The sequence below is a fragment of the Nitratireductor aquimarinus genome, from assembly GCF_017255295.1.
Classification (GTDB): Bacteria; Pseudomonadota; Alphaproteobacteria; order Rhizobiales; family Rhizobiaceae; genus Nitratireductor; species Nitratireductor aquimarinus.
This window is the reverse complement of record NZ_JAFKDE010000008.1, coordinates 56,784-287,469: the sequence shown is the minus strand read 5'-3', so window position 1 is coordinate 287,469 and position 230,686 is coordinate 56,784. Positions and strand designations below refer to the sequence as shown.

The window sequence follows — 230,686 nt, the reverse complement described above, 5'->3', positions numbered from 1 at the left end:
ACTCCCGAAAAGACGGCGAGACCCGCAAGCAGGACGATTTCCGACAGTTTCATGAGCCCTCTCCAGTCACTTATTTAATGATGCCGAGCTCGGTGAGCGTCTCGCGATAGACGCCCTGGGTCTCTTCGAGATAGGCCTCGAATTCATCACCGGTGATGAAACCCTCAACCACGGAGTTCGGGTCGAGATAGCCGGACTTCCAGGCAGCGCTCTCGTTCAGCTCGGTCATCTTCTCGATGAGATAGGCCTTTGCTTCATCGCTGATGTCAGCCGGAGCGGTGACGCCGCGATAGAGGCTGAGCGTGATGTCGATGTCCTGCTCTTTGAAGGTCGGAACATCGGGAAGCGCGTCGATGCGCTCTTCCGTGCTGATGGCCAGCGCGTTGAACTTGCCTGCCTCGATGAAGTCGCGGGCCGTGCCCGGATTGGTGACGATGAAGTCGAGCTGGTTGCTCAGCAGTGCTGCAACCACATCGCCATCGCCCTGGAACGGCACGAAGTTGACCTTCTTGCCGGTCTGCTTCTGGAACTGGATGGCGACGATGTGCTCGATGCTGCCCGTGGCCGTGCCGCCAACGTTCAGAACCTTGTCGGCCTTGAGCAGATCGTCGATGGACTTGTAGGGGCCCGCCGCGTTGACGACGAGCAGCTCGGGGTCGATGCCCAGACGCGCAATCGGCGTGAAATCGGAAAAGTCGAGGCCGATGTTGGAGGTGAGCGGCGTGGTGATGTGCGAGGAGGTCACCGACATGAGGTAGTGACCGTCACCGGCGCGCGAGTTCAGGTAGCCCATGGCCACGGCGGAGCTGCCGCCCGGCTTGTTGATCACGTTGATCGGCGTCTCGATGATGCCCTCTTCCTGCATGATCTTGGCCATGGAGCGCAGCATGGTGTCGTGACCGCCGCCCGGACCATAACCGGCGACGAACTCGATTCCGCGCTCGGGGAATTCCTGCGCGCTGGCCGGAGCGGCCTGTGCTGCAGCGAGCACGGCGGCAGCCATACCCATGGATTTAAGCATATGTTTCACGTCGTTTCCTCCTGATGATCGTCTGGTTGAGTGATGTTGGAACCGCATTGCGTGCGGATCGGGTGGCTACCGGGCCGGCAGCCTGTGGCGAAAGGCGGTGAGCGCGGCGGTGGCCTGCGCTGCGCTTTCGCAGGTCACGGCAATGACCTGATCGATGTTTGCGGCCATGCGGTCGGCGGGGCCGGCAATGTTGAGTGCGGCGCGCACACATCCGTCTGCATCAAGAACGGGAGCCGCAACGCCCGCAGCACCCTCGACCACGCCACGCAGATTGACGGCATGGCCGGCCGCGCGCGCGTCTTCCACCTTTGAGAGAATGGCTTCGCGCAGATCCGGATCGCCGGCTTCTTCAGCCGCACGCGTCGCATACGCGGCAAGCCGGTCGGCGGAAAGGCCGGTCAGAAGCACGATGCCGCTCGTGACCTGATGCGCCCTGCGCGACACGGTGATGTCGCGGTCATATCTGATCTCGCGCTCGGGCATGAGCTTGGAGATGTAACGAACGCGGTCGTCTTCATCGAGCACGGCGAGAAAGCCGGATTCGCCCGCCTCGCGTACTGCCGTGTGCAGAACCGCATCGGTGAGGCGCGCAAGTGTGCCCCATGCCTGATGCGCGTCATCCGGCTCGCCGGGAAGACGGCAAAGACGATAGCGGCCGTCATCCTCGCGGGCGGCATAGCCAAGATCGACCAGCATGCGCAAAAGGCCGAGCGCGCTGCTCTTGGGAAGCTCCAGTGCAGCGACGGCGTCGGAGAACGAGACCGCGCCTTCCTGACGGGCCATCCATTCCAACAAAAGCAAAATGCGCTCAGCGCCGCGACCACTCACCTGGCTGCCTCCTCCTCGGCCTCCACTAGTTCAATATATTGAACTAGTTCGTTATTTAGAGCGGCCATTTGGTAGAGACTATTGGCGACGGCGTCAAGCCGGCAAAGAAGAGGGCCGGCAAGTGACTGGAAAGCATCGGCTTTTGCGTGTTTTGACCGTGGATAAGGTGCAGGCGACAAACAGCACGCCCAAACGAAAACAGCCGCAGACCGGATTGGCGGTCTGCGGCTGCATGGCGTCGATCAGTCTGAATCAGCGTACGACGAGCTTGATCGGATCGGCGTTCGGCGGATCGAGATAGCCGAAGAAGCGCTCGATGGCCTTCTCGTCGCCCTCAATGGTCAGCGAGCCTTCGGCCAGTGCATCGGCAAGCGTGGTCTGCTCCAGAAGAATGTCATCCAGAAGCGCCTTGGTCGCGACGATGGTGGCGTCGGTTTTCTCCGGGCTTTTAGGATGGAAGACCGCCACGCCCCTGCGGATTTCAAGCGCGCTGTCGTCCTGGATATCCGTGAACCGGAACCCGATGGTCATGTGCGCGTCCGCCGCCTTTTCGGGATCGAGCCGCACCCGAACGGACTCGATGATGGCGTCGGGCGAAAGCGCCTTGATGATGTCGGGAGCGGCGAAGTTCCAGATGCGCGAATAGTCGAGCTTGTCCTCCAGTTCCAGAGCACCGCCAAGCGCAAGGCCGCGCCAGTAGATGTTGGGCTGCTGATAGGCCCATTCACGCATCGCCTCGGCTTTCATTGCACGGGCTTCCATGTCCTCGCCATCAACGCGGACGGCATGGGTCAGAAGCTCCATCGACCAGCCATATTCGCCTTCATCGAGCGCCTTGCGGGCCTTCTCCATGATCGCGTCACGGCCGCCGAGTGCCTCGACATAAAGCGCAGCCTTCTTTTCGAAGCCCGGCGTGGCGAGTTCGGTCGGATCTGCCTGATACCAGCCGAGATAGCCGCCATAGATGTTGCGCGTGCTGTGGGCGACGGTGCCGTAATACTCTCCAAGCCACGGATCGTTGGCCAGATGCTCCGGCAGGCGGATCGTGTCTGCCAGTTCCTCCCGCGTGTAGCCCATGTTCATGAGCCGTACGGTCTGGTCGTGTACATACTGGATCGCGTCGCGATAATTGGTGATGCGCTCGACAATGAACTCGTTGCCGACCCACGGACGCATGTGGGAGCCGGAATAGCTGTCTGCCTCACGCGCATACTCCAGCAGCCGGTCGACGCCCGTATACCACTCCACCGGATCGCGGAATTTGGTGCCGCGCAGCGTGTAGATATTGGGGAAGGACTCGCCCTGGATCGTTTCCGATCCGTGCAGGTGCTTCATCTCCGGGAACCAGACGCCGATTTCATCCTCGGCATCGCCATAGGCGTGGAACATGACCATCCGCACACCGGCGATGGTCACGTCCAGCATTTCGTCAAACGTGTCCGTCGGCTGTAAAAGCGACACCGGGCCGGAATCGAATGTGGGCCCAAGCGCCTGATGCACACGGCCTTCCGGGCCGACATCGAGCAGCGTGCTGGCGAGCGCGGTGCGGATCGACAGGATCGGACCGACCACGCTTGCGTCATTGACCAGATATTCCATGAAGCTGTCATGGGCGTAGATCTTCACCTTGCCAGACTTCACGTCCTCTTCGGTCACGCCGAGCCCCTTGGAGCCGAACGGGTGATCGGGATGACGGTGCGTGTAGACGATGGCCTTGATGGGTTTGTCGGTTAAGCTGCGGAACTCCTCCATGACCAGCGCGCCGAAATCGTCATTCTCGCCCGGATCGATGATGATGACGCCGTCATCGCCAACCACCATCGTGGTGCTGGTGATGCCGTAGCCAACCGCCACATAGACCTTGTCCTTGACCGGCATATAGATGCCGCGCTGCATCTGCCGGGCAAACGCGGTCTGTTCGGGATGGATCGTGTCCGATGCTTCCGTGAAGGCGAGATTGTCGCCGCGATCGAGCACAATGGGCGCGAGATTGGGCTTGAAAGCCTCATAGCCTGCCATCAGGCGCTCGACTTCGGCCTCGTCCGCCATCGCATCGGATACCAGTCGAACATCGCCCGCCTGCGCCAGAAAGAGCGCACAGGCAGCGCCGGCAAGCAGGGACAATGTCTTGTTTCGATGTGGTTTGAGATGTGTCGTTTCAAGCCGGCGCACGACCGGCTTTGCGGATGTCTTTTGCATGCTTCTTCTCCCCAAACAGGAACCGCTGGCGGTTGCCGCAGTCCAAATGCCTGTACGAAGACCGCGCTCGGCGCTACCATGAGAGGTCTTGTGCAAAACCACTCACGGGCACGGGGCGCGGAAACCGTTCAGCCATGGCGTTTGAGTATTTCGAAACTTAGCCAGCCTGCTACGTAATTTCCGACAAGTTTTCGGGGAGGAAAACTTTGTGAGCGAGCGCGCAGGAACCGGCTTTTTCTCCACGGAGGAACCCAGCCTCTACGAGGCGGCAATCCGCCCGTGGAACCTGACCGTCGAGCCGCTGGAGGCCGGCCCGTTCGGCTGCGACATCGCGTTTCTGAAGCTCGACGGCATCGCCATCTACCGGGATCAGTACCATACGGACATGCGGCTGCGCGGCACGACACCGCCCGACGCTCTTGCTCTCGCCCTGCCGCTTGCGGGTCTGTGCGACAAGTCGGCCTTCTGGGGGCGAACGCTGTGCAAACACAACCTTCACCACAGCTTCTATCGAGAGCTGGACAGCACCACGGCTGCCGGCCACGACCAGATCGTCATCCTGATCGGTACGGATGAACGCTATGCGCCGGAATTCGCCGATCTCTGGGATCATTTCGACGCCTGCAAGAACGGTCGCCCCATTCACCTGACGAACCGGCAGGCCGGCGCCCTGCGGCGGGTCTGTCTTGATGCGCTGCACACGGGCGAAGGAGAACCAGACAGAGCGTTCGGCGACATGCTGCGTGCCGATTTGGTCGGTGCGATCAAGCCGCTCGTTCTCGACGCCTGCCGGCAGGAACAGGCCCGGCCGGACCGGCGCGGAAATTCGGCCATTGCCCGCATGTATGATTTTCTTGAAGCCTCAGACGAACCGCGCCTGACGGTTGCCGGACTTTGCAGGATGGCCGGCATTCACGAACGCACGCTGGAGCGCGCGGTACGGGCGAAATTCGACTGCACCGTCCACGCCCTGCTCCGCCGCCGCCGGTTGCACGAGGCGCGGCGCATGCTGCTCTTCGCTGATGCCTTCACAAACAACGTGACGCGGATTTCGCACGAACTCGGCTTCTATGATGGCGGTCGCTTTGCGCGTGATTATGCCGCCCTCTTCGGCGAACTGCCTTCGCAGACATTGCGGCAGAACGCGATAGAGACCGTCACGCCCCTCCTGGTCTGAACGAAAAACGCCGCGCCTCCCATGGGATGGTTCCCGGGGAAGCGCGGCGCGTCTTTTAACGGGCCCGGATTATCAGCGACGCTGGAGAAGCGGCATGTTCATGGCGTTGGCGTATTTCACGCTCTCGGCCAAAAAGCCGTCATAGCTCTCGCGCACGCGGGCGACGTCTTCGCTTTGCGCCGTCAGCTCTTCGCGCACTTCTTCCCATGCGCCCTTGAGGCCTTCGGCCACATCGTCCGGCACATCGCGGAAGATGACGCCATCGGCCTCCAGCGACGCCATGGCGCGCGCATTGTGATAATCGAACTGGGCAAGCGCCTCCTGGCTGGCGGCAAGGGCCGCAGCCTCGCAGATTGCCTGCAGATCGGGCGAAAGCTCGGCCCAGGCATCCTTGTTGAAGACGATGGCAAGCGCTGCACTCGGTTCGTTGTAAGCCGGCAGGTAGCAGTTCTTGGTGATCTTCTGCAGGCCGAAAGCCTGATCGAGGAACGGACCGACCCACTCGGCCGCATCGAGCGCACCGGACTGAAGCGCCTGGAAGATTTCCGGCGGGGGCATCAGAACCGCGTTGACGCCAAGCTTGCGATACATCTCGCCGCCGAGGCCGGCAATGCGCATGTTGAGGCCCTTAAGGTCGTCCAGCGAATTGATCTCGGACTTGAACCAGCCGGCGCTCTGCGTGTTGGAATTGCCGGAATAGAGCGGCTTCAGATTGCGCTGGGCGTAGATGTCGTCCCAGATCTCCTGACCGCCGCCATAGCGCAGCCATGCGTAATGCTCGGCAGCCGTCATGCCGAACGGCACGGCGGTGAACCAGTGCAGGGCCGGGTTTTTGCCGGCTGCATAGTAAGGCGGGTTATGGCCGACCGGGGCCTTGCCCTGCTGCACGGCATCCTCGACGCCGAAGGGCGGAACGAGCTCGCCGCCGCCGAAAACCTTGAAGCTCAGCCGGCCATCGGACATGGCGGCGACCTTCTCGGCGAAGTTGGTGACATTGGTGCCAACGCCCGGTGCGTTTTTGGGGAAGCTGGTGGGCAGGTTCCACTCGATCTTGCCCTGCGCAATGGCTGGCGTGGCGAGTGCTGCGGCCGTTGCGCCCGCGCCTGCTGTGAGAAATGTTCTGCGTTTCATGTCGGGGTTTCCTCCTGAACAACGACTATCTGAAGAGCATGTCCGGCAGCCATGTAACCACAGCCGGGAACGTGATGAGAAGCGCCAGAGCGATCAACTGAATGGCCACGAACGGGATTACCGAGCGGTAGATCTCCATGGTCGTGATGCTGCGCGGCGCAACCGAACGATAATAAAAGAGCGCGAAGCCAAAGGGCGGCGTCAGGAACGAGGTCTGCAGGTTCATTGCAAGCAGGACCGCAAACCAGACCGGAGAGAAATCCGTGGCCAGAATGGGCGCTCCCAAAAGCGGCACGACAATGTAGATGATCTCCACGGCTTCCAGAATGAAGCCAAGGAAGAACACGACCACCATGACGAGGGCGAGTGCGCCCCATTTGCCGCCCGGAACCTGCTCCAGAAAGCCGGCCACCAGCCCGTCGCCACCGAAACCGCGAAACACCAGCGACAGCATGGAAGCGGCGATGACAATGCCGAACACCATGCCGGAGATGCGCAGCGTATCAATGACGGCGGGCACGAGAACATCGGTTCTGAAAAGCCGCCAGCCGGCAAAGAGAACGCCAAAGCCGATCAACGCGCTGGCCAGAAGGCCGAGCAGGCCGGCCGGCGCGCCAAGGGTCGCTGGCGGCAGAAGACCGGTCGCGCGCAACACGACGAGAACGCCGCCGGCGATAACCGCGGCGATGATGAGCAGACGTCCCGCCGGTCCGATCTCGCCGCGCGTGAAGGCGGCAAGAAGGATCGTGCCAATCGCCCCCAGCCCGGCTGCCTCCGTGGTGGTGGCGACACCGCCGAGAATGGAGCCCAGAACGGCAACGATCAGGAGCAGCGGCGGCAGGAAGGTGCCGAGAATGCGGTTCAGCGGAACAGGCTTGCGCTCATCCTTTGCAACGGCTTTCTGCGCGCCGCGCAGCGTGAAGAGAATGTAGAGCCCGTAAAGCCCGACAAGCAGCAGGCCCGGCACAAGCGCACCGGCGAAGAGATCACCGACGGACACGGCGTCAGGCGCGAAATTACCCGCCTTCTGCTGCGCTTCCAGATAGGTGTTGCCGATCTGGTCGCCGAGCAGAACCAGCAGGATCGAGGGCGGGATGATCTGGCCGAGCGTGCCGCTGGCGCAGATGATGCCGCTCGACACGCGCGGCGAAACGCCGGCCTGAAGCATGGCGGGAAGGCTGACAAGCCCGAGCATGACCACGGTCGCGCCGACAATGCCCGTGGAAGCTGCGATCAGCGCGCTGAAAAGCAGGACGGAAAGGGCAAGCCCGCGCGGCGATGCGCCGAGCATGTCGCGCAGGACCTCAAGCATGCGTTCGGCGAGCTGCGAACGCTCCAGCACCACGCCCATCAGGATGAAAAGCGGTACGGCCATCAGAAGCGTGTTGCTCATCACACCCCAGACACGGCTGGGGAAGAAATCCAGGAAAGACAGGTCGAACGCGCCAAAGAAGCTGGCGATGACCGCAACGACGAAGGGCACGCCGGCAATGGCCAGCATGGCGGGAATGCCGCTCAGAATACCGGCGAAGAGCCCGACCAGCATCAGGCACAGAAACAGTTCCGAAAGGGTCATAGGCTTGGCTCGCCGTCGGCAGTGTGGTCGGCGCGCGGCTCAAGCACCATGGCGATGCCTTGCAGAATCATCATGGCAGCGCCCAGGGGCAGCGCCGTCTTCACGATGAAGAGGCCGGGCAGACCGCCGGTTTCCACAGACGCCTCGCGGATCGACCAGGAATAGGCAAGATCCGCCCAGTCGGCCCAGATGATGAGGCCGAACACCGGAACGAGAAACAGAAACACCGCCACTGCATCTGCAATGCGCGCATAGGCGGGTGAAAGGTTCTCGGAAAGCACCTCGACGCGCACATGGCCGCCCCGGCGCAGGCAAACCGGCACGGAGAAGATCAGAAGCACGGCGAAGGCGTAGGAAGCGAAGTCCTGCAGTTCGATGAAACCAATGCCAAAACCATAGCGCATCACGACGATGGCAAGCACGCTTGCCGTCAGGGCCAGGCAGGCAAGCACGCAAAAAGCCGTCGCCAGCCGGTCCAGCCCGGCGCAGAACCTTAAATACAAATGCAAAACCGGCTCCCATCCGAATTCCGGCGCGAAGCTAGCGCATGCGCCATGGAAAGGAAATGTCTATTCGCCCATGGTTGGGTACGCGATCACAGGGGATCGGCGAGGCCGCATGCGAGCGCGCACCAGGAGCGAGAAGGCTTTCGGGCCTTTTATAGGCGCCCACAACGAAAACACTCGCCGGAGAGGACCGGCGAGCGGATCGCATTCATGGACTTGAACGACTGTGCGCTTAGCTCTTGATCGTCGCGGCAAGCCGCGCGGAGGCCTTGTTCAGCGCTGCGAACTTTTCATCGTCAGAGCCGTCCTTATAGGCTGCATCGAGCGTGTTCACGATTTCGGAGAACAGCTCAAGCTCCTCGTCGGCAGCCGTCATGGTGAGCGGCTGGTCGTCATAGGCCTCGACGAAGCGCTGGGCGGCATAGGCGATCAGCAGGAGGGCGGCCGCATTTTCCGGCTCGCTGGTGATCCGCTGATGAGCCTTGACCGCGCAGCCTTCATAGGCACGAACGCTTCCGCCCTGCTCGTTCAGATCCTTCAAAAACGTATCAAACATGATCCAAGTCCTTTGGCATTTACTGCGGCAGTTCTGAAATGCCGCCGTGGTTCGCCGACCATACGGTCGGCGCATTCAGGAAGCTCTCGACCTCAGCGATCGTTTCCGGCGAAAAACGGTTTTCTTCCTTGCAGACGGCGAGCACATCCCACCACGTGGCGAGATGATGCAACCGCATGCCGGCGGCTTCAAGCCGCTTCGGCGTGTCTGGGAAGATGTCGTAGTAGAAAACGGCGAATGTGTCGGTGACCCGTGCGCCGGTGCGCGCGACCGCTTCGGCAAACTTGATCTTGCTGCCGCCGTCGGTGGTCAGATCCTCGACCAGAAGAACACGCGCGCCTTCGCTCAATGCGCCCTCGATCTGCGCATCGCGGCCAAAGCCTTTCGGCTTCTTGCGCACATACTGCATGGGAAGGCCCATCCGCTCGGAGAGCCATGCGGCAAAGGGAATGCCGGCCGTCTCGCCGCCCGCTATCGCGTCGAACTGCTCGAAGCCGACATTGCGGAAGATGATCGAGGCCGCGAAATCCATGATTGCGGCGCGAACGCGCGGATAGGAAATCAGCTTGCGGCAGTCGATATAGACCGGACTTGCAAGACCAGACGTAAACGTGAACGGCTGTTCGGCGCGAAAATGCACCGCCTCGATCTCCAGAAGCATGCGGGCGACCATCTGCGAAATGGCGGACTGGTCCGGGAAGGTGTTGGAGAACATGTCGTGGTCCTGTTCGTTGATCGGGCCTTTTCGCTAACAGCTATCTCCTGCCTGAGCCAGCCCGGCAATGCAGGGATTCGTTTCCATAAGAAACCGCACAGTCACTCCACCCCCGCAAGGAAAGCAAAGAGAATATCCACGCCGGCAAGGAAATCCTCGATCTCCATCGCTTCCTGGGGATTGTGGGAACCATTGCGGTTGCGCACGAACACCATGGCGGAAGGAACGCCGGCGGCGGCGAACACGGCAGCGTCGTGCCCGCCGCCGCTCGGCATGACGAAAGGCTCCTGTCCGACCTGGCGCATGGCTTCTTCAAGACCTGCGACGAGCCCCTTGTCGCACAGCGCCGGTTCGACACGAAGCTCTTCGCCCAGCTCGAAGCGGACCCGCCGGTCGCGCTCGATCTCGCGCATTTCGCTCGTCAGAAGCTTGCGCATCTCATCCAGCGTTTCGGGCTTCTGGCTGCGCATGTCGAGGCTGAAGGACACGCTGTCGGGAATGCGCGACATGGCGTGTTTTTCGGGATCGGTCGCCACGATGCCGCTCGTCAGCACCAGATCGTCGCCCTTGTTGAGGATCGTCGTCCAGCTCTCGTCGAGCCGCACCAGAAGATCCGCCATGGCGAGAACGGGATCGCGCCGATAGGCCTTGGGCACTGCGCCGGAATGACCGGCCTCACCGTAACAGGTGATGGAGCGGTAGCGGATATTGCCACGAATGCCGGAAACGGCGGCTGCGGGGATATTCTTGCCAATCAGCAGCGGCCCCTGCTCGATGTGGAGTTCGAGATAGGCCTCGATGCGGCTGACATCCATCAGCGGCTTGCCCGCGCGAATGTCTTCGACCGGCAGGCCGATATCGGCCATATGCGCTTCCAGCGTACGGCCGTCGCCCTTGTGCCGGGCTTCGATTTCAGGCGTTGCGAGTGTGCCGGTCAGCGCCTTGGAGCCGATATAGCACGGGCCGAACCAGGCGCTTTCCTCGCCGCGCATGGCAAGCACATGCACCGGCTTTGCAAAGCGGCGGCCTTCGCGCCGGGCGCGGATCAGGCAGACGAGACCCGCGACAACGCCGGCCAGCCCGTCGAAATTGCCGCCGAAGGGGACGCTGTCGACATGCGAGCCGACGACGACGAAACGCTCCGCGTCGCGGTCTTCGGGCAGCGAGAACCGGGCATTGCAGCCCGCGTCGTACCAGACCTCAAGCCCCTCGGCGCGCGCCACATTCTCAAGATATTCGAGTGTCCTGGTCTCGATCTCGGAGAAGGCCGGACGGCTGACGCCTTCGACATCGGGCGACATGTGCGCGATGTCGCCGAACAGACGCTCTGCAAGCGCACGGTCGGTCGCATGGGCGATCGCATGGCCGGGGGCGAAAGAGGCGGGCTGGGCGTTCATGGCGCTGCTTCCATGAAGACAACGGCCTCGTCCTGTTCGCCGTCGATCACGGACCCGACCAGTTCGCGCACGGAGGAAAGTCCCTGCCCTGCGAGCCAGTCTTCCAGCCCGTCGATCAGCGAGATCATGGCCGTGGGATGAATGAAGGTTGCGGTGCCGACCTGCACGGCGGATGCGCCGGCGATCAGATATTCGATCACGTCTTCAATGGTGGAGATACCACCGCAGCCGATGACCGGGATATTGGTCGCGCGGGCGCACTGATAGGCCATGCGAAGCGCAATGGGTTTCAGGCTCGGGCCGGACAGGCCGCCCATGAGATTGCCAAGCTTGGGCCGCCGCGTGTTGATGTCGATGGCCATGGACAGGATGGTGTTGGCCACCACCAGCGCATCGGCGCCGCCCTCTTCCGCAGCGCGCGCCACTTCGGACGTTTCGCCCGTGTTGGGCGTGAGCTTGGCCCAGAGCGGCAGGTCCGTCGCCGCGCGCAGCTTGCGCATCACGTCATGCGTGGAGGACGGACGAATGGCAAACGCCTTGCCGTCTTCCTCAATGTTCGGGCACGAGATGTTGACCTCGATGGCCGCGACGCCGGGAACGCTGACCTCGGAGCACAGGGTCGCGAATTCATCGGCCGTGTTGCCGGAAATGGAGACGACGAGCGGCGTCTCGTAATGGGCGTAGAACGGCACGACCTTTTCCAGAAACGCGCCAACACCCTTGCTCGGAATGCCGATGGAATTGAGCATTGAACCGTTCACTTCGCAGACGCGCGGCGTCGGATTGCCGTCGCGCCAGCCACGGGTGATTGTCTTGGTCACATGCGCGCCAAGCCGGTCCAGATCGAACACCTCCGCGAGATCTTCGGAGAAGGTGCCGGATGCCGGCATGATCGGGTTCTTGAGCTTGAGCCCGCCGATATCGACCGAAAGATCTACCATGCGATCGCCTCCATCATGTCGAAGACAGGGCCTTCGCGGCACACTCTGAGATGCACCTGCCGGTCGCCGCGATTGAACGGACGCACGCAGCAATGGCACATGCCGATGCCGCAGGCCATTTGCTGCTCAAGCGCGATCTGCCCGGGAATGCCATGACGTTCGCCGATGGTCTGCAAAAGCCGGAGCATGCGGTTTGAGCCACAGGTGTAGAACGCGTCGGCGCGGCCTGCCGCGACCAGCCCCTCGATAACCTGTTCCAGATTGCCCAGATCCGACGTGCCTTCCGCGTCGGTCAGGGTGATGACGTCTGCGCCCAGTGAGGCGAAATAGTCCGTCGACATCAGATAGTCGGGGTGGCGGGCACTACAAATCGCGGTGAGCTTCCGGCCAAGCCGATTGGCCTCCAGCGCAAGCGGAGCAAGCGTTGCAAGCCCCACACCGCGCGCCACCAGAACCAGGTTCTGCCAGTCGTCGGCAATGGTGAAGGGTTCGCCAAGCGGCCCCAGGACATTGAGCTTGTCGCCGAGCGCCAGCGTGGCCAGCGCGCGGGTGCCGGCGCCTGTGACCTTGTAGAGGAAATGCAGCTCTCCCTGATCGGGATAGAAGCCGTAAATGCTCATCGGGCGGCGCAGATAAGGCGTCTCGCCGCCCGCCTGCGGGCACAGGAGGTGAAAGAACTGGCCGGCACGGCAGCGCGCAAGAAGATCCTGCGGAGCGGCGAGCACCAGACGGCGATACTCGCCATTGACCGGGTCGTTGCTCTTCACGGAAAGCGGCAACTCGAATGCCTTGATCGACGGGACTGCGTCCATCGGCTCAATCCTTTCTGGAATCCCCGTCATCCGAACACCAGGTTCGGCAGGAAGGTGGAGATATCCGGCACGTATGTGATGATCGCGAGCACGATGAGGTTCGCGATGATGAAGGGCCAGAGGCCGGAGATGATCGTGAGCACCGGTTTCGACAGGGTCGAAGACGCCACGAAAATATCGAGCCCGAAGGGCGGCGTGATCATGCCAATGGAAATGTTCAGCGTGACGATCATGCCGAAATGGACAGGATCGATGCCGAGCGCCATGGCCACCGGATAGAGCGGCGGAACCAGAATCAGAAGCGCCGAGTTCGGGTCGATGAACATGCCCGCGATCAGGAAGCTGATATTGACGATCAGCAGGAACACGATCGGCCCGGCCTGGATCGCTTCCAGAAAGCCCGTGATGGCCGCCGGCACCTGCGCCAGCGTGATGAAGTAGGACAGGAGGCCGCCCATCGCCAGCAGGATGAAGATGATCGCGGTGGAGATCGCGGCGCGTTCGGTGATTGCAACCAGTTTGCGCCAGGTGAGCTCACGGAAGATCACGCCTTCAACGAAAATGGCGTAAACGACGCTGACGGCCGCCGCTTCTGTGGGCGTGAAATAGCCGCTGTAAATGCCGCCCAGAATGATGATCGGCATGCCGAGCGCCCAGCCGGCGTCCCGGACAGCGATGACGCGTTCTTTCCAGCTTGTGCGCGGACCGCGCTCAACGCCGGAGCGTCGCGCTTCGAGCGCCGCCATGATGGCGAAAGCCAGACCGAGCACCAGACCCACGGCGAGACCGCCGACAAACAGCTTGGCAACGGAGGTGCCCGTCATCCAGCCATAGATGATGAAGGTGATGGACGGCGGAATGAGCAGCGCCGTCTCGGCACTGGAAACGATCAGGCCGAGCGAGAATTTGTCGCTGAAGCCGGCCTTGCGCATTTCCGGGTAGACCATGCGGGCCATGGCCGCGACCGTGGCCGGTGCGGAACCGGAGACCGAGCCGAACGCCATGGAGCCGCCAATGGTGGTGTAGCCCATGCCGCCGCGCAGATGACCGACCAGCACCTTGACGAGACCTGTCAGGCGGCGGGCGATCTGCCCCTCGCCCATCAGCTCTGCAGCGAGGATGAAGAAGGGAATGGCCAGAAGCGTCGTGTGATTGATGCCGCCCAGGATCTTCTGAATAACCACCGGGTCAGGGAGGTTGCCGTAGAAGAATTCCTTGATCATGAGCGCCGGCACGCCCAGCACGAGAAACATCTCGAAACCGAGAACCAGCAGCACGACTGCGACGATGATGACGAGTGCGAAAAGGATCATTATTCCTCCGACGCCTGTCCGGCGAAACGATCGATGCGGCCGAAGAAGCTGAGCGCAAAGCGCAGAGCCATGAGCGCAAAACCGATTGTGGGCGCGAGATAAATCCAGAAGACCGGGATGTTCAGTGTCGGGCTCTTTTGGCCCATGCCGTAAACGAAGGCGGTCATCTGGTAGCCGAGCCAGACAAGATAGATGCAGAACACGAAGCCGACCGCGTCAATGATCTTTCTGATCGGCAGGCCAGTGGCCCGTGCGATCCGGTCGCGCCAGGTGTGAACACCGGCGTGACGCCCTTTCTCAAGGGCAAGGCCGACCGTGAGAAAGACGAGGAAAAGGCTCATCAGCCGCACGGCTTCTTCAACCCAGGCGAACTCGGAGGCGAAAGTGCCGCCAACCTGGCGCGCCAGCACATTCATGAAGTAGAGCGCGACCATGACAAGGAAGATGGAGACCGCTGCTATGCGCTCGGCTGTTCTGATGATGGCAAGTGCTTTCAAGGTCTCATTCCTTGGAAAAAGGGAACCGCTGCCGGGCTCACGGGGAGCCCGACATATGAAAGTCAATGCTTTGGTTCGGTGAAAGGCCGGGGCATTGGACCGTCAGGCGAAAACCGTTTTCGCTCGGCCCGATGCCCCGCAACAAGGTGGATCGCCAGTCGCGCCCGAATGGGCGCGGGGCGTATCCGTGCTTACTGCGCCGTGGCGGCCTCATATTCCTTCTCATAGACGGCGATCAGGTTCTCGCCCTCTTCACCGGCGCGCTCCACATAGGCTGCGCGACCGGCCGGATACATCTTGTCGCGGAACGCGGTCTTCTCGTCGGCGCTCATCTCGCGGATGTCGATGCCCGATGCCTTGATCTCTTCAAGTGCGGTGGCAACGGCCGCAGCCTTGTGAGCGATCAGCTCCGGGATGACTTCGTTGAACGTGTCGACAATGGTCTGCTGATGCTCCGCCGGCAGGCTTGCCCACCAGGCCGGGTTGAACAGGATCACGTCTTCCATCGCGCCATGGTCGGACAGGACGAGGTGCTTCTGCACTTCGTAGAACTTCATGCGCTGGATGGTGTCGAGCGGGTTCTCCTCGCCATCGACAACACCGGTCTGAAGGGCGGTGTAAAGCTCGCCGAACGGCAGGGCGATCGCCGATGCGCCAAGCGAATTGAACTGCTCGATCAGGATGTTGGAATCCATGACGCGGAACTTTTGGCCGGCAAAGTCTTCAAGGCTTGCGAGCGGCTTGGAAGAGGTGAAATTCTTCTTGCCGTTCGGCCACAGGCCGATGCAGGTCACGCCGCGCGAATTGAAGGATTCGCAAAGCGCCTCGCCAAACGCGCCGCCGCGGATTTCCTGCGCGGTCTCGTCATTGTCGGGGAGCAGGTACGGGATGTCCATGATCGAAACGGCGGGGTTGAAGCCACCGAGGAAAGCTGCCGGCGCGACGGTCGCCTCAAGCGTGCCGAGCTGGACGCCTTCGGTCATTTCGCGCTGCTGGCCGAGCTGGCCCTGCGGGAAGATCTGGAACTCGACCGCGCCATCGGTGCGCTCGTTCACGAGCTTGGCGACCTTGTCGAGGAACACGTGACGCGACTGCTGCGCCGATTCAAGATGACCGATCTTTGCAACGAAATCCGCCGCCCAGACGCCTGTCGCGAATGCCGCGCCAGCCACGCCCATAACGGTCGTTGCAGCCAGTTTACGAATGAGATGTTTCATTGTTCCGCCTCCATTGCTTTTTTGAAAAAGCAGCCTACGAGCCCAACCTTAGCCTGTCAACGGAATTCTCAAAAATGAGACGAATGGAACTTTCGTCCAATTAATGAGCTTTCCGTGCTTATTTGAGCATGTCCGTTGACAAGCCGATACAGGGCACCCGATAACGGAAGGAGTTGAAACTTGCGAGAAAAAAGCGTGTCACAGGGCGACTTGATCAGATTCAGCGACATTGGCGCCCGCCTGCGCGCTTACCGCCTCGGCAAAGGGCTTGCTCCCGACGAACTGGCAGAGAAGCTCGGTATCTCGCGCGCCGCTCTCTACCGCGCCGAAAAAGGCGAAATTCGCAAGATCGAGATGCTGACCAGCATCGCCGACGAGCTCGGCGTATCGCTGCCCAGCCTGATGGGCGTCGGCGTGGAATATGTGTCGAGCGCCATTGCCTTCTTTGAGCGCATGCGCCAGCTCGAAGATGACTGCCAGCAGGTGATCGGCCTGTTCAGCCCTGTCTCCTATCTCCTGACGTCTGACGCCTATGACGATGCGTTGCAGGAAGTGCTGCGGGAATCCGTGCCGCCGGAGGTCGATCCGGAAGGCCGTTCCGGAGAGGTGGTGGATGCGCTGATCGACATTTTGCGGGCGCGAAAGAAGGCGTTTCGCCTGCGCCGCCCGCTGATCGTCAGCCTGATCGCCTCGGCAGATCTGGAAGGGTTTCTGCTTCACGGCCTGATCGGCCGGCACGATTTGCCGCCGGACGTGGTGAACAAGCGCCGCATGCAGGCGCGCCGCGAGGCCGAGTACATTCTGACCATGCTGCGCGAGCAGCCCATCGGCATACAGATCGGCATCGTGCGCGAGCCGGTTCCGGCGACAAGTTTCCAGATATTCCGACAGCAGGACCGCTCGGTGCTGGCGATCAGCCCTTTCCGGCTGGGCGAACAGCCCAACATCCGCGTCGGGGTGGCGCTGATCACCTCCGCCCCGGAAGCCATGACGCTTCACGAGGATATCGCCGAAGGTCTTTGGGCTGATGCCCTGAAGGGCGACGAAGCCGCGAGTTATCTCGAAACCATGATCGAGAAATACGCGATCCCTGTGGACGCCTGAGGCGAGTCCAGCCTCCCCTCCGTGGATAAAGCCGACTGATTTTCAACAGCGCGCCCATGAAGAATGGGCGGGCAGCGACGCCTTGCGTCCGCCCTTCACATGCCTGTCGCCGAACTGCAAGAAATCTGTCAGCGGCGCGACACAGAGCGATGATACCCGGCTGCCAGGCGCCGATCAGGCTTCCTGTCATTTATCTCGCAAACGAGGCAGTCATGCTGAAATTCATCGTCATGAGCGATATCCACCTTTCGCCGGAAGGTGAGGCCACCAATGGCCTGGACACCACGAAGCGTCTTCAGGCCGCTATCGACAGCGCCAACACGAACCATGGCGACGCGGATTTCTGCATTTTCGCTGGCGATCTCGCCGACCGTGGCGAAGTCCCGGCATACGCCATTCTGGACCGCATGATCGACCAGCTGAAAATGCCGGTCGTCCTGACGCTCGGCAATCACGACCATCGCGACCGGTTCAAGGAAATCTTCGGCACGCTGCATGATGATGAGAACGGCCACATCCAGAAGGCCATCGACGTGAAAGGCTATCGCGTCATCGTCATCGATTCCAGCGAGCCGGAAATCGTCAGCGGCGTGCTCTGCGAACAGCGCCTTGCCTGGCTCGCCGAGCGACTGGAAGAAGCGCAGGATCGGCGGGTGATCATTGTCATGCATCACCATGCGAACGATCTTCACATGCCGGTCGACCAGATCAAGCTGCAGCAGTCCGAGGCGTTCCGCGACGTTTTGAAGACGCATCCCGATGTGCGTCAGGTGATCGCCGGCCATGTTCACCGCCCGACCACGGGCCTGTGGCACGGCATCCCGCTGACCACGATTTCGGGCAACCATTACGACGTCAACGCGCACCTGCCGGGCATGCCGGGCGAAGCGCTGCGCCTTGATGGCCCTGCACAGTATGCCGTCGTGCTGGCCGATGAAAACAGCACGCTCGTGCACTTCCACGACTACATTCACCGTCATGCAGAGATGGCCGACGGCCTGTTCCGCCGGCGTCGCAAACATGCGGAAGAGACCGCAGAGCGCGAAAAAGTGGCTGGCTAAGCAAGTCTGCCCACAGCTTTCAAATAACCTTCATGATGCGGTCACCCAGCTGTCAAGGCGCGCCGATAGCCAAGGCGCGACCGGCAACGGAGCCGGCGACCGCTCCTTTCCCATGTGAGAGAAAAAGATGCAGAAGAAACTCATCGCAAGCACGCTCGCGCTTTTGGCTCTGACGACGTCAGCCATGGCCGAGAAGGTGAAATTTGAATACTGGTACGGCCTCACCGGTCAGCTTGGCGAACAGGTTCAGGCGACCTGCGACCGCTTCAACGCTTCCCAGGACAAGTATGAGATCAGCTGCGTCAGCCAGGGCGATTACGCCACGGCGCTGCAGAACACGATCGCCGCTTTCCGCGCCAAGAAGCACCCGACCATCGTGCAGGGCGTCGAGGTCTCCACGCCCGACCTGATGCTCTCCGGTCAGGTTTACCCGGCTTACAAGCTGATGGAAGACAACGGTTTCGAGATCGACTGGGATTCCTATTTCCCGGGCATCGCCAACTATTATGCGGATTCCGACGGTCGCCTCTGGTCCATGCCGTTCAACTCCTCCACGGCAATGATGTACTGGAACGTCGACGCCTACAAATCCATCGGCCGCGACGAAGCACCGAAGACCTGGGAAGAGTATGAGCAGGTTCTGCGCGAGCTGAAGGAAGCCGGCAACGCCTGCCCGTCGGGCTACGCACCGTCTTCGTGGGTCGATCTCGAGCAGTTCTCCATGGTTCATGGCGAGCCGATCGCGACCAAGAACAACGGTTATGACGGCCTCGACGCCGAAGTCGTGTTCAACAAGACGCTTCATGCCAAGCACATGAAGGACATCAAGCGCTGGATCGACGAGGGCCTTCTGGTCATCAAGACGCGCGAAACCGGCCTTTCCACCCGTGACGCCTTCGCCGCCGGCGAGTGCGCGCACTTCTTCGGCTCCATCGCCAGCCACCAGGCCGTGACCGAGCAGGTCGACGAGGGCTTTGCATGGGACGTGGCCATGCTGCCGGTCTATGAAGGCACCGAGCGCAAGAACTCGGTCGTGGGCGGTGCGTCGCTCTGGACGCTTTCCGGCAAGACCGAAGACCAGTATCGCGGCGCTGCCGAGTACTTCAAGTTCCTCGCCAAGCCGGAATCGGCAGAGTTCTGGAGCACGGTCACGGGCTACATCCCGGTGACGGATGAAGGCTTCGACTATCTGGTCGAAAAAGGCTTCTACAGCGAGCGCCCCTACAAGGGCCGCGACAAGGCGATTGAATCGCTCACCTACACGCCGGTCACCCCGCTGACCCGCGGCATCCGCCTCGGCAACTTCGTCCAGATCCGCGCCGAGTGGACCTCCCAGATGCAGGCTGTCCTGAGCGGTCAGAAGACCCCGCAGGAAGCTCTGGACGACGCCGTCGACCGCTCCAACAAGACGCTGCGCAAGTTCGAGCGCACCTATAACGGCAAGACGCTTCCCTGAAGCCGAACCGTCAACGCCTGCGCCACGGCTGCCTCCCGGCCGTGGCGCATTTCGTTGCCGTGTGACCTTCAGCGACCAACGCAACCCCCGGAACGTCCATGCAAAAGCGCGCTTATTTCAAGGCCAACTGGCTGGCCTATCTCTTCATTGCCCCCCAGTTGCTGATCATCTTCGTGTTCTTCTACTGGCCGGCATCCCAGGCCATGTACTGGGCCTTCACCCTCGAGCAGCCCTTTGGCGGCGGCAACCAGTGGGTCGGGCTCGACAATTTCCGCGCCGTCTTCTCCGACGAAACCTACTGGGCATCGATCTGGCGCAGCATCGTCTTTGCCGCGCTCTCGACCGGCCTCGCCATGTCCATGGCGCTTGTTCTGGCGCTCTTTGCCGACCGGCAGCTGCGTGGCTATCGTTTCTTCCGCGTCGGCATGATCTGGCCCTACGCCATCGCCGCACCGGCCGCCGCACTCGCGTTCCGCTTTCTCTTCAATCCGCAGTCCGGCGTCTTCGCCTATCTGAACACGCTTTCTCCGGGCCTGTGGAACCCCGCGCTCTCCGGCGTTGATGCCATGACCGCGATCATCATCACGCAGGCCTGGAAGCAGGTCTCCTACTCCTTCATCTTCTTCCTTGCAGGTCTTCAGTCCATTCCGCGCTCGCTGATCGAGGCGGGCTCCATGGACGGTGCGCGCGTGATGCGCCGCATGCTCGACCTGCAGCTCCCGCTGCTCGCGCCGACCATCTTCTTCCTGCTGGTCATCAACATGACGGATTCCTTCACGGACTCCTTCGGCATCGTCGACATTCTCACCGAGGGCGGTCCCGCCCGCGCGACCGAGCTGATGGTCTACAAGATCTATGTCGATGGCTTCCAGGGGCTCGATTATTCGGGCGCGGCCGCGCAGTCGCTGGTTCTGATGGCGCTCGTCATCCTCATGACCTTCTTCCAGTTCCGCTTCATCGAACGCCGCGTGCACTACACGTGAGGAGCCAGACATGATCGAACGCACCCCCCTCCTCAACATTGTCACCCACGCGGTCCTGATCTTCGGCGCGCTTCTGCTCGCCGTGCCGATCTGGCTCTCCTTCGTCGCCGCCACGCTGACGGTCGCCGAGGTGAACTCGCCCAATGTGCATTACCTGCCGGGCGGCGAGTTATGGAACAACCTCACCGCCGCCTGGACCCGCGCCGATTTCGGCGTGAAGTTCATGAACTCGATGATCGTCGCCATCGCGGTGGTGATCGGCAAGGTGGCGATCTCCGCCATCAGCGCCTTCTCCATCGTGTTCTTCAACTATCGCCTGCGCATGGTGTTCTTCTGGGTGATCTTCATCACCCTGATGCTGCCGCTGGAAGTGCGCATCGTGCCCACCTATGCAGTGGCTGCAAACGCGCTCTACCCGTTCCAGGCGATCCTCGACTTCACCGGCATCAGCTGGCTCATCGCGCAGTTTTCGGGCGTCGAACTCTCGCTCGAATGGAACATGCTGAACTCCTACACCGGCCTGATCCTGCCTCTGGTGGCAACGGCCACCGGCACGTTCCTCTACCGTCAGTTCTTCCTGACCATTCCCGATGAACTGGTGGAAGCGGCCAAAATGGATGGCTCCGGCCCGTTCCGCTTCTTCTTCGAAGTGCTTCTGCCGCTTTCGCGCACCAACATCGCAGCACTTGCAACCATCATGTTCGTCTATGCGTGGAACCAGTATCTCTGGCCACTTCTGATCATTACCGACCGGGCGAACTATTCCACCGTGGTGATGGAACTGCGCCGCCTCATTCCCGGACCCGACGCCATTGCTGACTGGAATGTCGCCATGGCCGGAACGCTGATCGTGATGCTCCCGCCCCTGCTGGTCGTCATCCTGATGCAGCGCTGGTTCGTGCGCGGCCTCATCAGCACCGAAAAATAACCTCTCAGGAGAGATTGAATCATGGCCGATATCGATATTCGCAAGGTCGAGAAATTCTACGGAAAGAACCAGGTCGTGCACGGCGTCGACCTCAACATTCAGGATGGCGAGTTCATCGTCATTCTGGGCCCTTCAGGCTGCGGCAAGTCCACGCTTCTGCGCATGATTGCCGGGCTTGAAGAGATCAGCAATGGCGAGATCTCCATCGAAAACACGGTGGTGAACCAGCTCGAGCCGCGTGAGCGCGGCTGCGCGATGGTGTTCCAGAACTACGCGCTTTATCCGCACATGACCGTGGCGCAGAACATCGGCTACGCGCTGAAGGTCGGCGGCATGCGCAAGGCGGAGCGGATGCAGAAGGTGGAAGCCACGGCAAAGAGCCTCGGCCTCGACCAGCTGCTCGACCGCAAGCCGGCGCAGCTTTCGGGTGGTCAGCGCCAGCGTGTCGCCATGGGCCGGGCCATCGTGCGCGAGCCGAAAGTCTTCCTGTTCGACGAACCGCTTTCCAACCTCGACGCCAAGCTGCGCGTGCAGATGCGCCTTGAAATCCGTCGCCTCCATCGCACGCTCAAGGCAACTTCGGTCTTCGTGACGCATGATCAGGTGGAAGCCATGTCGCTTGCCGACCGTCTGGTGGTGATGAATGCAGGCCGGATCGAGCAGGTCGGCACGCCCGAAGAGGTCTATCACGCGCCGGCCAGCATCTATGTCGGCGGCTTCATCGGCTCCCCGGCCATGAACTTCCTGCCCTGTGGCGTGTCGGACTGCGGCACCTTCGCCGTGATCGACAACACCAGTTTCCGCCTGCCCGTGGACCCGGAAATCGGCCGGACCATTGCCGGCCAGTCGGTGATTGTCGGCCTGCGGCCGGAAGATCTGAAGATCGCGCCCGAAGCCAACGACCCGAACCTTCTGACCGTTGCATTCGACTTCTCCGAAGAACAGGGCAGCGGCCGGCTGATGCATGGCCGTCTCGCCGGTCGTGATTTCGTGCTGCACTCCGCCGGACGTCATCACCCCGCGCCCGGCGCGCCCTGCTCGCTCGCCATCGGCGCAGAGAGCGTTCACCTGTTCGACCCGACCACCGAGAAGCGCATCACGGTCGCGGGCGCGAAAACCGGCCAGACGGGCACCCTGCCCGCAGCCTTTCAGAAAACCAGCGACGTCACCGTTTCCGGAGCCATTCAATGAAACTCGTCAGCTACAACATCCAGTATTCCAAGGGTAAGGACGAGCAGTTCGACCTTGATCGCATTGTTTCGGAAATCGAGGGTGCGGACCTGATCGCCCTGCAGGAAGTGGAAACCTACTTCCCGCGCACCGGGCTTGTGCATCAGGCGCAGGAAATCGGCGCGCGCCTGCCGGGTTATCACTGGGTCTATGGACCGGGCATCGACATCGACGCCTCCATCGTCGGCGACGACGGCACGGTTACCCAACGTCGTCGTCAGGTCGGCAACATGGTGCTCTCGCGCTGGCCGATCCTGTCGTCCATGAACCATCTTCTGCCCAAGATGGCGCTGACGAACCAGTATCACCAGCAGCGTGCGCTGATCGAAACGGTGGTCGACACGGATATGGGGCCGCTGCGCTTCTGCTCCGTGCATTTCGATCACATTGGCCCGCAGACGCGGCTGCCGCAGGTGCATCAGGCGATGGACCTGCTCCTGAACGCCGCACATCGCGGCTCTGCCTGGGGCGGAAACATCGCTGGCGACTGGTACGAAATCCCGCCGCCGCCCGCGCCCGAGCGCACCATCGTGATGGGTGATTTCAACTTCACCTCCGACAGCGAGGAATACGCCCTCCTGATCGGTGACCGCGTCGAGAGGCACGGACGCCTCGTGCAGGATGGCGGTTTCACCGATGCATGGGTGGCAGCCGGCAATGACGAGGATGAAGGCGTGAGCTTCATCGGCTCGGGCGAGCGCATCGACCATTGCGTGGTGAGCAGCAGCATGGCCGGTAGCGTCAAGCGTGCCTGGATCGACATGGATGCGCAGGGCTCTGACCACCAGCCGCTATGGGTCGAGATCGACCAATAAAGCATTTTGCAGTCAGGTGGCATCACCTGACGCCCGCAAAAATGCGTGAAAACAGATAGATAGAGCGTTTTTGGCGGGTGCCGGCTCAGGCCGGCATCCGCGGAACGCTCGCAAGCAGCTTCTGCGTATAGGGGTGCGCGGGGTTCGCCAGAATGTCGGCGGTCTTGCCGCTTTCGACGACACGCCCCTTCTGCAGAATGACAATCTCTTCGCAAAGGGCGGCGACAACCGCCAGATCATGTGAAACGAGCAGGATCGTCATGTCTGCCGACAGCGCTTTCAGAAGATCGACAATACGGGCGCGTGTCGACAGGTCGAGTGCGCTCACCGCCTCATCGGCCAGAATGAGCTGCGGACGCGCCACGATGGCGCGCGCAATGGCGATGCGCTGACGCTGACCACCGGAAAATTCATGCGGATAGCGGTCGATGGCGTCTGCTGGCAGTCCGACATCGTGGATCGCCTTTTCAATCGCCTCCTGATGAGACCCCGGAATGCGCAGCGCCCGCAACGGTTCGGCGATGATCGACTGCACCTTCTGGCGCGGGTCGAGCGAGGAATAGGGATCCTGAAAGACAGCCTGAACCGCCTTGCGATAATCGCGCATAAAGGCGCGGTTGCCGGGGTTGAGTTCGGCGTCGCCGAACTGAATGCGCCCGCTTGTGGGACGCGCGAGCCCAAGGAGCAGTTTCAGGATGGTGGACTTGCCGGAGCCGGATTCGCCCACCAACCCCACATTCACGCCGGGGCGAAGGCTGAACGAAACATCGTGCAGAACCTGCTGTTTGCGCGAATAGCCAAAGGCAACATTGTCGAGTGAAATCAGGCTCATCGTGACGGTCCCAGCGCCTTGTCGAACGCGGTGGCCGCATCGACCAGAGAACGCGTATAATCGTGTTTAGGCGCATCGAACACGGCATGAACCTGCCCCTGCTCGATCACCTCGCCACGGCGCAGCACGATGACGTTTTCCGTCACCCGCGCCACCACCGGCAGATCATGGCTGATGAAGAGAAGCGCCATGCCGTCCTCGCGCACCAGACCGGACAGGAGATCGAGAATCTCCACCTGCGTGGTGACGTCGAGCGCCGTGGTTGGTTCGTCCGCGATCAGCAGTTTCGGGCGACAGGCGAGCGCCATGGCAATGGCCACGCGCTGCCGCTGACCACCCGAAATCTCGTAAGGGTATGATTTCACGATCCGGTCGATGTCGGGAAGCGACACGCGCTCAAGCAGCGAACGCACCTCGCGGGCAACGGCTGCGCGGTCGACCGTTTCGCCTGCGCGGCGATGCCGGCGGATGACCGGTTCGGCAACCTGCCGGCCCACCTTCATCAGCGGATTGAGCGCGGTGAGCGGTTCCTGAAACACGGTTGCCGCCGCTGCGCCACGCAGGGCGATCATCGCGCTTTCGGAGGCTCCCACCACCTCGTGACCATCGAGTTTGATGGAGCCCTGAACCCGGAACCCACGCGGCAGGAGGCCGATGGTGGCGAGTGCGGTGAGCGACTTGCCGGAACCGGATTCACCGATCAGGCCAAGCCGTTCGCCGGGCGCGATGGAGAAGGAGACGTCGGAAACCAGCGTCTGACCGCCAGTGCTGAGCGTCAGGCCGCGAATGTCGAGAAGGCTCATTGCCGGCCCCTCCGGGTCGGGTCGCCCGCTTCGCGCAGACCATCGGCCAGAAGGTTCATGCCGATCACCAGCGTGACCAGCGCGATGCCCGGCGCAATGGCGCCAAAGGGCGCGGTGTAGACTGTGCCCTGCGCCTCCTGAAGGAGACGGCCCCACGAGGCGTTGGGCGGCGGTGCGCCAAGGCCGAGATAGGATAGCGATGCCTCTGCGATGACGGCGAGGCCGAACTGGAGCGCAAAGTTCACCGCCAGCATCGGCCAGATGTTGGGCAGGAGATGGCGGAAGACGATGCTTGGCCACGACGCTCCTGCCGTGCGCGCCGCGGTGATGTAATCCATCGACAGGATGCGCTTGGCGAGAATGCGGGTCAGCCTTGCAACAATGGCTGAAATGGCGATGCCCAGCGCCAGCGTGGCGGAGAACAGGCTCGCGCTTTCGGTTGCCGCCACCACAAGCATGGCCAGAAGCAGTGTCGGGAAGGCGATCAGAATGTCGAACGCCGCTGCCAGAATGTCATCCAGATAACGTGTGGCGAAGGCCGACAGAACGCCAAGCGTGACGCCGATTGTCGCCGCAATGGCCACCGCGCCGAAACCGACGATCAGCGCGATGCGCGAGCCGATCATGATCTGCGTGAAGAGATCGCGGCCAAGCCGGTCCGTGCCCGCCCAGTGCGCCCAGGATGGCGCTTCCAGCCGTCCGCCGGTCATGCCCGTGGGATCGTAGGGCGTCCACACCAGCGTGAGGAGCGCCACCGTCACATGCATGCCGACGAGGAAAAGTCCGATGTTGAGGGTGAGCGACCGACGCGAAAGGCGCGGTCGGGCTGCTGCCGTTTCCACCTGTCCGCTCATGAGCGCGCTCCCCGGCTCTCACGCAGTCTCGGATCGACCAGCCGCTGCCCGAGATCGGCAAGGAAGCCGATCAGCAGAACGAGCAGGGTCGAGATGAAGAGAACGCCCTGAATGTTCGGATAATCGCGCTGCTCGATGGCAAGCAGCAGCATGGAGCCGAGACCCGGCAGGTTGAACACCCGCTCGACCACCACCGCGCCCAGAAGGGCGGTTGCAAGCTCGATGCCGAGGATCGACATGACCGGTACCGCGCCATTGCGAATGCCGTGGCGCACCAGCGCTTCGGAAAAACCGGAGCCGAGCGCGCGCGCCGTGCGCAGATAGTCACTGCCCAGCACATCCTGCGTGGCGGAGCGCACATAGCGAAGAAGCGAGGCTGACATCACGATTGCGATGGTGAGGATCGGCAGAAACAGGGTGCGCAGCGCCTCGACCGGCGTATCCCAGCCACGCGGCGGAAAGCCGCCGGAGGGGAACAAGCGCAGATTGACGGCGAACAGCGTGACCAGAAGAATGCCCACCCAGAAAACGGGAATGGCGATGCCGAGCTGCGAGACGACCGAGATGGCGGCGCCATACCAGCGGTCGGCCTTGACCGCCGAGAGGATGCCGAGCGGCAGGGCGATGACAAGCGCCAGCAGGAACGACAGCACGGTCAGCGGCAGCGTGACGGCAAGCCGGTCCATGATTTCGGGCAGCACCGGCGTGCGGCTGACGAAGGACGTGCCGAGGTCGAAACGCACCAGGCTGGTGATGAACTGGAGGAATTGCTGGGCAAGCGGCAGATCGGAGCCGACCTGCCGCCGCGCGGCTGCAATCTGCGCCTCGTCGGCGCCCACGGAGATCAGCGAATTCGCCGGATCACCGGGCAGAAGCCTGAGCAGTATGAAGAGAACCACACAGGCCGCCAGAAGCGAGAAGAACAGAATGGCAAGCCGCCGGGCGATATAAACGAGGATCGGAGCCTCCCTCAGAGCAATTCCAGAAAAATCAGAACCGGTTTTTCCGTTCGGAACTGCAAAAGTCAAACGCCTTAACCGGCTCATCGTCACTTTCGCACGATGAACCGGCTTCGTAGCGGCTTGCCTTGGCGGCTATCGAGCCTGCTTGGCGATATCGTATGCGAAGAACTGCGAGTTCAGGCCATTGACCGGATACCCGCTGACCGACGCGGTCGATACCACAATCTGCGGGTAAAGATAGAGCCATCCGCTGGCTGCATCCTCGGCGATGATGCGGTTTGCTTCCGTGAGCTTTTCATCGCGCTCTGCCTCGGAACCGCTCGCCTCTGCCGATGCGATCAGTTCCACCACCTGCGGGTTGTTATAGCCCCAGTAGAAGTTCGGATTGCCGTAGAACACGATGTCGCGGTGGTTCACGTGTTCCTGCAGCGTCGCCTGGAAATCATGCGCCTGGTAGATCTTCGTGTACCACTCATTGGCGGTGATGATGTTGATGTTCACCTTGATGCCGACCTTGGCCAGCTCATTCTGCAGGAACTGGGCGACGATCGGGTGCGGGTCGTAGTTCGGCGTATCAAGCGTGAAGGTGAAGCCATCCGCATAGCCGGCTTCGGCCAGCAGCGCCTTTGCGCTTTCCGGATCGTAGGCGTCGACATCGTTCAGGTCGACATACCACGGGTCCGTCGGCGGTACGAAGGAGCCGATCAGCGTGCCGTATTCGCCCCAGATGGAGTTCAGCAGGCGCTTGCGGTCGATGGCGCGGGCCACGGCCTTGCGCACCTTCACATTGTCGAAGGGCGCGACGCGGTCGTTATAGGCGAGCACTTCCTTGGTGGTGGACTGACCATCCGTCACGACGAAGGACGGATTGTCCTGGAACTGCATCAGCGAATCCGGGCTCTGCACGCTGGTGATGATGTCCACCGCGCCGGTCAGAAGCGCATTGTTGAGGGCGGTCGCCTCCTTGAAATAGGAGAAGGTCACGCCGCCATTCTTCGGCTTCTCGCCCCAGTAGTTCTCGTAGGGCGACAGCGTGATGCTGGAACCGCGCCGCCAGTTGTCGAGCTTGTAGGGGCCGGTGCCGTCCTCGCCCGAGGTCAGGTCCTTGGCCGCATCGTTGACGATCCAGACATAGCTCAGATTGTAGGGCAGCGAGATGGAGCGCTCCTTGAGGGTGACGACAACGGTGTTGTCATCCTTCGCCTCAATGCTCTCAATGTTTGCCAGCGTGCGCTTGCGCGAGCTCTGCGAGCCCTCCGCCGTGACGCGCTCGATGCTGGATTTCACATCGGCTGCGGTCAGCGGATCGCCGGAATGGAAGGTCACATCCGGCTGCAGCGTGAACGTGTAGGTGAGACCGTCCTCGCTCATCTCGAAACCGGAAGCGAGCTTTGCGACCACATCGCCGTCATCGGTGAGCTGGAACAGGCCCTCATAGACATTGCCGTTGAAGGCTTCGTTGATGCCCTGCCCGGCGCCCGCCGTGTTGTCGAGGTTCTGCGGCTCATAGAGCGAGCCGACGCGAATGACGGCGGACGGGTCCGCATTGTCCTGCGCCATGGCCCCGGTCGCGCCCCAAAGGGCAAAAGCCACCGTGATTGTCAGGCTGCGGAAGCCCAGACCCGTCTCTTTCAGCGATGCTGTCATCTTGCTTGTCCTTTGCACTTTCTAACCCGCGACGCCTGCTCCATCAAAGGTCGCCTCAAGGGTCGCCCTTTGAGGATGGCATCGGAGTTTCCAGGCTAATCTAACCGGCAAATACAAAGACCGCGAGACAATTGAATCCCGGGAGGAGCAAATTGTTCGCATCGGACCGGCAAAATCACCGGTCCGAAGGGAATATTTATCCGGCAAAGGGCGCTTTCGTAGAACGTGCAGTGCGAGTCACGCGCCGTAGGGAACCCAGATATTCTTCACCTGAACCGCGCGGCGCAGATAGTCGCGTCCGCGTCCCTGCCCGTCATCGAGCCAGTTCGGCATGCGGCCATTGTTGACCCAGGTCGACTTCAGGTTTCCGGCCGATGCCTTCTCGACCATGGCGCTGCCTTCCGCCGAGCCGAAATACCAGAGCGCAGCCACTTCATCGTGCTCGGCAAGTGTCTTCACCAGAAGATCGCGCTCGCCGGTGACGATGTTCACCACACCGCCCGGCACGTCGGACGTGTCGAGAACCTGATAGAAATCGCCGGCGATCAGCGGATGGCGTGCAGATGGCGCGACCACGACCCGATTGCCCATGGCGATGGCCGGCAACACCAGCGAAACCAGCGACAGAAGCGGCGCTTCGTCCGGGCAGGCAATGCCCATCACGCCGAAGGGCTCGTTCATGGCAAGGGTCACATGGCGCGACTGGGTGGAGTGGACCGCCCCGTCGAACTTGTCGGCCTGCGCGGCGTAATAGAAGATGCGGCGCAGCGCCGTGTCGAACTCTTCGGTCGCCTTCTTCGCGCTGATCCCCGTGCTCTCGCACAGAAGCGCTTCCATGCCTGCGCGCCGCGCCTCCAGGTTTTCACCCAGATAGTAGAGCACCTGCGCGCGGTTGTGGCCGGTCGCACCGCCCCAGCCGCCGGCCTTCGCCGCCGCCTCGACCGCGTTGCGGATGTCCTTGCGGTTGCCGATGCCGGCTTCACCGATCACGAGCCCGCCCTTGCCGGTCACGGCATAGCTGTGGCCGCCATCGGGTCGCGCCTGCTTGCCGCCGATATAATTCTTCATGGTGCGGTCGATGCCCTCGACCAGCACCTTGCCGTTGCCGACCGGCGAGGCCGATGGCACGAATGCCTCCTGCCCTTTGGGCGCTGCGAGGCCCTTCTCCCAATCGGCGGCGAGATATTCGTAAAGCCCCTCGCGCGCGCCCTCGCGGCCAAAACCGCTCTCGCGATAACCGCCAAACCCGGCGCCCGCATCCAGCATGTTGGTGCAGTTGATCCAGACCACGCCGGCCTTCACCCGTGCGGCGAGATCGAGCGCCACATTGATGTTTTCCGACCAGACAGAAGCGGCAAGCCCGTAACGGCTGTTGTTGGCGAGCGCCACGGCCTCGTCCGGCGTGCGGAAGGTCATGGAAGCGGCGATGGGCCCGAAGATTTCCACCTGACAGACGGTCGAGGCAGGCTCGACGTCGGTGAAGAAGCCGGGCGCGATGTAATTGCCCTTTTCGGGAAGCGGCGCGGGAGCCTGCCAGAGCGCGCCCCCCTCCTCGACGCCCTTCGCCACGAGTGCGGAAATCCGCTCCACCTGAACCGGCGACACGATTGCGCCCACATCCGTAGACTTGTCGAGCGGGTCGCCAACGCGCAGCGTCTCAAGACGCGCCTTCAGCTTGGCGTGAAAGCGCTCTGCAATGCCTTCCTGAACGAGCAGGCGCGACCCCGCGCAGCACACCTCGCCCTGGTTGAACCAGATCGCGTCCACCACGCCCTCGACTGCCGCATCGAGATCGGCGTCCTCGAACACGATGAAGGGCGACTTGCCGCCCAGCTCCAGCGACAGCTTCTTGCCGGAACCGGCAATCTGCTCGCGGATGACGCGGCCCACCTGCGTGGAGCCGGTGAAGGCCACCTTGTCGACGCCCTCATGGCCGCAAATGGCAGCGCCCGTCGCGCCGTCGCCCTGAACGATGTTGACCACACCGGCAGGCAGACCGACCTCATGGCAGATTTCCGCAAAGGCAATGGCCGTCAGCGGCGTCAGATCGGCGGGCTTCAGCACCACCGTGTTGCCGGCTGCAAGCGCCGGTGCAATCTTCCAGGCGAGCATGAGCAGCGGGAAGTTCCACGGGATCACCTGCCCGCAGACGCCCACCGGCGAGAAGCCACGGAACTCGTCTTCCACCATCTCGGCCCAGCCCGCGTGATGATAGAAATGGCGGGCGACCAGCGGAATGTCGATGTCGCGCGTCTCGCGCACCGGCTTGCCATTGTCCATGGTCTCCAGAACGGCCAGGAAGCGCGAGCGCTTCTGCACATGGCGGGCAATGGCGTAGAGATATTTGGCGCGGGCGTGGCCGGAAAGCTTGGACCACTTGCCAAATGCCGCACGTGCAGCCTTCACCGCCGCATCCACGTCATCGGTCGTGCCGCAGGCGATCCGCGCCAGCTCCGCGCCATTGGCGGGATCGGAGACGGCGATTTCGCGCGCGCCCTTCGGCGTTACGAACCGGCCATCGATGTAATGACCGAAAGAGCGGCCATGGGCTTCAAGCCATTGGACGACATCGCCATTGGCTTCCGGAGAGGGGCCGTATTCCATGGTGCGCAAGATATCCTTGATGGAAGACATGTTTCGATTCCTCATGCGACCGCGTGACGGTTGGCGCTGGAATAGCGGCCGGTCACGAAGTGCTCCAATTGCCGTTCAATGTCGCCAAGCAACGAGCTTGCGCCGATGCGGAACAGGTCCGGCTCCAGCCAGCGATTGCCCAGCTCCTCTTTCATCAGCGTCAGCCAGGCCAGCGCATCCTTGGCGGTCTTGAGGCCGCCCGCCGGCTTGAAGCCGACAATCTGGCCCGAATATTCGCGATAATCGCGCAGCGCTCGCACCATGGTCAGGCTCACCGGCAGTGTGGCGTTCACGCCTTCCTTGCCGGTTGACGTCTTGATGAAGTCGGACCCCGCCTGCATGGCGACCATCGAGGCACGGTAGACATTGGTGAGCGTGCTCAGATCGCCGGTCGCCAGAATGGCCTTCATATGCGCCTCGCCACAGGCCTCGCGCATGGCGGCGATCTCGTCATAGAGCGCGCTCCAGTTCTGCGTGAGCACATATTCGCGGGTAATGACGATATCGATTTCGTGCGCGCCCTCTTCCACCGCATAGCGGATTTCCGCCAGGCGCTGCGGCAGGGGCATGAGGCCGGCGGGAAAGCCCGTCGCCACGGAGGCCACCGGAATGTTGCTGCCTTGCAGCGCCTTTACCGCATGGCCAACCATGGTCGGATAAACGCAGACAGCGCCGGTGGTGATGCCGGCATCGGCGAGCCCCAGCGCTTCCAGAATGTCTTCGCGCACCGGACGCCGCGCCTTGGCGCAAAGCCGGCGCACACGTCCCGGCGTGTCGTCACCGGCAAGTGTCGTCAGGTCGATGCAGGTGATGGCCCGCACGAGCCATGCCGCCTGATAGGCTTTCTTGACCGAACGGCGCGCGGCAAGCGTGCCCGCCCGGCGCTCGGCCGCAGTGCGGTTGACGGACACATCCTCGAACCATTCAGGTCTCAGTTGCGTGCCGGTGTTTCGGGCGAGAGCGTCGGTCATTGCAGCGTCCGTGTGTTTCGTGCCCGCCCCGCGAAAGACGGGGCTGCCAGATGATATGTTACGATAGCAACATTATGTTTGGATCGTTTCATAATTTCAGCGAGCCTGTCAACCCGCATCGCCTTGCCTCGCACAAAGTACAAGGTTTACTTTGCAGGAAATGGGGCTCCGGCAGTAAAATTTCGCAGAAGACGAAAGCAGCAACGGAGCATTGGGGAACGCGACCGGCAGCACATGGCTCATCTTTCGCAGATCGAATTGCTTCTTCCGGAATTGCGCGCCTATGCGCGCTCGATCTGTGGCGCGGCGGAAAGCCCGGATGATCTGGTCCAGGATGCGGTGGAGCGCGCCCTGCGTCACGAAACACGGCCAGAGCGTATCGAGGAACTGCGGCCGTGGATGTTTCGCGTCATCCGCAACCTTCATTACGACGAATTGAGAAAAAGACGCGTGCGCCGCGAATATATGGCAGCGCACAAACGTCTTATGGATGAAAGCGACGGAACGAGCAGCGCAGGACGCGATGTTCTCGTTCGGCTCGCCTTTGAGAAACTGCCGCCCGAGACGCGGGAGGTTTTGTTTCTCATCGACATCATGGGCTTCAAATATGCGGAAGCGGCCGAGATCATGAATGTGCCCACGGGCACGGTGATGAGCCGCATCAGCCGGGCCCGGAAAGAGCTTTTGCGCCGCGTAAACGGCGACGATCAGGATGAAGAGCAGGTAAAGCAGACTCCATGAGCAAGGTAACGGAAGAGGACTTCATCAGGGTCAACGCATTCCACGATGGCGAGCTGGGAAAAGAGAGCGAGGCTTTCGCCCGCAGGCTGGAGGAAGAGCCGGCATTGCAGGCCGCTCTGGCTGAAATCCGCGACATGTCTGCCAGCCTGAAGGCGCTCAGGCCGGAGCCGGCGGCTCACCCCGCAGGCCAGAACGACAACAGGTTCTCCTGGCGCTGGTGGGCGAGCGCAGCGTTCGCCGGTTCTCTCGCCCTGGCTCTTTTCATCGCTCTGCCGAAACAACCGGATACATCCGGGCCGGACACCGCGCTCGCCGTGCACGAGAGTTTTGCTGCGCAGACCTATGTGGCAAAAGACAAAACCTTCCGCACGATCGCCGGCGAACGGTCCGAGGACTTCCCGGACCTCTCCGCCGCCAACCTCACACTCGTCGCGATCAGGGACCTGCCCTATGGCACTGCGGCCCATTTTGCAGGGCGTGAAGGCTGCCGGTTGACCGTCGTGGCGAGCAACAGCTCCATAGAGACCGAAACGTCGCCCGGCCTGCAAAGCGCCCAATGGGATGTGCCGGATCGCTTCTACCGGATCTTTGCGACGGACATGGATGCGGGCAAGTTTTTAGCGATCACCGATTATCTGGAGCAGGCCACGCGCCGGATGGAGAGGCCTGAAACCGTGATCGCCCTGCAGGACGCGACCGCACGGGCCACGTCCTGCGGATAGGGGCAAAAATATTTCAGCCCCGCCGGAGCGGGGCTGAAATATGCGCCGTCAGTTCGGACGCGGGAAGTTCGGACGATCCTCATTGTAGTGGGCCGTCAGGTAATCGAGAATGATCGTGTGGTCGGGCTCGGCAATCTCGTCCATGCCCTGCTCATCGACCATCCATTTCAGCATTTTCTCCCAGCCCTCGCGGCTGAGCCCCTGCTGGGCGACGATCATTTCCGAATGGCAGGCGGTGCAGGTGTAGTAGGTTTCCTCGACACCGGCAGCGACTTTCAGCTTGCCGAAATCACCCTCGATGGTTTCTTCACCCTCGCCGGACGCCTCGGCCTTCTTCACGTCTTCGGCGGTCTCATTCTCTTCCTCGGCCGCGCCGAACTGGAGCGGATTGTCCGAGAACGTGTTGAGATAGGCGATCAGGTCGACGCGGTCATCCTCGCTCTTGAGGCCGGCAAAGGCCATCTTGGTGCCCTTCACCTCGGTGCGGGGCTGAAGCAGATAGGCATCGAGACGCTCGACCGTCCATTCGCCGCCATAGTTTTTCATGCCCGTGGAATAGGCGTAGCCGGGCGCATCTGCGGCCGGGCGACCGACGATGCCGTAAAGATTTGGGCCGACCTTGTTCCGGTCACCTTTTTCGATGGTGTGGCACGCCACGCAACGCTTGAACAGCGTCTCACCCTTTGAAACATCCGCTTCAGCAAGATCATCCTGCATATCCGCCATGGCGGGGGAAGCGACCAAAAGAGAAAGTCCGACAAGCCCCAGCCGAACAAAATTGAAGTTCATTATTCTTTTCTCCATGACAATCAGAACCGTGAAGCGGCGCACGGGCCGCTCCACGTTATCACTGGTCTGAATGAATACATATGAACCGGATCAGCTGGCGCGAACGCCAACCCGGTGCATCGAGTTGTTGAGATAGCCCTTCGGGTTCCACGCGATGGCGAAAGGCTGCATGTCGCCTTCGCTGTCCGTCGCGCGCGCCCAAATCTCATAATAGCCGGCCTGTGGCAGCGTCACCTTGGTGCGCCAGTTCTGCCATGCGCCGTCATTGACCGGATCATCCAGCTCGACCGTCTGCCAGGTCGTGCCGAAATCTATCGAGATATCAAGCTTGCTGATGGAGCGGTCGCCGGACCAGGCATGGCCGCGCACGTCCGTTTCCATGCCGATATCCGTGCCATTGGCCGGGAAGGTGATGAGGGATTTCACCGGCATGCGCTCGATGATGACGAAATCCTCTTCGGGCACTTCCTGACCGGGAGCCACCGGATAGGCCGGCACACGATAGGATGTGCCCGTCATCTTGGGGCCGTCATGCACCTGATCACGCAGCTCGATGCGCGTCAGCCATTTCTGTGCGGTGGAGGCCGGCCAACCCGCAACCACGAGACGCAGCGGTGCGCCATTCATCGGGTGCAGCGCCTCGCCATTCATCTCGAAGGCAATCAGCACATTGTCGGTCAGAGCCTTTGCGATGGGCACGCCACGCGAAATGGGCAGCTTGTCCGGATCGCCCGAAAGGTGGCCATCGGCGCCGTAATGGGCGGTGTAGACCACATTCGACTGCACGCCTGCCTTCTCCAACACGTCCTTCAGGCGCACGCCGGTCCATTCCGAACAGGCCACTGCGCCATAGGTCCACTGGTTTCCGGAAGCCGGCGGATCGAAGAAGCCGCGCCCATTGCCGCCGCACTCAAGCGTCAGCTGCATGGTCACCACTTCGAACTGATCACGCAGATCCGCAATCGAGAGTTCAAGCGGATTGTCCACGAAACCATCAATGGTCAGCGTCCATGCATCGGCATCGACGTTTTCCGGCGGAACACCGTTGTTGCGGATGAAGTGACGGCTGATGGGGGTGACAGCGTCATCGAGAAGTTCGGCCGGTGTTTCGGCATTGACGGGACGGTCGTTGAGAAGCGTGAGACCATCCTTTCCGGCAAGCGCGTCGCCATCCTGCGCGAAGGCGGCGGGAACGAGCCCTGCCGGCATGTTGCGATGGAACGGGATTGAAGCGCCCACCATCGCGGCCATGGTTGCAAGCCCGGTGTTCTTCAGGAAACCGCGGCGGCCGGCGTTGACGATGCCCTCGGTGGATGCGTCCGCAGATCCGGCATCTGCGCCGGATGCCGCCTCATTGCGGGTTTGTTTCGGTTCGGCGGTGCGCGTCATTTCATTCCTCCCTGTGCGCTGGCGGTTAAGCTGGCTCGCCGCATTCAAAATGCAGCTGTCGTGGGAGAGACGTGCGGGGAGAGAAAATTATTCCATCCTTTTGATTTTATTTTGAGACCGCACAATGGCGCTCTTAACGCATTACTTAAGAAATCCGTGTCCAATTCGCCTCATACGCGACCAGTTTCAGTTCACACGCTCAACAAGTTGCAGGTCCCAGACACCATGCCTGAGAGTTTCAACGGCTTCCCAAGCGCCTTACCGAACAGAAATGCGGATGACTGCTATGTGAGTTCGGTCAAGGGATCGGAAGCTTACATAGAATTGCCCATCGCCACGACGACAGAAGAACTGCGCACCACCGTCGGCAAATTCATGGCCATCGAGACCGGCGCGCGGGAGCTTCTGGGCCAGGTCACGGAAGTGTCTCTCAAGACACAGGCAGCGAGCACGACGGGAGGGCCGAAGGCCATTGCCCGGATCGATCTGGTCGGCGAAATTTCAAGCGACGCCAGCGGCCAGCGCCGGTTTCGCCGGGGCGTCAGCGCCTATCCAGCGATTCACGACCGGGCCCGGATCATCGGCAGCGATCAGCTGCGCCTGATATTTCGGGGCGACAAGAGTTCCTTTGCCGAGATTGGGCGGCTGCATCATGACACCAGCGTTCCCGCTTATGTGGATGTTGAAAATCTCGTCACCAAGCACTTTGCGGTGCTCGGCTCGACCGGTGTTGGCAAATCGAGCGGGCTTGCGGTCATCCTCCGGCAGGTCATCGCAAGCTGGCCGGAACTGCGGGTTCTGATCCTCGACAATCACAATGAATATGGCAGCGTCTTTGCCGATCAGGCGAACCTGGTGGGTGCGAAAAATCTGCGATTGCCCTACTGGCTGTTCAATTTTGAGGAATTTTCCGACGTGCTTTACGCTGGAAAACCCCCGATTTCGGCAGAAATCGACATTTTGTCGGAATTGATTCCGCTGGCCAAAACGCAATATCTCAACCGCCGCCAGACGGGCGAGCGCGCCAGCAGCCTGCGCAAGAGCGAGCCCCGCCAGAGCAGTTTCTCGGTCGACACGCCCGTGCCCTATCTGATGCAGGATCTGCTGGCGCTGATCGACGAGCGCATGGGCAAGCTGGAAAATCGCTCCTCGCGCATGACGCACCACCGTCTGATCGGGCGGATTGAAACGGTGAAGAACGATCCCCGCTACGCTTTCATGTTCTCCAATGCCACCGTTGGCGGCGACACGATGGCGACCATCCTGACGGAGCTTTTCCGGCTGGAGGCAAACGGCCGTCAGGCGACGATTATCCAGTTGGCGAGCCTGCCCATCGAGGTGGTGGACGCGGTGGTCTGTGTGATTTCGCGCCTCGCCTTCGATTTCGGCATGTGGAGCGACGGCGCGATGCCGCTGCTGCTGGTCTGCGAGGAAGCGCACCGCTTTGCCGCCGCCGATCCGACCGTTGGCTTTACGCCGAGCAAGAACGCCCTTTCCCGCATTGCAAAGGAAGGCCGTAAATATGGCGTCTATCTCGGTCTGGTGACGCAGCGCCCTGCCGAACTCGACCCCACCATCATCTCCCAGTGCAACACGCTTTTCGCCATGAGGATGGCCAATGAGCGCGATCAGGCGCTCCTGAAATCCGCCGTTTCCGACGCAACGGCCAATCTGCTGGAATTCGTGCCGTCTCTTGGGACGGGTGAAGTTGTCGGTTTCGGCGAAGGCATGCCGCTTCCCGTCCAGTTCGTTTTCAATCGTCTTTCGCAGGAACTCCTGCCGCGAAGCGAAGCTGCTGCCGCGCTGCCGAAAGATCTGAGCCCCGCCTCCAGAACCGAGTTTGTCAACGCGGTCGTTGAGCGCTGGCGCGGCTCGATCATGAGCCAGGCGCAGGGGCAGACGGCGAGTGCCGGACAGAGCGAGAGCATCGGTTCCCAAATGCCGTCCGGCAACGCAGCCTACCAGCGTGCAGAACAGGCAGAAGACAAGATTTCCAAGGCCCTGCAGCAGGCGCGCCGTGAATATCTGAGCCGCTAGCAGATGCCTCCTGCCCGCGCCCTGCCCTCCGATCTGGAGGGAATTCTGGAAAACGCCTCCTTCGGGCTGGCCGTTACGGATGCGGATGGGCTGGAAGTCTATGCCAACCGACAGGCGGGCCTGCACCGGCTTTCCGGAGACGAGGCGACGGTGCGGGAAATGCGTTTTGCCACGCAGACAGGCGACCGCAGCTTCAATGTGAGCCTGTGGCTGGATGCCGAAGCCCTGCCCGATCTCGATGAAGAGATATTCCGGCTTGCCTTCTTCGATGAACTGACGGGATTGCCGAACAAGACCCTGCTTGGCCGCATGGTCGGGGCGGAACTGCAAACGCATGCCGACCGGCAGGCAGCGCTTTTCCTGATCGATCTCGACGGGCTTGGCCGTACCAATGACTATTACGGGGCCGCCTTCACGAACCTCCTGATCGCCGCCTTCTCTGAACGCATGTCGTCCTGCGTGCGCAGTTGCGATGTTCTGGGTTATCTCGCAAACGGCATGTTCTGCATCTTCGTCACCGATCTCGAAGATCTCGACATTTCCGATTATGCGAACCAGCTGCTCGCCCGCGCCAAGGAGCCCTTTCTCATTCAGGGCATCGAGACATTTTCCTCGGCTTCCATCGGCATCAGCCTGTTTGCCGAAGATGGTGCGGATTTCGAGACCCTGCTCGTTTCCGCCGATCAGGCGCTGCGCGCGGCGAAGTCGGAATCGAAAGGCCGGATCGGCTACAAGCCGACAGCGTCTGCCCTGCGCGGCACCACCGATATGTCCATCGAACAGCGGTTGCGCACGGCGCTGCGTGACCAGAAACTCTGCTGCGTCTATCAGCCCAAGGTGAGCCTGAGGGACAACACGGTGGTTGGCGTTGAAACGCTTCTGCGCTGGCGCGATGACGATGGAAAACTGCAGGCGCTCGGCGATTTCGTGAATCTGGCCACGGATGCCGGCATCATTGATGCGGTTTCTGAGCATGTCGCACACGAGGTGATGGACTCCCTGCCGCGCATCGACGCCGTCTTCGCACCGAGCATTTCCATCAGCCTCAACATCACTGCGCATCAGGCGAGCAGTCCGGTTTTTACCCGCAACCTGCTCGACCTTCTGACCTCGTATCATCGCCCCGAGCGCTTCATTCTCGAAATCACGGAAGAAGCATTCCTGAATGGTGAGCTCCTGAGCAAAAACACGCTGCCCATGCTGCGCGAAGCGGGCGTGAAGCTCTCAATCGACGATTTCGGGGTCGGCTATTCCTCGCTTTCCGCACTTGCCGCAGTCACCGCCGATGAACTGAAGATAGACCGTTCCTTCGTGCAGAACGTTCACTGCCGCCCGCGCAGCCAGAGCGTTCTCAAGACCATTGAATCGCTCGGCCATGCGCTGGACATGAAGCTGGTGATCGAAGGTGTCGAGACGCTGGAAGAAGTGGAATATCTTAAGCAGAATACGGCCATTGACGTGGCGCAGGGGTACTATTTCAGCAAACCGTTTGCGCTCGAAGAATTCGTCGATACGAGCGACCTCCTGCCTTCAGGGAGAACGCGGGAACAGGCGCGGACCCATGCGCCCGCCCGGACGTCCGGCAACCGTTCGTCACGCTAGGTCCTGACGCTAAAACGCCCACCGTCTCATTGAAACGATGGGCGTTTTCAAGGCCTGCATTTCGCGGGGGACACCTAGCGGTCGTAGAAGGCGTCGACCAGGCCCAGTGACACTGGCGGCACATAGGTGACGAGCAGCAGCACCAGCATCAGAACCGCGATGAAGGGCAGATTGGTCTTGGTCGTGCTCCACACATCCGTCTTGGCGATGGAGCAGGAGGTGACCAGAACACTGGCGACCGGCGGGGTCTGCTGACCGAGTGCGATGTTCAGCGTCAGAAGAATGCCGAACTGCACCGGATCAATGCCAAGCTGGTGCACGAGCGGCATGAAGATCGGAACGGTCAGGATGATGGCCGCTGCACCGTGCAAGATCATGCCGAGGAACAGCAGGAAGACATTGATGATCATCAGGACGATGAGCTTGTTCGTCGTGATCGACAGAATGCCCTGCGCCAGGCGCTGCGGCAGCTCCGTTTCGGTGAGGTAGAGGCCGAGAACGGCAGAGCTTGCGACCAGAAGCATGACCACGGCGGTCTGCACGACGCCCTCCACGAGCGAATGATAAAGCCGCCCGAGGTCGATCTCCCGGTAGATGAACACGCCGATGAAGAGTGCGGTGACAACCGCGAGGCCTGCACCCTCCGTTGCCGTGACCAGACCGCCGAAAATGCCACCCAGAATGATGATTGGCAGAACGAGCGCCCAGGCAGCATCCTTTGTCGCGTGCCACAGGCGCGGAAGGCTGAAGCCATCCTCGCGCGGCAGGTTGTAACGCACGGCGAAATAATAGGAGAGCGCCATGAGAAGAAAGCCGCCAAGCACGCCCGGAACGATGCCGGCCACGAATAGCTGCACGATCGACGTGTTGGACAGGGCGCCATAGAGGATCATCGGGATCGACGGCGGAATGATGATCGCCAGCGAAGCCGATGACGAGGTGATGGCCGCCGCGAAACGCGGATTGTAGCCGCGCTTCTTCATGGCGGGGATCAGCACCGAACCCGTGGCGGCAACATCGGCCACGGCGGAGCCGGAGATCTCTGCAAAGAACATCGACACACCCACATTGACCATGGCGAGGCCGCCGCGGATGAAGCCGATGAGTGCGGAAACAAAGGCGATGAGGCGCGTGGAAATGCCGCCGGTGTTCATCAGCGCGCCGGCAAGGATGAAGAGCGGGATCGCAATCAGCGGAAAGCTGGTCGCGCCATCGAAGATGGAGAGCGCGGCGTTCAGAAAGCCCAGATGACCGTTGAGCAGCCAGAGGCCGGCAAGCGCGCTGGCGAGGATCGACACGGCAATCGGCAGGCCGATTGCGATCATCGCGAACATGGAAAGAAGGATAAGGGCTTCACTCATCGTGCGTTCTCCGCCTGAACACGCGACAATTCATCCTGCGCGCGGGCAATTTCATGTTCGATTTCGACGGCTTCCGGATCAATGCCGGCCTGCGTGCTGCGCAGACGTTCCGGCAGGGTGAGAAGGCGGCCGACGATCATCAGTCCGGCGCTCAAGGGCAGAACCGACTGCACGAAGCTTCGCGGCACGAAACGCAGCGTCGTCATGCTTTCATTGCCAAAAATTTCCAGAATGGCCCAGCCGGCCCAGGCCATTGCGGCGAAGGCGCCGATGAAGATGGTCTCGCCAAGCCAGAAGAGCAGCATTCGAATGGCAGGCGGCGAGCCGAGAAGGAGGCCATTGAAGCCCAGATGCGCATTGCGCAGCGTGGCCAGAACCGCTCCGGAAAAGGTGATCCAGGCGAGGAGCACCGCCGCGACCTCATCATACCAGATGAGCGAATTGCCCGAGTATCGAAACACGACACCGAGCACCACAACGCAGGAGAGCGCCAAAAGCAGGGTCAGCGTGACCGCCTGCAGAAAAAGATCGAGCCAATGGGCGAGCCGAACCATATCAAGAAACCCCAAGCCGGGCAGAATGCAAATCGAGTGGAAGTGGCGGGTGGCGCCCATGTTGAGACGCCACCCTGGGGCGTCAGGAACCGTCGGCCAGCGACAGCGCCTGATCGATCATCGCCTGACCGTTTTCGACTTCGGCGGCGAATTTGTCATAGAGTGGCTTGGAGGCCGCGACGAATGCAGCGCGGTCGGCCTTGTTGACCTTCATGCCGTTTTCCTCGAGCTGCTTCAGCAGATCGCCATCCTTGGAAGCGCCCATTTCGCGCGCCCAGATGGCGACTTCCTGTGCCGTCTCGGCGAGAACGGTCTGCACTTCCGGGTCAAGCTTCTCGAAAGCGGCGACGCCGACCGTCGGATAAGCCGGCGAATAGACGTGGCCCGAAAGCGACAGGTATTCCTGCACTTCGTCGAGCTTGCCGGCGGCAATGTTGGTCAGCGGATTTTCCTGACCGTCGATCACGCCGGTCTGAAGCGCGACAAATACCTCGGAGAAGCCCATCGGCGTCGGGTTTGACCCATATTCCTTGAACATGGCCACGCGCCAGGACGAATTCGGCGTGCGGATCTTCAGGCCCTTGAGGTCTTCCGGGGTGTTGATCGGGCGCTCATTGTTGGTGATCTGGCGGAAGCCGTTTTCCCAGATCGCCAGCGGGCGATAGCCCTGCTCCATGGCGGCCGGCACCAGCACGTCCTTGAAAAGGGTCTCGTCGATCTTCGTCAGATGCTCGCGGTCCGCCACAAGGAAGGGCAGATCGAAGATCGCGTATTCCGACGCAATGTCGGGCATGGTGGAAGACGGCAGTGTCAGGTGCATGGTCCCGAGCTTGATCTTCTGCAGCATGTCCTTGTCCTTGCCCAGCTGAGAGCTGTCAAAGACCTTGACCACGGCTTTGCCATCAAGCTTTTCGTTCACACGGCGTGCGAACTCGCTGGCCGTCTGCTGCTGCAGAGAACCGGTGGCAGCGCTGAGACCGAAGATGATTTCTTCCTGAGCCTGCGCGACGCCGGCGCCCGTTGCCGGCAGCAGGGCTGCCAGACAGAATGCAATATGCTTCAGTTTCATGACTTTCCTCCCTTGATTTTCTCTCCGCGCGGCCCTCCCTGGCCGCCCGGCACTGCTTGCCAGGTTCACCTAACCGGAAACCGCCTGCCGCTCGTGCGAGGCAGAAGCTTCCGCGCCGTTCTGCGAACCAAGCTCGTCTCCGAGCCGGCGCCCAAGCGCCAGCGCGTTGAAGGTCGCTCCCGTATCGGCGATGCCCTTGCCCGCAATGTCATATGCCGTGCCATGGGCAGGCGTGACGATCGGGAAAGGATAGCCGGCAATCAGTGTGACGCCGCGATCGAAGCCGAGCAGCTTCATCGCGATCTGTCCCTGGTCGTGATACATGGTCATCACGGCGTCGAATTCGCCCCGGATGGCCCGCACAAACACGGTGTCGGAGGGGATCGGCCCGGTTACGGCCAGCTGCTCCTGCTGCGCGCGCTCCACTGCGGGGAGCAGGATGTCCTCGTCTTCCCAGCCGAAATTGCGGCCGTCGCCCGCATGGGGATTGAGCGCCGCCACGCCGATGCGCGGCCGCTTGATGCCAGCGCCTTCCATCACCTCGGTGGTGAGTTTCAGGCTCTCATAGATCCTGTCGACGGACAGCTTGTCGGCAACGTCGCGCAGGGGAATGTGCGACGTGACGCGCGCGTTCCACACCTCATCCAGAACGTTGAACTCGCGACCGCTGCGCTCTGCCTCGATGGTGGCGTCGATGAAGCCGATTTCATCCACATAATCTGACTTTGCCAGTCGCATCGCGTGCTTGTTGAAGGGGGTGAAGAACACCGCTTTGGCAAGGCCCGCCTTGCCGACCTTCAGAGCTGCGGCAAAATTGTCGAGCGCGGCGCGACCGCCTTCCATGCTGGCCTCGCCGATGGGCACGTTTTCGGGGTCGCAATTGCCCATGTCCACCAGGACCGTACCTTCGGGAAGGTCGCCCTCGAGCGCCTCGCGCGGCACCACTGGAAGATCGAGCGAAAGGCCGGCCTGACGCGCACCAAGCGCCAAAACCCGCTGATCGCCGATCACGATCAGATCGCCAAGATTGGCTTTCTCATCGGCCAGGATACGTGCCGAAAGCTCCGGACTAATGCCCGCTGGATCTCCAATCGCAAAGGCGATGCGTGACTGCTGCATTGTGTATTCCTTATTTTGTATACAAAATATACAATTATAAATTCGCACGTCAACGCATCTTTTTGTATGTTTCGGAAATCCCGATGATTCAGGAGAGCTCGTTTGGAACTCAGCAGCCCCTTTCCCATGGAAGCCGTGGCGATCGAAAAGCAGACACTGCATGACCAGGTCGCCAACCGCATTCGTGATCTCATCATTGAGGGCCATCTCGCGCCCGGCACGCGCATCGACGAAACCATGCTCGTTGAGCAGCTTGGCGTCTCGCGCACGCCTTTCCGCGAAGCGCTGCGCACACTGGCGGCCGAAGGACTGATCATCATTCGTCCGTCGAAAGGCAGCATCGTGCGCAAGCTCACCCCGCAGGATGTGTTTTCGATGCTGGAATTGCTCGCGCATCTGGAAAAGCTGGCGGGACGGCTGATCTGTGAACGCGCCAGCGATGCGCAGATCGACGGCCTTTTGAAGCTTCATGAGGAAATGCTGAAGCGCTATCGGGAGGGCGACCGCCTGCCCTATTACAAGCTGAATCAGGAATTCCACTCGCGCGTTTCGGAGCTTGCGGGCAATGAATCGCTGCGCGATGTGCAGGCGAACATTCAGGCGCGCCTCAAGCGCATCCGCTTCCTTGGCAACAGCAAGCCGGCCTATTGGGATTCCGCCGTTGCCGAACACGAGCAGATGGCCGCCGCCCTGAGAAAGCGCGACGGCGAAGCGCTGGGCCAGGTTATGGCGCAGCACCTGATGAACACCTGGGACCGGGTGAAGGATCACATCTGACGGCGCGCTGCGCCGTCAGGTGTTGGCAAACGCCCTGGCCCAGCCAAGCCCCTCATCCGTGCCCGCGCGCGGCTTGTATTCCGCGCCGAAGAAACCCTCATAGCCGCCGGCGCGCATGGCGGGCAGCAGACGTTCGAAGCAGATCTCTCCCTCATCCGGTTCCGCGCGCGATGGCACTGCCGCGATCTGCACATGGCCGATGAGATCGCCATGGGCGGCAAAGCGGCGAACGAGATCTCCCTGCATGATCTGGGTGTGATAGCAGTCGAACATTATCTTGAGGTTCGATGCTCCGACGCGTCGGATGATTGCTGCCGCCTGCTCCACGCGGGAGAGGAAATAGCCCGGCACGTCATGGTGGTTGATCGGCTCGATCAGGATCGTGATTCCATGGGGTTCGGCTGCCTTGCAGGCATGGGCGAGATTGGCCGCGAACGCGGCTTCCGCCGCCTCGTCTTCCGCTATCCGGCCCGCCATGACGTGAACGGCGCGTGCACCCACTGCCGCAGCATAGGCCACCGCCTCGTCGATTGCCGCGCGGGCTTCCTCCTCGCGCCCCGGCAGGGCCGCGAGACCGAAATCTCCTTCGCGGTCGCCCTTGCGGGTGTTCAACCCGAGAAGCGGGAGCCCCGTTTCCTCAAGGGCGGCGCGCAGCTCTTCGGCCGGAACCGCATAGGGCCAGTGGCACTCGACGGCTCCGAAGCCGGCCGCGTGGGCCTTACGGACCGCATCCGGCAGGGAAAGCTCTGTCCAGAGGAACCCGAGATTGGCGGAAAAACCCTGCATCAAGACCACTCCACATCGAATTTCGTCACCACCTGAGCGATCTGCTCGGATGTCAGAACGCTGGGCGAGAGCCCGCGCGTGAGAAGCGCAAGCCGCGCGGTTTCCTCCAGCTCCTCAATGGCCTGACCTGCGGCGCGCAGATCCTTGCCCGCCACGACGGGGCCGTGATTGGCCAGCATGACGGCAGAGCGCTTTCCGGCCAGTCCGCGGATCGCTTCGCCGATGGCGACATCGCCGGGGATGAAGTAGGGAAGCAGCTTCACCTTGCCGAGCTGCATGATGGAATAGGCCGTGAGCGGCGGAAACAGATTGTCCGGATCGACATCCGGCAAAAGCGACCAGGCGACGGAATGCGTGGAGTGCAGATGCACGATGGCGCCTGCCCTGGAGCGCGTTTCGTAAAACGCCTCGTGCAACGGCATTTCCTTTGTGGGCTTGTCGCCATCCACATGCCGGCCCGATGCATCGAAACGGCTGAGCCGCGCCGGATCGAGCGTGCCGAGGGTCGAGCCGGTGGGCGTTACCAGAAGGCCGCCATCGCTTGTGCGGGCGGAAACATTGCCGGTCGCGCCATGGGTCAGCCCGCGCGAATGAAGCGAGGCGGCAAGCGTGCACATTTCCTCGCGGAGTCTGCTCTCTTCACTCATGCGGCTTCTCCCTTCAGCACATTGAGCGCCTTTGCGAAAAATACGTCGTCACCGAAATTGCCGGATTTCAGCGCCACGAAAACGGGGCGGCCTGCGGCCTTGAGCGCGGGAACGCCCGGCGCGATCTCCGGCCCCACATCAAGTGCCAGAAGATCAAGCGCCTCAACAACGGCTCCCGATGTCTCGCCGCCGGCAACCACGAGCCGCTCGTAACCATCGGCCACGAGCTGCACGGCTGCTGCCGCGAAGAAGCCTTCAAGAGCGGATGCAACTTCCTCGCGGCCGAATGCGGCCTGCGCGGCACGCACCACGTCCGGGTCGGCAGAGGAATAGACCAGAGGCGCAATGCCGGCGGGCTGCTCCCTGACCCATGCGACTGCTGCCTGCGGTGTCATTTCGCCGGAGAGCACGGCTTCCGGCTCGATCTTCAGGGCGGGATGAGCCGCTGCGTATTCGCCGATCTGCCGGCGCGTCTGACCGGAGCAGGAGCCGGAAAGAATGGCGGCACGGCCGGAAGATCCCTGCCAGCCTTCACCGCCCTGTCCCAGAAGGCCCGCATCGCGGAAATTCGCCGGCAGCCCCAGCCCAAGGCCGGAGCCTCCCGTGACCAGCTTCATGTCGCGGACGGCAGCACCGATCTGGTGCAGATCGTCATCGGCAATCGTGTCGACAACGATGCGCGTGCGGCCATTGGCGGCCTCCTGGCGCAGTGCGCCGGCAATTGCGTCGGCCCCCTGGCGCACGGTCTGCGCGCCGACATGACCGACCGAACCAGTGGTCTGCGGCGCGAGCCAGCGACGGATATCGGCATCGCGCATCGGGGTTAGCGGGTGGTGCTCCATGCCGCTTTCGCTGAGCAGACGGTCATTGACGAAGAGATGCCCCTGATAGACCGTCCGCCCCGTCGCCGGAAAGGCCGGGCAAACCACCGTCTGCTCCGCGCCAAGACGCTCCATCAGCGCGTCGATGACGGGGCCGATATTGCCTTCGGGCGTTGAATCGAATGTCGAGCAGTATTTGAAATAGATCTGCTGCGCGCCCTGCTCCAGAAGCCACTCGACAGCCTCAAGCGACTGGCGCACGGCGTCCGCCACGGGGATGGTGCGCGATTTGAGCGCGACCACGCCCGCCTCCACGGACGCGTCGGCGGGGCCATCGGGCACGCCGCAATACTGGATGGTTTTCATGCCGCTCTTGGCCAGCATGTTGGCGAGATCGGAGGAGCCGGTAAAATCATCCCCAATACAGCCGAGCAACATTCGCATCTCCTCCATACGCAATTCCGCGTAAATGTGACAACGTATCCATAAAAGTCAATGGAGCTGACATTTCCAGATTGGGAATTGAGAGAAGACTTTCAAAGGAAGATTAAATATCTCAATTCAATCAGCTTTTGTGGTTGGAGAGATGTGTGTTTCCGGTGTCGGGCAGCATCAGTCGCTCACTGAAGTTGATAATTTTTTGTGTATACATTAATGGGGAAGTGGGTAAGATGGCCTGAAATCGAGCATCCGGAGATGTCATGAGCAGCGATCAGAAACGCCCTTTCCTGCGCTCACGCGCCTGGTTCGACAATGCCGACAATCCAGACATGACGGCGCTCTATCTTGAGCGTTATCTGAATTTCGGCCTGTCGCAGGAAGAACTGCAATCGGGCAAGCCGATCATCGGCATCGCGCAGACCGGCTCCGATCTCTCGCCCTGCAATCGTCATCACATCGAGCTGGCGAAGCGGGTTCGCGAGGGCATTCGTGAAGCCGGCGGCATTGCCATCGAGTTTCCGGTGCACCCGATACAGGAAACCGGCAAGCGCCCCACCGCATCGCTCGACCGCAATCTCGCCTATCTGAGCCTTGTGGAAGTGCTTTATGGCTATCCGCTCGACGGCGTTGTTCTGACCATTGGCTGCGACAAGACCACGCCCGCACTTTTGATGGCGGCGGCGACGGTCAACATTCCGGCCATCGCGCTTTCGGTCGGCCCGATGCTGAACGGCTGGTTCCGGGGCGAGCGCACGGGCTCGGGCACAATCGTCTGGAAGGCGCGCGAGATGATGGCCGCAGGCGAGATCGACTATGAGGGTTTTGTGCGCCTTGTCGCCTCTTCCGCTCCATCGACCGGCTATTGCAACACGATGGGCACGGCGACCACGATGAACTCGCTGGCGGAAGCGCTGGGCATGCAGCTGCCGGGCTCCGCCGCCATTCCCGCACCCTATCGCGACCGGCAGGAAGTGGCCTGGCGCACGGGCCTGCGCATCGTCGACATGGTGCATGAAGACCTGAAGCCAAGCGATGTGATGACGCGTGAGGCGTTTCTGAACGCGATCCGGGTCAATTCCGCAATTGGCGGTTCGACCAATGCGCCTATTCATCTGACAGCCATCGCTCGCCATCTTGGCGTCGAACTCTCCATCGATGACTGGCAGACCTATGGCGAGACAGTGCCGCTCCTGGTGAATTTGCAGCCAGCGGGCGAATATCTGGGCGAGGACTATTACCATGCGGGCGGTGTGCCGGCGGTGGTGAACCAGCTCATGTCCGCAGGGCTGATCCATGAGGATGCCAAGACGGTCAATGGCAAGACCATTGGCGATAATTGCGGCACGGCGGCCATTGCCGATGAAAAGGTGATCCGTCCCTTCGACAACCCGCTCCGGGAAAATGCGGGCTTCCGCGTTTTGAAGGGAAACCTGTTCGGCTCCGCGATCATGAAACTGTCGGTCATTTCCGATGAATTCCGCGAGCGCTATCTCTCCAACCCGGACGATCCGATGGCGTTTGAAGGACGCGCCATCGTGTTTGACGGGCCTGAGGACTATCACGCGCGCATTGATGACCCTGCAATGGACATCGATGAAAACAGCGTCCTGTTCATGCGTGGCGCAGGCCCGATCGGCTATCCGGGTGCGGCGGAAGTGGTGAACATGCGCGCGCCCGATTACCTGATCAAGCGCGGCGTGACCTCCCTGCCCTGTGTGGGTGATGGCCGCCAGTCGGGCACTTCGGGTTCTCCCTCCATCCTGAACGCATCGCCGGAAGCGGCCGCCAATGGCGGGCTTGCGATCCTGAAAACAGGCGACCGCGTGCGCATCGACCTGAACAAATGCACCGCGGACATGCTTTTGCCGGAGGATGAACTCGAAAGGCGTCGCACGGAGCTTGAGAAAGCCGGAGGCTATGCCTACCCGGCGCATCAAACACCCTGGCAGGAAATCCAGCGCGGCATGGTTGCGCAGCTGGATGCCGGAATGGTGCTTGAGCCGGCCGTCAATTATCAGCGCCTCGCGCAGGGCGGCAAGGATGGCAAAATGCCTCCCGTGCCACGCGACAATCACTAGGGGCAAGACCGGCTCATGAAGATCTGTTTGCGGACAACCAAAACGCTTGAATCTGGCAGCGAACATCTGCCAACCATGACAGGCGCACCCGCAGGTTTGCGGCACGGAAGGCATTGAGGGAGGGAGATCTGAGCAAGACCGAAGGCAAGAAGGCGGCGACCGCAAAGCAGGCACCCGGTAACAGGGCCGCAGAAACGGCTGTTGCCGTTTCGCGCCCGCGCCCCAGCCTGCAGGGGATCGGCAAGATGCCGGCGCGCGACCGCGCCTATCACGAGCTGAAGTTCCGCATTCTCGAAGGCCGGCTGCCGCCGGGCACCACGCTTCTGGAAACGGAAGTGGCCAGCCTTCTTTCGCTCAGCCGCACGCCCGTGCGCGAAGCGCTGATCCGGCTAGAGGAAGAAGGGCTGGTCGATGTGCGGCCCCGCCACGGGATCACGGTCAAGGCGCTGACGGTCGATGAGATCGAGCAGATCTATCAGGTCTTTTCAGCGCTCGAGGTGAAGGCGGCGCAGCTGACAGCGCGGCGTGGCATCAGCGCTGAAGATCACAAGCGGCTGGATGGCATCCTCACCCAGATGGAGCGCGCCTCGCAGCGTGGCGACATTGAAAGCTGGTCGGAGCTTGATGACGAGTTCCACTCGGAACTGGTGGGGCTGTGTGGCAACCCGCGCCTGCTCTCCATGCTGAGGCAGCTCTGGGACATGCAGTATCACGCCCGCCGGGCAATCACGAAGCTGCGCCCGCTGCCGCTCGTCTCCGACCGCGAGCACCGGGCAATTCTCGCCGCCATCGCGGCGGGGAATGCGGAGGAAGCGACCCGGCTGCATCAGGCGCATCGCGACCGCGCCGACCAGCAATTGCTGTCGCTGCTGCGCCAGCGGGGCACGACACCGACAGAGCTTTAAACCGTCTTTGCGGCCAGTGAGGCCAGAACCGGGACTTAAGACGTCCAGAAACAATGTATACATTGTGATTTGCCGATGTCTGTGCCAAGACAGTCAGCGGAACGAAATGAGGAGGGGCATTTCATGAACCACATCGATCTTGAGGGAAAAAGAGCGATCATCACCGGCGGTGCTCAGGGCATTGGACTGGCGACGGCGGAACGCTTCATCGAAAGCGGTGCGGAGGTGATCCTCTGGGACATCAATGCCGAGATGCTGGACAAGGCCGTGGCGGAGCTGGGGGAGAAGGCCGCCGGCCGCGTGGTGGAACTGACCGAGGAAGATGCGGTGACCGAAGCTGCACGGCAGGCCGGCGCGATTGACATACTCGTCAACAATGCCGGCATCACGGGCGGCAATGGCAAGACCTGGGAGCTTGCGCCCGAAGTGTGGCGGCGCACGGTGGAGGTCAATCTTGTCGCGCCCTACCTCACCTGCCGGGCGCTGATACCGGGCATGATCGAGCGCGGCTATGGCCGCATCGTCAACATTGCTTCCATTGCCGGCAAGGAAGGCAACCCCAACGCCTCGCATTATTCGGCCTCCAAGGCCGGGCTGATCGGGCTCACCAAATCGCTGGGCAAGGAACTGGCCAAGACGGGCGTTATCGTGAACTGCCTGACGCCGGCGGCCGCCCGCACCCCGATCTTCGACCAGATGAGCCAGGAGCATATCGATTACATGCTCTCGAAAATTCCATTGGAGCGCTTTCTCGAACCGGCGGAAGCGGCGGCAATGATCGCCTGGCTTGCCTCGGCAGAGTGCTCCTTCACAACCGGCGGCGTGTTCGATATTTCCGGCGGACGCGCGGTCTACTGATCCGAGATAAATACAGAGGAACGATGACATGAAGCTGTTGCGTTATGGCCCTGCAGGGCAGGAAAAGCCGGGCATGCTCGCGGCGGACGGTACGCTGCGCGATCTTTCCGGCACTGTTGCCGACATTGCCGGCGACGTCATTTCGCCAGAGGGGCTGGAGCGCCTGCGCGCTATCGATCCGCAGTCCCTGCCTGTGGTTGAGGGAGAGCCGCGCCTTGGCCCATGCGTGGCCGGCCTGCAGAAGATCGTGTGCATCGGTCTCAACTATTCCGACCATGCAGCCGAAACCGGCGCTGAGCCGCCGGAAGAGCCGATCATCTTCGCCAAGGCGCTCAACGCGCTGTGCGGCCCCAATGACGATGTGGAAATGCCGCGTGGCTCCACGGCGCTCGACTGGGAGGTGGAGCTGGCCGTGATCATCGGCAAGAAGACGAAATATGTGAGCGAGGCGGATGCGATGGATCACGTCGCCGGTTTCGCGATCATGAACGACGTCTCGGAGCGGAATTTCCAGACCAAGCGTTCCGGCCAGTGGACCAAGGGCAAGAGCCATGACACGTTCGGCCCGCTCGGGCCATGGCTTGTCACGCGCGACGAAGTGGCCGACCCGCACAATCTCGACATGTGGCTGGATGTGAATGGCGAGCGCCGCCAGACCGGCAATTCGAACACGCTGATCTTCAACGTGCCGCACGTGATTTCCTACCTCTCGCAGTTCATGACGCTGATGCCCGGCGACGTGATTTCCACCGGCACGCCGCCCGGCGTGGGCATGGGCATGAAGCCGCCGCAATATCTGAAGCCCGGCGACGTGATGACGCTTTCCATCGCCGGTCTCGGCGAACAGCGCCAGACAGTCGTTCAGGCCTGAATACAGGAAGTGGAGCCCGCCATGAGCATCAAGAATGTCACCCTCATCGGCACCGGCATCATGGGCGCGCCCATGGCGCGCAACATTGCCGCGGCGGGCTTCAACCTGACCGTCTGGAACCGCACCCGCGCCAAGGCGGAGCCGCTTGCGGATGTCGCAACGGTTGCGGACGACCCGCAGACGGCCGTGGCGCAGGCTGACGCCATCGTGACGATGGTCGACAACTCGCCCATCGTCACCGAGATCTATTTTGGCGGGAACGGCATTGCGGAGCGTGCGCCGAAAGGTGCGCTTTTCATCGACATGTCATCGATCCAGCCAGCGGTCGCCCGCGATCATGCGCAGATGCTCTCCCAAAGCGGGCACAGGCATCTGGATGCGCCCGTATCGGGCGGTGAGAAAGGGGCCATCGAAGCAACGCTTGCCATCATGGCGGGCGGCGAGGCTGGAGACTTCGCCGATGCGGAGAAACTGCTCTCCTCCATGGGGCGGGCAACCCATGTGGGCACGCACGGGGCCGGTCAGGTTGCGAAACTCGCCAATCAGGCAATCGTGGCTGTCACCATTGGCGCGATTGCCGAAGCATCTCTTCTGGCGCAGGAAGGTGGATGTGACCCGGCTGCACTGCGCGATGCTCTGATGGGCGGCTTTGCTACCTCACGCATTCTGGAACTGCATGGAGAGCGGATGCTGGAGCGCAACTTCATACCCGGCGGCCCGCTTGAACTGCATCTCAAGGATCTCGAAAACGCGCTCGAAGTGGCCGAAGCGGCCAGGCTGAAACTGCCGCTCACGGAACAGACGCGCGACGCGTTTCGCGCACTTGTTCACGACATGAAGATGGGCCGACACGACCATGCAGCCTATCTGCTGTGGCTTGAGGCGATCAATCCCGGAAAGCGGCTCGGCAGCGGCGAGACGAAGGCCCCGCCGCTCAAGGGCTGAACGTGATCAGGCCCTGCTGTTCTCGGGAACGGCACGCGCTTCGGGCACGGGAAAGATCAGGTCATACGCCCAGTTGAAAACGAAAGCGTAGACCAGGTAGAAAAGCGCGAAAGAGGCGTTGACGAACAGCGCCTCCACCATGGGAACGCCGAGAAGTGCTGCCGTGAACGGCATCAGGACGACCAGAAGGCCACCCTCGAACAGAACGGCGTGAACGACGCGCATGAGCACCGTTTTGCGGACACTGCCGGTGAAACGGCGCAGCGCATGGTCGAAACCCAGATTGTAAATATAGTTCCACGCCGTGGCGACCGTGGCGCTGACGACCACGACGATGCCCATCTCGAACATGGGCTTGCCGAAAAGCCACGAGGCGATTGGCGTGACGATGAGAAGGGCGATCAGCTCGAAACTGACGGCGTGGCGAATACGGTCTGCGGCAGTGCGCATCTTGCTCCCCGTTGGTACTCGGGCCGTCCCGAAATGGTTCCCGGAATGGGGGAGGTCGTCCTCGCTTCGGCGTGCAATATAGGAAGCGTGTCGCACAACGCAAGGATGGTTTCAGATTACTCGCCCGGCAGGGCCGCCGGGCACAGGCCGGAGGCCTGAAGCAGGCCGTGACCGAACACCGGATCGCGCCCTTCAGCCCCGAGATCCAGCGCTGTTTCCGCGAGGATTGCCTTCACCGCCCGATGGTCGAGGCTTTGATCCTGACGTTTGAGCATGGCCGCTGCTGCGGTGACGAAGGGGGCTGCGAAGGAGGTCCCGGTCTTGGGACGTGCGCCGGAAACCGAAGCGGCGGTCCAGACCTGCACGCCGGGGGCGGCAAAATCGATGTGGTCGCCCTGCCCTGCCCGGCGATAAACGCGCTTTGCGCGGTCCACTGCCGTGACCGCGATGACCGTGTCATACGCTGCGGGATAGACCGGCTTCGCGCGCGGTCCGTTGTTGCCGGCGGATGCAACGACGACGACGCCCTTTTGCGCCGCCTCGTTGACGATCCGCTCGACCACTTCATTGGCCGCGCCCGCCAGGCTGAGATTGAGCACTGCGACCTCCTGGTCGACCACCGCATCGATGGCAGCGATCAGGTGATAGGCGTCGGCCCGTTCGTCGCCCGCCTTGCGGTAAAACGGATCGGCGGCGACGAGTTTCGCGCCATTGAGGAGCCCCGGCGACCGGCTTTCGCCGGAACCGATCAGGATCGCCGCGACCGCCGTTCCGTGCTGACGGCCTGAATCGGAGCCGCCCGACACTTCCATCTGGACGAACTCGATCTCGCCGCCGTCGAAGGTGGTGTGCTCGGGGTTGATGCCGGTGTCGACAATGCCGACGCGAACAGGGCTCGCACAGGCGGGATCCTGCCCGCCGGGCTCGACCCATCCGACCAGCGCCCTGTCGGGACAGTGCGGACCTTCGCAACCGATGAGCCCGGCGCCATCTGCACCACCGCGTGAAGACGGGCGATAGTGATGATTAAGATCGAGCAGTGCATCGGGCCTGAGTGCGCGTACGGTATCGCGGGCTGCATCGAGCGTTTGTTCCGCCGGGATGCGCAGCCGGTAGAGCGTTGCCGTGAGTGACAGGAGGTCGATCTGTTCCAGGACGGCGAAGCCATCGTCGACGAGCGCCTCTATGTCTCCCTGGCTCAGTCCCAGCGCGATGACCTCACGGTCGGCGTGGATGGCGGGGGGCGGTGCGGCGCGCCGGGCAGCGGGCCTGCTGCGGCGCGGTGCGCTCTTGCGGGGATTGAGGCGCTGTTTCAGCGCATCGAAGAGTGTCTTTCCGGAAGAGCCCGAGCGCCGGGACGACCCGGATGAACCGCCGGAGGAGCTTCCGCTGAAGCTCGTTCCCCCGCTGCTGCCGCCGCCTCCACCGCCGCCGTTGTCATCATCGTCATCATCATCGTCGTCGTCATCATCGTCATCGTCGGCAAATGCATAGCCGGCCGGGTCATTCACCAGCACGGGCGCGATCGCCATGGGCAATCCCAAAAGCGCGATGAACAATAGACGGACGAAGCAGCGATAGCTGTGTTTTGCGTTCATGAACCCTTCCATTCGACGCCTCATTAGCATTTTTTGGAATGCAGGCGAATAAACGGGCGAGCCCAACGTTTATTCCACATCATTCACGGAGAAGGCGCCCGGACCGGAACATGAAATCCACCTTTGCGGATGAAATCGTCGACCTTTTGCCGAATCTGCGACGTTACGCTTTCGTGCTGAGCCGCTCGCTGGACGTGGCCGACGATCTTGTGCAGCAGACCTGCGAGAAAGCCTTTGCGAGCCGGAGCAGCTATGCCCAGGGCACGAACCTTTCCGCGTGGCTGATACGCATCATGCGCAACACCTGGATTGACCGGGTGCGGCGCGACAGGACGCGCGGCGAAAGCGTGGACATTGTCGACCGGCCCGATGCGATTTTCACCGATGGTGCGCATGACACGGAAACGCATCTGATGCTCGGCAATGTGGCGAGTGCGCTGCAGGAACTGCCGGCGGACCAGCGCGAGATCATCATGATGATCTGCGTGGAGGAGCTCTCCTACAAGGAAGCTGCCGCCGCGCTTGGCATTCCCATCGGCACGGTCATGAGCCGGCTTGCCCGCGCCCGGACCACGCTCGCCGGAAAACTTGATCTAAACTGACAGGGCCGCATGACCTTTTGCGACAGGACAGAACACGATGCATGAAGAAAAATTCACCGATGAAGTTCTGATGGCCTATGCCGATGGCGAGCTCGATGCGAAGACCCGCCGTGAGGTTGAAGACGCCATCGGGCGGGACACTGCGCTCGCGGAGCGCGTGGAACTGTTCATGAAGACGCGCGCGTTACTGGCGGGTACATTCGGAACGGCAAAAGTTTCCGTGCCAGACGATCTTGAAGCGCGTGTGCGACAGATGGCTGGCGGTGCGGAGATGGAAGAATCCGCTTCCGGAGCGGAGGTGCTTCCCTTCAGGCAAAGGAGCGCCCCGCGCCAACAGGGGTTCGCGCAGCGCCATGCCCTGCCCATCGCAGCTTCTCTGGCGCTGGTTGCGGGCGGGTTGCTTGGTTACATGGCCGCCGGTCAGCCCGAACGGGCGGGCGGCATCGAGATTGCGGGCCTTGCAGACGACCGGATCGTTGAAGCGCTGAACGTATCGCCATCGGGCGAGACAAGGCAACTTGGCGAGGATGCGCGTTTCGAGGCGATTGCCACTTATCGCGATGGCGCGGGCACGCTTTGCCGGGAATTCGAGGTCAGTGCGCGTGGCACATCTCATGTGGCTGTCGCCTGTCAGGAAATCGATGCCTGGCAGCTGCGCTTTGCGGCCTCGCAGGTGGATGTGAACGGCGATTTCGTTCCCGCGTCTTCGCTGGAAGCGCTGGACGCGTTTCTCATGGCCACCAGGGCCGGTGCGCCGCTTTCGGCCGAGGACGAGAGCGCGGCGCTTTCCACACTGCGCTGACGCGTCCCGGCGGACTTCCGTTTCGGATCACGCTAATATGATTGGGATTGCGGAGCCGCGATACCTAGATGAGGCTCCGCAGGCACCGTGTTTCGACGCGATGCCGAGACCGATCACCATTGAACGATCAGGAAGCCGGAGCTGCCGATGAACTACAGGAAGACCGAAGAAGCCTTGGCCCGCCTCAGCCCGGAGCAATATTACGTGACGCAGCAAAGCGGCACGGAACGCCCTGGCACCGGCGAGCACCTGAACAACAAGGAACCGGGCATCTACGTCGACATCGTTTCGGGCGAACCGCTTTTCGCAAGCAGCGACAAGTATGAGTCCGGCTGTGGCTGGCCGAGCTTTACCAAGCCCATCGCGCCGGCCAATGTCAGCGAGCTGCGGGACACGACCCACGGCATGATCCGCACGGAAGTGCGCTCCACGCATGGCGACAGCCATCTTGGCCATGTCTTCGAGGATGGCCCGCGAGACCGTGGCGGTCTGCGCTATTGCATCAATTCGGCGGCACTGCGCTTCATTCATCGCGATGCGATGGAAGCGGAAGGTTACGGAGACTATCTCGATCAGGTGGAGGATGTGCAATGACTGAACGCGCTGTTCTGGCTGGCGGCTGTTTCTGGGGCATGCAGGACCTCATCCGCAAGCTGCCCGGCATTGTCAGCACCCGTGTGGGATACACCGGAGGCGACGTGCCGAACGCCACATACCGCAACCATGGAACCCATGCGGAAGGGATTGAAATCACCTTTGATCCCGACAAAACGAGCTATCGCCGGCTGCTGGAGTTCTTCTTCCAGATCCATGATCCGACCACGGCAAACCGGCAGGGCAATGATGTCGGCATGTCCTATCGCTCGGCGATCTACTATGTAAGCGACGAGCAGAAGCGCGTGGCCGAAGAGACCATTGCCGATGTGAACGCCTCCGGCCTGTGGCCGGGCAAGGTGGTGACGGAACTGGAGCCGGTTGGCGATTTCTGGGAAGCAGAGCCCGAGCATCAGGATTATCTCGAGCGCTATCCCAATGGCTATACCTGCCATTTCCCGCGCCCCGACTGGGTGCTGCCACGGCGCGACGCGGCGGAATAGAACGCCGGATCAGGCGCAGATATCTGACCGAAACGACAAAGATGAACTCCCTCCGGAAAAAATCCGGGGGGAGTTTTTTCATATGCGGCAAGGGTTTCAGCGGACCCGGGAGAAATAAAATCAATGCCGATGGAATAGATCCAATTCCCTCACGTTTTCCGACACCAGAGACGGCTTTCTGACAGTTTTACGACAGTTTTCTGACAGAGGCCGTGACCAACAAATGAGGAAAACAATGCTGGAAACGTTCGCATTCGGTGACACCCCAATCCGCTTTGGCATCGACGTCGTGTCGATGACGATCCTGGTCTTCGGCCTTTACTACCGGCGCTACCGCGACAAGGAACTGGTGACGGCGGCATCGCTGTTCAACATCTTTGCCTTTGGCGTTCTTTCCATTCTCTCGGCTGTCGAATTCTCGCTGGCCGCCGGCTTTGGCCTCTTCGCGATCCTGGCGCTCTTTACCCTGCGTTCGGAGCAGATCTCCAAGGTGGAAATCACCTATTTCTTCGGCTCGGTCTCCATCGCCGTGATCTGCGCCATTCCCGGAACGCCTCTGGCCATCGTGCTTGCCGTCGTCGCGCTTGTGCTTCTGGGCGCTTACATCCTCGATCACCCGGCCATCCTGCGCTCGTCCGATGGTGTGAAGATCACGCTCGACAAGATCGATCACGAAGCGCTTTCGCAGCCTGAGAAGATGCGCCGCGACCTCTCCGAGCGCCTTGGCGTGGACGTGATGTCCTACCAGATCACCGCGCTCGACTACATCAACGACATGGCCCGGATGAACGTGTTCTTCCGCAAGCCCCGGCACTGACCTGCCGGGAAGGAGACACTCCAATGGATCATTCCATCACAAATGAACTGACCGGCTTCCGCCCGATCTCGCTTGAGGGACTGAACGGCAAGGCCGCCATGCTGGAACGGCTGGACAACAAGTATATCGTCCCGGCCAACCGGCTCCGCCCCGCGCTGCACGCCTTTTCGGATCTGTTCGACGTGCTCGAAATCGACGGCATCCGCGCGTTCACTTATGCCACCCGTTATTATGATGATGACGATCTGCGCAGCTATTACGACCACCATCAGGGGCGTCGCAAACGCTGCAAGGTGCGGGTGCGCGATTACGTGGATACCGGCCTCAGCTATCTGGAAGTGAAGCTGAAGAGCAAACGGCAGATCACGGTCAAGAAACGCCTGAAGCTGCAGGAACCCGGTTCGGGCCTCGACCACTCCGGTGAAAGTTTCATCGATACGTGCCATCGCGAGATCTATGACAGCCCCTTCGACCGGCCTTTGGCCCCGGTGATCGAGATGCAGTATATGCGCATCACGCTGGTGGCCAAGGAGGGCGGCGAGCGCATGACCATCGATACGCAGCTTTCGTTCAAGGCTGGCGATGTGCGCCGCCTTGTGCGGCCCGACATCTCCATCGTGGAAACGAAGTCGGCGCGCGGCAACGGCATCGCCGATGCGATTTTCCGGGGACTGCACGTCCACCCGACAAAACGCTGCTCAAAATACTGCGTGGGCATGGCCGCGACGGGCCAGGTGGAGCGGCACAACCGCTTCCTGCCCGCGCTGCGTCGCTTGCAGCTTCTCGACGGCCGGGCCCTGAGCCCCGCCTGAGCTTCAACTCTGCCATCGAAAGGAGAGGACCATGCGTACGCATGTCAGCCCCGCTTTGCCTGAATCCGGCTATATGGCGAGCCTCGCGAAAGCCAGGTCGGACCTCAGAGACCTTGCTCCGTTTCTCGGACGTCTTTTCATCGCCCTGTCCTTCGTCGCTGCGGCGATGGCCTATGCGCTGGTGCGCGCCCAGAATGGCGGCAATCCCGAATTCGCGCTGTGGATCGCCACGGCCGCCGGCTTCGGCGCGTATATGGCGCTCAATATCGGCGCAAACGATGTCGCCAACAATATCGGCCCTGTGGTCGGTGCAAGGGTGATCCCGCTTGCAGGCGCGCTCATTATGGCGGCGGTGTTCGAGTTTGGCGGCGCGCTTATTGCCGGCGGCCAGGTCATCAGCACCGTGCGCGGCGGCATCGTTATGCCGGAGGCGCTTGCTGACCGGAGCGTCTATGTCTGGGTGATGATGGCCGCACTTCTGGCTGCGGCGCTCTGGCTGAACCTCGCCACCGTTTTCGGCGCGCCCGTCTCCACGACCCATTCCATCGTGGGTGGCGTGATGGGCGGCGGCATTGCGGCAGCGGGCCTTTCGGCCGTTGACTGGTCGGTGATGGCCAACATCGCCGCAAGCTGGATCATCTCCCCGCTTCTGGGCGGCCTGTTTGCTGCGCTGTTTCTCTATGCGATCAAGCGCTTCGTGACCTATGAGCCGCAGGTGCTGAAGGCCGCGCAGAGGATTGTGCCGCTTCTTGTGGCTGCCATGACCTGGTCGTTCGGCACCTATCTGATCCTCAAGGGGTTCAAGAAGGTGTGGTCTGCGAGCCTGCTTGAGGCGACCATGGCCAGCGCGCTCATCGCTCTTGTGGCATGGGTTGTCTCCCGCTTCCTGATCGCACGCCGGCTGCCAAAACTGCAGAATGACAAATCCGCGGTGAACCAGCTTCTGGCCCTGCCGCTCATTTTCTCGGCAGCGCTTTTGAGCTTCGCGCACGGCTCCAATGACGTGGCAAACGCGATCGGGCCACTGGCCGGCATCTATGATGTGCTGACCAATGACGCGATGCAGGAAAAGGCCATCATTCCGTTCTGGGTCATGGGGCTCGGCGCTGCCGGCCTCGCCATCGGCCTCCTGCTGTTCGGCCCCCGCGTCATCCAGACCGTGGGTGGGGAGCTGACCAGGCTGGACGCGATGCGCGCCTACTGCATCGCCATGGCGGCAACCATCACCGTGATCACGGCCAGCCAGCTTGGCCTGCCGGTTTCCACCACCCATGTGACCGTGGGCGCCGTGCTTGGCGTGGGCTTTCTGCGGGAGTGGCTGAAGCGCCGCTATGCGCGGATCGTCAGCGATATCCGCGCACTGCATGCCGGTCGTGATGAGGCGGAATGCGACGCTTTCATCGCCCGCATGCAGGCAAGCCCCTTCGCGCAGCGCAGGGCCATGATCGATGCGCTGCGCAGGGAACATGCGCAAAGGCAGTCTGACGCCAGCGTGTGCGGCAGCACTGCGGCAACCGAACGGGGAGAAGCTCTCGTGAACCGGGCGCTGATGACCAAGGTTCTGTCGGCCTGGATCATAACCGTTCCGCTGACGGCGCTCATCTCCGCCGTGATCTACTTCACCCTTCGCGGGATCATGCTGTGAGGCAGCGGGCGCTTCGGAAAATCCGGGGCGCCCCTGCCGTCTGCCAGAGGCATTTCCGCCAGAAATGAGGTCTGAACCTTGAGAACCATTCTTTTGACACCCCTCCTCGCCCTCGCCACCACGCTTGCAGTCAATGCCGAGCCGATGTCGGCGCGGGTTCTCGATCATCGGGTGATGCCCGAAATCGATGTGAACGGAGAGACGATGGCCGAGTTATCCGGCCTCGCTTACGACCCGCAGACGCAGACCGTTTACGCGGTTTCCGACCGGGCCACGCTGTTCAGTCTCGCCTTCTCGACCGATGGCGAGACGATTACGGTCCTTGAGCCGCAGGCGGCTGCGGCGCTGACCGACGCAGATGGCAATGCGCTTGCCGAACAGGGGTTCGGGCCGGAAGCGCTGATGCTACGACCAGATGAAACGGGCGCACTGAATTTCGCGATCCTGAGCGAAAGCGGACCGCGTGCCGCACTTTTCAAGCGTGACGGGGGATGGCTGGCAGAGATCGATCTGCCATCGGCGGTGCGTGACAGCAGCCGACAGGCGGGCAAGAACCGCGGCCTTGAATCCATAGCCCATCACCCGGAGCTTGGCCTTGTGACCCTGCCCGAAGAACCGTTTGAGCCCGCGCCGCGCACCGCGCACACGCTTTATGCGGAAGGTGGCGAAACGCTCTCGTGGTCGAGCGAGGATATCGGCGCGTCGCGGGTGAAGGCGATGACGGCGCTGCCCGATGGCAGACTTCTGGTGCTGGAGCGCATCAAGGAAGACAAGGCGCTCGTTCCCTATCTGCGGCTTGTCGACCCGGCGGTCTGCGCGGCCGACACCTTATGCAAAACGCAGGCAGTTCGGCTTGATGTTCCCGGTATCGACGATGCGGATTTCGAAGGAATCGTCGCGGTCTCGCCGTCACTCTTTCTGCTGGTCAGCGATGACAGGATCAAGAAGGAGCAACGCTCGGTGTTCGCGCTGGTGGACGTGACGTTTCCGGCCATGCCCTGAATTAAAACGGCCCGAAAACCTCCTGAGGCTTTCGGGCCGTAAATCTCTGAACTGCGTCAGAAATTACTGCTTCTGGTAGGCGTTGGTGAACCAGGTGGAGACGTCCGGCATCTCCTCAAGGCGCTTGCCGTCGGCATCGCGCATGACGCCCGCCTCGAACATGAACTTCGTGATGTTGCCGAACATGTCCGCATCGATGAGGCCGACCGGTTCGCCTTCGTCCTGCAGGTAGCCGCCATCCACGATGGCCTGCATGGAAGCGCGGACCAGCTCCGGGTTGGACAGCATGCCGCCGGTTTCGGCGATCAGCATCTCGGCTGCCTCTTCCGGGTTCTCGGCAGCAAAGGCATAGCCGCGCTGAGCCGCTTCAACGAAAGCGCGCGCGGTCTCCGGGTTGGCCTTCAGCCAGGTTCCGTTGCCGCCGAGATAGGTGGTGTGCTGATCCGGCACGCCGTAATCGGCATAGCGGAATGCGCGCTGCGGACGGTCGAGGAGCACGGAGTTCACACCTTCCCAGGTGCTGACCTCAAGCGTGAAATCGACCGTGCCATTGGCAAGCGCCTCATAGGCGGAGGTGCCGAGCGTGACGGTCTCGAATTCGCCCTTGCCGCCATCGTTCTGGATGATGGTGGAGATGAGGGCCTGCTCCCATGCGCTGCCGAAACCGGCATAGGTCATGCCATCGAGATCGGCCGGGCGCTGGATGTCTTCACGCTCGCCGTTGAAGACGAGACGGCCCGTCTCGTGCTGCATCACCGCCATGACGACCGTGAGGTCGGCGCCCGTGGCGCGCTGGCTGTAGAAGCCGACGGAGCTGAGAATGCCGAATTCGGCAACGCCCGTGGCGACCAGCGTGCCGGAGGACGTGTCGGTGTAGGGCAGGATTTCGACATCAAGGCCGGCATCCTTGAACCAGCCCTTCGCCTGGGCGACGTAGAGCCCCACATGGTTGGTATTGGGCGTCCAGTCCAGCGCGACGCTCAGGCGCTCCTGCGCCGTTGCCGGCAGCGCCATCGCGCCGAGCATCAGGGCTGCGGCTATCAGGCTTTTCATGGTCTTTCTCCTGTCTGACTGAGCAAGGTGTTCAAAAGGTCTTCTTCCAGCGCGCGGGCTTCGTCCGGCAGCGGCGCGCCAAGGCGCGGGCGCGGGGCGCGGACGACGACCTCGGAAATCACGCGGGCGGGACGGCGCGACAGCACATAGATGCGGTCTGAAAGGGCGACCGCCTCGCGCACGTCATGGGTGACGAGCAGCGTGGTCCAGCGCGCGGCGCGCCAGCGGTCCTCCAGCCAGCGCTGCATCTGCGCGCGGGTGAGTGCGTCGAGTGCGCCGAAGGGTTCATCGAGAAGCTGGATCGGGCGGGCCTGAATGACCGTGCGCAGAAGGGCTGCGCGCTGACGCATGCCGCCCGAGAGTTCCGCCGGATAGCGCTGTTCAAAGCCTTCCAGCCCGAATTCGGCGAACAGCGGCAGCGCGCGGGCGCGCGCCTCGGCGCGGGGCACACCCTGCACTTCCAGCCCCAGAATGACGTTGTCGATGATGCGTCGCCAGGGCATCAGCGCGTCGCGCTGCGGCATGAAGGCGAAGGTCTGGCCATCGCGCTTCAGCGGCGCGCCATCGCGCAGGATCTCGCCGCGATCCGGCGCAAGCGCGCCGGTGAGCAGGCGAAACAGGGTGGATTTTCCCGCTCCCGAAGGGCCGAGAATGGAGACGAACTCCCCCTGCCCCACATGCAGCGACACATCGTCGAGCACGGCGGTCTCGCCAAGCGTCACGCCCACATTGCGCATTTCAAGAGCGCTCATCGTGTCTGCCCCGCTTCACGCCAGCGCAGCAGCGCGCGTTGCAGAAGCGCCGAGACGCCGAAGAGCACCAGTGTCAGCGTGGAGCTGACCACGACCGCCGCCAGCATGAGATCCGGGCGAAAGCTGTTCTTGGCGTTGAGAATGACAATGCCGAGCCCGGCGCGCGCGCCGACATATTCGGAGAAGATCGCGGCGACCACGGCATAGGTGATCGAAATCCGCAGGCCGGCGAAGAAATAGGGCATGGCCGAGGGAAAGCGCGCCGCCCGGAACACTTTCCATCGCGACGCGCCCATGGAGCGCATCAGCGTTTCGATTTCGGGATCGGTGGATTCGTAGCCATCGACCAGCGCCACCAGCATGGGAAAGAAGGTGACGAGCGCCACGAGCAGGATTTTCGGTGTGAGACCGAAACCGAACCACAGGACGGCCAGCGGCGCGATGGCCACCAGCGGCAGGGTCTGGCTGACGACAAAGATCGGGAACAGCGCCCGCCGCAGCTTCGGCAGGAAATCGAGCGCCACCGAGAGGGCAAAGGCGATGCTGACGGAGAAGGCAAAGCCGGTCAGCGTCGCGCTCAGCGTCGGCAGCGTGTTCTCCCACAGGAGGGCGCGGTTGACGCCCATCTGTTCGATGACGCGCGAAGGCGCAGGCAGAACCAGCGGCGAAATGCCCGACAGCCGCACATAGATTTCCCAAAGGAGGATTGCACCGGCAACGCTTGCCAGGGCAGGCAAGCCGCGCACCAGCCGTCCGCCCGCAGGACGGGGCCGACCCTGAGACATGGGGTCAGGCCGTGGAGGGGCTGTTGGCGGAAACGGTGAGATCGACCGTCACATGGCCTTCGGGCGGACCGAACCGGCAGAAGGCCTGTTCGAGCGTTGCGAAAACCGGGCCTGCATCGCCGGTGAGACGGCTGCAGAAATTCTTGGAGCGGTCAAAGACGCCGCTCGACTTCAGGAAGTCGATGCAGCCCATGATCTCCGCCATGTGATCGCCGGCGCCCATCACGTAAAGCGAGAACTGCGCGCGTGCGATTTCCGACGTGGTCTTGGCATTGGCCACTGCTGCAAGCGCCGCCTTCTGCCGTTCGGCGAGCGGCTCTGACGGATTGGCGAGTGCAGAGGTGCTGCAGATCGGATCGTCGGGCTCGCCGGGGCAGCCGCGCGAGAGCGTGGCGCGCAGCACCACGTGATGGCGGGTGGATGCGGCGGCGACATAGAAATCGCGCAGCGCCGGAAACAGCACTTCGGGCGGGCCGACGACGAGCGTGGAGATATCGTCGGTCTCGATTCGCAACCGGTCCCGGTAAGGATCGAACGCGGAGAGCGACGACATGATGACGTCGACGAAATTGTCGGTCATCGGATAAAGGGAAAGCTGCGCACCTGCGAACATGATTGTCCTCCTTGCTCCGCTGGCATTACCCAGATCAGCTTCTAGGGCCCGAGGATTTGCACCCTCATCTCAGCCGCGGCGATACGCGGCACCCCTGTGGATGCGCGGAACGAACCAAATCCCGAGACGGAAAGCAAGTTGATTGTGCAGGAACTGTTTTGTCGGAGAACAAATGTACAGCTTTCCCACAGGCGTGGTGCGCCGGCGGGCTGAACGCCCCCGTCAGGCAGGGCAGGTAACCGTCACATCGGCCAGACGAAGCGCTTCGGACAGGTCTTCCGGCGGCATGCTGTCGACGATGAGCGAATCGACTTCGGCAAAGGAGCAGACGCGCACCAGCCCCTTCCGGCCGAACTTGGAAGCATCGGTCACGACAACCCGGCGGCGACCACGCGCCAGAACCGCGTTGCCGAACTGCGCCTCCTCCAGATCGTAATCCATGATGCCGGTCACCGCGTTCACTGCGCCCGCGGAAATGATGGCGTGATCAACGCTGAAACGACTGACGAACTCGATGGCGGAAAAGCCGAGCGCGGAGCCACTGTCGCTGCGCAACTCCCCGCCGGCCATGTAGACCTTGTTGCCATTGACGGTCGCCAGCGTGCGGGCAATGTCGGATGAGTTGGTAACGACGGTCAACTGGCGGTGGTCCAGCAGCGCGCGCGCCAGAAGGCTGGTGGTGGTGCCCGTGTCGAGCATCACCGACTCGCCATCGCGGATCGTCGAGGCGGCCAGTGCGGCGATGGTCTCCTTGGCCTGCCGGTTCTCCCGCATGCGCCGCTCGAACGGCGCTTCGCTGACCACGGACGGCAAGGCGATGGCGCCATGCATGCGCACGATGGCGCCACGCCCGGCAAGCGCCTTCACATCGCGGCGGACGGTTTCCACCGACACCTCCAGATGCTGCGCCAGATCATTGACGCCCATTGTGCCCTGCTCTGTCAGAAGATCCAGAATCCGACCATGGCGGGGGGAATAGTTCATCTGCGTTGCCCTTACCGGTTGTGCCCGTTTATGCCCTATCATGACTGATTTTAAATTCAAGAAGATGCAAATCGGTCAAACTTCAACATTTTTCTGTTGACTTCACACAGATGCCCATCAATTCTTCCTCAAAATCGACAGCCAAAGGCTGCGGGAGGAGACATGACGGCAGCACGGGAAATCACCGCCCCGGGCTCTGATCGGATTGCGGCACTGCCCCTATGGCAGGGGGCAATCACGATAGAGCCGCTTGTCGGCGGCATCAGCAATGAAAGCTGGCTCGTTACCGACGATGCCGGCGGCCATGTGGTCCGTTTCGGCAAGGACTATCCCTTTCATCACGTTATCCGCGACCGCGAATTGATGACCGCGCGCGCCGCCGAGTTAGCGTCTCTTGCACCAGCCGTCGAGCATGCGGCGCCCGGCGTGATGGTTTGCAGACATCTCAATGCCAGAACATACGGCGAAGCCGATGTGCGCGCCAACATTGAACGCGTCGCCAGGATCGTTCGCGATTTTCATCAGGACATGCCGCACCATGTTTCAGGGCCGGGCTTCATGTTCTGGCCGTTTCACGTCATCCGCGACTATGCGCGCACCCTGAAGGAAGGCGGGAGCCGGATGACGGAACAGCTGCCGGCCTATCTCGCGCTGGCCGATGAGCTGGAAGCCGTACAGACGCCGCTTCCAATCGTGTTCGGTCACAACGACCTCCTGCCAGCCAACCTTCTGGATGACGGCAAGCGGCTGTGGCTGATCGATTTCGAATATGCCGGCTTCTCGACGGCGATGTTCGATCTGGCGGGGCTCTCCTCCAACGCCAGCTTTTCGGACGAAGAGTCCGAAGCGCTGCTCGGCTATTATTTCGACCGCACGCCCGATTGGGACCTGCGGCGTTCGCTGGGCTCCATGCAGTGCGCTTCGCTGTTGCGCGAGGCGATGTGGAGCATGACCTCCGAGCTTTATCTCGACGCGCCGGGCACCGACTACGTTGCCTACACGCATGAGAACCTCTCGCGGCTCGAGGCCGCACTGGACACTTTCTACACCCAATACGGACGCGCATCACGATGACCCAGACCCTGCCTTCGCATGCCCAGATCGTCGTCATCGGAGGCGGCATCATCGGCTGCTCGACAGCCTACCACCTTGCCCGCGACCACAAGGCCGACGTCATTCTTCTGGAACAGGGCAAACTGACATCGGGCTCGACCTGGCATGCCGCCGGGCTGATCGGTCAGCTGCGCTCGTCGGCGTCGATCACGCGCGTGCTGAAATACTCGGTGGATCTGTACAAAAGGCTGCACGAGGAAACGGGTCTGGAGACCGGCTGGAAAATGACCGGCTGCCTGCGGCTCGCCACCAATGAAGACCGCTGGACCGAGTTCAGACGGCTTGCCACCACCGCGCGCAGCTTCGGCATGGAGATGGAGCTTGTCGGGCCGGAGGAAGTGAAGCGGATGTGGCCGCTCATGGACACGTCCGACCTGATCGGCGCGTCCTGGCTGCCCACGGATGGGCAGGCCAGCCCGTCCGACATCACCCAGTCACTCGCCAGGGGCGCGCGCATGAACGGGGCGCGGCTCTTTGAAGGCGTTCAGGTGACCGGCTTCGAGATGGAGGGCGGCCGCATCGTTGCCGTGGAGACGGATCGTGGCAGGATCGCCTGCGAAAAAGTGGTCAATTGCGGCGGCCAATGGGCCCGTCAGATCGGTGCGATGGCCGGGGTCTCGGTGCCGCTGCAACCGGTCAAGCACCAGTACATCGTGACCGAGAAGATCGAGGGGCTCTCTTCCGACACGCCGACCGTGCGCGATCCCGACCGCCGCATCTATTTCAAGGAGGAGGTCGGCGGCCTCGTCATGGGCGGCTACGAACCGAACCCGCAGAGCTGGGCCACCGGCCTGCCGGGCGGAGATGTGCCGAACCGGTTCGAATTCCAGTTGTTCGACGACGATTTCGACCATTTCGAACAGCACATGACACAGGCCATCGAGCGTGTTCCGGCACTCGCCGAAGCAGGCGTCAGGCAGATGATCAACGGGCCTGAAAGCTTCACGCCGGACGGCAATTTCATTCTCGGACAGACCCCGGAATGCGCCAACATGTTTGTCGGGGCCGGCTTCAACGCCTTCGGCATCGCCGCAGGCGGCGGTGCGGGCTGGGTGCTGGCGGAATGGGTGGTGCGCGGCGAGGCTCCGCTGGATCTCTGGGTCGTGGACATTCGCCGCTTCTCGGAGCTGCACCGGAACCGCAAATGGGTCGAGGAGCGCACGCTCGAAGCCTATGGCAAGCACTACACGGTGGCGTTCCCGCATGAGGAATATGAAAGCGGCAGGCCGCGCATCGTCTCCCCGCTCTATGCAAAGCTTCAGGATCACCGCGCGGTGTTCGGCTCGAAGCTCGGCTGGGAACGGCCCAACTGGTTTGCGCCGGAGGGGATGGACGCGCGGGACGACTATTCCATGGGGCGGCAGAACTGGTTTGGCCCCGTCGGTGAGGAACATGCGCATGTGCGCGAAAAGGTCGGCGTTTTCGATCAGTCATCCTTCGCCAAGTATGAGCTGACCGGCCCCGATGCGGCGGACGCGCTGGAGCGCATCTGCGCCAACCACGTCGCCAAGCCCGCCGGACGCCTGACCTACACGCAGATCCTGAATTCGCGCGGCGGCATTGAATGCGACCTGACCGTCGCCCGTCTTGCCGATGATCACTTCTACATCGTGACCGGAACAGGTTCGCGCACCCACGACTTTGCGTGGATAGAAGACCACCTGCCTGCCGGCGCAAACGCCCGTCTTGTCGACGTGACCGAGAAACATGGCACGCTCTCCCTGATGGGGCCGCGGGCACGCGAGGTTCTCGCCGCCGTGACCGGGGCCGATGTCGGCAACGAGGCCTTCCGCTTCGGCCGGGTGCAGGAGATCGACATTGCCGGGCACCGCGTGCGCGCCATGCGCGTGACCTATGTTGGTGAACTGGGCTGGGAGCTGCATGTGCCCATCGAGGGCACGGGCGACGTGTTTGACGCGCTGATGGACAAAGGCCGCGCGCAGGAGATCCGCCCCGTGGGTTATCGCGCCATCGAGTCGCTCCGGCTGGAGAAGGGTTATCGCGCCTGGGGCTCGGATGTGACACCCAATGACAACCCGTTCGAGGCGGGGCTTGGCTGGGCCGTGAAGCTGCGCCGTGACACGCCGTTCATCGGGCGCGAGGCCTGTGAGGCAGCTTCTGGCGGCCCTTTGACCAAACGCCTTGCCTGCTTCACCACGGCTGACCCCGACGCGGTTCTGCTTGGCCGGGAAACGATCCTGCGCAATGGCGAGCCGGTCGGCTATCTGACGAGCGGCGGCTATGGCTACACGGTCGGCAAACCCGTCGGCTACGGCTATGTGCGCGCCGCCGGGGGCGTCGACGACGCATTTCTGACATCGGGAGACTACGAACTCATCGTGGCGAACGAACGCTTCGCGGCCACGGTGCACATGGCGCCGCTCTACGATCCGCCGGGGGAACGCGTAAAGGGCTGATCGAAAAACCGGCGTCAAAAAGCCGGAGGCGCATTTCGCACACTGGGAGGGAAGGCAAATGGCTTCAATCGGTACCTACGTCATTTACATAATCATGGCATGCGCCGTCGCCGGCGCGATCGCCTCCATCCGAAACCCTGAAACCGGGCTCGGGAAGGAGTTTATCGAGGGGCTGCATTCGATCGGCCCGATCTTCATTCCCGTGGCCGGCATCATGGCCGCGATCCCTTATCTTTCGGAGTTCATCCGCCTCGTCGCGGGGCCGCTTTTCGCGATGATCGGCGCGGACCCGTCCATTGCAGCCACCACGGTGATCGCCGTCGACATGGGCGGCTATCAGCTTGCCGACACGCTCGCCCAGTCGCGCGATGCGTGGATGATCGCCACCATTGTCGGGTTCATGTCGGGCGCGACCATCATCTTCTCCATTCCCGTGGGACTGGCGATGCTGGCGAAAGCCGACCACAAATACATGGCGCTTGGCATCATGTCCGGCATTCTGAGCGTGCCTATTGGCGTGTTCATCGCCTGCGCGCTGATCGCGCTTGCCGGGCTCGGCATTCGCCCGGATGTCTCGACGACGGCTGATGCGAGTTACCAGATCGCGCTGTCGCTGGTGGACATTCTGCGCAATCTTCTGCCGTTGATCGTCTTCTGCGTCGCCATCGCGCTCGGGCTGCGCTTTGCCCCCGATGCGATGATCACCGGCTTTCTGTGGTTCGGTCGTCTCATGTATGCCGGCATCACGCTCGTTCTGGTCGCTTCCATCGTCGAGTATTTCACGGGCTTCTTCACCACTGTGTTCGGCTCATGGGGCTTCGACCCGATCATTGCGGATGAGCAGGACCAGTTCCGTGCGCTGGAGATTGCCGGCTATATCGGCATCATGCTCGCCGGGGCGTTTCCGATGGTCTACCTGCTGACCAAATATCTGGCAGGTCCGATGGAGGCGCTTGGCGCGCGCATCGGCGTCTCGCCGGAAGGGGCCGCAGGGCTTCTGGCGGCGACGGCGAACATCCTCGCCATGTACCGGCTGGTCGGCAAGATGCAGCCGCGTGACAAGGTGCTGGCAATCGCCTTTGCCGTCTGTGCGGCCTTCACCTTCGGCGACCACCTCGCCTTCTCGGCGAATTTCCAGCCGAGCATGATCCTGCCGCTGATACTGGGCAAACTCTTCGGCGGTGCTGCCGGCTTCCTGCTGGCCATCTGGCTTTCGGTTCCGAAAGCGGAGGAACTGGCTTCCCTGGAAATGCAGGCGGGAGCAGAGGCGCGCCCGGTGCCCGCCGAATAGATCGGAAAGATCACCAGCGTTCCATGGCTCCTGGGATATCTCCCAGGAGCTTTTCCTTGTTGAGAAGGCCCGCATCTTCGAGTTTTTCGAAATCCGGCAGGTCGCGCAGGGTTTCGAAACCGAAATGGGCAAGAAAACCGGGCGTCGTTACATAGGTGTAGGGTGCGCCGGGCTGCGGGCTTCTGGGGCCGGAGGCGATGAAACCCGCACGCCGCAGCTTGCCGATCAGATCCCGCGTGATTTCGCGGGCAAAGAAGCTGGAAAGTTCCGAACGCGTGATGGGCTGAAAGTAGCCGATGGTCATGAGCACCAGCGCTTCGGCTTCCGACAGGCTTTCCCCTTGCTCCTCAATGCCGAATGCCGAGCGGATTGCATCCGCCACGGCGGGGCGTGTGCGGTGCTGCCAGCCGCCGGCGACGCGGACAAGCTCATAGGGCCTGTCGGCGAGCTCGGCGCTGATGTCCTCGATGATCAGATCCAGACTGCAATCCCGGCCGATGACCTGCGTGAGGGTCTCGCGCGAGACCGGTTCTGGGGCCGCGAAGATGACCGCCTCCACCCGAGCCATCCATTCCCGCCAGCGCAGGGCCTGCGGAAGATGCTCCAGCTCGCGGTCGAAGAGCGGTGCGCCCGCCTTTTCACCCTTGCCGTTCTTTCCGGATTGCGCGCTCATGAGATCACAATCCGTAAATGCGGAAGCTGTCGCGACCGGTCAGTTCGCGCACCGCGCCAAGCGAGACGAGCCGGGTGTAGAGGCGGCGGAGCCCGCGGTCGCTCATACCGGGGAAGTGGCTGGAAGAGCCAACGGCGTCATCCTCCAGAAACGCCTGCACCACCGGCTGTGCGCCCTTTGCCCGCAGTTTCGGCGCGACCTGCAGGAGCTGGCCTGCCCGGCGTTCGAGCGTGATGGCCAGATCGACTGCGTCGAGCGCAGCACGGGCATAGCGCCGGGCTATCATGGCGCGCAGCATGGATGGATCAGCCTGTGATGCGCCCGCCTCCCCGGCGAGCAGAAACAGGGGAACGGCATGAGACCAGCCAAGCGCGCGCGCCACCACCGCATCACAAAGGAGCGGCGCGATCACCGTTTCGAAGTCCGGAAAGAGGCGACGAACCGCGAGGAAAAGCCGTTCGGCGGCAGCGATTGCATCGTGCCCCTCCTCCCCTGCTTCCAGCATCATCTCACGCAGGTCGGCAATGCGGCCCTCCGCGCCATAGCCACAGGCCTCGACCATTGCGCGGAGCGTGTCCTCGCCTGAAAGTGTACCGGCCGGTCTGGAAACCAGCATCCGCCAGGCAAGCAGGATGCGGCCGGCGGGGCCGACATCATCGCCTGGCCGGGTCAGGGCCAGCGCATCGCGCAGGGCTGTTTCATCTTCCGGCCGCCGGACGCGCTGACATGAGATGGCGGCAGCCCGAAGCGCAAGACGGCAGCGCCATGCCTGCGCCGCGGCCATGTCGCCACGCACAAGCATGTCGAGCGCGCCCAGTGCTGCCCCTGCCGCGAACTCCGTATTCGGAAAGGCTGGTGCCTTTGCAGCCCGGCGCAACCAGTCGGGAATGCGGGGCGCGCAAACGCCCGGCGGTGTTTCCGCAGCTGTCTGTGTGCGCAAGGGGGCGGGTCGAATCATGTTTTCAGCTTGTGCGAGCACGGCGCTTCATTCAATCGATGAGCAACATAAGCGCCGCAGCTATCGACAACTTTGCGATCAGGCGCGCCAAGCGCCTTCTCAGATCAGCGATTGTTGCCAACTGACGGCCAATGTGATTATGCAGCTGCCGGAATTGGGCTGTAAACGCCGTTTTGGCGCTAAACGAAACCTGACGAACGCCCAGCCGTAGTGTGAAATCCCTGCTGCAGGAAGAGCCGGTCGATGACCTCTGGAATGCGCCTTTTATGGTGTTCGCCGCAACCGCACTTCGCATCGGCAGGGAGCGATCTCTCTGGCGACACATGGTTTCAGATGCCGCCCTCTTCGGCAGGACCGTATTCATTTAACTCATTCGTTGAAAAATCAAATGGCACATAATCGCGAACACTGGACCTCAAGAATGGGGTTCATCCTGGCAGCGGCCGGCTCGGCTGTCGGCCTCGGCAATATCTGGCGTTTTCCTTACATTACTGGTGAAAACGGGGGCGGAGCGTTTCTTCTCATCTATCTGGCGATGGTGTTTTCCATCGGCCTGTCGCTCCTCGTCGCAGAGCTCATTATCGGGCGCTCGACGCAGTTAGATCCCGCAGGGGCATTCAAGAAACTGGCGGGCGGCGCGTGGCCGCTGGTCGGCTATATGGGCATTCTGACCGCTTTTCTGATCCTCTCCTTCTATTGCGTGATTGCAGGCTGGACGCTTGCCTACACCGTCAAGTCGATCACCGGATCGATCCTCGTTTCCGATCTCGATCAGGTCGGAAGCACCTTCAACGCCTTCATCACGGATCCGCTGGAACCGGTGTATTATACGGCCGTGTTTATCGCGCTTACCGTATTCGTTGCGCTGGGCGGTGTTGCAAGCGGCATTGAGCGCGCGGCGCGCTTTCTGATGCCGGCGCTCTTCCTCATTCTTCTCGTTCTCGTGTTCCGTTCGCTGACGCTGGAAGGTGCGGGCGAAGGGTTAGCCTTCTTCCTGAAACCCGACTTCTCCAAGGTCACCTGGGACACGCTTCTGGCGGCTCTTGGACAGGCGTTCTTCTCGCTGTCCCTCGGCATGGGGGCGATGATCACCTACGGTTCCTATCTGAACCGTCATGACGACATCGCCACATCCGCAGTGGCGGTAACGCTTCTCGATGCGGCGGTCGCGGTGCTGGCCGGGCTTGTGATCCTGCCGGCCGTCTTCGCATTCGGCGCAACGCCTTCGGCAGGCCCCGGCCTGACATTCATCACTTTACCGTCGATCTTCGCACAGATGCCTTTCGGCGCTCTGTTTTCCGCGCTGTTCTTCTTTCTCCTCGCCATTGCGGCGCTCACAAGCGCAGTCGCGCTTCTGGAAGTGGTGATCGTGTATTTCGTGGATGAAGGCGAAGCGAACCGCCGCAAGGTGGCGCTGATCATCGGCGTGATCACCTTCGCGCTTGCCGTGCCCGCCTCGCTGAGCCTCGGCATCTGGTCGGGCTACACGATCGGGGGCAAGGGCCTGCTCGATGCGCTCGACTTCTTCACGAATAACATCACCATGCCGCTCGGCGGACTTCTGGTCGCGATCTTCGTGGGCTGGACGCTCAGGCGCACTGCCGTGGCGGAACTGGTTGATGGCTCGGCAATTGCGCCGGTTCTGGTGAGCGCATGGCACTTCATCATCCGCTATGTCGCGCCGCTTGCCATCGTTCTGATCCTGGTGAACGGGCTCGGCCTTATTTAGAGACGCTCCTTAACGGGAAAGGCTGGCGGGGTTGTGCAAGGCATGCTCCCCGCCGGCCAGACGGCCTCTATGCGAGACCGGTAATCATCGAAACGATTTCGTTCTTGTCGGTCTTCGCGGTTTCGCGAATGCCGATCTGAACGCCGCGCCGCAGCACGCAGATCCGATCCGACAGACGGAACACCTGATCCAGACTGTGGCTGATGATCAGGATCGCGAGATTGCGCTCCCGCAGCGACTGCACGATCTGTTCCACCTTGGCGGTTTCGGCAACGCCCAGCGCGGCCGTCGGCTCATCAAGCAGGATGAGCTTGGACGCCCAATGTGTGGCGCGGGCAATGGCAACGCCCTGACGCTGACCGCCAGAAAGATCGCGGATCGTTGCGCTCGCCGAGGGGATGCGCACATCCAGCTCGTCCACCAGCGCCTGCGTCTCCTGCATCATCCCCTGACGGTCCAGAAGGCCGAAGGGCTTGCGGACCTTCTCGCGTCCGAGGAACAGGTTCATGTAGACGGGCTGCTGATCGGCAAGGGCGAGATCCTGATAGACCACTTCGATACCGCTCGAGCGCGCCTGGCTGGCATCGGAAAAGCTGACCGCTTCGCCATCCAGCCGGATCGTACCCGAAGTGGGGGCGTGTACGCCGGAGATGATCTTGATCAGGGTCGACTTGCCTGCACCATTGTCACCCACGAGCGCGACGATCTCGCCGGCTTTCAGGTCCAGCGAGAAGTTTTCGATGGCGACGACGCCACCGAACGCCTTGTGAATGTTCTCAAGCTCCAGAACGGGGCCGGCTTCTTTTTCGGAATGTGCGGTCATGATTTACCTCAGCTCCGGCCAGTCCTGCACGACGCCAAACGGATTTTCGATGGTCTCGACCCTTGGATCGCCCTTTGAAATGCCGGAAACGCCGACCGTGAAGGCACGGGTGACAAAAGCCTGACCGCGGAAGCCAAACACCACGCTGTCGCCCGGCTTGGGTTTCGCCGAACCCGTCGTGTCGATCATGCCGTAATAATCGATTGCCGAGGGCGGCGGGATTTCAACGCTCGCCATGGCGTTCTGCGCCACGGTGGGGGTGTCGGAAACGATTGCCTGAACATCGTAATCCGGGAAGACCGGATCGATGTAGAGACCGCCGCCGAAACAGTAAGCCCGCTGCTGGTGCAGATGCGAAACCTCGGAGAGGTAGAGTACGGCGGGCTGCTCAGGCAGATCCTCGATTGCATGCAGCGGCGTGGTGCCGTGCAGGCCATTGCCCGGCTCACATTGCGTGGCCCCGGCCTCGGCGAGAATGTCCAGAACGATGGACGAGGTGGTGCCCGGCGCATTGACCTCGATGCCAGTGCGTCCGGCTTTTGCCAGAGCTTCCGCCGCACGCGCCAGCGTGGTGAGGTTGTGCGTGGGCAGAACCTTCTTCTTCTCCTGATCGTAAAGGAGTGCGGGAAACGTGGTGAGACCGGCGAATTGCGCACCGTCGAACGCATCCATCATCGCGGCCACTTCGGCAATTTCCTCTGCCGGGAAACCACCCTCATGTCCGCGGTAGAACGTGTCTCTCTGCGTGTGGATGCGCGCAAGGAGCGACTGCGTGCGCCCGGCACGCTTTGCCGCCTGTGCTGCTTCCTCAGCCTTCTCGCGGCTGAAAACCGTCCAGTAATCGGGGGCGAGATGGGAGGCGGCCATGGGAGCCTCGTGACGCGGCACCTGAACGAGGTGGCCCAGATGCCCGGTTTTCAGACCGGCCCGGTCGCAGGCGACGGCGCATGCCATATCGACCGCCACGGCGCGGTCAATGCCGCCGCGCATGACTGCCTTGCAGAAGCCGCTGTTGCGGCCAACCTGCTTGGTCATCGCGAAGACCTTGAGGTTGTGCCTGTCGGCTGCTGCGCGGAAGTGACGGGCGTTGTCCTCGACCGCATCGAGATCGAGAACATAGGCATTGGCAGGAATCCTGCCTTCCTGATGGAGGCGGATGGCCGCTTCGATGAAGGCCGGGTTGCGGCGTCTCAGAACATCGAGAAACATGAGATCTCTCCAGAAATTCGGGTCAGGCGCGGGTCGTGTCCCGCAGGGAAATGGCGACGGCCAGGAGGATGATCAGTCCACGCACGATCATCTGATCGGAAACCGCAAGCCCCATCAGAATGAGCCCATTGTTGAGCATGCCCATCAGAAGCGAGCCGACGAGAGCGCCGATGATCGACCCCTTGCCGCCATTGAGCGCGGTTCCGCCGACGATCACGGCCGCGATCACCGTCATGAGATCGCTTTCTCCAAGCGTGTATTTGGCTGCCTGAAGCCGCCCTGCGTAAAGGAGGCCGGCAAGGCCGGCGCAGCCGCCGCTGATCATCAGAACCGCAAGCCGGATCCGCGGCACCTTGATGCCGGAGACCTGTGCGGCGCGCGGATTGTCGCCGGTCGCGATCACATGCGCGCCGAAACGGCTTTCGCGATAGACCAGATGGCCCACGATCACTGCGCCGAGTGTCCACAGAACAAGCGACGGAATGCCGAAGAGCGTTCCTGAGCCGAAAAAGCCTGCAAACGTGTCGTTGAGCACGGGAATGGAGCGCAGATCCGTCATGGAGCGTGCAACGCCGGCAAACAGGCCCATGGTCGCCAGTGTCACCAGGAAGGATGGCAGGCGCAGATAGGCCACCAGAACTCCGTTGATCCAGCCGATGGCGAGACCGGCTCCCAGCCCGGCAAGAATGCCAAGGAACATGGAGTGCTCCTGCATCACCACGGCGCCGGAAAGTGCGGCAACGGCAACGATGGAGCCGAAGGAAAGATCGATCTCGCCTGCCGACAGCGCGAAGACGAGGCCGATGGCCATGATCGTCGCGGGGGCGGTCTGAAGCACGATGTTCGAGAGGTTCCTGGTTGTCAGGAAGCCGTCATCTGCAAGCGTGACCGCGAAGAAGAGGAAGATCGCAATGAAACCCAGATAGATGACACTGCCTTGCAGATCGAACTTTCTGGCAATCGCGGGAGTGCGCTGGAACATGTGATGTCTCTGAAAACTGTGCTGACTGGCAGGCCGCCGAAACGGCCTGCCGGGACGATTACCGGGCGGCTGCCTTGACCGTTTCCGGGGGCTGCCGGTTCATGGACTGCATCCAGCCATCGACGACATTGTCGGAGCCGACGCTGAGCGCATCCACGACGAGGAACGGCTCTACCGGCTTGTCGAGAAGGCCAGCGGCCGCCGCACGCGCCGCCGTGACACCGATCTGGTAGGCTTCATCGGCAACAATCGCCGCGATGTTGCCGCCCTTCAGCATGTCGAGCGCAGCCGGCTCGTTCAGATCGATCGTGACCACTCTCGTGTGGTCATTGGACTGCTGGCGAAGAACGGACAGGACGCCGAGAGCGGGCTCGGCCCAGGGCGTGTAGATGCCGTCGAGATCGGGATTGCGGGAGAGCATCGCGCTTGCGATGTTCTCGGCGTTTGCCGGGTCCGTCATGCCGGACTCGATGACGATCTCGATTTCCGGATAATCGTTCTCGATGGTCCATTTGAACGCGCCATCGCGCTGGTTCGTGACCGGGAAATCCGCATCATGGAACATGTAGCCGACCTTGCCCTTGCCCCCGATGGATTCTGCAAGCGCGACTGCGGCCTTGTTGCCGATCTGGAAGAGATCGGCCGACACCACGGTGGTGTAGTCCTCACCATGGGTGAAGCCCTCAACCGCATTGTCGATGAACACGAGTTTGACACCGGCATCGCGCGCGACACCGTAGACCGATTTCGCCGTCGGCGGATCTATGGGCAGCGACACGATGATCGACGGTTCGCGGGCCATCACCGTCTCGACATCGGCCTTCTGACGGGCCGTGTCGAACCCGGCATCGGTTTCGGCGACGATCTCGATGCCAAGCCGGACGAACTCATCCTTCGCACCCTGGGCAACGGCGTTGGACCAGTCATAAAGCTCGTGCCAGACGAGCGCCGCCGTGTGGCCACCGGACTTGATGGTCTCGATGTCCGCGTCGCTCAGTGTGAGCGAGGCGGCCGGCGTCGGCGCTTCACCGTTCGGGCCGACAGTCTTTGGCTGTTCGGCAAAGGCCATCGTCGCACTGGTTGCGAGAAGCGGCATCGCGGCAAGCAAAGCCCTGAGTTTCATTTCATTTCCTCCGAGATTTCGGCGAGATTCCGGATCGCTGCGTCCATTGGGACGCACAAAGGCCGATCCGGGCTTTTGAATGGAGCATCGAACCGAGAACGGGGCTCGACTTCTCGGTCCGATGCTCTGTGCGGGCCGGCCCCCCGACCATTGGCCCGCTGATCTTATTTTCCGGCCTGCATCACGCTTTTCGGCGCATCGACGTGCAGCGATTGCTGCCAGGCCTCACCCACATTGTCGGCGGTCGCGGTGACGGCGGGTGCGACGATGAAGGCGGGCGTTTCCTCGCCCAGAATGGCAAGCGCGCCGGTCGCAGCCATGGCGCGGCCAAGCTCATAGGCTTCGTCCGCAACGATGGCCGTGACATTGCCGCCGCGCACCATGTCGAGCGCCACGGGCTCGCTCAGGTCGAGCGTGACAATTTTGGTGGTCTTGTTGCCATTGGCGCGCAACGCCGCGAGAACGCCCTCGGCCGGCCCTGCCCAGGTGACGAAAATGCCGCCCAGATCCGGGTTTTTCAGCAGCATCGCGTTGGCGATTTCCTCGGCGCGCGCAGGGTCGCTGATGCCCTGTTCGGCAACGATCTTCATATCCGGATAATCGTTCTCGATGGTGGTCTTGAATGCGTTGTCGCGCTGGTTGGTCACGTAGTAATCGGCATCATGGTAGATCCAGCCGACCGTGCCCTTGCTGTCCATCGCCTTCGCCAGCGCGTCGGCAGCCTGTTTGCCCATTTGGAACAGATCGTCCGTCACGACCGCCGCATAATCCGTGCCGTGCACATAGTCCTTCGGCAGGTTCGACAGGAAAACGAGCTTTACGCCCTTTTCCTTCGCTTCTTCGAATGCGGCTGCCGAGGTTACCGGATCGAGCGGCAGGGACAGGATGATGTCGGGCGACTTGACCATGGCGGTCTCGATGTCGCTGCGCTGCTTGGCTGCGTCGAAACCGGCGCTGGTGGTGGCGACGACTTCGATGCCGAGCCGCGCGAACTCATCGCTTGCGCCAGCGGTGACGGCGTTCACGAAATCGGACTGGTCGTGCCAGAGAAGGGCCGCGCGATGCTTGCCGTTCTTGAGTGCATCCACCCTGTCGTCGGGCACGGATATCTCACCGGACGGCGTGGCGGTTTCGCCCTGCGGGCCAACGGTCTGTGCGTGAGCCGCACCGGCAGCGAGTAGCGCAGACAAAGATGCTGCGCGAAGCAGATTGACGATAGACATTGTGTTCTCCTCTTCCCCTTTGCTTTGCCCTTTTGGGCGTTTATGCGTTTTGAGTGCCGCAATAGCCGGCGATGAAACTGGCGAACCCGACGATGCCGGCGAGGTATTCCTCCACGCTCACCCGCTCTTCGAAAGTGTGGCAATTCGTGATGTCGCCCGGCGCGCAATAGACCGTTGGACAGCCGAGCCGCTCGATCAGGAACGGCGCTTCCGACCAGTAAGGCGCGCCCGCAATCGCGCCGCGCCCGGGAAGCGCACCGTTCATCGAAGCGGCAAGCGCCTGTATGTCGGCCCGCTCGGGATCGACCTCGGTGGGCGAGCCGCCATGGGGATGGTCACGCCCGGCGGGATAGTTGATCGCCACGGTGGTGCCGGTGCCAGAAATCGCTTCGTTGATCACGCTTTCGAGTTCACCGACGGCATCGTCCAGCGCCTCGCCGGGCAGAAGCTTGCGGATCAGCGAGAAGCGGCATTCGCCCGGAACCGCGATGTAACCGCCGCCTTCGATGCCCGTTACGAGAGCGAAGGCCCGGCCGACGAGCGGATGGCTGGCGCGTGCGCCAATGACGTCCGAGTGCCGCCAGATTGCTTCGAGAACCCGATGCGTGGCCTTCAGCGCATCGACGCCTTCTTCAGGTACGCCGAAATAGGCCGATTTGCCGGTGATCGTCACATCCGCGATGAAAAAGCCCATTTGGGCGGGAAAGATGGAAAGCTGTGTCGGCTCGACATAGACAGCGAAATCCGGCTTCTCGATCTCACCGCTTTCAAAACGCTGCGTCAGATCCTTGATGCCGGCGCTCACGCCCGTGTCGGGTTCGCCGCTTTCCTCGTCGCCGACAAAGGCGTAGGCGACACCGCCTTTGAGCTTGATGCCGGCGCGGTCGAGAAGTGCGAGGGCCGAAAGCGAAGCGGTGATGCCGGCCTTCAGGTCGCCGGAGCCCCTGCCCCAGATCTCGCCATCGATGACGGCGCCCGAAAACGGGTCTTCGCGCTCGGTGCCTTTCCAGTGTTCGGCCCAGCCGCGCACGTGAACCGTGTCCGTGTGCCCGATGAAGAGAAGGCGTGGACCTTCGCCGCGGCCCTTGCGCGCGCCCCATACATTCGGGCGACCGGGAAGAAAGTCGGCAGATTGCGGTGCAAGACCGAGCGTCTGCATCTGCTCCTGAAGGTAGGACACGAAGTTCGCTTCGTTGCCGGTCACGCTCTCGCGTGCGATCGCGCCTTTGAGCAGCGCCACCGCCGCATCGGCGTCCAGAGCGCTCTTCAGCCTCTCCTGAAGCGTGTTGCCGCCTGTCATTGTGCCGCCTCCACCAGTTTCACAACGCGGGCCGGCGGCAGCGTGATTTCCGCGCCGGGGATGCCTCCGGAGAAAAGCGTGGCGTGAAGATGTGTCAGCCCGACGGCTGCGCCGCCAACGATGGCAACGCGCGCGCCCAGCTCGGAAACATCGAGTTCCACCGGAGACGGGAAGCACAGCGGCAGAAGGTCACGTACACGTTCGACAAGCTCCATGCGGCTGCCAATGGAACCGCCGAGAACGACCTTGCCCGGATTGGTGATGGCACAGATTGCCGCCACTGCGCGCGCCACATAGCGGGCGGTCTCGTCGAGCACCTGTACGGCGTGCGCGTCACCCGCCTGCAGGGCATCGAAAATGCCGGGAACGTCGAGTTCAGTGCCGGACAATTCCTTGTAGCGCCTGCGAATGCCGACCGTTGCGGTCACACGTTCCAGAGCGCCGACCTGCAGCGATTCCGCCTCGAACGGGTCGGTGCCAAAGGGCAGGAATCCAAGCTCTCCGGCTGCGTTTCCGAAACCGCGCACCAGTTCGCCACCGACCATGAGGCCTGCGCCAATGCCCGTGCCGATCGCGATATAGGCAAGATCATCGACGCCGGCGACGCTGCCGATCCAGTGCTCGCCAATGGCTGCGAGATTGACGTCGTTTTCCAGAATAACCTCGACGCCGAGCTCGCCTGCAAGCGTCGCTCTGACATCAAGCGTGTCGAAGCCCGTCACATTGGGCGACATCGCGATGCGCCCTTTTTCCTGATCGGGAGCGCCCGGGACGCCGACCACGGCCATGCGCATTTTTTCGTAAGTGATGTTGTTGAGATCGGCGGCCTCGCGGCAGAGACGCGCCATCTGGCGGATCACATGAATGCCGCCGCGTTCGTCGGTCGGTTCCGTCACTTCCGCGAGCACCTGGCACGACAGGTCGGCAATGGCCGCACGCACTTTGGTGCCGCCCAGATCGACGGTTGCGATGCAGGCCGCATCCGGAACGATCTCATATGTGACCGCGCTGCGCCCGACATGCCCCGTGGTGCGCCCCGTCTCGCGTATCCAGCCATCTTCCTCGAGCTGACGGGCGATCTCGGAAATCGTCTGTTTGGAGAGACCGGTCTGCTTGGCGATGCTGGCGCGGGAGATCGGACCGCAATGAACGATCGCCTCCATGACCATGCAGAGGGAGAATTGACGGGAGATGCGCGGAGCTTCGTTCACGGCGTCTTCTTTTAGTTCGTTCTGTTACCGAACTTATTAAGTCGTTTTAAAAATGCCGTCAAATGAAATGATCGAAACGGCCTTCCGCAAAGCCCCGCGCAAGACTGGAGCGCGCTTTGGGAAGCGCGTCAATCACATGAAATAAATGAGGTTTCATCCGCTCATTGAGCGTCTATGCGCAGGTGGAGGACTATGGAGAGAGGGATGCCGGTCGTTTCCAGGGGCAGCGGCTCACTCATGTCGAGCGACAAAAAGAAAACGGCTTCCGAGGGCCATTCCGGCGCTCGAAAGCCGCTTTGGTTTTCAATTCCTGCGGCCGCTTTGCCCTCAGGGCACCGGCCGCAGGGCGCTGGTCAAAGGAACAGGTCTGCGATGATGGCCGACCCGACATAGGTGCCGGTCATCACGAAGACCGCCACGATGAAGATCTTCCAGCCGGACGACTTGGCGATGCTGATTTCGCGGTTGGTGATGGCGATACCGGCATAGGCCAGGCAGGGCGTGGCCAGCGTGAGGAAGTTCACATGGCTCACCTTGTCGAGCACCCAGGCGCTGCCCGGTGTCCATGGCAGGGTCACCAGAATGCCGACGAGCGAGATCCACGCAACGGATGGCAGCTTGAGCGGCACCACATAGGTCAGGACGAGGCCCACCATGGCGATCACGTAAAGGACGGCCAGTCCGGCCAGCCCCTGCAGGACGGTTGCGTCTGTCGCGACCGTGTTGCCCACCAGCGCAACAAGGGAAACAACGAGCAGCAGAACAGCGTGTTCTGCCAGATCCGGCTTCGCCTCGGCTTCGTAATCAACGGGGAGTTCAGCAGTGCTCATGATCATTCTCCGGCGTTGTTGGTGGCGGGCTCTTTGCGGCCCAGAAGGTCATAAAGCTTCTCGGTCACCGGCAGGGCGACGAAGATGCAGAGGTAAAGACCGGTTGCGTAGGTCAGCACGTTACTGGCCCCGGCCAGAGCGAGGATCTGCTCCTCCATTGCCGGCACGGCATGGGTCAGCGCGCCGGAACAGGCGGCCATCATGGAGCCCGAGCCGATGCCGCAGGCCATGGCCAGCGCCTCGATGCTGAACCAGCCCGACGTCGCCAGAAGCGAAGCCAGAATGGCAAAGATGAAGGTGCCGAACAGCGTTCCGATCACATAGACGCCCATGACGCCCGCGCCTTCGGGGGACTTCAGGCCGTATTTGTCGGCGATGATCGCGATGTTCGGCTCACGCGCGACGGAGAAGGTTGCGCCAACCGCTTCGCGCCCCATGCCGAGCAGCAGAACGGCGATCGGGAAGGCGAGCAGAATGGTGCCCAGATTCCCCAGCTCCTGCAGGATCAGCGCCGGACCGGCGGCGATGATCTTCTCCATCGACGGTCCGATGATCGTGCCGAATTTGGCGATGAATGGCATGATCGCGATCACGATCAGCGGTGATGCTGCGCGAACCTCGCGCTGCCCCATCCAGCCCTTCATCTTGCTGATCACATTGGGGTTGAGAATCAGACCCATCACGAAGGCGTAGAGCAGCGGCAGAAGCAGGATCGAGCCGATGCCAATGGGCACTGCGATGACGCCGACGGCCTCCGCAATGACGGTGATGACCAGCACGCTCAAATGAAGGCGCCAGTCGAAAAGAATATCTTTCGTCTTCTCCATAGAGATCCCCTCTCATGATCCGGGGGCCGTTCTTTCTGCGGCCCCGGATGGAACAAAAGGCGGCCCGAGGGGGCCGCCCATACGATTCAGCCCGGCGCGTAACCGAAGCCGATGGTCGGGTCGGCTGCGGTTTCGACCCAGACAGATTTTGTTGTCGTGTAAGCGGCGAGCGCTTCCCGACCGGAAGAGCGCCCGTAGCCCGACTGGCCAAAGCCGCCGAAGGGCGACATGACGTTGATGGTCTTGTAGCTGTTGATCCAGAATGTGCCAGCGCGAACTTTCGCCGCAACCCGGTGCGCACGCCCCACATCGCGCGTCCAGACTGCGCCTGCGAGCCCGTATGGCGTGTCGTTGGCGAGCGCCACAGCCTCTTCTTCGTCGTCGAAGGAGAGAACGGAGAGGACGGGTCCGAACACCTCTTCACGCGCGATTTCCATGTCGCGGGACACGCCGTCCAGGATCGTCGGAGCGTAGAAGAAGCCGCCGCTCTCTCCGAGGGCTTCCGGCCTGCCGCCACCGGTGGCCAGCTGCGCGCCTTCGGAAACGGCAGTGCGCACCATACCGTCGACCTTGTCCCACTGGCGGGCATTGTTGACCGGGCCGATCTGCGTTGCCATGTCGAGCGGCATGCCGACCGGGATGCGCGCGCTCGCTTCCGCCAGCTTGCCGACGAGCTCGGCATGGACGCTGCGATGCACCAGAAGGCGCGAGCCGGCCACGCAGCTCTGGCCGCACGCAGCAAAGATTGCCGCCTGCGCGCCGACCACGGCACGGTCGATATCCGCATCGCCGAAGACGATGTTGGCGGACTTGCCGCCGAGTTCCAGGATGGACGGTATGAGACGGCGCGCGGCAGCGGACGCAATGGCTGCGCCGCCCGTGGCCGAGCCGACAAAGACCACCAGACCCGTTGCCGGATGCTCGATCATCTTCTGGCCTGCGGTCGGCCCCTGCCCCGCAATCACGTTGACAAGCCCCTTCGGCGCGCCGGCCTTCACGCACAGCGCGGCGATGACGAGCGAGCTGAGCGGCGTCAGCTCGGAAGGCTTCAGCATGACCGCATTGCCGGCGCAGATCGCCGGTGCAACCTGCCAGCAGCAGGTGAAGAGCGGCGCATTCCAGGGGGTGATCTGCGTCACGACGCCAATGGGTTCGTGACGCGTGTAATTCAGATGGCTCGAAGGCACGGGGATTACATCGCCGGTGATCTTGTCGCACCAGCCCGCGTAATATTCGAACATCTCGGCCATGCGGGCTGGCTCACCGGCTGCATCGCGGATCGGTCGCCCGGCGGAAATCGCTTCAAGGCGTGAAAGCGGCTCGGCATGCGCACGAATCTGGCGCGCAATCTCGAACATGATGCGCCCGCGCTCGGAGGCCGTCTTGCCCCACCATTCGCGTTGCGCCGCGATGGCCGCCCCGGCCGCGGCATCCACAACGGCCGCACCGGCATCCGGAAACTCGGCAAAGACCCGGCCGGTGGCGGGATCGGTGAGCGCCAGCGTTTCGCCGTCGCCCGGCATCAGCTGTCCGCCCACATGGTTCTGCACGTCGGCGCTGCCCAGAAGCCCGGTCAGCAAGTGTGCGACTTCGGCGCGCGTATCGTGTGCGGGGATCATGTCGTCAGCCATTCGTCTTCTCTTTCGTCCCGGCCTCAACGCGGCCAAGCAGCATGAAATCCTGATTGTCGGAAACGCCCGAATTCTCCTCGGACCAGAGGCTGGCGACCAGTTCCGACACGGGCATGGCACAACCGCTTTCCTGCGCCAGTTCGAGCGCCAGCCGCACATCCTTGCGCATCAGCCCGGCGGAGAACCCGCTGTCGAAACTGCCGCTCAGAACCCAGTTGGGGAAATGGATCTCGCTCAGGGCGCTGCGGCCCGTGGCGCTGTTGATGACGCGCATCGCGTCTTCCGCCGGCAGGCCGGAGGCTTCGGCAAGGCGCAGGCCTTCAGCCGTGGTCAGCATGTGACAGGCGACCAGCATGTTGTTCACGAGCTTGGCGATGTTGCCGGCGCCGCTCGGCCCGACATGGATCACCTTGGCGGCAATCACATCCAGAACCGGCTGCGCCCTGGCGAGCCATTGTTCATCGCCCCCGAGCATCACGGACAATGCGCCGCTTGCTGCTCCCTGGGGACCACCGCTCACCGGTGCATCGAGAAAGCCATGGCCGAGGTCTGCAAGCCTTGTGGCAAGCCGGCGGCTCACCGCCGCCTCGGAGGTGGACGTATCGATGATGATTTTCGGCTCGCTGAATGCGCCTGCCGCCAGCCCCGCCTCGACGGTCGCCTCGACATGGCTCGCCAGAGGCAGCGAAAGCACGATGGCGTCGCTTGCCGCGATCACCGCTGCGGGCGTCTCATGGGTGACGATGCCGGTTTCGGCAGCGCGGGCCATGGCTTCTGCGGAAAGATCATAGGCTGCAACTGAAAAGCCTGCGGCGGACAGGGACCGGGCCATGCCCATTCCCATTGCTCCAAGACCGATCACACCGACCGACTGCGTCATGATACCTCCCGTTTCACTTGGCTTTCATGACATTGCGGTGACAGCGTGTTGTTGAGTAGCCCCGTAAACAGGCACGTTGCGTTGCGATTATCGCAACACTGAACGGCGATCTAATCGCGAAAGGCGACCATGTGCGCAGCCAGATAATCGACGGTCACAGCCGCCGATTGCGGCAGTCGCCGGCGGGCGCGCACCATCAGATGCGCGCTGACATGCTGAAGGCTCTCTTCATCAAGATCGACAATGGCGACCTCGCCGCGCTCGGCCTGAATGGAGGCGGAGAAGCGGGGCAGAAATGTGCCGCCCATGCCTGCGCCCACATAGCGGATCAGCGCCGCGATGGAGGAGGTTTCCACCTGCGGACGCAGCGCCAGCCCCAGATCGCTTGCCGCGCGCGCGACCAGCGTGCGGATGCCGTGACGCGCATCGAGCATGGCCAGAGGCTCGGCAAGCATCTCGGCCAGCGGGATGTGTTCGCGCGCCGCCAGCGGCGAACCGACGGGCACGACAGCGCAGAGTGGTTGACGCGCAAAGGCGACGGAGCGCGTGGCCTCGGTCGGCACGGGATTGTAGGCAATGCCCAGATCAACCTCGCCCTCGACCACGCGGCGCTGGATCTCTTCGGTTCCGGCAAGATCTATGCGGAAACGCAGATGCGGGTGGCGTGCGCCAAGCGGGGCCAGACCGTTCTGCATGAGATCGGCGGCGAAGCCTTCGCCAACCGCGATCCGCACCACCTGACCGCCGGCCTCGCGAAATTTGCCGATCTGATCGAGCAGAAAGGTCTGCTCATCCTGCTGCACCAGCGCATGTTCGCGCACCAGACGCCCGGCATCCGTGAGCGTGATGCCCTGTGCGCTGCGCGCCACCAGCGCCACGCCCAGCCGCGCCTCGACCTCGGCCAGCTTGCGGCTGATCGCCGAGGGCGCGATGTTCAGCCGTTCGGCTGCGCGGCGGATCGAGCCCTCGCGGGCGACGACCAGAAACTCGCGCAGGAAACGACTGTCCAGCGCGTCCATCAGGCGGCCAGCGCCTGCCGCACGAGCCGCACCCAGAATTCAGAGCCGGTCGGCAGCACGTCATCATTGAAGTTGAAATGGGGCGAGTGCAGGCCGGGATTGTCGCCCTCGCGTGCAGCGCCCAGCCAGATATACGCGCCCGGCTTCTCGTTGAGCATGAAAGCGAAATCCTCGGACGCCATGCTCGGCCCGGTCTCGCCCGTATCGAGCCCCATCGTGTCCCCGACGCGGCGCACGAGAGCCGCCTCGGCGGCGCTGTTGATCGTCGCGGGATAGCGCCGCTGGTAATCGACGCGGGCGCGGCAGCCATGGGCGGCGGCAACGCCCTGCACCACTTCGCCCAGCCGCTTTTCGATCTCGTCACCGGCCTCCGGCTGGAACCAGCGGGCCGTGCCGCTGACAATCGCACGGTCCGGGCAGACATTGAAGGCGGAACCGGTGTGGATCTGCGTTACCGACACAACGCCCGGCACCAGCGGCGACAGGCGGCGTGCAGGCAATTCCTGAAGAGCCGCCGCCATCCGCGCTGCCGCAGCCACCACACCGTCGCTCTGCTCTGGCATGGCGGCGTGACCACCGCGCCCCTCGATCACGATTTCGAAGATGGCGAATGCGGCCATCATCTCGCTGTCGCGGGCGACCAGCCGACCGGGCGCAAGACCCGGCCAGTTGTGAATGCCGAACACCGTGTCGCAGGGGAATTTGCCAAAAAGCCCCTCCTCGATCATCACCCGCGCACCGCCGTCATTTTCCTCCGCCGGTTGGAAAATCAGCGTGACATTTCCGTCCTTCACGCCCTCGGCTGCGATCTGGCGTGCAGCCAGAAGCAGCATGGCGGTGTGGCCGTCATGCCCGCAGGCATGCATCTTTCCCGGATGGGTCGAAGCGTATTCGAGGCCTGTGGCTTCCTCAATTGGCAGGGCGTCGATATCGGCGCGCAGGCCGATCGAAGGCCCGCCTTCGCCAAGCCGCGCAACCACGCCGGTCTCAGCCAGACCGGTGTGCACCTGCCAGCCCCAGCCCTGCAACAGCCCGGCTATCAGTTTCGACGTGCGCTCTTCCTGAAACCCCAATTCGGGGTGACGATGCAGGTCGTGACGCCAGGCAACGGCCTCGGCGATGTGAGCGCTGTCGAACATGTTCCTACCCTTTCCGAACTCTTTGCCGGCCACCATGAAGGGTGGCGTATCGGAAAGCTCGTGTAAGAGGAACGGTCGCTTGTCAAGAACGCGGCGGGTCCTCAAACCCGCCTTGTTCGCTTACCGCTGAAGGTTCCAGGCCGTCATGTCCTGACCCAGCGCGCCGGCCAGATCCTCAATGGAATCATAAAGAAGCTCGAGCGCATAATGCGGGTTGTGCGCAAATGCGCCGGGGTCGGCGGTGACGAATTTCCAGTTATAGGTGGCCTTCAAAAGACGCGGGGTCCAGGCGTTATAGCCAACCGCCCTTCCATCGACCTCGTCGATCCGCCCGTCTGCGTTCATGTCTGCAAAGAAATAGGGATAGCGATGGCCGTCATAGATCATCGGCGCGCCGGCGACTTCGGCTGCGTAGGCGGTCATCAGGCCCTTCAGCCGGTCGGCATTGGCTGCGATGTCGGCGCGGATGCCTTTTTTCACATCGCCGCTGCCATCGAAACTCACGCGCGATAGGCGAATGTCGTCCAGAGCCGCGTTTTCATGGCAGGTCATGCAGGTCTGTTCCGACACTTCCAGCGTGTGCGGTTCATGGCAGGAAACGCAGGTGGAAACCGGACGTGCATGGAAGAAGCGGCCGGAATATTCCTTCCCCGGATAGTGATAGCCGGATGCGGCGTAGCCGCCGAGCCACATGGACGCAGCCACTGCGTAATGCGGGTTGATGAAACGCAGTTCCTTGTCGGGCGTGTCCTCATCCTTTTCGCCCACCGCAGTGGCAACGGTGACGCCAGCCGCGCGGCCCTGATGGCAGGTGATGCAGGAGGCCTCGCCCGGCGCGACTGGATGCGACAGACCGCTTGGAAGCTTGACTTCCTTGATCGCGGAAAGACCCGGATTGTGGCAGGTTTCGCAGTCCACAACGCCGCCCGTGGGGATGGGGTTTTCCGGCAGGCCGGGTGCGCTTCCATCAAGACCGTGAAAGGCGCGGAACCCTTCGCCCGAATGGCAGGTCGCGCAATTTGGCGGGATGGCCCCGTCTTCGTTCCAGTGCGAGAAAGACTCTGAACGCGCATCCGCATGAGCCGAGCGCGCCCAGGCGGCTATCGCGGCCTTGTTGGCGATCTCGATCTGATCGGGGCGGAACGGTCCGGACTCGGGCATCACATAGGGCGCAAGCGCCTTTTCGATTTCCTCGATCTCGGATGATTCGGAATTTGCGGGAGCCGCCTGTTCCTGCGACACGGCAGCGAACGAAAGAACAGAAACAAATGCGCCAAGAGCGATAGTTGTCGTGACTAAGTTCTTCGTTTTGAAAAACATGGCTTTCCACCCCGCCGGTATGTTCCTAAACTGTCGCCGTAAAGAATGGTAATCAGTTCGACGCATTCCGGCAAACCTCAAACGCCGGTCAAACGTCGAAAATCCATCGGAGACGGAGCATGTTCGGCCCGGCCTTCTCCGCAGGCCTCGTTTTCCCGCATGACCGGGTGCCCCTGCAATCGGAAAACCCTGTTGAGGTGTTGACCGAAGAGGCGGCGCTGACGCCATCTCCCGGTGAAGAACTGCGCGTTGAAGCGCTGGTGGGCGAGGATGAACTCGTCGCGCAGGGGCAACCGCTTCTGCGCCTGAGAAACGCGCCGCAGGTCGCGCTTGTCGCGCCGATGGCCGGGCGAATCGCCTCACTTGATCTGAAGTCCGGGCGGCGGCTTTCGCAGCTTCTTCTCTTTCATGAACCCGATGGCGGACGTCATCTGTTCGAGACCGGAAACGCGGAAGTCGATGGCAATGCGCTGCGAGCGCTTCTCCAGTCTTCCGGCCTGTGGCGGATGTTCCGCAGCCGTCCGTTCGGACGCATGCCGCACGCTGACGAGGCCCCTGCCGCGATCTTCGTCATGGCGGTGGACAGCCGACCCGGCGCGCCTGCGCCATCGCTGGCCCTTGAGGGGCGCGAGGAAGATTTTTCGCGCGGGCTGGCAGCCCTTTCGCAACTGACGAAAGACCGGCTGTTTCTTTGCGAACCAGCGGGCAAGCACTTTGGCGGTGCAGTGCCTGCCGGCCTCTCGCGCATTTCCTGCGGGCGCAACCATCCGCAGGGCCTTGCCGGCATCCAGATCCACCGTCATCGACCGGCCGCGCCGGAGATTCGCGTCTGGGATATCGAGGCTGAGGATGTAGCCGATCTTGGAGCGCTGCTTGCAACCGGACTTCTGCCCGGCACGCGGCTTGTCTCGGTGACCGGTTCGGCGCTGCGCGAAAGGCGGCTTGTGCGCTGTCAGCATGGCGCGGATCTGCGCGGCCTCAGCCAGCCTGTCGTGCGGCCCGGTGCGCACGAAATTCTGAGCGGTTCTGCGCTGGACGGACGCCCCGCACACTGGCTCGGCGCGCGGGACCGGCAGGTCACGGTTTCACCACGCGAGACCGGTGCGGTGAAGCACCACTGGTTCGGAACCGCGCTCAGAAAAGCGGCACGGCATTTGCCCGTCATTCCCACCGCCGCGCTCGATCAGGCCATGGGCGGCGACATGCCAGCCGCTGCTCTTTTGCGGGCCATCGCGTCTGGCGATGAAGAAACGGCCGTCCGGCTGGGAGCGCTTTCGCTGGTCGAAGAGGATCTGGCCCTTGCAGATTATGCAACGGGCGCCCGGCCCCGGCTGTCAAAGCAGCTGCGCATCATCCTGAACCGCATCGAAGCCGAGGAGGCGCCGGCGTGACGAGGGGGCTCTGGGACCGCGAGATGGTGGCAATGCTGCTCTTGCTCGCACTGATGCCGATGGCGCTGACCTGGCTGTGGTTCGGCGGTGCGGAAGCGGTCGGAAGGCTGTTGTTCGTGCTGCTGATCTCGGGTCTCTGGCATGTGATTTTCATGCTGGCGCGCGCACAGCCCCCGTCTTTTGCCGGTGCGCTGACGGGGCTGGCCGTGGCCATGCTTGCGCCGCAGGAGCTCAGCCTTTTGCAACTCGTTCTGGGCATCAGCTTCGGCTCGGTGATGGCGGAACTTATTTTCGGCGGCTGGGGGCGGAATGTCCTGAACCCGGCGACCGTCACCATCGCGTTTCTGGGCTTTGGCTTTCCCGCCGCGCCATGGCCGGACTTTGCCCTGCCGGTTGCATGGGCGGCCATACCGGCGCTCGCGCTGGGCATGCTGCTTGGCGTGATGTCGGCCCGGCTGATCGCCGGCGCACTGGCGGTCATCCTGATCGCATGGCTTGCAGACCTGCCCATCGCGCCGGTTCTGCCCGCATTCGGCGTTGTGCTGGCGCTTCTGGTCACGGACCCGGTGACAAGCGCCTCCACCCGCACCGGTGGCTGGCTGAACGGCGCGCTCTATGGCGCGCTGGTGACACTCTTTGCGTTTGGCTGGGGCCATGGAGCGCCGGTGCAGGTGGCCGTTTCGGCAGCGCTGCTCGCCTCGCTGGCAGCACCCCTTCTGGATGAGATTGCGATTGCGCTCTGGACGGCGCGCAGGAGAAGACGTCATGGCTGAGTTGAACCCGATCGCCCTGTGGCGTCGCTTTCTGGCGCTGCCCAATGAAAGCCGCGCCAAGACGCTGATCGTCGCCTTTCTCGTGTCGGCCATATGCGCGCTGATGGTGAGCGGGGCAACGGTCGTGCTGCGCCCCATTCAGGCGGCAAACCGCGCCGCGGAACAGCAGGCGCGGCTGGAAAACCTCATCGCGGGCATTCCCGGCATGTCGGACCTTCTGTCCGCCGAAGGTGGCGCACTGTCGACGGTGGTGATCGATCTGGAACGCGGTGCGGCGGCAAAAGAGGTGACGCCGGAAACGCTGCCTGCGGCGCTCGAAGACAGCGCTAACTGGACGACGCTCACTGCCGGCGAGGATCTTGCCGGGCTCGGTCAGCGCCCGGACTACGCCCAGATCTATCTCCTGCGCGACGCCAATGGGGCAATTTCGCTCGCCCTCCTGCCCATCAGCGGTGCGGGCTATAACGGCCCGATTGACGCGATCATCGCGCTCAAGGGCGACATGAACACCGTGGCGGGCATGGCGATTACCGGCCAGTCCGAAACGCCGGGCCTCGGCGCACGCATCGAGGAGCCCTCCTGGCTGGCGCAATTCAGCGGCAGGCAGATCAGCGATGCGCGCGGCGACATTCGCTTCGCCGTGGCGCGCGGCAGCGCCGGCAATGAATATGAGGTCGACGGGATCACCGGCGCGACGCGAACCTCCAACGCCATCACGCGGATGGTCCGGTTCTGGCTTGGCCCCGATGGTTATGCGCCGTTGTTGACGGCAATCCGGCGCGGAGAATTCTGAGCCATGTCGAGCCAGCCGCGCCTCTGGACCACATTTACCGAACCGCTGATCCGGCAGAACCCGGTAACCCTGCAGATTCTTGGCATCTGCTCGGCGCTCGCGGTCACGACTTCGGTGGCGACGGCGCTTACCATGTCGGCCTCGCTGACGGCGGTTCTGGTCATGTCCGCCGGCATTATCAGCGTGATCCGGAACCACATTCCGTCCTCTATCCGGCTCATCGTCCAGATCGTGATCGTCGCCTCGCTGGTCATCGTCATCGACCAGTTGCTGCAGGCCTATCTGTTCGAGATCAGCCAGCGGCTGTCCGTGTTCGTCAGCCTCATCACCACCAACTGTCTTGTGCTCGGCCGCACCGAATCTTTCGCCCGGCACAATCCGCCGGGGCGCGCGATGATCGACGCGCTGGGCAACGGGCTTGGCTATTCGCTCGTGCTGATCCTGATCGGCAGCCTGCGCGAACTGTTCGGCGCGGGAACGCTGCTTGACTGGCAGCTTCTGCCGACGGTCGATCAGGGTGGCTGGTTCACGCCGCTCAACCTTATGCTGCTTGCGCCCTCCGGCTTTTTCCTGCTTGGCGGCCTTGTCTGGGCGATCCGCAGCCTTCTTCCCGAACAGGTGGAGGCCGGTGAGTTCACGCCGCCGGAAACCGGGGAGGATGGCGCATGAACGAGCTTGCCGCCCTCTTCCTGCGCGCGGCTTTTGTCGACAACATGCCGCTGACGCTGTTTCTCGGCCTGTGCACCTTCATCGCGCTTTCTCGGCGCACGGGCTCGGCCGTCGGGCTCGGCATTGCCATGATCGCCGTTCTGGGCGTCACGGTGCCGCTGAACAACCTGATCTATCACGCATTGCTCGCTCCGGGCGCATGGGCCTGGGCGGGTTCGCCGGGCATCGACCTTTCCTATCTCGCGCTGATCGCCTTCATCGGCGTGATCGCCGCGACCGTGCAGCTTCTCGAAATGGTGCTCGACCGCTTTTTCCCGGCGGTTTACGCGTCATTCGGTGTTTTCCTGCCGCTGCTCACCGTGCAGTGCGCGATCCTGGCCGGTAGCCTGTTCATGGTCGAGCGTGACTTCGACTTCGTGGAATCCACCGTCTTCGGGCTCGGTGCGGGTACGGGCTTTGCCGTGGCAGTGATCATGCTCGGCGCGATCCGCACGCGGCTTTCCTACGCGAACCTGCCGGAGGGGCTGCGGGGGCTTGGCATCACCTTCATCATCGCCGGCATGATGTCGCTCGGCTTTTCCGCCTTTGCGCAGATGGTGGCGTCATGACCGAGATCCTTTTGGGCGCCGTCATCATTGTCGCGCTGATCGTGGCGCTGACGCTTGCGCTTCTGGCCACACGCCGCAAACTGGTTCCGGCGGAAGCGCTGACGGTCACCGTGAACGAGACCATGCCCATCGAGGCCGCGCGCGGCGACCGGCTGCTTGCCGTTCTGCATGGAGCGGGCATCGGCATTCCCGCCGCCTGCGGCGGCTCGGGCACATGCGGGCTGTGCCGCGTCACCGTGGAGGGCGAAGGGGCGGGCGAACCGCAGGCGACCGAAAAAGGCATTCTTTCAGCGGCGGAGCGCAAGGCGCATGTGCGCCTTGCCTGCCAGACCGCCCTGCGCGGCTCCTGCACCGTTACCGTGCCACAGGCCTTCCTGGGGGCGACAGGCTTCACCTGCCGTGTTGTCTCCAATCGCCAGCTGGCCCCGCTCATCCGGGAACTCGTTCTGGAACTGCCGGAAGGCCAGCCATTCGACTTTCAGGCCGGTGGTTTCATGCAGCTCACCGCGCCGCCCTATGAACTCGACTTTCAGGACATGGCGGTGGACGAGGCGTTCCGTGAAACATGGCGGCTTGCGGACTGGCCTGACATGCGCTCGGTTTCCGACACGTCTGTTACCCGCGCCTACTCCATCGCCAACCGGCCAGAGGATGCGGGCCGTGCGGTGTTCAACATCCGTTTGGCCGTGCCGCCGGCCGGCCGCGAGACGGATATTCCGCCGGGCATCGTTTCTTCCTGGCTTTTCTCGCTGAAACCCGGCGACCGGGTGGAAGCATCCGGCCCGTTCGGTGATTTCCACGTTCAGCCGACGCAGCGCGAGATGGTCTTCATCGGTGGCGGCGTGGGCATGGCCCCGTTGCGCGCGATGATCCACGAGCAGATCGGCCTCGGCACTGAGCGCAAGATGCATTACTTCTATGGTGCGCGCTCGGCAGCGGACCTCTTCTATGTCGAGGAATTCGACGCCATCGCAAAAGCGCATCCAAACTTCCGCTGGACGCCCGCCCTTTCCGATCCCGCACCGGGTGATCGCTGGACCGGCGCGACCGGCTTCATTCACGACACGGTGCGTTCCACGCTGGCCGGGCACCCCGCGCCAGAGGAATGCGAATACTATCTGTGCGGCCCGCCGGTGATGATCTCGGCAGTGCTCAACACACTCGCAAAACTGGGTGTGGAGCCGCATATGATATACAATGACGACTTCGGAGGCTGAACGATGCGTCTGAACCTTACCCGCCGCCACATGCTGGCGCTGACCGGCGCGACACTGGCAACCGCAGGCGGGGCCCGTGCAGCGATGGAAAACCCGGCCACGCGCACCATTGAAGGCCGGGCCTTTGCAAGCGCGTGGCGCATCACCCTGCCCGACAGTTCTGATGCCGAGAGGCTGCGCGCACCCGTTGATGCGCTCCTTGCGCAGGTCGACCGGCAGATGTCGCCCTGGCGGGACGACAGCGAGATCAGCGCCTTCAACCGCGCTCACAAGGAAGCCCCGGTTTCGGCAGAGACCGCGCTGGTCGCGCGGGCTGCGCTCGGCATCGCGGGGGCGAGCGATGGCTGGTTCGATCCGACCGTCGGCCCGCTCATCGCGCGCTGGGGGTTCGGCCCGATCAGCGGCGACAGCATCCCGCGCTGGCAGGGGCTCGCGGCCACGGAAAACAGTCTCGCCAAGGATGCGCCGGGCCTGACCATGGACCTTTGCGGGATCGCCAAGGGACATGCGCTCGACCTTGTGGCGCGCCGCGTGGCGGATCTGGGCCATGGCGACTTCCTCGTCGATCTTGGCGGCGAACTCAAGGCGCTCGGCCAGCATCCTTCGGGACGCGACTGGCAGGTCGCCATCGAAGATCCCCGCCCCGACGCCATCGGCGCTGTTGCCGGCCTTCGGCTGCCCTCCGGCATGGCGGTCGCCACGTCGGGGCTGCGCGCGCAGAGCTATATGATCGGCGAACGACGCTACAGCCACATCATGGACCCGCGCCATGCCGCGCCGGTCGACGGGACGATTGCATCGGTCTCGGTTCTGGCTGAAAGCGCGATGCTGGCCGATGGCTGGGCCACAGCGCTCACCGCTGCGGATGCGGATGGTCCCGCGCTCGCCCGGCGCAACGGAATTGCAGCGCTTTTCCTCTTTCAGGACGGCACACAACTTTCGACCGTCACCACGGGCGGTTTCGACCGCCACCTGATCTGAGGAACGGGCATGGAGATCCTTCTCGCACTGGCGATCTTTCTTCTCGCGGCAACCGGCCTTGCCGTCGGCCTGTTTTCCGGGCGTGGGCCCGTGAAGGGCTCCTGCGGCGGCATGGCCTGCCTGAAAGATGTCGCCTGTGAGGGCTGCCCGAACCGTAGCCGGCAGGAGAGCCAGCAATGACGAATGGCGCGACCCTGGAAGCCATCCTGCAAAAGGACATGCCGGTTCTGAAACCGGATATGCCGATCCGCCGCGCCGTCGCGCTTCTTGTCGAGGCCGATGCAGCTGCCGCCCCGGTGGTCGACGACAGCGGTGCGCTCATGGGCATCGTCACGCAGAAAGACTGTTTTCGGCCTGCGCTCAATGCGAGCTATTATCAGGAATGGAAAGGCACCGTCGCCGATCACATGAGCAGCGAGGTTGTCACCCTGTCGCTGACCACCGATCTTACGAGCGCTGCCGAAGCCTTTCTGGAAAAGCCCTACCGGGTCTTTCCCGTTGTCGACGGCTCCCGCCTCGTCGGCATGTTGCGCCGTTCGGACGTTCTGGCCGCGCTGGTCGCGCTGGGCTGAAGTTCATCCTTCGAGGAAATGCGCGAAGACAGGACGAAACACTATTTCGCTCTGTCACAAGCACAACATTTCGGAATCTTATAGTTTTGTTTCCAGTATAGTCGTTATTCGGCTGAGGAGTTATCGGAAATGAGAGATTCTATGACAATCATCCTTGGAATAATCGCTTTTGTCGTTGCTTTCGTGGCAAGCAGCGTTCTGATGCCCACCTCGGCCGAGGCCTGCACCCGCTTTGTCTATCAGGGTGCTGCCGATCAGGTTATCACCGCCCGTTCCATGGACTGGAAAACCGATGTTGGCTCCAACATCTGGGTGTTCCCGCGCGGCATGGAGCGCTCCGGCGAAGCTGGCCCGAACTCGATCGAGTGGACGTCGAAATATGGCAGCGTCATCACGTCCGGCTACGACGTTTCCACGACAGATGGCATGAACGAGGCAGGTCTCGTTGCCAATGTTCTGTGGCTGGTCGAGTCCGAATACCCGAAGGTTGAAGGCGATGCGCCCACGCTCTCGCTTGGCGCATGGGCGCAGTATGTGCTCGACAATTTCGCAACGGTTGCCGAAACCGTCGAGGCGCTGGAGAAAAACCCCTACACCATTGTCACCGCAGACGTTCCCGGCGAAACCCGGCTGGCAACGCTTCATCTTTCGATCTCTGATGCGAGCGGCGACAGCGCCATCGTGGAATATATCGACGGCAAGCAGGTCATCCACCACAGCCGCGACTATCAGGTGATGACCAATTCGCCGACCTTCGATCAGCAGCTGGCGCTCAATGCGTATTGGAAGCAGATTGGCGGCACCGTGATGCTGCCCGGCACCAACCGCGCAGCCGACCGCTTCGCCCGCGCTTCCTTCTATGTGAACGCAATCCCGAAGACGGACAATGCGGTCGAAACCATCGCGAGCGCTTTCAGCGTGATCCGCAATGCTTCGGTTCCCTTCGGCATTTCCACGCCCGAACAGCCGAACATTTCCTCGACCCGCTGGCGCACCGTCGCCGATCACGAGCGCAAGCTCTACTTCTTCGAGTCTGCGCTCACCCCGAACATCTTCTGGGTCGACATGAACAAGCTGGATCTTTCGAAAGAAACCGGCAGCGTCATGAAGCTCGATCTCGGGCCGAACCAGACGAACATCTATTCCGGCGTCGTCAACGAGGATTTCCAGAAGGCCGAACCCTTCCGTTTCCTTGGCGTCGAATAACCGCCTGAGCGGTTTTCAATTAACGGGCATTTTCCGGGGGCGGCTCAGTTGCCCCCGGTGCGCCGCCTGAAGCGCTCCAGCGCGGCATTCAGGTGACAGGCGATGGCGGACCGCGCCCATTCGCCATTCCCGAGGCGAATGGCCTTGACGATCTCCCGGTGCTGGCGAAGGCTCTCTTCGATATCGGCGTCCTCATAGATGAAAAAACCGCCGATCACCTGCGGGATTTCCAGAAGATGCCGGCCGCACAGGCGCAGATGCACGCTGCCCGATCCCTCATAGAGCATTTCGTGAATGGTGCGGTTGCCCGCATCGAGCTTCTTCACCCAGCCCGTCGAACGCGCGGCAAAAGCCTGCTCCATCTCATCGCAGGTGTTTTCAAGCAGGGTTATCTGCTCGTCGGTGGCATGCTGGGCGCACAGAAAAGCCCCGTGACCTTCAAGAAGGATGCGCAGTGTGAAGACATCGGCCGTGTTCTCTTCGCGCCATGGGGTGACCAGCGCACCGCGCTTTTCGCCCGGCATGAGAAGCCCCTCGGAGATCAGCCGCGCAATGGCGCTGCGCACCGGGGTCCGGCTGACCTCCAGCTCGCTTGCCAGCATTTCCTCTTTCAGCTTGGTGCCGGGATCGTAATAGCCAGAGATCAGGCGCCGTCTCAGCTTGACGTAAACGGTGTCTGTCACATTCATGTTGCTACCTCCTGCATCACGCGACTCTGCCGGCCTCCTCATACTACTCCCCATCATACGTGAAGAAGGCCGCGCATGGCGCAGCCTTCTGAAATTGGCAAGACAGCCTTTCTAATCTCTGCTGGCAAGCGCTTCGATCCGGCTTCTTCTGCGCCTCCACATTTTCATGGCGAGAGGCAGTGCAGTGGTTGCGAGAATGAGCGCCACCAGAAGCAGCGAAATAACATCCTGAAACAGCGAGAACACGCCCTCGCCCGAAATCAGCAGGGCGCGGCGCAGGTTCTCTTCTGCAATCGGCCCGAGGATAACGGCCAGAACCGCCGGGGCCGTCGGGATATCCATCTTCTCCATCGCATAGCCCAGCACACCGAAACCCAGCATCAGCCAGACTTCGAACATGCTGTTGTGAATGGCGAACACGCCGATGGTGGCCATTACGAAGATCATGGGGGCCAGGAGCTGCGTGGGCATTTTCAGGACATTGACGAAGGCCCGCGCGCCGACACTGCCCAGAATGAGCATCAGCCCGGAGGTGACCAGCATCGCGAGCATGAAGCCGTAGGTGATCTCGGCCTTGTCGCGGAAAAGCTGTGGACCGGGGATCAGGCCATGCACGAGAAGCGCGCCGAGAATGACGGCGGCCACCGAACTGCCCGGAATGCCGAGCGTCAGCGCCGGGATAAGCGTTGCCGCCGTGTCGGCATTGTTGGCGCATTCGGGTGCGGCAACGCCTTCCGGTGCGCCCTTTCCGTATTTGTCCTTGTCGGCATCGCTGCGTCGCTGCTCGTTCCAGGCGAACAGGGCAGCGACATTGCCGCCAAGTGCCGGAATGATGCCGGTCACGACACCGATGATCGATGAACGGATCCAGACCGGGATCAGGCTCGACCAGCGAAAGGCCATTTCCTCTTCATTGATCGCCTTCACTTCGGCATCGGGCTTTTTCGGGCTCAATGCCAGATCGATGGCCGGCGGGATGGCGTAGAGACCGGTGAGCAACACGATGATGTTCACGCCGCTGAGGAGTTCCAGCTCATTGAAGGCAAAGCGTTCCATACCGGTCATCATGTCGATGCCGATCATGCCGACAAACAGACCGAAACAGGCGGAAAGAAGCCCCTTTACCGGGTTCTCGGACAAAAGAACGGCAATCGTCATCAAGCCGAAGATGGCGAGCCAGAAATAGTTCGCGGCGCTGAATTTCAGTGCGATCAGCGAGAGCGGCGGCGCGAGCGAAAGAAGCGCAATTGCGCTGACCGCAGAGCCGATGCTGGAGGAAACCAGCGAGATGCGCAGCGCCAGCTTCGCATGGCCGCTCTGCGCCATGGGATAGCCGTCGAACACGGTTGCAATGCCCGCGGGCGTGCCCGGAATGCGCAAAAGAATGGCCGGGATCGAGCCGCCATACATCGCGCCATTGTAGATGCCCGCGACCATGCCAAGCGCCACCACGGGTTCCATGGTGAAAGTCAGGGGAATGAGGACTGCGATGCCCATCGTGGCCGAGAGGCCGGGCAGCGCGCCAACCGCGATGCCGATGATCGTTCCGCCGATCATCGCGATGATGGTCCCCAGCGAGAAAACCAGCGGCAGCGCGTCAAGAATATGCTGAAAAACGTCCCCCATATCAGCCTCCGAACGGCAAGAGGATAATCTCGGGCGGCAAGGGGACCACCAGCAAGAAACGGAACACGGCGATCAGCACACAGACGAACAGCACCGTGCCGATGATGAGGCCCTTCAGGTTTCGGTATCCGAGTCCCCAGGCCAGCGTCGGCACGATGATGGCCGCACTCGTGTAGAAGCCGACAAATCGCATGCCGAAGAGGAGTGCTGCGCCTGCAACAATCAGCAGGAGCGCGCCACGCAGCTGTGCCGAAGTGGGGGCAAGCATCGGCGCATCCGCCTGCCGCAGGGCGCTGACGGACTGGGCGAGCCATAAGCCTGACAGAACCAGCATGAGGGTCATGACGCCACGCGGCATCAAACCGCCCTCGCCCGAATATCTCCAGGCCTCAAGCAGACCCAGCAGGCTCAGCACAACGGCCGCCAGTGCGAATCCGCTTTCAAAAACGGCTCGTCTCACATCCCCCTCCCACTCCAAACAGTGAAGGCGGGGCCAGAGCATCGTCCCGAAAAACGGAAACCGCTTTTCGGTTATTCCGATGCTTCATCAACAGATGAGATCGTCCTTTGTGCATCCGAATGGACGCATGACGACCCAGGCCCCGCCGACAACAACCGGTCTTGCGACTACTCCTGAACCCAGGGCGTCGTCTCCCAAAGCTCGCGGAACGTCGCGTCGAGCGACTCGAGCTCAGCCTTGTACGCGGCTGCGTTCATGTAGGACAGCGCCAGATGCTGTTCCTTCGCTTTTGTCTGGAATTCCGGATCCGCAACGGCAGCCTTCAGCGCTTCCTCCAGCTTGGCGACGACATCTTCAGGAACGCCGGCGGGGGCGGCGATGCCGCGCATGGAGCCCATGATCACGTCGTAACCTTCTTCCTTGAAGGTCGGAACTTCGGTCGCGCCATCCCAGCGTTCATTGGACATCTGGCCAAGCGCGTGCAGCGCGCCTTCATGAACGTCGGCAATCGTCTCGGAGATGTTCATGCTGGCCATCATGATGTGGCCGCCAAGCGTTGCCGTGCGCACATCGGCATTTCCCGGGAAGGGAACATGCTTGAGCTGAACGCCGGTTATGCGCTCGAACTCCAGCGCCGAGAGGTGATCGTCGGAACCGATGCCCGTGGAGCCGTAGGTCAGCTTGCCCGGGTTTTCCTTTGCATAGGCGATCAGATCGTCGAACGTCTTGATCCCGCTGGACGGAAGCACGCTGAAAGCGCCCGGATCGTCGACCACATTGGCGATCGGCGTGAAGCTCTCGAGCGAGTAGCGCGCTTTGCGCTGAATCGGGATTGTCAGGATGTTCGGCGTGTTGATGAAGCCGATCGTGTAGCCGTCCGGCTTGGACTGCGCCAGCTCGGTAAAGCCGATTTCGCCGCCTGCGCCGGGGCGGTTCAGAACAACGATGGAAGCATCTTCGCCGAGATATTTCTCAATGAATGGCGCGAGCGTGCGCGCGGCAATGTCGGTGCCGCCACCGGCGCTGTAGGCGACGATCATGTTGATCGGGCGCTCGGGATATTCGGCGTGTGCGGCAGTGATGGACCCGGCGACGAGCGCCGAAGCGATGGCAAGTTTGATCATGTTTCCTCCCTTGGCCCGTGCTCCTCACAGGCATTATGGATACATATTACGTTAAGTTCAGGGATGCGCCAGCGTAAAGAGATTTTTGCACGGCTCATGCAAAAATATCAAAACCTATTGTTTTTACGCGCTAAAATTTTGCGAAGGGCCCCGTTCTAGAAATGAAAATGAAAGCCGGCTCTGGTTTCTGTCTTGCTTTTTGTATTTTTTTTGTATCAAGCTGAATGGCAATCCGATGCCATATGGCGCTCGGGAGGAGACAAAGAAATGAATGATTCGTCCGGCACTCACGGTGTCCGGTTGCTGGTCGTCGGCTTCGGCGCCGCAGGCCGGGTATATTGCGAGGCGTTCGCAAAAGCAGGCGCAAAAGTCACTGCCGTAGACCCCGCACTGAATGCAACCGCCATGGAAGCGGCAGGCAGGCTGGGGATTGATACATCGCACACGCTTCCTGACACACTTGACGGCATGGACCTGGCTGTCGTTCTGACGCCGGCCTCCGTGAGCCTCAAGATCGAAGCAGCGATTGGCGAGCGGCCGGGCGACTGCCCCGTGCTCGATCTCACATCCTCGACGCCCGAGGCGATGCACGCGGCGCAGGAGCTTTTGGGAGACCGGCTCGTTGACGGCACGGTGATGGGCGCTGTCGGGCTTGGCGGCGTTGCAACACCGATGATTCTTGCCGGCGAAAAGGCGCAGGCGGTTGCCGATATCCTCGCTCCGCTTGGCTGTCGCATAACCTGCCTTGATGGGGTTCCGGGAGACGCCAGCACACTGAAACTCCTGCGCTCGCTTTTCATGAAGGGCCTTGAAGCGCTTGTGGTGGAAACACAGCTTGCCGCAGCAACGCTTGACCAGAACGAGAACCTGCCGCTCGCCCTGTCCGACCTCTCGGAAGTCGACATCAATGCCTTCCTGGCCGAAATGCTGCGCACCCATCCAAAACACGCAGCCCGCCGGCATGTGGAGATCGTTGCCGCTTCAGACCTCATGGAGAAGGCCGGCATGCGGCCGATCATGGCTGATGCAGCATCAAGCCTGTTCGCCAGAACCGCCTCCTTTGGGGCCGGTCCGGATGAAACGCCCGATCACGCGATCAACTGGCTTCTAAAAACCACCCAACCGGACTGTGAGGAGCGGCATGAGCAATCGCCCGGTCATCTGGATCACTGAACCGATCCACGCCGACGCGCTCGACAAACTGGGTGCGGTCACGGAAATCCTGGGCCCCGGCCCGCTTCCAGAAGCGCGCAGCGACGAAGTTCAGGCGATCATCGTGCGCGCCAACACGATCGACAGAACGCTTTGCGACCGTCTGCCAGCACTTCGCGTCGTGGGCAAGCACGGTGCTGGAACGGATAATATCGACCTGCCCCTGATGGCGGAACGCGGCGTTGAAGTGTTCAAGACCGAAGGCGCGAACGCCGAATCGGTCGCGGACCTCGCCGTGCTGCACGCCATGACCCTGCTTCGCAGCCCGCACCGGCATGACCAGGCGTTGCGCAAAGGCCGAAACGGCGATGACGGCGTTCGCGTCGGCTACGAATTGTCGGAGCGCCGCGCCGGCATTCTCGGCGTCGGGGCCATTGGACGTGCGGTGGCGAAACGCCTGTCGGACGGGTTCGGCGCGCAGGTTCACGGATACGACCCCGTGCTGCCGGAGCAGCTTTGGCCGGAAACCATCGCCCGTAAAGCGGATTTCGACGCCTTTCTGGCAGAAACGGATCTTCTTTTCCTGCATCTGCCGCTGACGCCTGAGACACATCATCTGATCGACGCGCGGGCGCTGGATCAGCTTCGCGCCGGCGCATTCGTGGTGAATTGCGCGCGCGGCGGGATCGTGGATGAAGCCGCTCTGGCGAAGGCCATGCGGTCCGGTCAGATCGCGGGCGCTGCCTCGGATGTGTTCGAAAGCGAGCCGCCTCCGCCTGACGCGCTGCTTTTCGCGGACGACCTGAATTTCATCGGCACCCCTCATATCGGCGCATCCACGCAGGCCGGCCTGCGCCGTACCGGCATGATGATTGCCGACAAAGTCTTGAATGCCCTGTTGCTTGAGAAGGAAGTAGAACTATGACCATCGGCTTTTGTGTGCGCAAACGGCAGCGGCGCGTGGAGCAGAGCACCATTGACGCGTTTCGTGAGCTGCCGGTCGCCAATGTGAGCGATTGCATGTCGCGCATGTATGCCGGTGGCGCGCGGCTGCGGCCGATCCACGACGCTCGGAGCGTTCTGGCAGGACCGGCCCTGACCGTCCGCACCCGTCCCGGCGACAATCTGATGCTGCATCATGCGCTCGACATTGCCGAACCGGGCGACGTGATCGTTGTGGACGCCGGCGGTGACCTGACCACGGCGATCCTCGGCGAGATCATGGTTGCGATTGCGAAAAAGCGCGGGGTTGCCGGCATCATCGTCAATGGCGCAATCCGCGATGCCGACGAGATCCGGCGCATGGATTTTCCGCTCTACGCTGCGGGCGTCACCCATCGCGGCCCCTACAAGGACGGCCCCGGCGAGGTGAACACCACCATCGCAATCGACGGCATGGTCATCGAACCTGGCGATCTGGTGCTTGCCGATGGCGACGGAGTGCTTACAGTGCCGTTCGACCAGACGGAAACCATCCTCGCCGCGACGCGCAGGAAACAGGACGCAGAACAGGTTGAAATGGCCAAGATTGCCGATGGCAGCGTCGAAAGAGGCTGGGTGATGGAAAGCCTGCAATCGCGCGGCTGCGAATTTGAGTAGATGAACGATACGACTTCCACGGACCCGGTCTCCATTTCGCGGCGCAAGCCGTCCAGGGTGCCGCGCAGGCTGCGCGGCCACCTTTCACTGGATGATTTCGAGCGCAGTGCGCGCCGGCTCCTGCCGAAGTCGATTTTCGGATATGTCAGCGGCGGCGTGGAGACGGATGCAAGTCTGCGCGCCAACCGCGCAGCCTTCGGGCATATCGGTCTCCAGCCACGCATCTTGCAGGACGTTTCGCAGCGTTCTCTGGAAACGCGCCTGTTCGATCAGAGCTATCCAGTGCCTTTCGGCGTTGCGCCGATGGGTTTTAGTGCACTGGCAGCCTTTGACGGCGATGTGGTGCTGGCCAGAGGCGCGGCGTCCGCCGGCAGTTTTGCAATCTGCTCGGCAGCGTCCCTGACGCCGCTCGAAAGGGTCGCCAGAGAAGGCGGAAGCCGCTGGTTTCAGGCCTATATACCGGGCAACATGGGGCGCATCGAGCCGCTTCTGAAACGCGTTTCCTCTGCCGGTTTCGATCATCTTGTGGTGACCGGCGACGTTCCGGTGGCGGGCAATCGCGAAAACAATGCGCGCAACGGCTTCGATGCACCCTTTCGCATCACGCCGCAGCTTGTCTGGCAGGGCATCACCCATCCCCGATGGACGCTCGGCACGCTGGGACGTGAAATCGCGATGCGCGGCATGCCGCATTTCGAAAACATGGAGGCCGTACAGGGCCCGCCTCTTTTCTCCCGCGATCTCGTTCGCTCGACCATCGAGCGCGACCGGCTGTGCTGGGAGGATATCCGCCGCATACGCGACCTGTGGTCGGGCCGCCTGATCGTGAAAGGCGTTCTGCACCCGGATGATGCGCGCATGGCCCGGACGCTGGGCTGCGACGGGGTCATCGTTTCCAATCATGGTGGCCGCCAGCTCGACACAGCCGTTTCGCCCCTTCAGGTTCTCCCCTCGATACGGGAAGCCGTGCCGGAGATGCCCGTCATGTTCGACAGTGGCATCCGCCGGGGCACGGATGTTCTGAAAGCGATCATGCTGGGGGCGGACTTCGTCTTCGTGGGGCGTCCCTTCCTCTATGCAGCGGCAACCCACGGCGAGGACGGCGTGCGACACGTGGCGGCGCTGCTGCGCGAAGAAGTGGACCGCGACATGGCCCTTCTCGGCATCACCACGCCATTGCAGATGCGCGAAGCCGCCGAACTCTCCCTGCCCCGCTGACCCGTCACCGACTGCGACATTCGTAAAGCGCCTTCGACCGGAGGCGCTCTCCAGCCATGCGCGCTTTCTCACAGGCAGAAACGGGCCGGCGCGCAAAAGCCTTGCGCAAACCGAAAGGTTCATACTATTAAAAATCGTACAGACTAGGAAGTTCCGATGACCAGACTTGCCATCGACATTGGCGGCACCTTCACCGACGTCGTTCTCGAACGCGAGGGCGCGATCCATTCGCATAAATTGCTCACCACGCCGGCCGCCCCTGAAGAGGCCGCGCTGGAGGGAAGCGCCTTTCTGGTTTCGGAGCTGGGTCTTTCCTTCGCCGATGTGCGCACGGTCATCCACGGTACGACGCTCGCCACCAATGCGCTGATCGAGCGGCGCGGCGCGAAGACGGCCTTCATCACCACGGAAGGTTTCAGGGACATCCTCGAGATGGCCTATGAGAAGCGTTTTGAACAGTACGACACCGACCTGCAGCTTCCGCAGGCGCTGGTTCCGCGCGAACTGCGCTTCACACTGCGCGAGCGCATCGCCGCAGATGGCAGGGTTCTGGCTGCGCCGGATCGCGAGGATGTTCGGGCTCTCGCCGCGCGCCTTTGCGACGAGGGCGTTGAGGCGGTCGCAGTCGGCTTCCTGCACGCCACGGTCAATCCCGCGCATGAAAAGCTGGTTCACGACTGGCTGCGCGAAGACCTGCCCGCCAAGGTGACGATTTGCCTTTCCTGCGAGGTTTCGCCGGAAATCCGTGAATATGAGCGTTTTTCGACCACCTGCGCCAACGCCTATGTGCGCCCGCTCATGGCGCATTATCTGCACCGCTTCGACGCTGCATTACGGGAGCGCGGCTTTGCCGGGCAGTTCATGCTCATGCTTTCGGGCGGCGGTTTGACGACGCTGGAACAGGCGGCCCGCATTCCCATCCGACTGGTGGAATCGGGACCGGCCGGCGGCGTCGCGCTGGGCGCGCGTGTTGCGCGCGAGACCGATGAGGCAAAGCTTCTCGCCTTCGATATGGGCGGCACGACTGCAAAGATCTGCTTTCTTGAAGATGCCGTTCCGGCCACCACCCGCCGCTTTGAAGTTGCCCGCGCATGGCGTGACATCAAGGGCAGCGGCCTGCCGGTTCGCGTGCCGACCACGGAACTGGTTGAGATCGGCGCGGGCGGCGGCTCCATCGCCAGGCGCGATGCGCTTGGGCGGCTCGCGGTCGGACCGGAAAGCGCAAGTTCGGTTCCAGGCCCCGCCTGTTACGCGCTGGGCGGCGCCATGCCGGCCATCACCGACGCCAATGTGGTGCTCGGCAAGATCCGTCCCGAAGGCTTTGCCGGGGGCAAGATCACGCTTCAGCCGGAGCTTGCGACCGCCGCCATAGAAGAACATGTCGCCACGCCGCTTGGCCTGAGCTCTGCCGAATGGGCCGCAGCCGGCATTCTGGAAGTGGGCGAGGAAGCGATGGCCAATGCCGCGCGCGTTCATGCCATCGAACAGGGCAAGGATGTCACCCGCTACACGATCATGGCGTCCGGTGGCGCAGGCCCGTTGCACGCGGTGCGCATTGCCGAAAAGCTGGGCATTGCGCGTGTCATTATTCCGACGTTTGCCGGCGTGGGGTCCGCCCTCGGTTTCCTGAGTGCGCCGGTCGCCTATGAGGTGGCCCGCTCGACGCTTGCGCCAATGGAGCGCCTGGACCTCAACCGTCTCGCCATGCTGCAGGAAGAGATGCGCAGGGAGGCGTCCGCAGTGGTTCTGCCGGCCCTTGCCGAGGGAGAACCGGCGACGATCAGCCTTGCAGCCGAACTGCGCTACAGCGGACAGGGACACGCGCTGCGCGTGCCTCTCGAAAAACCGCTTGCAAACCCCGCCGATGCAAAGGCGCTGGAGCAGGCTTTCATCACGCTCTACCGCGAGACTTACGGCACCGTTCTGGAAAACAATCCGGTCGAACTGGTCGCCCTGTCGCTCATCTGCCGTGGCCCGGCCGCACCGCTGGTGGAAGCGCCGGCAGCGGACGCCGGAAAGCAAACGACCATTGCCGGAACGGTAAAGGTGTTCGACCCGGTGCGCGGCGAATTCGTCGAAAGCGCGCTGGTGCCGCGTGAAGGGCTGGCGCCCGGCCAGCCCCTGCCCGGCCCCGCCTTGGTGAGCGAAGCCCAGACCACCGCCTACGTTCCGACCGGATGGGCGATTACGCTTCATCCCTTCGGTCATGTCATTCTCGACCGCGAGGTGCGGCCATGAACGCCACCACTCCCCTTTCCGACGCAGACATCATCGCCATGAACGTGCTCTGGAACCGGCTGATTTCGGTTTCGGAGGAACAGGCCAACGCGCTTCTGCGTGTGGCTTTCGGTGCGATCGTTCGCGAGTCCGGAGACCTGTCCGCCGGCGTTTTCGATGCCGAAGGCCGCATGATGGCGCAGGCCGTCACCGGCACGCCGGGCCATGTGAACACGATGGCGCGTTCCGTCTGCGCCATGCTGGAGCACATTCCGGCAGATACGCTGGTCGAAGGCGATGTGCTTGTCACCAACGATCCCTGGCTGGGTGCCGGCCATGTGTTCGACTTCGTTGTCGTCACGCCGGCATTCGTGAATGGGCGGATTGTCGGCTACCTCGCCTCGACCTGCCATGTGGTCGACATTGGCGGGCTCGGCTGGTCGGCCGAAGGGCGCTCCGTTCAGGAGGAAGGCGTTCTCTTCCCCGTGATGAAGCTGCGCAAGGCCGGTGTTCTGAACGAGGATTTCCTCGGCATCGTCACGGCGAATTCGCGCATCCCGCGCGAGGCGCGGGGCGACATCATTTCGCTGATGAGCTGCAATGATGAAGGGCTGAAGCGGCTGCTCGACCTGATGGCCGAATACGAGCTGACCTCGTTGCAGCCACTGGCCGCGTTCATCTTCGAGCGCTCCGCCACGGCCACGCGGGAAGCCATCGCGCGGTTGCCTGCCGGTATTTACAGCGCCGACACCACGCTTGACGGTTACGATGCGCCAATCGAGATCAGGGCGCGGATGACCATCGGCGACGGGGTGATCGAGGTTGATCTGGCCGGTTCGTCGCCTGCCGCTCCGCGCGGCATCAATTGCCCACTCGGCTATAGTCAGGCCTATGCCTCCTTCGGCATCAAGGTCGCGGTCGCGCCGCATGTGCCCAACAACCACGCCTCGCTGGAGGCAATCCGCATTACTGCGCCTTCCGGTCTGATCGTCTCTGCCGAGCGCCCCGCGCCGGTCACCGCGCGGCATGTGGTTGGGCAGGCTCTGCCGGACCTGATGCTTGGCTGCCTCGCACAGGCCATGCCGGGGCAGATCCTTGCCGAAAGTGCGGGTGCGCTCTGGGTTCTGGCGATTTCCGGCGAAGACGCTGGGCCGGAAGCCCGCAGTTTCGCTTCGCTCAATGTGGCGCTTGGCGGCATGGGCGCACGGCCCGCATCCGATGGGTTGTCGACGACCGCCTTTCCTTCGGGCGTCGGTGTGGTTTCGGTCGAAGTGGCCGAATCCGTCGCTCCGCTCATCTATGAGCGCAAGGAATTCGCACCGGACAGCGGCGGCGCGGGAAAATGGCGCGGCGGGCTCGGGCAGGAAATCCGCATCCGCGCGGCAAAGGATCAGGCGCTGATCGTGTCCGCCGCCGCGTTCGAGCGGCTGAGACGCGGCGCGGAAGGCCGGGAGGGCGGCCTTTCCGGACTGCCGGGCGCTGCCCGCATTACCGACGGAACGGAGATCACGTCGAAAGGGCTCTACCGGGTTCCACCGGGCGAGGCGCTGGTGTTGCGCACACCGGGTGGTGGCGGCTTTGGCCCCGCAACCGAACGCGGAACGGAACGCGTGGAAGACGATCTGCGGCGCGGCATGATCACGCAAGCTGTCGCGCACGAGATCTATGGCTTGAAATGAAGTGAAGAACCGACAATAGCACCTTCAAGAGGAGAGAACGGACAATGATCGCATATTCACTCAAGGCACTGGCGGCAGGCGCAGCGCTTGCTCTCGTGAGCGGTTCGGCAATGGCCCAGACCAAGCTGGACTTCTCGACGCCGTGGCCCGAGACGAACTTCCAGAACGTTGCGGCAAACAGGTTCGCTGAAGCCGTGAAGGAAGCCACTGGCGGGTCCGTCGAGATCACCGTGCACAAGGGCAGCGAGATTGGCGTTTCCGCCTCGGAATCTCTGGCAGCCGTGGAAAATGGCATTGTGCAGATGGGCAGCGTCCTTCTCTTCCTTCAGGCTGGCGAAGAGCCGGTTCTGGCGATGGACACCCTTCCCTTCCTGATCCGCGGACAGGATGAGATGAAACTCTTCCTCGAAGCCGCATCGCCGCTCTATGACGAGATCGCCGAGCGCCACAATCAGAAGATCCTCTACTATGTTCCGTGGCCTTCGCCGGGCGTCTACTCGCGTGAGAAGATCAGCTCCTCCGCCGACATGGAAGGCGTGCGCATTCGCGCATTCAACCCGGCCAGCTTCCAGTTCCTGACGCTGCTTGGCGCAGCACCGCTGGAAATGCCCTGGGGCGATGTCGCCCCCGCTCTGGCCGCCGGCACCATCGACGGTGTGGCCACCTCCACCTCCTCGGGCGTCGATGGCAAATTGTGGGATCTCACCGCCTTTTTCAGCCCCATGCAGTGGTCCACCTCTTCGGACGCCGTAACCGTCAATCTCGATACCTGGAACGCGCTTTCGCCCGAAGAGCAGACCAAGATCGAGGAACTGGCTGCAAAGATGCAGGATGAGTTCTGGGCGCTCTCTGCAGCCGAAGACGAAACCAAAGGCAAGACTCTGGCCGAAAACGGCATGACCATGGTTCAGCCGGACGAGAGCCTCATGACGCTGATGGGCGAGAGCGGCCGCACCATGTGGGATGAGTTCATCGAGCGCGTGCCCGAGGCCGGCCCGGTGATCGAAGCCTACACCAAGGCAGCCGGCAAGTAGCCAATTCCGGGCGTCCTTCAACGGGACGCCCGCTTCCGGGGGCCCAATGTTGCACGGCTTTCTGAAATTCTCCGACACGACGTCGTGGCTGGCTGAAACGCTGGCCAGCATCCTGCTATACAGCTTTTGCCTCCTGATGCTGGCGGAAGTCTTCAGCCGTGGCTTTCTCGCCACCAGCCTGGCGGTGTCGTGGGAGTTTTCGAGCTTTGCGATGGCCGGGGTCTTCCTGCTCGGCGCCGGTCCGGCGCTGCGGCGCGGCAGCCATGTGCGTGTCACACTTGCGCAAGGCTTTCTCGGGCTGCAGGGACAGCGCTGGCTCAACATTGCGGCGACGGTTGTCGGTATCGCGCTGGCGCTGCTTGTGTTGATTTCCTTCTGGTCTCTCTTCGCCAATTCATGGGCGCGCGGCCTGCGCCAGTCGAGCTACACGAACACGCCGCTCATCTATCCGCAGGCACTCGCCGTTCTGGGTGCAGCGCAGCTCGTTCTGGACCTGTGCGCCCGCACGATCCGATTATGGCTCGACCTGCCGGCCGAACAGCCGCTTGCCAAGGAGGAAGCCGATGCTTGAGATCGGGCTCCTCACGCTTCTGCTGTTTGCAGCGTTTCTGCTGGGCTCGGTCTGGGTCGGGCTTTCGCTCTTTGGCGTGGCGTTCACGCTGCTTGCCGTCTTCAAGCCCAACCTGCCGCTGATTGCCTATACGGGCAAACTCCTTTGGTCGTCGCTCACCGCACAGGAACTGCTGGCGCTGCCGCTCTTCATTCTGATGAGCGATATTCTGGTGACGGCGCGGCTCGGCCAGTCTCTCTTTTCCGGGCTCGCACCATGGGTGACCCGCCTGCCCGGTGGATTGCTGCATGTGAATGTCGCCGGATCGACCCTGTTTGCCGCCGTTTCCGGCTCATCGGCGGCGACGACGGCCATTGTCGGGCGCGTCACCCTGCCGGAACTTGAAGCGCGTGGCTATGACCGGCGGCTTTCCGTCGGTTCTCTGGCCGGCTCCGGCACGCTCGGCTTCCTGATCCCGCCCTCGATCATCATGATCATCTACGGCGTGGCCGCGCAGCAGAGCATTCTCGAACTGTTCATCGCAGGCATCGTTCCCGGCATTCTTCTGGCGACGATCTTTGTGTCCTACATTGCCGTGGCGCACACGGTTTCAGGGCGGCAGGAAGAGCGCGCGCGCTACAGCTGGGCGGACCGATGGCGCGGCCTGCGGGAAATCGGGCCGATGGTCGCGCTTATCGGCGGCATCATGGGCGCGCTCTATTTCGGGCTGGCCAGCCCGACCGAACTTGCCGCGACCGGTGTTCTGGGCGCGCTGATCCTTTCCTGGGTGCGCGGCGGCCTGACCTTCAAGGGGCTGGCGATGGCCGGACGCAGCGCCGTAGCAACCAGCGCCATGATGGGGCTGATCCTTGCCGGCGCGGCCCTGTTGAACGCAGCGCTCGGCTTTCTGGGGCTCCCGAAGGCGATTGCAGGGCAGATTGCGCTGCTTGAGCTTTCGCCGATGATGCTGATCGTTTTCCTGCTGGCGTTTTATGTGCTGATCGGCATGTTCCTCGACGGCACGTCGATCATCGTGATGACCCTGCCGATCACCCTGCCGCTGGTGGTCGCAGCCGGTTTCGATCCGGTCTGGTTCGGCATTTTCATCGTGATCGCCGTCGAAATTTCGCAAATCACGCCACCGGTCGGCTTCAATCTGTTTGTTATTCAGTCGCGCACCGGTCTTCCGATGTCGTTTCTCTTCAGAGCGGTGTTTCCCTTCTTCCTAATCATGCTGGGTTTTGCCATTCTACTTGCAGTCTTTCCGCAAATTGTCCTCTGGTTGCCGAGCAGTATCTGATCGATGAATGCACCTCTTCCCCGCCACGCCCAACTCACCCAGACGCTGCGCGACCGCATCACGTCCGGCGCGCTGAAACTGGGCGAAAGGCTGCCGCCGGAGGTCGATCTTGCTGCCGACTACAATGTGAGCCGCACCACGCTCCGCCGCGCCATGGCCGAGCTGGAAAGCGAGGGGCTGGTCGAAAGACGCCGCCGGCTTGGAACAATTGTCGTCTCCAACCAGCCGCAAAAGAGCCTGCGCATGGCGACCAGCGGTTTCCCGGAACTGCTCAGCCTGACGAAGAGTTCACGGCTTCAGGTGCTCAAGACGCGTCACGTGGCCGATGGCGAAAGCCCGTTTCTGGGCAAGCATCAAAGCTCTACCGGCTTCTGGCTGGAGATCACGGCGGAACGTTTTCTCGGGCAGTCCGAAAAGCCGGTCAGCTGGCTGGTCATGTTTGTCGATGGCGCGTTTGCGGGGATCGACCCGGTTCTCGACCGGGTGGGCGGCTCGGTCTTCGAGCTCATCGAAGGTCTCTTTGATCTGCAGATCACGCGGCTGCGCCAGTCCGTGACGGCGCTTGCCTGCCCGTCGCAGGCCGCCGCCTCCATCGGGCTGGAAGCGGGCATGCCCGTCATTGCGCTCGATGCAGAACTTTACGCCGAAGATGGCAGGCTCGTTGAGATCACCCACGCGATCTACGACCCCAACCGGTTCCGGCTGCGAACGGATGTCTGGATGGACTGAAGCCGGGTTGTGTTCGTTCTAGAAAACCGCGCCGATGTCGTTTGTGCAGCGCAGCAGTTTTTCGATCAAGCGGTCGTGAAGGTCGTTTTCGTCATACTGGCCCTGCGGGAAGATGATCGACACCGCGCCCACGACACGCTTGTCGCGGTCAAAGACCGGAAGGGCGAGCGAGCTGACGCCTTCCACATATTCCGATTCACTGAACGAGAAGCCGCTGAACCGGATGGAGTTCAAAAGGTCGGTGAACTCCCGGCGCTCGACCAGCGTTTTTTCCGTATAGGCAGACAGGCTGAGGCGATCGAGGATCGCTTCGCGCTCTTCCCTGTCGAGGAATGCGAGGATGACGCGGCCGGCGGCAGTCGGCGTCAGCGGCACGCGGCTGCCGACAGTGACCATGTTGAGCGTGAAGCGGCTCGGCACGAAAGCATGGGCGACATACACGGCCTCGTCGCCATCCAGCATGGCGAAGGATACCGATTCCCCGATCTCGTGAGAGACGTTGCGCAGAACCGGCTGCACCACCTGCGGAATGCTGCGGGTTTCGAGGAACCCGCGCGTCAGCCGCAGCACGCGCGGCGTTAGCTGATAGCGCCCGCGATCATGGGCCACGAAACCGAGCTGCTCCAGCGTGCGCACGAGACGCCGTGTCACCGCGCGGTTCAGCTCCACCTTCTCGGCGATTTCCGAAATGGTGAGTTCGCTGTTACGCCCCTCGAAAGCCATGATAACGGACAGGCCCTTGCCGAACGTCAGGGATACTTCCTTGTCGTCCTTGTCGAGCAGGTGATGCAGTATCATGACTAAGCTGGCCTCCAGCGCCCCAGCGGCGCTTATCCGCGATCTTATCGTATCCGAAATTCAAACAGTATGCCGCCCTGCGGGCGGGCGCTTCGATCAGCAGCGCCTATCCTTCCTGCACGCCATACCCGGCTCCGCCACAGCTTTCAACGACCAGTTGATCCCCGCGGCGAAGAACCGGGGCTGAACGGCTGCCCAGTTCCTCCACAGTTCCATCGGCCCGCACGACGCGGGCGGCGGCAGGCTGCGGCGCACCGCCACCCAGAAGTCCATCGGGAACATGTCTGAACCGGTCGCCGCGCAGCGAAACATTGATGCCGTCCTGCAGGGCGAGATATCGGCGCTGGATGCCATCACCGCCGCGATAGCGCCCCGCCCCGCCGGAGCCACGGCGAATGCAGGCGCTTACCAGACGCACGGGGATCTGCGATTCCAGCGCTTCGCCCGGCATGTTCATCGCGTTGCCGACATCGGTGGAAATGCCTGAAACACCATCGCTCTGCGGGCCGCCGCCGGCGCCGCCGGCGATGATCTCCGTGGCGATGAAGCGCTTTCCATCTGCGCCCGCGCCCGAAAAGGCCAGCACGAAGGACATGCCCGAATTGGCTGCCGGCATGGTCTCCGGCAAAGCCCGGGCGAGCCCTTGCAGAAGCGTCGATGTGGTGCTGCGCACAATGCCCATGCGCGCATTGACGGCTGCCGGCGGCGAGGCATTGATCGCGCAGTTTTCCGGCAGGACCAGTTCCATGGTCCGCACCACGCCGCCATTGCGGAACACCGTATCGCCCATCGCGCTGAGCAGGCTGTAGAATGCAGCCGCGAACGGGCCTGAGCGCACGCAATTGATGGGTGCAGCCACCTGCCCGCTCGTGCCGGTAAAATCGGCGCGGAAAAGGCCGTCGCCGCAGTCGAGGCTGAGCGCGATGCGCACTTCCGGCAGGCCCGGCGCAGGATCGAGCTGACCGCTCGCCACATGTGGCCCCGGAGCCATGGCGGAAATCGTGTCGCGGGCGAGCGCCTCACCCCGCTCCAGACAGGTCACGATGCCTGTGGCGAAGGCATCCATCCCTATCTCTTCAGCCAGACTGCCGAGAAGCGAACCGGCTTTCACCGCCGCGCCGATCTGCGAGGAGAGATCGCCAAGCACCGTATCGGCCGCGCGTGAATTGGCGCTGATGAGATTGACCACGAGAGGGTCGATCCGGTCGCCGGCGCCCATCCGAAGCGGCGGCAGGCGCAGCCCCTCCTGGAAAATGTCCACCGCATCCGGCGGCACGGAGCCTGCCCGCATGCCGCCAATATCCTGATGATGAAGAATGCTCGCCGCGAGCGCGATCACCTTTCCTTCTGCGAAGACCGGCCGCATCACCGTCAGGTCAGGCAGATGCGTCCCGCCGAGGAAGGGGTCGTTCATGAGATAGAGATCGCCCTCGCGCATCGTCTCGACCGGGAAATGCTCGAGCATTGAACGCACGGAGCCATCAAGCGCCCCGAGAAGAAGCGGAATGGCGTCGGAAAGCGCCAGAAGCTCTCCGGTGGGGGTCAAAAGTGCTGCGGCTGCATCGTTTCCTTCACGCACCACGGGCGAGACCGCCGTGCGGAAGAGCATTTCCTGCATGGTCTGGGCGATGGCATTCAGGCGCATCTGCAATGTCTCGGGACGCAGCGCCACGGCGGCTGAATTGCGCCTGACAAAGGACACCAGCCCGCCTTCGATGACGCGCTCCCAGCCCGGGGCAGGCTGAAGGCCCATGGCCTCGCCCCCGGCGAGCTTCTTTTCCAGCGCCTTCTGTTCTTCAAGGAGGAAACGCCCGATCCTGAACACGAACCCCGCCTCGCGCGACGGATTGCCAAATCGCTCGGTGTGATAGGCAGTGAAGGCTTCGCGAATGGTCTCCACCGTCGGCTGCCCCTCATCAAGGGTGAGCGTGACGGGGTGCATGAAGGCGTTCGGCGCTATCGTGATCTGAACAACACCCTCGCTGGCGGCTGACGCCTCTGCACGGAGTGTGTCGAGCGCCTGTCGGAGGCGCTCGTCGGTCAGTCCATTGAGGGGCGCGTTCAGCGTTTCCGACGCTTCGCTAACATGCCGGGCCAGGAGAAGACCGGCAGCGCCCGACACTGCGGCGAGTTCATCAACAATAATGCGGTTGACGCCAAGCCGCTCGCCCAGCGCATGCGCCATGACACCGCCAAGGCCGCCGCCGACAATCAGCGGCACGGCTGCCGGGTCGACATTTCGGTCGACCGCGTAACGAACAAGAGCGGCCACGACGCTGTCGAGCGCCGCATCCCGGATTATCGCGGCGAGTTCGTCGCACCCGATGGCCGCCTCTTCGGCAAGGCGGGCAATGCGGTTGCCCGCATCCGGCGCGAGTGCGGCGGGCAATTGCCCCAGCGAAACGAGCGCGTCGGTAAGCGTGGGCGCATCGGTATTGGCATCGCCTGAAAAGCGGATGCCGGCAGCGCCCGCCCACTGTGCCCGCGCGCCGCCGCCCAGAGCGACGCTTTGAATGTCGGCCATGGGATTGCGTACGGGCACGCCGGCAACGACGCTGTAATGTGTCTGCGCCGGTGCGCCATTTTCCAGCAGCACAATGTCCGTGCTGGTGGAACCCATGTCGAGCGCAAGCGCCTGCCGGGAACCTGCCATTTCTGCGAGTGACGCGGAGAAAAGCGCAGAGGCCGCAGGACCGCCCATCAACTGCCGGCCAGCCGCAGTGCGAGCCAGCTTTGGCGTTACGAGATGACCACGCGAATCCGCAAAGGAGAGGCGGCCCGAGAAGCCGAGCCTTTCGAGTTCGTCTGCGATGCGATCCACATTTGCCTGCTGCGCCGGGCAAAGGGCGGCTTCCAGACAGGCCGAGACCGTGCGTTCATATTCGCGGGCATTGCCGTCGACCGTATGCGACAGGATGACGGGAATGCCGGGCGCGACTTCTGAAAGAATATCGGCGCAGAGGCGCTCATGCGCCGGATTGACGAAGGAGAACAGAAAGCAGACCGCAATGGCCTCCACGCCCTGATCGCGAAGCGCTGCACCCGCCGCCCGGATCTGATCGACCGACAGGGGGGCGATTTCCGCGCCGTTCCTGTCGAGTCGGCCTTCCACCTCATGGATGCCGTCCGGCATCACCAGAAATGTGGGGGATGGCGAGCGCGCGACCGGATCGTAAAGCTCGGAACGGTTTTGCCGGGCAAGCGCCAGCGTGTCCGCAAAGCCGCTGGTGGTGATCAGACCAACCCGGGCGACCTGCTTTCCAAGAAGCATGTTCACCGCGCCTGTTGAGCCCAGGCGGATCTCTTCAAGCGCCGTGGGTTCAAACGCCCATTGCTGTGAAAAATGCCGGATCGCAGCCGCGATCTCTTCGGCCACCGCTCCCGCGCCCCGCGTCATCTTTCCGGTGCGCAGGACGCCGTTCGCCGACAGCGCGAGGTCGACGGTCGAGGCTCCGATATCGATGCCCAGAGCGCTCAAGAGACGGCCTCTTGCAGTCGGGTTTCGAGCGCCGTTTCAAGCGGCAGGAATTCCACGTCCGTGCCGCCGCGCGTGCGCCACATGGTGGAAGCGAAATGCCCCGGCCCATCAAGGGCGATGATGCCGTGATGCCAGACGCCGGGATTGTAGATAACCACATCCTTCGGCCCGCCGATGAAGCCATGGGCGGCGCTTTCATGGGGATGGCCTTCCCACACGATCACGAGGTAGCGGGTGACGGACATGGGCACGAACATCTGCGAACTGTGCTCATGGCGCTCGGCCTGGTTGATGCGCACGACATCGCCCTCAGGCTGCACATCATAGAAATCCAGAGCGAGATCGACCGCCTCGGCATCATGCTGGAAGACAGAAGGAGACTTCGTCAAAAGCACCGTATCGGCCCGGATCGACTTTGTTATCCCCTGCCCCGCGCAGGCAACATGGCCATAGGGTGCAAAACTGGCGCTGTTCAGCTGTCGAACTGCAATCATTCCCGCTCTCATATTTTATTCGATAATCGAACTTTTGATCAATTATTATAACGACAGCTGACCGCTTCTCTGTCAATTCCAAATGCCGAACCTTTCAATTTCGCGCTTTCAGCGGCTCGGGATCGCACAAACCTGCTTGACGTCCGACTGCTTTCTTGCAACGCTAAGCGAACTAATGTTCGATAATCGGTGAATTGATGGCCTTTCGTCTCTGGAGCGAGCTTTCTGCTGACGACCTGAAAACACTGGTCGATGATGCGACTGTCGCATTGTTGCCTGTGGGCGCCATTGAGCAGCATGGTCCCCACCTGCCGCTCAGCACCGACACCACGCTTGCAGAGGGCATTGCACTGGAAGCGGCGAAGCGCGTGGAGGACGCGCAGGTGCTGGTTCTGCCGCCGGTCGCCGTCGCCAAATCCGATGAACACACGGGCTTTCCCGGCGTTCTGACCCTCGACGCAGCAACGCTTCAGGCCGTGCTCATGCAGATCGGCAGAAGCGTCGCGCGTTCGGGCATTCGCCGGCTTGTCTTCCTCAATGCGCATGGGGGCAATGTGCCGGTGCTGCAGATCGCAGCGCGCGCGCTGCGCATTGAAGAAGAGATGTTCTGCGTCGCCGCCGGCTGGATGAGCATGGGCTATCCGCCCGGCCTGATCCCCGAGGAGGAGTTGCGCGACGGCATTCACGGCGGACTGGTGGAGACTGCCGCCATGCTGCATCTGCGCCCCGATCTGGTTTGCATGGAAAAGGCGAAGAACTTCGTACCGGCCTCCCGTACGGTCGCCCAGTCGAATGATGTTCTGCGCCTGCTCGGCCCCGTTTCCACGGGCTGGACCATGAAGGATCTCAACGCCGATGGAGCCGCTGGCAATGCCGCGCTGGCGACGCCGGAAACGGGCAAGGCGCTCGTCGAGCATGCAGCCACACGTTACGCCCGGCTTCTCGAAGAGGTGGCGCGCTATGCGATCCCCTTCGGAGCGCCGCGCGTATGAACATCCGCGCCTGCGAGACACAAAAGAGCCGCTGGTTCACCAATGCCCGCGTCCCGGCTGCTCTGGCAGAGGGGTTTCCGCTCCGTGCGCTGGATCATGACAGCGGCCTTGCCACCATGGATTTCGGCATCACGGCGGATGGCGCGCTGACGCCGGAGAACAATGGCGGCGCTGAACTGGATCTCGCAGGACGGATGGTTATGCCCACATTCGTCGATTCCCACGTCCATCTCGACAAGGCCTATATCGTCAGGCGGACGGGCATTCCCCATGGCGGACTTCTGGACGCCGTGAAGCTTTCCGGCGCGGATGCCGCCAACTGGTCGCAGACGGACCTGAAAAACCGCATGCTTCAGGCGCTTGAACGCGCTTATCTGCATGGCACGTCCGCGATCCGCACCCATCTCGACACGCCGGTCATGCCGGATGAGAGCGAAGCCTGGCGCGTTTTTGACGAAATGCGCAGCGACTGGCGGGGCCGCATTGCGCTTCAGGCCGTCGCGCTGATGGCTCTGGAGCGCGTCGAACAGGCGGAGTTCATCGAACGCTGCCGACAAATCAGGCGTCTCGGCGGCGTTCTGGGCGCGTTCATTGCGCCGAAGACGGCAACGCCGGAGCGCCTTGATGCGCTGTTTTCCTGTGCCGGCGAAGCCGGGCTCGCGGTCGATTTCCATGTCGATGAAACGCTTGCGCCCGACGCCATGGCGCTCGAACTGATCTGCGACAGCATTCTGCGCACCGGCTTCAAGAGCCCGGTCATGGCCGGACATTGCTGCTCGCTCAGCTCCATGCCGATGGCAGACCGCGACCGCATCATCGATAAAGTGGCGCGGGCCGGCGTGCATATCGTCTCGCTTCCGCACTCCAACCTGTTCCTGCAGGACCGCTCCAATGGCGCAACGCCGTCGCGGCGCGGCATGACCACCGTGCGCGAACTGGCTGCGGGCGGCGCATCCGTGCACTTCGCCTCCGACAATGTGCAGGATCCCTTCTATCCCTACGGCGACTTCGACATGGTCGACCTTTTCCGCTCTGCGGTGCGGACAGCGCATCTCGAAACCGACATCGGCAGCTGGGCGGCCCGCCAGTTCCGCGAGGCCGCGAAGGCCTGCGGCTTCGGCCAGCACGGCCTTGTTGCGGCAGGCGCACCTGCCGACCTGATCATTCTCGATGCCAGCGACTGGCTCGACCTGATGAGCCGTTCTTCGGCCGGCCGCGTCGTTCTGCGCGGTGGCGCGCCGCTTCAACCGCTTCCCTTCAATCTGCGCGATCTTTTCGCGATGGAGTACTCATGACTGCAGATATTTCAGCGTGCCGCGAGGCGCTGGCCCATCTCGACATCGACGACAATCCCCAGACGGTGCGCCAGAAGAGCCGTGACTTCTACTGGTACAGCCCGATCCTGAAGGAACAGCTCGACGACGTGACGGCCGATCTGGTCATTGCGCCGCGCAGCGTGGAAGAAGTGGTCGAAATTCTCGCCGCCTGCTGGAAGCATGACGTTCCCGTCACCACGCGCGGGGCCGGAACCGGCAATTACGGTCAGGCCATGCCGCTTTCCGGCGGCGTCGTTCTGCACATGAAGCACATGAACGAGATCCTCGAGATCGGCGACGATTATTTCGTGGCGCAGGGCGGCACGGTGATCGAGCATATCGAGCGCTCGCTGCGCGCGGTCGGCAAGGAAATCCGCCTGTTCCCCTCGACCATGGGCTCGGCAACCATCGCCGGCTTCATCGCCGGCGGGTCCAGCGGTGTGGGTGCGATCCGCTGGGGCGGTCTGCGCAATCCGGCCAATATCCGCCGGCTGCGCCTCGTCACCATGGAAGAGACGCCGCAGATCATTGATCTGGTCGGCGCAAGCGACATCAGCAAGGCCGCCCATGCCTATGGCGTCAATGGCGTCATCGTTGAGGTGGAAATGCCTGCCGATCCGGCGACCGACTGGGTCGACGTGATCATCGGTGTCGACACATTCGAAAACTCCTGCAGGCTGGCGCTTGAGATCGGCGACGACGACACGGTCTGCAAGCGCATGCTTTCGAATTTCGAGGCGCCCATTCCGTTCAACTATTTCCGCAGGCACCGCCCCTATCTGGAGGAAAGCGAGGCCGTTGTGGCCGTGACCGTTTCGAAAGAAACACTGGACCGGCTTGTCGAAATTGTCGAAGGCTTCGACGGTGCGACGCTCAGGCTGCGCTACGACCAGCTGGAAGAGGGCGTGAAGCTGCCGGCGGCTTTCGAGCTTGCGTGGAACCACACGACGCTGCGCGCTCTGCGCGTCGATCCGACCATCACCTATCTGCAGATGATGATCCCGCGCCCGGTGATGTTCGAGAAACTCGCCGAGGTGAAAGAGCGGTTCGGAGACGAATTGCTGCTGCATTTCGAATTCACCCGGTTCGACGGCGTTGTCTCGCCCGTGGGCATTCCGATCGTGCGGCACACCAGCAATGAGCGGCTTGAGGAAATCATCCAGATACTGGAGCTGGAACTCGGCCTTCCGATCTTCAATCCGCACCGGATCACGCTGGAAGAAGGCGGCATGAAGAAGACCAACCCGCATCAGCTGGCCTTCAAGAAACAGGCCGACCCGAAGGGGCTTCTCAATCCCGGCAAGATGATCGCCTGGAAGGATCCCGACTGGTCCCCCTCTCCCGGCAAGACCTACCTCTTTGCCGAATGATTTCCATCACAGACTGTGATTTGACCGGGGGGAGATGAACACATGACCGGCAGCAAGGGACATGTAACCATCATAGGCGCGGGCATTGTCGGCGTGAGCTGCGCCGCGTTCCTGCAGCGCGAGGGTTTTGGCGTGACGGTGGTGGACCGGCTGGAGCCGGGGCTCGGCACGTCGTTCGGCAATGCCGGTTCGGTCTCGCCCAGCGCCATCCTGCCGGTGGCGATGCCCGGCGTCATGAAGAAGATTCCCGGCTGGCTGATGGACCCGCTTGGTCCGCTCACGGTTCGCTGGTCCTATCTGCCGTGGATCGCGCCATGGCTTGCCCGCTTCATCAGCCACGCCACGCGTGAGGAATGCGTTCGTGTGGCCACGGCGATGCGTTCGCTGATGGAAACCGTCTTCGACGATTATGGCGATATCCTCACCGGCGATGGGTTCAACCAGCTGATCCGCCGGAATGGCTGCCTCTACATCTATGAGAGCCGCCAGGAGCTTCAGGCGGCGAAATGGTCGCTCGACCTGCGCCGCAATCTCGGCGCGGAAATGATCGAAGTGGGCGGCGACGAGATCCGGCAGTTCGAGCCGGCCCTCAACAAACGCTTCGACATCGGCATTTTTGCGCCGGAGAACGGCTCGACCGTCGACCCCTATCTTCTGGTCAACAGCATTGCCGACCAGGTGAAGAAGAATGGCGGCAAATTCGTCACCGCCGAGGTCAAGGACGTCACACTGGGGCCGGATGGGCCGGTTGCGCTGGAAACCACTGAGGGTCAGCTCCCCGTCGACCGGCTGGTCCTGGCGGCCGGCGCATGGTCGTCGCCGCTGGCGCGCAAACTGGGCGCGAAAGTGCCGCTGGAAACCCAGAGAGGCTACCACGTCACATTCCCCAATCCGCAGATCGGTGTGAACCGCACCGTGATGTGGAACACCCGCAGCGTCTTCATCAATCCGATGGACTGCGGCCTGCGGATTGCGGGCACCGTGGAACTGGCCGGACTGAAGGCCGCGCCCAACTATGCGCGCGCGGACAAACTGACAGAAATCGCACGGGAGATGTTCCCCGAACTCGATACGACCGAACAATCCAAATGGATGGGCCACAGGCCTTGTCTTCCAGACAGTTTGCCGGTTATCGATCGTTCGCCACGCTTCTCCAACACCGTCTTTGCATTCGGTCATCAGCACGTCGGCATCTGCTCGGGAGGACCGACAGGCAGGCACGTCGCAGCGCTGATGGCGGGAAAAACACCCAAGATCGACCTATCGCCGTTTTCGGTGAGCCGCTTCTAGCGGGCGCACCGCATTTCAACTGGGAGGACTCATAATGACATTGCAGGCTGTTCCTCAGCCCCCGGACAGGACTGGAGGCAGGACCGGAGACGCAAGTTCTCCCGCCGGTCTTCCGATTGCCGGGAACGATGTCGCGCTTTCTTTCGAGAACATCTCGATGCAGTTCCCCGATGGAACGCAGGCGCTTGAAGATGTTTCGCTGACCATCCGCAAGGGCGAGTTCGTCTCGATCGTCGGCCCTTCGGGCTGCGGAAAGTCCACCCTTCTGAAGATCGCTTCCGGCCTGTTCCCCCAGACCTCGGGCATCGTCAAGGTGGATCGCAGCCAGCTTGGCTACACGTTTCAGGACGCGACCCTTCTGCCGTGGCGCAAGGTGCTCGGCAATGTGGAGCTTCTGATGGAGCTGCGCGGCTTTTCGCCTGAAGAGCGCCGCAGGATCGCCATGGAGCAGATCAGCCTGGTCGGGCTCGACGGCTTTGCCGAGCATTATCCCAAGCGCCTCTCCGGCGGCATGCGCATGCGCGCATCGCTGGCCCGCTCGCTGGCGCTTAACCCCAGCGTGTTCATGTTCGACGAGCCCTTCGGGGCGCTCGACGAGATCACCCGCGAGCGTCTCAATGACGAGCTGGTGTCGCTGTTCATGCGCAACGGCTTCAGCGGCCTGTTCATCACGCACTCGATTTCAGAAGCAGTCTATCTGTCCAGCAAGGTGGTCGTCATGTCGCGCCGCCCGGGACAGATCCTCGAAGTGTTCGACATTCCCTTCGCCTATCCGCGCGATCCGGAGCTTCGCTACACGCCTGAGTTCGCAACCCTATGCAGCGAAGTCTCCGTATCCCTGCGAAATGCTATCGAGAATTGAGACGATCGATGACACAGACACAGCCTTCATCCAATCTCACTGCACATTCGCCGGTTCCGTTCACGGCAGAGCGCGGGACGCTTGGAAACCTCCTCATGCTGCTCGTGCCGCCGCTCGTCCTGTTCGGCATGTTCATTCTCTTATACGCGATGGTGCGCGCGAACCTTGAGCCGCACCGCCAGTTTCTCATGCCCTCGGGCTATGAACTCTGGGATAAAGCGTTCGGCCTTTCGGACGTGCGCTGGGAACTCTTGACGCGCTCGCTCACCACGCTTGGCATCGCGCTCGCCGGCCTCTGCATCTCGATCCCGGTCGGCATCCTGCTCGGCGTGATCATGTTTCGCGCCACGATTCTCGAACGCGCCATGTTCCCGAACATCGTCGCGTTCCAGTCGATCCCGACGCTCGCCATCATTCCGCTGATCCAGACGGCGCTTGGCTTCGGCACGCTGCCGAAGGTTCTGATCGTGGCCAAGTTCACCATGTTCGCCATCCCGATCACCCTTCTCCTCGGCCTCAAAAGCGTTGACCGCGGCATCATCAACCTGTTCCGCCTGCAGGGCGCGAGCTGGCGCACGACGCTGGTCAAGGCATGCTTTCCGTCTGCAGCGCCGGCGCTCTTCGCCGGTCTGCGGATCGCGGCAAGCCTCGCCGTCATCAGCGCCATCGTCTCGGAGCTGTTCTTCCTGGCCGGCCGTGGCGGCCTTGGCCAGATGATCATCAACTCCAAGATCGACTTCAAATATGAGCAGATGTATGCGGCGCTGATGACTGCGACCTTCCTGTCGGTTTGCGTCTACATCGCCTTCACCTGGCTCGGGCACTGGTTGTTCTCGGACTGGCATGAATCCGGCGGCAAGGAGACCTGACACCAATTCTACGGGCGGGCGAAGAGCAGCCTCTCTTCGCCCGCTCGCATTTCCGCCTGGCATTGGTTTCCCGCCGCGAGCCGATGCCTTCTCGACCCACAACAACAATGAGGGAACTGAAAATGAGAAGCTTGAAGACTGCTTTGCTGGCAACCGCGATGGCCGCGCTTCCCGCCATTGCGCAGCCGGCCCTGGCTCAGGAGCCGGGCGATTTCGCCAAGAAGGCCTACACCACGCCGCTGGCCGATGTGTGTCCCAATCCCTTCATCGTGCAGAAGGACTGGCTTGCCCAGGCCGAACACGGTGCGCTCTACCAGATGATCGGTGGCGGCGGTAAAATGGAAAGCGGCCGCTACACCGGCCCGCTGGGCAGCACCGGCATCGACCTCGTCATTCTCGAGGGCGGCGGCGGCATGGGCCTTGGTGACGGCGAGACCGCCTATTCGGCCCTCTACATGGGCAACTCCAAGGCCGGCCTGCGTCCGCATCTGGGTTACCAGGAGCTGGACAATGCCTTCATCTTCTCCGAGCGCTTCCCGGTGGTCGGTGTCGTCGCGCCGCTCAACATCGCCCCGCAGGGCCTGTTCTGGGACCGCGAGACCTATCCGGACGGCTTCCACAGCATCGATGACATCATTGCCTTCGGCGAGTCCGGAAAGGGGATGATCTACGTCTCGACCATTCAGCGCACCTTCGGCCTCTACCTCTTGCAGTCCGGCGTCTCCCAGGACGTCTTTGTCGAGGGCTACCGTGGCGACGGCGAGAACTTCGTCACCAATAATGGCACCTGGCTGAACCAGGGCTTTGTCACCAGCGAACCCTATGCATTCTCCACCGGCAACAACTGGGGCAAGCCCATCGACGCAGTCACCGTCGGCGAACTGGGCTATCCCAATTACAGCGGCATGCTGTCGGTTGCGGAAAACCGGATGGATGAACTCGCACCCTGCCTTGAAAAGCTCGTGCCGATCATCCAGCAGGCCGTCGTCGACTACATGGACGACCCGGCCGAGGTTCTGGAAACCATTCACGACTTCACCCAGGGCGGCTACGCCACGTCCTGGTGGAAGCTGTCCATGGACAAGCTCGAATATGGCTGGAAGACGCTCAAGGAGCGCGGCATCATGGGCAATGGCTCGAATGACACGATCGCCGACTTCGACACGGAGCGCGTGGCTGTCATGTTCGATATCGTTCAGCCCTGGCTGGATGAGCGCGCCAAGGAAGGCCTCGATCCGCAGAGCGTCGTGACGAACCGGTTCATCGATCCGGGCATCGGCCTGAAATAACCCGTCGCTCGCTCCCGTCGAGACCAGAAATGCCGCTCCGGAAACGGGGCGGCTGTTTTCTTTCGCGGTTTGCCATGCATCATGGCGGCCGCCCCATCTGTCAGAAGGAGAGACGCTTGGCCATTCCCGTGAACCCCGGTGATCTTCCGCCACCCTTTTCCAATTACAGCCATGCCATGCAGGTGCCGGAAGGCGCGCGTCTTCTCGTGTGCTCCGGCCAGCTTGGCATGCGCCCGGACGGCACGATCCCGGACGATACGGCCGAACAGGCCCGCATCTGCTTCGACAATATCCGCAAGCTTCTTAAGGACGCGGATATGGATTTCGAGGATGTGGTGCGCATCAGCGCCTTTGTGACGGGCCGCGAGCACATGGCGCCCTATATGGATGTGCGCAATGCCCTGTTCCCTGCGCCCTACCCCGCATCCACACTGATGATCGTGAGCGGGTTCACAAAGCCCGAATTCACCGTCGAGGTGGAAGTGCTGGCCGCGAAGCGCGACTGATCGTTTCCAAATGATCGTTCATTGAAAAGGCCCGCCTCATTGTTGAGGCGGGCCTTTTCGTGTGTCGAGTTCAATCCGGCGTGGCGTAAAGCGCCTTACTCGGCTGCCGAGACATGCGGCACCTTCTCCGCCAGTTCTTCTGGAACGGGAGCGGCCCAGGGTGCTGCGCGGCGGCGCTTCACATCGACCTCCATCCAGTAGGTCTCCCAGCCGCGTGTCGGGCCGATGCCGTCCATCGTGGCCGGACCCTGAATGCTGCGGGCATGCTTTTCGTCCAGCGTCAGGAGCGGCTTGCCGCCATTGACCGCCTTTTCGATTTCCTGCTTGAGCAGGCGGCGATACTGAACGATTGCCTTGTCGGACTGCCCTAGATGCTCGCGGGTGCGGTCCTGAATGCGGCCCATCGATTCAACGGCCCACTGATCGTGAACATTGATGTCGAGGCCCATGCCCGTATAGGTCTCGGTCGCCTGCTCATGCGGGTCAAAACCATAATCGTTGGACTTGTTGCGGCGCGAAACATAGTCCGGCAGCTCGTAGAGCTCGAGGCGCTGTTCGCGCATCTTCTTCTTGTCGACCGGCGCACCATAGCTGGTGAAGATCGCGTACCAGTAGCAGGTCTCGTCATCGACAGGCACATGCCACTGGGTGATGGTCATGTCGCCGCTCATTGGAATGACGAAGCCGTGCGGGAAGAGCTGGTTGGTCACGCGCACATGTGTGCGTTCCTCGTCGATCTCGCGCAGCGCGATCAGGCGAAGGCCATATTCCGTGCGCTCCACATTGATGATCGGGCGGTCATATTCGCGCAGGATCTTCGTCATCGGCAGATCACTGTCGGCGGACGCGGCACGGAACTGCTTGCCGTAAGCTTCCGACGTGTCCTCATCCTCGAAGAAGCGATGCAGGAAGGAGGCGTGTGCGGGATCGATGCCGACTTCGAGCGCCTGCAGCCAGTTGCACTCGATCAGGCCCTTGAAGGCGAATGTGTGGGTGCCGGGCGCCACGAAACAGTCGAGCTCGGGAAATGCCGGAGGCTCGTCACCGCCGAGATAGGCCCACAGGATGCCGCTCTTCTCAACAACCGGGTAAGCGCGCTGCTTGATGTTCTTGCACAGGTTCGAAGCGGCGGGCTCGGCCGGCGTTTCCAGGCAATTGCCTTCAACGTCGAACAGCCAGCCATGAAATGCGCAGCGAAGACCGCCATTTTCCAGACGGCCGAACGCCAGATCCGCGCCGCGATGCGGACAGTCGCGATCCACCAGTCCGTAGCGCCCCTGCTCGTCGCGGAACATCACGAAGTTTTCGCCAAGCAGCTTGACGGGGACGATGGGGCGGTCGCCCTCCAGTTCATCCACCAGGGCTGCCGGCTGCCAGTATTTGCGCATCAGCTTTCCAGCGGGTGCGTCAGGACCGATCCTGGTGATAAGATCGTTCTGCTCTTGGCTCATCATGGCTGTGTCTCTTCCCTTCTCTTCCGCGCGTTGGCTGAAATCCCACTGCTCGAGCGCATGCTCGCCTCCACCCAGTCAGACCGGATCAATGCTAGCGGCCTCCAGATCGATCGCCAAATTGGTCGATAATCGATCCATTGTGCGATTATATTCTATTAGAACACGCAATCAAGAGCTTTAGCGGAATTCAGGAAATGGGTCGATTGCGCTCCCGCCCAATGATTTCACCATTTTGCTTCCTGCATTTGTTGACAGGCTTCCATGATCCATGTGATCAATTGGTCGATAAATGATATTGTGTTCGTTATTCGACCAATCGGAGATCAACCGTGAGCGAAGCCATCACCATCAAGTTCGAAACCAGCGGCGGCGAGCAGATTGAAGTTCAGGCGCGCCCGGGCGTAAGCGTCATGGAAGCCGCGGTAATGAACAATGTGGGCGGCATCGAAGCGGAGTGCGGCGGGGCCTGCATCTGCGCCACCTGCCATGTGTATTGCGACAATCTCGAGGACGGCACGGTCGGCGAAATGTCTTCGGAAGAAGACGACATGCTCGACATGGCCTCCGCCGAGCGGCGACCGACCAGCCGGCTTTCCTGCCAGCTTCGTGTCAGTGAAAAGCTCAAGGATGCCGTCTTCATCATCCCGGAGAACCAGTTTTGAGCGCGGTCGTCATCGTCGGCGCATCCCACGCCGGCGTACAGGCCGCCGCATCGCTCAGGCAAAAGGGCTGGCAGGAGGGCATCGTCCTGCTTTCCGCGGAAGGCGATTATCCCTATCACCGCCCGCCCCTCTCGAAGGCCTATATTGCGGGCGAAAAGGACGAGGAGCAGCTTCTCCTGCGCGCCCCCGACTTCTATCGCGATCAGGGAATCGACCTGCGCCTGAACGAGCCGGCGCTGAGCATCGATCCTCATGCGCGACAGGTGGTCACCGCATCGGGCAGGCTCGACTACGGCAAGCTCGTTCTCGCCACCGGCTCAAAGGCGCGCACCCTGCCCCTGCCCGGCGCCGAGGCGCGCGGCATTCACACGCTCCGCTCCATCGCCGATGCACGCCACCTGCGTAGCTCCATGCAGGATGCAGAGAACATCGTCATCATCGGCGGCGGGTTCATCGGACTGGAATTTGCATCCACTGCGGTCAAGCAGGGCAAATCCGTCGTCGTTCTGGAGGCGCAGGAACGCCTTTTGACACGCGCGTTGCCAGAACGGCTGAGCGCCTTTATCGGCGGCTATCACACGGCGAAGGGCGCAATGTTCCGCTACGGCGCGCTGCCGGAGCGCTACACCACCACCGATGACGGCAGGGTGAGCGGCGTTCAGCTTGGCGACGGAACCACCCTTCCCGCCGATCTCGTGCTTGTGGGCGTGGGCGGCATCGCGGACATGGCGCTGATCGAGCCGCTCGAACTCAAAACCATTGCAGGCGGCATAGAGGTGGACGCGCACGGCCTGACCAGCGCCCCCGATATCTATGCGCTGGGCGACGTTGCAGCCTTCCACAACGCCTATGCGAACGGGGCCATGCGGCTTGAATCCGTGCAAAACGCTGTCGATCAGGCAAAGTCTGCCGCCGAGCACATTGCCGGTGGCAATGCGCCGCTTGGCGCTGTTCCATGGTTCTGGACCGATCAGTATGACCTGAAAGTGCAGATGGCCGGCCTGCCGAGACCCGGCACGACGGAGCTTCTTCGCGGAGATCCTGAAAGCGGCGCGTTCAGCATATTGCAGATGGAGGGAGACCGTCTGGTGGCGGCCTATTCGGTGAACCGCGCCGCCGATCACATGGCCTCGCGCAAACTGATCGCCGCAGGCCAGAGCATTGATCAGCGTATGGCTGCAGACATCGACACACCGCTGATGAAGGCGGTTGCCGTAGCCGCCGTATCCTAGCCTGAAAGAGCGGTGGGCGAGAGAACCGCCCGCACGCCACACAACAAGACCAACAATTCGGCAGCAGCCATACCAGAGGGAAGAGACAGGCATGTCGGGCAATTTGGACAAACTCAAGAGCGGCCTCGTCGCAGCGAAAAACCTCTTGAGCGACGAGCAGTTTGAACGCGCAGACGAAGTGCTGGCGCTCATCCGCGAGCGCGGGCTGGAGACCGTGCGTCTGGCGTTTGCCGACCAGCATGGCGTGCTGCGCGGCAAGACCATTGTTGCCGACAAGGTCGATTCCCTGTTCCGCAACGGCATGGCGATGACGTCGACGCTTCTCCTGAAGGACACGTCGCATCGCACCGTGTTCTCCGTCTGGGAGGAGAGCCAGAACAATGGCGCGGGAGAACTCACCGGCGCCGGCGATGTCATGATCGTTCCCGACCCTGAAACCTTCCGCCAGCTTCCCTGGTCGCCCCATAGCGGCTGGCTCTTATGCGATGTCTATTACAAGGACGGGCGGCCCTTCCCCCATTCGCCGCGTGGCATCCTGCGCGATGCCGTCAGTCGTCTTGGCCAGCGCGGTCTCGACCTCGTTTGCGGGCTGGAAGTCGAGTTCTACGTTTTCCGTGTGGATGACCCGCGCCTGGAACACACAGATGGCGGCATGCCTGCCTTGCCCCCGGAAACGAGCCTTATCTCCCACGGCTACCAGTATCTGACCGAGTCCCGCTACGATGCGCTGGAGCCCGTGGCCGACGAACTGCGCCGTGCGTGCCAGAAACTCGGCATGCCGGTCCGGTCGGTCGAGGCGGAGTTCGGTCCAAGCCAGTTCGAGTTCACCTTCGAGCCGGACACGCCGATGAACCATGCCGACACGATGATGCTGTTCCGCTCCACCGTGAAACAGGTTTGCGCGCGCATGGGGCTGCACGCCACGTTCATGTGCCGCCCGAAGGTGGACAATGGAATGGCAAGCGGCTGGCATCTGCACCAGTCTCTGGTCGAGCGCGCAAGCGGGCGCAACATGTTCATGCCGGGTGAAGGCGAAGACCTGTCGCCCACCGCAAGCGCCTGGATCGCGGGCCTTCTGGAACACGCTGCCGAAAGTTGCCTTCTGACCACGCCGACGGTCAACGGCTACAAGCGTTATCAGCCCTTCCAGCTCGCGCCGGATCGCGTGCAGTGGGGCCGCGACAACAAGGGAGCGATGATCCGCGCCCTCTTCGCGCAGGGCGACAGGGCAAGCCGCATCGAAAACCGCGTCGCGGAGCCGGCGGCCAACCCCTACTACTATTTTGCTTCACAGATCCTGTCGGGGCTCGACGGGTTGGAGCGGGGTCTTGAAGCCCCCGCTCCCGTGGAGCGTCCATATGACAACAATTCACAGTTCCTGCCCAAGAGCCTGATCGCGGCAATCGAGCGGTTCGAACAGTCCGATTTCTACAAAAGCGCCATCGGCGAGGATTTCGTCGCCTATCTGGCCCACATCAAGCGCGCGGAATGGAACCGCTACCTGATGACGGTTTCAGAGTGGGAGCAGAAGGAATACTTCTCTCTCTTCTAAAGGGCCGGTTCATTCTGGCGCGATATCCGATTGCCGTGGCGTCCGCGCCACGGTTCTGACGATCACTGACCGGAAAAAATGATGATCGCCTGCGCCCGGCTGGCGACATCCAGCTTCCGCAGAATTTCGGACATGTGATAATCGATTGTCCGTTTCGACGACCCCATGATGGTCGCGATGTCGCGGTTCGATTTTCCCTGACTTGCCCACTTGAGGATCTCTATCTGCTTGCCAGAGAGTTCCTTCAGCGACTGCGCCATGGCCGGCAGCCCGATGCTTGGAACGCCGAGCACGGCCGCCCGGGTGAGCGCTGTCTGCGCAAGAATGGCCACCGCATGGGGAACATCGGGGTCCACGATCACATCTGAAAATGACAGCGCAGTGATGGCGCTCACGGTATCTGTCGCGCCCCCCACTGATGCGGTCACGCCGCTGCGTATGCCAGAGAAGTCGATATATTCCGCATATGCCCGCGTATCCGCGTCCCGCGCCCAGTCGTCTGGTGTCCAGAGCTTTCGCAGACCGGGCTGCCCGGACAGTTCAAGCAGAGGATCTCGGGCACTCCAGTGCTCATTGTGATAGGCATCCAGATCCTCCGAAGTCCAGCTAGTCAGCGTCGGCGATGTCATGAACTCCCGCACATCCGCCTTGTTGCATGACAGGTTGAAGCTCTGAAAGCCAAGAGCCGCCATCCCCTCACCAAGCGCGGAGACGAGTTGAGACTTGTTTTGAGCGCCGCAAATCGATGCAACAGCGCAATCGACGGTGTGAAAGATCGACATGGGTCCAGATAAAATCCGAAACTTGCAGCGGGTAGTGCGACAAAAAAACTTAGGCGACTGACAAACTTACCAGTTCACCCTATATACTTAGGCGACTTATTCGTACATCGGAATCATTTAAAGGGTTCGTTTCTGATGAAAACGCACAAACTCGCTGTCCGGCGTCGCCTGCACGTTTCCGAAGGCTTTCAGCTGCCTGCGCGGCTAATGGCTACCGGGTCTTGCTGCACGAGAAGCCAGAAAGCGGGCCCGCAGCATCAGGATCGCCCCTCCTAAAACTGGCTTCCCCAGAGTAGCCGGCTGTCTCCAATGAGACGTCAGACCGGTTTTAAAAGCTGCCGATGCGCCCGACGGACTGTCTTACGACACGATGCCGGCGCCCCTCCCACGATTCTGATCAGATACTTCAGGGCATTGTTTCAATGAGAATTTTATCGGTTTTCGGCACGAGACCGGAAGCGATCAAGATGGCTCCGGTCATCAAGGCGCTGGCTGCCGAAAGCGGGCTTCAGCCAATTACCTGCGTGACCGGACAGCATCGCCAGATGCTTGATCAGGTTCTCGAGCTTTTCGGCATCAAGCCGGATCACGATCTTTCGGTCATGACACCCAACCAGACGCTTAACGGTCTCTCAGGCAGGGTAATCGAGGGTCTGGACGCCATTCTCGCCGATGAGAAGCCCGATTATGTGCTGACCCATGGCGACACCACGACCGCAATGGCCGCCAGTCTGGCCGCGTTCCATCGGAACATTCCGGTCGGACATGTGGAAGCTGGCTTGCGCACCTACGATCTGTCAAAGCCGTGGCCGGAGGAGTTTAATCGGCGCACGATCGATGTCCTCGCAACAAAATTATTCGCGCCGACCGAGACAAGCGCCGCCAATCTGCGCTCCGAGCGGTTGAACGGTGAAATCCTTGTCACGGGCAACACGGTCATCGACGCCCTGATGGAAACCGTCGAGCGGATCAGGACCACGCCGGAGCTGAAGGCCCAGCTGGATGCCCGGTTCTCCTTTCTGGATCCCTCGCGCAAACTCCTCCTCGTCACGGGGCATCGCCGCGAGAGCTTCGGCGACGGTTTCCTGAACATATGCAAGGCGCTGGCCAGCCTGTCGCGGCGCGACGACCTGCAGATCGTTTATCCGGTGCATCTGAACCCCAATGTCAGCGATCCGGTCCATGAGTTGCTCGGAAAAAATCCGAACATTTCGCTCATCGACCCGCAGGAATATCTGTCCTTCGTCTATCTCCTGAACAGGGCGGACATTGTCCTGACCGATTCCGGCGGTGTGCAGGAAGAAGCCCCGTCGCTCGGGAAGCCGGTTCTGGTCATGCGCGATGTGACTGAACGCCCTGAAGCCGTTGCTGCAGGCGGCGTCCGTCTGGTCGGAGCCCGAACAACGCGGATTGTCAGCGAGGTCGAGCAGCTTCTCGATGACGCGGCCCATTACGCAAGCTTCGCGCGCATCCTCAATCCCTATGGGGACGGGCATGCCTCAACCCGCATCGCCGCCGCTCTGGCGGGCAGATCGAGCGCGGCATTCGCCGCCTGATCGCAATCCCCATCCAATTTCAGAAAACGGGTTAATCATGACCGTCTCATCTCGCCGTAGCGCCATATTGTCTTCCGTTTTGAGCGGGGCGTGCGGGCTGATCATCATGCATGGCGGCAATGCCGCGCAGGCTGCGGAAATCGCCGATGCGATCACCGCGCTTTCGCAGCAAACGGAGATCCGCGAGCGGGTCAGCCTGAAGGCGCTTGGCCTCACCGAACCGGTCGTGCTCGGTTCCAGCGATGCGCGTCGCGACATCTATCTGCCGGTGCCCGCGAATATCGAGCTGTCCGAGCCGCGCCTGGTCGTGGACGGCCGCTATCTGCGCGCCGATGGCGGACAGACGACCTACACGCTTGCAGTCGATGGCACGGTCGTGGCCGCCCAGTCGCCAACCGCGCCTCAGGGAGACGTCGAGATCAGCGTCGATGTTGAGGGGGCACCGCGCCCGTCCGGGTTTGTGCGGATGGGGCTCGCATGGTCTTCGGCCACGGGGCGGTTTCTCTGCGACGATGCCCGCCCCATCGGAAACATGCTGCAGATCTCGCCGGATTCCCATCTGGAATACAGCTATGATGCAGGCGACGTGAAAACCATTGCGGATGCCTGGTCCGCCCTGCCCCAGCGTGTGGTGCTTCTGGTTTCCAGCGACGAGCTGGCAAGCGAGAGCTTCGATGCCGCCTGGCGTCTGGGCGTCACGCTCGAGCGCGCCGGCAAGACGGTGGATGTTGCAGCGCTTCCGACAATCGGCAGCGAATTCGATGTCAGCGGGCTCGAAATCCCCCCGGCTCTCAAGCGCGTTCCCGCATTTGCAGCGCTTGCCGGTGGCGGTGTCATCACCCTGTCGAGCGACGCTGAAATCGGGGCCCTTATCCTGCTAGATGCACCGCAGCTGCACGCGCATATCGCGGTTGCCGACCAGATGCTGGCAGGCGGGCTGACGACCGCCCTCAAAGCGGTCGCCGAAGAACTCGAACGGGCAGACGCCGCAGCCGTCGATGCAATCGACACCCTCGTGGTGCGCAAGAACGCGCTTGCAATGGCGAGCGAGCCAAAAAGCATCGAGATTGCCACGCTCACCGGTCGGCCCGTGATCGCAGTCGCGCCAGATGCCGCACGCGCCGCCTCCGGTCTGCTCGACGGTTTCTGGCGTCGCACCGCCAGCACGGATCATCTTGTTCTCGACACGGCCGCAAGGCCCGACACCGACACAGACAGCATCGCTCTGGCCTCGCTCAATCAGGCGGCCGGAAATCTGGATGTCGTTGCACGCGGCGACTGGACGACGTCATTCAACCTTGGCACCAGCCTGCCCGAGGGCAAGGTTCCCGCCAGCATGGATGTCTATGTCGCGGCCGCTCCCGGCGCGACGGCGACGGCACCCGTGGCCTCGATCTTCATCAATGACTATCTTCTTGGCGCAAAGCGCCTCACCGCCGACGGGAAGGCGGAGAAAATCTCCGTCGACATCCCGTCTTACGCCCTCCTTCCCCGCAACACGATGCAGGTGCGCATTCAACGCCAGCCGGCAAGTGACGAATGCCGCGAAACGCCTCAGCCTTTCCCGGCTGCGGTGCTGCCGGAAAGCCGGATTTTCCTGAAATCCGCGCCAAAGCTCGGCAATTTCGCAGAAATGACGGCGCGGCTCGCCGGCGATGCAAGCCTGTTCGTTCCGACCAGCTGGCGTCTCGATGCGACCCGGTCTCTGCCGACGATCATTCAGCTCGCTGACACGGTCGGGGTCTCGCCATCCCGCGCGACGCTGAGCTTTGAAGAAGGCGACGCGGAGATCGAGCCGAAAACGCCGTATCTCGCCTTTGATACGCCCGTCAAAGGCGCCCGCGATGCCGTGAAGGTCTCCGGTGACCGGGTCTCAATTGCCAATGCCAAAGGCAAGACATTCTATGATGTTTCGGGTCTCGAACGGATCGCTGTCGTGCAGGCGGTATCGGGCTCCAAAGAGCCGGGCGTCAGCTATCAGAGTGTCGGAACGCCGCCTGTCTTCGAAACGCCTTTCCAGCTTGCCGGCGGCGATATCGCCGTATTGGGAGACGATGGCGTTCTGGCAGCGGTAAACAGCCGCGGCGCACCGCTTTACCTCAACGAAGACGGAAGCCAGCGCGGCGATGCTCCCTTCACATGGGAACGGCTGCTTGATCCTGCATTCTGGATGCACAATCTCTCGCTGCTCGTGGCCGGGGTGCTCGCCTTAGCGTTCTTCCTGCTGATCTTCTTTGCGCGCCGCGCCAAGAAGCGTCAAAGCGCCGATCAGGGATAAGCGGGCAACCGTTCGATGTCGCTCTACTGGCCCTATCTCTTCGCGGACTATTACCGATGGCTGGAGTACACAGCCGTCGCAACAGCCGTGATCATCCTGATTTCCAGCCTCGATGATCTCTTCATCGACGCCCGCTACTGGATGCGGGAAATCAGGCGTGCACTGACGGTCAAGCGGCGCTACAAGCCGCTTCGGCCGGAGCAGTTGCGCGACCGGCCAGAGCAGCACATCGCCATCATGATCCCGGCGTGGCTCGAATATGACGTCATCGCGCCAATGCTGGAAAACATGGTGCGGGTGATCGACTATCGGTCCTACACCATCTTTGTCGGCACCTATTGCAACGATGCGGCCACGATCAGGGAAGTCGAGCGCATGCGCCGCCGCTACAAGCAGCTGGTGCGTGTGGAGGTTCCCCATGACGGTCCCACCTGCAAGGCCGATTGCCTGAACTGGATCGTGCAGGCGATCTTCGCCCACGAAGCCCGACACAACATCAGCTTTGCAGGTGTTGTCCTGCACGACAGTGAAGATGTCCTGCATCCGCTGGAACTACAGTTCTTCAACTATCTTCTGCCGCGCAAGGATCTCATCCAGATCCCCGTCGGCTCGCTGGAGCGCGAGTGGTACGAGCTGGTCGCCGGCGTCTACATGGACGAATTTGCCGAATCCCACGGCAAGGATATCGTGGTGCGCGAGAGCCTTGCCAAGACGGTGCCTTCGGCCGGCGTCGGCACCTGCTTTTCGCGCCGCGCCCTTCTAACGCTTGCATCCGAGACGGACAATCAGCCCTTCAACACGCAAACGCTCACCGAGGATTACGACATCGGTGTGCGGCTTGCAGCACACGGCATGCACTCAATTCTGGCGCGGTTTCCGGTCGAATACCGCGTGAAACGGACGTCCTGGTTCAAGGGCCATGCGGTGCAGGAAAAAACGCTGCAAATGCCGCTCAGCGTGCGCGAGTTCTTCCCCAACACGTTCCGCACATCCTATCGTCAGAAGGCCCGCTGGTCGCTGGGCATCTGCTTTCAGGGTTGGGCCTATTTCGGCTGGCATGGCTCCATCGTCGACCGCTATTTTCTGCTGCGCGACCGCAAGGGCGCGGTGACCGCATTCGTGGCGATTTTCGCTTACATTCTGGTTGCGCAGTACATCCTGTTTCAGCTCGCTTTCACGACCGGCCTGCTGACGATGAGTTACCCGCCCCTCATCGCAACCAATGGATGGATCGCCGTTCTGCTTGGACTGAACGGCATCGCGTTCATCCTGCGTGTGACCCAGCGTTATTACTTCACGGCCCGCACTTTCGGCTGGCGTCATGGCATCCTGTCGATCCCGCGCATGATCATCGGCAATTTCGTGAACTTCATGGCCATGGCGCGTGCGTGGAAACAGTATCTTTCGCATCTCATTTTCGGAACGCGCCTTGCCTGGGACAAGACGATGCACGACTTCCCGTCGGCGGACGGGCTGGTGGAAGAGCGCGCAAGGCTCGGTGAGTTGCTTGTCTCGTGGCAGGCCATTGATCAGGGCCACCTTCAGGAAGCGCTCGACAAGCAGAGCGAAAAGAAAATGCCGTTCGGCCGCATCCTCGTGCAGGAAGGCTGGCTGACGGAAGAGGTTCTGGCAGAAGCCGTCGCCTTCCAGTCCGGGCTCGAAATCACGTCTGTCAGTGAAGCCGAAATTCTTGCCGCAAAAGACGCATTTCCCGTCGATTTGAGCATTCGCTGGCGCGTTTTGGCGATGAAAGACAGTGAAAATGGCGCAATTCGGCTTGCCGCAGCCGCTCCGCTGTCCGAGCGCGCGAGCGAACAGATCCGCAAGGCACTCGGCCACATGCCGCCGCTCTTCATCGTGCGCGACCGTGACATCACCGCCGGCCTGCGCCTGCTTGCCGCGCAGGGAAAAGACAATCCGCAACAGCTCGGCGAACGCGTGCCGCTTCTGGGCGATCTGCTTTCACAGCGCGGCGACATCTCACATGAGGCGTTTGAAGAGGCCATGGCGAACTATTCACCCGACACGGACGGTCCGGTGGGCAGCTATCTCGTGGCGCAGAACGCCATTGACCAGAACCTGTTGCAGTGGGCGCTGGATGAACAGCGCAGGCTCGCAGAATCTGCCGCAAACGAACTTAAGGGAAAAGCCGCGTGATGACGATTGTTGGACGCCAGGGAAGCCAAGGGCGCAAGACCAGCGCCCGGAACCGCTGGCTGCGCGGCACGGCAGCGCTGCTTGCCCTTCAGTTTGCATGGGGGGCATTGCCTGCCGGCGCGCAGACATCCGATCCCGCACCAGCACAGAGCGCGCCTGCGGAAAACACTGGCGAAGAGCGTCCATTGGTGGGTTCAGCCTACGAAGTGGCAACCGAAGCCTACGAGGCCTATGCCAATGGAGACTATGCAGTCGCGGCAGAGAAAGCCCGCGAAGCCGTGCGGCAGCGGCCGGATGTCGGGCGTCTCAGAACCCTTCTCGTCCGTGCGCTTGATGCATCAGGCGAAAAAGGTGAAGCGCGAAGCGCTGCGCAGGAAGGCGCGCAGGATAAGCGCCTGACCGACACGGCCCGTGAGGAGCTTGCCACACTCGCCACTGCGCTTGCAGCCTCCAGCGAAGCGGTCTCGCAGTCGGATCCCGCCTATCTGGCGGCAGATGCAGCCTATCGAGCCTATGACCGGGGCGATTACGATATGGCGGTCGCAAAAGCCGAAGAAGCACTGCGGCTGACACCGGGCAATCGGGATTACCGGAGCCTGCTCGACAACGCTCTTGCGGCGCAGAGACTTTCCAGCGCACAGCTGTCCGCAAAAAAGGGCTCGGGTGCCGAACCGGGCGCAGGCGCGGCCAACATGGCCTATGACGCCATACGCGCAAAACGCTATGGCGAAGCCCTCCGTCTGGCGCGCAGGGCTGTTCAACAGGCCCCGGGCAATCGCAGCTTTCGCCTTCTGTTGATCCAGACGCTGGTGCAGAACGGACTGCAATCCGAAGCCCTGAGCGAGACCGACCGCGCCATGAAGCGCTTCGGCAATGATGCCGCTTTGTTGCGGCAACGGGGTGTCCTGCAGGCGTCAATGGGCAACCAGAACGCAGCGTTCGACGATTTCAGCGCTGCGCTGCGCTATTCCAGTTCACCGGCGGACGAACGTTTCCTGCGTCTTTCTCTTGCCGAGGCGGCGCTTGCCACCGACCGGCCGGAACAGGCGTATGAAGCGCTTGCTCCGCTCGGACGGCGCGCCGATCACACGGTCTGGATGAAGCGGGGCCAGGCTCTGCAGGCCATGAAGGATTTCGCAGGCGCGAACGACGCATTTGCTCTGGCGGAAACAACCACCGCGAACCCGCGTGAGCAGGATCAGGCCATCGCGGCGCGCGTGCGCCTCCTGAACGATGAGGACAGGAAAGCCGAGGCATCCCGGCTCTTCCTGGAAACGCTCGATGAGGGACGCTTTGCGTCCATGAGCGATCTCGACCTTGCCTATCTCGCCGGGCAGGCCGGCGAAAGAACCATGGCTTATGACCGGTTTCAGGCCGCCGACAGAAATGGCGCATTGAGCGGTCGCCAGTTCATTGATGCCGCTTATGCGGCGCGGCGGGCCTATCAGAACGATGATGCAATCGCTCTGATGCACCGCGCCATTGATGCGGAAGAACGCGGTGACTTCTCATTGGCGCCGCAGGCGCTTTTCGGCCTGCGCCGGGAAGTGGCCGAGCTGAAGCGCGAATATGGAGCCTATGTCTCGTTGACCCATGGCGGCATGGGCATTGCCAGCAACTCGCTCCTGCCGCAGGGCAGCAGTGGCGAATCCATGCAACTCGGTTCGGAGATCTACTGGCGGCCGCCGGGCATCGGCTACCGGGACGGCGCGACATTCGAACTGTTTGTGCGTCAGTTCACCACGCTCAGAGATTCACTGGATGGTGCGACCGGCTCTTCGACGACCCAGGGCAGTGTCGGCGCGCGCTGGAAACCCTTCGCGCAGCACAATCTCGTTTTCGAGGCGAGCAAGCTCTTCAAGGTCGGCAAGCACAGCCGCAACGACACGCTGATACGCGCCGCCTTCTCCAAAGGCATCGGCTCCGATCTGCGTGTGGACGTGCCGTCCTGGTGGATGGCGCAATACTATGGCGAAATCGGGCATTATCTGGAATCCGGCCAGACCATCGCTTCCGACGACATTCGCATCGGCCGCAGCTTCCGCATGGATGCAATCGATGATCGGCTGGTCCTTACCCCCTATATCGGCGTCAATGCGGGTTATGACAGCGAGTTGGCGGACCAGTTCACGCTGAGCGCCGGGCCGGGCCTTAACGCGCGCTACTGGTTCCGGGAAGACAAATACACGGCTCCCATGTCCTATATGGACCTGACGGTTCAGTATCGCGCCAGACTGGCCGGAGACAACAGGGGCGAAGGCCTGTTCGCCGGGATAAGCCTCTCCTATTGATCGAGGCCGGGGTTGATCGACACCTGCCTTTGAAACTGGCGGCGCCCAAACGGACGCCGCCATGTCGCCTTACTCGGCGATATCGACACCGTAGAAGATGTGCGTGCCCATCGGGTGGATCCTGTAGCCGGAGACCTTCGGCGACATAGGCATGAAATCGACCGAATGCGCAATCGGCATGATCGGGGCCTGCTCCTTGGCGATGACCTGGGCTTCCTTGTAAAGGCGCGTGCGCTCTTCAACGTCCGAGGTGACCTTCGCCTTCTGGATCAGCTTCTCATAAGGCTCGTGACACCACTGCGCCGTGTTCGACGCAGCCACGGAATCGCAGCCCAGAAGCACCGCAAGGAAGTTGTCCGGATCGCCATTGTCGCCGATCCAGCCCAGCAGCGCTGCGCCATCGCGGTCGATGTCGCGCGCACGGTCCAGATACTCGCCCCACTCATAGGAGATGATCTCGGCATCGACGCCGACGGCGGCCAGATCGGCCTGCATCATCTCGGCCATGCGGCGTGCATTGGGGTTATAGCCACGCGCCACGGGCATCGCCCACAGTTTCATGGAAAGGTCCGTCACGCCTTCGGCTTCCAGCATGGCCTTTGCGGCTGCCGGATCGTGGGGATCGTCCTGCACCTCGTCATTGTGCGACCAGATGGTTGGCGGGATCGGGTTTTTGGCGATCTGGCCAGAGCCCTGATAGACGACCTCCATGATCGCCTCCTTGTCGATGGCCATGTTCAGCGCCTTGCGCACCTTCGGATTGTCGAACGGCGCCACCTTGGTGTTGTAGGCCAGGTAACCGAGATTGAGACCTTCCTGCTCCATCACCTTGATGTTCGGATCGGCCTGCATCGCCTTCAGATCGGCCGGGTTCGGATAGGGCATGATGTGGCACTCGCCGGCGTTCAGACGCTGATAGCGCACGGAAGCATCCGGCGTGATGGCGAACACCAGATTGTCGAGCGGCGTAGCGCCTTCCCAGTAATCCGGGTTCTTCGCATAGCGGATCACCGAATCCTTCTGGTAGGCAACGAAGGTGAAGGGGCCGGTTCCCACGGGAGCCTGATTGAGCTCTTCGGGCTTCCCGGCCTCCATAAGCTGGTCGGCATATTCTTTCGACTGGATCGACGCAAAATCCATCGCAAGGTTGGAAAGCATAGGCGCTTCCGGGCGGCTCAGGACGAACTTCACCGTGTAGTCATCGACCTTCACAATGTCCTTGATGAGATCGCCCATGCCCATCGCGCCGAAATAGGTCCAGCCGCCGCCCGAAGTCTTGTGGTGCGGATGGTCTTCCAGCCGCTGGCGATTGAAGCTGAAGATCACATCGTCGGCATTGAAATCCCGGCTCGGCGTGAAGCTGTCATTGGCGTGGAATTTCACGCCCTTGCGGAGATTGAACGTGTACTCCAGCTCGTCGTCGGACACTTCCCAGCTTTCTGCCAGCCCCGGCACGACATTGGTGGTGCCGGTGTCGAACTCCACGAGCCGGTTGAACACCGTGCGCGACGACGCATCGAACGTGGTGATCGAGGTATAGAGCGCCGGGTCGAACCCTTCCGGCGATGCATCGGAGCAATAGACCAGCGTCTTGGCGGCGGCAGGCGCCGTTCCAAGTGCTGCAAGCAGCGCGATGGCGCTGATTTTCAGTTTCATGGACATTGGTTTCTCCCTTTCATCTGCAAGTCGTGACTTCCGCGCGCACAGCGCGCCTCATGCCGGAACCGGTTCTGCGGCGAGCAGGTTGTCGCAGAGCGCGCGCCCGATGCCGGGGAAAACGGTTGCGGCGTTTTCCGTGATCTTCTGTCCCTGCGTCATGACCGAAAGAATGACCGGCGCTGCCCCCGGAAGGGCGATGCGGATCAGGTCATGACGGTAGTAGGATGTGCGCGGGTTGCCCGTCCAGGACGTGTAGCCGGCCTTGCTCCAGACCTGCGCCTCTGCGGGAACACCACCGCCAAGGAACTCATCAATCTGGAAGCTCAGAAGATGTGAATCCGCGCGGCTGCGGTCACGCAGGAGGATCTCCTCCGCCCGTTTCTGCGACTGCGGGTTCAACGGCAGGGTGCCGGCAAAAAGTTCCAGGAAAAGCCGCGCGGAAACGAGCGGCGTGAGCACGTTCAGATAGCTTCCGTCCCTGCCCGCGAACTGCGCTTCGCGTCCATAGCGCGTATCGCCCATCAGCTTCTGCGCGATGTTGCAGCCGTCCCATTCGGGCCAGCCCAGATCCCGGAAGAAGCGATTGAGCCCTTCACGCCTGTGAGACCATTCGCGATAGGCTTCAGGCTCCAGAAGCGTGTCGCCGGTGGTTTCGGTCAGAAGGTCGATCACGTAATTGGTCGCCGTATTCGACGACCAGGTGATCATGTCGCTAAGCGCCTGATCCAGATCATCGGGAACCGCCATCTGCCCCCGCTCGATCCTGTTGAGCGCGTGAACCAGATGGAAGGCCTTCACGACACTGCACGGATAGCAGCGCCAGTCGCCATTGAGCGCAAATCCTGCGGGCCTGCCGCCATCTGCACGCTCCTGCAGTGCGACAAGGCCAAACGTCTCGTCCGTCAGTCCAAAGGAACCGAACCTGTCAAAAATCTCCGACACCGCCGCTTCGCACCGGCGTGCCCACGCGGCATTCCGTTCAAAAATCATCAAGGCTTCTTTCTTCGCCAAACTTGCCGGAAAAAGCACAAACCGCGCTCCGCATCGTCTGTCTGCCCTTCTACGCCCGAGGCAGAGCCGAGGCAGACGCATCTGCAATCCGGAGTTCAGGTTAGACAAGGGCGAAGCATAGGAATAATGATAAATAGATGGGTATCTATTACTGAGCTGATAATGAACCTGCGTGAAATGGAACTCTTCGGAACGTTGATGCGGGTCGGGACGACGACCGAAACCGCACGCCTGCTCGGCATCTCGCAGCCAGGCGTCAGTGCGCAGCTGAAACGGCTGGAAAGCAAGCTGGGCATTCCGCTGTTTCACCGCGCGGGCAACCGGCTTGAACCCACCCGCGAGGCCCGCGAAATCTTCTCTCTGGCCGGTCCCATCTTCACCACGCATTCGCAGGTCCGCGCCAAGCTGCCATCCCTGCGGGATCACGCCACACGGCCAGCCGTGATTTCCGCGACACCGGCTCTGGTGGAGGGTTTTCTCGGTCCCCTTCTGGTCAAAGCCGGCTATGCAAACTGGAAGAAGCGTCTCGACCTGCGCATTCACGCGCCGGAGGAAGATCTTCGCAACGGCGTGGCGGATCTCGGATTACAGATGGCCCTGCCGCCGAAGGCGGAGTTTCAGGCCCATATGGTCGGGCGCAGCTCGCTGGTCGCGATCATGGGCGAGAACCACCCGCTCGCCCGAGCAAAGCAGCTCAAATGCAAGGCAATCGCAGCGCATCCGCTGGTCTGCTATGATGCCGACTGGTCACCCATGGGGGCGCATATACGCGCGGCCTTCAAAGCCCGGGATCTGCATTACGACCCGGTCTGTACCGCGCCATACTGCGCGAATGTATGCGCATTGGTGCGTGCGTGCGGCGGGGTGGGCATTGTCGATGCGATGACAGCAAAGAACCTTGCGACGCCGGGTCTGACCTGGCGTCCCATCAGCGACCTTTCGGACATCTCGATCATCGCATTCTACCGGCGTGACGAGCCCCTGAGCGCCACGGTGATGGATCTTCTGAACCATCTTCTGGAGGCGGCACCTTAAGGATCGGGCAAATCATTCCTGCCGGCTTCGACGGCAGAGCCGCACACCGCGCCCGCAAAAGGGGGCAGTCCGATTCAGCTGGGATCAACTGGTCGAGAAGAAGTGGACGCCGACTGGCGCCCACCGGTTCAGACTATTCCACGGCTGAACGCGCGGCATCGAGCCAGCCATCAACGGTTTTGCGATTGGCTTCAATCCACTCCGAAGCCTGTCGCTTCAGGTCTTCAGCACTGTCCTCGCCATTCCGCATTGCGGCGTTCTGGGCGAAGATGAAATCGAGCGGGATCGAGGCTTCCTCAAGCAGAACCTTCGCGGCAGGATTGGCTTCAAGAAACGCGTCGTTTGCAACTGGCCGGATATCATTGACCGGCCAGCCCAGCTGACAGGGCTCGGCAACGCAGCCTTCAACCCCCTCAACCGTCGCGAATTCCGCAAGATGCGCCTGTTCTTCCGGCAAGGCGACCTCCGGGGTCTGAATCCACACGACATCTTCACCGGGTTTCAGGGCATCAACCGTCCAGTTCGGCGTCCAGGTGTAGAACAGGATCGGCTGGCCCTGCTCAAAGGCTGCGATCGTGTCTGCCATGGAAGCAGAATATCCGGCCTTGATCGGATTGATGGCTTCACGCAGATCGAACGCATCCATGTGGAACTGAATCATCAGTTCGCAGCCCCAGCCGGGCGGGCACGCGGTCATGTCCGCCAGCCCGTCGCCATTGCGGTCAAACGCTTCGCGCACCTCGGGACGCTTGAAATCATCCAGCGTCTTGATGTCAAACTTCTCGGCGGAAGCCTTGTCGACGAGATATCCCTGCAATGCGCCCTTCTCAACCACATAGCCCGTGGGCGTAGCCGCGAAACCGGGCTGGTCGACATAGGTATTGTGGAGCGGGAACCAGCCGTCGGGGTAAAGATCCATGTCTCCCTGCGACACGGATACATAGGCAACGGGAACATCGAGCGTGACCGGTTCGGCCACGTCGTAACCCAGTTCCTCAAGAAGCTGGGCGTAAACCGCGCTCATGATCCAGCCGGTATCGTCGTTTGGCTGAGCAATCGAAACCGAAACACCATCGCCTGGCTGCACAGTTTCCGCAAAGGTGATTGGCGCAGTCGCCATCAATGCGAAAGCACTTGCAGATGCCACTCCAAATTTACGAAATTTATTGAAATACATACCCATCGAAAAACCTCACATTTCACTAACACTTACGAACAGGCGTTACATAGAAATACAGAGGTGCATGGGTGAATGCGGCGAATTATCGATTCACAACTAATTTTGAACACCAGAGTTCTCAGGTCAGCTCTCCTGCTCTGCGGCCATCACTCCGGCACAGGCGGAACCGGTCAACGAAGCAGCGGCGACCCCATCACCACGAACATGCTTCAATGAAGCGCACTGCTGCGGTCATAGGATTTCCGCAGTTTTCGGTGTATCGGAATGGAGGTGGAAAGGTCTGCGGATCTGCCTGTCGACGGAGATCGGTCATTGAGAATTGCGCCCGCATTCGAGAATGCAAAGCGTGCAATATTGCTCGTTCTGGGGCTGGTGATGCTGTTGCTCGCCGTGATCGGCGCGTTTCTTCCCGTCATGCCGACCACGATCTTCCTGATCCTCGCCGCATGGTTCTTCGCGCGCTCATCGCCGAGGCTTGAGCGCAGGCTTATGGAACATCCGAGCTACGGTCCGGTTCTGCGCGGCTGGCGCGATCACGGCATCGTCCCGCGCCGCGCGAAGCTCTTCGCAGTCACCGGCATCAGCGGCGGCTACGTCATTTCCCTCTTTGCCTATCAGCCGGGTCTGCCGCTCGCGATCGCCCTCGCCGTGGCGATGGCCGCCATCGCCGTGTGGATCGTGAGCCGCCCGGAGGGCTGAGCCAGCCGGGCAGTCATCTGCCCGACTGCGAAAGAGGCACTATTGTGGAAGCGCTTCGCAGAACGCGTCAAAATCGTCGGCCGATGCATAGGACTTCTGTGTCCCGCGCCGACCCACGGAATAGGCTGCATAGCGGGCCGCGCGGTTCAGCGCCGTCTCGGTCTCACCCGTTGCTGCAAAGAAATGCGCGAAAGAGCCGATAAAGGCGTCGCCCGCGCCAGTCGTGTCCACCGGGGTGACGCTCACAGGCTCGATGGTCGTGAAGCGGTCCGCTGTCACAAGGCGCGCGCCACGCGAGCCGAGTGTCACGATGACGGTGCCAATGCCCTTCTCGATCAGGCTGCGCGCGGCCGCCATGATCTCTTCCTCGGTATCTGTGGGCATACCTGAAAGAAGCGCAAGCTCGCTTTCGTTTGGAACAAGGAAGCTCAGGCTCTTGAGGTCAGAAACACTCAGCGCCGAAGTCGCGGGCGCCGGGTTCAGGATGGTCGGCACGCCCCATTCCGCCGCACGGCGAACCGTGTGGTAGATCGTCTCCAGCGGGATCTCCAGCTGCATCAGAATGAGGTCCGCATCGCGCAGCACATCTTCTGCGGCATCGACGTCGGCCGGGAGCAGGTCTTCATTCGCACCCTTCACGATGAGAATGGAGTTCTCACCGCTTTCATCGACAAAAATGGGGGCAACGCCGGATGACTTTCCGGCGACCTTGGCGACATGACGGATATCGATCCCGTGATCGGAGAAATTCCGGAGCGTGTTGTCGCCGAACAGATCATCGCCAACCCTTGAGACCATGCTCACCTGCGAACCGAGCTTCGCAGCCGCAACAGCCTGGTTTGCACCCTTGCCCCCGCACCCGCTCTCAAAGCTTGGCGCTTCCAGCGTTTCGCCCGGCGCCGGCATGCGGGAGACATAGGTGATCAGATCGACCATGTTGGAGCCGACAACGACAATGCGACCGGTTCTGCTGTTTGACGTCATGGCTCAGTCCTTGCTCATCTGGTTGACTTCGGCAATTGCGGCGGGCGCTTCCTGCGCACTCAGATATCCAAGCGTCACGGGGAAACGCGCGGTCTCGCCCGGCGGCAGAATGCGCACATGCCCCTTGGCTTTCTCGGCGGTGTAACCTTCCGGCTCGCAGGTGGAGGGCAGCGCAAAGGCTGCGACCTGCGCATCGCCATCGTTCAGGATCCAGCGCACACAGTGCGGCAGATCTTCCGGGCGGTAGCTGACGGAACAGGCGTCACCCTCGGGAAGCGCCATCACCAGCCGCGTGCTGCCTTCAGCATTCGTTCCAAGCCCGCGCACATAAAACACCTGCTCGGGGCTGTAGAGCGCCGGCTCATCCAGCGTCTGCATGCGCGCGGGGTTTCCCGAAAGGTCATCCAGAAGATCCAGAAACGCCTGCGAAGGCGTCACATGACCGGGGATGGTCTTGCGAACGACCGTGCCTTTCTGAGAATATTCCGCCGGTTGATGGATCTGCGCGCCCGCCACGAAGTCGAAATTCGCGTGCAGCATGTACATGAGCTCCATCGGATGCGCCGACAGGTTCTCAACGACCATCTCGATCTCGATCAGCCCGCTGTCCGCGGGCAGCCGAGCCCGCGGTCTTGCGATGTAATGCGGCCCGAAGCCCATCACATATTCGGTCTTGCTGCACAGCTCGACAAATGCGCCTGCATCATCGCGCCCGAAGCGCAGATGCGCGCTGTCCATGCCGGCGACCGGCATTTCGCCATGAAGGGGATGATCGTCTTCCGGTCCGGGTGCGCCATTGCGCAGAACGCCTGCATGGTAAGCAAAAGCGCCATAGGTCTCGATGATCGACGCGCCCTTGCGTGGATGGGGAAACACATTGCCCATGGTGAGCCTGCGCCCGTCGAACACCGCATCCCAGATCATCTGTCCCAGATAGGGCAGAACCGTAACCTGCCCGCGCCGGTTCTCGATCCGCAGCCCCTCGACGGATGAAGGATAGCGGAACGCCGTCACGGTGAACCCGTCGCCCGTGGCCAGCACAAGCTCGCCGCGTGCAGGGAACATTTCGGGCGAAAGGTTGAAGACGGTATCGCTGTCACGAGCGCTCATTTCGACGACCTCAGATAGTTGATTGCAATCACCAGAACCAGGAAGCCGCCCCACATCGCATCGATCAGGAAGTTGGAGGCGCGCATCATCTGCATGCCGGACGAGAGGAACATGAGCGCCACCAGCGCCAGAAGCACCCCGAGAACACGCCCCTTGCCGCCGGCTGGGTTCGTGCCGCCAAGCACTGCGATCAGAACGGCCTGCAACAGATAAGACGCACCGAAATCCGCCTTGGCCGAGTTGGTGCGGCCCGAGAGCAGAATGCCCGCAATCGCCGCCATGAGCCCGGTCAACGCGTAGCTGTAGAGGATCATGCGGGAGCTGCGGATGCCCGCAAAAACGGCGGCGCGCGCATTGGTGCCGATCAGCATCAGGTTCACGCCCAGATGCGTGCGGCGCAAGAGAATGGCCACCACGGACGCCACGACGATCAGGATCCAGAACGGCGTCGCCACACCAAGCAGTTTGCCGGTGCCGATCCAGTTCCAGGTCTGCGGGAAGCCGACAATGGCCGGACCGCCGGTCAGAACGAGCGCGAGGCCCGCAAACACCTGCCCGGTGCCGAGCGTCGCCAGAATGGGAATGATGCGCAGTCGCGCGATCAGGACGCCATTGACCAGCCCCGCCGCGAGCCCCACCAGAAGCGCGATGATCACGCCCATCGCCGTGTGGAGCACAAGACCGACGCCGCCCGCCGCAAGCGCCTCGGCGACAACGGGATGGCGGAAATACACCCCTGCCGTGATCGCAGCCAGATTGGCGATGGCGACGATGGACAGATCGATGCCGCCCGTCAGCATGGCCACCATCATGGCAATGCACAGAATGCCCAGCTCGGGCATGATGTAGGTGATGGACTCGAAATTGTAGTAGCGCAGGAACTTGTCCGGGTTGAGCCCGGCCATCAGCACGAAGATCACCACCGTGATCACGGCCAGCTGCGCGATGGAAGCGTCATTCCCAAGGAGCCGTTGAACCAGGCTCTTCTCTTCGGCTTTGGCAGTCATGTCGTCTCCCCTCAAGCCAGTTTCTTCCGGTCGCGCCATGCGGTGATGGCGGTCGCTGCGATGATGATCATGCCGACGACGACACGCTGCCAGGTGGTGTCCACTTTCATCAGGATCAGCGAGTTCTTGACCATGACGAGCGTGAACACGCCGATCATCGTGCCGAGCACGGAACCGCGCCCGCCGAAGATCGACGCGCCGCCAAGCACCACGGCCGCGATCACATCAAGCTCCAGCCCCATGAAGTCGCGCGGGTTGGCCTGCCAGATCATCGAGCTGTGCAAGAGGCCCGCAAAGCCCGCCAGAAGGCCCGCCGTGCAATAGACGAAGAAGATGGTGCGCCGCGTGTTGACGCCGGCGCGCCGCGCCGATTCCGGATCACCGCCATAGGCGTAGACAGAACGGCCGGTCATGGTGTGACGAAGGATGATGTGGATCACCAGCGCAATCGCCAGATAGACCAGGATCATTGCCGTCAGCCCGACCGTCGCCCCGTTCTGCGCGGTTACGGTCGTCAGATCCTGCTTGCCGAATTCGATCAGCGCATCGGGCATCTTGTTGATGTTCACGATGGAGGTGCCGAGCAGGCCCAGCACCAGCCCGCGAATGATGGAGGCAGTGCCCAGCGTGACGATCAGCGGGATCATCTTGAACCGGTCGATGATGAAGGCGTTGAACGCGCCGAGCAACACACCGATCACTGACGCCGCGATGAATGGCAGCAGAACGCCGTCATAATCGAGCGCGACCATGGTGCGCACCGTGATGTAGAGGGCCGCCGCCGAGATCGCCGGGAACGAAACGTCGATGCCGCCGGATATCATGATCAGCAGCACGCCGAGCGCCATGATGCCGATGACCACATTGGCCTTCGCCAGGCTGAACAGATTGGCGACGCCCCAGAAAGCCGGATTGATCAAGCCGATCAGCACCGTCACCGCCAGCAGGACGAGGGCAATCACGGCCTCCGTGGATTGGAACCTTTTCATCATACCGCCTTACTTGAGTGCCTTGAGGCTGTCATTGATGGCGTCTTCGGTCATCTCCGCGCCAGAGAACGCGCCGACAAAACGCCCCTCATGCATGACATGAATGCGATTGCAGTTGCCGGTCAGCTCCGGCACGTCATCCGAAATCATCAGGACGGCAACGCCTTCCTCGCGCGCCAGATCGCGAATGATGTGGTGGATCTTGGCCTTGGAGCCTACGTCGACGCCCACCGTCGGACCGTTGAGGATCAGCACCTTCGCGCCGGTCAGGAGCCAGCGCCCCAGCATGACGCGCTGCGCATTGCCGCCCGACAGATTGCCCACCGCCGTTTCGGGCGACGGGGCCGCAATCTGCATGGCCGCGAACATCTCTTCCGTCTTCCCGCGCATCGCATCACGGTCGAGAAAGAGGCCACGCCGCAGACGGTCCAGAATGCTCACAACCATGTTGCGCTCGATGGATTGCGTCAGGAAAAGGCCCTCGCTCAGCCGGTCTTCCGGCACATAGGCGATGCCAAGGCTGATCGCCTCCTGCACCGAGCGGGGAAGAACATCCTTTCCCGCAACGCGAAACCGTCTGGCACTGGCGTTTTCCATTCCAAACAGCGCCCGCGCCAGTTCGGTTCGGCCGGAACCGATCAGGCCGGAAATGCCGACAATCTCTCCTGGCCGCAGCGTCAGGCTCACATCATCGACGCTTCCGGAAACAGTGAGCCCCTCAACCTCCAGCGCGGGCGCCGCGTCGGCGGGGATTTCGGGCTCATAGGGCTCGTCGTCCAGTTCAAGGCCCGTCATGGCGCGGGTGATGGCCGGTTCGTCGAATTCGCTCATCGCGCCTTCAGCCACCTTTTTGCCGTTCCGGAACACGGTCAGGCGCTCCGAAATTTCCAGCATCTCGCGCATCTTGTGGCTGACGAAGAGAACCGCGATGCCCTGTTTCTGGAGATCGCGAACAATGCCGAACAGCGCATCGACCTCATGGCCGGTGAGCGCCGTGGTCGGCTCGTCCATGACGATCAGCCGGGCGCGGGCAAGAAGCGCGCGCGCAATCGCGACGATCTGCTTTCCCGAAGTCGGCAGCGTCTCGACTTCGGCGTCGATATCGATCTCGACATCGAGGCGGGCCAGAACCTCGCGCGCCATCTCGCGGGCGCGGGGCCAGTCCATTCTGGAACGCCCCTCCAGAAGATAGGTGTTGAGCGCCAGGTTCTCGGCAACGGTCAAATTCCCGAACAGGGAAAAGTCCTGATAGATGACCTGCACCCCCTTCTGCACGGCCATGATCGGGTCAAGCCGCGAGACTGCTGTGCCATCGATCAGGATTTCACCCTCTTCGGGTGTGTAGATTCCCGACATCACCTTGATGACGGTGGATTTGCCGGAGCCGTTCTCGCCGGCAAGGCAGTGGATTTCGCCGGGACGGATGCAAATGGAGACGCCGTCCAGCGCGCGCACGCCACCGAAGCGCTTGCTGATGTTCTTCAGCTCGATCAGATATTCGGACATGATTTTCCCGGCAGGCTGAAATGGTCGCCCGGGGGTCAGAACCCGGGCTCCGGCACGGTTGAAAACTGACGCCCGGAACCGCGCGTCAGCTTCGTACGAAATCAGAAGTCGTACTTGTCCATGTTTTCAGCCGTAACGCCGACCCAGCCTGCGCCATAAAGCAGGTTCGGGTTCGCCTCATCCGGCGTCGTGAGGGACTCGTAGCCCGTCAGACCGAGGTTCAGACCCGACTTGATCTGGTCGCCCTTGCCCTCAAGGGCAGCAACGGCCAGCATGTTCATGGCGTAGCCGGCAACGGCCGGATCCCAGAACTGGATGTACTGGATGTCGCCATTGCCGAGATACTCGCCAGCCACCGAAGGCAGGCCCGTACCGGCAAAGAACACCTTGTCCTTGAGACCACCTTCGGCGATCAGGCGCCCTGCACCGGCAGACGTCGGCATCGGCGCGCCGAGAATGCCCGTGATGTCGGGATAGGTGGTCATTGCCTCTTTCAGCTTGGTGTAGTCGGTGGCCGCATCGTCATAGGTCTCGAGACGGTCGCCGACCATTTCCATGTCCGGGAAATGCTCTTTCTGGTAGGCAACAGCGCCGTCGACCCATTCCATCTGGCTCTTGGAGGTCAGCGAGCCGACGGTCGTGACGTATTTGCCCTTCCCGCCCGTGTACTTGCCAAGCTCTTTCATCAGGTTGGCGCCATAGGCGAGGTTGTCGAAGGCTTCGAGGTCGTAATCGGTGTTCTGCAGGTTGGACGCCTCGTGCGAGATCACCACAATGCCGCGATCGCGCGCCTTCTTCAGCACCGGCTCCACCGCCTCAACGGAGAACGGCACAACGGCGATTGCGTCAACGCCCTGTGCGATCAGGTTCTCGATGAGCTGCACCTGCGCGGCCGCGTCAGCCTGGCTCGGGCCGACCATCCAGACGTCATGGCCCGTATCGCCCTTGAACTGCTCGACACCGTCACGCATGCGGTCGAACCAGGCGATGCCGTCAACCTTCACGACCGTGGCGATGGTGTATTTCTTGTCGTCCTTCGTTGCGATCAGCTCCTCATTGAGGTTCGACGTATCCACAATCTGGTCGGCCAGCGCGGATGTCCCCAGCAAAGAGAGCGCTAAAGAAGCTGCGGTCAGCAGAGATTTCATTGGTTTTCCTCCTCCTCGGTTCCGCCGAAACCCTGAACGAGACAGCGTGGCGGGAACGCATATGATTGAATTAACTCAATATTATGCGCTAATATTGATCAATTCCATTCAATATGATCATATCCAATCAAAACCTGCAACCCTTTGCAAATGCATTCATCACACTTGCGGACAACGACTTGCGCCATGAAGTATTGTTGAAACCTCACTGGCTTGGAGAATCATGTGGCGAGACCATCAGGACGGGCAGCGCGGATTGAGGCACTCAGGAAGCTCTGCGCGTCAGGCGCCATTCTGCACATCGCCGAAGCGGCGCAGAAGCTGAACACATCCGAGATAACCATTCGCCGCGACCTGGGTGACGGCGAAAACGGCATTCTGTGCCTGGGCGGCTACATCATGTCCGCCAGCGAAAAGGGCGAGCGCTATTCGCTCTCCCACGCGCAGGGCACCAACACACAGGCCAAGACCCTCGTTGCGCGACAGGCGGTGGCCATGGTCGCACCCGAAGACACTATCTTCATCGACTGCGGCTCCACGCTTCAGCATCTGGCGGCCAATGTGCCCCAGAACGCAAACATCACCGTCGTCACGCAGGCTCTGAACATCGCCGAGATCGTGTCACGGCTGGATGGGGTGAAACTGGTTCTGCTCGCCGGTCTCTATCATCCGGAAAGCGGCAGTTTCAGCTCCGATACGGCGCTCAAGATGCTTCAGGAAATCAACATCACCAAAGGTTTCTTCTCAGCCGCCGGCATTCATGAAAACGAAGGCGTGACCTGTTTTCACTTCCACGAAGTGGCCGTGAAGCGCGCCGCCATGGCGCGCTCCCAAAAGCGTTTCCTCGTCTCTGACGCCTCCAAATGGGGCAAGCTGCGCCCCGCCACATTCGCTCAGCTGGACGAGTTCGAACTCTGGATCGGCAAGCCGGACAGCGATTAGGATCAGGCGAGGCTCGCCACCTTTCTTTCAGCGATGATCATCGGATCGAGCAGCGCCGAAAGTGCACCTGCCCCGGTCACGATGTGGTGCGCACCGGCCTCCGCCAGCCGCTCGGCGCGATCGGGGCGAATGTCGGCGGGATCGACAAACCCGATCGGCAGCACACCGGCGGCGCGGGCGGCGGCAATGCCATGTGCGCTGTCATCGATCATGACGCTGCGTTCCGGCCGCGCGCCGCAACGCTCCAGACAATGTTGCACCAGATCCGGCGCAGGCTTCGGCCGGGGCACATCATCAGCGCTGAAAACCCGAGGCGCGAAGCGCTGCCAGAGCGGCGTCAGGCCAAGGCTTGCCCGCAGCCGCTCATGCCCGGAGTTTGAGGCCACGCAGATCGGCGCATCCAGACGGTCCAGCAGATCCTCAATGCCCGCCATCGGGCGCAGATCGGAGGCGAAACTGCCGAAAAGCTCCGCCTGCCAGTCCCGGTGCAGGCCTTCGAAATCCTCGAGCCCGCGTTCGAGCAATGTCTGGCGAATGTCGCCAAGGCTTTTGCCGGTGAAATCCACCAGCGCCTGTTGCGACGAGATGGGCATGCCCGCAGTGGTCATGGCGCGGGCAAGTGTACGGCTCGCCAGCGGCTCGCTGTCGATCAGAACGCCGTCGCAGTCAAAAATCACAAGGTCGAAAGTGCTCATATCCGGTTCACTCCGGGCTGCCCGCTGGTCAGGGCGAAACTGTAGGTGGTGCTGGCAGGCGACGCCGGATCCTTGCGGTCTTCGATGGTGACGAAGTCGCATTGTCCGCCATCGGGCGTCAGCGTCATGGTCGCATAGCCATGCTCGCGCGAGGCCAGCTTGAGATGCGGGTTTTCCGCAAGCGCCACATCGAGGCTCTTCTGGCCTGGCGCATTGGAAGAGATGGCTCCGGTCACGAACTCGGTCGCCACGGTCTCGCTCTGCGGCTGCGCGAAATCGCGCTTCACGTCGGCGGCAAAATAGGCATGGAGATCACCGCCGATGATCAGCGGGTTTTCCAGCCGCGCCGCCTCGATGCTGTCGAGCAGATGCCGGCGCGAGGCGCGGTATCCGTCCCAGCCATCAAGGCTGTAGCGCGTGCCCGCCCCCTGCTCCAGATCACGCTCGGACAGAAGTGTGGGCTGTGCGATGACGTTCCATCTGGCGCGGGCGCCCGGCAGCGTCTTTTCCAGCCAGCGCTCCTGCTCTGCGCCAAGCATCGAGTTCCCTTCCGCCCGAGCAACCCCCTGCCCGGCGACCATTGCCGGCGTGCGATACTGGCGCACATCCAGAAGGGTGATGCCCAGAAGCTGGCCAAAACCATGCTGGCCGTAGATGCGGAACTCGCTGAAGTCCCCACCGCCATGCGGCGGCACGGGCATATGCTCATACCAGGCCTGATAGGCGGCGCGGCGCTGCTCAAGAAAGCGCTCTCCAGCAGGCGCATCGGGTGCATCATCATCGCCATAATTGTTGATGACCTCATGATCGTCCCAGATTACCAGCCAGGGAAACCCCGCATGGGTGGCCTGCAGGTTCGGGTCAGAGCGATAGAGCGCATGGCGCGCGCGGTATTCGTCAAGCCGCGCCGGCCAGCCGCTTCCATGGTGGCGCACAAGGTTTCCGCCCCAGCTGCGCTCATAGATGTAATCGCCGAGATGCACGACGAGATCGAGGTCCTCATCGGCCATATGCCGGTAGGCAGCGTAATAGCCCTGCTCATATTGCTGGCACGAGGCGAAGGCGAAACGAAGCCTGTCGGCCATGGTTTCCTGCGCGGGCGCTGTACGGGTGCGCCCCACCGGGCTCACCGCATCGCCTGCGCGGAACCGATAGAAATACCAGCGACCGGGGTGCAGTCCCGTAACCGGAACATGCACCGAATGACCGAATTCCTGCACGGCCCGCACCGTTCCGGAACGCACGGGTCGGGTGAAATGCTCGTCCTCGGCCACATCCCACGAAACATCCACCGGCGCGCGCTGGATCACCTCCAGCGGCGCAAAGGGATCGGCCGGTGGCGGTGGTTCCGGGAATGTGAGGCGCGTCCACAGGATCACGCCCTCCGGCAGCGGACAACCGGAGGCGACGCCGAGCGAAAACGGGTACGCCTCGAACCGCGCCGCACGGGCGCGGCCCATGCCGGGCCACACCGCAGCGGCGGCAAGCCCGCCGGCGATCAGACTGCGTCGATTGCGGTCGATCATGCCTGCGCGGCCTCGCCGGCATCCAGACGGGCGCGGCGCAGCCGGTCGGCAAGCACCGGCTCATCGGTGGTGATGAAGCCAGGACCAGCCTCCAGCCAGCGGTTTATCTCTTCCGGCGTGTTGGCAACCCACGCGCCAAGCCGGGAGAGCGGAACCAGTGCGGTGATCAAGTCCCAGTGCGTGGAGAGCATGTCCTTGTGAACCGCCACATAATCGGCCAGTTCAGCCGCTGCCGAGATGGTCTCCCGCACGCCTAGCTTCTGCGCCGAATTGTCATTGACGGAGCAGAGCCGGCGCATCTGCGGGGCGAGATCCCGGCATTCACGCAGCACATCGAGATCGAAGCTCGTCAGGCAGCAGCGATCACGCAGACCCAGCCGGTCGATCTCGGCGAGCACAAGAGCCGGCAATCCGGGATACGCCTTTCCCTCGCCGTCATTTTTCAGCTCGACGTGAAGATCGAGCGTGCTGTCGGCGTAGATTTCCAGCACTTCGGAAAGCACCGGCACGCCTTCATTGCTGTCGCGCAGACGCAGCGTGGTGCGCGCCTCAGGCGTCAGCGCACGGGAGGGGCCGCTGCCCTCGGTCGTGCGGTCCAGCGTGGCGTCATGGATGACGAGAAGCTCGCCCGCATCCGACAGGTGAACATCGAACTCGACACCTTCGACAGGCACATCGAGAAGCCTGCGGAAACCGTCGAGCGAGTTTTCAGGCCACACATTGCGGCCGCCCCGGTGGCCGATCAGTCCAGTCATGATTTGTCCTTTCAGGAATTGTTCGGGATCACTTCCCGGCATCCACCAGTCCGCGTGCGAACCAGCGTTGCAGTGTGAGGATGACGACGGTCGGCGGGAGCATCACGATGAAGGACGCCGCCATGGCGTAGCTCCACCAGTCGGACGGATCGTCCGGCCCCGGCAGAAGCCCCTTCAGGGCGATGATCGCGGTCGTCATTTCGGTCTTGGTGGTGAACAGCAGCGGCCACAGATACTGGTTCCAGCCGAACACGAAGAGAATGATGGCGAGCGCTGCGATGTTGGGCACCGAGAGCGGCAGCACGACATCGAACAGGAACTTGATCGGCCCCGCCCCATCCAGCTTGGAGGCTTCGCACAGATCGTCCGGCACCGTCAGGAAGAACTGCCGGAACAGGAACACGGCCGTCGCTGAGGCGATCAGCGGCAGGGTCAGGCCCGCATAGGTGTCGATCATGCTGAAATCCAGTCCGGCATTGATCTCGATGCCGGTGGTCCAGTTGATGAGCGCGGAAAGCCCCGTCACATCGAGGAACCAGCGCAGCGGACCGGCCACATCGGCAACCGCCTCATAGGTCGGCACGATGCGCACCTCCACCGGCAGCATCAGCGACATAAAGATCAGCCAGAATGCGGTCATGCGGAAGGGAAAGCGGAAATAGGTGACGGCGAAACCGGCCAGGATCGACAGCACGATCTTGCCCACGACGATCACCATCGTGACGATCAGCGTGTTCACGAAGGCGCGGCCGAAATCCGCCTTTTCCCAGGCCGTGACGAGATTATCCACAAAGCTGGAGCCCGGCAGCATGGGCTGCGGCACCTGCGCCATTTCCGCGCCGGTGTGCGAGCCTGCGACGAAGGCGAAGTAGAGCGGCGCGCAGACCATCAGCGCGCCGGCAATCAGGATAAGGTGGCAGATGACGTTCAGAACGGGATTGCGTTCGATCATGGATCACACCTGATAATTGACTTTGCGGTCCATGGCGCGGAACTGCAGCACGGTGAACAGCACCGCCAGCACCATGAGCACGATGCTCTGCGCGGCCGAGGAGCCGAGATTCATCATGATGAAGCCGTCCTGATAGACCTTGTAGACAAGGGTGGAGGTCGAGCCAGCGGGTCCACCGGCGGTCACCGCATCAATGATGCTGAACGTGTCGAACAGGCCGTAGACCATGTTGATGATGAAGAGATACATCACCACCGGCGCAATCAGCGGCAGGCTGATCGTGCGGAAACGTTCGAGCGGCCCTGCGCCGTCAATGGCGGCGGCTTCGCGCAGGCTCTGCGGCACGGCGAGCATTGCGGCGGCCAGAAAGATGTAGTCGTAGCAGATGTGTTTCCACACCGCCGAAATGGTGATCAGGATCAACGCATCGCTGGGGCGCAGGTTCGGGTCCCATGGCACGCCCATCGCATGCAGGGCCGAGGCCGCCGGACCGATGGCCGGATTGAACAGATAGGCCCAGATGCCGCCGGAAATCACGGGAGCAATGGCGTAGGGCAGAAGAAGCACGCTGCGATAACCGACCTGCCCGCGAATGATCTGGTCCGTGGCGAAAGCCAGAACGCCGGCAATCCCGAGCGTCGCAATGTTCTGCACGATGGTGAACCAGAGGGTCAGCCAGGCGCTCTTGCGATAGGAGGGGTCGGAAAAGAGATCGACGAAATTCTGCAACCCGACAAAGATCTCCCGCCCGCCAAAGGGGTCGACCTGGACAAAGGCCAGAGACAGCGCCTTGAACGAGGGGATGAAGAAGAAGAACAGCAGGATCAGAAGCTGCGGCGACAATAGAAGCCCGGCGAGCCAGGTCTGGGTGTAATGCGCCTTCTTCAGCCCCGTACCATCATCCCGGAGCATCCGGGCGAGCAGCAGCCGCGAGGCGGGAAGAGAGGGCGCCGCAAGGCGCCCTCCTTGATGTGCCGGATTAATTGACGCCGGCATTGAGCTGCTCGTACTGACGCAGGATCTTGTTGCCGCGTTCAACGGAGGAATCCAGCGCTTCCTGAACGGTCTTCTGGCCGGTGAAGGCAGCCTGCAGTTCTTCCTGAATCACCGCCCACCACTGGTTGGAATTGCCGAAGCGCATGCCCCAGGAATTGTCGCTCGGCTCGCCGCCGCGCGTGAGCTGCAAGAGGGCGATCTCGCGGGTCGGGTGCTCCTTGAAGAAGCCGTCCGTCTTCAGCTTGTCATAGGCTGCATGCGTCACCGGAATGTAGCCGGTCGTTGCGCTCCACCAGGCCTGCGTGTCAGGCTGTGCGACATATTCCAGGAAGGCAGCCGCCGCTTCGTATTCGGCGTCTTCCTTGCCTTTCAGAACCCACAGGGCAGCGCCGCCAAGGTTCGAGTTCTTCGGCTCGACACCGGCCTCGTAGGGCTGCATCGTCGCGCTCCAGTCGAACTGCGCCTCGGCTTCCACGCCTGCATGGCTTGCGGTGGAAGCGGACCAGGTGGAGCAGGTGCCGGAGTTGAAAAGCTGGCTTGGCGATGCGCCCTGCCCCGAAAGCTGGACGATGCCGTCATCGACCCACTTTTTCAGGCGCTCGGCCTGTTTGGTCACCATGGTGGTGTTATAGACATACTCGGTGTCGAGCCCGTCGCGGCCATTGGCCTGCGTGCCGAAAGGCTGATCGTTGATGGTGGAATAGGCCTCGATCAGCGACCAGACATAATCCGAGTTCAGGACCATCGCGCACTCGGTGACACCCTTGTCCTTCAGGGCGTAGAGCTGCTCTTCGAAGGCGTCCCACGTCTCGGCGGGGGCGTCGTAACCGGCGGCTTTGAAGTGGTCTGCATTGTACCACATGATGCCGGTGGACGAGTTGAACGGCAGTGCGTTCACCTTGTCGTCGACCACGTAATAGGCGGCGACCGAAGGAAGGAAATCATCCTTCTTCATGTCGATGCCATTGTCTTCCATCAGCGTGTTCACCGGCACGATGGCGTTGGAGTGCAGCATGGTCAGAACGCTGCGCTCGGTCGCCTGAATGATGGCCGGATGCTTGCCTGCCCGGTAGGCCGCGATCATCGCCGCAAAGGTTTCCTCGTAATTGCCCTTGCGGACGCCGACGACCTCATACTTGTCCTGACTCTCGTTGAAGTCGGAAATCATCGTCTGGATGGCCTCTTCGATGCGGCCGCCATTGGCGTACCACCACTCGATCGAGGTCTTGTCCTGAGCGAGCGCGCCCTGGGCCACTGTGGTCAGCAGCCCGGCAAGGCCGAGGGCGGCTGCGGTTCGGAAAAAGGTCGGCATGTCGTTCTCCATCGGGATCTGGTGACGTCGCCACTTGCGCCCCAGAACATCGGTGGCTGGTTTGCCGGGCAGCGACATGGCCGAGGAATTAGGCGTCCATTGTTACAGGCCTGAGACATTTGTCGGTCATGCTGGGCAAATGCTCACCGGCTGCTTCGTGCAGCCGATGACGCATTCCAAAGAATTGAAAAGGCTGCGTTTTTCAAAATGAGAAATTCCACAGGCGACAATTATTCGGAACGGCTGGACGACGCCGCGCGGGCCGGCTGGCTCTATTACATCGCCGGCTACAAGCAGGACGAGATCGCCAGAACCATGGGTGTTTCGCGGCAGACGGCACAGCGTCTCGTCGCCATGGCCCTGCGCGAAAAACTGATCCGGATTCGTCTGGAACATCCCATCATGCGCTGCATGGAACTGGCGGACCGCCTGACCCGCGCCTTCGGGCTGGAAGCCTGCGACGTGGTTCCCTCTGCTCCCGGCGAGACGAGCCCGGTTGCGGGACTGGCCGAAGCCGGCGCGCGGGCCATGGAGCGCGAACTCTCCGCCGTGCGCGGGCGGGTGATCGCCGTCGGCACGGGCCGCACCCTGCGCGCCTGCGTGGAAGAGCTGACGCCGATGAACCGCCCGGACCACACAGTGGTGGCCCTGCTCGGGCACATGATGCCCGGCGGCCTCTCGACCCGCTTCAACGTGGTCGTGCGGCTGGCAGACCGGATCAATGCCGGGCACTACCCCATGCCGCTCCCCATCTATGCCCGCTCGGCGCGGGAGCGTGAAGTCTATCGTGAGCTCGATACGGTGAAGCAGATACACCGGCTTGCACGGGAGGCGGAAGTCACCTTTGTCGGGCTTGGAAATATCGGCCCCGACGCCCCGCTTCTGGTCGACGGGCTCATGTCGCAGAAGGAGGTCGACAGCTACATCGCGGCCGGGGCGGTGGGCGAGATGACCGGCTGGATCTTCAACGCGGAAGGCCGCCTGATCGAGGGTCTGGCCAATGACCGGGTGAACAGTGTGCCGCTCACAAGACGGAAGGGACGGCGCGTCTATTGTCTGGCGGCGGGATCAAGCCGCGTTACGGCCATTCGTGCCGCGCTGCGCGGCAGGCTGGTAAACTGCCTGATCACGAATGAAGCGACAGCCGAGGAGATTCTTGCCCTGTCCGGCCTCTAGCCGCCCAGCCTCAGGAGGCAGTCACGGCCTCGTTTTCCGGTTCGTTTAGATAACGCCGGACGGGAAGCGGCAGCTTGCGTGATTTCTCCGACAGGACACCGCAGCTCTGCAACAGCCGCCGCAGATCCGGGTCGGAGCCGACGGAACGCCAGATCGTTCGCCCGCTATAAGGCAGGTTTTCGCGCCGCCAGGACACGCCGATGGTAACCCCGCGCAGATAGTTGCGCTGATATTCGCCGAACGGCATCAGAATCGTTTCGCAGACAATGGGCTGCTGCCCCAGCCCGCGTTCCACGATGAACAGCCGGTTGCGCCAGAAAGCGGCCTGTCCCAGATATTTGGAGACCTGCCGGAACTCCTGTTCCTGATCGTACATGCGCTCGACGGTTTTCACTTCCACCTGACCGTCGCGCTCACGCAGCCGGGCGCAACTGCGCACGATTTTGCCCGGCCAGGACAGGCTTTTGTGAAAAAGTTCGTAATAACCGAGATATGCGCGCAATCGGCGCATGTCGCCCGGAAAAGCCTCGCTCAGAGGCGTGTCAGCCGCGCGCGGACCGGCGCCATCGGGGGACTCGAACATGGCCCTGAAGCGCATTTCCGACAATTCGAAATCTTCCGCCGAAATGCCGAAATAACGCGCGATAAGGCCCGTATTGTACGCAGATGGCAGGGTCTGGCCCGAAAGATATCTGTTGAATTGCTGCCGGTTTATCCCGATTTCGCGGCACACGCCCGCAACGGATGGATGCGTGCTGCATGCGAAGCGCAGGTTCGCGGCAAAATTGGTGCGATCAGTGAACATAAACAGGCGAAATAGCTTCAACTAGCGTCAGTTAGCGTCAACATACGAAATTGAGACGCAATCGCAACCCTCCTACACACGTCCCACCTCAAACAATCCCAGCGCGAATCCCCGTCCGCATTTCATGCACCGGGGACGGTTTTGCCATGAAAATCGCCGCCGGGACCGCACGACGACAAGAAAAACGAAGGAAAATCGCTCGGATGAAAAATCGCATACCCGCCACCTGCAAGACATCTCACGACAACGTGCAAGACCTCGGCCGACGCCGTTTTCTGGGTTCTGCTGCCGCTGCAGGGTTCGTGCTGAGCGCTTCCGGCCTCCTTCTGCCTTCAAACGCACGTGCCGCCGATGAAAAGCCCCAGCGCGGCGGGCATCTGAAGCTCGGCCTCGACGGCGGCCAGACCACCGACATTCTCGACCCCGGCACTTATTCCGGCAGCACCATGTTCGTGGTCGGCTTCACCTGGGGCGACCGTCTGGTGACCACCGATCCCCAGAGCGGCGAGGCGCTGCCTTCGCTTGCTGAAAGCTGGAGCTCGTCCGCAGACGCGAAAGTCTGGACCTTCAAGCTGCGCCAGGATGTGCGCTTCCATGACGGCAGCCCGCTTGCGATGAACGACGTGGTGCAGACACTGCGCCGCCATTCCGACAAGGATTCCAAATCCGCCGCCCTCGGCCTTCTCGAAGACATCGAGCGGATCGAAGAGCAGAATGGTGATCTGGTGATCACCCTAAAGAACGGCAATGCCGACCTACCGCTTCTCCTGACCGACTACCATCTGCAGATCCAGCAGAATGGCGGCATGGACGACCCGGAAAACGTGATCGGCACCGGCCCCTACAAGCTGGAGAGTTTCGAGCCCGGCGTCCGCATCACCTTCACCCGCAACGAAGATGACTGGAACGAAGACCGCGGTTTCGTCGACAGTGTCGAGATCCTCGTCATCAACGACAACACGGCGCGGATTGCAGCGCTTTCCTCTGGCAAGGTGCACTTCATCAATTCGCTCGACCCGAAGACGATGAAGCTCCTGTCGCGCGCGCCGAATGTCGAAACCCTCAGCACACCGGGCAAGGGCTTCTATTCCTTCCTGATGCACGGCGACACCGCGCCGTTCGACAACAACGACCTGCGCATGGCGCTCAAGCTCGCCGTCGACCGTCAGGCAATGCTCGACAACATCCTTGGCGGCTATGGCACGCTCGGCAATGACTACCCGGTGAACGACGCCTACGCGCTTTCGCCCACGGGCATCCCGCAGCGCGAATACGATCCCGAGAAGGCCGCGTTCCACTACAAGAAATCCGGCCACGAAGGCCCCATCAGCCTGCGCACCTCCAATGCCGCATTCTCCGGCGCGGTGGATGCCGCCGTGCTCTTCCAGTCGACGGCCAAGGAAGCCGGCATCACGCTCGACATCAAGCGCGAGCCTGATGATGGCTACTGGTCCAATGTCTGGAACAAGAAGCCTTTCTGCGCTTCCTATTGGGGCGGTCGTCCGACCCAGGACATTCGCTACACCACCACGCAGCTTTCCACCTCCACCTGGAACGACACCCGGTACAAGAACCCGGATTTCGACAGGAAGCTGCTCGAGGCGCGCGCCGAGACCGATCAGGAAAAGCGCGCTGCGCTGTACCAGGAAATGGCGATGATGGTGCGCGACAACAGCGGTCTGATCCTGCCCGTGTTCAACAACTATCTGAACGCACAGGCCAAGAACGTGAAGGGCTGGGTCGACGATCTGGGCAACGACCTGTCCAACGGACAGATCGCCAGCCGCCTCTGGCTTGCCGCCTAATCCCTGAAACGGAGACGCCGCGCGGGCTCCTTCCAGCAGCCTGCGCGCGTCCGACCAATCAGACACATGAATGATCACATTCCGGTATTTCCCCTCGCGCGGCTGCATGGCCGCTATCCGCTGACAACCCGCATCGTCGGAAGGCTCCTTCTGAGCCTTGTCCTCCTCGTGGCCAGCTCCCTGCTGATCTTCGGCGGGATTGAAGCTTTGCCCGGCGACTTCGCAACAACCTATCTCGGACAGGCCGCAACACCGCAGGCCGTGGCCAATATCCGCGCGGAACTGGGCCTCGATGCGCCCGCCTATGCGCGCTATCTCGACTGGGTCGCCGGCCTTCTGCATGGCGATTTCGGGCACTCCTGGGCCAGTGGCCAGGATATCGGCGCGCAGCTCGGCAGCCGGCTCAGCAACTCGCTGCTGCTCGCCGGCGCAGCCGCTATCATCGCGGTGCCCCTGTCCATCGGGCTTGGCCTCATCGCCGTGCTTTATCGCGACCGCCTCATCGACAGGCTCATCAACCTGTTCTCGCTCGCCGCCGTGTCGCTGCCCGAGTTCTTCGTCGCCTATCTGCTGATCCTGTGGCTGGTGGTCAAAAACCCCGTCGCCGCCTTCCCCGCGACCGTCTATGCGAGCATGGGGCTTGGCGCGAAACTCGTGACCATCGCCCTGCCCGTTGCAACGCTGGTGCTCGTGGTCATCGCCCACATGATGCGCATGACCCGCGCAGCGATCATCAACGTGATGGATTCGGCCTATATGGAAACGGCCGCGCTCAAGGGGCTCAGCCGCTGGCGCGCCATCCTGCGTCACGCAACGCCAAACGCGCTTGCGCCGATCATCAATGTGGTGGCGCTCAACCTCGCCTATCTCATCGTCGGTGTTGTGGTGGTCGAAGTGGTCTTCGTCTACCCGGGCATGGGGCAATACATGGTCGATGCCGTGACCGTGCGTGACCTGCCCGTCGTGCAGGCCTGCGGGCTGGTGTTCGCCGCCATCTACATTCTCCTGAACATGACCGCGGACATTCTCTCCGTCCTCGCCAATCCCCGCCTGAGGCACCCGCGATGAAACAGACGCTGCGCTCTATTCCGGTCTCCGCGTGGATCGGCATGGCGGGTATCACCGTTGCCGTGATCTGCGCCCTCTTTGCGCCGTGGCTTGCGCCCTATGGCGAAAACCAGATCGTCGGCGATCCCTGGGCCCCATCCAGTGCGGAATACCTGCTCGGGCTCGACAATCTTGGCCGGGATCTCCTGTCCCGCCTGATCTACGGCGCACGCACGACGCTCTTCGTCGCCTTCGTCTCCACGGTGCTGGCCTTCTCGCTCGGCTCGTTCCTGAGCTTCGCCGCTGCCGCCATGCGCGGACCGGTCGATGTCGGTCTGTCGCGCATCAACGATCTCCTGATGTCGATCCCGACGCTGATCTTCGCCCTCATCGTTCTGAGCGCGCTGCCCCAGAACATGACCGTGCTCATTCTGGTTATGGCCGTGCTCGACGCCACCCGCGTCTTCCGGCTTGGCCGCGCGCTGGCGCTCGACCTGTCCACGATGGACTTCGTGGAGGCCGCAAGGCTGCGGGGCGAAGGCACGCTGTGGATCATCTTCCGCGAAATCCTGCCCAATGCCCTGACCCCGCTTCTGGCGGAGTTCGGTTTGCGGCTCGCCTTTGCGGTTCTGTTCATCTCCACCCTCTCGTTTCTCGGTCTCGGCATTCAGCCGCCAACCGCCGACTGGGGCGGCATGGTCAAGGACAACAAGGATGGCATCATTTTCGGTGTCTCCGCAGCGCTCGTGCCGGGCGCGGCGATTGCCGTGCTCACCGTCTCCATCAATCTGGTGGTCGACTGGCTCCTGAAGCGCACATCAAGCCTGAAAGGAGGGCGCGGCGATGGATAAGCCCCTCGAAACCGACAAAAGGCCCCTGTTGCAGGTGCGCGATCTGCGCATCGGCGCAACCGCTTACCCACCCGGCGAGCCGCCGCGCAAAATCGAGATCGTCAAGGGCGTGAGCTTCGATCTGGAACGCGGAAAGGTGCTTGGCCTGATCGGTGAATCAGGTGCCGGAAAGTCCACCATCGGCCTCGCCGCACTCGCCTATGGGCGCGGCGGCGTGAAGATCACCGGCGGCAGGGTTCTTCTCGATGGCGAAGACATTCTGGGGCTCGGCCGCCGGGGCATACGCGGCGTGCGCGGTACGCGGGTCTGCTATGTCTCGCAGTCGGCGGCAGCCTCGTTCAATCCGGCCCACCGGCTCATGGATCAGGTGATCGAGGCCACGCTGCGCCATGGCCTCGCGACCGCAGACGAGGCGCGCGCCCGTGCGGTGCGCCTCTTCGGCCTGCTGGGTCTGCCGGAGCCCGAAACCTTCGGCAACCGCTTCCCGCATCAGGTTTCCGGCGGTCAGCTTCAGCGCGCCATGACAGCCATGGCGCTTTGCCCCGAGCCGGAACTGATCGTGTTCGACGAGCCCACCACGGCGCTCGACGTGACCACCCAGATCGACGTGCTTGCTGCCATCAAGAGCGCCATAGAGCAGACCGGTACGGCGGCCCTCTACATCACGCACGACCTTGCCGTTGTCGCGCAGGTGGCCGACGACATCATGGTGCTGCGCCATGGGGAAACCGTGGAACATGCCGACACGCGCAAGATCATCGAGAACCCGGATGAAGACTACACGCGCGATCTGGTGAATGTGCGTGCGGTGCGCCACACCGAGGCTGCGGAGCAGTCGGACCGCTTCTTCGAAATGGCGGGCATCAACGCCGCCTATGGCCCGACACCCGTTCTGCACGATGTGTCCCTTCACGTGCCCAGAGGGCAGACGCTCGCCATCGTTGGCGAGAGCGGTTCGGGCAAATCGACGCTTGCCCGTGTCGCGACCGGCCTCCTCGCCCCGAATACGGGCGACGTCCGCTTCGATGGCGAAACACTGCCGCCGCAGCTGAAGCACCGCACGCGCGAGCAATTGCGCCGCATGCAGATGATCTACCAGATGGCCGATACGGCCATGAATCCGCGCCAGACCGTCGGTCAGATCATCGGCCGTCCGCTGCGCTTTTACGAAGGGCTGCGCGGTGCCGGACAGCGCCGGCGCGTTGGTGAGCTGCTCGATCAGATCGAGATGGGCCAGGGCTTCATCGACCGCTATCCCGCAGAGCTTTCCGGCGGGCAGAAACAGCGTGTGGCCATCGCCCGTGCGCTGGCGGCAAAACCGGACCTGATCATCTGTGACGAGCCCACCTCGGCGCTCGATCCGCTGGTGGCGGACGGCATCCTCAAACTGCTGACCGGACTGCAGCGCGAACGGGGCCTGTCATACATTTTCATCACCCATGACATCGCTATCGTGCGCGCCATCGCCGACAGCGTCGCCGTGATGCATCGCGGCCGCCTCGTCCGCTTCGGACCGAAATCCGGGGCGCTCAGCCCTCCCTTCGACGCCTACACCGATCTCCTGCTCAAATCCGTGCCGGAGATGCGGCTTGGCTGGCTCGAAGAGGTGCTCTCCACCCGTCAGATCGAGAGCGCCGACAACTGACCCGTCGCCCGGGCGATCAAGGAGATCACCGGGCGACACGCATACCCAACTCAAGAAGGTTCATCATGTCGCAACAAGGCTTCACGACATCCGAAGATCACTGGATCACACTCAGGGACGGCACGCGTCTGGCGACCCGCATCTGGATGCCCGATTGCGCGCAGGACCGCCCGGTGCCGGCGGTTCTCGAATATCTGCCCTATCGCAAGCGGGGCGGCACGGAAGCACGCGATGAATCCACCTATCCGGTCTTTGCCGCAGCAGGCATTGCCGGCGTGCGCGTCGACATTCGTGGTTCCGGCGAATCCGAAGGCGTGATCGACGGGGAATACACGCCACGCGAGCTGTCCGACGCCTGCGAAATCCTCGAATGGATCGCCGCACAGCCCTGGTCCAACGGCAATGTCGGCATGATGGGAATTTCCTGGGGCGGCTTCAACGGCCTTCAGGTCGCAGCGCTCCGGCCGCCGCAGCTCAAGGCGGTGATTTCCATTGCCTCCACCACGGATCGCTACAACGACGACATCCACTACAAGAATGGCACGCAGCTTTCCGCGCAGGCCTCCTGGGCGGGAACCATGCTCGCTTACCAGTCCCGCTCGCCCGACATTGCCGTGGCCGGCGAGAGCTGGCGCGAGATGTGGCTGGACCGGCTGGAGAACGAACCTTTCTTCATGGCCGAATGGCTCGCGCATCAGCGCCGCGACGCCTACTGGCAGCAGGGCTCCATCTGCGAGAATTTTGCCGACGTCACCGTTCCTTCGCTGGTCATCGCCGGCTGGGCCGACGGTTATCGCAACACCCCGCTCAAGGCGATCGAGGGCATCGGCGATACGGCCAAGGCGCTGATCGGCCCCTGGGTTCACAAATACCCGCACTTCGCATGGCCCAGACCCCGCGTCGATTTCCACGCCGAGGCCATCGCCTGGTGGAAACACTGGCTTGAGGATGGCGACACGGGTGCGGAAAACCTGCCGCAGATGCGCGCCTACATCATTGACGGCGCTCGCCCGCTGCTGCGCCGCGAAGTGGACCCCGGCTTCTGGGTCGCCAAGCAACGCTGGGAGACGCCGCAAAACGACCTTTACGGCGTCTCGGCTGGCGGCGCGCTTGCTCTCGGCGAAGCAAACAGCGGAACGGGCCAGCACTTCCTGCGCTCCCCGCTCGACACGGGCACAGCGGCCGGCGACTGGTTCACCACCGCGCCCGGCCCGGAGCTTGCCGGCGACCAGCGGATCGACAATGGCGGCTCGCTGTGCTTCAAAACCGATCCGCTTGAAGAGGAAGCGGTCTATCTCGGCATGCCGGAACTCGTTCTGGACGTGCGGTGCAGCGCCGACTGGGAGAACCTCGCCGCGCGGATCATCGACGTGCATCCCGACGGCACGGAAACCCGCGTCTGCTATGGCGTTCTCAACCTTGCCCACCGCAACGGAAACGCTGCGCCGGAAGCCATGCCGCATGACGAGCCCACCCGCATCCGCATGCAGCTCGACAATATGGGCTATCGCTTTGGCCCCGGCCACCGGATCAAGATTGCACTCTCGACATCCTACTGGCCGCTCATCCTGCCTTCGCCGGATGCGCCGGGCCTGACGATAGACACGGGCAGCCTGCGTCTTTCCATGCCACTTCTCGGCGCGCATGAGCGCATCACCCTGCCCGAACCGGCCAACCCCGATCCCCTGCCAAAATACGACATGCCCGCCCCGGCAAAGAGCAGGCGCGAAGTGGTCAGGGATCTGATTGCCGGCGTCACGCACTACCGGCTGCAGGAAGACACCGGCGCGGAAGTGCATCCGGTCCACGGGCTTCAGATGCAGGAAATCCGCGACGAGGACTGGTCCATCTCGCCTGACGATCCGCAATCCATGCGCGCCGACATCAAATGGACCACGATCCAGTCGCGGCCGGGCTGGGAAGCCGTCACGAAGATCACGTCGACACTTTCCTGCACGCGCGATCAATGGCTTGTCAGCGCACGCGTGAGCGCTTTCGAGAACGGCCAGCCGCTGTTCTCGAAGACCTACGAGAAATCCATTCCCCGTGATTTCATGTAAGCGCTGTCTGGCGCATGCAAAAAGGGCGCACCGGCTTCAAGGCACGGTGCGCCCTTCATTCAAGCAACACTGACAGCTAGCGCATGCGGCCGATCTCGGTCAGCAGCGCAGCACCCGTCTTGATCCCATCAATGAAGCGCTCAACCTCGAGGTTTTCGTTGGGCGCATGATTGGCTTCGTCGGCATTCGCATAGGGCACCACGAAAGCCGGCTTCTTCAGGATCTTCGTGAAGACATAATCCGGCAGGCTGCCGCCAACCGTCGGATAGAGCAGCGGCTCCACGCCGCGCGCAGCCTTCACGGCCTTGCTGATCGCCTCCGCATAGGGCGAGTCCATCGGCGTCTTGGAAGGAAGCATGCCGTTCAGCGGTATGAATTCGACATCCGGCGCGTGACGCTCCACATGCGCGGCCACCTTCTCGAAGGCGTAGTCCGGCGTCAGCGGCTCAACCAGCCTGATATCGCATTTCACGAATGCCTCGCAGGGCAGAACCGTCTTCATTCCCGGTCCGTCATAGCCGCTGTGAAAGCCGTTGATCGTCAGGGTCGGGTGGAACATCAGGCGATCGAAATAGCCCCGCTCCAGCGGACCATCCAGTTCGGCCAGTCCGAGTTCGGCCTTGACCTCCTCCACGTCGAGCGGAATTTTCGAGATCGCCTCCCGCTCCGAGTTCGTCGCCGGGATCACCGGTTCCGTCAGCCCTTCGATGGTGATCTCGCCTGCGGCGTTCTTCATCGTCGAAAGGAGATGGACCAGCTTCCAGGCGGCGTTCGGCACGACACCGCCGAAATTGCCGGAGTGAACATCGCGCCCGGCTGTTTTGGCCCGCAGTTCAAACCCCGCCACACCACGCACGCCAAACGTGACCACAGGCAACCCCGTCTCATGCAGCGGCCCGTCCGAGGTCACCACAAGATCGGCCTGCAGGCGAACCGCATGTTCGCGCACGAAGTCGGCAATGTGCGGACTGCCAATCTCCTCCTCGCCTTCCAATAGAAAGATGATGTTGCACGGAAGATCGCCATGAACGGCCAGATGGGACTCGATGGCGAGAATCTGGGCGAAGTGCTGGCCCTTGTTGTCGCCAATGCCCCGCGCATAGATCCTTCCGTTGCGGATGGTCGGCTCGAAGGGCGGGCTGTCCCATAGCTCCAGCGGGTCCGGCGGCTGAACGTCATAGTGACCGTAGAGCAGGATGGTCGGCTTGTCGGGTGAGACATCGCGCCTGGCAAGAACCATCGGATGGTTCTTTGTCGCAACCGTTTCCGCCTCCATGCCGAGCCCTTTCAGCATGTCGACGAGCAGATCGGCGACCTCGCGAATGCCAATGTCGTGAGCGCTGATGCTCGGATGGCTCACATAGTCCATCACCCGCGCGATAAACGCCTCGCTGTTGGCGTCCACATGCTCGAAGACTTTCTGCAATTCGTCGTCAGAAGCACTCATGCAGCCGTTCCTTCCTGTCGTGTGAGGATGATCGCTCCAACCGCATGCGCCTCGCCCGTCCAGCCCGGCGGCACGAGAATCGTTGTGTCGAGCTGCGTGAGGATAACCGGTCCATCGAAGCGTGTCCCGGCCCCGATTGTGTTGCGGTCGATCAGCGGAACGTCACGGGTTCCATCGGCAAACTGCACCGGCGCATGATCGTAAGCTTCAAGGGAACCACCCGGTTGAAGCCCGTCACGCGGCGGTTCCGATGTCAGACCCGTGGCCTCAACCCGCAGCGTGACCAGTTCGATGGGCGCATCAAGCGCAAAACCGTAGAGCGCCTTGTGTTCGGCGGTGAAAGCCTCTTCCACGGCTTCGCGCGTTTCCGCCCAGGGGATCGCTATTTCGCCACCCTGCCCGTAATAGCGCAACAGCGCCACGCGATCCGTCTGCCGCTTGTCTTCGGGAACGCCCTCCACCGTCAGCCACGCATCGGCCTGCTGTTCAAGCTCCCCGAAAATGCCATTCGCGGTCACGACATCAATCGCCCCGGCTTTTGGCAGGGTCCGGCTGAACTCGGCCTTGAGATCGGCTGCAAGCAGCCCGTCGGCACAAAGCACACCCGGCGCGGGCGGGAACATCACGCGCGAAATGCCCAACAGCTCCGCAAGGGCGCAGCCATGCAGCGGGCCGGCCCCGCCGAAGGGGACCAGTGTGAAGTGACGCGGATCGTGCCCGCGCTCGACGGACACCACACGAACAGCGCCAACCATGTGGTTGTCGACGATCTGGAGAACGCCGCGCGCTGCTGCCTCGAGCGACAGGCCCAGCGGTTCGGCGACCCCTTTTCGCACCACCTCGCGCGCGGCCTCGACATCAAGGCCCATGCGCCCGCCCAGCAGCTTCTCAGGCAGATGACCAAGCACCACATGGGCATCGGTGACGGTCGCATCCTGCCCCCCATGGCCATAGGCCGCAGGCCCCGGCCTTGCGCCGGCGCTGCGTGGCCCCACGGTCAGGGTCGCGTCCTCGACGGCGGCAATCGATCCGCCGCCGGCACCAATCGTCACCATGTCCACCATCGGCAGCGGCAGCGGCCAGTCGCCGACCTTGCCATGCTGCGTGAGGTCGATCCTGCCATCCTTGATCAGGCAAATGTCGGCGCTGGTTCCGCCGATATCGACGGTGATCAGATCGCGAATGCCACATGCGGCGGCAATCGCGCGTGCACCGACCACCCCGGCCGCTGGCCCCGACAACGCCGTAAGCGCTGGCGCTTCGCGGATTGCCGCCGCACCGGCCACTCCGCCATTCGACTTCATCAGAAGCAGCGGGGCGGCGACCTTTTCATCTTCGAGCCGGCGTTCCAGCCGGCCAACATAGCTTGTGACCCCCGGCATCACCGCAGCATTCAGCGCAGTGGTGAGCGAACGCTCATATTCACGCACCACGGGCAGCACATCGGTCGAGATCGTCACCGCAATGTCCGGCAGTTCCTCCCGCAGAATTTCGGCCACCCGCCTTTCATGCGCGGGATTGGCGAACGCATGCATGAGGCAGACACCAACGGCTTCCACATTCATGGTGCGAATGGCGCTCGCCGCCTGCCTGACACTGTCTTCGTCAAGCCTTTCCAGAACCGCGCCGCCTGCCGCAAGCCGTTCATCCACCTCGACGATCCGCGATGCGGGAACGGGGCGCTCGGGCTTCACCCAGTTGTAGAGATTGGCCTTGCGCGGGATGTCCTGCCGGCCGATGGCGAGCACGTGGCGAAAGCCGCGTGTGGTGACAAGCGCCGTACGCGCGCCCTTGCCCTCAAGTATCATGTTGGTGGCGACGGTCGTGCCATGCAGCACGCGGGCAAGTTCGCTCGCCTCCGCGCCCGCATCCGCGAGCGCCAGTCTTATGCCGGTCAGAAAGGCCTCGGAAGGATCCTGCGGCACACTGGGCGTCTTGGCCCGCCACACTTTTCCGCTCGACCGGTCGAGAAGGGAGATGTCGGTAAAGGTGCCGCCAATATCGACAGCGATGGCGAGGGAAGATTCAGCTGAGGACATCGACATACTCCTGACGATGGAAACGACGGTGGGCAGGACGTTCGGCGCGGGCGGCAACGGTGGCATCGGCGTCCACCCGGTTGCCTTCCATCACCACGCCATAAAGGCTTCTGGCTGCTTCAGGGCTGACGAACCCACCCAGAACATCCTCGATCACCTTGCCGACCGGACGGTCGAAGGGATGGCCATGGCCGCCGCCCCCACCGGTCTCGATGCGCAGAATGTCGCCGCGCACCAGCCTGTTGCCGTCCGAGAGCGGTGCCAGAACCTGCTCCCGGTCGGTTCCCGGATTGACGATGGCCCGGCCGGAACCGCCACCCTGACCCCCATCGATGCCCCAGGGAGGGTTCTTCACACTGTCGATGCGAACCGCCAGCACCGCGTCCTCGGCCATCACCTCGTATTCGCGCACGATGCCGCAACCACCGCGGTGGCGTCCTGCGCCGCCAGAGTCCTGCGCGATACCATAGGTGCGCAACCGCACCGGATAACCAAGTTCGAGGAATTCGACCGGATAGTTTTCCTGCGCGACGAAATAGACCGCATCGATGCCATCGGCATCGGGGCGCGCGCCGTATCCGACGCCAATCCCGTCTGCCAGAAGAAAACGCTCCAGCTCGCCCGCTTCATTGCGGAAATTGCCGCGCATGATGCTGATCACATAGGCCGAATTGGCAGCCGGCGCTTCGCCTTTAGCAACATTCACCAGCCCGCTCATGGCGGAGATGACGCGCATCGCCGTCAGTCCGCGCATGCCAAGAGGTGCCGGGAAACGCGGCGCAAGCAGCGAACCTTCGCGCAGCTTGACCGCATCGATGGCGTTCGGGCCACCCGCATTGCAGACCTGCGCCGGGTCACCGCCCAGATAATAGAGGCCGAGCGCCATGCCCGGCACACCCTCGTTCATGAGATAATTGACCGGACCAGGGGCCTGATCGTCTGTCTCGGTTGCGTCGAAGGTGAAACGGTCTTCCCCGTCGCTGCCCTTCTCGCGGGAGAGCGAAAAACGGATCTTGAACGGCCCGTTTCCGTGCCCGTCGCCATCGATGGCATCGGTGAAACTATGCGTTCCGTAATCGAAGGTCTCGGCCAGTTTCGTGCGCACCAGACGACGTGTGCGGGCAAGCAGCTGGTCGAATGCATCGGCAACCACATCAGCACCGAACCGGTCGATGATTTCACCCACACGCCGAACACCAAGATCGACGGACGCCATCAGGGCGCGCATGTCGCCATTGCTCTGTTCGGGAAAACGCGAATTGCGATGGAAGATCGACAGCGCGGCCTCGTTGGTCTGCCCCGCATCGATCAGCTTCGTAACGGGAACAATGATGCCTTCCTGAAAGATCTCGGTCGCATCCGGGCTGATCGAGCCCGGACGGATGCCGCCGATATCGGCAAAATGCGCCCAGCTCATCACGAAGGCGCAGCGTCGGCCATTGCGGAACACCGGCGCGAGCAGAACCTGATCGTTTGAGTGCGAAACCGCACCGCGCGAACCGTAGCAGTCATTGTACCAGTAGAGGTCGCCCGGCTGCATCGTATCGTCGGGAAATTTTTCGAAAACCGGACCGGTCATGTCGCCGAAGATCGGCACCATCGAACCAACGGCCATCACGCCGTCTGCATCGAACAGCGCGGTGTAAAAGTCCTTCTTCTCGCGAATAAACGCGGAAATCGCGGTGCGCTCCAGAAGCGCTTCCATCTCGGCCTGCGCGGCGGCGATTGCGCCGCGAATGATCTCCAGCGAAACCGGGTCGCAGACCGGCATGTCGCACTCGGGCGGTGGTGTGGATGGCGAGGATTGAAGCATTTGCTTTCCTTATCAATGGCCGGTGCGACGTCGCTTCGTCACACGCTGACAACGATATTGCCGAGGCTTCCGCGCTCGACATGCTCATGGGCATCCGCGATCTCGCGGAGGGGATAGGTAGCGCCGATGGCAACGTGCAGACGCGCCTCCTCGGCAAGACGGGTCAGCATCGCCTCTCCGGCGCGCCGGGAAGCAGACGGAATATTGAAGCCCTGAATGAAGCGCAGGTTCGCACCTTTATTGGCGAAGGCGTAATAGGGGAGAACGGGCTCGGGATCGCTGCTGCAGGAATAGGAAGCAATGGTCCCGTTGGCTTTCAGAATGGCGATGTCGCCAAGCCGGTTCGCGGCAAAGTCCACCTCGATGATGCGGTCGACCCCCTCGCCCTCCGTTATGTCCAAAACGCGCGCGACAACATCCTCGCGCTTGCGGTCGATGATCTCGCTTGCGCCGGCTCTCCGGGCATGGCTCGCCGCCTCGTCACTGCTCACGGTCCCGATGACGCACGCACCGCCGGCCCTGGCAAGCTGCACCGCAAAATGACCAACCGCACCCGCAGCGCCATTGACCAGTATCGTCTGACCCTCCACCGGCCCATCGGCGAAGACCGCGCGATAGGCCGTCATCGCCGGCACGCCGAGACACGCTCCGTCCTCAAAGCTCAATCCTTTGGGAAGCGGCGCCGCCTGATCGGCAGGGATCGCCACATATTCCGCAGCCGTTCCGAACGGCCTGCCTGCGGTTCCGTAGCCGCCCTGCGCGTTCCAGAGCCAGACACGCTCGCCGACGCGCGTGCGGTCCACGCCCGCGCCCACATCGGCGATTTCGCCTGCGCCATCCGTGTGCGGGATCGCCAATGCGTGTTCCATCGCCATGCCGCGCCAGCCAGCCCGGCGTTTCACGTCGGCGGGATTGATGCCCGATGCACGCACCCGCACCAGAACCTCGCCCTTGGCCGGAACAGGTACGGCCTGTTCGCCAAGTTCAAGCACCTCCCGGGCCGGCCCTGTGCGCGTGTAGAAAGCTGCAAGCATTGTTTCGTCCAGTCCTGGCGGTAACCGTTCAGAAAAGATGGCAGGCGACCTTGCGGCTGCCCGCCGGACGCAGCGCCGGCGCTTCTTTGGCGCAACGGTCGAAAGCGAGCGGGCAACGGTCTCGGAACACGCAACCCGAAGGCGGATTGCGTGGATCAGGCGCGCCACGGCCAATGGGAAGCGGATCATGGCTCTGGTCGGGATGCGGTACCGGAACGGCCGCCACCAGCGCCTTGGTGTATGGGTGCAGCGGCTCGTGGACGATGTCCTCGGTCGGTCCATCTTCCATGATGCGACCCAGATACATGACGATGGTCCGCTCGCAGACATACCGCACAAGGGCCAGGTCGTGACTGATGTAGATCGCAGTCAGGTTCAGCCGGTCGCGCACATCGCGAAACACGTTCAGAACGCCTGCGCGCACCGACACGTCGAGCATCGAAACCGGTTCATCCGCAACCACGAAGTCCGGTTGCAGGATGAGCGCCCGCGCCATCACCACGCGCTGCAACTGGCCGCCCGATAATTGGTGCGGATACCGGTCAAGATATTGCTGTGGCTGTGGCAGGCGCACGAGTTCCAACGCTTCGATGATGCGCCCTTCACGTTCGGCTGCCGGAATGCCCGCATTCTCCAGCGGTTCGGCCAGTGTGGCACGGATCGTGAAGCGCGGGTTCACCGCTTCGAACGGGTTCTGGAAGATGAGCTGCGCCTTGGCGCGATAGCGCTTGAGCGCCGGTCCCTTCAGACCGGAAAGCGCATCGCCGGCGAACTCGATCTCGCCGCCGGTCGCCTCTTCAAGCTTGAGAAGCAGCCGTCCCATGGAGGTCTTGCCGCAGCCGGACTCTCCCAGAAGGCCGACACTCTCGCCCTTCTGGATCTCGAATGTCACACCGTCCACCGCCTTGACGACGGAGGAGTGGCCACGCATCGCCGAAAAGGCGCTGCCGACCCGGTAATGGAGCTGGGCATCCTTGACGGAGACCAGCGGCTTGGGTGGTTTCGACACAGCCAACCTCATGCGTCTGCGAGCCATGTTTCGGTGCGGGCCGCCTCCTGCCGCAGCTTCGCGGCTTCATCCGCCCGGTGGCAGCTGACACGGTGGTCAGGCGCGACCATGCCGAGCGCCGGCTGCTGCGTGGTGCAGGTCTCCACTGCGAACGGGCAGCGGGGCGCAAAGCGGCACCCCGGTGGCGGAAAGGCGAGATTGGGCGGCGCGCCCTCAATGGGCGTCAGCACACCGCTTGCCGCTCCTTTCAGATCGGGAAACGCATTGCGCAGTCCCATTGTGTAGGGATGCGACGGCTCCATCAGAACGGCGTCCATCGGGCCGGCTTCGGCAATGCGCCCGGCATACATCACCACCGTCCGGTCGCAGACATAGGCGACGACCGAGATGTCATGCGTGACGAGGATCACCGAAATGCCCAGCATCGATTGCAGTTCGCGCAGCTGGTCGAGGATCTGCCGCTGAACGATCACATCGAGCGCCGTCACCGGTTCATCGGCAATCACCAGCTTGGGATTGAGCGCAAGGGCCAGAGCGATGGCCACGCGCTGGCGCATGCCGCCGGAAAACTGATGCGGATAGTCGCCAAGCCTGCCGGCCTCGATGCCAACCATCTCGAACAGTTCTTCGCATCGCGCCCGCGCTTGCCTGCGCCCCAGCCCACCGCGTCGCCGCAGCACCTCATTGAGCTGATATTCGACCGTGTAGACGGGATCGAGCGAGTTCATCGCGCTTTGCGGAATGAACGCGATGTCGCGCCAGCGCAGCGCATTCATCTCACGTTCCGGCAGTGCCGCGATATCCTGTCCGTCGAACAGGATCTGACCGCCGGTAATGCTCGCATTGTCGGCGATCACCCTTGTCAGCGCTCTGGCGACGGTGGTTTTGCCGCAGCCGGACTCGCCAACAAGACCGACGATGGAGCCACGCGGCACGTCGAAACTCGCGCCATCGACAGCATCGATTGAACCCTTGCCAACCTGATAGCTGACCTTGAGATCACGAACGGAAAGCAGTGTTTCAGTCATCGGCCAAGCTTCGGAAACAGGAGGTTTTCATAGCCACGGGTAATGAAAAAGCCCGCAGACACGACGAGGATGATGCAGACGCCGGGAGGCACGAACCAGTAGTAGGCCTGCTTCGCGAGCGCCTGGCTGGCGAAGGCGTCCTGCAGCATGTAGCCCCAGCTGATCGACTGGGGATCGCCAAAGCCGAGAAACGAAATCGACGCCTCCGTCAGAATGGCCCAGCCGATGGCGATGGACCCGTAAAGGAAGGAAAGCGGCAGGATGTTCGGCGCGATGTGCCGCAGAATGATCTTGAAATCCGAAGAGCCTGAAACCCTTGCCGCATCCACATAGCTGCGGGACCGCAACGTCAGGACCTGGCTGCGGATGACCCGCCCCGTGTCGCGCCACAGAACGAGCGCCATGGCGATGACGACGTTCCAGATCGACGGTTCAAGGAAAGCGGCAAGCACGATGACGAAGGGCAGGAAGGGTATGCCGAACGCCACATCTGCCAGCCGCATCAGGAGCGCGTCCACCCAGCCGCCGAAATAGCCGGAAACCAGCCCGACGATCGATCCGATCAGCGCCACCATGAAGGCCGCTGTCAGTCCGATAAGCAGCGCGGAACGCGTGCCGTAAACAATCTGCGAGAAGATATCCCGGCCAAGGCTGGTGGTGCCGAGAATGAAGCCGTCTTCACCCGGACGCAGATCGGCGGCCAGATCGTAATTGGGCGTGTAGAGGATCTCCGTCGGATCGTATGGCGCAATGGCGTCGGCGAAGATCGCGGTCAGGATGAAGATCGCATAGATGGCGAGGCCGGCAACGGCGAAGGGGTCGTTCAAAGGCAGACGCAGGCTGCGAAAGAAGCGCGCGACGAAACCCGGCCTGGGAAGCGTGGTATCAAGCATGGCTGATCCTCGGGTCGAGCAGGGAATACAGAAGGTCGGCGATGAGGTTCATCAGGATGACCACCACTGCGATCATCAGGAACGCGCCCTGCGCCAGCGGATAGTCGGATGCCGAGACGGCATTGACGAGTTCGCGTCCAAGCCCCGGCCAGGAGAAAACGGATTCAACGACCACATTTCCCTGAAGCTGGTAGCCGACGGCGATGGCGAAGGATGTCATGACCGGCAACAGCGCGTTGCGCGCGGCATGGCGCACCACGACCGACCAGTTGGACAGTCCCTTGATGCGGGCCATGGTGACAAAGTCTTCCTTCATCACATCCAGCATGTTCGAGCGCATCAGAAGAAGCGGCAGTCCCTGACTGTAAATCGCCAGTGTCAGGGCCGGGAGCGCCAGATAGCTCAGGAACTCCCGCGAGGTGTAAAGCGCCCACAGACTGTCATAGCTGGCGCCGGCCGGCCGTGTGCCGCCGGCTGGAAACCAGCCCAGCCAGAAGGAAAACACGGCAAGCAGCACCATCCCGAGCCAGAATTCAGGCATGGCGCGCGTCGTAAGAACCAGCGGAATTGCCGTGTTCTCCACGACGCTTCCGCGCCGCCAGGCAAGATACGCGCCGGCAAGAATGCCGAACGTGTAGGCCACGATAAGCGAAGAGAATGTGAGAATGAGCGTGTTGGGCAGGAGCGTCATCAGCCGCTCGGCCACGGGCTCGCGATAGCGAAAGCTCTGGCCCAGCTCACCCTGCAGAAGATTGCCGAGATAGATGAGGTATTGCTCCCACAATGGCTTGTCGAGGCCGAACTGCGCCATCAGCGCTTCCTGCTGTTCCACAGTGAAGGTGGGGTCGATATAGGCCGCCATCGGATTGCCCGGCATCAGGCGGAACATGAGGAACAGGATCGTGACGACCGCCCAGAGGACGAGAGCGAGTTGCAGCGCTCTGCTGGCCATCGCCTTCAAATGGGACATGAACAGGCTTCCCTTGTCTCGGCGCGAAAATTCTGGCCGCGTCACCGCAGGGCGCGGCAGCGTGGCGCGTCGGGAGGAGACAGGCGCACCGTGACAGTGCGCCTGTCAGGGCGTTATTCGGCCAGCGTTTCCTTCTGGTCGCCAGGATAATGCAGGCGGTCACCCTCGAGCGTGTAGCCGGCATCCTCAAGGATCTTCACCGCCACATCGTGGCCAGCCTCGAAGCCTTCGACCACCGCTTCATTGTGCCAGAAGCCCAGCGCGGGAGAGACAACGGAGTTGGAAGGCTCGGCGTAACCGCGATAGGCAGCCTTGACGATCAGGCGACGGTCCACGGCCGAAGAAAGCGCGCGGCGGAATGCCGGATCATCGAAGGGCGGACGGCGGTTGTTGAAGGCGACATAACGGAAGCCCATCTCGACGGTCGAAACGGTTTCCAGATCGCCATCCTGCTCGGCTGCCTGCAACAGCACCTGCGGATCACCGGAGAACTCGGCGAGGAAGTTGATCTCGCCGGAGCGCAGCATGCCCAGCGCCGCTTCAACATTCGGCACGATGCGCAGAATCCAGCGCTCGGCCTTCGGTGCGTTGAAGTGATCCTTGTTGGCGGAAAGAACGATTTCCTCATTGGTGAGCCAGCGCTCGAACCTGAACGGCCCGGAACCGATGGGTGTCTCTTCCTGATAGCTTTCCGCGTTCTCTTCCTTCGTCTTCAGATCGGCGATGATCGGCTCCCAGACATGCTTGGGAATGAGATTGATCTTCGCCAGGCTCGACGTGACGAACGACGCCGCCGGCTGCTTGAGCGTGAAGGTGATCGTGGAACCGTCAATCGCGATATTCTCGATATTAGTGGCGAATGGCGCATACATCGGCGCTTCACCGCTGACGGCGGTCTCGAAGGAGAATTTGACGTCTTCCGGCGTCACAGGCTCGCCGTCATGCCACTTCATGCCCTCGCGCAGCGTCACCGCGATGGTCTTGTCGTCTTTCCACTCATAGCTTTCGGCCGCCCAGGCCTTGGGCAGACCATCGGGACCGACACGCACGAGCCGGTCATAGACCAGTTCGAACACCCAGCTGTCCACGCCGCCGGAGATGTAGAGCGGGTTGATCGCCTGCACATTGTCGCCGGAGTTGAGGATGATGTCCTTCTGTTCGCCAACCGGCGTCAGCGACATGAACGTCCACGTGTTGCGAATGCCAATGCCGCTCTGCTCGACAACCGAGGCCGGGTCCCAGACCGTCTTGTCGAACGCGAATGTCTGTTTGGGATGAACAAGCATCATGTTGGGCTGGTCGGCGGCGAGGATCTCCTGCGCCTTGTCGATCAGCTCCTTGCGCTTGGCTTCGTCGATCTCGACCCGCTCGGCTTCAACGACCGTGTCGTATTCCGGGTTCAGGTAACCGATGAAATTGTAACCCTTGTCCGCCGTGGTCGAATGGAACAGGTTAAAGACGATCTCATCGGGGTCCGAGCGCTCGGGTCGACCGACCATCTGCCAGGCCGTGGCGTCCCAGTTGTCGCGCTGATACCAGACGACGTCCGACATCTGCTCCCAGGGCATGACCCGCACATTCACATCGAGACCGAGCTTGCGCCACTCCTGCGCAATGAGCTGGATCGACTGGAATTCCTGTGGCTGCGCCGCCTGCGGGCGGGTGAACAGGTCGATGGTTCTGATCTGATCGCCGGCAAATGCCGGCGTCCCGGCAAGAAGGGCGAGAAACGCGGTCGAGACAACCGCTCTGCGCATTGGTATCATCCTGCTTCTCCTCTGAAGATTTTTGTCGTTGTCTTGTCGGCGCGCAGGCTCAGGCCACCCGCAGCGCCTCGAAGGACTGGCCGGCCCGCATTTTGGCGGGCATGGGATAGGCTGTCTTGGAGTGGGAGAGCCCCATGGAAACCAGCGTTTCCGCGTGCTTTAGCGCGGCCTTGCCGGCATTGATAGCCGGCGCGCCCACGGCGGCGGACACCTCGTCCGCAAGATCCAGAAACGACATCGTCATGCAGCCGAACAACAGAGCGTCGGCACGGTCCTGCTTCACGCAAAGCGTTGCCGTCTCGATCAGCTTCTCGCGCGTCTGATCCGGGTTTTTCATCAGCTCCAGAACGGGAATGCCCGTGGCCCGCACGGAAGCGAGCTTTTCAAGGACACCCGCCCGGTAGGCAAGCAGCTCCTGCCCGGCAACCATGCTTTCGAAGATGGTCAGCACGGAGAGCTTGTGCCCCAGGCTGGCAGCCAGAAGCAGCGAACTTTCGCATGGGCCAACAACCGGCATGGTCGTCAGTTCACGCGCGGCCTCCAGGCCCGGATCGCCAAAACAGCCGATGATCGCAGCGTCAAACCCGTCACGTTCGCAACGCATGATCACGTCGATCGTGGCAGGAATGCACAGCGCCTCTTCATAAGCGGATTCGATTGATGCTGGTCCGTCCACAACATCAATGACCGACACTTCGGTGCCGGTGAATGCCCACGCATTCAGCAGCGCTTCGCGCCGCTTCATCTCCTTCAGCCCCATCGGCCCCTTGGACATCGGCCCCGGTACGACATAAGCAACACGCATTTCATCGCCCCTCATTGTTTTATTGTGTGAAACATTGTTTCTTATTTCCGTTGAGTAAATCACAAATCTGCAATATTGCAACCGTGCAGCAGACAACGATAATGCGAGAAAAAGGAGCGCAGCCATGAACGAGACAGCCCCCAAGGACTACAGGATCGCTGCTGTCGACCGCGCATTGCTTGTCCTTGAAGCACTCGCCGACCAGCCGGATCAGGGGGTCACAGCGCTCGCAAAATCGCTTGGCCTGACGAAGTCCATTGTCTTCCGCCTGCTGCATACGCTCGAAGAGCGCGGCTTCGTGTTCCGGGATCCGGAGCGCGCCGTCTACTCGCTCGGCTATCGGGTTGGCGTGCTGGGGGAACGCGTGGGCCGCGAAGGCAGCCTCCTGTCTGCTGCGCGGCCTGTGATGGATGCGCTGCGCGACCGGACCTCCGAGAACGTGAATCTCGTCGTGCGCGACGGATTGCGCTCGCTCGTTGTTGCGACGCGCGAGGGCCTGCATTCAGTTCGCCTTTTCGCGCAGGCGGGACGCAACGGCCCGCTTCATGCCGGTGGCGGTTCGCTCTGCATTCTAGCATTCAGCGAGAAGAGCATCATCGACCAGGTGCTCGCCAGCCCGCTGGAAGCTTTTACCCCCTACACGATCACCGACCGTGAAAAGCTCCGGCAAGCGCTGGAACGCATTCGCGCGAACGGATGCAATGTCGCGATTAACGATCTCGATGAAGGTGCCTTCTCCGTTGCGGCCCCCATCATTGCGGCCGATGGCAACATTATTGCAGCGATTTCCGTTGCCGGCGCAGTCGTGCGCTTCGATGAAGAGCGCCGCGAGGCTTACATGCAGGCCGTGCTGGCAGCAGCCGGTGAAATTTCGCAGCGCCTGTCGCTGCACCGTTCCGACAAGGACGAAGCCGAGAGCAAAGCCCGCTCCGCCGGCTGAACCCAGCCCCCAGAGCGCAATAAAAGAGCACAATAGAATCATAAAATGCGCAGCCCGCTTCCGCGGGCTGTTTTCGTTTGCCTGGCTTCCCAATGCTTGGGCCAGCGCTTGCAGCCACGCAAACGCTCTGCTAGCTTTTCTTTATTACGAAACACTGTTTCGTTGAATGAAACAAATGGGAGCTTCGCGCATGAACAATCTCGAAAAACAAATTCTCGATTCCGTCTCGCTTGACGAACCCTGGGGGCTGGTCGAGAGCTTTGCGACTTTCAAGCGCGAGCACCCCACCGATGTGAACCGCGGCATGGACGAAATTGTCTCACGGCTGCGCAAGCACGGTGTCGAGGTCACGGTTCATGAGCCGAGCCTCTATCTCAGCCTGCCCGGTCAGGCCCGCGTCGAGGCTGAAGGCAAGACGTTCCGCGCCAAGCCGCCGGCATACAGCGTCGACGCCAGCAATGGCGTCACGGGCGAACTTGTCTATGTCGGCGCGTATCACAACGCGATGATCACCGACATGTTCGAGCAAAAGGTGGACACCACGCAGGAGCTCGCCGATCGCGTACGCGGCAAGATCGTGATTTCCGAAGGTTTTGCGAGCCCCGGCCTGGTTTCCCAGTTCGAGGAAATCGGCGCCATCGGCGTTATCGGCATCAATCCCGGTGTCGACATCCACTGGGGCATCTGCACCAGCATCTGGGGCACGCCGGATCTGGACGACCTGCCGCGCAAGCCGAAGATCGCCGCTGCGGCGGTCAACAAGGATGACGGCGCGGCGCTGGTCGCCATCGCGGAAAAGGGCGGCAGCGTCACGCTGTTCACCGAGATGGAAGAGGGCTGGTTCACGTCGAAACTGCCGGAAGTCTTCATCAAGGGCACCGAAGAGCCGGAGAAATACGTCTTCCTGCACGGCCATCTCGACAGCTGGGACGTGGGCGTGGGTGACAACGCAACCGGTGATGCGAGCATGCTCGAAATCGCCCGCGTTCTCTGGGAAAATCGCGGTTCGCTAAAGCGCTCGGTGCGCATCTGCTGGTGGCCCGGCCACTCCACCGGACGCTATGCCGGTTCGACCTGGTTCTCCGACAATTTCGCGCTGGACCTCGAGCAGAATGCCGTTTCGCAGGTCAACTGCGACAGCCCGGGCTGCCGCTGGGCAACCGAATTCATCAATCTTTGCCGGATGAGCGAAACCGAAGACTTCCTCGCTGAAGTGATCGGCGAAGTGGCCGGCAAAACGATGGAAGGCGAGCGCCCGCACCGCGCCGGCGATTACTCCTTCAACAATATCGGCATTTCCAGCTACCTGATGCTGTCGTCGACCATGCCGGACGTCCAGCGTGAGGAGAAAGGCTATTACACGGTGGGCGGCTGCGGCGGCAACATTGCCTGGCACACCGAGAATGACACGCTGGAAATCGCAGACAGGGACATTCTCCTGCGCGACATCAAGGTCTATCTCCTTGCCGTTCTTCGCAATGCGAATGCCGAGATCCTGCCGTTTGACTGGCGCGCCACGGCGAAGGAATTCGCGCAGACCGTGGCCGAGTACCAGGCCAAGGCCGGCGACCGCTTTGACCTGTCGGCATCGAAGGAAGCGGTCGATGCGCTGGCTTCAACGCTCGACAGTTTCTATGCGGGCATCAAGTCCGGCAAGATCGACAGGGCAACGGCCAACACCGTGATCCAGGATCTCGCCCGCATCCTCGTGCCGATCAACTTCACCCGCGTGAACCGCTTCAGCCACGATCCGGCCCTGACGATCCCGCCGCTGCCTTCCATCGCAGAAGCAGCGGATCTGGACGGTTTTGACGAAAACACGCTTGGTTTTGCGAAAACCCAGCTCGTTCGCGGACAAAACCGCCTCATCTCCGCCCTTCGTCAGGCACAGCGCCACATCGAGCTGCTCGCGGGCTAGGCAGCGCACAAAAGCATGATCGACCGCTGCATCTCTCCTGAGAGAAGCAGCGGTCTTTTCATTTCCGGCCTTGCCTCAGAGCCTGCAATATTCGACGCCGCGCGCCCTTGCCAAAGAGAGAATGAACCGATCCGGCGAAAGGCGCTGAAGGCAGATCCGACGCCCCATCGCGTTGAACAGCCAGCGTCCATTGCCAAGCGGCTTGAGGGTCGTTTCGGTTTGAAGCGGTCCCACACCCCAATGGAGTGTTCGGCCCCGGATCGTCACAATTGCGCCGTCACTCATCCAGCGCCCGTCCAACTCCGGCTCTTCATCGCAAACCCTCACCGGCAACAGCCGGACGGGCTGATGGAACAGATCGCCGCTCAGCGCTCCGTCCGTATACGCCAGCCGCATGCGCGCATGCGGCGCTGCGGAGACGAATTGGCCGTTATCGCCTGCAAAGAGCGCTTCTTCCGCATCGCGCACCACGATGGCGTTCTTTTTCACTTCGGCCCAGAGCCCCCCCACTTCCGCCACATAGAGACCGGACGGTGCCCAATCGCCGGCGGGTTTCGGCATCTGCGCCTGCGGCACGCCACGCAGCCGCGCCCACACGCGCGCCGCAAGCCCGGTCGCATCGCCATCGTCGCGATTGCTCAGAGCCACGAGCGCGATGCCCTCCTCCGGCGCACACAGAAAGCCCGCGCGATAGCCGGCCTGCGCCCCGCCATGACCCGGCACGCGCTCCGCGCCGATCTGCGTCAGCGCAATGCCAAGCCCATAACCGGTCGCCTCGCCTGAACCGAGCGGCAGAGGCCGGGCGATCTGCGCAAAAACGTCTCGCGCCATGAGGTCCGACAGCCAGACAGCCAGATCCCGCGCCGAACCCGAAAGCGAGCCGGCCGCAGAAAGATGCATTCCCTGAAAGCCTTCCGACCAGCCGGGCGATGCAGGTTCATGGCCGGGCACAAGCCCCGGCACCGGATCAGTCCAGTATTCGGACGCCCGCATGCCGATGCCCAGCCTTTGTGCGTGATCCGCCACCATGTCGGAGAACACGAAACCGCGCCGCGCCAGCGCCGTTTCCAGAAGACGGTAGCCGCCATTGGAATAAGCGACCTCATGGCCGGGCCTGGCGTTCAACCAGTCAAAACCGGCCATCCAGTGGTGAAGCGGCGCGGCCTCGGTGCGCGTATGCGATCCGAAACCCAGAAGGGTCAGGCTCTCGCGCGGGTCGGGCAAGCCGCCCTGCATGGCAAGCGCCTGCGCTACCGTTACGGATGCCGGGGCCGCCGCGAGTTCCGGAAGCGCCTCGCCCAGCGTCATGTCGAGCGGCAACACACCGCTTTCGAGAAGACAGGCCGCAAACACATGCTTGGTGACAGACGCCCAGCGAAACACGCTGTCAGTCCCAAGCGGCGCGCCTCCGACGCCCGCATGCCCCGCCGCCGCAACCAGCCGAACCGATCCGTTCTCAATGCCAAGCACCACGCCGCCCGGGCCATCCGCCGGCCAAGCTCCGAGCCTTTCAAGAGCAGTATTCTCCGCCGCAGCCCAATCGCGTTCAGCCATTCGTCATCTCCCCTGATCGTCCGCGAAGAATGCCGTTTTTCGTGACATTCCTGCAGTCCATGGACACTGGCTTTGCCGCTACACGCGCGACAATCAAGCAGATTTCACAACCACAGGTCTTTTCAACAGGCTCCCGCTTCTGTAGCCCGAAAACTGGATGATCCGCTGAAGCGCGAACCCAATTGCTCCCACGCGGCACATTGCAAAACGCCGAAACGTTTGAACGGATATGTTGCATGCATGACATCGGATTGAAGATCGCGCTTATCGGCGTCATGGGCATGGGCGCGCAATGGCTTGCCTGGAGGCTCCGCCTGCCGGCCATCGTCCTGCTCCTGATCGCGGGCATGGTCGCCGGCCCGGCCACCGGCTTCATCAACCCGGAAATGGATTTTGGCGAAATCTATCGCCCGCTCGTGTCGCTCGCCGTGGCAATCATCCTGTTTGAGGGTGGTTTGACGCTGAACTTCAAGGAAATCAGCGAAACCTCAACCGCCGTGCGGCGCATCATCCTGATCGCCGGACCGCTCGTATGGGTGATGACCGCCCTCTCCGCTCATTATGTCGGCGGCCTCACCTGGCCGACAGCCATAGTGCTCGGCGCCATTCTCGTGGTCACCGGCCCCACCGTCATCACGCCGCTCCTGCGCCAGGCGCAGCTTGCCTCGCGGCCCGCCTCGCTGCTCAAATGGGAAGCGATCGTCAACGACCCCATCGGCGCGCTCTTTGCGGTGGTGGCTTTCGAGGTCATTCTCGTCTTTCTCGGCCTGCATCAGGGCGGCAGCCTGGCCTATGTGGTTGTTGCAGCCTTCGTGGTCGCCGTCGCCGGCGGTTTTGCCGCCGCCAAGCTGATCCAGTGGGCGTTTGTGCGCGGCTATGTGCCCGAATTCCTGAAAGCGCCCATATTGCTGGCCGCCGTTCTTCTGGCCTATGCGCTCACCAATCTGGTGCTCGAAGAAGCCGGGCTCCTGACCGTCACCGTGATGGGCATCGTGCTTGCAAACACCCGCATTGCGAGCCTCGCGGAGATGCGCCGCTTCAAGGAAACCATCACCGTTTTCCTGGTCTCGGGCATCTTCATCCTGCTGACCGCCTCGCTCACCATTGAGGATTTTCGAAGCCTCGACTGGCGCGCCGCGCTGTTCGTCGCCTCGCTTCTCTTCGTGGTGCGGCCACTCGCCATCATGATCGCCACCACCGGCTCCGGCGCAACAATGCCCGAGCGCATTCTGACAAGCTGGATCGCGCCGCGCGGCGTGGTCGCCGTCGCGGTTTCAGGCCTGTTCGGCGCAGCTCTTGAAGAAGCAGGCATCATCGATGCGGATCGCATGGTCGCCTTCACCTTTGCGGTGGTTGTCACCACAATCGTTCTGCACGGCTTCACGCTCGGCCCCCTCGCCTCGCTTCTAAAGCTCAAGAGTTCGGAGAAGCCCGGCCTTCTCATCGTTGGCGGTCCGCGCTGGGCAATCGATCTCGCCAAGAAGCTCAAAAGCGTTGAAGTGCCGGTGATGATCGCCGATCCGAACTGGAACCACATCGCCGAGGCGCGGCTTGCCGACATTCCCGTCTTCTTCGGAGACATATTGTCGGAAGAGGCTCATCACACGATCGATCCCAAGCGGTTCTCGAACCTCATCGCCGTCACCGACAACGATGCCTACAATTCTCTCGTTTGCACCGATTTTGCGCCGGAACTCGGCCGTTCTCACGTGTTTCAGCTCGGACGCGGCGGAGATCAGCCGAAACGCATGTCGCTGAACTTCACGCTGGGCGGGCGTCCGCTGACCAAAGACGGGCTGGAGTTCCGCACCCTGCGCGAGCGGCACTGGCAGGGCTGGACGTTCCAGGCGACCCGGCTGACCGAGGCCTTCGACTACAACGCCTATCTGGAAAGCCGCTCGGAAGACGCAATCGTTCTCCTGTGGGTAAAGCCCTCCGGCGCAATGGTTTTCGCAAGCGACGCGGCCAACACGCCTTCCATCGATGACCGCATCATCAGCTTTACGCCGGCAAAGGATCACCTCGGCGAACGCAACGGCAGCGCGAAGAAATCAAAAGAGAAATCCACTTCGACCGCCGAGCCGGAGTGAAGGTGGTCCAAATGATTGATGGAAAGTCGAAACAGCCTGAAAGCCGGATTCCACTTTTCGATCCGCGCCCCGAGGGTCAGGCCCCGTTAATGTGACCGACCATTGCGGCCATATTAATGGGGCCTGCCCTCCCCAGACAGTGGATGTCGATGGCAATCGAGATTTGACACATTCAGGGTCACCCGTAGCTTCAGTGCAGTAGAACGTCCGGCATCCCCGTAACGGGCGATGCAAGCAGCACATCGAAAACGGTGTGATCTCCAGGCTCCTCCTCCCTCCCGGCGCACCATTGCCGATGTGCGTTTGTGACAGAACTCGCGCTTGACATGAATATTGATTCAGGTTTCATATTTGGCAGACGAGAAAATCGGGAGGATCATTCTCATGTACCGGACAATCGCTCTGGCTCTGGCCGCTTCGCTGGCGGCGACGCCATTGGCGGCGGAAATCCGCATCGCGCATGTCTATGGCAAGACCGGGCCGCTCGAGGCCTATGCCAAGCAATCCCATGACGGCCTCATGCTGGGCCTCGAATACGCCACCGACGGCACGATGGAGATCGACGGCGAGCCAATCGTCGTCATCGAGAAGGACACCCAGCTCAAGCCCGATATCGGCAAGGCGCTTCTGGCCGAGGCCTATGGCGACGATGACGCGCATATCGCGGTCGGCCCCGTCTCGTCCGGCGTCGCGCTGGCCATGCTGCCAGTGGCGCAGGAATATGAGCGGCTGCTGATCGTCGAGCCCGCCGTAGCGGATTCGATCACGGGAGAGAACTGGAACCGCTACATCTTCCGCACCGGGCGCAACTCCTCGCAGGACGCCATCTCCAACGCCGTCGCCCTTGGCGGTGAAGGCGTGACCGTGGCAACACTGGCGCAGGATTACGCGTTCGGACGCGATGGCGTGGCGGCGTTCAAGGAAGCGCTGGAAGCCACCGGCGCAACCGTGGCGCATGAGGAATATGTGCCCACCGACACCACCGATTTCACCGCTGCAGCCGAGCGCATTTTCCAGGCCATGGGTGACATCGAGGGTGAGAAGAAGCTCTTCATCATCTGGGCCGGCGGCGGCAACCCGATGGGCAAGATCAACGCCATGGACCCGTCGCGCTTCGGCATCGAGATCGCAACCGGCGGCAACATCCTCGCAGCGCTGACCGCCCACAAGGAACTGCCGGGCATGGAGGGCGCTACCTATTACTATTACGAGATCCCGCAGAACCCGGTGAACGAGTGGCTCGTGAAGACCCATTTCGAGCGCCACGGCACGCCGCCGGACTTCTTCACCGCAGGCGGCATGTCCGCCGGCATGGCCATCGTCGAGGCCATCCGCAAGGCCGGTGGCGCTGAAGACACCGAAGCGCTGATCACGGCGATGGAAGGCATGGAGTGGGAGACGCCGAAAGGCACGATGCGCTTCCGCCCGGAAGACCATCAGGCGCTGCAGACCATGTATCACTTCCGCACCGAGGTTCAGGAAGACAAGGACTACGGCGTTCCGGTTCTCGTTCGCGAGATCGGCATCGAGGACATGAACATCCCTGTCCGCAACTGATGCGCTGACCCCGGACGGGGCGGCGAAAACCGTCCCGTCACCTTTCTCGACCAAGAGCGACCTTCCTGATGACCCAGCCACTTCTGGAAACCGACGGGCTTGCCGTGCGCTTTGGCGGCCATGTCGCGGTGGACGCCGTGACATGCAGCTTCCATGCCGGAGAGCTCACCGCCATTGTGGGGCCGAACGGGGCCGGCAAGACGACCTATTTCAACCTGATTTCGGGTCAGATCACGGCCACGGCCGGCCGGGTCCGGCTGATGGGCGAGGACATCACCCGCGCGGGCATCGCCGAGCGCTGCAAGAAGGGCATTGGCCGGGCGTTCCAGCTCACCAACCTGTTTCCCGATCTCTCGGTTCTGGAAAATGTGCGCCTGGTGATACAGGCGAAGCAGAACAAGGGCTTCAGCCTCTTTTCGATGGCCGACAGCCACAGCGAAATCACCATGGCCGCGATGGCGATCCTCGAACGGGTGCGGCTGGACCCGTGGAAGGACCAGACCGCCGCCGAACTCAGCCACGGCAACCAGCGCAAACTGGAAGTGGCGCTGCTGATTGCGCTCGACCCGATGGTCTACATGTTCGATGAACCCACCGCCGGCATGAGTGTGGACGAAGCGCCCGTGGTGCTCGATCTCATCGCCGAACTGAAAGCCGAAACCAACCGCACCATTCTGTTGGTGGAGCACAAGATGGACGTGATCCGCACCCTCGCCGACCGGATCATCGTGCTGCACAACGGCGCGCTGGTGGCCGACGGCCCGCCCGCAGAGGTGATGGCCTCGGACATCGTGCAGGAAGCCTATATGGGCAGGGAGCTGGAAGATGTCTGAGCCCGTGCTGAAACTGAAGGGCGTCGAAACCGACATCGCCCAGTATCACATCCTGAAGAAGGTCGATCTGGACGTGCCGCGCGGCTCGGTGACGATGCTTCTGGGGCGCAACGGCGTGGGCAAGACGACCACGCTGCGCACCATCATCGGCCACTGGCAGGCGCGGGCCGGCTCCATCACTTTCGACGGAAACGACATCACCCGCCTGCCGGTGCCCGACCGCGCCCGCGCGGGCATAGGCTTCGTGCCGGAAGACATGGGCATCTTCGCCGATCTGACGGTGGAGGAAAACATGATCCTCGCCGCCATCAGCGGCCCGCTCGATGCGGCCCGGCGCGATTGGCTGTTTTCCGTCTTTCCGCCGCTGCGCACCTTCTGGAACGCGGCGGCGGGCAATCTCTCCGGCGGCCAGAAACAGATGCTGTCGATCGCCCGCGCCATGGCGGAACGCCGCACACTCTATCTCATCGATGAGCCCACCAAGGGCCTCGCCCCCGCCATCATTTCAACCATGGTCGGAGCGCTGCGCGAACTGAAGGCGCAGGGCGCCTCGATCCTGATGGTGGAACAGAATTTCGCCGTCGCAAAGGCGCTGGGCGACCACGCAGCGGTCATGGATGACGGCCGCATCGTGTGGACCGGCAGCATGGCGGAACTGGCCAACGACGCGACCCTTCAGGAACGCCTGATGGGCCTGAGCATGGAAATGCAATGAAGACCGTTCTCTCGCAACTGCCCGCCCGTTTCCGGCAGGGGCTGAAACAGCCGTCCTGCGCCGCGAAGAAACCGCTTCGATCCTGCGAGGCCCGCACATGACCATTGCACCGACCCACAAACCCACCTTCGCCGACATTCCGCTGTCGGAACGGCTGGCGAAAGCCACACCGCTTCTTCTGGTGCCCGTTCTGGTTCTGGTCGGGCTTGCCGCCATCGGCAATCCTTCAAGCTGGCTGACGCTCACCGTATCGGGCCTCGCCATGGGCATGATGATCTTCATCATCGCTTCGGGCCTGACGCTCGTGTTCGGCTTGATGGATGTCATCAATTTCGGCCATGGCGCGTTCATCTCGGTCGGCGCTTTCGTCGGCATTTCCGTGCTTCTGGCGCTTGGCGGCTGGGCCGGCGCGCCTTCGCTCCTGCTCAACCTTCTGGTCGTTCTTCTGGCCGTGATCGCCGCCATGATCGTGACCGGCGGTCTCGGCTGGGCCTTCGAAAAGGTGATCGTGCGCCCCGTCTATGGCGCGCATCTCAAGCAGATTCTCGTCACCGTCGGCGGGCTGATCGTGATCGAACAGCTCATCGCCGTTGTCTGGGGACCGGAAGAAATCTTCTTCTCCCGTCCCGAAACGCTGAAGGGCGCTTTCACCTTCTGGGGCGCCGCGCTCGAGAAATACCGCATCCTGGCCGTGGCCGTGGGGCTTGGCCTCTTCGTCGCCATGCGGCTCGTGTTCCGCCGCACCAAGATCGGCCTGATCGTGCGCGCCGGCGTCGAGAATGGCGAGATGGTCGAGGCGCTGGGCTATCGCCTGAGCCGCGTCTTCATCGGCGTTTTCATCGCCGGTTCGGCGCTTGCCGGTCTCGGCGGCGTGATGTGGGGCCTCTATCAGGAAGTCATCACCGCCAGCATGGGCGAAGAACTGATGATCCTCGTCTTCATCGTGGTGATCATCGGCGGGCTGGGCTCGGTGGAAGGCGCCTTCATCGGTGCGCTTCTGGTGGGTCTCCTGCAGAACTATGTCGCCTTTCTCGAGCCCAAGCTGGCGCTGGTGTCGAACATCGCGCTGATGACCGCAATCCTCATGTGGCGGCCGCAAGGCATGCTGCCCGTCGTGAAGGCCAAATAAGATGCTCGTCAAGCTTCTCTCCGGTGACAAACCCCGCTCGCTGGCGCTGACCCTGATCCTTCTGGCGATCCTCGTCGCGCTGGCGCTTGCCCCGTTCCTGTTTCCCGGCGTGCGGTCTCTGGAAACGGCGGCGCGCATCTGCATCTTCATCGTGCTGGTGGCGAGCTACGACCTGCTTCTGGGCTATACCGGCATTGTGAGCTTTGCTCATACGATGTTCTTCGGGCTTGGCGCTTACGGCGTGGCGCTCGCCTCCATCCATATGGGGCGCGGCTATGACGCGCTCCTGACCGGCACCGTTCTGGGAGCCCTGGCGGCCGCTCTTCTGGCGCTTGTGATCGCCATGTTCTCGCTGCGGGTTCGGGCGATCTTCTTCGCCATGATCACGCTCGCCGTTGCCTCGGCTGTGGCGGTTCTGGTGTCGCAGATGTCCGGTCTGACGGGCGGCGAAGACGGCCTGAACTACATGATCCCGCGCGAGCTGACACCGGCCTTCCGGCTGGGCGAACTGTTCGGCGTGCGCATCAATGGCAAGGTGCTCAACTACTATCTCGTCTTCTTCGCGTCTCTGGGGCTCTTCCTCCTGATGCTGCGGGTCGTCAACTCGCCCTTCGGGCGCGTGCTCAAGGCAATTCGCGAGAATGATTTCCGCGCAGAATCCATCGGCTACAACGTTGTCTGGTACCGCACCATCGCCACATGCCTTTCCGCCGCGACGGCAGCCGTGGCCGGCAGCCTGTTTGCGATCTGGCTGCGCTATGTCGGCCCCGACACGACGCTCTCCTTCGAGATCATGCTCGACATTCTCCTGATGGTGGTGATCGGCGGTATGGGCACCATGTATGGTGCGGTCATCGGGGCGACCATCTTCGTGCTGGCGCAAAACTATCTGCAGACGCTGATGGGCGCGGCCTCTGAGGCAACGGGCGGCATACCGCTTCTGCCGCAGCTGCTGGACCCCGACCGCTGGCTTCTGTGGCTCGGCATCCTCTTCATCCTCAGCGTCTACTTCTTCCCCACCGGCATTGTCGGCAGGCTGCGGGCCGGACGCTGAACGTGACGCGCTCCATCCTGTTCCTGCATGGCTGGACGATGCGCGGAGCCGTGTTCGACCGGCTGATCGCCCGCATCGGCCCGGATTTCGACTGCCATGCGCCCGACATGCCCGGCCATGCCGCAGCCGCCCACCTGCCGCCGACGCTCGATGTCTGCGCGGACATGATCGGCGAGGCGCTCAACGCCCTGCCAGACAGGAAACCGCTGGTGGTGGGCTGGTCGATGGGGGCAGCCGCCGCCTGGCGCTATCTCGCGCGCCATGGCAGCGCCGGGATCGGCGGGCTGGTCACCGTCGACATGAGCACACACATCGTGCCGGCTGCGGACTGGCCGCACGGCCTGAAAGGGCAGACGGCTGAGAGCGTGGCGCAGTCGACCCGGCGCTTCCGCACCGACTGGGATGGCGCAACGCACGGCATCGCCGCCACCATGTTTGCCACACCCGAAGGCGCACCCGGCTTTTCGCGTGAAGACGCGCGCAGCGTGATCCTCAGTCAGGATCCGGAGAAGATGCGCACCATGTGGGATGATCTCGTGGCCATGGATGCGCGCGCACTGGCACCCGATTTGAACCTGCCATGGCTCGTCTGCTCAGGCGCAAAAAGCCGGGTCTACCCGGCCTCGGCCTCCGACTGGATCGCGCAGACGGCCCCGAACGCGAAGCGCCATGTCTTCGCTGCCTCGGGCCACTCGCCGCATCTGGAAGAAGAAGAGGCCTTCGCGCGAACGATTATCGATTTCGCCGCAGGCCTCAACGCCTGAACCGTCAGGCCCCGACATCCTTTGCCTTCACCAGTGAACGGCCCTCGCAGATCACCGTGCCATCAGGTGCGGTGCAGCGCGCCCATAGATCGACCAGATGCTTTTCCGGCCGAAGACGGGTGATCTCGACTGTCGCCGTCAGTTCGGTGTCGAGCGGCGCCGGTGCCTTGAAAGCCAGTTCCTGCTTGAGATAGTTGGTGCCCGAGCCCGGAAGCTTTACGCCCAGAAGATAGGAAAACAGCGCCGCGATCAGCGGTTCTGGCACCTGGCTTTCCGGGGCCGCGCCGGAAAGCGCTGCATAGGCCGAAAGATCGGCAGCGGAATAGGTGCGGCGCACGGTGGCGCTCTGTCCGGTCTCCATCATGCGATCCTTGCCTCCCCGACAAGCAGTTCTGCGGCGTCTGCAACCCGCACCGCCTTCATTTCAAGCGTTCCCGGCGCGGTTTCACGAACCGTCAGCGCAACCTCCTCACCGGCAAAGGCGGGGTTGGGAAACATCATTGTCTGGCTGACCTGGCGCGCGCCGGGCTCAGCCTTCTGCAACAGCCCCCAGAGCTTGGAATAGATCAGCATGCCATGGCTGACGGTGCGGCCAAAGCTCGTGCGGGCCGAGAATTCGGCGTCCACATGGATCGCGTTGTCGTCACCCGACACCGCAGCAAAGGCGTCGAACTCCTCCTGGCTGGGCAACCAGCGGGCGGACAGGTCAAGCATCGGTCAAAAACTCTCTGAGATCGGGTTTGCGCACCTTGCCGGCGGCAGTGCGTGGAAAATCCTCCAGCACGCAGAAGCGCACCGGCACCTTGTAACCGGCGAGCCTTTCGCGGCACCATGGCCGCAGCGTCTCGACATCAAGCTCGGCGTCGGGGCGCAGAACCAAAAAGGCGACGCCCACCTCACCCCATTTCTCGTCCGCGCAGCCCACAACGGCCACCTCCAGCACGGCGGGATGCGCGTTGAGCGCACGCTCGACCTCGGCGGGATAGACGTTTTCGCCGCCAGAGACGAACATGTCCTTGATCCGGTCGACGATGAAGTAATAGCCATCCGCATCGCGCCGCCCCACATCGCCGGTGTGCAGCCAGCCATCGGGCGTGAAGGTCTTTTCCGTCGCTTCCGGGTTCTCGAAATAGCCCGGCGTGATGTTGGGACCGCGCAACTGGATCTCCCCGGAACCGGGCGCGCCATCGGGGACGCCTGCAAGGCGCACATCCGTCATCATCTGCGCCCGCCCCACCGAGCCGATCTTCTCGGCAGCGCGGGCGGCATCCATCAGGAACACGGTGGGCCCGGTTTCCGTCATGCCGAAACCGTTCAGCACATAGGCGCCACGTTCGGCGAAGAAGCGGATCAGCGGTTCCGGCAGCGGCGCGCCGCCGCAACCGCAGCGAATGGCGGTCCAGTCGACGTCTTCGATGCCCGGCATGAGCGACAACGCCTGATAGATGGCCGGCACGCCGAATACCTGTGTCAGCTCGCCCGCGCGCAGCATGGCGAGCAGCCTTTCGGCATCGAATTTCGGCAGCACAGTCGAGCTTGCGCCGTTCAGGAAGACCGGCAGCGTGTAGAGATTGATCCCGGCCGTGTGGAACAGCGGCAGGAAGTTCACCGAACGATCCTCTGCCGTAAGGCCGATGGCCTGCCCGATATTAATCGCATTCGCCCAGGCCATGCGCGCAGTCTGGATCACCGCCTTGGGCCGTCCGGTCGTGCCCGATGTGAACAGGAGATACCAGGGGCGCGTCGCGGGCACCGCCGCGCGCAGCGCCGGACCACCCTGCGCGATCCAGCCATGAAGCGCATCGTCGAAACCGAACAGCGCCGCGCCGGTCTTCGCGGCCACATCCGCCGCCAGACCGGCATGCATCGCATCATGCAGGATGGCCTTTGCATTCACCGGCTCCAGCGTTTCAACCAGTTCGGGTGCCGGCTGCCGCCAGTTCAGCGGACACAGGATGATGCCTGTCTTCTGGCAGGCGAACAGCGTGAGGAAGAACTCCACCCGGTTCAGACAGAGGATCGCCAGCCGGTCGCCCTCGCCCAATCCGGCCCGGCGCAGCCCCTCGGCAATGCCATCGGCTGCGGCATTCACATCGGAAAAGGTCCACGCGCGGCCTGTTTCGGCATCGCGAAAGGCCAGTGCATCGGGTGAAATCTCGGCCCGTTTGCAGGCCATGTCGGGAACGGTCTCGAACATCTCAAGCCTCCTTGCCAAGAAATGCCGCCATCTTCGCCCGTGTCGCCTCAAGCGGGATCAGTGTGCGAAAGGCTTCGGTCTCTGCTGCAAGCCGCGCCTCCACCTGCGCCCGTCTTGCGGCATCCCAGATGAGCGCCTTGCCGGCAAGCGCCATATCGATGTCGAGCGCGGCCAGCCGGGCGAGCGCAGCATTTTCGGGATCAGGGTCGACGGCGCAGGCGAGCCCGCGCGCCATGAGTTCCTCCGCTCCAAACCGCCGGTCGTTCAGGAGCCAGTCCTGTGCGGCACCCGCGCCGATCCGCTCCGGCAGCGTGGCCGTCCAGCCGCCATCAGGCGCAAAGCCCATCACCCCGTAATAGGGCTGCACGAATGCATCCGGAGCCAGAACGGCAAGGTCGGAAGCAAACAGGAAACCGGCGGATCCGCCGGTAATCGCACCCCGGCCAGCCAGAGCGACAATGGCCTTCTGGCCGATCATCCGCAGCACGCAGCGCTGTAAAAGCGGCACGACCCGCTCGGCATAGGCCACCGCCTGCCCGTCGCAGGCCGCTTCCAGAAATCGGCCGACATCGCCGCCAGTGGAAAAATTGCGTCCGCCGCAGATCAGTGCGCGGCGGAGGCCGGTATCCTCGAAATCTTCCTGAGCGGCCTCAATTGCGGCCAGAAAATCCGGCTCCAGCGCATTGGCGCGGGGCGCGGCCAGGGTGATCACGAAACAGTCGCACCCGCCGGGCGCGCTGCGAATTTCAGTTCGGACGAACGAGGGTTCGTGCGAACTCATGGGGCAAGCCCGTGACAGATCATCTTATGCGCCTCCTCAACCACCCGCTCGATGTCGGGTGTCTCCTCCCACAGCACGTAACGGTCTCCGAGCGCCTTGGAGATGCCCATCAGCGCATAGGCCCGCACCTCCGGATCGCCCGCAGAAATCTCGCCGCGCTTCTGCGCCTCGCGCAGGCCAAGCGTGTAGGCCTGCCCGAAATGCCAGAAATAGTCCCGATAGGCCTCCGGATCGACGAACCGCGCCTCCTCAACGATCCGGTAGAGCTGCGGCCTTTCGGCGACGAAGCGTAAAAAGGCTTCGAGCCCCGCCCGCTCCGCGCTCAGACGGTCGGGCGCATCGCTGATCGCCTCACCTACGATCGCGCGCGTGATCCGCCCCATCTCCAGCACCAGCTCGCGGAAAACCTGTTCCTTGCTGGTGAAATACACGTAGAATGTGCCGAGCGCCGTATCCGCCAGCCGTGTGATCTCGGCAATGGACGCGGCGGAAAAGCCCTGGTCGCCCATGACCGTCTCGGCTGCTGCAAGGATCTTGGCGCGCCTTATCTGGCCGCGTTTCGTCTTCGGTTCTGCCATGACATACATGAATAATGATTCAGGTTTCAGTTTCAAGCAAAATCCGCACTTGATCCGGCTGCGATTTTCCTCCGTTTGCAGATTTTGAGCCCCAAAAAGCGGAAACCCATACGAAAAACCCGCGCGAAACAGGTCGCGCGGGCTCGTTTCTCTGGAATGCCGATAGAGGGCGTCAGATCACGCCAAGCGCGTCCATGGCTTCTGCAACGCGCACGAAACCGGCAATGTTCGCGCCCAGAACATAGTCGCCGGGCGAGCCGTATTCATCGGCGGTTTCGGCACAGGTGTCATGGATATGCGCCATGATCTCGGCCAGGCGCTCTTCCGTGCGCTCGAAGGTCCAGCTGGCACGCGATGCGTTCTGCTGCATTTCCAGCGCCGAGGTGGCGACGCCGCCTGCATTGGCCGCCTTGCCCGGCGCGAACAGGATGCCGGCTTCCTGGAACACGCGCACGGCCTCCGGCGTCGACGGCATGTTTGCGCCTTCGCCAACGGCGATGAGGCCGTTCTTCACCAGCGTCTGCGCGTCCTTGCCGGTCAGCTCGTTCTGCGTGGCCGAAGGCATGGCGACATCGCAGGGCACATCCCAGATGGACCCCTTCTCGACAAAGTGCGCGCCGGCACCCTTGAGCTTCACATATTCCGAGATACGGCCGCGACGCTTCTGCTTGATCTCCTTGACCAGATCGAGGTCGATGCCGTTTTCATCGACGATGTAGCCGCCTGAATCCGAACAGGACACGATGACGCCGCCGAACTCGATGATCTTTTCCATCGCGTAGGTGGCCACATTGCCCGAACCGGAAACGCTGACGCGCTTGCCTTCGAAATCCATCTTGCGGGTGCGCAGCATGCGGTCGACGAAATAGGCCGCGCCGTAACCGGTCGCTTCCTTGCGCGCCTGCGAGCCGCCATAGGAAAGCGCCTTGCCGGTCAGAACGCCGGCCTCATAGCGGTTGGTGAGACGCTTGTACTGGCCGAACAGATAGCCGATCTCGCGACCGCCGACACCGATATCACCGGCCGGCACGTCGGTGTACTCGCCGATATGACGGTGCAGCTCGGTCATGAAGGACTGGCAGAAGCGCATCACTTCCGCATCCGAACGACCGCGCGGATTGAAGTCCGAACCGCCCTTGCCGCCGCCGATCGGAAGACCGGTCAGTGCGTTCTTGAAGATCTGCTCGAAGCCAAGAAACTTGACGATGCCGAGATTGACGGTGGGATGAAAGCGGATACCGCCCTTGTAGGGGCCGAGTGCGGAGTTGAACTGAACCCGGAAGCCGCGGGCGATCTGCACGTTGCCGGCATCATCGACCCATGGAACGCGGAAAATGATCTGGCGTTCCGGTTCACAGATGCGCTCGATCAGCGCGTTGTCGGCATATTCCGGGTGTTTCGCGATCACCCGACCAATGCTCTGGAGAACTTCCACCACTGCCTGGTGAAATTCCGTTTCTCCTGCGCTACGGCGTAATACGTCTGCAAGAATAGGCTCAAGTTTTTCGTCAACCGTACTCAAAAATTCATCCCTTTTCATTTCCCCCGACGCAAAAACCGCGTCGCCGTTTTACTCAAAGCATTGACGATGAAAGACCCCGCACACGCTGGCGCGGCATCGTCCCTCATCGAGAAAGAGAATTCTGTAGACCTGCCCCGGAAAAGCAGTATCGAAGCGAACTCGACTGGAGAAATATTCGCTTATCCGCCATCCGACAAGGCGAATTTGAATTTCAACCAATGCGTGTTGGATTTCCACACTCTGAGCATTTGGAAGTGGATGAACATGTTTTGAGCGCCGCAGAACGCCGCGACGCCCGGGATTGCGGTCTTCCGGCCGCGCGAACGCAGACTAGCCCCTTGCGCCCTGAGGAAGGGCAGCGCCGAGTTCCTCGGCCAGATCCGCCAGAAAACGACGCAGCACGTCGGCGCGCCGGTCCGCGAGCTGACGCCCCATGGAGGTCTGCATCGTCTCGGGAAGGCGCAGCAGCTTCACCTCGAAATGATCCACCGAGTAGCGCTTGTCATCGAGCGGGCGATTGACGGCAAAGGGGTCTTCTCCGTCGAACAGGCTGGAGCCGAGCTGGCCGGAAATGGCGAAGGTGCGCGCAAGGCCGATGGCCCCCAGCGCCTCAAGACGGTCTGCATCCTGCAGCGCCTTCGCTTCCAGCGTTTCCGGCGTAATGCCCGCCGAGAAACTGTGCGCCACGATGGCGTGACATGCAGCCTCGCGTTCGGCCTCGTCAAAACCCAGGGATTTGAGAATGGGCCGTGCGGCCTCGGCCGACAGGGCGGAGGCCCGCGCGCGATCCGGGTGGTTCTTCGGCAGGTTGATCCAGTCATGGAGATAGGCTGCGGCGATGATCACGCGCTGATTGCCGCCGCCTTCCCCCGCAGCAATCTCAAGAGCGGAACGCATCACGCGGCGCGCATGGTTGATGTCGTGGCTGTTGTCGCTGCTGTCGTCATGCGCCTCGAAGGCGGCTTCGAGGTCAGCGATCAGTTTGCTATGCGGCATGAAACTCGTTCTCTTTTCAGGCATTCAGAATATGTCCGGCGGCGTCCGCCAGACTGTCGAAAACGGGCGCGCCCGTTGCAAGCAGCGCATCCCGCCCCTGCATGCCGGTCGTCACCAGCGCGGTCCTGACGCCAAGCGGCGCAGCCGCCGCGAAGTCGTCAACCGTGTCGCCGATCAGCCAGCACGCTCGCGGGTTCACATCAAGCGTCTCGCAATGACGTTCGAGGCTCTCCCGCTTGGTCGGGTGTCCGGTTCCCGTAAAGCCCTCCACGAGCGTGAAATGGCTCCCGAGGCCGTGATGCTCGATCAGTTGTTCGATCTGGCCATGCGGCGCCATCGACAGAAGCGACTGGTTGGTGCGTTCTGCCAGTGTGGAGAGCGCGTCCAGCGCATCGATGGCGAGCGGAAGTCCGTACATCGCCGGATCGTAATTGCGCTCATAGGCCTCGCCAAGATGGCGAAGCTCGTCTGGACGTGCAATCCGCCCCAGAAGCGCACTGAAATACTCCGACAACGGACGCCGGTAATGTTCCCGCACCATTTCGGGCGTCACGCCCGGCCGCCCAAGCTCTGCAAGGGCATCGGCGGTGATTTGCGCCGTGATGGCAAAATCGTCCAGCAGAGTGCCGTTCCAGTCCCAGATCACGTGGTTGTTTTTCATACTGCACCCGCCACGCGTTTTCCTGTCTCATCGAAATAGTGAAGCGCCCCGGCCGGAATGTGGAGTTCGAGCCGATCGTCCGGCCGCACCACTTCTTTCAGCCGGGCGCGCAGTGCAAGCCCGCCGCATTCCATATGAACGAGGCGTTCCGAGCCCATCAGTTCCGAACGCCTGACGGTGACCGGCAATGTGGCCTTCTCGCCGTCCACCGGTCCCAGTTGCACGTCTTCGGCGCGGAAGCCGAGGCGGAACATTGGCGAGAGCGGGGCCTTCGGCAGCCCGTCCAGCCGCACCGCGCCCGATGTGACGAAAACCCTGTCTTCGGAACGTGTCACATCGACAAGGTTCATGGAGCCAAGAAAATCGGCGACGAAGGTGTTTGCCGGGCTCGTGAAAATGTCTTCCGGCGCGCCCTGCTGCTCAATGCGGCCATCGCGCATGACGATCAGATGGTCGGCAAGCGCAAGCGCTTCCGTCTGGTCGTGGGTCACATAGACGGTGGTGGAGCCAATCTGGCGCTGCAACGCGCCCAGTTCCGCCCGCATCTCGATCCGCAGCTTGGTGTCCAGATTGGACAGCGGCTCATCCATCAGCAGAACCGCCGGGCCGCGCACGATGGCGCGCGCAATCCCGACACGCTGCCGCTGGCCGCCGGAAAGCTGCGCCGGGTAGCGATCAAGATATGGCTCCATGCGCGTCAATGCGGCTGCGGCCCTGACCCGCGTGCGAATGCTCTGCGGATCAAGCCGCGCCATGCGCAGCGGAAAAGCGATGTTCTCGAACACCGTCTTGGTCGGGTAGAGCGCATAGTTCTGGAACACCATGGCCACGCCGCGATGCTGGGAATCCACCTGCGTGACATCCTGCTTACCGAACAGAATGCTGCCCGATGTGGGCGTTTCAAGCCCGCTCAGGCAACGCAGCAGTGTCGTTTTTCCGCAGCCCGAGGGGCCGACGATGATCGTGATGCCGCCCGCCGGGCAGTCGATATCGAGACTGGAGAAAACCGGACGCTCCGCGCCCGGCCAGTGCTTTGTGAGATTGCGAACCGCTACGGGCATGGGGTTCTTCCCCATGCCCTGCGGGCCTGCTTTCCGGGCCGATCCGTTGCGCGCGATCATTGGGCTTCGTTCAGCTCGTTCATGATGTCGGCAAGGCGGCTCATGCCCTCCTGCGGTTCGACAGCGCCGGTCAGGATCTGGTGCTGGATATCGCCGAAATTGCTCTGGAACTCGTTGTTGGCGCGGCCCGGCAGCGTGTACCAGGGGCGGTTTTCCTGGCCGTTCAGAGCCATGAGCGCGGGGTTTTCGGCATAGAAATCGCCGAGCAGTTCCGGCGTCTGCGCAGCAGTGACATTGATCGGCGAAGAGGCCGTCGCCTTCACCGTGGCGGCAACGCTCTCGGGCGCAACGAGTGAGAGGAGCGCCTTGCAGGTGGCTTTCTGACGCTCCGGGTCCGTCGCGAGCATCACGAAACCATTGCCGGAAGCCGCCGTCAGCGCCTCCTCGCCGTCACGGGCCGGCATCGGCGCAACCGCCAGATCGAACGCGATGTTGCTGGTGACGTTGTTATAGGCGGAGGACGAGCTTAGAAGCATCGCCACTTCGCCGGACTGGAACATGCGCGAAGCCTCACCCCAGAAGGTCGAGGGCGCGAGCGCGGGCATCTGCTGTTTCTCGACGAGGCCCCGCATGAACGCCATCAGCTCGACCGAAGCCTTGCTGGCAACGCCGGACCGGCCCTCGCCATCGACCATCTCGCCGCCCGACGAGAGAAGCTGGCTTTCGTAGACATAGGTGTTCGGCATGTACATCAGAACGCCAAAACGGTTGCCGGAACCATCGCTCAGCCTGGCGGCAGCGGCCTCAAGCTCGCTCCAGTTGCGCGGCGGGTTCTGCGGGTCGAGGCCTGCGGCCACAAATGCATCCGCGTTCACGAACAGCGCAGGCAGGGTGACATACCAGGGCATGGCATAGAGCTTGCCGTCGACACGAAAATTGTCGACCAGCCCCTTGTCGAGCTGCGCCGCGAGCTCCGGAGCCGAGGCAAGACATTCGTCCAGCGGCTGCGCGCGGCCAGAATCCACATAGGCCCGCAGCACGGCGCCGGTCACGCGAACCGCATCCGGAGCGGAGCCGGCAACGATGTCGGCCAGAACCTTCTGCGTGGTGTCGAGATCTGACTGGTTGTCGAGTTCCAGATTGACCGAAACATCCTCCTGGCCGGCGTTGAAGGCCTCGAAGACCTGTTTCAGAACCGCGCCGTTCTGTTTTTCCTGACCGGAGACCAGCCGCAGCTCGGTCTGGGCGAGTGCAGGCGTCGCGCTGATCATGGCGAGGAGTGCGGTGGTGGTGAGAAGGCGTTTCATGAATTGGCTCCAGATGTGATGTGAGACGATGTCAGTCGACCTGCCCGGAGGTCATCGCGATGCCGGCGATGAGCTGCCGCTGGGCGATGAGGAAACCGACGAGAAGAGGCAGGACGGTCAGGGTTGCAGCCGCCATTTGCGGCCCGTAATCCGCACCAAGCTCCTGATCGAGAAACTTGACGATGCCGAAGGGAACCGTGGCGGCGAAATCATTGCGCAGCACGAAAGACGGCCAGAAATAGTCGTTCCAGTGCGACACGAAACTGAGGATGCCAAAGGTGACGATGGCCGGCCGCGCCATAGGGAAGACGATGTGCATCAGCGTGCGCAGCGAGGACGCGCCATCGAGCCGCGCCGATTCGAAAACCGATTGCGGGATCGACAGGAAGAACTGCCGCAGCAGAAAAACGCTGAAGGCAGAACCGATGAACGGCAGGATAAGCGCGCCATGCGTGTTGATCATGCCGAAGCGCGACAGAAGCACGTAAATCGGAATGGCCGTGGCGTGATAGGGAACCATCATCGCGGCCAGCACCAGCCACAACCCGACTTCTCGCCCGGAAAAGCGCAGCCGCGACAGCGCATAGGCTGCGGGAACGCAGACGATCACCTGCCCGATGAAGATGGCGGTCACCACGAAAATGCCGTTCAGATAATAGCGAAGCAGCGGCACTTCCGCGAAAACGCGGCGATAGTTCTCGAGGCTGAAATCGCTGAGCGCCAGAATGTTCCCGGCAAAGACCTGATCCGGCGCGGTGAACGAGGTGCGCAGCATCAGCCAGAAAGGCAGCAGCATGAAAACCGCGCCTGCAGCGAGCGCCAGATGGGTGCCGCCTGCAACCAGGCGGGCGCGGGTCGTGTCGATTGATTGGGTCATCGCGTTCCAGCCTTCTCGAGCCGTGCGGTCATGATGCGCTGGAGCGCGGTTGCGGCGATGGCGAGCGCCAGAAGAACGAGCGTGACCACCGATCCCCCGCCGATGTCAAAGAAGTAGATGCCCCGTTCCCACATGAGGTGAGCGAGCGTCTGGCTGCTGCGCGAAGGGCCGCCGCCGGTCATGGTCGAAACCGTGTCGAACACCCGCAGCGCATTGACCGAAGTGATGATGCCGACAAACACCGTGGTCGGGCCGATGGCAGGCCAGGTGACGTGCCAGAAGCGGTGCCATGCACCCGCGCCATCCACCCGCGCGGCGTCGATCTGGTGGCGCGGCACGGAGGCAAGCGCCGCGAGATAAAGAACGACGACAAAGCCGATCTGCTGCCAGTTGCCGACAATGGCGACCGCCGGCAGGGAAAGCACGGGCGAGTTCAGCCAGTCGACCAGGCCGGTCATCTGACCAAGCGTCTGGTCGACGATGCCGCGACGCCCGACGAACATCCAGCGCCACACGATCGACATGGCGACCAGCGTGGCCGCGACCGGAAGGAAGTAGACTGCCTGCCAGATTGCGCGCCCGCGCCGCAGACTGTTGATCGCGAGCGCGATCAAAAGGCCGAGGATCATCGATGGCGGCACGGTCAGGAGAATGTAGGTGAAGGTGACGCGCAGGCTGTTGAGCACCTCGCCGCGCGCGGCAGCCCGGGTGAAATTCTCGAACCCGACAAAGCGAATGGTGCCGGCCAGAATATCCACGTCGAAGAAGGCGAGCAGCAGCGTCAGAAGACACGGCAGGATCGCAAAGACGAACAGGAGCAACATCAGCGGGCCGACCAGCAGATAGGGCGCGATGCGCGGCCCCATTCCTGTGGGCGCTGCCGGAATGGGCGTGAGAACCGCTGCGGGAGAAACGGTCACAGGCGATACTCACGCGTTTCAAAGGCGAGATGGATTGCACCGCTGAAATGCTGCGCCGCCGCGGCGCGCGCGCTCGGCCCGTCTTCAGGCGCTGCGAGATGGCAGAGCACCAGTTCGCGCACCCCTGCGAGAGCGGCCAGCCTGCCCGCCTCGGCAGGGCTCATATGCGCGCCGCCGGCAAGCGGGCCGGACATATGCGCATCCACCAGAAAAAGATCGGCGGAAGCGGCGAAACCCACCAGGGTCGGGTCAAAACGCGCATCTGCCGAGTAGACGATGCGCGCGCCGTTCTTCTCGATCCGCATCGCGGCCGTCGGCGCATTGTGATCCACCGCATGCGTCTCGATCTGGTTCGCGCCAAGCCTGAGCGTGTCTCCGATGGCATACTCACGGACATCGAAAACCGTCAGAAGCCAGTCGTGCCGCTCCTGAACCGAGGCGGCAAGCGCCCGCTTTCCAGGTTCGTCCGCATCGCTTGGGAACTGCCAGTTGCGGTGACCGAACAGGTCGGAGAACCGCTGAAGAAACTGCAAACCGCCCTGCGGAATGCAAAGGGGCAGCGGCGTGGTGCGCCCATCCACGAGCCATTCGGCCAGAAGCGCATAGGCAAGCGGCACGAGATCCAGAACGTGATCGGGATGCAGATGGCTGATGACCACCCCATCCAGCCCGCAATGCCTGCCATCGGCAAGCAGAGCGGTTGCGATGCCGGGACCACAATCGAGAAGGATGTTTTCCTGATCGGCCGTAACCAGATAGCCCGAACAGGGAAGCCCCCGCACGGGATACCCACCCGACGAACCCAGAACTTTTAGAGCAAGTGACACAAAAACCGCCTGAACCGAAACGCGATGGCGGCGACGGTTAAGTCGGCTGCATTTCACCTGCATGACAGTTCAATTCGAATGTCATCCGACTGATAGATAAAACCTATAGGCGGGTTGCCGTGATCAAACGCGAAAGTGTCAGGGCATGTCCGGCAATCCCATCGAACCGTCCATTCTGCGCCGCATGCGCAATGTGAGCCTGCGCCAGCTCATCTATTTCGACGAACTGGCCCGCCTGAGCGGCTTCAACCGCGCGGCAAAGTCGCTCGCCATCAGCCAGCCCACGCTGAGCCAGCAGATTTCGCAGCTTGAAACGACACTGGGCGTGCGTCTGGTCGAACGCGGAAACCGGCTGCTGAGGCTGACGCCGGAAGGGCAGTTTCTGCTTGGACAGGCGCAGCGGGTGCTCGACATTTTCGGTGACGCCATCGAAACGCTCGAAGGGCGGCGCAATGCGCGGGAGCTTAAGATAGGCATTCCCAATTACATGTCCTATCCGGCAACCACCCAATTGCTGCAACGGTTTCGCAAAAGCCATCCGGCAAGCGATTTCTTCCTCACCGAACTTTCTGCCGAAGAGCTGAGCCAGAAGCTGAACGAAGGCGAGCTGGACGCTGCCTTCCTGACCATTCCGACGCCGCCGCGCCTGTCGGAGGATCTGGAGAGCATCACCGTCTGGAAGGCCCCCTATCTGATCTGCCTTTCACGGCACCATCCGCTCGCCGCAAAGCCGTTTCTCAGCGGCGAGGATCTGGCGCATCTGGAGATCATTCTCGCGCCGCGAAACTATCACCGCGCGCATTACGATTATCAGATGGGCGGTCTTCATGCGCTGGGCTTCACGCCGCGCATCGTCCACACCCAGGTCAGCACCGCGCAGTCCCAGATGGCGCTTGCAACGGCGGGTGTCGGCGTCTGCCTGATCTCGCCGGACACGCTCTCCATGAGCCCCGAACTGGTTCTGAAGCCCACCGAGCCAGCGCTGCCAGACCACGAGCTCGCGCTTTTCTGGTCGCCGGCGAACCAGAACCCGCTGCTCAGGGAGTTCTGCAATTGCGCCCGGCGTTTCGGCTAGAGGCCTTCCCCGATTTACCCCGCCCGACACGGGCGAAATTGCTTCAATCGATACAACAGTACCAAAATGAAAATATCAGGTTGCGCCACTGATATATCAGTTGTACGGTTTCATTTCCGGCATGACGTTCTCCCTGCCCACGGCCCGGAAAGGCTTCGGACAGGGGCGGAAATGTCAGGCGCCGGCCAGTTTTCCTTGCGGAGAAGGAGGAGTCTCACGCATGCTCTCAGTCAGTCGTCGTGTTCTCATGGCAGCCGCGTTTGCTGTCGCTTTGGCCCCGGCAGCCACCCTGCCAACAAAGGCCGAAGACCTGCCGGAGATCGAGTTCCTCTATTCTCCCTTTGCCGACTATGCGCCCTTCTTCGTCGCGGAAGATCTGGGATATTTCGATGAGTTCGGCGTCGACGTGACGCTCTCGCCGAAAGGCAACACGGCCGAGACCATCCAGATGCTCGCCTCCGGCAACATTGAAGCGGGTGCCGCCACCTGGGCCTCCAGCCTCTTCAACGCGCTCGATCGCGGCGCCACGGTTTCCATCATCGCCACCTCGGCGCGCATGCCGAACACGGTTCCCTCCCCGTCGCCTTTCATGGTGTCGCAAACGGCCTGGGATGAAGGCATCCGCACCGTTGCCGACCTCAAGGGCAAGCGCATCGGAATTCCCGGCCCCGGCGGCTTTGGCATGTATTCGGTCGCAAAGGCGCTCGAAAAGGGTGGCCTGACCATCGACGACGTCGAGCCGGTCTACCTGCCGCCGCCCGCGACCGCCGCCGCCTTCGCCAATGGCGGGCTTGAAGCGGGCTGGAGCATCGAGCCCTTCGCCCACCAGCTTGAAAAGCAGGGTCTTGGCCGCCGTCTGGTCGAGGATCACACCTTTGGCACCGAGCTTGGCCTGATCGCCTTCAACCAGGACTTCGTCGAAGAGAACGAGGACGCGGTTGTGCGTTTCATGGCGGCCTATCTGAAAGCTGCACGCCAGCTCGACAATGGCGGCTGGGAAGACGACAAGATCCTCGAGATCGTGTCGAACTACACCGGCACCGAGCCCGACGCCCTGCGCGGCATTCCCTATACGGTCCGCTCCGAAGACGGCGCCATCGACATGGAATCGGTGCGTGAACAGGAAGAGTTCTTCCGTCAGCGCGGCGCGCTCGAATATGAGGGCAATTCCGACATCGACAGCGTTTATCGCCGCGATCTTCTGCAGCGTGCCAACGAACTCCTCGCAAGCAAGAAGTGATGCAGGCCGTGCAGGAAAAAGTGCGTCCGTCTCCGGCGAAGACCGCCGGAGCGGCCATCGAGGTCAGCCATCTGACCAAAGCGTTCTACGACAGCCAGGACGACCGCGTGACCGTGGCCGTCTCCGACGTCAGCTTTGAGGTCGAACGCGGCGAATTCGTGTGCATCGTTGGCCCCAGTGGCTGCGGCAAGACCACGGTTCTTCGCATTCTCGCCGGCCTAGAGGACGAGCTGAGCGGTTCCGTGAAGCTGCACAGTTCGACGCCGCCGGCGATGGTTTTCCAGGAAGCGTCCGTGCTGCCCTGGCTGACCGTGTCGCAGAACATCGCGTTTCCTCTGAGCCTCAAAGGCGTGCCCCGCGCACAGCAGGAGACGCGTGTGCGCGAAATGCTGACGCTGACGGGCCTGACCGACTTCGCGAACGCCCTTCCCCATCAGCTTTCCGGCGGCATGAAGCAGCGCGTCTCCGTGGCGCGCGCTCTTGTCGACGACCGCGACATCCTCTTGATGGATGAGCCGTTCGGCGCACTGGATGAGCAGACGCGCCTGGTTCTCCAGCAGGAATTGCTGCGAATCTGGGAAACGACCGGCAAGACCGTGGTCTTCATCACGCACAGTGTCGATGAAGCGCTGACGCTGGCGGATCGCGTTCTCGTCATGTCGCCGCGCCCCGGCAGGCTGGTCGCCGACATGCGCGTCCCCTTCGAACGCCCGCGCGACGTTGTGGAGATGCGCCGCGACAAGCGTTTCTGGGATATGACTTACGAGGTCTGGCGCTTGCTGGCCTCTCCTGCGGAGGCATGAGATGAGCACTGCGACCACGATACTGACAGAAGACGAACTCCGCCGGCTCAAAGCGCCGGCGCGGCGCGAAAAACTGTTCCGCTTCGCGTCCTATTTCAGCCCGCTTCTGCTCCTTTTGATCTGGGAGCTGTCGAGCCAGTTCAACCTGATCGACCGCCGCTTCTTCCCGGCTCCCAGCGCCATCGCCGAAACCGCCTGGCGCATGATCGTGAGCCTGGAGCTTTTCGAGCATATGGGCGCAACCCTGCGCCGTGTGGGCATCGGCTACATGATGGGCGCCATTCCGGGCATCACGCTCGGCCTCATTCTGGGCCTGTCCCAGCCTGCCCGCCGCATCCTCGGTCCGATCTTCTCGGCACTCTATCCGGTGCCGAAGATCGCCATCCTCCCACTGATCCTGCTGATCTTCGGCGTCGGCGATGCATCCAAATTCGTCGTCATCGCCATCGGCGTGTTCTTCCTGATGTTCTACAACACCATGGGCGGCGTCCTGCAGACCCCGCAGATTTACATGGATGTCGCCAAGAACGCAGGCGCGAGCCGGTTCCAGACCTTCACGCGCATCGCCTTCCCGGCTGCGCTGCCAAGCATCTTCACCGGCCTGAAGCTTGCTGCGGGTTCGTCCTACATCATCATCGCAGCCGCCGAGTTCCTCGGTGCGCGCAGCGGCGTCGGCTTCTTCATCTGGGCATCGTGGCAGACCTTTGCGGTCTCGCGCATGTTCGTCGGCATCGTCGTGATTTCGGTCATGGGCTATCTCACCATCCTCGCCCTTGAGGCGCTGGAGCGGCACTTCGTAGCCTGGGCGAAGAACTGATCGGCTGAGGAAAAGAGGCTCATGACCGTCGACACCGGCCCGGCCCCCAACGCCCACACACCCGTCTCGGAGCGCATCTATCTTGCGCTCCGGCAGAAAATCGTGCGCTGCGAACTCGCACCGGGCACCACGCTCGACACCAACGCCATTGCGCGTGACTACGACGTTTCGAAAACGCCGGTGCGCGACGCCATGCAGAAGCTCGCGGCCGACGGGCTCGTGACGATCCTGCCGCGCAGCGGTTATCGCGTGGCCACCATCACGTTTCAGGCCGTCCACGAAATCCTGGACCTGCGCGCGGCCATCGGCCCGCATGCAGCACGGCAGGCAGCGCGTTACGCCACTCCGGCCGACATCGCCGAGCTGCGCGAAATCGTTGCCGAATATGCAACGCCGCTCGACATCGGGGCCATGCAGCAGGTGGCGCGGCGCTTCCACGTCGCCATCGCGCAGTGCAGCCGCAACAAGCGCGTTGTCGCTCTCTCGGAAACCCTGTTCGACGAGCTTGAACGCCTTCTGCGCTTCGCAATCGATTTCTCGGTCAAGATCGGCGAGCACTCGGACGAGCACACGGCGCTTGTCGACGCCATCGAGGCCGGCGATGGCGAAAGGGCCGCCGCCATCGAGGCCGAACACATCAAGAGCAGCCGGGCGTTCCTGATCGAACGCCTGATGACGCTCGGTTATCTGTCCGCTGGCGAAGTCCAGATCGGCAATGCAGCGCGGGGCATGGACGAATGATCGCATTTCCCGACGCAGTTGCGCGGCTCTCGGCAGCGCTTGGCGACACTCCGGCAGCGAAACTTGCCGCAGCAGCACTGATCGAGGCCGACGCGCTCAACCTGTCGCGCTTCGGCATTGCCATGCTCGATGAGTGGACGGCCGACGCCGCGCCCGTCCCGACTGCCGAAACCCCGCAGACAGTAAGCTGGCTCGACTGCTCTGCCTCCTTTGCACCGCTTGCCGTTGCGAGCACCACGCTGGACCTCGCCACAGCCGCACGGAAAAAGGGCATCGCCGCCGTCTTTCTGCGTGGCGTCAGGGGCTTCGGCCGGCTTGCTCCCTTCGTGCGCCATCTCGCCGATGCCGGCCTTGTCGGGATCGCCGGGGCCGAAGGCCCGCCTTTCGTCGCCGCCCATGGCGGCACGCGCGCCGTCATCGGCACCAATCCGTTCGCCCTCGCCATGGGCACCGGCGCGGACCGCGTGGTGATCGACGTGGCAAGCAGCACCGCCACCATGGCCGACATCCGCAACGCCCGCAGCACCCGCGCTCCCCTGCCGGAGGGAATTGCGCTGAATGGCGAAGGACAGCCGACCACCATCGCCTCCGAGGTTACCGCACTTCTGCCGCGCGGCGGACAGGTTGGCTCTCTGCTTGGCCTCGTGGTCGAACTTCTGGCCGGTGTCGCCGGCGGTGGCCGTGACGATCCGAAAGGCCGGGGCGTGTTCCTGCTTGCCTTCGACCCTGAAGCAGCCGGAGACAGCATCGACTGGCAGGCCCGGCTTGCAGCCCTCAAAAGCGACTGGACCGGAAGCGGCGGTCACTGGCCGCGCGGCGGCGCACGCTCGCCCGAAGCCGCATTGGGCTATGATTTTGCCAAACACCTCGATGCTCAGCTCGCACGCATGACAGGTGAGGCGAACCAATAATGCCACGCCTTTCCCGACACGGCCGGAGTGCCTCCGGCTCAGCCCCTCTGCGCGCCAATGCCCGGAAATGGCTGACCACCCCTCTTGCAGAAATGGTGCTCTAGATGACGACAAATCCTGCTTCCGCGCCCGTTGTTTCCGTCACCCCCGCTGACGGCCTGATCGACGAGCCCCGCCGCATCGTCGTCTCGGGCCTCGCGCCCGATGAACTCGTCGCGATCTCCGCGCGGACAGTGCGGGCGGGCGGCGTTGTCTGGTACAGCCAGGCGACATTCATGGCCGATGCCGATGGCGTCGTGGATCTGACCCGCGATGCGCCCGTTGGCGGCGATTATGCGGAAATCTCGGCAATGGGCCTGATCTGGAGCCAGAAGCCGGTCGACAGCAACAGTCAGGAGCTTTTCCCCGACGACGTCATGCAGCCGCTGAAGACGGCGCTGACGGCGGAAACCGCCGCCGGCGTCAAGGCAGAGGGTGCGCTTCTCCAGCGTCTCGCAGCGGAAGGCGTGGAACGGCAGGACATCCGCGAAGACGGGCTGGTCGGCACGCTGTTCACACCCGCAGGCCCCGGCCCGCATCCCGTCGTGGTGGTGCTCAATGGTTCCGGCGGCGGCATCAACGAGCCGCGCGGCGCGCTTTACGCCTCTCATGGCTATCAGGCTTTTGCGCTCGGCTATTTCAAGGCTCCGGGCCTGTCGCCCTTCATCACCGAAACCCCGCTCGAATATCTGGAGACCGGCCTCAACTGGGCGCACCGCACGCTCAAGCCGCGCGACGGTTTCGTGGCGGTGGCCGGGCAGTCGCGCGGCGGCGAACTCTCCCTGCTTCTCGGCGCGACCTTCCCCGATCTCATCTCCGCCGTGATCGCCTATGTGCCGGGCGCCATGGTGCATGGCGCACAGGGTGCGGGTGATCCCGCGCGTGGCGGCTGGCAGGGCGTGACCTGGACCCGGGGTGGTGAGCCGCTTACCCATCTCTGGCAGGACAACAAGGCCGTGCACTGGCACCCCTGGGGCGGCGATGCACCACCGACCCGGCATCATTCCGTCTTCTTCGAGGGCCTGAAGGACACCGATCTGGCCGCCCGCTCACGCATTCCGATCGAGAACACGAAGGCCGCCGTTCTGCTCGTTTCAGGCCGCGACGACCGCGCCTGGCCATCGAGCCTCTACTCAAAGATGGTGGTTTCGACCCTCAACCGGCACGACCACCCGCACCTCGTTCGTCACCTCGATTTCGATGACGCCGGCCATGCGATCAACCTGCCCTTCGTGCCCTCAACCCAGTTGAGCCGCGAGCACCCGGTTTCGAAAGTGCCCTACACGAATGGCGGCACGCCATCGGGCAACGCACGGGCGGATGAAGGCTCCTGGCGCGGTGTCCTCGCATTCCTCGACGAACTCACACGCCCGGCCGGCTGAAGCGCCGGTCCACCCACTTTCTTTTGCGCAAGCAGACAACTGAATCCTTCGAAAGGAAGATGAACATGCCCACGACAGAACACCTGGAAGGTCAATGGCGCGAATGGCGCTATGCCCACGTCGCCAAGATGTTCCGCCCGTATGGTTGGACTTCGCTGGTTGCGCAGTACTGGCTGGAGAAAGACGATCAGGGCGTCACCTTTGACCTTCTGCCGGGCACCTGGTCGGTGGAAGACGGACGCATCATGTTCACCCCGCCCGCCGAAGGCCCGAACCTGTCGGTGGACGGCGAATACCCCACGGGCCCGGTGGAGATCATTCCGGGCCGCAACCAGACCTATGGTCATGGCGACAGCCTTCCGGTCTATTTCGGCCGCAACGAGGTGGAAACGCTTCTGCGCACGACGCATGACGGCCAGCCGCTTTTCGGCGTCCGCGTGCGCGACCCGCGCGAGGCTACGCGTCTGGAAGACGCCGGCGTCACCGCTTTCGACTATGATCCCGAATGGCGCATTCGCGGCGTCTACACGCCGAGCGAACGCACCGACTATGAGGCTGAAACGGTGGAAGAAGGCGTGCGTGAATCCACGCCGCGCATGGGCACCTTCACCTTCGAGTACAAAGGCAAGAGCCACGAGCTCGTTCTCATCGGCAAGGACACGCCGGACGGCGTGCAGCCAGTCGCCCATGTGCGCGACAAGACCAATGGTCCCGTCACCTATGGCGCCGGCCGCGTCATTGAACTTCAGTTCACCGACGAGACCAACAGCCGCATCGACTGGATCGATTTTAACTATGCGGTCGCACTGCCCTGCGCCTTCACGAACTTCGTGACCTGCCCGCTGGTTCCTCCGGAAAACCACCTCGATTTCGAGGTTCTGGCCGGCGAAAAACGCCCTGCGCAGAACATTGCCCGGACCATGACCTATCAGCCCAAGGACTGACCGGCCTCCACAGTCTTCAGGCATGTGCCGCCAGGTGTTTCCCCTGGCGGCACAACGCCCTAAAATGTGATGGAAAGCCCGACGACCGGGCCATGCTGGGTCACGCGATACTTGAAGTCGCTGACATTGTCGCCGCCATCATAGTCCTGATACAGAACGCGATAGCCGGCGCGGAACATGGTGGGCACGTCGTGGATCATGGTCCGGTAGCCGAGATAGGCCTGACCGTGCGCACTGAAATCAGTGCCGGCGCCAAATCCGCCAATGTCTGCTTCCGCCGCAAAATTCCAACGGTCATCAATGTCGTAGATCATCCGCGCGCCGATGAACGGGTCGGTCCACTGCACCTTCCGGCGAGCGGTCATCGGCCCGACTTCGACCTTGGCGTCTATCTGTGTCCAGCGAACACCAAGCGTCGGCTCGATTGCGAACACGCGCGGCCTGCCAAAGAGCGTCGCGCCACCCAGCTCCTGCTCGTAAACGCGATAATAGGCGCCGGCGGCAAGCGTGGTGTTGATGACCTGCAACGCCAGTTCATTGTCCAGAATGTCTTCATCCTGGCTGGTCTTGACGTACTGGCCGTCGACATAGACGCCGAACGTGCCATTCGTGACTTCCAGATTGCCCATCAATCCGGCATCGAGATTCTTAAAGATCTCATGAAAGGGCATTTTTACATCAGTGCTATATCCAAGAACGCCCGCCGTGCCGTTGAGCGACGCGCCCCAGACATAGGGGCTGAAAATCACCCGCCATCGCTGCTGATCCTGGATTTCGGCCTCTGTCGCGCCAAGCATGTCGCTGGCCTGCGCCGCAGCGGACGCAGAGCACAGGGCAAAACCCGCCAGCGCGGCCCTGAAGAGGCGCGCAGCTGATAAACCACCACTCTTGCCCGCACAATGTTCGGTCATATTCCCCCCTCGCTCCGGCAGACACCGGCCACCCCTTGTCCCTGGGATTCAGCGTAAAACTTCGCCAAACTCAGAACTCACAAACATTTATTTCATCATACAGGGCAAGTGAACTGGTTTTTTTTACGAAAGCGTCGCGAAAGCCGAAACATACGCCAGATGATTTTGGCCATTTCCTGCATCGTTTCCATCAACTCTCACCGGAGCGGTAAAAGTATTTTTCAGATGATCAATATTACTGGGTCCTGACCCTAGTTCAGCACCCTGATCCGGAATTGCGCCAGCACCTTTTCCTGCTGGTCACGGCTGATGGTCAGATCATCAGTCGTCAGCGCCTCGGTCAGATCCAGCTCATCGATCTGCGCATGCGCGATGCTTGCCCCCGTCAGGACCGCACGCGTCAGCCTGGTTCCATTGAGATTGGAGCCTGCAAAACTGGCGGATGAGAGATTGCAGCCGGTCAGGTTCGCACCACGCAGATCGCAAAACTCGAACGTGCTGCTTTCAAGATTGAGGCCATTCAGATCGGCGTCCTGAAGTTTCGTGCGCACGCACGAAAAGCCACCCATTATGTGCCGATGGTTGATCTGCCGCTGAACGTCGAGCTTCAGCTGCGCCTCACCCGCATCGCAGTCTTCCAGACGCAGCATGAAGCCCAGGCAGTCGCCAAACACATTGTGCGAGACATCGCATTTCAACAGAACCGCATTCGACAGGTCGCAGCGCGACCAGGTGCAGCGCTGCGTCTCCTTCTCTCCGCTGAAACGGCAGGATTGCAGTTTTGCGTCACGGAACGAACAGCCGATGAACTGACAGTCGTGAAAGGTGGACAGGCCGATCCGGCCGCCATCGAAAATGCAGTTCACGAATTCACATCGAAAAAACGTGGTTTCGAAGATCGCAAGGTCGTCGAGAACCTCATCGCGGAAGCTCTTCTCCGAAACGTTCTGCAACCCTGCGGCTTCTTCCAGGCTCATCGCGTCCATTCAGAAAACCAGCAGCCCGAGCTGTTCCAGAAGCTCGGCGGCCTGCTGCCTTGAGATCATCGCCCCCCTGAAGCGGCGGGCGTCGGTCAGCTTTATCTCACCAAGATCGGCGTCGCGCAGATCCGCAAGCTCGAAACGGCAATCCGCCAGATTCGCGCCCCGCAGAGAACAGCCCTCGAATGTCGCCCCGCGAAAGTCGCACATCCGCAGGTCCGCCTCGCCGAAATCGACCCGCTTCAACACCTTCTTGCGAAACGAGAACGATGGCAGGGTGGCCATTCTCAGGAGCACTTCCTCGAGCTGAAGCTCAAGGCTGCGCACTTCCGTCAGGTCCGCGCCGAGCATCTTGCAGCCAGTGATGACCGCCGATGTGAGCGTTGCGCGCCGAAAGTTTGTATTGCTGAAATCACTACCCTCGATCCGGGCGTCGGTCATTTTTGCGCCAACGAAACTCGCCTTCGCAGCCCGGCAACCAACAAAAGCGGCATCATCCAGCTGCGCGCCATCAAAACAGGTCCGGGTGAGATTGCATTGCTCGAAACGCCATCCCTCCATGTCCAGCCGCGAGAGATCGGCGTCTTCCAGAACGCAGTTCCACAGCACCACCGGCGCACCCGACCCGGTGAGCTGGCGTAGCGCATCCCGACCGAGTTCCTGATCGGCGAGCGTGGCGGAACCTTCGCCTGTTGAGATCATCTCAAAGCGGCCTTCCATGAAAGAACTCTCTGAACCAGCGTTGTCCTATTCCCCACCGCGCTCCCGCCATCCTGACGGGAGATGCATTTGCGGCGAGGCCGAAGCATCTTGAAGCGCCCTTATCGAAGACGCGCCGCGAACTTGCAATCAGAAGCGGCTCTGGACCCAGGACACTCCTGACAGTCCGGCTCACATCGTCTTTACGCGCGCGGAGCGTTTCGCAGCTGATCCGCCAGAAACGCAAGGAAGCGCGGATGCGTCCCATAGGCGACATTCACCCGGATCGCCGCCCTGCCCTGCGTCGGCCTGCCCGGCCGAAAGACGCTGCCCGGCGCAAGGAATATGCTCTCCTCAGAGGCCGCACGGCAGAGCGCCATCTCGTCAATCGAGTCGGGGAACTCCACCCAGAGATAAAAGCCCGGCGAGACACTCTTGCGAACTGTCAGCCCCAGCGCCTCAAGCCGCGCAAGCGAGGTCTTGTGCGCTTCCTCGACGCGCGATCTCAGCTTTCGCAGATGCCGCAGATACTGCCCGCCCTGAATGAGATGAAACACGAATCGTTCCACATAGTCGGAAGTGGCCACCGTGGTCAGCATCTTCAGATTGCCGAGCGCCCCGACAATGGAAGGATGACCGGCGACGAAACCGCAGCGCAGGCTGGCCGACAGCGTTTTCGAGAAGGTGCCGACATAGAGCACACGGTTTAGCTGATCGAGGGAGGCAAGCCGCGGCAATGTCGCGGGCAGGATATCGGCAAGGGCATCGTTCTCCACGAGCAGAAAGCCCCAGCGTTCCGCAAGCTGCATGAGGCCGAACGAAACCGCCGGCGACAATGTGCTGCCGGTGGGGTTGTGGGCGAGAGACTGCGTGAAGAAGACCTTGGGCCGATGCAGCGCCAGCTTCGCGGCCAGATCTTCCAGATCCGGCCCGTCATGGCTGCGGCGAATGCCGATGATCTGCGCCTTGGCGAGGGTCAGTTTTGCAAAAAGCGGATAATAGCCCGGATCATCGACGAACACCGTGTCACCCGGCTCGATCAGATGCCGGATGATCAGGTCGAGCCCGTGATTGACCCCATGCGTGAGAAGAAGCCCGTCCGGCTGGGCGGTGATCGAACGTTCCAGAAGCAGAACCCGAAGGCGCTCGCGCAGCGGCGCATAGCCCCAGGAACTGCCATAGCCGAAATCCACCGCAGCCGGATCCGCCGTCCTGAAACTGGAAAAATACCGTTTGAGTTCTGCCCCCTCCATCCACGAGGCCGGCGGTCTGCCGTCGCCCGGCCGCACCTCATAGTGCTGGTCGAGCTGTTCGCGCAGGAGCGAGACCACATCCACCGCCGCAGCCACATGCGGCGCGGGCGGTGCGGGGCGGTCGATCTGAAACTGCGCGACGTAATAGCCAGACCCGGCGCGTGCCTCCAGCAGCCCCCGCGCAACCAGCCTGTCATAGGCCTCCGCCATGGTGTTTTTGGAAACACCATGCTCCCGCGCGGCCTGGCGCACGGAAGGCAGCCGCTCACCCGATTTATAGGCTCCGGCGGCGAGCAGCCCGCTGACATGCTGGACAATGCGGTCGACGCGAGAGAGGCGCGTATCGCTTTCAGTCATCGCTTATTGTCCCATTCCTCCTGCTGGGACAGTCATCGCCAATTTGCGTCAAACTGTCCCTTGATTGTCCCAATTCATTTTAGGACAATTTGCGCTTATGAACAAACATGCTGTCTTGGGAGGAAGCAATGACCGATTTGAAAAGACGCCGTTTTCTGACGGCTTCCGCATTGGGCGGTGCAGCAGCATTGGCTATGCCCGCAGTGGCGCGCGCAGAAGAAGCAGTCCAGTGGCGCATGCAGGCGCTCTGGGACGGCGGAACAACGCCGTTTGAGTTCGAGAAGAAGTTCGTCGAGCGTGTCTCGGAGCTGACCGACGGCCAGTTCGAGATCAAGCTGTTCTCGGCGGGCCAGCTCGTGCCGGCCAATCAGGCGTTCGATGCGGTTCGCAGCGGCGCATTCCAGCTGATGAAGACTTTTGACGGCTATGAAGCCGGCAAAATCCCGTCTTTCGCCTTCACCTCGACCATTCCGTTCGGTTTCCCGGATCCCGACCAGTACGAAGCCTGGTTCTATGAGCTCGGCGGTCTTGAAATGGCCCGTGAAGCCTATGGCAAGGCCGGCCTGACCTACATCGCGCCGACCGTCTATGGCGAAGAGCCGATGCACTCGACCGTCAAGATCGAGAGCATTGCCGACATGGCCGGCAAGAAGGGCCGCTTTGTGGGCCTCGCTTCTGCGGTGATGGGCGATCTGGGTGTTGCGGTCACGCCGATGGCGACGGCCGAAGTCTATTCCGGTCTTGAAAAGGGCCTGATCGACTTTGCAGACCGTGGCGACCTCACGGCCAATTACGAGGCCGGCCTCGCAGAAGTCGCGAAGTTCATCATCCTGCCGGGCGTTCACCAGCCCACGACGGCCACCAGCTATGTGGCGAATTCGGCCGCCTATGACGCACTGCCGGAAAGCTACAAGGCAGCCCTTGCCGTCGCAGCCCGCGAGATTTCGGGTTCGCTGCGTCAGCGCATCATCGTGCAGAACAGCCAGGTGCTCGACAAATATCGCGAGCAGGGCGTCGAGGTCATCTACCTCGATCCGGTGGATGTCGCAGAGGCCCGCTCCAAGGCCGTCACATCCTGGAAAGCCGCAACGAAGGAAGATCCGCTGGCGACCAAGATCGTCGACAGCCAGATCGGCTTCATGCAGTCGCTCGGTCTTATCTGATCCTTGTTCCAGGCGGGCGGCCACAGCGCCGCCCGCTATCGACCCTCAGGCTCAATGTCATTTCCATGCAGGCAGTCTACGCCTTCGTCACCGGTGTAAACCGGGTTCTCTTCGTTATCGCTGCGGTGATCATCTTCGCCGTCGTGCCGATGCTCCTCTATGAGGTGATCGCGCGCTACGCCTTCAATGCGCCCACCGTCTGGGCCATGGAAGCGAGCACGCTCGTCTTCGGCCCACACTTCATGCTGGCCGGCCCCTATCTGCTGCATCTGCGCGGACATGTGGCGGTCGACATCGTGAGTGAGAAGGCCCCTGCTCCCGTTCAGCGCGTGCTCAATGTGTTCGCCTTTCTCGTGATCGCGGTGTTCGCGGCCGTCTTCGCCGCCGTGAGCTGGCCTCTGGCCGTCAATGCATGGTCGCTCGGAGAGACGAGCTTCTCTGCCTGGAACCCACCCATCTGGTGGCTGAAATTCGTAGTGCCTTTCGCCTTTGTCATGCTGTGCGCACAGGCGCTGGTCGAGGCGGTTTTCGCCCTGCGCAATGATGCACGCACGGAGGCGCGCCCATGAGCTCCGAACTCGTTCTGGTGATCATGTTCGCAAGTCTGGTCGGACTGCTTCTGACCGGTCTTCCGCTCGCCTTCACGCTGGGCTCGCTCGCCCTTGTCTTCACGATCACCCTTTGGGGACCGGCGGCCCTTTCCGTCACCGTTCTCAATCTCTTTGACACGATGCAGTCGGAATCGCTGCTCGCCATTCCGCTCTATGTGATGATGGCCAGCGTTTTGCAGCGTTCGGGCGTGATCGAGAGCCTCTACAAGGCGATGGAACTGTGGTCGCGCCGCCTGCCCGGCGGGCTGGCCGTGGGCACCATCGCCATCTGCACGATCATCGCCGCCATGACCGGCATTGTTGGCGCAGCCGTTGCCGCCATGGGCATGCTTGCCCTGCCCTCGATGCTCAAGCGCAACTACCAGCCGGAACTCGCCATTGGCACGATCTGCGCCGGCGGCACGCTGGGCATCCTGATCCCGCCATCGGTTATCACCATTGTCTACGCGGTCACCGCGCAGGCCTCGATCGGGCAGATGTTCATCGCCGGCGTGATACCGGGCCTTCTGCTCGCCTCGCTCTATATCGGCTACATCGTGCTGCGTGCAGCGCTCAACCCGTCGATTGCGCCACGTCCGGAAGAGAATGAAGACATCACCTGGGCCATGCGCATTGCCGCGCTGAAGTCGCTTGTCCTGCCGATGCTCATCATCGTTGGCGTTCTGGGCACCATCTATATGGGCATCGCCACGCCGACCGAAGCAGCCGCCGTGGGCGTTGCTTTGGCCTTCGTTTCAGCGTTGATCGAACGCCGTTTCGGCTGGGAGCTTCTGCGCGGGGTTGGCATGGACGTGGTCAAGGTCACGACCATGATCCTCTGGATCACGATCGGTGCGCGCGCCTTCGTCGCGATCTTCACCGGAACGGGCGGCGCGGATTTCCTGCTCGGCTTCATTCAAGACATGGACGCCAATCGCTGGGTCGTGCTGGCCGTCATGCTGGCGATCCTGTTCTTCCTCGGCATGTTCCTTGATGAGATCGGCATCATTCTCCTTTGCGTGCCCGTCTTCCTGCCGGTCATCGACTTTCTGGATTTCGACAGGCTCTGGTTCGGCATCCTGTTCCTCGTGTCGGCGCAGATGGCCTACATCTCGCCGCCCTTCGGCTACACGCTCTTCTATATGAAAGGCGTTCTACCGGCCGGTATCGGCATGGGAACGGTCTATCGGGCCATCATTCCCTTCATGCTTCTTCAGGCGTTCGGCATCCTGATCTGCGCGCTGTTCCCGGAGCTGGTGCTCTGGCTCCCCAAAACCATGATTCAGTAACAACAGGACACATGATGAGCGACGTCCAATCGTCCCGTATTGAAGGCCTTCACAAGATGACCCCGGCAGAGCGCCTCCAGGCCGTTGCCCGGCAGGCGCAGCTTGGAAACGAGGCCATTTCAAGCCTCACCGCAGCAGCCGAAGGTCAGATCGAACTCGCCGACCGTATGGTCGAGAACGCGATCACCACAATGGCCATTCCGGTGGGCATCGCCACCAACATGATTGTCGACGGGCGCGAAATGCTGGTGCCGATGGCGACCGAAGAATCCTCCGTCGTCGCCGCCGTCTGCAACGCAGCCAAGCGCTGCCGCTCCACCGGCGGTTTCTTCACCTCCGGCAGCGGCCCCGTCATGGCGGCGCAGATCCAGCTTCTGGGCGCAAGCGACCCCGAAAATGTGCGCCTGAAGGTTTACGAGAAAATCGAAGAAATCCGGGCCATTTGCGACGAAACCGACCCGCTTTTGGTGAAATTCGGTGGCGGTTTCCGCGATATCGATGTGCGGGTCATTGCGAGTGATGAAGGGCCGATGACCATCGTGCACATCATCGTCGACACGCGCGACGCAATGGGTGCCAATGCGGTCAACAGCATGGCCGAGGCGCTGGCCCCACGGCTCGCCGACTGGACCGGCGCGCGCACCTTGCTGCGCATTCTCACCAATCTGGCAGACCGGCGCGTGGTGCGCGCCCGCGCCGTATGGAAGCTCGAAGAGATCGGCGGCGAACAGGTGCGCGACGACATGCTGTCCGCCTACCGCTTCGCCGATGCAGACCCCTACCGCGCCGCGACCCACAACAAGGGCATCATGAACGGCGTCAGCGCTGTCGTGCTGGCAACCGGCAATGACACCCGCGCCATCGAGGCCGGCGCACATGCATTCGCCGCGCGTGATGGACGCTATCGCTCCATGTCGCGCTGGGAAAAGGACGCAGACGGCAATCTGGTCGGCATTCTGGAAATGCCGATGGCCGTGGGCCTGATCGGCGGCGCGACCAAGATCCACCCGACCGCCCAGGCCAATCTGAAGCTGCTCGGCGTCGAAACGGCCGATGCACTGGCCCGCATCATCGTTTCCATCGGCCTTGCCCAGAACTTCGCCGCCATGCGCGCACTCGCCACGACCGGCATCCAGAAGGGACACATGGCGCTGCATGCGCAGAATGTCGCTCTGATGGTCGGTGCGGTTGGTGATGAGATCGATCTGGTCGCGAGCGAACTCAAGACCCTCGGCAAGGTGCGGCAGGATCTGGCCGAAGAGATTTTGAAGCGCATCCGGGGCGACAAGTGAGCACGCGCGTCTCAATCGTCGAGGTTGCGCCCCGTGACGGGTTGCAGGCGCGCAGGGAACACATCGAAACCGCCCACCGCATCGCGCTGATCGAGCGGCTGCGCCGCGCCGGCATTCAGCGGATGGAGGTGGGCGCGTTCGTCTCGCCAAAGCGCGTGCCGCGCATGGCGGACACTGCGGATGTCATGGAAGCCGTCGGCGCGCCAGAACGCGCCGGCGACATGGTGCTGGTTGCAAATGAGCGGGGGCTGGAACAGGCGCTTGAAGAAGGCGCGCGCGCCATCGCCGTTTTCACGGCGGCAAGCGATGATTTTGCGGAAAAGAACATCGGCTCCACGGTCAGCGCCTCTCTTCAGCGTTTCGCGCCCATCGTCACGCGGGCGCGTGACGCGGGCGTGTTCGTGCGTGGCTACATCTCCACCATCACCGACTGCCCCTATGCCGGCCCGATTGAACCCGGGGCCGTCGCCCCGGTGGCCAAGGCCCTGCGCGAGATGGGCTGCCAGGAGATCGCCCTTGGCGAAACGCTCGGAAAGGCGACACCGGCGCGCATTGCCGCCGTGCTGGAAGCGGTCGCGAAAAACGTTCCAATGGATGAAATCGCGGCCCATTTCCACGACACCTACGGCATGGGCGTCGCCAATGTCTGGGAAGCGGTGAGGCTCGGCGTTCGTACCGTGGATGCGGCTGCGGGCGGCCTCGGCGGCTGCCCCTTTGCCCCCGGCGCAGCCGGCAATGTGGCGACGGAAGATGTCGTTTATCTTCTGAACGGTCAAGGCATGGAGACCGGCATCGCGCTCGGTCCGCTTCTCGACGCCGTTTCCTTCTGCGCGGACACGATGGGCATCGCCCCGACCAGCCGCGTCTACAAGGCGCTCCGCGCGCCCGTGTGCTGATGATGGAAAGCCAGCCGTGCTAAAGCTGGCTGGCTTTCGCTCTCGTCAACAAGACAGCGTCAAAGATATGCGGCAAGGCCGGCGAGCAGGCCATCGATCTGCTCGGGCGTATGGCTGGAGAAGACCGCAATCCTGAGCGTTTCCACCGGTGGCGCATCCGAGTAACCGCCGGCGCTCACATGCTTCACCACGATGTCGCGCGCGCGAAGCTTCTCGCTCACCTGCTTCAGATCGACCGACGCCTGAACATTGAAGATCGGCACGGGCGTCTGCGGAACAGCGAGCCCCAGCTCGGCGAGGCCAGCACGCATATGCGCCACGTTCGCGCGCAGTGACTGGAGCATGGCCGGGCTTTCCATGAAAAGCCGCAACCCAGCGCCGGCAGCAGCCGCAGCCGGAACAGGCGGAGGCGACGCGCCAGCGACGACACCGCCCTTGGTCGCGATTTTCTCCGCAAGCGCCCGGCTTGCCGGCACGACGCCGCCAAAACCGCCAAACGCCTTGCTGAGCGTGCCGGCGCAAAACGCACGGTCCCCTTCAAGGTCGAAATGCTCGAGCGTTCCACGCCCCGTGCCGCCGAGAACTCCGACACCATGGGAATCGTCAATGCAGAGCAGCCCGCCCGGCCAGGCTTCCAGAATATCGGCGTATGCATCGAGCGGAGCCAGAGCACCGGTTGACGGGAACACACCATCGCTCACCACGACGGGCACCTGCCCGGGCTTGAGATGACGGCGCATTTGCTCTGAAAGATGCTGCGGATCGCGGTGCTTGAAACGGACAACCGGCCGCTCGGCGCATTTCAGCGCGTCGTTCACACTGAAATGGGATCGTTCATCGGCAAAGGCCACATCGTAGTCGTCACGCAGCGCGAGCAGAAGCGCCATTATGGAGAGATAACCGGAAGCCACATAGGCCGCGGCATCGCAGCCGAAATGCTGACAGACCAGCGCTTCGGTCTCCGTATAGACCGGCATGTCGGCGCGCGTTGCCGGGCCAAGCCCATACGTCCGCAATGCCTGCACCGCCGCCTCAATGACGACGGGATGCCCATGAAGGGCGTGGTAACTGGTTCCGCAAAAGTAATCGACGTCACGGCCGCCTATGCGCATGCGCGCGCCGATGGGCGAATCCATTCTGTCCTGCGCGTCCAGTGGCTCCTCAACAATCATTCTGCATTCCGCCCAATGGTTTCGCATTCAAGACCGGCGATGAAACCGGCATCCAGATCAGCGCCAAGTCCCGGAGCATCGGGCACCATAATGCGCCCGCCCTCGCCATAGACCATGCCGCCAACGACCGGATCTTCACGCAGCATGTCTGCGCCGTCCAGATCCGCGAAAACGATATTTCCGCGTGACGAGACCAGATGCGCGGCAGCGGTGAGCCCCAGACGGGTCTCGGTCATGCAGCCGATCATGCATTTTATGCCTGTCGCTTCAGCCAGGGCGTTGATTTTCAGCGCCACGTGAATTCCGCCAGACTTCGCCAGTTTGATGTTGAAATAATCGCAGGCTCCGGTCGTGACGAGGCGCATGGCGTCGTGCTCGTCGAAAAGCGCCTCATCGGCCATGATGGGGATGGCTCCAAGCGAACGGGCGGCGGCGAGACCCTCGAAATCCCAGGCTGCAACAGGCTGTTCGCAATACTGGATGTCAAAGGCCGACAATCGCCTGAGCGCCTGAAGCGCCTCCACCCGGTCCCAGCCCTGATTGGCGTCGATCCGAATGGCGATGTCCGGCCCCAGAACGTCGCGGATCGCCGCGACGCGCGCCACATCCTCCGCAACGCCCGCGCCCAGCTTGACCTTGACCGCCGTGAAGCCGCGCTCGCGGAACTCAAGAGCGTGCGCAGCCATGGTCTCGGGCGTATCGATGCCCACCGTGTTGTCGGTGACGATCTCTCGCCTTGGCCCCGCCAGAACCGCGTATAGCGGCAATTGCGCCGTCTTTCCCAGAAGGTCGTAAAGCGCCATGTCGAAAGCCGAACGGATCGTGGCGTTGTTCGGCAGGAAGGCGCGCATGCCGGCGACGCAACCGTCAATATCCAGCGGGTCCCGGCCGATCAGCCATTGCGCCAGATCGCGCGCATTGGCCAGCGCGGCCTCCCGGGTCTCGCCCGCCACGGGCCGAAAGAGGTTGGCCTCCCCGAGCCCGTAGAGGCCGTCATCCGTATGCACCCTGACGAAAATCGTCTCGGTAACGCTCGTCTCGCCAATGGCGATCCGGAACGGGCGCTTGAGCGGCAATCCCGCCTTGAAAATCTCGATATGCGAAATGGACATGATACCCTCGTGACCGCTCAGGGTCGCCGCTCCAGAAACATTTGACCGACACGAATGCCCCGCCTGCCTTCCTCATTGACGGCATCGAGTTCCAGAAGCTCATTGTCATAGAGTATGCCGTGCATCCTGAAGCGACCCGGACCAACCGGTTCGCACGCATGCGTGCAGAAATATTCGATCAGGCATTTGAGCCCCCCATTGGCGTAAAACAGGTTGGTGACGTTGAAGTCCGGCCCGTAATCGCCAAGATGCGGCGCAATTTCTGCCGGAACTTCACTTTGACAGGGTGGGGTTTTCCGCCATTCCTTGTCTTTCCAGCGCATTTCGTCCTGCGCCGGGAAAGCGACATCCATATGTGCGTAATCCGCGCCCTCTCCGTAGATGCGGCCATCGATCCGGAAATCGGCCCCTGAGACGCGGCGAAGTTCCAGCGGCACGCCATCACCCATAAGGTAAAGCCGCCCATTGCTTGCGCGAACTTCCACGGCCTCGCCCTCGGTCGCATCCTGCTCGGCATAATGGCCAACGAGGTCCTCCAGCTCTTCGGGAGCCAGAGGCGTGCGTGGCTTCGGCGGCACCGGCGCCGCCCCCATCTTGCGATCAGCCAGTGCGAGTTGCAGCCCCTTCACGGTCAACCGGCTGGCGATCTGGTTGCTGAAATCCAGTGTCGAGAAAATCAGCGCACCGAGACCGGCAGCTGGCAGAAGCGTCATCTGGGTCGCAAAACCATAGACCGCGCCGCCATGGCCAATCGACATCCAGCCATCCACCTCTCCCAGTCCGAAGCCAAGGCCATAACCCTTCAGGTCACCGCTATAGCCCGGCGGCCGTTCTCCGACGGGCATCCACATCCGCGTCAGGCTTCCAGGCGAGATGATCGAGGCGCCGTCAGACGTAAAGCCACCACGAAGGAGCGAGCGGGCGAAGAGCCCCATGTCGGACAGCGTCGAATAGATGTTGCCGGCGGGCGAACCGCCGAGATCGAAGACGGGTGCGGGAACATCCGCTTCCATGGTCCACATCCACGCAGGCGCAAGCCGCGCCAGAAGTTCCGGCGATACGGTGTTAGCGCTGTTAGACATACCGATCGGGCGGAAGAGATGATCCGCCACATAGGTGTTGAAATCGCAGCCGGACACGAGTTCGACCACCCGCCCGACGACTGCAATGCCGGCGTTGGAATAGCGGAAAACGCCCGCGCTGGGGTCTTCCTTCAGGGTGGATTCCGCCAGTTCGCGCACCGTTTCGGACAGAACCGGGCGCTGGGAATCAAGATAGTGTCCGCTCTTCGGCTCACGCACCAGACCGGAGGTGTGGCTCATCAGCTTGCGCAGCGTGATGTTGTTGCCATGCGGCCCGGACGGGTCGTTGTCGAAGGGATTGTGCGGTGAAAATTCCGGCAGATATTCCCGGATATCGGCATCGATATCGACCTTGCCCGCTTCTGCAAGCTGCATCAGCGCAAGCGCCGTGAACATTTTCGTCAGTGAGCCGATGCGAAAGGCCGTATCCTCACCCATCGCATGGTCCAGATCGCTGCGCCTGACATGCCCGCTCGCCAGGACGCCATCCCGGTCGACAAGCACATAGGACACGGAAGGGAGAGCCTTGTCCTCCACTTCATAGGCGACGAACTTCTCAAAACGCTCCGCGAGCGATGTCACATCTGAACTCAAGATTGCCCCCTATTTTGCGATCCGCGGATCGAGAATGTCGCGCAATGCGTCTCCGACCAGGTTCCAGGAGAGAACGAAGAGGAAGATCGCCATGCCCGGGAAAAACAGCGTGTACCAATAGGCAAAGGGGTTATCGCCCTGCCCAACGATCCAGTTGCGCGAATAGGCGATGAACTGGCCCCAGTCCGCATAGCCCTCTTCCGTTCCGACCCCGAGAAAGCTGAGCGCCGAGGCGGCCAGAACCATGGAGCCGGTCGCCATGGTTGCCAGAACCAGAACCGGGAAGAAGGTGTTGGGAAGAATGTGCTGGAGGATAAGACGCCTGTCGCTCGTGCCATAGGCACGCGCCGCATGCACGAAATCCATCTCCTTCACGCGAAGGATTTCGCTTCGCACGACACGCGCATAATTCATCCAGCCAAACGCGCTCAGCGCGATGATCATGGGCACCAGCCCCTTGCCGAGCAGCGCCGTGAGCACCATTGCAGCGATGAGAATGGGAACGGCCATGAAGACGTCGACGATGCGCATCAGCACTTCATCGACCAGACCGCCGTAGAACGCGGAGACAGAACCGATGAGCACACCGACGAAAACGGAAATGAGAACGACGCCAAGGCCGATCTTGAAAGCCGTACGGGTGCCCCAGACCAGGCCGTAATAGATATCGAACTGGCCCTGCGTCGTGCCGAACGGATGTTCGTCGGAGGGTGGCTGCGGCTGCGCCCAGAAGCCGGCGCGCGGCGTGTCGTAAGGGCTGATCTGATAGGGTTCGGGAACCGCCAGGAGCGGCGCAAAGAGCGCCACCACGACAAAGCCGACCAACAGAACCATGCCGAACATTGAAAGCGGATTGCGCAGGAGATAACGGAGCACGGTCATGCCAGCTTCACCCTCGGATCGAGCAGCGGATAGAGCAGGTCCACGACCAGATTGATGACGACCAGAACGAGCGCAAAATAGAGCGCGAAGCCGAGCACGCCGGGAAAATCCAGATTGGACGCGGCATCGGCGGCAAACCTGCCAATGCCATGATAGTCGAAGATCGTTTCAGTGATCACGACGCCCCCCATCATGTAGGCCAGCTCCATGCCGGCGATGGTGACCACGGGCAGCATCGCATTGCTGCGCCCATGCTTGTTTTGAACGACCTTTTCGGGAAGCCCCTTGGCGCGCGCCGTGCGGATATAGTCCTGTCGCAGGGTCTCCAGCATGCTGGTGCGCATCACCCGCGTCATGCTGGCGAGGTTGACATAGGTCAGCGTGATGACCGGCGCGATCAGATGCCGTATAGCGTCGAAGAACACCGCCATATTGCCGTTGAGCAGCGCATCCAGCGTGTTCACACCGGTGTAGCGGGTGAAGGCGTCGCCGGCCACCACCACTTCCGCCCACTGGCTGAGACGGCCGGGCGGAAACCAGTTCAGCGTGCCGTAGAAGATCAGCAGCATCATCAGGCCGAACACGAACACCGGAAACGACCAGCCAATGATGGTGAAGATGCGAATGGCGTGGTCGATGCCCTTGTTCAGGTGAACGCCGGCCTTGGTGCCAAGCCAGATGGCCCCCAACAGGCTGGGGATGAAGGCGAAGAAGACCAGCTCCGCCGTTGCCGGAAACAGGTCCAGCAGCGCCTCGGACACAGGCGCACGCGCGGTCTCCGACCAGCCGAGATTGCCCGACAGGACATTGCCAAGCCATTCCTTGTACTGAACGAGAAATGGCTCATCGAGACCGTATTTCTCAATGAGAGCGGCGATCTGTGCGCTGCCCCCCTTCAGAAATTCCGGCCCGGGCGCATAAGCGGCGAGCCGCTGCACGGGCGACAACATCATCTGCAGGGAGAAGATCATCAGAGTGAGAGCAAGCAGCACCACGGGAATGAACACCGCTCGGCGCAGGAGATAATACAGCATGGCATCCATGTCTTCGGGGGAGCGAAACCGGGCGGCCTCCGCGCTGAGCGCGCGGAGGCTCATGGATCGTGGCGTCTATTCAGACTTGGTGACCTTGTAGAAATCCCATGCGCCGTACAGCATCATGTTGTGCACGTAGCCATCCACCCAGTCGCGCGAGACCACATGCGTGTAGTCCTCCCACAGGAACTGCGTGGTCGCATATTCATGGCTCATTTCCTGCAGCCGCTCGTAGATTGGCCGGCGCTTGTCAGGATCGTTCAGCGCCCACGCCTCTGCGAGCAGACCGTCGAACTCCTTGCGCATCAGCTCGCGATAGCCCTCACCGCTGAACCCTGCAACGAGACCCGTGCTGGCCAGATAGTAGGTGGCGGCGCCCAGCGGACCACCCGGATCCGAATAGTCCGGCCCCCAGCCCATATAGGCCATGGGCAGGCTCGGATTGTTGTTCGTGTAGATCTGGTCGGAGATCGTGGCCCAGGGCAGCGCCTGGATCTTGAGGCGGAACTTGGGATTGATGCGCGCCAGATTCTGCTGGAGAACGGAAAGCGCTGCGTTTGCCAACTGCGTGCCCTCCGTCATGTACGCAGTCATCTCAAAGCCGACATCCCACAGCTTGCCATCGAAGGCCTTGCGGAAATGCTCTTCGGCTTTCTCGGGATCAAAGCTGTAGACGGGACTGTCGTCGCGATAGCCCATCAGGCCACGAACCGTCGGGCCGCGCAGCTGCACCGTGTTGCCGAGGTTCACCTGCTCGAGAAGAAGCTGGTAGTTCTGCGCGTAGTTGAAGCCCTTGCGCACATCGATGTCGCCGAAGAAGTCCGGCGGTATGCCTGCGCCATCCAGCTTGCCGCTGCCGATTGCCGGATTGCCATCGGCCTGAACCGGCCACATTAAGAACAGGCTGCGTCCGAAGATGTTCTGCAGCCCCTCTCGAACCTTGATGCCCGGGCGGGTCTTCATCTCCTTGAGAAATTCGACCGGCGTTGCAACCACATCGGCGTCACCCGCTTCGAGCTGCAGGCGTCGCGTGGTCCATTCCGGCACGGAGCGCAGCACAACACGCTCCAGCTGCGCCGGGCCATCCATATAGCCCTCGAAACGCTTCATCACGAGGCGCTTTTCACCCTGATCCCACTCTTCAAGCATGAACGGGCCACTGCCATTGACCTGTTCAAACAGGGCGCTTTCGCCAAGGTCCGGCTTGTGGAACTCCACCCAGCTGTCGGCCGTGCC

Annotated in this window: 209 protein-coding genes and 1 riboswitch (2 of these 210 only partly in view); of the genes, 96 read left to right on the top strand and 113 right to left on the bottom strand. The window is 62.2% G+C overall.

Features of this window, described 5'->3' with window-relative positions; all coding sequences use genetic code 11:
* From JYP46_RS15775 to JYP46_RS15760, 4 genes are all read right to left on the bottom strand, one after another.
* Positions 1-53 carry the 5' end (the start) of a tripartite tricarboxylate transporter TctB family protein gene (locus JYP46_RS15775; protein ID WP_206548640.1) on the bottom strand. The gene continues 394 nt to the left of window position 1, outside the view, so only the first 53 of its 447 coding nucleotides appear in the window; it begins with the start codon at positions 51-53; the stop codon falls past the left edge of the window.
* A gap of 17 nt (positions 54-70) precedes the next feature.
* Positions 71-1,021 carry a tripartite tricarboxylate transporter substrate binding protein gene (locus JYP46_RS15770; RefSeq protein ID WP_222474186.1) on the bottom strand — a complete coding sequence of 317 codons (951 nt, stop codon included), beginning with the start codon at positions 1,019-1,021 and terminating at the stop codon, positions 71-73.
* 75 nt (positions 1,022-1,096) lie between these two features.
* Entirely contained in the window at positions 1,097-1,858 is a 762-nt protein-coding gene (locus JYP46_RS15765) for an IclR family transcriptional regulator domain-containing protein (protein ID WP_206548639.1), read from the bottom strand.
* A 252-nt stretch (positions 1,859-2,110) separates the two neighbouring features.
* Complete coding sequence (locus JYP46_RS15760; RefSeq protein WP_206548638.1) at positions 2,111-4,057, bottom strand: alkyl/aryl-sulfatase; 1,947 nt, start codon at positions 4,055-4,057, stop codon at positions 2,111-2,113.
* Between the two features lie 208 nt (positions 4,058-4,265).
* On the opposite strand from JYP46_RS15760, the gene JYP46_RS22275 reads away from it, so the two are divergent.
* A complete protein-coding gene (locus JYP46_RS22275; protein ID WP_206548637.1) occupies positions 4,266-5,234 on the top strand; it encodes an AraC family transcriptional regulator in 969 nt (322 codons plus the stop codon).
* Positions 5,235-5,306: 72 nt separating this feature from the next.
* Here the strand turns inward: JYP46_RS22275 and JYP46_RS15750 are convergent, their stop codons facing one another.
* The 11 genes from JYP46_RS15750 to JYP46_RS15700 form a co-directional block, all read right to left on the bottom strand.
* On the bottom strand, positions 5,307-6,365 hold the full coding sequence (locus JYP46_RS15750) for a TRAP transporter substrate-binding protein (protein ID WP_113156946.1): 1,059 nt from the start codon (positions 6,363-6,365) through the stop codon (positions 5,307-5,309).
* A gap of 25 nt (positions 6,366-6,390) precedes the next feature.
* Positions 6,391-7,941: a TRAP transporter large permease gene (locus tag JYP46_RS15745; protein WP_206548636.1), complete on the bottom strand. Its 1,551-nt coding sequence runs from the start codon at positions 7,939-7,941 to the stop codon at positions 6,391-6,393.
* Positions 7,938-8,450 (bottom strand): TRAP transporter small permease subunit, encoded by a 513-nt coding sequence (locus tag JYP46_RS15740; RefSeq protein ID WP_224873329.1) that lies wholly within the window; start codon positions 8,448-8,450, stop codon positions 7,938-7,940. Before JYP46_RS15740 ends, JYP46_RS15745 begins: the two co-directional genes overlap by 4 nt.
* 229 nt (positions 8,451-8,679) lie before the next feature.
* Positions 8,680-9,003, bottom strand: coding sequence for a hypothetical protein (locus tag JYP46_RS15735; protein WP_113156944.1), 324 nt, complete (start codon positions 9,001-9,003; stop codon positions 8,680-8,682).
* Between the two features lie 19 nt (positions 9,004-9,022).
* Entirely contained in the window at positions 9,023-9,718 is a 696-nt protein-coding gene (locus JYP46_RS15730; protein ID WP_113156943.1) for an orotate phosphoribosyltransferase, read from the bottom strand.
* Between the two features lie 101 nt (positions 9,719-9,819).
* On the bottom strand, positions 9,820-11,115 hold the full coding sequence (locus JYP46_RS15725; RefSeq protein WP_206548635.1) for a Zn-dependent hydrolase: 1,296 nt from the start codon (positions 11,113-11,115) through the stop codon (positions 9,820-9,822).
* On the bottom strand, positions 11,112-12,056 hold the full coding sequence (locus JYP46_RS15720; RefSeq protein ID WP_113156941.1) for a dihydroorotate dehydrogenase: 945 nt from the start codon (positions 12,054-12,056) through the stop codon (positions 11,112-11,114). Before JYP46_RS15720 ends, JYP46_RS15725 begins: the two co-directional genes overlap by 4 nt.
* Positions 12,050-12,868: a dihydroorotate dehydrogenase electron transfer subunit gene (locus JYP46_RS15715; protein ID WP_206548634.1), complete on the bottom strand. Its 819-nt coding sequence runs from the start codon at positions 12,866-12,868 to the stop codon at positions 12,050-12,052. Before JYP46_RS15715 ends, JYP46_RS15720 begins: the two co-directional genes overlap by 7 nt.
* Before the next feature lie 26 nt (positions 12,869-12,894).
* Positions 12,895-14,181, bottom strand: a complete 1,287-nt coding sequence (locus JYP46_RS15710; protein WP_206548633.1) for a TRAP transporter large permease — start codon at positions 14,179-14,181, stop codon at positions 12,895-12,897.
* Positions 14,181-14,678 (bottom strand): TRAP transporter small permease, encoded by a 498-nt coding sequence (locus JYP46_RS15705; protein ID WP_113156938.1) that lies wholly within the window; start codon positions 14,676-14,678, stop codon positions 14,181-14,183. Before JYP46_RS15705 ends, JYP46_RS15710 begins: the two co-directional genes overlap by 1 nt.
* Positions 14,679-14,869: 191 nt before the next feature.
* Positions 14,870-15,895 carry a TRAP transporter substrate-binding protein gene (locus JYP46_RS15700; protein ID WP_113156937.1) on the bottom strand — a complete coding sequence of 342 codons (1,026 nt, stop codon included), beginning with the start codon at positions 15,893-15,895 and terminating at the stop codon, positions 14,870-14,872.
* Between the two features lie 210 nt (positions 15,896-16,105).
* Between JYP46_RS15700 and JYP46_RS15695 the strand changes: the two genes are divergently transcribed.
* The 7 genes from JYP46_RS15695 (at position 16,106) to JYP46_RS15665 (ending at position 23,472) form a co-directional block, all read left to right on the top strand.
* The gene (locus JYP46_RS15695) at positions 16,106-16,999 is read left to right on the top strand and encodes a helix-turn-helix domain-containing protein (protein WP_222474168.1); all 894 of its coding nucleotides are present in this window, start codon (positions 16,106-16,108) and stop codon (positions 16,997-16,999) included.
* A gap of 212 nt (positions 17,000-17,211) precedes the next feature.
* Positions 17,212-18,060 (top strand): phosphodiesterase, encoded by an 849-nt coding sequence (locus tag JYP46_RS15690; protein ID WP_206548632.1) that lies wholly within the window; start codon positions 17,212-17,214, stop codon positions 18,058-18,060.
* A gap of 127 nt (positions 18,061-18,187) precedes the next feature.
* Entirely contained in the window at positions 18,188-19,516 is a 1,329-nt protein-coding gene (locus JYP46_RS15685) for an extracellular solute-binding protein (protein WP_113156934.1), read from the top strand.
* A gap of 98 nt (positions 19,517-19,614) precedes the next feature.
* The gene (locus JYP46_RS15680; protein ID WP_206548631.1) at positions 19,615-20,499 is read left to right on the top strand and encodes an ABC transporter permease subunit; all 885 of its coding nucleotides are present in this window, start codon (positions 19,615-19,617) and stop codon (positions 20,497-20,499) included.
* A gap of 10 nt (positions 20,500-20,509) precedes the next feature.
* Positions 20,510-21,427, top strand: coding sequence for an ABC transporter permease subunit (locus JYP46_RS15675; RefSeq protein ID WP_113156932.1), 918 nt, complete (start codon positions 20,510-20,512; stop codon positions 21,425-21,427).
* A 21-nt stretch (positions 21,428-21,448) separates the two neighbouring features.
* A complete protein-coding gene (ugpC, locus tag JYP46_RS15670) occupies positions 21,449-22,618 on the top strand; it encodes a sn-glycerol-3-phosphate ABC transporter ATP-binding protein UgpC (RefSeq protein ID WP_113156931.1) in 1,170 nt (389 codons plus the stop codon).
* A complete protein-coding gene (locus JYP46_RS15665) occupies positions 22,615-23,472 on the top strand; it encodes an endonuclease/exonuclease/phosphatase family protein (protein WP_206548630.1) in 858 nt (285 codons plus the stop codon). Before ugpC ends, JYP46_RS15665 begins: the two co-directional genes overlap by 4 nt.
* A gap of 85 nt (positions 23,473-23,557) precedes the next feature.
* On the opposite strand, the gene JYP46_RS15660 is transcribed toward JYP46_RS15665, so the two are convergent.
* The 7 genes from JYP46_RS15660 to deoC form a co-directional block, all read right to left on the bottom strand.
* Complete coding sequence (locus JYP46_RS15660) at positions 23,558-24,304, bottom strand: ABC transporter ATP-binding protein (RefSeq protein WP_113156929.1); 747 nt, start codon at positions 24,302-24,304, stop codon at positions 23,558-23,560.
* Complete coding sequence (locus tag JYP46_RS15655) at positions 24,301-25,107, bottom strand: ATP-binding cassette domain-containing protein (RefSeq protein WP_206548629.1); 807 nt, start codon at positions 25,105-25,107, stop codon at positions 24,301-24,303. The genes JYP46_RS15660 and JYP46_RS15655 overlap by 4 nt, the downstream gene beginning before the upstream one ends.
* Positions 25,104-25,961: an ABC transporter permease gene (locus tag JYP46_RS15650; protein ID WP_206548628.1), complete on the bottom strand. Its 858-nt coding sequence runs from the start codon at positions 25,959-25,961 to the stop codon at positions 25,104-25,106. Before JYP46_RS15650 ends, JYP46_RS15655 begins: the two co-directional genes overlap by 4 nt.
* Positions 25,958-26,908 (bottom strand): ABC transporter permease, encoded by a 951-nt coding sequence (locus JYP46_RS15645; RefSeq protein WP_222474182.1) that lies wholly within the window; start codon positions 26,906-26,908, stop codon positions 25,958-25,960. The genes JYP46_RS15650 and JYP46_RS15645 overlap by 4 nt, the downstream gene beginning before the upstream one ends.
* Before the next feature lie 147 nt (positions 26,909-27,055).
* Positions 27,056-28,570 carry an ABC transporter substrate-binding protein gene (locus JYP46_RS15640; RefSeq protein ID WP_113156926.1) on the bottom strand — a complete coding sequence of 505 codons (1,515 nt, stop codon included), beginning with the start codon at positions 28,568-28,570 and terminating at the stop codon, positions 27,056-27,058.
* Between the two features lie 237 nt (positions 28,571-28,807).
* On the bottom strand, positions 28,808-31,204 hold the full coding sequence (locus JYP46_RS15635) for an aldehyde dehydrogenase family protein (protein ID WP_206548626.1): 2,397 nt from the start codon (positions 31,202-31,204) through the stop codon (positions 28,808-28,810).
* Positions 31,205-31,215: 11 nt separating this feature from the next.
* The gene (deoC, locus tag JYP46_RS15630; protein WP_206548625.1) at positions 31,216-32,175 is read right to left on the bottom strand and encodes a deoxyribose-phosphate aldolase; all 960 of its coding nucleotides are present in this window, start codon (positions 32,173-32,175) and stop codon (positions 31,216-31,218) included.
* A 234-nt stretch (positions 32,176-32,409) separates the two neighbouring features.
* On the opposite strand from deoC, the gene JYP46_RS15625 reads away from it, so the two are divergent.
* A complete protein-coding gene (locus JYP46_RS15625) occupies positions 32,410-32,916 on the top strand; it encodes an RNA polymerase sigma factor (RefSeq protein ID WP_206548624.1) in 507 nt (168 codons plus the stop codon).
* On the top strand, positions 32,913-33,638 hold the full coding sequence (locus JYP46_RS15620) for a hypothetical protein (RefSeq protein ID WP_206548623.1): 726 nt from the start codon (positions 32,913-32,915) through the stop codon (positions 33,636-33,638). Before JYP46_RS15625 ends, JYP46_RS15620 begins: the two co-directional genes overlap by 4 nt.
* A gap of 48 nt (positions 33,639-33,686) precedes the next feature.
* Here JYP46_RS15620 and JYP46_RS15615 read toward each other — a convergent pair whose 3' ends face one another.
* Positions 33,687-34,427, bottom strand: coding sequence for a c-type cytochrome (locus JYP46_RS15615; RefSeq protein ID WP_206548622.1), 741 nt, complete (start codon positions 34,425-34,427; stop codon positions 33,687-33,689).
* A gap of 90 nt (positions 34,428-34,517) precedes the next feature.
* Positions 34,518-35,816, bottom strand: a complete 1,299-nt coding sequence (locus tag JYP46_RS15610) for a sulfite oxidase (RefSeq protein ID WP_206548621.1) — start codon at positions 35,814-35,816, stop codon at positions 34,518-34,520.
* A 288-nt stretch (positions 35,817-36,104) separates the two neighbouring features.
* On the opposite strand from JYP46_RS15610, the gene JYP46_RS15605 reads away from it, so the two are divergent.
* Positions 36,105-37,853 (top strand): ATP-binding protein, encoded by a 1,749-nt coding sequence (locus JYP46_RS15605; RefSeq protein ID WP_342357335.1) that lies wholly within the window; start codon positions 36,105-36,107, stop codon positions 37,851-37,853.
* Between the two features lie 3 nt (positions 37,854-37,856).
* Complete coding sequence (locus JYP46_RS15600; RefSeq protein WP_206548619.1) at positions 37,857-39,455, top strand: putative bifunctional diguanylate cyclase/phosphodiesterase; 1,599 nt, start codon at positions 37,857-37,859, stop codon at positions 39,453-39,455.
* A gap of 74 nt (positions 39,456-39,529) precedes the next feature.
* Here JYP46_RS15600 and JYP46_RS15595 read toward each other — a convergent pair whose 3' ends face one another.
* The 4 genes from JYP46_RS15595 to JYP46_RS15580 form a co-directional block, all read right to left on the bottom strand.
* Positions 39,530-40,816 carry a TRAP transporter large permease gene (locus tag JYP46_RS15595; RefSeq protein ID WP_206544850.1) on the bottom strand — a complete coding sequence of 429 codons (1,287 nt, stop codon included), beginning with the start codon at positions 40,814-40,816 and terminating at the stop codon, positions 39,530-39,532.
* Complete coding sequence (locus JYP46_RS15590; RefSeq protein WP_210346626.1) at positions 40,813-41,370, bottom strand: TRAP transporter small permease; 558 nt, start codon at positions 41,368-41,370, stop codon at positions 40,813-40,815. Before JYP46_RS15590 ends, JYP46_RS15595 begins: the two co-directional genes overlap by 4 nt.
* 82 nt (positions 41,371-41,452) lie before the next feature.
* Positions 41,453-42,439: a TRAP transporter substrate-binding protein gene (locus JYP46_RS15585; RefSeq protein WP_206544851.1), complete on the bottom strand. Its 987-nt coding sequence runs from the start codon at positions 42,437-42,439 to the stop codon at positions 41,453-41,455.
* 69 nt (positions 42,440-42,508) lie between these two features.
* Positions 42,509-43,558, bottom strand: a complete 1,050-nt coding sequence (locus tag JYP46_RS15580) for a 4-hydroxythreonine-4-phosphate dehydrogenase PdxA (protein ID WP_206544852.1) — start codon at positions 43,556-43,558, stop codon at positions 42,509-42,511.
* 126 nt (positions 43,559-43,684) lie between these two features.
* On the opposite strand from JYP46_RS15580, the gene JYP46_RS15575 reads away from it, so the two are divergent.
* Positions 43,685-44,335 carry a GntR family transcriptional regulator gene (locus tag JYP46_RS15575; protein ID WP_222474181.1) on the top strand — a complete coding sequence of 217 codons (651 nt, stop codon included), beginning with the start codon at positions 43,685-43,687 and terminating at the stop codon, positions 44,333-44,335.
* Between the two features lie 15 nt (positions 44,336-44,350).
* Here the strand turns inward: JYP46_RS15575 and JYP46_RS15570 are convergent, their stop codons facing one another.
* Genes JYP46_RS15570 through otnK form a run of 3 tightly spaced genes read right to left on the bottom strand, consistent with a single transcriptional unit; the run spans position 44,351 to position 47,027 of the window.
* Complete coding sequence (locus JYP46_RS15570) at positions 44,351-45,121, bottom strand: hydroxypyruvate isomerase family protein (RefSeq protein WP_206548617.1); 771 nt, start codon at positions 45,119-45,121, stop codon at positions 44,351-44,353.
* Entirely contained in the window at positions 45,121-45,768 is a 648-nt protein-coding gene (gene otnC / locus JYP46_RS15565) for a 3-oxo-tetronate 4-phosphate decarboxylase (protein WP_113156913.1), read from the bottom strand. The genes JYP46_RS15570 and otnC overlap by 1 nt, the downstream gene beginning before the upstream one ends.
* A complete protein-coding gene (gene otnK, locus JYP46_RS15560; RefSeq protein ID WP_206548616.1) occupies positions 45,765-47,027 on the bottom strand; it encodes a 3-oxo-tetronate kinase in 1,263 nt (420 codons plus the stop codon). The genes otnC and otnK overlap by 4 nt, the downstream gene beginning before the upstream one ends.
* Before the next feature lie 263 nt (positions 47,028-47,290).
* Between otnK and JYP46_RS15555 the strand changes: the two genes are divergently transcribed.
* From JYP46_RS15555 to JYP46_RS15535, 5 genes are all read left to right on the top strand, one after another.
* Positions 47,291-49,108, top strand: a complete 1,818-nt coding sequence (locus JYP46_RS15555) for an IlvD/Edd family dehydratase (protein WP_206548615.1) — start codon at positions 47,291-47,293, stop codon at positions 49,106-49,108.
* Between the two features lie 113 nt (positions 49,109-49,221).
* Positions 49,222-50,013, top strand: coding sequence for a GntR family transcriptional regulator (locus tag JYP46_RS15550; RefSeq protein WP_206548614.1), 792 nt, complete (start codon positions 49,222-49,224; stop codon positions 50,011-50,013).
* 123 nt (positions 50,014-50,136) lie between these two features.
* A complete protein-coding gene (locus tag JYP46_RS15545) occupies positions 50,137-50,871 on the top strand; it encodes an SDR family NAD(P)-dependent oxidoreductase (RefSeq protein WP_206548613.1) in 735 nt (244 codons plus the stop codon).
* Positions 50,872-50,899: 28 nt separating this feature from the next.
* Entirely contained in the window at positions 50,900-51,742 is an 843-nt protein-coding gene (locus JYP46_RS15540; protein WP_206548612.1) for a fumarylacetoacetate hydrolase family protein, read from the top strand.
* 21 nt (positions 51,743-51,763) lie between these two features.
* A complete protein-coding gene (locus tag JYP46_RS15535) occupies positions 51,764-52,687 on the top strand; it encodes an NAD(P)-dependent oxidoreductase (RefSeq protein ID WP_206548611.1) in 924 nt (307 codons plus the stop codon).
* Between the two features lie 6 nt (positions 52,688-52,693).
* On the opposite strand, the gene JYP46_RS15530 is transcribed toward JYP46_RS15535, so the two are convergent.
* A complete protein-coding gene (locus JYP46_RS15530) occupies positions 52,694-53,137 on the bottom strand; it encodes a PACE efflux transporter (RefSeq protein WP_206548610.1) in 444 nt (147 codons plus the stop codon).
* A gap of 116 nt (positions 53,138-53,253) precedes the next feature.
* Positions 53,254-54,735: a S8 family serine peptidase gene (locus JYP46_RS15525; RefSeq protein ID WP_206548609.1), complete on the bottom strand. Its 1,482-nt coding sequence runs from the start codon at positions 54,733-54,735 to the stop codon at positions 53,254-53,256.
* Between the two features lie 110 nt (positions 54,736-54,845).
* Between JYP46_RS15525 and JYP46_RS15520 the strand changes: the two genes are divergently transcribed.
* From JYP46_RS15520 to JYP46_RS15485, 8 genes are all read left to right on the top strand, one after another.
* Entirely contained in the window at positions 54,846-55,337 is a 492-nt protein-coding gene (locus JYP46_RS15520; RefSeq protein ID WP_113156905.1) for an RNA polymerase sigma factor, read from the top strand.
* A gap of 37 nt (positions 55,338-55,374) precedes the next feature.
* The gene (locus JYP46_RS15515) at positions 55,375-56,139 is read left to right on the top strand and encodes an anti-sigma factor (protein WP_206548608.1); all 765 of its coding nucleotides are present in this window, start codon (positions 55,375-55,377) and stop codon (positions 56,137-56,139) included.
* A gap of 147 nt (positions 56,140-56,286) precedes the next feature.
* A complete protein-coding gene (gene msrB, locus JYP46_RS15510; protein WP_113156903.1) occupies positions 56,287-56,733 on the top strand; it encodes a peptide-methionine (R)-S-oxide reductase MsrB in 447 nt (148 codons plus the stop codon).
* On the top strand, positions 56,730-57,236 hold the full coding sequence (gene msrA / locus JYP46_RS15505) for a peptide-methionine (S)-S-oxide reductase MsrA (protein WP_206544863.1): 507 nt from the start codon (positions 56,730-56,732) through the stop codon (positions 57,234-57,236). The genes msrB and msrA overlap by 4 nt, the downstream gene beginning before the upstream one ends.
* 235 nt (positions 57,237-57,471) lie before the next feature.
* Positions 57,472-58,053, top strand: a complete 582-nt coding sequence (locus tag JYP46_RS15500; protein ID WP_113156901.1) for a DUF4956 domain-containing protein — start codon at positions 57,472-57,474, stop codon at positions 58,051-58,053.
* Between the two features lie 23 nt (positions 58,054-58,076).
* A complete protein-coding gene (locus tag JYP46_RS15495) occupies positions 58,077-58,865 on the top strand; it encodes a polyphosphate polymerase domain-containing protein (protein WP_113156900.1) in 789 nt (262 codons plus the stop codon).
* Positions 58,866-58,896: 31 nt separating this feature from the next.
* Positions 58,897-60,510, top strand: coding sequence for an inorganic phosphate transporter (locus JYP46_RS15490; RefSeq protein ID WP_206548607.1), 1,614 nt, complete (start codon positions 58,897-58,899; stop codon positions 60,508-60,510).
* A gap of 78 nt (positions 60,511-60,588) precedes the next feature.
* On the top strand, positions 60,589-61,512 hold the full coding sequence (locus tag JYP46_RS15485; protein ID WP_206548606.1) for an esterase-like activity of phytase family protein: 924 nt from the start codon (positions 60,589-60,591) through the stop codon (positions 61,510-61,512).
* A 63-nt stretch (positions 61,513-61,575) separates the two neighbouring features.
* On the opposite strand, the gene JYP46_RS15480 is transcribed toward JYP46_RS15485, so the two are convergent.
* The 5 genes from JYP46_RS15480 to JYP46_RS15460 form a co-directional block, all read right to left on the bottom strand.
* Complete coding sequence (locus tag JYP46_RS15480; protein WP_206548605.1) at positions 61,576-62,565, bottom strand: ABC transporter substrate-binding protein; 990 nt, start codon at positions 62,563-62,565, stop codon at positions 61,576-61,578.
* Positions 62,562-63,317, bottom strand: a complete 756-nt coding sequence (locus JYP46_RS15475; RefSeq protein ID WP_206544868.1) for an ABC transporter ATP-binding protein — start codon at positions 63,315-63,317, stop codon at positions 62,562-62,564. Before JYP46_RS15475 ends, JYP46_RS15480 begins: the two co-directional genes overlap by 4 nt.
* Positions 63,314-64,102 carry an ABC transporter permease gene (locus tag JYP46_RS15470; protein WP_113156895.1) on the bottom strand — a complete coding sequence of 263 codons (789 nt, stop codon included), beginning with the start codon at positions 64,100-64,102 and terminating at the stop codon, positions 63,314-63,316. The genes JYP46_RS15475 and JYP46_RS15470 overlap by 4 nt, the downstream gene beginning before the upstream one ends.
* A 4-nt stretch (positions 64,103-64,106) precedes the next feature.
* Positions 64,107-64,715 carry a YkoF family thiamine/hydroxymethylpyrimidine-binding protein gene (locus tag JYP46_RS15465; RefSeq protein ID WP_113156894.1) on the bottom strand — a complete coding sequence of 203 codons (609 nt, stop codon included), beginning with the start codon at positions 64,713-64,715 and terminating at the stop codon, positions 64,107-64,109.
* A riboswitch (TPP riboswitch) is annotated at positions 64,709-64,821 on the bottom strand. (Overlaps the previous gene by 7 nt.)
* A gap of 116 nt (positions 64,822-64,937) precedes the next feature.
* Positions 64,938-65,699: a DeoR/GlpR family DNA-binding transcription regulator gene (locus JYP46_RS15460; RefSeq protein WP_113156893.1), complete on the bottom strand. Its 762-nt coding sequence runs from the start codon at positions 65,697-65,699 to the stop codon at positions 64,938-64,940.
* 162 nt (positions 65,700-65,861) lie between these two features.
* On the opposite strand from JYP46_RS15460, the gene JYP46_RS15455 reads away from it, so the two are divergent.
* From JYP46_RS15455 to eutH, 3 genes are read left to right on the top strand one after another with little or no spacing between them, the layout of a single operon-like run.
* Complete coding sequence (locus JYP46_RS15455; protein WP_206548604.1) at positions 65,862-66,773, top strand: phosphotransferase family protein; 912 nt, start codon at positions 65,862-65,864, stop codon at positions 66,771-66,773.
* Entirely contained in the window at positions 66,770-69,229 is a 2,460-nt protein-coding gene (locus JYP46_RS15450; RefSeq protein WP_206548603.1) for a GcvT family protein, read from the top strand. The genes JYP46_RS15455 and JYP46_RS15450 overlap by 4 nt, the downstream gene beginning before the upstream one ends.
* A 58-nt stretch (positions 69,230-69,287) precedes the next feature.
* Entirely contained in the window at positions 69,288-70,520 is a 1,233-nt protein-coding gene (gene eutH, locus JYP46_RS15445; RefSeq protein ID WP_206548602.1) for an ethanolamine utilization protein EutH, read from the top strand.
* A 10-nt stretch (positions 70,521-70,530) separates the two neighbouring features.
* Here the strand turns inward: eutH and scpB are convergent, their stop codons facing one another.
* Positions 70,531-71,193 carry an SMC-Scp complex subunit ScpB gene (gene scpB, locus JYP46_RS15440; RefSeq protein WP_206548601.1) on the bottom strand — a complete coding sequence of 221 codons (663 nt, stop codon included), beginning with the start codon at positions 71,191-71,193 and terminating at the stop codon, positions 70,531-70,533.
* Between the two features lie 4 nt (positions 71,194-71,197).
* Positions 71,198-72,133 (bottom strand): DUF1403 family protein, encoded by a 936-nt coding sequence (locus tag JYP46_RS15435; protein ID WP_222474167.1) that lies wholly within the window; start codon positions 72,131-72,133, stop codon positions 71,198-71,200.
* Between the two features lie 406 nt (positions 72,134-72,539).
* Here JYP46_RS15435 and JYP46_RS15430 point away from each other — a divergent pair, with 406 nt between their 5' ends.
* A complete protein-coding gene (locus JYP46_RS15430; RefSeq protein ID WP_206548599.1) occupies positions 72,540-73,880 on the top strand; it encodes a sodium-dependent transporter in 1,341 nt (446 codons plus the stop codon).
* Positions 73,881-73,947: 67 nt separating this feature from the next.
* Here JYP46_RS15430 and JYP46_RS15425 read toward each other — a convergent pair whose 3' ends face one another.
* The 14 genes from JYP46_RS15425 to JYP46_RS15360 all read right to left on the bottom strand — a co-directional run bounded on the left by JYP46_RS15425 (position 73,948) and on the right by JYP46_RS15360 (position 89,397).
* Entirely contained in the window at positions 73,948-74,703 is a 756-nt protein-coding gene (locus JYP46_RS15425) for an ATP-binding cassette domain-containing protein (protein ID WP_206544875.1), read from the bottom strand.
* Positions 74,704-74,706: 3 nt separating this feature from the next.
* A complete protein-coding gene (locus tag JYP46_RS15420) occupies positions 74,707-75,912 on the bottom strand; it encodes an alanine racemase (RefSeq protein WP_206548598.1) in 1,206 nt (401 codons plus the stop codon).
* 22 nt (positions 75,913-75,934) lie between these two features.
* A complete protein-coding gene (locus JYP46_RS15415; protein WP_113156883.1) occupies positions 75,935-76,894 on the bottom strand; it encodes an ABC transporter permease in 960 nt (319 codons plus the stop codon).
* Between the two features lie 58 nt (positions 76,895-76,952).
* Complete coding sequence (locus JYP46_RS15410) at positions 76,953-78,017, bottom strand: substrate-binding domain-containing protein (RefSeq protein WP_222474166.1); 1,065 nt, start codon at positions 78,015-78,017, stop codon at positions 76,953-76,955.
* A gap of 164 nt (positions 78,018-78,181) precedes the next feature.
* Positions 78,182-79,240, bottom strand: a complete 1,059-nt coding sequence (locus JYP46_RS15405; RefSeq protein WP_206548597.1) for a substrate-binding domain-containing protein — start codon at positions 79,238-79,240, stop codon at positions 78,182-78,184.
* Between the two features lie 40 nt (positions 79,241-79,280).
* Positions 79,281-80,540, bottom strand: a complete 1,260-nt coding sequence (locus tag JYP46_RS15400) for a M20 family metallopeptidase (protein ID WP_206548596.1) — start codon at positions 80,538-80,540, stop codon at positions 79,281-79,283.
* On the bottom strand, positions 80,537-81,751 hold the full coding sequence (locus tag JYP46_RS15395; protein ID WP_328850666.1) for an ROK family transcriptional regulator: 1,215 nt from the start codon (positions 81,749-81,751) through the stop codon (positions 80,537-80,539). The genes JYP46_RS15400 and JYP46_RS15395 overlap by 4 nt, the downstream gene beginning before the upstream one ends.
* A 353-nt stretch (positions 81,752-82,104) precedes the next feature.
* Positions 82,105-82,581: a hypothetical protein gene (locus JYP46_RS15390; protein WP_113156880.1), complete on the bottom strand. Its 477-nt coding sequence runs from the start codon at positions 82,579-82,581 to the stop codon at positions 82,105-82,107.
* 2 nt (positions 82,582-82,583) lie between these two features.
* Entirely contained in the window at positions 82,584-83,408 is an 825-nt protein-coding gene (locus JYP46_RS15385; RefSeq protein ID WP_113156879.1) for a DUF3100 domain-containing protein, read from the bottom strand.
* An 86-nt stretch (positions 83,409-83,494) separates the two neighbouring features.
* On the bottom strand, positions 83,495-85,039 hold the full coding sequence (locus JYP46_RS15380; RefSeq protein WP_206548595.1) for an aldehyde dehydrogenase family protein: 1,545 nt from the start codon (positions 85,037-85,039) through the stop codon (positions 83,495-83,497).
* A complete protein-coding gene (locus JYP46_RS15375) occupies positions 85,032-85,919 on the bottom strand; it encodes an NAD(P)-dependent oxidoreductase (protein WP_206548594.1) in 888 nt (295 codons plus the stop codon). The genes JYP46_RS15380 and JYP46_RS15375 overlap by 8 nt, the downstream gene beginning before the upstream one ends.
* A 110-nt stretch (positions 85,920-86,029) precedes the next feature.
* A complete protein-coding gene (locus JYP46_RS15370) occupies positions 86,030-86,938 on the bottom strand; it encodes a LysR family transcriptional regulator (protein WP_206548593.1) in 909 nt (302 codons plus the stop codon).
* On the bottom strand, positions 86,938-88,077 hold the full coding sequence (locus tag JYP46_RS15365) for a M20 aminoacylase family protein (protein WP_206548592.1): 1,140 nt from the start codon (positions 88,075-88,077) through the stop codon (positions 86,938-86,940). The genes JYP46_RS15370 and JYP46_RS15365 overlap by 1 nt, the downstream gene beginning before the upstream one ends.
* Before the next feature lie 120 nt (positions 88,078-88,197).
* Positions 88,198-89,397, bottom strand: coding sequence for a cytochrome C (locus JYP46_RS15360; RefSeq protein WP_222474165.1), 1,200 nt, complete (start codon positions 89,395-89,397; stop codon positions 88,198-88,200).
* Positions 89,398-89,516: 119 nt separating this feature from the next.
* Between JYP46_RS15360 and JYP46_RS15355 the strand changes: the two genes are divergently transcribed.
* From JYP46_RS15355 to JYP46_RS15310, 10 genes are all read left to right on the top strand, one after another.
* A complete protein-coding gene (locus tag JYP46_RS15355; protein WP_206548591.1) occupies positions 89,517-90,788 on the top strand; it encodes a Na(+)-translocating NADH-quinone reductase subunit A in 1,272 nt (423 codons plus the stop codon).
* Positions 90,785-91,561: an RnfABCDGE type electron transport complex subunit D gene (locus tag JYP46_RS15350; RefSeq protein ID WP_222474164.1), complete on the top strand. Its 777-nt coding sequence runs from the start codon at positions 90,785-90,787 to the stop codon at positions 91,559-91,561. The genes JYP46_RS15355 and JYP46_RS15350 overlap by 4 nt, the downstream gene beginning before the upstream one ends.
* On the top strand, positions 91,554-92,354 hold the full coding sequence (nqrC, locus tag JYP46_RS15345; RefSeq protein WP_206548590.1) for an NADH:ubiquinone reductase (Na(+)-transporting) subunit C: 801 nt from the start codon (positions 91,554-91,556) through the stop codon (positions 92,352-92,354). Before JYP46_RS15350 ends, nqrC begins: the two co-directional genes overlap by 8 nt.
* A 3-nt stretch (positions 92,355-92,357) precedes the next feature.
* A complete protein-coding gene (locus JYP46_RS15340) occupies positions 92,358-93,023 on the top strand; it encodes an NADH:ubiquinone reductase (Na(+)-transporting) subunit D (RefSeq protein WP_206548589.1) in 666 nt (221 codons plus the stop codon).
* The gene (gene nqrE / locus JYP46_RS15335) at positions 93,020-93,631 is read left to right on the top strand and encodes an NADH:ubiquinone reductase (Na(+)-transporting) subunit E (protein ID WP_113156870.1); all 612 of its coding nucleotides are present in this window, start codon (positions 93,020-93,022) and stop codon (positions 93,629-93,631) included. Before JYP46_RS15340 ends, nqrE begins: the two co-directional genes overlap by 4 nt.
* Positions 93,628-94,848: an NADH:ubiquinone reductase (Na(+)-transporting) subunit F gene (gene nqrF, locus JYP46_RS15330; protein WP_206548588.1), complete on the top strand. Its 1,221-nt coding sequence runs from the start codon at positions 93,628-93,630 to the stop codon at positions 94,846-94,848. The genes nqrE and nqrF overlap by 4 nt, the downstream gene beginning before the upstream one ends.
* Positions 94,849-94,851: 3 nt before the next feature.
* The gene (locus tag JYP46_RS15325) at positions 94,852-95,829 is read left to right on the top strand and encodes an FAD:protein FMN transferase (protein WP_206548587.1); all 978 of its coding nucleotides are present in this window, start codon (positions 94,852-94,854) and stop codon (positions 95,827-95,829) included.
* A gap of 9 nt (positions 95,830-95,838) precedes the next feature.
* Entirely contained in the window at positions 95,839-96,009 is a 171-nt protein-coding gene (gene nqrM / locus JYP46_RS15320) for a (Na+)-NQR maturation NqrM (RefSeq protein WP_113156866.1), read from the top strand.
* Complete coding sequence (locus tag JYP46_RS15315; protein WP_113156865.1) at positions 96,006-96,401, top strand: CBS domain-containing protein; 396 nt, start codon at positions 96,006-96,008, stop codon at positions 96,399-96,401. The genes nqrM and JYP46_RS15315 overlap by 4 nt, the downstream gene beginning before the upstream one ends.
* Before the next feature lie 201 nt (positions 96,402-96,602).
* Positions 96,603-97,607 carry a linear amide C-N hydrolase gene (locus JYP46_RS15310; RefSeq protein WP_224873291.1) on the top strand — a complete coding sequence of 335 codons (1,005 nt, stop codon included), beginning with the start codon at positions 96,603-96,605 and terminating at the stop codon, positions 97,605-97,607.
* A gap of 44 nt (positions 97,608-97,651) precedes the next feature.
* Here JYP46_RS15310 and JYP46_RS15305 read toward each other — a convergent pair whose 3' ends face one another.
* From JYP46_RS15305 to JYP46_RS15290, 4 genes are all read right to left on the bottom strand, one after another.
* Complete coding sequence (locus JYP46_RS15305) at positions 97,652-98,296, bottom strand: GntR family transcriptional regulator (RefSeq protein WP_162742436.1); 645 nt, start codon at positions 98,294-98,296, stop codon at positions 97,652-97,654.
* Between the two features lie 111 nt (positions 98,297-98,407).
* Complete coding sequence (locus JYP46_RS15300) at positions 98,408-99,922, bottom strand: tripartite tricarboxylate transporter permease (RefSeq protein ID WP_206548586.1); 1,515 nt, start codon at positions 99,920-99,922, stop codon at positions 98,408-98,410.
* A 1-nt stretch (position 99,923) separates the two neighbouring features.
* On the bottom strand, positions 99,924-100,382 hold the full coding sequence (locus JYP46_RS15295) for a tripartite tricarboxylate transporter TctB family protein (protein ID WP_206548585.1): 459 nt from the start codon (positions 100,380-100,382) through the stop codon (positions 99,924-99,926).
* 167 nt (positions 100,383-100,549) lie between these two features.
* Positions 100,550-101,506, bottom strand: coding sequence for a Bug family tripartite tricarboxylate transporter substrate binding protein (locus tag JYP46_RS15290; RefSeq protein ID WP_206548584.1), 957 nt, complete (start codon positions 101,504-101,506; stop codon positions 100,550-100,552).
* A gap of 267 nt (positions 101,507-101,773) precedes the next feature.
* Here JYP46_RS15290 and JYP46_RS15285 point away from each other — a divergent pair, with 267 nt between their 5' ends.
* The 10 genes from JYP46_RS15285 to JYP46_RS15240 all read left to right on the top strand — a co-directional run bounded on the left by JYP46_RS15285 (position 101,774) and on the right by JYP46_RS15240 (position 112,984).
* Positions 101,774-102,679, top strand: coding sequence for an NAD(P)-dependent oxidoreductase (locus JYP46_RS15285; protein WP_206548583.1), 906 nt, complete (start codon positions 101,774-101,776; stop codon positions 102,677-102,679).
* Entirely contained in the window at positions 102,648-103,583 is a 936-nt protein-coding gene (locus JYP46_RS15280; RefSeq protein WP_206548582.1) for an NAD(P)-dependent oxidoreductase, read from the top strand. Before JYP46_RS15285 ends, JYP46_RS15280 begins: the two co-directional genes overlap by 32 nt.
* The gene (locus tag JYP46_RS15275) at positions 103,580-104,257 is read left to right on the top strand and encodes an RraA family protein (RefSeq protein WP_113156857.1); all 678 of its coding nucleotides are present in this window, start codon (positions 103,580-103,582) and stop codon (positions 104,255-104,257) included. Before JYP46_RS15280 ends, JYP46_RS15275 begins: the two co-directional genes overlap by 4 nt.
* On the top strand, positions 104,258-105,475 hold the full coding sequence (locus JYP46_RS15270) for an alpha-hydroxy acid oxidase (protein ID WP_206548581.1): 1,218 nt from the start codon (positions 104,258-104,260) through the stop codon (positions 105,473-105,475). It abuts the gene before it with no gap.
* A 156-nt stretch (positions 105,476-105,631) separates the two neighbouring features.
* The gene (locus tag JYP46_RS15265) at positions 105,632-107,713 is read left to right on the top strand and encodes a hydantoinase/oxoprolinase family protein (protein WP_206548580.1); all 2,082 of its coding nucleotides are present in this window, start codon (positions 105,632-105,634) and stop codon (positions 107,711-107,713) included.
* A complete protein-coding gene (locus tag JYP46_RS15260; protein WP_206548579.1) occupies positions 107,710-109,371 on the top strand; it encodes a hydantoinase B/oxoprolinase family protein in 1,662 nt (553 codons plus the stop codon). Before JYP46_RS15265 ends, JYP46_RS15260 begins: the two co-directional genes overlap by 4 nt.
* A 44-nt stretch (positions 109,372-109,415) precedes the next feature.
* Positions 109,416-110,405 (top strand): TRAP transporter substrate-binding protein, encoded by a 990-nt coding sequence (locus JYP46_RS15255; RefSeq protein WP_206548578.1) that lies wholly within the window; start codon positions 109,416-109,418, stop codon positions 110,403-110,405.
* A gap of 46 nt (positions 110,406-110,451) precedes the next feature.
* Complete coding sequence (locus JYP46_RS15250; protein WP_206548577.1) at positions 110,452-110,976, top strand: TRAP transporter small permease subunit; 525 nt, start codon at positions 110,452-110,454, stop codon at positions 110,974-110,976.
* Positions 110,969-112,255 carry a TRAP transporter large permease gene (locus tag JYP46_RS15245; protein ID WP_113156851.1) on the top strand — a complete coding sequence of 429 codons (1,287 nt, stop codon included), beginning with the start codon at positions 110,969-110,971 and terminating at the stop codon, positions 112,253-112,255. The genes JYP46_RS15250 and JYP46_RS15245 overlap by 8 nt, the downstream gene beginning before the upstream one ends.
* A 3-nt stretch (positions 112,256-112,258) precedes the next feature.
* Complete coding sequence (locus JYP46_RS15240; protein ID WP_113156850.1) at positions 112,259-112,984, top strand: GntR family transcriptional regulator; 726 nt, start codon at positions 112,259-112,261, stop codon at positions 112,982-112,984.
* Between the two features lie 18 nt (positions 112,985-113,002).
* Here JYP46_RS15240 and JYP46_RS15235 read toward each other — a convergent pair whose 3' ends face one another.
* The 3 genes from JYP46_RS15235 to JYP46_RS15225 form a co-directional block, all read right to left on the bottom strand.
* Positions 113,003-113,782 (bottom strand): IclR family transcriptional regulator, encoded by a 780-nt coding sequence (locus tag JYP46_RS15235; RefSeq protein ID WP_113156849.1) that lies wholly within the window; start codon positions 113,780-113,782, stop codon positions 113,003-113,005.
* Positions 113,783-113,888: 106 nt separating this feature from the next.
* The gene (locus JYP46_RS15230; protein WP_206548576.1) at positions 113,889-117,260 is read right to left on the bottom strand and encodes a hydantoinase B/oxoprolinase family protein; all 3,372 of its coding nucleotides are present in this window, start codon (positions 117,258-117,260) and stop codon (positions 113,889-113,891) included.
* On the bottom strand, positions 117,257-117,754 hold the full coding sequence (locus tag JYP46_RS15225; protein ID WP_206548575.1) for an ureidoglycolate lyase: 498 nt from the start codon (positions 117,752-117,754) through the stop codon (positions 117,257-117,259). The genes JYP46_RS15230 and JYP46_RS15225 overlap by 4 nt, the downstream gene beginning before the upstream one ends.
* A 197-nt stretch (positions 117,755-117,951) precedes the next feature.
* Between JYP46_RS15225 and JYP46_RS15220 the strand changes: the two genes are divergently transcribed.
* From JYP46_RS15220 to JYP46_RS15185, 8 genes are all read left to right on the top strand, one after another.
* Entirely contained in the window at positions 117,952-118,746 is a 795-nt protein-coding gene (locus JYP46_RS15220) for a creatininase family protein (RefSeq protein WP_206548574.1), read from the top strand.
* Positions 118,743-120,041, top strand: a complete 1,299-nt coding sequence (locus JYP46_RS15215; RefSeq protein WP_206548573.1) for a cytosine deaminase — start codon at positions 118,743-118,745, stop codon at positions 120,039-120,041. Before JYP46_RS15220 ends, JYP46_RS15215 begins: the two co-directional genes overlap by 4 nt.
* Complete coding sequence (locus JYP46_RS15210; protein ID WP_206548572.1) at positions 120,038-121,432, top strand: FAD-binding oxidoreductase; 1,395 nt, start codon at positions 120,038-120,040, stop codon at positions 121,430-121,432. Before JYP46_RS15215 ends, JYP46_RS15210 begins: the two co-directional genes overlap by 4 nt.
* Positions 121,433-121,474: 42 nt before the next feature.
* Positions 121,475-122,722, top strand: coding sequence for an NAD(P)/FAD-dependent oxidoreductase (locus JYP46_RS15205; RefSeq protein ID WP_113156843.1), 1,248 nt, complete (start codon positions 121,475-121,477; stop codon positions 122,720-122,722).
* A 34-nt stretch (positions 122,723-122,756) separates the two neighbouring features.
* On the top strand, positions 122,757-123,584 hold the full coding sequence (locus tag JYP46_RS15200) for an ABC transporter ATP-binding protein (RefSeq protein ID WP_206544901.1): 828 nt from the start codon (positions 122,757-122,759) through the stop codon (positions 123,582-123,584).
* Positions 123,585-123,592: 8 nt separating this feature from the next.
* Positions 123,593-124,453 carry an ABC transporter permease gene (locus JYP46_RS15195; RefSeq protein ID WP_206544902.1) on the top strand — a complete coding sequence of 287 codons (861 nt, stop codon included), beginning with the start codon at positions 123,593-123,595 and terminating at the stop codon, positions 124,451-124,453.
* 122 nt (positions 124,454-124,575) lie between these two features.
* Complete coding sequence (locus JYP46_RS15190; RefSeq protein WP_113156840.1) at positions 124,576-125,742, top strand: hypothetical protein; 1,167 nt, start codon at positions 124,576-124,578, stop codon at positions 125,740-125,742.
* Positions 125,743-125,858: 116 nt separating this feature from the next.
* Positions 125,859-126,248: a RidA family protein gene (locus JYP46_RS15185; protein WP_206994562.1), complete on the top strand. Its 390-nt coding sequence runs from the start codon at positions 125,859-125,861 to the stop codon at positions 126,246-126,248.
* Between the two features lie 95 nt (positions 126,249-126,343).
* Here JYP46_RS15185 and JYP46_RS15180 read toward each other — a convergent pair whose 3' ends face one another.
* Positions 126,344-127,702 (bottom strand): aromatic ring-hydroxylating dioxygenase subunit alpha, encoded by a 1,359-nt coding sequence (locus tag JYP46_RS15180; protein WP_206548571.1) that lies wholly within the window; start codon positions 127,700-127,702, stop codon positions 126,344-126,346.
* A 341-nt stretch (positions 127,703-128,043) separates the two neighbouring features.
* Here JYP46_RS15180 and JYP46_RS15175 point away from each other — a divergent pair, with 341 nt between their 5' ends.
* From JYP46_RS15175 to JYP46_RS15165, 3 genes are all read left to right on the top strand, one after another.
* The gene (locus tag JYP46_RS15175) at positions 128,044-128,364 is read left to right on the top strand and encodes a 2Fe-2S iron-sulfur cluster-binding family protein (protein ID WP_224873290.1); all 321 of its coding nucleotides are present in this window, start codon (positions 128,044-128,046) and stop codon (positions 128,362-128,364) included.
* Complete coding sequence (locus tag JYP46_RS15170; RefSeq protein ID WP_206548570.1) at positions 128,361-129,596, top strand: NAD(P)/FAD-dependent oxidoreductase; 1,236 nt, start codon at positions 128,361-128,363, stop codon at positions 129,594-129,596. The genes JYP46_RS15175 and JYP46_RS15170 overlap by 4 nt, the downstream gene beginning before the upstream one ends.
* A gap of 91 nt (positions 129,597-129,687) precedes the next feature.
* Positions 129,688-131,148 (top strand): glutamine synthetase family protein, encoded by a 1,461-nt coding sequence (locus tag JYP46_RS15165; protein ID WP_113156836.1) that lies wholly within the window; start codon positions 129,688-129,690, stop codon positions 131,146-131,148.
* Positions 131,149-131,210: 62 nt separating this feature from the next.
* On the opposite strand, the gene JYP46_RS15160 is transcribed toward JYP46_RS15165, so the two are convergent.
* Positions 131,211-131,930, bottom strand: a complete 720-nt coding sequence (locus JYP46_RS15160) for a helix-turn-helix transcriptional regulator (protein WP_113156835.1) — start codon at positions 131,928-131,930, stop codon at positions 131,211-131,213.
* A gap of 422 nt (positions 131,931-132,352) precedes the next feature.
* Between JYP46_RS15160 and wecB the strand changes: the two genes are divergently transcribed.
* The 4 genes from wecB to JYP46_RS15140 are packed head-to-tail and all read left to right on the top strand — an operon-like array spanning position 132,353 to position 140,212.
* The gene (wecB, locus tag JYP46_RS15155; protein ID WP_206548568.1) at positions 132,353-133,486 is read left to right on the top strand and encodes a non-hydrolyzing UDP-N-acetylglucosamine 2-epimerase; all 1,134 of its coding nucleotides are present in this window, start codon (positions 132,353-132,355) and stop codon (positions 133,484-133,486) included.
* 37 nt (positions 133,487-133,523) lie between these two features.
* Positions 133,524-135,764, top strand: a complete 2,241-nt coding sequence (locus JYP46_RS15150) for a cellulose biosynthesis cyclic di-GMP-binding regulatory protein BcsB (RefSeq protein WP_206548567.1) — start codon at positions 133,524-133,526, stop codon at positions 135,762-135,764.
* A 15-nt stretch (positions 135,765-135,779) separates the two neighbouring features.
* Positions 135,780-137,921 (top strand): glycosyl transferase family protein, encoded by a 2,142-nt coding sequence (locus JYP46_RS15145; protein WP_113156831.1) that lies wholly within the window; start codon positions 135,780-135,782, stop codon positions 137,919-137,921.
* The gene (locus tag JYP46_RS15140) at positions 137,921-140,212 is read left to right on the top strand and encodes a bacteriophage N4 adsorption protein A (protein ID WP_206548566.1); all 2,292 of its coding nucleotides are present in this window, start codon (positions 137,921-137,923) and stop codon (positions 140,210-140,212) included. Before JYP46_RS15145 ends, JYP46_RS15140 begins: the two co-directional genes overlap by 1 nt.
* Positions 140,213-140,281: 69 nt before the next feature.
* On the opposite strand, the gene JYP46_RS15135 is transcribed toward JYP46_RS15140, so the two are convergent.
* The gene (locus JYP46_RS15135) at positions 140,282-141,874 is read right to left on the bottom strand and encodes an ABC transporter substrate-binding protein (RefSeq protein ID WP_206548565.1); all 1,593 of its coding nucleotides are present in this window, start codon (positions 141,872-141,874) and stop codon (positions 140,282-140,284) included.
* 51 nt (positions 141,875-141,925) lie between these two features.
* The gene (locus tag JYP46_RS15130; RefSeq protein WP_206548564.1) at positions 141,926-142,813 is read right to left on the bottom strand and encodes a serine hydrolase; all 888 of its coding nucleotides are present in this window, start codon (positions 142,811-142,813) and stop codon (positions 141,926-141,928) included.
* Positions 142,814-143,044: 231 nt separating this feature from the next.
* Between JYP46_RS15130 and JYP46_RS15125 the strand changes: the two genes are divergently transcribed.
* Positions 143,045-143,917: a LysR family transcriptional regulator gene (locus JYP46_RS15125; protein WP_206548563.1), complete on the top strand. Its 873-nt coding sequence runs from the start codon at positions 143,045-143,047 to the stop codon at positions 143,915-143,917.
* 133 nt (positions 143,918-144,050) lie between these two features.
* Here JYP46_RS15125 and proX read toward each other — a convergent pair whose 3' ends face one another.
* A complete protein-coding gene (proX, locus tag JYP46_RS15120) occupies positions 144,051-145,094 on the bottom strand; it encodes a glycine betaine/L-proline ABC transporter substrate-binding protein ProX (RefSeq protein WP_206548659.1) in 1,044 nt (347 codons plus the stop codon).
* A gap of 267 nt (positions 145,095-145,361) precedes the next feature.
* On the opposite strand from proX, the gene JYP46_RS15115 reads away from it, so the two are divergent.
* Positions 145,362-145,796, top strand: a complete 435-nt coding sequence (locus JYP46_RS15115; RefSeq protein ID WP_206548562.1) for a YbaN family protein — start codon at positions 145,362-145,364, stop codon at positions 145,794-145,796.
* 39 nt (positions 145,797-145,835) lie between these two features.
* Here JYP46_RS15115 and rbsK read toward each other — a convergent pair whose 3' ends face one another.
* The 6 genes from rbsK to JYP46_RS15085 all read right to left on the bottom strand — a co-directional run bounded on the left by rbsK (position 145,836) and on the right by JYP46_RS15085 (position 152,540).
* Entirely contained in the window at positions 145,836-146,780 is a 945-nt protein-coding gene (gene rbsK, locus JYP46_RS15110) for a ribokinase (protein ID WP_206548561.1), read from the bottom strand.
* 3 nt (positions 146,781-146,783) lie between these two features.
* A complete protein-coding gene (locus JYP46_RS15105) occupies positions 146,784-147,890 on the bottom strand; it encodes an aldose 1-epimerase family protein (protein ID WP_222474161.1) in 1,107 nt (368 codons plus the stop codon).
* On the bottom strand, positions 147,887-148,897 hold the full coding sequence (locus JYP46_RS15100) for an ABC transporter permease (RefSeq protein ID WP_113156822.1): 1,011 nt from the start codon (positions 148,895-148,897) through the stop codon (positions 147,887-147,889). The genes JYP46_RS15105 and JYP46_RS15100 overlap by 4 nt, the downstream gene beginning before the upstream one ends.
* Positions 148,898-148,908: 11 nt before the next feature.
* Positions 148,909-149,886 carry an ABC transporter permease gene (locus JYP46_RS15095; protein WP_206548560.1) on the bottom strand — a complete coding sequence of 326 codons (978 nt, stop codon included), beginning with the start codon at positions 149,884-149,886 and terminating at the stop codon, positions 148,909-148,911.
* A 9-nt stretch (positions 149,887-149,895) separates the two neighbouring features.
* Positions 149,896-151,392: a sugar ABC transporter ATP-binding protein gene (locus tag JYP46_RS15090; RefSeq protein ID WP_206548559.1), complete on the bottom strand. Its 1,497-nt coding sequence runs from the start codon at positions 151,390-151,392 to the stop codon at positions 149,896-149,898.
* A 101-nt stretch (positions 151,393-151,493) separates the two neighbouring features.
* The gene (locus JYP46_RS15085; RefSeq protein WP_206548558.1) at positions 151,494-152,540 is read right to left on the bottom strand and encodes an autoinducer 2 ABC transporter substrate-binding protein; all 1,047 of its coding nucleotides are present in this window, start codon (positions 152,538-152,540) and stop codon (positions 151,494-151,496) included.
* Between the two features lie 225 nt (positions 152,541-152,765).
* Between JYP46_RS15085 and JYP46_RS15080 the strand changes: the two genes are divergently transcribed.
* On the top strand, positions 152,766-153,482 hold the full coding sequence (locus tag JYP46_RS15080) for a DeoR/GlpR family DNA-binding transcription regulator (protein ID WP_222474160.1): 717 nt from the start codon (positions 152,766-152,768) through the stop codon (positions 153,480-153,482).
* Positions 153,483-153,484: 2 nt separating this feature from the next.
* Here the strand turns inward: JYP46_RS15080 and JYP46_RS15075 are convergent, their stop codons facing one another.
* From JYP46_RS15075 to JYP46_RS15050, 6 genes are all read right to left on the bottom strand, one after another.
* Positions 153,485-154,177, bottom strand: a complete 693-nt coding sequence (locus JYP46_RS15075) for an HAD family hydrolase (RefSeq protein WP_206548557.1) — start codon at positions 154,175-154,177, stop codon at positions 153,485-153,487.
* On the bottom strand, positions 154,174-155,703 hold the full coding sequence (locus JYP46_RS15070; protein WP_206548556.1) for an alkaline phosphatase D family protein: 1,530 nt from the start codon (positions 155,701-155,703) through the stop codon (positions 154,174-154,176). Before JYP46_RS15070 ends, JYP46_RS15075 begins: the two co-directional genes overlap by 4 nt.
* Positions 155,700-156,458 carry a glycerophosphodiester phosphodiesterase family protein gene (locus JYP46_RS15065; RefSeq protein WP_206548555.1) on the bottom strand — a complete coding sequence of 253 codons (759 nt, stop codon included), beginning with the start codon at positions 156,456-156,458 and terminating at the stop codon, positions 155,700-155,702. The genes JYP46_RS15070 and JYP46_RS15065 overlap by 4 nt, the downstream gene beginning before the upstream one ends.
* Before the next feature lie 28 nt (positions 156,459-156,486).
* Positions 156,487-157,410: an ABC transporter permease subunit gene (locus tag JYP46_RS15060; RefSeq protein WP_113156815.1), complete on the bottom strand. Its 924-nt coding sequence runs from the start codon at positions 157,408-157,410 to the stop codon at positions 156,487-156,489.
* A 3-nt stretch (positions 157,411-157,413) separates the two neighbouring features.
* Entirely contained in the window at positions 157,414-158,322 is a 909-nt protein-coding gene (locus tag JYP46_RS15055; protein ID WP_222474159.1) for an ABC transporter permease subunit, read from the bottom strand.
* Positions 158,323-158,389: 67 nt separating this feature from the next.
* Positions 158,390-159,718, bottom strand: a complete 1,329-nt coding sequence (locus JYP46_RS15050) for an extracellular solute-binding protein (protein WP_206548553.1) — start codon at positions 159,716-159,718, stop codon at positions 158,390-158,392.
* 207 nt (positions 159,719-159,925) lie between these two features.
* Here JYP46_RS15050 and JYP46_RS15045 point away from each other — a divergent pair, with 207 nt between their 5' ends.
* Entirely contained in the window at positions 159,926-160,894 is a 969-nt protein-coding gene (locus tag JYP46_RS15045) for a sugar-binding transcriptional regulator (protein WP_113156813.1), read from the top strand.
* A gap of 10 nt (positions 160,895-160,904) precedes the next feature.
* Here the strand turns inward: JYP46_RS15045 and JYP46_RS15040 are convergent, their stop codons facing one another.
* Entirely contained in the window at positions 160,905-161,699 is a 795-nt protein-coding gene (locus JYP46_RS15040) for a helix-turn-helix domain-containing protein (protein WP_206548552.1), read from the bottom strand.
* Between the two features lie 203 nt (positions 161,700-161,902).
* Between JYP46_RS15040 and JYP46_RS15035 the strand changes: the two genes are divergently transcribed.
* The 5 genes from JYP46_RS15035 (at position 161,903) to JYP46_RS15015 (ending at position 169,107) form a co-directional block, all read left to right on the top strand.
* Positions 161,903-163,504 carry an ABC transporter substrate-binding protein gene (locus JYP46_RS15035; RefSeq protein WP_206548551.1) on the top strand — a complete coding sequence of 534 codons (1,602 nt, stop codon included), beginning with the start codon at positions 161,903-161,905 and terminating at the stop codon, positions 163,502-163,504.
* 66 nt (positions 163,505-163,570) lie between these two features.
* Positions 163,571-164,572, top strand: coding sequence for an ABC transporter permease (locus tag JYP46_RS15030; protein WP_206548550.1), 1,002 nt, complete (start codon positions 163,571-163,573; stop codon positions 164,570-164,572).
* Positions 164,569-165,402 (top strand): ABC transporter permease, encoded by an 834-nt coding sequence (locus JYP46_RS15025; protein WP_113156809.1) that lies wholly within the window; start codon positions 164,569-164,571, stop codon positions 165,400-165,402. The genes JYP46_RS15030 and JYP46_RS15025 overlap by 4 nt, the downstream gene beginning before the upstream one ends.
* Positions 165,395-167,047 (top strand): ABC transporter ATP-binding protein, encoded by a 1,653-nt coding sequence (locus JYP46_RS15020; RefSeq protein ID WP_206548549.1) that lies wholly within the window; start codon positions 165,395-165,397, stop codon positions 167,045-167,047. The genes JYP46_RS15025 and JYP46_RS15020 overlap by 8 nt, the downstream gene beginning before the upstream one ends.
* Before the next feature lie 65 nt (positions 167,048-167,112).
* A complete protein-coding gene (locus JYP46_RS15015) occupies positions 167,113-169,107 on the top strand; it encodes a CocE/NonD family hydrolase (protein WP_206548548.1) in 1,995 nt (664 codons plus the stop codon).
* A gap of 76 nt (positions 169,108-169,183) precedes the next feature.
* Here JYP46_RS15015 and JYP46_RS15010 read toward each other — a convergent pair whose 3' ends face one another.
* The 10 genes from JYP46_RS15010 to JYP46_RS14965 all read right to left on the bottom strand — a co-directional run bounded on the left by JYP46_RS15010 (position 169,184) and on the right by JYP46_RS14965 (position 181,911).
* On the bottom strand, positions 169,184-170,554 hold the full coding sequence (locus JYP46_RS15010) for a M20/M25/M40 family metallo-hydrolase (RefSeq protein ID WP_206548547.1): 1,371 nt from the start codon (positions 170,552-170,554) through the stop codon (positions 169,184-169,186).
* Positions 170,551-172,593 (bottom strand): hydantoinase/oxoprolinase family protein, encoded by a 2,043-nt coding sequence (locus JYP46_RS15005; RefSeq protein ID WP_206548546.1) that lies wholly within the window; start codon positions 172,591-172,593, stop codon positions 170,551-170,553. The genes JYP46_RS15010 and JYP46_RS15005 overlap by 4 nt, the downstream gene beginning before the upstream one ends.
* Complete coding sequence (locus tag JYP46_RS15000; protein WP_206548545.1) at positions 172,580-174,406, bottom strand: hydantoinase B/oxoprolinase family protein; 1,827 nt, start codon at positions 174,404-174,406, stop codon at positions 172,580-172,582. The genes JYP46_RS15005 and JYP46_RS15000 overlap by 14 nt, the downstream gene beginning before the upstream one ends.
* 38 nt (positions 174,407-174,444) lie before the next feature.
* Positions 174,445-175,440, bottom strand: a complete 996-nt coding sequence (locus JYP46_RS14995) for an NADPH:quinone reductase (protein WP_206548544.1) — start codon at positions 175,438-175,440, stop codon at positions 174,445-174,447.
* 28 nt (positions 175,441-175,468) lie between these two features.
* Positions 175,469-176,449, bottom strand: coding sequence for an ABC transporter ATP-binding protein (locus tag JYP46_RS14990; RefSeq protein WP_224873538.1), 981 nt, complete (start codon positions 176,447-176,449; stop codon positions 175,469-175,471).
* Between the two features lie 8 nt (positions 176,450-176,457).
* Positions 176,458-177,477 carry an ABC transporter ATP-binding protein gene (locus JYP46_RS14985; protein ID WP_206544941.1) on the bottom strand — a complete coding sequence of 340 codons (1,020 nt, stop codon included), beginning with the start codon at positions 177,475-177,477 and terminating at the stop codon, positions 176,458-176,460.
* The gene (locus JYP46_RS14980) at positions 177,474-178,370 is read right to left on the bottom strand and encodes an ABC transporter permease (RefSeq protein ID WP_206548543.1); all 897 of its coding nucleotides are present in this window, start codon (positions 178,368-178,370) and stop codon (positions 177,474-177,476) included. Before JYP46_RS14980 ends, JYP46_RS14985 begins: the two co-directional genes overlap by 4 nt.
* Positions 178,363-179,340, bottom strand: a complete 978-nt coding sequence (locus JYP46_RS14975) for an ABC transporter permease (protein ID WP_065818244.1) — start codon at positions 179,338-179,340, stop codon at positions 178,363-178,365. Before JYP46_RS14975 ends, JYP46_RS14980 begins: the two co-directional genes overlap by 8 nt.
* Before the next feature lie 113 nt (positions 179,341-179,453).
* Positions 179,454-181,097, bottom strand: a complete 1,644-nt coding sequence (locus JYP46_RS14970) for an ABC transporter substrate-binding protein (RefSeq protein WP_206544944.1) — start codon at positions 181,095-181,097, stop codon at positions 179,454-179,456.
* A gap of 58 nt (positions 181,098-181,155) precedes the next feature.
* Complete coding sequence (locus JYP46_RS14965) at positions 181,156-181,911, bottom strand: aspartate/glutamate racemase family protein (protein ID WP_162742429.1); 756 nt, start codon at positions 181,909-181,911, stop codon at positions 181,156-181,158.
* A gap of 124 nt (positions 181,912-182,035) precedes the next feature.
* Here JYP46_RS14965 and JYP46_RS14960 point away from each other — a divergent pair, with 124 nt between their 5' ends.
* A complete protein-coding gene (locus tag JYP46_RS14960) occupies positions 182,036-182,851 on the top strand; it encodes an IclR family transcriptional regulator (RefSeq protein ID WP_206548542.1) in 816 nt (271 codons plus the stop codon).
* A 190-nt stretch (positions 182,852-183,041) separates the two neighbouring features.
* Complete coding sequence (locus JYP46_RS14955; RefSeq protein ID WP_206548541.1) at positions 183,042-184,769, top strand: M28 family peptidase; 1,728 nt, start codon at positions 183,042-183,044, stop codon at positions 184,767-184,769.
* A 75-nt stretch (positions 184,770-184,844) separates the two neighbouring features.
* Here JYP46_RS14955 and JYP46_RS14950 read toward each other — a convergent pair whose 3' ends face one another.
* Entirely contained in the window at positions 184,845-186,323 is a 1,479-nt protein-coding gene (locus JYP46_RS14950; protein WP_206548540.1) for a serine hydrolase domain-containing protein, read from the bottom strand.
* A 236-nt stretch (positions 186,324-186,559) separates the two neighbouring features.
* Here JYP46_RS14950 and JYP46_RS14945 point away from each other — a divergent pair, with 236 nt between their 5' ends.
* The 7 genes from JYP46_RS14945 to JYP46_RS14915 all read left to right on the top strand — a co-directional run bounded on the left by JYP46_RS14945 (position 186,560) and on the right by JYP46_RS14915 (position 194,465).
* Positions 186,560-188,413, top strand: a complete 1,854-nt coding sequence (locus tag JYP46_RS14945; protein ID WP_206548539.1) for a cation:proton antiporter — start codon at positions 186,560-186,562, stop codon at positions 188,411-188,413.
* Between the two features lie 384 nt (positions 188,414-188,797).
* Positions 188,798-189,970 carry a substrate-binding domain-containing protein gene (locus tag JYP46_RS14940; RefSeq protein WP_206544956.1) on the top strand — a complete coding sequence of 391 codons (1,173 nt, stop codon included), beginning with the start codon at positions 188,798-188,800 and terminating at the stop codon, positions 189,968-189,970.
* A gap of 68 nt (positions 189,971-190,038) precedes the next feature.
* Positions 190,039-190,803, top strand: coding sequence for an ABC transporter ATP-binding protein (locus tag JYP46_RS14935; RefSeq protein ID WP_113156788.1), 765 nt, complete (start codon positions 190,039-190,041; stop codon positions 190,801-190,803).
* Positions 190,796-191,518 carry an ABC transporter ATP-binding protein gene (locus JYP46_RS14930; protein WP_206544957.1) on the top strand — a complete coding sequence of 241 codons (723 nt, stop codon included), beginning with the start codon at positions 190,796-190,798 and terminating at the stop codon, positions 191,516-191,518. The genes JYP46_RS14935 and JYP46_RS14930 overlap by 8 nt, the downstream gene beginning before the upstream one ends.
* A gap of 97 nt (positions 191,519-191,615) precedes the next feature.
* Positions 191,616-192,647 carry a branched-chain amino acid ABC transporter permease gene (locus JYP46_RS14925; RefSeq protein WP_113156786.1) on the top strand — a complete coding sequence of 344 codons (1,032 nt, stop codon included), beginning with the start codon at positions 191,616-191,618 and terminating at the stop codon, positions 192,645-192,647.
* 1 nt (position 192,648) lies between these two features.
* On the top strand, positions 192,649-193,701 hold the full coding sequence (locus JYP46_RS14920) for a branched-chain amino acid ABC transporter permease (RefSeq protein WP_206548538.1): 1,053 nt from the start codon (positions 192,649-192,651) through the stop codon (positions 193,699-193,701).
* A gap of 2 nt (positions 193,702-193,703) precedes the next feature.
* The gene (locus tag JYP46_RS14915) at positions 193,704-194,465 is read left to right on the top strand and encodes an alpha/beta fold hydrolase (protein WP_206548537.1); all 762 of its coding nucleotides are present in this window, start codon (positions 193,704-193,706) and stop codon (positions 194,463-194,465) included.
* A gap of 4 nt (positions 194,466-194,469) precedes the next feature.
* On the opposite strand, the gene JYP46_RS14910 is transcribed toward JYP46_RS14915, so the two are convergent.
* The 13 genes from JYP46_RS14910 to JYP46_RS14850 all read right to left on the bottom strand — a co-directional run bounded on the left by JYP46_RS14910 (position 194,470) and on the right by JYP46_RS14850 (position 206,192).
* Complete coding sequence (locus JYP46_RS14910) at positions 194,470-194,829, bottom strand: hotdog family protein (RefSeq protein ID WP_113156783.1); 360 nt, start codon at positions 194,827-194,829, stop codon at positions 194,470-194,472.
* On the bottom strand, positions 194,826-195,179 hold the full coding sequence (locus tag JYP46_RS14905) for a MaoC/PaaZ C-terminal domain-containing protein (RefSeq protein ID WP_206548536.1): 354 nt from the start codon (positions 195,177-195,179) through the stop codon (positions 194,826-194,828). Before JYP46_RS14905 ends, JYP46_RS14910 begins: the two co-directional genes overlap by 4 nt.
* On the bottom strand, positions 195,172-196,662 hold the full coding sequence (locus JYP46_RS14900; RefSeq protein ID WP_206548535.1) for a class I adenylate-forming enzyme family protein: 1,491 nt from the start codon (positions 196,660-196,662) through the stop codon (positions 195,172-195,174). Before JYP46_RS14900 ends, JYP46_RS14905 begins: the two co-directional genes overlap by 8 nt.
* A gap of 1 nt (position 196,663) precedes the next feature.
* Complete coding sequence (locus tag JYP46_RS14895) at positions 196,664-197,443, bottom strand: enoyl-CoA hydratase/isomerase family protein (RefSeq protein WP_113156780.1); 780 nt, start codon at positions 197,441-197,443, stop codon at positions 196,664-196,666.
* A complete protein-coding gene (locus JYP46_RS14890; protein ID WP_113156779.1) occupies positions 197,440-198,030 on the bottom strand; it encodes a TetR/AcrR family transcriptional regulator in 591 nt (196 codons plus the stop codon). The genes JYP46_RS14895 and JYP46_RS14890 overlap by 4 nt, the downstream gene beginning before the upstream one ends.
* Before the next feature lie 163 nt (positions 198,031-198,193).
* On the bottom strand, positions 198,194-199,561 hold the full coding sequence (gdhA, locus tag JYP46_RS14885; protein WP_206548534.1) for an NADP-specific glutamate dehydrogenase: 1,368 nt from the start codon (positions 199,559-199,561) through the stop codon (positions 198,194-198,196).
* A 312-nt stretch (positions 199,562-199,873) separates the two neighbouring features.
* Complete coding sequence (locus tag JYP46_RS14880; protein ID WP_222474154.1) at positions 199,874-200,539, bottom strand: HD domain-containing protein; 666 nt, start codon at positions 200,537-200,539, stop codon at positions 199,874-199,876.
* A gap of 16 nt (positions 200,540-200,555) precedes the next feature.
* Positions 200,556-201,200: an HAD family hydrolase gene (locus JYP46_RS14875; protein WP_206548532.1), complete on the bottom strand. Its 645-nt coding sequence runs from the start codon at positions 201,198-201,200 to the stop codon at positions 200,556-200,558.
* Entirely contained in the window at positions 201,197-202,261 is a 1,065-nt protein-coding gene (locus JYP46_RS14870) for an ABC transporter ATP-binding protein (protein WP_206548531.1), read from the bottom strand. The genes JYP46_RS14875 and JYP46_RS14870 overlap by 4 nt, the downstream gene beginning before the upstream one ends.
* Before the next feature lie 56 nt (positions 202,262-202,317).
* Complete coding sequence (locus tag JYP46_RS14865) at positions 202,318-203,568, bottom strand: extracellular solute-binding protein (protein ID WP_206548530.1); 1,251 nt, start codon at positions 203,566-203,568, stop codon at positions 202,318-202,320.
* A gap of 31 nt (positions 203,569-203,599) precedes the next feature.
* A complete protein-coding gene (locus tag JYP46_RS14860) occupies positions 203,600-204,445 on the bottom strand; it encodes a carbohydrate ABC transporter permease (RefSeq protein WP_206548529.1) in 846 nt (281 codons plus the stop codon).
* Entirely contained in the window at positions 204,442-205,365 is a 924-nt protein-coding gene (locus JYP46_RS14855; protein WP_206548528.1) for a carbohydrate ABC transporter permease, read from the bottom strand. Before JYP46_RS14855 ends, JYP46_RS14860 begins: the two co-directional genes overlap by 4 nt.
* Complete coding sequence (locus tag JYP46_RS14850; protein WP_206548527.1) at positions 205,362-206,192, bottom strand: MBL fold metallo-hydrolase; 831 nt, start codon at positions 206,190-206,192, stop codon at positions 205,362-205,364. Before JYP46_RS14850 ends, JYP46_RS14855 begins: the two co-directional genes overlap by 4 nt.
* A 145-nt stretch (positions 206,193-206,337) precedes the next feature.
* On the opposite strand from JYP46_RS14850, the gene JYP46_RS14845 reads away from it, so the two are divergent.
* From JYP46_RS14845 to JYP46_RS14810, 8 genes are all read left to right on the top strand, one after another.
* A complete protein-coding gene (locus JYP46_RS14845; RefSeq protein WP_206548526.1) occupies positions 206,338-207,267 on the top strand; it encodes a LysR family transcriptional regulator in 930 nt (309 codons plus the stop codon).
* Positions 207,268-207,487: 220 nt separating this feature from the next.
* A complete protein-coding gene (locus JYP46_RS14840) occupies positions 207,488-208,507 on the top strand; it encodes an ABC transporter substrate-binding protein (RefSeq protein WP_206544972.1) in 1,020 nt (339 codons plus the stop codon).
* Complete coding sequence (locus JYP46_RS14835) at positions 208,507-209,310, top strand: ABC transporter ATP-binding protein (protein ID WP_206544973.1); 804 nt, start codon at positions 208,507-208,509, stop codon at positions 209,308-209,310. Before JYP46_RS14840 ends, JYP46_RS14835 begins: the two co-directional genes overlap by 1 nt.
* 1 nt (position 209,311) lies before the next feature.
* The gene (locus JYP46_RS14830) at positions 209,312-210,127 is read left to right on the top strand and encodes an ABC transporter permease (protein WP_206544974.1); all 816 of its coding nucleotides are present in this window, start codon (positions 209,312-209,314) and stop codon (positions 210,125-210,127) included.
* Between the two features lie 21 nt (positions 210,128-210,148).
* Positions 210,149-210,868 (top strand): GntR family transcriptional regulator, encoded by a 720-nt coding sequence (locus tag JYP46_RS14825; protein ID WP_113156766.1) that lies wholly within the window; start codon positions 210,149-210,151, stop codon positions 210,866-210,868.
* Positions 210,865-211,779 carry an Ldh family oxidoreductase gene (locus JYP46_RS14820; RefSeq protein WP_206548525.1) on the top strand — a complete coding sequence of 305 codons (915 nt, stop codon included), beginning with the start codon at positions 210,865-210,867 and terminating at the stop codon, positions 211,777-211,779. Before JYP46_RS14825 ends, JYP46_RS14820 begins: the two co-directional genes overlap by 4 nt.
* A gap of 104 nt (positions 211,780-211,883) precedes the next feature.
* Positions 211,884-213,200: an acyl-CoA thioesterase/BAAT N-terminal domain-containing protein gene (locus tag JYP46_RS14815; protein ID WP_206548524.1), complete on the top strand. Its 1,317-nt coding sequence runs from the start codon at positions 211,884-211,886 to the stop codon at positions 213,198-213,200.
* Between the two features lie 65 nt (positions 213,201-213,265).
* Positions 213,266-214,144, top strand: coding sequence for a DUF1684 domain-containing protein (locus JYP46_RS14810; protein ID WP_113157137.1), 879 nt, complete (start codon positions 213,266-213,268; stop codon positions 214,142-214,144).
* Positions 214,145-214,203: 59 nt separating this feature from the next.
* Here JYP46_RS14810 and JYP46_RS14805 read toward each other — a convergent pair whose 3' ends face one another.
* The 4 genes from JYP46_RS14805 to JYP46_RS14790 form a co-directional block, all read right to left on the bottom strand.
* On the bottom strand, positions 214,204-214,941 hold the full coding sequence (locus JYP46_RS14805; protein WP_244974874.1) for a hypothetical protein: 738 nt from the start codon (positions 214,939-214,941) through the stop codon (positions 214,204-214,206).
* Positions 214,942-215,306: 365 nt separating this feature from the next.
* Entirely contained in the window at positions 215,307-216,041 is a 735-nt protein-coding gene (locus JYP46_RS14800; RefSeq protein ID WP_206548523.1) for a pentapeptide repeat-containing protein, read from the bottom strand.
* Positions 216,042-216,755, bottom strand: coding sequence for a pentapeptide repeat-containing protein (locus JYP46_RS14795; protein WP_206548522.1), 714 nt, complete (start codon positions 216,753-216,755; stop codon positions 216,042-216,044).
* A 182-nt stretch (positions 216,756-216,937) separates the two neighbouring features.
* Entirely contained in the window at positions 216,938-218,344 is a 1,407-nt protein-coding gene (locus JYP46_RS14790) for an aminotransferase-like domain-containing protein (protein WP_206548521.1), read from the bottom strand.
* A 128-nt stretch (positions 218,345-218,472) separates the two neighbouring features.
* Here JYP46_RS14790 and dctP point away from each other — a divergent pair, with 128 nt between their 5' ends.
* The 5 genes from dctP (at position 218,473) to JYP46_RS14765 (ending at position 223,574) form a co-directional block, all read left to right on the top strand.
* Entirely contained in the window at positions 218,473-219,507 is a 1,035-nt protein-coding gene (gene dctP, locus JYP46_RS14785) for a TRAP transporter substrate-binding protein DctP (RefSeq protein ID WP_222474152.1), read from the top strand.
* Positions 219,508-219,572: 65 nt separating this feature from the next.
* Entirely contained in the window at positions 219,573-220,076 is a 504-nt protein-coding gene (locus JYP46_RS14780; RefSeq protein WP_113156760.1) for a TRAP transporter small permease subunit, read from the top strand.
* Positions 220,073-221,386, top strand: coding sequence for a TRAP transporter large permease (locus tag JYP46_RS14775; protein WP_113156759.1), 1,314 nt, complete (start codon positions 220,073-220,075; stop codon positions 221,384-221,386). Before JYP46_RS14780 ends, JYP46_RS14775 begins: the two co-directional genes overlap by 4 nt.
* A gap of 14 nt (positions 221,387-221,400) precedes the next feature.
* Positions 221,401-222,678, top strand: a complete 1,278-nt coding sequence (locus tag JYP46_RS14770; protein WP_222474176.1) for a hydroxymethylglutaryl-CoA reductase, degradative — start codon at positions 221,401-221,403, stop codon at positions 222,676-222,678.
* The gene (locus tag JYP46_RS14765) at positions 222,675-223,574 is read left to right on the top strand and encodes a hydroxymethylglutaryl-CoA lyase (protein WP_206548519.1); all 900 of its coding nucleotides are present in this window, start codon (positions 222,675-222,677) and stop codon (positions 223,572-223,574) included. The genes JYP46_RS14770 and JYP46_RS14765 overlap by 4 nt, the downstream gene beginning before the upstream one ends.
* A 59-nt stretch (positions 223,575-223,633) precedes the next feature.
* Here the strand turns inward: JYP46_RS14765 and JYP46_RS14760 are convergent, their stop codons facing one another.
* The 6 genes from JYP46_RS14760 to JYP46_RS14735 form a co-directional block, all read right to left on the bottom strand.
* The gene (locus JYP46_RS14760) at positions 223,634-224,746 is read right to left on the bottom strand and encodes an aminotransferase class I/II-fold pyridoxal phosphate-dependent enzyme (RefSeq protein WP_206548518.1); all 1,113 of its coding nucleotides are present in this window, start codon (positions 224,744-224,746) and stop codon (positions 223,634-223,636) included.
* Positions 224,743-225,858: a mandelate racemase/muconate lactonizing enzyme family protein gene (locus JYP46_RS14755; protein WP_206548517.1), complete on the bottom strand. Its 1,116-nt coding sequence runs from the start codon at positions 225,856-225,858 to the stop codon at positions 224,743-224,745. Before JYP46_RS14755 ends, JYP46_RS14760 begins: the two co-directional genes overlap by 4 nt.
* Positions 225,859-225,875: 17 nt before the next feature.
* Positions 225,876-227,534: a serine hydrolase domain-containing protein gene (locus tag JYP46_RS14750; RefSeq protein WP_206548516.1), complete on the bottom strand. Its 1,659-nt coding sequence runs from the start codon at positions 227,532-227,534 to the stop codon at positions 225,876-225,878.
* A 9-nt stretch (positions 227,535-227,543) separates the two neighbouring features.
* Positions 227,544-228,416 (bottom strand): ABC transporter permease, encoded by an 873-nt coding sequence (locus tag JYP46_RS14745; protein WP_206544987.1) that lies wholly within the window; start codon positions 228,414-228,416, stop codon positions 227,544-227,546.
* Complete coding sequence (locus tag JYP46_RS14740) at positions 228,413-229,450, bottom strand: ABC transporter permease (protein ID WP_113157133.1); 1,038 nt, start codon at positions 229,448-229,450, stop codon at positions 228,413-228,415. The genes JYP46_RS14745 and JYP46_RS14740 overlap by 4 nt, the downstream gene beginning before the upstream one ends.
* A 75-nt stretch (positions 229,451-229,525) precedes the next feature.
* Positions 229,526-230,686, bottom strand: the 3' portion of a protein-coding gene (locus JYP46_RS14735) for an ABC transporter substrate-binding protein (protein WP_206548515.1). Its footprint extends 765 nt past the window's final position; only the last 1,161 of its 1,926 coding nucleotides appear in the window; its start codon lies off the right edge, out of view — the gene reads right to left on this strand; the stop codon is at positions 229,526-229,528.

Excerpts from the sequence above, each read along its gene's own strand:
- JYP46_RS15305 (WP_162742436.1), bottom strand. The coding sequence starts at position 98,296 with ATGAATGTGACAGACACCGTTTACGTCAAGCTGAGACGGCGCCTGATC.
- JYP46_RS15160 (WP_113156835.1), bottom strand. The coding sequence starts at position 131,930 with ATGTCGATCTTTCACACCGTCGATTGCGCTGTTGCATCGATTTGCGGC.
- JYP46_RS15150 (WP_206548567.1), top strand. The coding sequence starts at position 133,524 with ATGACCGTCTCATCTCGCCGTAGCGCCATATTGTCTTCCGTTTTGAGC.
- JYP46_RS15075 (WP_206548557.1), bottom strand. The coding sequence starts at position 154,177 with ATGAGCACTTTCGACCTTGTGATTTTTGACTGCGACGGCGTTCTGATC.
- JYP46_RS15430 (WP_206548599.1), top strand. The coding sequence starts at position 72,540 with ATGGCACATAATCGCGAACACTGGACCTCAAGAATGGGGTTCATCCTG.
- JYP46_RS15380 (WP_206548595.1), bottom strand. The coding sequence starts at position 85,039 with ATGGCTGACGACATGATCCCCGCACACGATACGCGCGCCGAAGTCGCA.
- JYP46_RS14780 (WP_113156760.1), top strand. The coding sequence starts at position 219,573 with ATGCAGGCAGTCTACGCCTTCGTCACCGGTGTAAACCGGGTTCTCTTC.
- JYP46_RS15475 (WP_206544868.1), bottom strand. The coding sequence starts at position 63,317 with ATGAGCGCTCTTGAAATGCGCAATGTGGGCGTGACGCTTGGCGAGACC.
- JYP46_RS15760 (WP_206548638.1), bottom strand. The coding sequence starts at position 4,057 with ATGCAAAAGACATCCGCAAAGCCGGTCGTGCGCCGGCTTGAAACGACA.
- JYP46_RS14805 (WP_244974874.1), bottom strand. The coding sequence starts at position 214,941 with ATGCTTGGCGCGACAGAGGCCGAAATCCAGGATCAGCAGCGATGGCGG.
- JYP46_RS15265 (WP_206548580.1), top strand. The coding sequence starts at position 105,632 with ATGACCAGACTTGCCATCGACATTGGCGGCACCTTCACCGACGTCGTT.
- JYP46_RS15235 (WP_113156849.1), bottom strand. The coding sequence starts at position 113,782 with ATGATACTGCATCACCTGCTCGACAAGGACGACAAGGAAGTATCCCTG.
- JYP46_RS14960 (WP_206548542.1), top strand. The coding sequence starts at position 182,036 with ATGAACGAGACAGCCCCCAAGGACTACAGGATCGCTGCTGTCGACCGC.
- JYP46_RS14810 (WP_113157137.1), top strand. The coding sequence starts at position 213,266 with ATGCCCACGACAGAACACCTGGAAGGTCAATGGCGCGAATGGCGCTAT.
- JYP46_RS15010 (WP_206548547.1), bottom strand. The coding sequence starts at position 170,554 with ATGAGTGCTTCTGACGACGAATTGCAGAAAGTCTTCGAGCATGTGGAC.
- JYP46_RS15145 (WP_113156831.1), top strand. The coding sequence starts at position 135,780 with ATGTCGCTCTACTGGCCCTATCTCTTCGCGGACTATTACCGATGGCTG.
- JYP46_RS15000 (WP_206548545.1), bottom strand. The coding sequence starts at position 174,406 with ATGCTTCAATCCTCGCCATCCACACCACCGCCCGAGTGCGACATGCCG.
- JYP46_RS15555 (WP_206548615.1), top strand. The coding sequence starts at position 47,291 with ATGAGCAGCGATCAGAAACGCCCTTTCCTGCGCTCACGCGCCTGGTTC.
- JYP46_RS14940 (WP_206544956.1), top strand. The coding sequence starts at position 188,798 with ATGTACCGGACAATCGCTCTGGCTCTGGCCGCTTCGCTGGCGGCGACG.
- JYP46_RS15540 (WP_206548612.1), top strand. The coding sequence starts at position 50,900 with ATGAAGCTGTTGCGTTATGGCCCTGCAGGGCAGGAAAAGCCGGGCATG.
- JYP46_RS15200 (WP_206544901.1), top strand. The coding sequence starts at position 122,757 with ATGACATTGCAGGCTGTTCCTCAGCCCCCGGACAGGACTGGAGGCAGG.
- JYP46_RS15300 (WP_206548586.1), bottom strand. The coding sequence starts at position 99,922 with ATGGGGGACGTTTTTCAGCATATTCTTGACGCGCTGCCGCTGGTTTTC.
- JYP46_RS15275 (WP_113156857.1), top strand. The coding sequence starts at position 103,580 with ATGACCATCGGCTTTTGTGTGCGCAAACGGCAGCGGCGCGTGGAGCAG.
- JYP46_RS14910 (WP_113156783.1), bottom strand. The coding sequence starts at position 194,829 with ATGATGGAGACCGGACAGAGCGCCACCGTGCGCCGCACCTATTCCGCT.
- JYP46_RS15375 (WP_206548594.1), bottom strand. The coding sequence starts at position 85,919 with ATGACGCAGTCGGTCGGTGTGATCGGTCTTGGAGCAATGGGAATGGGC.
- JYP46_RS15035 (WP_206548551.1), top strand. The coding sequence starts at position 161,903 with ATGAAAAATCGCATACCCGCCACCTGCAAGACATCTCACGACAACGTG.
- otnC (WP_113156913.1), bottom strand. The coding sequence starts at position 45,768 with ATGAGTGAAGAGAGCAGACTCCGCGAGGAAATGTGCACGCTTGCCGCC.
- JYP46_RS14980 (WP_206548543.1), bottom strand. The coding sequence starts at position 178,370 with ATGCTTGATACCACGCTTCCCAGGCCGGGTTTCGTCGCGCGCTTCTTT.
- JYP46_RS15215 (WP_206548573.1), top strand. The coding sequence starts at position 118,743 with ATGAACATCCGCGCCTGCGAGACACAAAAGAGCCGCTGGTTCACCAAT.
- JYP46_RS14845 (WP_206548526.1), top strand. The coding sequence starts at position 206,338 with ATGTCCGGCAATCCCATCGAACCGTCCATTCTGCGCCGCATGCGCAAT.
- JYP46_RS15210 (WP_206548572.1), top strand. The coding sequence starts at position 120,038 with ATGACTGCAGATATTTCAGCGTGCCGCGAGGCGCTGGCCCATCTCGAC.
- JYP46_RS15660 (WP_113156929.1), bottom strand. The coding sequence starts at position 24,304 with ATGAGCCTGATTTCACTCGACAATGTTGCCTTTGGCTATTCGCGCAAA.
- nqrC (WP_206548590.1), top strand. The coding sequence starts at position 91,554 with ATGGCTGAGTTGAACCCGATCGCCCTGTGGCGTCGCTTTCTGGCGCTG.
- JYP46_RS14815 (WP_206548524.1), top strand. The coding sequence starts at position 211,884 with ATGACGACAAATCCTGCTTCCGCGCCCGTTGTTTCCGTCACCCCCGCT.
- JYP46_RS14860 (WP_206548529.1), bottom strand. The coding sequence starts at position 204,445 with ATGACCCAATCAATCGACACGACCCGCGCCCGCCTGGTTGCAGGCGGC.
- JYP46_RS15360 (WP_222474165.1), bottom strand. The coding sequence starts at position 89,397 with ATGTTTTTCAAAACGAAGAACTTAGTCACGACAACTATCGCTCTTGGC.
- JYP46_RS15655 (WP_206548629.1), bottom strand. The coding sequence starts at position 25,107 with ATGAGCCTTCTCGACATTCGCGGCCTGACGCTCAGCACTGGCGGTCAG.
- JYP46_RS15100 (WP_113156822.1), bottom strand. The coding sequence starts at position 148,897 with ATGACTGCCAAAGCCGAAGAGAAGAGCCTGGTTCAACGGCTCCTTGGG.
- JYP46_RS15525 (WP_206548609.1), bottom strand. The coding sequence starts at position 54,735 with ATGAACGCAAAACACAGCTATCGCTGCTTCGTCCGTCTATTGTTCATC.
- deoC (WP_206548625.1), bottom strand. The coding sequence starts at position 32,175 with ATGACCGACGCTCTCGCCCGAAACACCGGCACGCAACTGAGACCTGAA.
- JYP46_RS15720 (WP_113156941.1), bottom strand. The coding sequence starts at position 12,056 with ATGGTAGATCTTTCGGTCGATATCGGCGGGCTCAAGCTCAAGAACCCG.
- JYP46_RS15500 (WP_113156901.1), top strand. The coding sequence starts at position 57,472 with ATGCTGGAAACGTTCGCATTCGGTGACACCCCAATCCGCTTTGGCATC.
- nqrM (WP_113156866.1), top strand. The coding sequence starts at position 95,839 with ATGGAGATCCTTCTCGCACTGGCGATCTTTCTTCTCGCGGCAACCGGC.
- JYP46_RS15410 (WP_222474166.1), bottom strand. The coding sequence starts at position 78,017 with ATGAAACTCAGGGCTTTGCTTGCCGCGATGCCGCTTCTCGCAACCAGT.
- JYP46_RS15090 (WP_206548559.1), bottom strand. The coding sequence starts at position 151,392 with ATGTCCGAATATCTGATCGAGCTGAAGAACATCAGCAAGCGCTTCGGT.
- JYP46_RS15460 (WP_113156893.1), bottom strand. The coding sequence starts at position 65,699 with ATGAACTATTCCCCCCGCCATGGTCGGATTCTGGATCTTCTGACAGAG.
- JYP46_RS15125 (WP_206548563.1), top strand. The coding sequence starts at position 143,045 with ATGAACCTGCGTGAAATGGAACTCTTCGGAACGTTGATGCGGGTCGGG.
- rbsK (WP_206548561.1), bottom strand. The coding sequence starts at position 146,780 with ATGACGTCAAACAGCAGAACCGGTCGCATTGTCGTTGTCGGCTCCAAC.
- JYP46_RS15730 (WP_113156943.1), bottom strand. The coding sequence starts at position 9,718 with ATGTTCTCCAACACCTTCCCGGACCAGTCCGCCATTTCGCAGATGGTC.
- JYP46_RS15635 (WP_206548626.1), bottom strand. The coding sequence starts at position 31,204 with ATGTCTTCCATCAAGGATATCTTGCGCACCATGGAATACGGCCCCTCT.
- JYP46_RS15680 (WP_206548631.1), top strand. The coding sequence starts at position 19,615 with ATGCAAAAGCGCGCTTATTTCAAGGCCAACTGGCTGGCCTATCTCTTC.
- JYP46_RS14985 (WP_206544941.1), bottom strand. The coding sequence starts at position 177,477 with ATGACTGAAACACTGCTTTCCGTTCGTGATCTCAAGGTCAGCTATCAG.
- JYP46_RS14745 (WP_206544987.1), bottom strand. The coding sequence starts at position 228,416 with ATGACCGTGCTCCGTTATCTCCTGCGCAATCCGCTTTCAATGTTCGGC.
- JYP46_RS15070 (WP_206548556.1), bottom strand. The coding sequence starts at position 155,703 with ATGATCGACCGCAATCGACGCAGTCTGATCGCCGGCGGGCTTGCCGCC.
- JYP46_RS15495 (WP_113156900.1), top strand. The coding sequence starts at position 58,077 with ATGGATCATTCCATCACAAATGAACTGACCGGCTTCCGCCCGATCTCG.
- JYP46_RS15325 (WP_206548587.1), top strand. The coding sequence starts at position 94,852 with ATGCGTCTGAACCTTACCCGCCGCCACATGCTGGCGCTGACCGGCGCG.
- JYP46_RS14870 (WP_206548531.1), bottom strand. The coding sequence starts at position 202,261 with ATGCCCGTAGCGGTTCGCAATCTCACAAAGCACTGGCCGGGCGCGGAG.
- JYP46_RS15365 (WP_206548592.1), bottom strand. The coding sequence starts at position 88,077 with ATGTTCGACAGCGCTCACATCGCCGAGGCCGTTGCCTGGCGTCACGAC.
- JYP46_RS15190 (WP_113156840.1), top strand. The coding sequence starts at position 124,576 with ATGAGAAGCTTGAAGACTGCTTTGCTGGCAACCGCGATGGCCGCGCTT.
- JYP46_RS14775 (WP_113156759.1), top strand. The coding sequence starts at position 220,073 with ATGAGCTCCGAACTCGTTCTGGTGATCATGTTCGCAAGTCTGGTCGGA.
- JYP46_RS15620 (WP_206548623.1), top strand. The coding sequence starts at position 32,913 with ATGAGCAAGGTAACGGAAGAGGACTTCATCAGGGTCAACGCATTCCAC.
- JYP46_RS15580 (WP_206544852.1), bottom strand. The coding sequence starts at position 43,558 with ATGCAGCAGTCACGCATCGCCTTTGCGATTGGAGATCCAGCGGGCATT.
- JYP46_RS14945 (WP_206548539.1), top strand. The coding sequence starts at position 186,560 with ATGCATGACATCGGATTGAAGATCGCGCTTATCGGCGTCATGGGCATG.
- JYP46_RS15250 (WP_206548577.1), top strand. The coding sequence starts at position 110,452 with ATGTTGCACGGCTTTCTGAAATTCTCCGACACGACGTCGTGGCTGGCT.
- gdhA (WP_206548534.1), bottom strand. The coding sequence starts at position 199,561 with ATGAAAAGGGATGAATTTTTGAGTACGGTTGACGAAAAACTTGAGCCT.
- JYP46_RS14820 (WP_206548525.1), top strand. The coding sequence starts at position 210,865 with ATGATCGCATTTCCCGACGCAGTTGCGCGGCTCTCGGCAGCGCTTGGC.
- JYP46_RS14905 (WP_206548536.1), bottom strand. The coding sequence starts at position 195,179 with ATGCTTGACCTGTCCGCCCGCTGGTTGCCCAGCCAGGAGGAGTTCGAC.
- JYP46_RS14760 (WP_206548518.1), bottom strand. The coding sequence starts at position 224,746 with ATGATTGTTGAGGAGCCACTGGACGCGCAGGACAGAATGGATTCGCCC.
- JYP46_RS15725 (WP_206548635.1), bottom strand. The coding sequence starts at position 11,115 with ATGAACGCCCAGCCCGCCTCTTTCGCCCCCGGCCATGCGATCGCCCAT.
- JYP46_RS15310 (WP_224873291.1), top strand. The coding sequence starts at position 96,603 with ATGCCCACCTCGGCCGAGGCCTGCACCCGCTTTGTCTATCAGGGTGCT.
- JYP46_RS15085 (WP_206548558.1), bottom strand. The coding sequence starts at position 152,540 with ATGAAATCTCTGCTGACCGCAGCTTCTTTAGCGCTCTCTTTGCTGGGG.
- JYP46_RS15030 (WP_206548550.1), top strand. The coding sequence starts at position 163,571 with ATGAATGATCACATTCCGGTATTTCCCCTCGCGCGGCTGCATGGCCGC.
- JYP46_RS15140 (WP_206548566.1), top strand. The coding sequence starts at position 137,921 with ATGACGATTGTTGGACGCCAGGGAAGCCAAGGGCGCAAGACCAGCGCC.
- dctP (WP_222474152.1), top strand. The coding sequence starts at position 218,473 with ATGACCGATTTGAAAAGACGCCGTTTTCTGACGGCTTCCGCATTGGGC.
- JYP46_RS15600 (WP_206548619.1), top strand. The coding sequence starts at position 37,857 with ATGCCTCCTGCCCGCGCCCTGCCCTCCGATCTGGAGGGAATTCTGGAA.
- JYP46_RS15570 (WP_206548617.1), bottom strand. The coding sequence starts at position 45,121 with ATGCAGGGTTTTTCCGCCAATCTCGGGTTCCTCTGGACAGAGCTTTCC.
- JYP46_RS15055 (WP_222474159.1), bottom strand. The coding sequence starts at position 158,322 with ATGCTCCGGGATGATGGTACGGGGCTGAAGAAGGCGCATTACACCCAG.
- JYP46_RS15735 (WP_113156944.1), bottom strand. The coding sequence starts at position 9,003 with ATGTTTGATACGTTTTTGAAGGATCTGAACGAGCAGGGCGGAAGCGTT.
- JYP46_RS15095 (WP_206548560.1), bottom strand. The coding sequence starts at position 149,886 with ATGAAAAGGTTCCAATCCACGGAGGCCGTGATTGCCCTCGTCCTGCTG.
- JYP46_RS14755 (WP_206548517.1), bottom strand. The coding sequence starts at position 225,858 with ATGTCCATTTCGCATATCGAGATTTTCAAGGCGGGATTGCCGCTCAAG.
- JYP46_RS15420 (WP_206548598.1), bottom strand. The coding sequence starts at position 75,912 with ATGTTTCTCGATGTTCTGAGACGCCGCAACCCGGCCTTCATCGAAGCG.
- JYP46_RS15770 (WP_222474186.1), bottom strand. The coding sequence starts at position 1,021 with ATGCTTAAATCCATGGGTATGGCTGCCGCCGTGCTCGCTGCAGCACAG.
- JYP46_RS15245 (WP_113156851.1), top strand. The coding sequence starts at position 110,969 with ATGCTTGAGATCGGGCTCCTCACGCTTCTGCTGTTTGCAGCGTTTCTG.
- JYP46_RS14925 (WP_113156786.1), top strand. The coding sequence starts at position 191,616 with ATGACCATTGCACCGACCCACAAACCCACCTTCGCCGACATTCCGCTG.
- JYP46_RS15225 (WP_206548575.1), bottom strand. The coding sequence starts at position 117,754 with ATGATTGCAGTTCGACAGCTGAACAGCGCCAGTTTTGCACCCTATGGC.
- JYP46_RS15060 (WP_113156815.1), bottom strand. The coding sequence starts at position 157,410 with ATGATCGAACGCAATCCCGTTCTGAACGTCATCTGCCACCTTATCCTG.
- JYP46_RS15385 (WP_113156879.1), bottom strand. The coding sequence starts at position 83,408 with ATGGAGAAGACGAAAGATATTCTTTTCGACTGGCGCCTTCATTTGAGC.
- JYP46_RS15685 (WP_113156934.1), top strand. The coding sequence starts at position 18,188 with ATGCAGAAGAAACTCATCGCAAGCACGCTCGCGCTTTTGGCTCTGACG.
- JYP46_RS14950 (WP_206548540.1), bottom strand. The coding sequence starts at position 186,323 with ATGGCTGAACGCGATTGGGCTGCGGCGGAGAATACTGCTCTTGAAAGG.
- JYP46_RS15165 (WP_113156836.1), top strand. The coding sequence starts at position 129,688 with ATGTCGGGCAATTTGGACAAACTCAAGAGCGGCCTCGTCGCAGCGAAA.
- scpB (WP_206548601.1), bottom strand. The coding sequence starts at position 71,193 with ATGAGCGCGCAATCCGGAAAGAACGGCAAGGGTGAAAAGGCGGGCGCA.
- JYP46_RS14900 (WP_206548535.1), bottom strand. The coding sequence starts at position 196,662 with ATGTTCGAGACCGTTCCCGACATGGCCTGCAAACGGGCCGAGATTTCA.
- JYP46_RS15710 (WP_206548633.1), bottom strand. The coding sequence starts at position 14,181 with ATGATCCTTTTCGCACTCGTCATCATCGTCGCAGTCGTGCTGCTGGTT.
- JYP46_RS14965 (WP_162742429.1), bottom strand. The coding sequence starts at position 181,911 with ATGCGTGTTGCTTATGTCGTACCGGGGCCGATGTCCAAGGGGCCGATG.
- JYP46_RS14800 (WP_206548523.1), bottom strand. The coding sequence starts at position 216,041 with ATGGACGCGATGAGCCTGGAAGAAGCCGCAGGGTTGCAGAACGTTTCG.
- JYP46_RS14770 (WP_222474176.1), top strand. The coding sequence starts at position 221,401 with ATGAGCGACGTCCAATCGTCCCGTATTGAAGGCCTTCACAAGATGACC.
- JYP46_RS14970 (WP_206544944.1), bottom strand. The coding sequence starts at position 181,097 with ATGCGCAGAGCGGTTGTCTCGACCGCGTTTCTCGCCCTTCTTGCCGGG.
- JYP46_RS15535 (WP_206548611.1), top strand. The coding sequence starts at position 51,764 with ATGAGCATCAAGAATGTCACCCTCATCGGCACCGGCATCATGGGCGCG.
- JYP46_RS15675 (WP_113156932.1), top strand. The coding sequence starts at position 20,510 with ATGATCGAACGCACCCCCCTCCTCAACATTGTCACCCACGCGGTCCTG.
- JYP46_RS14875 (WP_206548532.1), bottom strand. The coding sequence starts at position 201,200 with ATGAAAAACAACCACGTGATCTGGGACTGGAACGGCACTCTGCTGGAC.
- JYP46_RS15750 (WP_113156946.1), bottom strand. The coding sequence starts at position 6,365 with ATGAAACGCAGAACATTTCTCACAGCAGGCGCGGGCGCAACGGCCGCA.
- wecB (WP_206548568.1), top strand. The coding sequence starts at position 132,353 with ATGAGAATTTTATCGGTTTTCGGCACGAGACCGGAAGCGATCAAGATG.
- JYP46_RS14995 (WP_206548544.1), bottom strand. The coding sequence starts at position 175,440 with ATGCTTGCAGCTTTCTACACGCGCACAGGGCCGGCCCGGGAGGTGCTT.
- JYP46_RS15280 (WP_206548582.1), top strand. The coding sequence starts at position 102,648 with ATGAGCAATCGCCCGGTCATCTGGATCACTGAACCGATCCACGCCGAC.
- msrA (WP_206544863.1), top strand. The coding sequence starts at position 56,730 with ATGACTGAACGCGCTGTTCTGGCTGGCGGCTGTTTCTGGGGCATGCAG.
- JYP46_RS15405 (WP_206548597.1), bottom strand. The coding sequence starts at position 79,240 with ATGTCTATCGTCAATCTGCTTCGCGCAGCATCTTTGTCTGCGCTACTC.
- JYP46_RS14895 (WP_113156780.1), bottom strand. The coding sequence starts at position 197,443 with ATGAGTTCGCACGAACCCTCGTTCGTCCGAACTGAAATTCGCAGCGCG.
- JYP46_RS14930 (WP_206544957.1), top strand. The coding sequence starts at position 190,796 with ATGTCTGAGCCCGTGCTGAAACTGAAGGGCGTCGAAACCGACATCGCC.
- JYP46_RS15595 (WP_206544850.1), bottom strand. The coding sequence starts at position 40,816 with ATGAGTGAAGCCCTTATCCTTCTTTCCATGTTCGCGATGATCGCAATC.
- JYP46_RS15105 (WP_222474161.1), bottom strand. The coding sequence starts at position 147,890 with ATGAGCGCTCGTGACAGCGATACCGTCTTCAACCTTTCGCCCGAAATG.
- JYP46_RS15450 (WP_206548603.1), top strand. The coding sequence starts at position 66,770 with ATGACCCAGACCCTGCCTTCGCATGCCCAGATCGTCGTCATCGGAGGC.
- JYP46_RS15180 (WP_206548571.1), bottom strand. The coding sequence starts at position 127,702 with ATGATGAGCCAAGAGCAGAACGATCTTATCACCAGGATCGGTCCTGAC.
- JYP46_RS15690 (WP_206548632.1), top strand. The coding sequence starts at position 17,212 with ATGCTGAAATTCATCGTCATGAGCGATATCCACCTTTCGCCGGAAGGT.
- JYP46_RS15400 (WP_206548596.1), bottom strand. The coding sequence starts at position 80,540 with ATGACAGGCGGCAACACGCTTCAGGAGAGGCTGAAGAGCGCTCTGGAC.
- JYP46_RS15745 (WP_206548636.1), bottom strand. The coding sequence starts at position 7,941 with ATGACCCTTTCGGAACTGTTTCTGTGCCTGATGCTGGTCGGGCTCTTC.
- JYP46_RS14880 (WP_222474154.1), bottom strand. The coding sequence starts at position 200,539 with ATGCCGCATAGCAAACTGATCGCTGACCTCGAAGCCGCCTTCGAGGCG.
- nqrF (WP_206548588.1), top strand. The coding sequence starts at position 93,628 with ATGACCGAGATCCTTTTGGGCGCCGTCATCATTGTCGCGCTGATCGTG.
- JYP46_RS14975 (WP_065818244.1), bottom strand. The coding sequence starts at position 179,340 with ATGTCCCATTTGAAGGCGATGGCCAGCAGAGCGCTGCAACTCGCTCTC.
- JYP46_RS15470 (WP_113156895.1), bottom strand. The coding sequence starts at position 64,102 with ATGTCTCAGGGTCGGCCCCGTCCTGCGGGCGGACGGCTGGTGCGCGGC.
- JYP46_RS15715 (WP_206548634.1), bottom strand. The coding sequence starts at position 12,868 with ATGGACGCAGTCCCGTCGATCAAGGCATTCGAGTTGCCGCTTTCCGTG.
- JYP46_RS15585 (WP_206544851.1), bottom strand. The coding sequence starts at position 42,439 with ATGAAACTGAAGCATATTGCATTCTGTCTGGCAGCCCTGCTGCCGGCA.
- JYP46_RS14920 (WP_206548538.1), top strand. The coding sequence starts at position 192,649 with ATGCTCGTCAAGCTTCTCTCCGGTGACAAACCCCGCTCGCTGGCGCTG.
- JYP46_RS15490 (WP_206548607.1), top strand. The coding sequence starts at position 58,897 with ATGCGTACGCATGTCAGCCCCGCTTTGCCTGAATCCGGCTATATGGCG.
- JYP46_RS15340 (WP_206548589.1), top strand. The coding sequence starts at position 92,358 with ATGTCGAGCCAGCCGCGCCTCTGGACCACATTTACCGAACCGCTGATC.
- JYP46_RS15270 (WP_206548581.1), top strand. The coding sequence starts at position 104,258 with ATGAACGATACGACTTCCACGGACCCGGTCTCCATTTCGCGGCGCAAG.
- msrB (WP_113156903.1), top strand. The coding sequence starts at position 56,287 with ATGAACTACAGGAAGACCGAAGAAGCCTTGGCCCGCCTCAGCCCGGAG.
- JYP46_RS14935 (WP_113156788.1), top strand. The coding sequence starts at position 190,039 with ATGACCCAGCCACTTCTGGAAACCGACGGGCTTGCCGTGCGCTTTGGC.
- JYP46_RS15315 (WP_113156865.1), top strand. The coding sequence starts at position 96,006 with ATGACGAATGGCGCGACCCTGGAAGCCATCCTGCAAAAGGACATGCCG.
- JYP46_RS15575 (WP_222474181.1), top strand. The coding sequence starts at position 43,685 with ATGGAAGCCGTGGCGATCGAAAAGCAGACACTGCATGACCAGGTCGCC.
- JYP46_RS14955 (WP_206548541.1), top strand. The coding sequence starts at position 183,042 with ATGAACAATCTCGAAAAACAAATTCTCGATTCCGTCTCGCTTGACGAA.
- JYP46_RS15515 (WP_206548608.1), top strand. The coding sequence starts at position 55,375 with ATGCATGAAGAAAAATTCACCGATGAAGTTCTGATGGCCTATGCCGAT.
- proX (WP_206548659.1), bottom strand. The coding sequence starts at position 145,094 with ATGTATTTCAATAAATTTCGTAAATTTGGAGTGGCATCTGCAAGTGCT.
- JYP46_RS15205 (WP_113156843.1), top strand. The coding sequence starts at position 121,475 with ATGACCGGCAGCAAGGGACATGTAACCATCATAGGCGCGGGCATTGTC.
- JYP46_RS15480 (WP_206548605.1), bottom strand. The coding sequence starts at position 62,565 with ATGAAAAGCCTGATAGCCGCAGCCCTGATGCTCGGCGCGATGGCGCTG.
- nqrE (WP_113156870.1), top strand. The coding sequence starts at position 93,020 with ATGAACGAGCTTGCCGCCCTCTTCCTGCGCGCGGCTTTTGTCGACAAC.
- JYP46_RS14790 (WP_206548521.1), bottom strand. The coding sequence starts at position 218,344 with ATGACTGAAAGCGATACGCGCCTCTCTCGCGTCGACCGCATTGTCCAG.
- JYP46_RS15005 (WP_206548546.1), bottom strand. The coding sequence starts at position 172,593 with ATGTCCTCAGCTGAATCTTCCCTCGCCATCGCTGTCGATATTGGCGGC.
- JYP46_RS15590 (WP_210346626.1), bottom strand. The coding sequence starts at position 41,370 with ATGGTTCGGCTCGCCCATTGGCTCGATCTTTTTCTGCAGGCGGTCACG.
- JYP46_RS15285 (WP_206548583.1), top strand. The coding sequence starts at position 101,774 with ATGAATGATTCGTCCGGCACTCACGGTGTCCGGTTGCTGGTCGTCGGC.
- JYP46_RS14825 (WP_113156766.1), top strand. The coding sequence starts at position 210,149 with ATGACCGTCGACACCGGCCCGGCCCCCAACGCCCACACACCCGTCTCG.
- JYP46_RS15640 (WP_113156926.1), bottom strand. The coding sequence starts at position 28,570 with ATGACAGCATCGCTGAAAGAGACGGGTCTGGGCTTCCGCAGCCTGACA.
- JYP46_RS15625 (WP_206548624.1), top strand. The coding sequence starts at position 32,410 with ATGGCTCATCTTTCGCAGATCGAATTGCTTCTTCCGGAATTGCGCGCC.
- JYP46_RS14795 (WP_206548522.1), bottom strand. The coding sequence starts at position 216,755 with ATGGAAGGCCGCTTTGAGATGATCTCAACAGGCGAAGGTTCCGCCACG.
- JYP46_RS15015 (WP_206548548.1), top strand. The coding sequence starts at position 167,113 with ATGTCGCAACAAGGCTTCACGACATCCGAAGATCACTGGATCACACTC.
- JYP46_RS15135 (WP_206548565.1), bottom strand. The coding sequence starts at position 141,874 with ATGTCCATGAAACTGAAAATCAGCGCCATCGCGCTGCTTGCAGCACTT.
- JYP46_RS14890 (WP_113156779.1), bottom strand. The coding sequence starts at position 198,030 with ATGTATGTCATGGCAGAACCGAAGACGAAACGCGGCCAGATAAGGCGC.
- JYP46_RS15425 (WP_206544875.1), bottom strand. The coding sequence starts at position 74,703 with ATGACCGCACATTCCGAAAAAGAAGCCGGCCCCGTTCTGGAGCTTGAG.
- JYP46_RS15370 (WP_206548593.1), bottom strand. The coding sequence starts at position 86,938 with ATGGACGCGCTGGACAGTCGTTTCCTGCGCGAGTTTCTGGTCGTCGCC.
- JYP46_RS14830 (WP_206544974.1), top strand. The coding sequence starts at position 209,312 with ATGAGCACTGCGACCACGATACTGACAGAAGACGAACTCCGCCGGCTC.
- JYP46_RS15025 (WP_113156809.1), top strand. The coding sequence starts at position 164,569 with ATGAAACAGACGCTGCGCTCTATTCCGGTCTCCGCGTGGATCGGCATG.
- JYP46_RS15390 (WP_113156880.1), bottom strand. The coding sequence starts at position 82,581 with ATGAGCACTGCTGAACTCCCCGTTGATTACGAAGCCGAGGCGAAGCCG.
- JYP46_RS15530 (WP_206548610.1), bottom strand. The coding sequence starts at position 53,137 with ATGCGCACTGCCGCAGACCGTATTCGCCACGCCGTCAGTTTCGAGCTG.
- JYP46_RS15260 (WP_206548579.1), top strand. The coding sequence starts at position 107,710 with ATGAACGCCACCACTCCCCTTTCCGACGCAGACATCATCGCCATGAAC.
- JYP46_RS15355 (WP_206548591.1), top strand. The coding sequence starts at position 89,517 with ATGTTCGGCCCGGCCTTCTCCGCAGGCCTCGTTTTCCCGCATGACCGG.
- JYP46_RS15065 (WP_206548555.1), bottom strand. The coding sequence starts at position 156,458 with ATGACTGGACTGATCGGCCACCGGGGCGGCCGCAATGTGTGGCCTGAA.
- JYP46_RS15665 (WP_206548630.1), top strand. The coding sequence starts at position 22,615 with ATGAAACTCGTCAGCTACAACATCCAGTATTCCAAGGGTAAGGACGAG.
- JYP46_RS15240 (WP_113156850.1), top strand. The coding sequence starts at position 112,259 with ATGAATGCACCTCTTCCCCGCCACGCCCAACTCACCCAGACGCTGCGC.
- JYP46_RS15650 (WP_206548628.1), bottom strand. The coding sequence starts at position 25,961 with ATGAGCGGACAGGTGGAAACGGCAGCAGCCCGACCGCGCCTTTCGCGT.
- JYP46_RS14840 (WP_206544972.1), top strand. The coding sequence starts at position 207,488 with ATGCTCTCAGTCAGTCGTCGTGTTCTCATGGCAGCCGCGTTTGCTGTC.
- JYP46_RS15415 (WP_113156883.1), bottom strand. The coding sequence starts at position 76,894 with ATGTTCCAGCGCACTCCCGCGATTGCCAGAAAGTTCGATCTGCAAGGC.
- JYP46_RS15700 (WP_113156937.1), bottom strand. The coding sequence starts at position 15,895 with ATGAAACATCTCATTCGTAAACTGGCTGCAACGACCGTTATGGGCGTG.
- JYP46_RS14835 (WP_206544973.1), top strand. The coding sequence starts at position 208,507 with ATGCAGGCCGTGCAGGAAAAAGTGCGTCCGTCTCCGGCGAAGACCGCC.
- JYP46_RS15615 (WP_206548622.1), bottom strand. The coding sequence starts at position 34,427 with ATGAACTTCAATTTTGTTCGGCTGGGGCTTGTCGGACTTTCTCTTTTG.
- eutH (WP_206548602.1), top strand. The coding sequence starts at position 69,288 with ATGGCTTCAATCGGTACCTACGTCATTTACATAATCATGGCATGCGCC.
- JYP46_RS15195 (WP_206544902.1), top strand. The coding sequence starts at position 123,593 with ATGACACAGACACAGCCTTCATCCAATCTCACTGCACATTCGCCGGTT.
- JYP46_RS15220 (WP_206548574.1), top strand. The coding sequence starts at position 117,952 with ATGGCCTTTCGTCTCTGGAGCGAGCTTTCTGCTGACGACCTGAAAACA.
- JYP46_RS15115 (WP_206548562.1), top strand. The coding sequence starts at position 145,362 with ATGGAGGTGGAAAGGTCTGCGGATCTGCCTGTCGACGGAGATCGGTCA.
- JYP46_RS15020 (WP_206548549.1), top strand. The coding sequence starts at position 165,395 with ATGGATAAGCCCCTCGAAACCGACAAAAGGCCCCTGTTGCAGGTGCGC.
- JYP46_RS14865 (WP_206548530.1), bottom strand. The coding sequence starts at position 203,568 with ATGAAACGCCTTCTCACCACCACCGCACTCCTCGCCATGATCAGCGCG.
- JYP46_RS15545 (WP_206548613.1), top strand. The coding sequence starts at position 50,137 with ATGAACCACATCGATCTTGAGGGAAAAAGAGCGATCATCACCGGCGGT.
- ugpC (WP_113156931.1), top strand. The coding sequence starts at position 21,449 with ATGGCCGATATCGATATTCGCAAGGTCGAGAAATTCTACGGAAAGAAC.
- JYP46_RS15455 (WP_206548604.1), top strand. The coding sequence starts at position 65,862 with ATGACGGCAGCACGGGAAATCACCGCCCCGGGCTCTGATCGGATTGCG.
- JYP46_RS15520 (WP_113156905.1), top strand. The coding sequence starts at position 54,846 with ATGAAATCCACCTTTGCGGATGAAATCGTCGACCTTTTGCCGAATCTG.
- JYP46_RS15045 (WP_113156813.1), top strand. The coding sequence starts at position 159,926 with ATGAGAAATTCCACAGGCGACAATTATTCGGAACGGCTGGACGACGCC.
- JYP46_RS14740 (WP_113157133.1), bottom strand. The coding sequence starts at position 229,450 with ATGCTGTATTATCTCCTGCGCCGAGCGGTGTTCATTCCCGTGGTGCTG.
- JYP46_RS15255 (WP_206548578.1), top strand. The coding sequence starts at position 109,416 with ATGATCGCATATTCACTCAAGGCACTGGCGGCAGGCGCAGCGCTTGCT.
- JYP46_RS15050 (WP_206548553.1), bottom strand. The coding sequence starts at position 159,718 with ATGCCGACCTTTTTCCGAACCGCAGCCGCCCTCGGCCTTGCCGGGCTG.
- JYP46_RS15040 (WP_206548552.1), bottom strand. The coding sequence starts at position 161,699 with ATGTTCACTGATCGCACCAATTTTGCCGCGAACCTGCGCTTCGCATGC.
- otnK (WP_206548616.1), bottom strand. The coding sequence starts at position 47,027 with ATGTTGCTCGGCTGTATTGGGGATGATTTTACCGGCTCCTCCGATCTC.
- JYP46_RS15290 (WP_206548584.1), bottom strand. The coding sequence starts at position 101,506 with ATGATCAAACTTGCCATCGCTTCGGCGCTCGTCGCCGGGTCCATCACT.
- JYP46_RS15465 (WP_113156894.1), bottom strand. The coding sequence starts at position 64,715 with ATGTTCGCAGGTGCGCAGCTTTCCCTTTATCCGATGACCGACAATTTC.
- JYP46_RS15610 (WP_206548621.1), bottom strand. The coding sequence starts at position 35,816 with ATGACGCGCACCGCCGAACCGAAACAAACCCGCAATGAGGCGGCATCC.